At 58.6% G+C, this 229,862-nt stretch carries 199 protein-coding genes, 1 tRNA gene and 6 pseudogenes (1 of these 206 cut by a window edge); 88 read left to right on the plus strand and 118 right to left on the minus strand.

Translation table 11 applies throughout. The annotated features are described in order from the left end of the window. Nucleotides 1-56 precede the first annotated feature (56 nt). Nucleotides 57-584: a class I adenylate-forming enzyme family protein gene (locus tag RHM68_RS10770; protein ID WP_322222748.1), complete on the minus strand. Its 528-nt coding sequence runs from the start codon at nt 582-584 to the stop codon at nt 57-59. A gap of 115 nt (nt 585-699) precedes the next feature. Here RHM68_RS10770 and RHM68_RS10775 point away from each other — a divergent pair, with 115 nt between their 5' ends. Further along, nucleotides 700-1,182: a GNAT family N-acetyltransferase gene (locus RHM68_RS10775; RefSeq protein ID WP_322222750.1), complete on the plus strand. Its 483-nt coding sequence runs from the start codon at nt 700-702 to the stop codon at nt 1,180-1,182. A 42-nt stretch (nt 1,183-1,224) separates the two neighbouring features. Here the strand turns inward: RHM68_RS10775 and RHM68_RS10780 are convergent, their stop codons facing one another. After that, nucleotides 1,225-2,157: an AraC family transcriptional regulator gene (locus RHM68_RS10780; RefSeq protein WP_322222752.1), complete on the minus strand. Its 933-nt coding sequence runs from the start codon at nt 2,155-2,157 to the stop codon at nt 1,225-1,227. Between the two features lie 294 nt (nt 2,158-2,451). On the opposite strand from RHM68_RS10780, the gene RHM68_RS10785 reads away from it, so the two are divergent. Both RHM68_RS10785 and RHM68_RS10790 read left to right on the plus strand, forming a co-directional pair. Further along, the gene (locus RHM68_RS10785) at nt 2,452-3,759 is read left to right on the plus strand and encodes a sugar ABC transporter substrate-binding protein (RefSeq protein WP_322222754.1); all 1,308 of its coding nucleotides are present in this window, start codon (nt 2,452-2,454) and stop codon (nt 3,757-3,759) included. 71 nt (nt 3,760-3,830) lie between these two features. Beyond that, a complete protein-coding gene (locus RHM68_RS10790; protein ID WP_322222756.1) occupies nt 3,831-4,604 on the plus strand; it encodes an L-iditol 2-dehydrogenase in 774 nt (257 codons plus the stop codon). A 139-nt stretch (nt 4,605-4,743) separates the two neighbouring features. Here the strand turns inward: RHM68_RS10790 and RHM68_RS10795 are convergent, their stop codons facing one another. The 5 genes from RHM68_RS10795 to RHM68_RS10815 all read right to left on the minus strand — a co-directional run bounded on the left by RHM68_RS10795 (nt 4,744) and on the right by RHM68_RS10815 (nt 9,570). Then, nucleotides 4,744-6,063, minus strand: coding sequence for an AarF/ABC1/UbiB kinase family protein (locus RHM68_RS10795; protein WP_322222758.1), 1,320 nt, complete (start codon nt 6,061-6,063; stop codon nt 4,744-4,746). Continuing rightward, nucleotides 6,060-6,524 carry a DUF3429 domain-containing protein gene (locus RHM68_RS10800; protein ID WP_322222760.1) on the minus strand — a complete coding sequence of 155 codons (465 nt, stop codon included), beginning with the start codon at nt 6,522-6,524 and terminating at the stop codon, nt 6,060-6,062. The genes RHM68_RS10795 and RHM68_RS10800 overlap by 4 nt, the downstream gene beginning before the upstream one ends. A 293-nt stretch (nt 6,525-6,817) precedes the next feature. After that, a complete protein-coding gene (locus tag RHM68_RS10805) occupies nt 6,818-7,990 on the minus strand; it encodes a hypothetical protein (RefSeq protein ID WP_322222762.1) in 1,173 nt (390 codons plus the stop codon). A 120-nt stretch (nt 7,991-8,110) separates the two neighbouring features. Next, nucleotides 8,111-8,749: a hypothetical protein gene (locus RHM68_RS10810; protein WP_322222764.1), complete on the minus strand. Its 639-nt coding sequence runs from the start codon at nt 8,747-8,749 to the stop codon at nt 8,111-8,113. A gap of 239 nt (nt 8,750-8,988) precedes the next feature. Then, nucleotides 8,989-9,570: a chorismate mutase gene (locus RHM68_RS10815; protein ID WP_322222767.1), complete on the minus strand. Its 582-nt coding sequence runs from the start codon at nt 9,568-9,570 to the stop codon at nt 8,989-8,991. A gap of 254 nt (nt 9,571-9,824) precedes the next feature. Here RHM68_RS10815 and RHM68_RS10820 point away from each other — a divergent pair, with 254 nt between their 5' ends. Beyond that, nucleotides 9,825-11,177 (plus strand): MATE family efflux transporter, encoded by a 1,353-nt coding sequence (locus RHM68_RS10820; RefSeq protein WP_322222769.1) that lies wholly within the window; start codon nt 9,825-9,827, stop codon nt 11,175-11,177. Nucleotides 11,178-11,185: 8 nt separating this feature from the next. Here RHM68_RS10820 and RHM68_RS10825 read toward each other — a convergent pair whose 3' ends face one another. Together RHM68_RS10825 and RHM68_RS10830 are read right to left on the minus strand one after the other, a co-directional pair. After that, the gene (locus RHM68_RS10825; RefSeq protein WP_322222771.1) at nt 11,186-11,782 is read right to left on the minus strand and encodes a 4'-phosphopantetheinyl transferase family protein; all 597 of its coding nucleotides are present in this window, start codon (nt 11,780-11,782) and stop codon (nt 11,186-11,188) included. Continuing rightward, nucleotides 11,779-15,819, minus strand: coding sequence for a Pls/PosA family non-ribosomal peptide synthetase (locus RHM68_RS10830; protein WP_322222773.1), 4,041 nt, complete (start codon nt 15,817-15,819; stop codon nt 11,779-11,781). The genes RHM68_RS10825 and RHM68_RS10830 overlap by 4 nt, the downstream gene beginning before the upstream one ends. Nucleotides 15,820-16,213: 394 nt before the next feature. Between RHM68_RS10830 and RHM68_RS10835 the strand changes: the two genes are divergently transcribed. Together RHM68_RS10835 and RHM68_RS10840 are read left to right on the plus strand one after the other, a co-directional pair. Continuing rightward, nucleotides 16,214-16,783: a YceI family protein gene (locus RHM68_RS10835; RefSeq protein ID WP_322222775.1), complete on the plus strand. Its 570-nt coding sequence runs from the start codon at nt 16,214-16,216 to the stop codon at nt 16,781-16,783. 155 nt (nt 16,784-16,938) lie between these two features. After that, complete coding sequence (locus RHM68_RS10840; protein WP_322222777.1) at nt 16,939-17,661, plus strand: GNAT family N-acetyltransferase; 723 nt, start codon at nt 16,939-16,941, stop codon at nt 17,659-17,661. Between the two features lie 17 nt (nt 17,662-17,678). Here RHM68_RS10840 and RHM68_RS10845 read toward each other — a convergent pair whose 3' ends face one another. After that, nucleotides 17,679-18,620, minus strand: a complete 942-nt coding sequence (locus RHM68_RS10845; RefSeq protein WP_322222780.1) for a class I SAM-dependent methyltransferase — start codon at nt 18,618-18,620, stop codon at nt 17,679-17,681. A 164-nt stretch (nt 18,621-18,784) separates the two neighbouring features. On the opposite strand from RHM68_RS10845, the gene RHM68_RS10850 reads away from it, so the two are divergent. The 7 genes from RHM68_RS10850 to RHM68_RS10880 all read left to right on the plus strand — a co-directional run bounded on the left by RHM68_RS10850 (nt 18,785) and on the right by RHM68_RS10880 (nt 25,321). After that, nucleotides 18,785-19,423, plus strand: coding sequence for a cytochrome b/b6 domain-containing protein (locus RHM68_RS10850; RefSeq protein ID WP_322222783.1), 639 nt, complete (start codon nt 18,785-18,787; stop codon nt 19,421-19,423). Beyond that, on the plus strand, nt 19,420-20,199 hold the full coding sequence (locus RHM68_RS10855; protein ID WP_322222785.1) for a molybdopterin-dependent oxidoreductase: 780 nt from the start codon (nt 19,420-19,422) through the stop codon (nt 20,197-20,199). Before RHM68_RS10850 ends, RHM68_RS10855 begins: the two co-directional genes overlap by 4 nt. A gap of 72 nt (nt 20,200-20,271) precedes the next feature. Continuing rightward, a complete protein-coding gene (locus tag RHM68_RS10860; protein WP_322222787.1) occupies nt 20,272-20,553 on the plus strand; it encodes a pentapeptide MXKDX repeat protein in 282 nt (93 codons plus the stop codon). 273 nt (nt 20,554-20,826) lie between these two features. Then, entirely contained in the window at nt 20,827-21,339 is a 513-nt protein-coding gene (gene fae / locus RHM68_RS10865) for a formaldehyde-activating enzyme (protein WP_054615233.1), read from the plus strand. Nucleotides 21,340-21,349: 10 nt separating this feature from the next. Further along, nucleotides 21,350-22,384 carry an aldo/keto reductase gene (locus tag RHM68_RS10870; RefSeq protein WP_322222792.1) on the plus strand — a complete coding sequence of 345 codons (1,035 nt, stop codon included), beginning with the start codon at nt 21,350-21,352 and terminating at the stop codon, nt 22,382-22,384. Further along, a complete protein-coding gene (locus RHM68_RS10875) occupies nt 22,381-23,814 on the plus strand; it encodes an NAD-dependent succinate-semialdehyde dehydrogenase (RefSeq protein WP_322222794.1) in 1,434 nt (477 codons plus the stop codon). The genes RHM68_RS10870 and RHM68_RS10875 overlap by 4 nt, the downstream gene beginning before the upstream one ends. 142 nt (nt 23,815-23,956) lie before the next feature. Continuing rightward, entirely contained in the window at nt 23,957-25,321 is a 1,365-nt protein-coding gene (locus RHM68_RS10880) for an MFS transporter (RefSeq protein WP_322222796.1), read from the plus strand. Between the two features lie 35 nt (nt 25,322-25,356). On the opposite strand, the gene RHM68_RS10885 is transcribed toward RHM68_RS10880, so the two are convergent. The 8 genes from RHM68_RS10885 to RHM68_RS10920 all read right to left on the minus strand — a co-directional run bounded on the left by RHM68_RS10885 (nt 25,357) and on the right by RHM68_RS10920 (nt 35,515). After that, a complete protein-coding gene (locus RHM68_RS10885) occupies nt 25,357-26,232 on the minus strand; it encodes a LysR substrate-binding domain-containing protein (protein ID WP_322222798.1) in 876 nt (291 codons plus the stop codon). 224 nt (nt 26,233-26,456) lie between these two features. Next, nucleotides 26,457-27,605, minus strand: a complete 1,149-nt coding sequence (locus RHM68_RS10890) for a hypothetical protein (RefSeq protein WP_322223761.1) — start codon at nt 27,603-27,605, stop codon at nt 26,457-26,459. A 127-nt stretch (nt 27,606-27,732) separates the two neighbouring features. After that, nucleotides 27,733-29,391: an ABC transporter ATP-binding protein gene (locus tag RHM68_RS10895; protein WP_322222800.1), complete on the minus strand. Its 1,659-nt coding sequence runs from the start codon at nt 29,389-29,391 to the stop codon at nt 27,733-27,735. A gap of 2 nt (nt 29,392-29,393) precedes the next feature. After that, nucleotides 29,394-30,230: an ABC transporter permease gene (locus tag RHM68_RS10900; RefSeq protein ID WP_322222802.1), complete on the minus strand. Its 837-nt coding sequence runs from the start codon at nt 30,228-30,230 to the stop codon at nt 29,394-29,396. Further along, nucleotides 30,227-31,180, minus strand: a complete 954-nt coding sequence (locus tag RHM68_RS10905; protein WP_322222805.1) for an ABC transporter permease — start codon at nt 31,178-31,180, stop codon at nt 30,227-30,229. The genes RHM68_RS10900 and RHM68_RS10905 overlap by 4 nt, the downstream gene beginning before the upstream one ends. Before the next feature lie 75 nt (nt 31,181-31,255). Continuing rightward, complete coding sequence (locus RHM68_RS10910) at nt 31,256-32,890, minus strand: ABC transporter substrate-binding protein (RefSeq protein ID WP_322222807.1); 1,635 nt, start codon at nt 32,888-32,890, stop codon at nt 31,256-31,258. Nucleotides 32,891-33,349: 459 nt separating this feature from the next. Beyond that, complete coding sequence (locus RHM68_RS10915) at nt 33,350-34,576, minus strand: Xaa-Pro peptidase family protein (RefSeq protein WP_322222809.1); 1,227 nt, start codon at nt 34,574-34,576, stop codon at nt 33,350-33,352. 57 nt (nt 34,577-34,633) lie between these two features. After that, entirely contained in the window at nt 34,634-35,515 is an 882-nt protein-coding gene (locus RHM68_RS10920; protein ID WP_322222811.1) for a hypothetical protein, read from the minus strand. 140 nt (nt 35,516-35,655) lie between these two features. On the opposite strand from RHM68_RS10920, the gene RHM68_RS10925 reads away from it, so the two are divergent. Then, nucleotides 35,656-36,567, plus strand: coding sequence for a LysR family transcriptional regulator (locus RHM68_RS10925; protein WP_322222813.1), 912 nt, complete (start codon nt 35,656-35,658; stop codon nt 36,565-36,567). Here the strand turns inward: RHM68_RS10925 and RHM68_RS10930 are convergent. After that, entirely contained in the window at nt 36,505-37,740 is a 1,236-nt protein-coding gene (locus RHM68_RS10930) for an MFS transporter (protein ID WP_322222815.1), read from the minus strand. The genes RHM68_RS10925 and RHM68_RS10930 overlap by 63 nt on opposite strands. A gap of 384 nt (nt 37,741-38,124) precedes the next feature. On the opposite strand from RHM68_RS10930, the gene RHM68_RS10935 reads away from it, so the two are divergent. The 7 genes from RHM68_RS10935 (at nt 38,125) to RHM68_RS10965 (ending at nt 46,275) form a co-directional block, all read left to right on the plus strand. After that, nucleotides 38,125-39,057, plus strand: a complete 933-nt coding sequence (locus RHM68_RS10935) for a LysR substrate-binding domain-containing protein (protein WP_322222817.1) — start codon at nt 38,125-38,127, stop codon at nt 39,055-39,057. A gap of 173 nt (nt 39,058-39,230) precedes the next feature. Continuing rightward, nucleotides 39,231-40,655, plus strand: a complete 1,425-nt coding sequence (gene aldA, locus RHM68_RS10940; protein WP_322222819.1) for an aldehyde dehydrogenase — start codon at nt 39,231-39,233, stop codon at nt 40,653-40,655. Between the two features lie 84 nt (nt 40,656-40,739). After that, nucleotides 40,740-42,059, plus strand: coding sequence for an MFS transporter (locus tag RHM68_RS10945; protein ID WP_322222822.1), 1,320 nt, complete (start codon nt 40,740-40,742; stop codon nt 42,057-42,059). A gap of 1 nt (nt 42,060) precedes the next feature. Continuing rightward, entirely contained in the window at nt 42,061-43,278 is a 1,218-nt protein-coding gene (locus tag RHM68_RS10950; protein WP_322222824.1) for a mandelate racemase/muconate lactonizing enzyme family protein, read from the plus strand. A gap of 123 nt (nt 43,279-43,401) precedes the next feature. After that, nucleotides 43,402-45,009: a GMC family oxidoreductase gene (locus RHM68_RS10955; RefSeq protein WP_322222826.1), complete on the plus strand. Its 1,608-nt coding sequence runs from the start codon at nt 43,402-43,404 to the stop codon at nt 45,007-45,009. Nucleotides 45,010-45,121: 112 nt separating this feature from the next. Further along, entirely contained in the window at nt 45,122-45,532 is a 411-nt protein-coding gene (locus RHM68_RS10960; RefSeq protein ID WP_322222828.1) for a response regulator, read from the plus strand. Nucleotides 45,533-45,606: 74 nt separating this feature from the next. Next, nucleotides 45,607-46,275: an HAD-IA family hydrolase gene (locus RHM68_RS10965; RefSeq protein ID WP_322222830.1), complete on the plus strand. Its 669-nt coding sequence runs from the start codon at nt 45,607-45,609 to the stop codon at nt 46,273-46,275. Between the two features lie 52 nt (nt 46,276-46,327). Here the strand turns inward: RHM68_RS10965 and RHM68_RS10970 are convergent, their stop codons facing one another. The 8 genes from RHM68_RS10970 to RHM68_RS11005 form a co-directional block, all read right to left on the minus strand. Then, nucleotides 46,328-46,528, minus strand: a complete 201-nt coding sequence (locus RHM68_RS10970; protein ID WP_322222832.1) for a hypothetical protein — start codon at nt 46,526-46,528, stop codon at nt 46,328-46,330. 33 nt (nt 46,529-46,561) lie between these two features. Continuing rightward, on the minus strand, nt 46,562-46,915 hold the full coding sequence (locus tag RHM68_RS10975; protein WP_322222834.1) for a DUF2493 domain-containing protein: 354 nt from the start codon (nt 46,913-46,915) through the stop codon (nt 46,562-46,564). Then, on the minus strand, nt 46,903-48,558 hold the full coding sequence (locus RHM68_RS10980; RefSeq protein WP_322222836.1) for a Na/Pi cotransporter family protein: 1,656 nt from the start codon (nt 48,556-48,558) through the stop codon (nt 46,903-46,905). Before RHM68_RS10980 ends, RHM68_RS10975 begins: the two co-directional genes overlap by 13 nt. A 27-nt stretch (nt 48,559-48,585) precedes the next feature. After that, on the minus strand, nt 48,586-48,795 hold the full coding sequence (locus RHM68_RS10985) for a hypothetical protein (protein ID WP_322222838.1): 210 nt from the start codon (nt 48,793-48,795) through the stop codon (nt 48,586-48,588). A 66-nt stretch (nt 48,796-48,861) separates the two neighbouring features. Then, entirely contained in the window at nt 48,862-51,582 is a 2,721-nt protein-coding gene (gene mgtA, locus RHM68_RS10990; RefSeq protein ID WP_322222840.1) for a magnesium-translocating P-type ATPase, read from the minus strand. Between the two features lie 285 nt (nt 51,583-51,867). Next, entirely contained in the window at nt 51,868-52,164 is a 297-nt protein-coding gene (locus RHM68_RS10995) for a hypothetical protein (RefSeq protein ID WP_322222842.1), read from the minus strand. A 501-nt stretch (nt 52,165-52,665) separates the two neighbouring features. Then, a complete protein-coding gene (locus RHM68_RS11000; protein WP_322222845.1) occupies nt 52,666-54,060 on the minus strand; it encodes a HAMP domain-containing sensor histidine kinase in 1,395 nt (464 codons plus the stop codon). Beyond that, nucleotides 54,038-54,721, minus strand: coding sequence for a response regulator transcription factor (locus RHM68_RS11005; protein ID WP_322222847.1), 684 nt, complete (start codon nt 54,719-54,721; stop codon nt 54,038-54,040). The genes RHM68_RS11000 and RHM68_RS11005 overlap by 23 nt, the downstream gene beginning before the upstream one ends. A gap of 167 nt (nt 54,722-54,888) precedes the next feature. Here RHM68_RS11005 and RHM68_RS11010 point away from each other — a divergent pair, with 167 nt between their 5' ends. The 5 genes from RHM68_RS11010 to hcnC all read left to right on the plus strand — a co-directional run bounded on the left by RHM68_RS11010 (nt 54,889) and on the right by hcnC (nt 59,771). After that, nucleotides 54,889-55,224, plus strand: coding sequence for a hypothetical protein (locus RHM68_RS11010; protein ID WP_322222849.1), 336 nt, complete (start codon nt 54,889-54,891; stop codon nt 55,222-55,224). 211 nt (nt 55,225-55,435) lie between these two features. Then, the gene (locus RHM68_RS11015; RefSeq protein WP_322222851.1) at nt 55,436-56,377 is read left to right on the plus strand and encodes a hypothetical protein; all 942 of its coding nucleotides are present in this window, start codon (nt 55,436-55,438) and stop codon (nt 56,375-56,377) included. Between the two features lie 421 nt (nt 56,378-56,798). Further along, entirely contained in the window at nt 56,799-57,113 is a 315-nt protein-coding gene (locus RHM68_RS11020) for a (2Fe-2S)-binding protein (RefSeq protein WP_322222853.1), read from the plus strand. Continuing rightward, a complete protein-coding gene (gene hcnB, locus RHM68_RS11025; protein ID WP_322222855.1) occupies nt 57,110-58,519 on the plus strand; it encodes a cyanide-forming glycine dehydrogenase subunit HcnB in 1,410 nt (469 codons plus the stop codon). Before RHM68_RS11020 ends, hcnB begins: the two co-directional genes overlap by 4 nt. Continuing rightward, nucleotides 58,512-59,771 (plus strand): cyanide-forming glycine dehydrogenase subunit HcnC, encoded by a 1,260-nt coding sequence (gene hcnC / locus RHM68_RS11030; protein ID WP_322222858.1) that lies wholly within the window; start codon nt 58,512-58,514, stop codon nt 59,769-59,771. The genes hcnB and hcnC overlap by 8 nt, the downstream gene beginning before the upstream one ends. Nucleotides 59,772-59,821: 50 nt before the next feature. Here the strand turns inward: hcnC and RHM68_RS11035 are convergent, their stop codons facing one another. Beyond that, nucleotides 59,822-61,633, minus strand: coding sequence for a monovalent cation:proton antiporter-2 (CPA2) family protein (locus tag RHM68_RS11035; RefSeq protein ID WP_322222860.1), 1,812 nt, complete (start codon nt 61,631-61,633; stop codon nt 59,822-59,824). A 157-nt stretch (nt 61,634-61,790) separates the two neighbouring features. Between RHM68_RS11035 and RHM68_RS11040 the strand changes: the two genes are divergently transcribed. Further along, the gene (locus RHM68_RS11040; protein WP_322222862.1) at nt 61,791-62,705 is read left to right on the plus strand and encodes a LysR family transcriptional regulator; all 915 of its coding nucleotides are present in this window, start codon (nt 61,791-61,793) and stop codon (nt 62,703-62,705) included. Here the strand turns inward: RHM68_RS11040 and RHM68_RS11045 are convergent. Both RHM68_RS11045 and RHM68_RS11050 read right to left on the minus strand, forming a co-directional pair. Continuing rightward, nucleotides 62,695-63,471, minus strand: a complete 777-nt coding sequence (locus tag RHM68_RS11045; RefSeq protein WP_322222864.1) for a substrate-binding domain-containing protein — start codon at nt 63,469-63,471, stop codon at nt 62,695-62,697. The genes RHM68_RS11040 and RHM68_RS11045 overlap by 11 nt on opposite strands. A 32-nt stretch (nt 63,472-63,503) precedes the next feature. Then, nucleotides 63,504-64,808: an MFS transporter gene (locus tag RHM68_RS11050; protein WP_322222866.1), complete on the minus strand. Its 1,305-nt coding sequence runs from the start codon at nt 64,806-64,808 to the stop codon at nt 63,504-63,506. Between the two features lie 118 nt (nt 64,809-64,926). On the opposite strand from RHM68_RS11050, the gene RHM68_RS11055 reads away from it, so the two are divergent. Then, nucleotides 64,927-65,349, plus strand: coding sequence for an RcnB family protein (locus RHM68_RS11055; protein ID WP_322222867.1), 423 nt, complete (start codon nt 64,927-64,929; stop codon nt 65,347-65,349). A 32-nt stretch (nt 65,350-65,381) separates the two neighbouring features. Here the strand turns inward: RHM68_RS11055 and RHM68_RS11060 are convergent, their stop codons facing one another. Further along, nucleotides 65,382-66,455 (minus strand): sensor domain-containing diguanylate cyclase, encoded by a 1,074-nt coding sequence (locus RHM68_RS11060; RefSeq protein ID WP_322222869.1) that lies wholly within the window; start codon nt 66,453-66,455, stop codon nt 65,382-65,384. A gap of 163 nt (nt 66,456-66,618) precedes the next feature. Between RHM68_RS11060 and RHM68_RS11065 the strand changes: the two genes are divergently transcribed. Beyond that, a complete protein-coding gene (locus tag RHM68_RS11065; protein ID WP_322222871.1) occupies nt 66,619-66,957 on the plus strand; it encodes an FKBP-type peptidyl-prolyl cis-trans isomerase in 339 nt (112 codons plus the stop codon). Nucleotides 66,958-66,968: 11 nt separating this feature from the next. Here the strand turns inward: RHM68_RS11065 and RHM68_RS11070 are convergent, their stop codons facing one another. Beyond that, on the minus strand, nt 66,969-67,316 hold the full coding sequence (locus RHM68_RS11070) for an antibiotic biosynthesis monooxygenase (protein ID WP_322222873.1): 348 nt from the start codon (nt 67,314-67,316) through the stop codon (nt 66,969-66,971). Next, entirely contained in the window at nt 67,313-68,437 is a 1,125-nt protein-coding gene (locus RHM68_RS11075; protein ID WP_322222874.1) for a cytochrome P450, read from the minus strand. Before RHM68_RS11075 ends, RHM68_RS11070 begins: the two co-directional genes overlap by 4 nt. An 82-nt stretch (nt 68,438-68,519) precedes the next feature. On the opposite strand from RHM68_RS11075, the pseudogene RHM68_RS11080 reads away from it, so the two are divergent. After that, nucleotides 68,520-69,284: pseudogene (locus RHM68_RS11080) on the plus strand (ArsR/SmtB family transcription factor). Here the strand turns inward: RHM68_RS11080 and RHM68_RS11085 are convergent. Next, the gene (locus tag RHM68_RS11085; RefSeq protein ID WP_322222876.1) at nt 69,281-69,889 is read right to left on the minus strand and encodes a LysE family translocator; all 609 of its coding nucleotides are present in this window, start codon (nt 69,887-69,889) and stop codon (nt 69,281-69,283) included. The pseudogene RHM68_RS11080 and the gene RHM68_RS11085 overlap by 4 nt on opposite strands. Nucleotides 69,890-69,983: 94 nt before the next feature. Between RHM68_RS11085 and RHM68_RS11090 the strand changes: the two genes are divergently transcribed. After that, on the plus strand, nt 69,984-70,910 hold the full coding sequence (locus RHM68_RS11090; RefSeq protein ID WP_322222878.1) for a LysR substrate-binding domain-containing protein: 927 nt from the start codon (nt 69,984-69,986) through the stop codon (nt 70,908-70,910). Here RHM68_RS11090 and RHM68_RS11095 read toward each other — a convergent pair. After that, nucleotides 70,900-71,241: a hypothetical protein gene (locus RHM68_RS11095; protein WP_322222880.1), complete on the minus strand. Its 342-nt coding sequence runs from the start codon at nt 71,239-71,241 to the stop codon at nt 70,900-70,902. The two genes, RHM68_RS11090 and RHM68_RS11095, sit on opposite strands and share 11 nt — an antisense overlap. A gap of 166 nt (nt 71,242-71,407) precedes the next feature. Between RHM68_RS11095 and RHM68_RS11100 the strand changes: the two genes are divergently transcribed. Together RHM68_RS11100 and RHM68_RS11105 are read left to right on the plus strand one after the other, a co-directional pair. Next, complete coding sequence (locus RHM68_RS11100) at nt 71,408-72,628, plus strand: putative DNA modification/repair radical SAM protein (RefSeq protein WP_322222882.1); 1,221 nt, start codon at nt 71,408-71,410, stop codon at nt 72,626-72,628. Then, nucleotides 72,625-73,470 (plus strand): TIGR03915 family putative DNA repair protein, encoded by an 846-nt coding sequence (locus RHM68_RS11105; RefSeq protein WP_322222884.1) that lies wholly within the window; start codon nt 72,625-72,627, stop codon nt 73,468-73,470. The genes RHM68_RS11100 and RHM68_RS11105 overlap by 4 nt, the downstream gene beginning before the upstream one ends. Before the next feature lie 53 nt (nt 73,471-73,523). Here the strand turns inward: RHM68_RS11105 and RHM68_RS11110 are convergent, their stop codons facing one another. From RHM68_RS11110 to RHM68_RS11130, 5 genes are all read right to left on the minus strand, one after another. Further along, entirely contained in the window at nt 73,524-74,543 is a 1,020-nt protein-coding gene (locus tag RHM68_RS11110) for a branched-chain amino acid aminotransferase (RefSeq protein WP_322222886.1), read from the minus strand. A gap of 161 nt (nt 74,544-74,704) precedes the next feature. Then, a complete protein-coding gene (gene lpdA / locus RHM68_RS11115) occupies nt 74,705-76,087 on the minus strand; it encodes a dihydrolipoyl dehydrogenase (protein ID WP_322222888.1) in 1,383 nt (460 codons plus the stop codon). Nucleotides 76,088-76,105: 18 nt separating this feature from the next. After that, nucleotides 76,106-77,374, minus strand: coding sequence for a dihydrolipoamide acetyltransferase family protein (locus RHM68_RS11120; RefSeq protein WP_322222890.1), 1,269 nt, complete (start codon nt 77,372-77,374; stop codon nt 76,106-76,108). Next, on the minus strand, nt 77,375-78,433 hold the full coding sequence (locus tag RHM68_RS11125) for an alpha-ketoacid dehydrogenase subunit beta (protein WP_322222892.1): 1,059 nt from the start codon (nt 78,431-78,433) through the stop codon (nt 77,375-77,377). It lies immediately after the preceding gene. Nucleotide 78,434: 1 nt separating this feature from the next. After that, nucleotides 78,435-79,670 carry a 3-methyl-2-oxobutanoate dehydrogenase (2-methylpropanoyl-transferring) subunit alpha gene (locus tag RHM68_RS11130; RefSeq protein WP_322222894.1) on the minus strand — a complete coding sequence of 412 codons (1,236 nt, stop codon included), beginning with the start codon at nt 79,668-79,670 and terminating at the stop codon, nt 78,435-78,437. 184 nt (nt 79,671-79,854) lie between these two features. On the opposite strand from RHM68_RS11130, the gene bkdR reads away from it, so the two are divergent. Beyond that, a complete protein-coding gene (gene bkdR, locus RHM68_RS11135) occupies nt 79,855-80,340 on the plus strand; it encodes a Bkd operon transcriptional regulator BkdR (protein WP_123408806.1) in 486 nt (161 codons plus the stop codon). 28 nt (nt 80,341-80,368) lie between these two features. Here bkdR and RHM68_RS11140 read toward each other — a convergent pair whose 3' ends face one another. Further along, on the minus strand, nt 80,369-81,232 hold the full coding sequence (locus RHM68_RS11140) for an MBL fold metallo-hydrolase (RefSeq protein ID WP_322222896.1): 864 nt from the start codon (nt 81,230-81,232) through the stop codon (nt 80,369-80,371). A 103-nt stretch (nt 81,233-81,335) separates the two neighbouring features. Here RHM68_RS11140 and RHM68_RS11145 point away from each other — a divergent pair, with 103 nt between their 5' ends. Genes RHM68_RS11145 through RHM68_RS11155 form a run of 3 tightly spaced genes read left to right on the plus strand, consistent with a single transcriptional unit; the run spans nt 81,336 to nt 83,767 of the window. Next, a complete protein-coding gene (locus RHM68_RS11145) occupies nt 81,336-81,671 on the plus strand; it encodes an ArsR/SmtB family transcription factor (protein ID WP_026331709.1) in 336 nt (111 codons plus the stop codon). Nucleotides 81,672-81,712: 41 nt separating this feature from the next. After that, nucleotides 81,713-82,957 carry an FAD/NAD(P)-binding oxidoreductase gene (locus RHM68_RS11150; RefSeq protein ID WP_322222898.1) on the plus strand — a complete coding sequence of 415 codons (1,245 nt, stop codon included), beginning with the start codon at nt 81,713-81,715 and terminating at the stop codon, nt 82,955-82,957. Between the two features lie 9 nt (nt 82,958-82,966). Next, on the plus strand, nt 82,967-83,767 hold the full coding sequence (locus RHM68_RS11155; protein WP_322222900.1) for a sulfite exporter TauE/SafE family protein: 801 nt from the start codon (nt 82,967-82,969) through the stop codon (nt 83,765-83,767). Between the two features lie 3 nt (nt 83,768-83,770). On the opposite strand, the gene RHM68_RS11160 is transcribed toward RHM68_RS11155, so the two are convergent. The 4 genes from RHM68_RS11160 to RHM68_RS11175 all read right to left on the minus strand — a co-directional run bounded on the left by RHM68_RS11160 (nt 83,771) and on the right by RHM68_RS11175 (nt 87,963). Then, nucleotides 83,771-84,640 (minus strand): aldose 1-epimerase, encoded by an 870-nt coding sequence (locus tag RHM68_RS11160; protein WP_322223763.1) that lies wholly within the window; start codon nt 84,638-84,640, stop codon nt 83,771-83,773. A gap of 63 nt (nt 84,641-84,703) precedes the next feature. Further along, a complete protein-coding gene (locus RHM68_RS11165; protein WP_322222902.1) occupies nt 84,704-85,597 on the minus strand; it encodes an SMP-30/gluconolactonase/LRE family protein in 894 nt (297 codons plus the stop codon). 45 nt (nt 85,598-85,642) lie between these two features. Further along, nucleotides 85,643-86,467 carry an NAD(P)-dependent oxidoreductase gene (locus tag RHM68_RS11170; protein WP_322222904.1) on the minus strand — a complete coding sequence of 275 codons (825 nt, stop codon included), beginning with the start codon at nt 86,465-86,467 and terminating at the stop codon, nt 85,643-85,645. Nucleotides 86,468-86,664: 197 nt separating this feature from the next. After that, nucleotides 86,665-87,963, minus strand: coding sequence for an OprD family porin (locus RHM68_RS11175; protein ID WP_322222906.1), 1,299 nt, complete (start codon nt 87,961-87,963; stop codon nt 86,665-86,667). Nucleotides 87,964-88,241: 278 nt separating this feature from the next. Between RHM68_RS11175 and RHM68_RS11180 the strand changes: the two genes are divergently transcribed. Together RHM68_RS11180 and RHM68_RS11185 are read left to right on the plus strand one after the other, a co-directional pair. Further along, entirely contained in the window at nt 88,242-89,906 is a 1,665-nt protein-coding gene (locus RHM68_RS11180) for an MFS transporter (protein ID WP_322222908.1), read from the plus strand. Beyond that, entirely contained in the window at nt 89,903-91,063 is a 1,161-nt protein-coding gene (locus RHM68_RS11185) for an HlyD family secretion protein (RefSeq protein ID WP_322222911.1), read from the plus strand. The genes RHM68_RS11180 and RHM68_RS11185 overlap by 4 nt, the downstream gene beginning before the upstream one ends. Nucleotides 91,064-91,145: 82 nt before the next feature. On the opposite strand, the gene ppnN is transcribed toward RHM68_RS11185, so the two are convergent. Beyond that, a complete protein-coding gene (gene ppnN, locus RHM68_RS11190; protein WP_322222913.1) occupies nt 91,146-92,519 on the minus strand; it encodes a nucleotide 5'-monophosphate nucleosidase PpnN in 1,374 nt (457 codons plus the stop codon). A 231-nt stretch (nt 92,520-92,750) separates the two neighbouring features. Here ppnN and RHM68_RS11195 point away from each other — a divergent pair, with 231 nt between their 5' ends. Then, a complete protein-coding gene (locus tag RHM68_RS11195) occupies nt 92,751-93,278 on the plus strand; it encodes a DUF3087 domain-containing protein (RefSeq protein ID WP_322222915.1) in 528 nt (175 codons plus the stop codon). Between the two features lie 100 nt (nt 93,279-93,378). Next, the gene (locus RHM68_RS11200) at nt 93,379-94,956 is read left to right on the plus strand and encodes a sensor domain-containing diguanylate cyclase (protein ID WP_322222917.1); all 1,578 of its coding nucleotides are present in this window, start codon (nt 93,379-93,381) and stop codon (nt 94,954-94,956) included. 26 nt (nt 94,957-94,982) lie between these two features. On the opposite strand, the gene RHM68_RS11205 is transcribed toward RHM68_RS11200, so the two are convergent. Together RHM68_RS11205 and RHM68_RS11210 are read right to left on the minus strand one after the other, a co-directional pair. Then, complete coding sequence (locus tag RHM68_RS11205; RefSeq protein ID WP_322222919.1) at nt 94,983-95,348, minus strand: DUF2784 domain-containing protein; 366 nt, start codon at nt 95,346-95,348, stop codon at nt 94,983-94,985. Between the two features lie 97 nt (nt 95,349-95,445). Further along, nucleotides 95,446-96,381, minus strand: coding sequence for a sensor domain-containing diguanylate cyclase (locus tag RHM68_RS11210; protein ID WP_322222921.1), 936 nt, complete (start codon nt 96,379-96,381; stop codon nt 95,446-95,448). Nucleotides 96,382-96,600: 219 nt separating this feature from the next. Here RHM68_RS11210 and RHM68_RS11215 point away from each other — a divergent pair, with 219 nt between their 5' ends. Beyond that, a complete protein-coding gene (locus tag RHM68_RS11215) occupies nt 96,601-96,759 on the plus strand; it encodes a hypothetical protein (RefSeq protein WP_322222923.1) in 159 nt (52 codons plus the stop codon). A 71-nt stretch (nt 96,760-96,830) separates the two neighbouring features. Here the strand turns inward: RHM68_RS11215 and RHM68_RS11220 are convergent, their stop codons facing one another. The 4 genes from RHM68_RS11220 to RHM68_RS11235 form a co-directional block, all read right to left on the minus strand. Continuing rightward, on the minus strand, nt 96,831-97,103 hold the full coding sequence (locus tag RHM68_RS11220) for a hypothetical protein (protein WP_322222925.1): 273 nt from the start codon (nt 97,101-97,103) through the stop codon (nt 96,831-96,833). A gap of 367 nt (nt 97,104-97,470) precedes the next feature. Next, on the minus strand, nt 97,471-98,184 hold the full coding sequence (locus RHM68_RS11225) for an ABC transporter ATP-binding protein (RefSeq protein WP_322222927.1): 714 nt from the start codon (nt 98,182-98,184) through the stop codon (nt 97,471-97,473). A 3-nt stretch (nt 98,185-98,187) separates the two neighbouring features. After that, the gene (locus RHM68_RS11230; RefSeq protein ID WP_322222929.1) at nt 98,188-99,030 is read right to left on the minus strand and encodes an ABC transporter permease; all 843 of its coding nucleotides are present in this window, start codon (nt 99,028-99,030) and stop codon (nt 98,188-98,190) included. A 79-nt stretch (nt 99,031-99,109) separates the two neighbouring features. Next, a complete protein-coding gene (locus RHM68_RS11235; protein ID WP_322222931.1) occupies nt 99,110-100,096 on the minus strand; it encodes an aliphatic sulfonate ABC transporter substrate-binding protein in 987 nt (328 codons plus the stop codon). 394 nt (nt 100,097-100,490) lie between these two features. Here RHM68_RS11235 and RHM68_RS11240 point away from each other — a divergent pair, with 394 nt between their 5' ends. After that, nucleotides 100,491-101,390 (plus strand): polysaccharide deacetylase family protein, encoded by a 900-nt coding sequence (locus RHM68_RS11240; protein ID WP_322222933.1) that lies wholly within the window; start codon nt 100,491-100,493, stop codon nt 101,388-101,390. A 137-nt stretch (nt 101,391-101,527) separates the two neighbouring features. After that, entirely contained in the window at nt 101,528-101,776 is a 249-nt protein-coding gene (locus RHM68_RS11245; protein ID WP_322222935.1) for a DUF1652 domain-containing protein, read from the plus strand. On the opposite strand, the gene RHM68_RS11250 is transcribed toward RHM68_RS11245, so the two are convergent. After that, nucleotides 101,771-102,133, minus strand: a complete 363-nt coding sequence (locus tag RHM68_RS11250; protein ID WP_322222937.1) for an NUDIX hydrolase — start codon at nt 102,131-102,133, stop codon at nt 101,771-101,773. The genes RHM68_RS11245 and RHM68_RS11250 overlap by 6 nt on opposite strands. Nucleotides 102,134-102,322: 189 nt before the next feature. Beyond that, complete coding sequence (locus RHM68_RS11255) at nt 102,323-102,562, minus strand: hypothetical protein (RefSeq protein WP_322222939.1); 240 nt, start codon at nt 102,560-102,562, stop codon at nt 102,323-102,325. A 189-nt stretch (nt 102,563-102,751) separates the two neighbouring features. Between RHM68_RS11255 and RHM68_RS11260 the strand changes: the two genes are divergently transcribed. Both RHM68_RS11260 and RHM68_RS11265 read left to right on the plus strand, forming a co-directional pair. After that, nucleotides 102,752-102,970, plus strand: coding sequence for a hypothetical protein (locus tag RHM68_RS11260; protein WP_322222941.1), 219 nt, complete (start codon nt 102,752-102,754; stop codon nt 102,968-102,970). Nucleotides 102,971-103,041: 71 nt separating this feature from the next. Further along, nucleotides 103,042-103,377, plus strand: a complete 336-nt coding sequence (locus RHM68_RS11265) for a hypothetical protein (protein WP_322222943.1) — start codon at nt 103,042-103,044, stop codon at nt 103,375-103,377. Between the two features lie 273 nt (nt 103,378-103,650). Here the strand turns inward: RHM68_RS11265 and RHM68_RS11270 are convergent, their stop codons facing one another. Further along, nucleotides 103,651-104,145, minus strand: coding sequence for a copper chaperone PCu(A)C (locus tag RHM68_RS11270; protein ID WP_322222945.1), 495 nt, complete (start codon nt 104,143-104,145; stop codon nt 103,651-103,653). After that, a complete protein-coding gene (locus RHM68_RS11275; RefSeq protein WP_322222947.1) occupies nt 104,145-104,750 on the minus strand; it encodes an SCO family protein in 606 nt (201 codons plus the stop codon). Before RHM68_RS11275 ends, RHM68_RS11270 begins: the two co-directional genes overlap by 1 nt. Before the next feature lie 367 nt (nt 104,751-105,117). Here RHM68_RS11275 and RHM68_RS11280 point away from each other — a divergent pair, with 367 nt between their 5' ends. Continuing rightward, nucleotides 105,118-105,501, plus strand: a complete 384-nt coding sequence (locus RHM68_RS11280; RefSeq protein ID WP_322222949.1) for a DUF2946 domain-containing protein — start codon at nt 105,118-105,120, stop codon at nt 105,499-105,501. 123 nt (nt 105,502-105,624) lie between these two features. Further along, entirely contained in the window at nt 105,625-106,167 is a 543-nt protein-coding gene (locus RHM68_RS11285) for a putative natural product biosynthesis protein (RefSeq protein WP_322222951.1), read from the plus strand. 8 nt (nt 106,168-106,175) lie between these two features. Here RHM68_RS11285 and RHM68_RS11290 read toward each other — a convergent pair whose 3' ends face one another. Next, entirely contained in the window at nt 106,176-106,850 is a 675-nt protein-coding gene (locus RHM68_RS11290) for a polysaccharide lyase family 7 protein (protein ID WP_322222953.1), read from the minus strand. A 42-nt stretch (nt 106,851-106,892) separates the two neighbouring features. Between RHM68_RS11290 and RHM68_RS11295 the strand changes: the two genes are divergently transcribed. Next, nucleotides 106,893-107,144: a hypothetical protein gene (locus RHM68_RS11295; protein WP_322223963.1), complete on the plus strand. Its 252-nt coding sequence runs from the start codon at nt 106,893-106,895 to the stop codon at nt 107,142-107,144. Nucleotides 107,145-107,429: 285 nt separating this feature from the next. After that, complete coding sequence (locus tag RHM68_RS11300) at nt 107,430-108,389, plus strand: cation diffusion facilitator family transporter (RefSeq protein WP_322222955.1); 960 nt, start codon at nt 107,430-107,432, stop codon at nt 108,387-108,389. Nucleotides 108,390-108,489: 100 nt separating this feature from the next. Here RHM68_RS11300 and RHM68_RS26680 read toward each other — a convergent pair whose 3' ends face one another. Continuing rightward, nucleotides 108,490-108,717 carry a DUF6555 family protein gene (locus tag RHM68_RS26680; protein ID WP_369124958.1) on the minus strand — a complete coding sequence of 76 codons (228 nt, stop codon included), beginning with the start codon at nt 108,715-108,717 and terminating at the stop codon, nt 108,490-108,492. Between the two features lie 737 nt (nt 108,718-109,454). Between RHM68_RS26680 and RHM68_RS11305 the strand changes: the two genes are divergently transcribed. Continuing rightward, the gene (locus tag RHM68_RS11305; protein WP_322222957.1) at nt 109,455-110,150 is read left to right on the plus strand and encodes a tRNA (adenine(22)-N(1))-methyltransferase; all 696 of its coding nucleotides are present in this window, start codon (nt 109,455-109,457) and stop codon (nt 110,148-110,150) included. A 240-nt stretch (nt 110,151-110,390) separates the two neighbouring features. After that, a pseudogene (locus RHM68_RS26685) lies at nt 110,391-110,690 on the plus strand (transposase). A 78-nt stretch (nt 110,691-110,768) separates the two neighbouring features. Here the strand turns inward: RHM68_RS26685 and RHM68_RS11315 are convergent. Both RHM68_RS11315 and RHM68_RS11320 read right to left on the minus strand, forming a co-directional pair. After that, nucleotides 110,769-110,859, minus strand: a tRNA-Ser gene (locus RHM68_RS11315). A gap of 143 nt (nt 110,860-111,002) precedes the next feature. Continuing rightward, nucleotides 111,003-112,219 (minus strand): IS3 family transposase gene (locus tag RHM68_RS11320; RefSeq protein ID WP_322216042.1). Its coding sequence is split into 2 segments (ribosomal slippage): nt 111,003-111,874 and nt 111,874-112,219, totalling 1,218 coding nucleotides; the frame shifts between segments, so codons are not numbered across the junction. Between the two features lie 91 nt (nt 112,220-112,310). On the opposite strand from RHM68_RS11320, the gene RHM68_RS11325 reads away from it, so the two are divergent. Beyond that, nucleotides 112,311-112,982: a Bax inhibitor-1/YccA family protein gene (locus tag RHM68_RS11325; protein WP_322222959.1), complete on the plus strand. Its 672-nt coding sequence runs from the start codon at nt 112,311-112,313 to the stop codon at nt 112,980-112,982. A 126-nt stretch (nt 112,983-113,108) separates the two neighbouring features. Here RHM68_RS11325 and RHM68_RS11330 read toward each other — a convergent pair whose 3' ends face one another. Continuing rightward, on the minus strand, nt 113,109-113,438 hold the full coding sequence (locus RHM68_RS11330) for a YceK/YidQ family lipoprotein (protein ID WP_322222961.1): 330 nt from the start codon (nt 113,436-113,438) through the stop codon (nt 113,109-113,111). Between the two features lie 56 nt (nt 113,439-113,494). Beyond that, nucleotides 113,495-113,932, minus strand: a complete 438-nt coding sequence (locus RHM68_RS11335; RefSeq protein ID WP_322222963.1) for an Lrp/AsnC family transcriptional regulator — start codon at nt 113,930-113,932, stop codon at nt 113,495-113,497. A gap of 135 nt (nt 113,933-114,067) precedes the next feature. On the opposite strand from RHM68_RS11335, the gene RHM68_RS11340 reads away from it, so the two are divergent. Beyond that, the gene (locus RHM68_RS11340; RefSeq protein ID WP_322222965.1) at nt 114,068-114,961 is read left to right on the plus strand and encodes a DMT family transporter; all 894 of its coding nucleotides are present in this window, start codon (nt 114,068-114,070) and stop codon (nt 114,959-114,961) included. A 7-nt stretch (nt 114,962-114,968) separates the two neighbouring features. Here RHM68_RS11340 and RHM68_RS11345 read toward each other — a convergent pair whose 3' ends face one another. Both RHM68_RS11345 and RHM68_RS11350 read right to left on the minus strand, forming a co-directional pair. Further along, complete coding sequence (locus RHM68_RS11345; RefSeq protein ID WP_322222968.1) at nt 114,969-116,006, minus strand: FUSC family protein; 1,038 nt, start codon at nt 116,004-116,006, stop codon at nt 114,969-114,971. Nucleotides 116,007-116,044: 38 nt separating this feature from the next. Then, nucleotides 116,045-117,670 (minus strand): NADP-dependent glyceraldehyde-3-phosphate dehydrogenase, encoded by a 1,626-nt coding sequence (locus RHM68_RS11350; RefSeq protein WP_322222970.1) that lies wholly within the window; start codon nt 117,668-117,670, stop codon nt 116,045-116,047. A gap of 279 nt (nt 117,671-117,949) precedes the next feature. Between RHM68_RS11350 and RHM68_RS11355 the strand changes: the two genes are divergently transcribed. Both RHM68_RS11355 and RHM68_RS11360 read left to right on the plus strand, forming a co-directional pair. After that, a complete protein-coding gene (locus RHM68_RS11355) occupies nt 117,950-118,471 on the plus strand; it encodes a GNAT family N-acetyltransferase (RefSeq protein WP_322222971.1) in 522 nt (173 codons plus the stop codon). A gap of 169 nt (nt 118,472-118,640) precedes the next feature. Beyond that, complete coding sequence (locus RHM68_RS11360) at nt 118,641-119,135, plus strand: hypothetical protein (RefSeq protein ID WP_322222973.1); 495 nt, start codon at nt 118,641-118,643, stop codon at nt 119,133-119,135. 92 nt (nt 119,136-119,227) lie between these two features. Here the strand turns inward: RHM68_RS11360 and RHM68_RS11365 are convergent, their stop codons facing one another. Together RHM68_RS11365 and ccoN are read right to left on the minus strand one after the other, a co-directional pair. Next, the gene (locus tag RHM68_RS11365; protein ID WP_322222975.1) at nt 119,228-119,449 is read right to left on the minus strand and encodes a cbb3-type cytochrome c oxidase subunit 3; all 222 of its coding nucleotides are present in this window, start codon (nt 119,447-119,449) and stop codon (nt 119,228-119,230) included. A gap of 15 nt (nt 119,450-119,464) precedes the next feature. Beyond that, nucleotides 119,465-120,892, minus strand: coding sequence for a cytochrome-c oxidase, cbb3-type subunit I (ccoN, locus tag RHM68_RS11370; protein WP_322222977.1), 1,428 nt, complete (start codon nt 120,890-120,892; stop codon nt 119,465-119,467). Nucleotides 120,893-121,214: 322 nt separating this feature from the next. On the opposite strand from ccoN, the gene RHM68_RS11375 reads away from it, so the two are divergent. From RHM68_RS11375 to RHM68_RS11385, 3 genes are all read left to right on the plus strand, one after another. Then, a complete protein-coding gene (locus RHM68_RS11375) occupies nt 121,215-122,888 on the plus strand; it encodes a nitrite/sulfite reductase (protein WP_322222979.1) in 1,674 nt (557 codons plus the stop codon). Further along, a complete protein-coding gene (locus RHM68_RS11380; protein WP_322222981.1) occupies nt 122,885-123,379 on the plus strand; it encodes a DUF934 domain-containing protein in 495 nt (164 codons plus the stop codon). The genes RHM68_RS11375 and RHM68_RS11380 overlap by 4 nt, the downstream gene beginning before the upstream one ends. Before the next feature lie 171 nt (nt 123,380-123,550). Then, the gene (locus RHM68_RS11385; protein ID WP_322222983.1) at nt 123,551-124,525 is read left to right on the plus strand and encodes a hypothetical protein; all 975 of its coding nucleotides are present in this window, start codon (nt 123,551-123,553) and stop codon (nt 124,523-124,525) included. Nucleotides 124,526-124,603: 78 nt separating this feature from the next. Here RHM68_RS11385 and RHM68_RS11390 read toward each other — a convergent pair whose 3' ends face one another. The 3 genes from RHM68_RS11390 to RHM68_RS11400 all read right to left on the minus strand — a co-directional run bounded on the left by RHM68_RS11390 (nt 124,604) and on the right by RHM68_RS11400 (nt 128,856). Continuing rightward, on the minus strand, nt 124,604-126,976 hold the full coding sequence (locus RHM68_RS11390) for a tetratricopeptide repeat protein (RefSeq protein WP_322222985.1): 2,373 nt from the start codon (nt 126,974-126,976) through the stop codon (nt 124,604-124,606). 203 nt (nt 126,977-127,179) lie between these two features. Further along, on the minus strand, nt 127,180-128,586 hold the full coding sequence (locus tag RHM68_RS11395) for a DUF1254 domain-containing protein (RefSeq protein WP_322222987.1): 1,407 nt from the start codon (nt 128,584-128,586) through the stop codon (nt 127,180-127,182). Nucleotides 128,587-128,733: 147 nt separating this feature from the next. Continuing rightward, nucleotides 128,734-128,856: a hypothetical protein gene (locus tag RHM68_RS11400; protein ID WP_322222989.1), complete on the minus strand. Its 123-nt coding sequence runs from the start codon at nt 128,854-128,856 to the stop codon at nt 128,734-128,736. A gap of 740 nt (nt 128,857-129,596) precedes the next feature. Here RHM68_RS11400 and tpx point away from each other — a divergent pair. The 7 genes from tpx to RHM68_RS11435 all read left to right on the plus strand — a co-directional run bounded on the left by tpx (nt 129,597) and on the right by RHM68_RS11435 (nt 142,367). Next, on the plus strand, nt 129,597-130,097 hold the full coding sequence (gene tpx, locus RHM68_RS11405) for a thiol peroxidase (protein ID WP_077749974.1): 501 nt from the start codon (nt 129,597-129,599) through the stop codon (nt 130,095-130,097). Between the two features lie 175 nt (nt 130,098-130,272). Continuing rightward, a complete protein-coding gene (locus RHM68_RS11410) occupies nt 130,273-131,586 on the plus strand; it encodes an MdtA/MuxA family multidrug efflux RND transporter periplasmic adaptor subunit (RefSeq protein WP_322222991.1) in 1,314 nt (437 codons plus the stop codon). After that, complete coding sequence (locus RHM68_RS11415) at nt 131,583-134,687, plus strand: MdtB/MuxB family multidrug efflux RND transporter permease subunit (RefSeq protein WP_322222993.1); 3,105 nt, start codon at nt 131,583-131,585, stop codon at nt 134,685-134,687. The genes RHM68_RS11410 and RHM68_RS11415 overlap by 4 nt, the downstream gene beginning before the upstream one ends. Then, nucleotides 134,684-137,791, plus strand: a complete 3,108-nt coding sequence (locus RHM68_RS11420; RefSeq protein ID WP_322222995.1) for an efflux RND transporter permease subunit — start codon at nt 134,684-134,686, stop codon at nt 137,789-137,791. The genes RHM68_RS11415 and RHM68_RS11420 overlap by 4 nt, the downstream gene beginning before the upstream one ends. Continuing rightward, entirely contained in the window at nt 137,788-139,269 is a 1,482-nt protein-coding gene (locus tag RHM68_RS11425) for an efflux transporter outer membrane subunit (protein ID WP_322222997.1), read from the plus strand. The genes RHM68_RS11420 and RHM68_RS11425 overlap by 4 nt, the downstream gene beginning before the upstream one ends. A 175-nt stretch (nt 139,270-139,444) precedes the next feature. Further along, nucleotides 139,445-141,544 carry a putative bifunctional diguanylate cyclase/phosphodiesterase gene (locus tag RHM68_RS11430; RefSeq protein WP_322222999.1) on the plus strand — a complete coding sequence of 700 codons (2,100 nt, stop codon included), beginning with the start codon at nt 139,445-139,447 and terminating at the stop codon, nt 141,542-141,544. A 76-nt stretch (nt 141,545-141,620) separates the two neighbouring features. After that, nucleotides 141,621-142,367, plus strand: coding sequence for an SDR family oxidoreductase (locus tag RHM68_RS11435; RefSeq protein WP_322223001.1), 747 nt, complete (start codon nt 141,621-141,623; stop codon nt 142,365-142,367). A gap of 37 nt (nt 142,368-142,404) precedes the next feature. Here RHM68_RS11435 and mapR read toward each other — a convergent pair whose 3' ends face one another. From mapR to RHM68_RS11480, 10 genes are all read right to left on the minus strand, one after another. Next, nucleotides 142,405-143,814: a GntR family transcriptional regulator MpaR gene (gene mapR, locus RHM68_RS11440; protein WP_322223003.1), complete on the minus strand. Its 1,410-nt coding sequence runs from the start codon at nt 143,812-143,814 to the stop codon at nt 142,405-142,407. A 76-nt stretch (nt 143,815-143,890) separates the two neighbouring features. Then, nucleotides 143,891-145,321 carry a cytochrome c oxidase accessory protein CcoG gene (ccoG, locus tag RHM68_RS11445; RefSeq protein ID WP_322223005.1) on the minus strand — a complete coding sequence of 477 codons (1,431 nt, stop codon included), beginning with the start codon at nt 145,319-145,321 and terminating at the stop codon, nt 143,891-143,893. A 220-nt stretch (nt 145,322-145,541) separates the two neighbouring features. Further along, nucleotides 145,542-146,758 (minus strand): IS3 family transposase gene (locus tag RHM68_RS11450; protein WP_322216042.1). Its coding sequence is split into 2 segments (ribosomal slippage): nt 145,542-146,413 and nt 146,413-146,758, totalling 1,218 coding nucleotides; the frame shifts between segments, so codons are not numbered across the junction. Between the two features lie 561 nt (nt 146,759-147,319). Further along, complete coding sequence (locus RHM68_RS11455; RefSeq protein ID WP_322223007.1) at nt 147,320-148,495, minus strand: hypothetical protein; 1,176 nt, start codon at nt 148,493-148,495, stop codon at nt 147,320-147,322. A gap of 99 nt (nt 148,496-148,594) precedes the next feature. Continuing rightward, on the minus strand, nt 148,595-149,953 hold the full coding sequence (locus tag RHM68_RS11460; protein ID WP_322223009.1) for a hypothetical protein: 1,359 nt from the start codon (nt 149,951-149,953) through the stop codon (nt 148,595-148,597). 206 nt (nt 149,954-150,159) lie between these two features. Then, a complete protein-coding gene (locus RHM68_RS11465; RefSeq protein WP_322223012.1) occupies nt 150,160-150,810 on the minus strand; it encodes a response regulator transcription factor in 651 nt (216 codons plus the stop codon). Then, nucleotides 150,807-151,493 (minus strand): sensor histidine kinase, encoded by a 687-nt coding sequence (locus RHM68_RS11470; RefSeq protein ID WP_322223014.1) that lies wholly within the window; start codon nt 151,491-151,493, stop codon nt 150,807-150,809. Before RHM68_RS11470 ends, RHM68_RS11465 begins: the two co-directional genes overlap by 4 nt. Nucleotides 151,494-151,623: 130 nt before the next feature. Then, entirely contained in the window at nt 151,624-151,896 is a 273-nt protein-coding gene (locus RHM68_RS11475) for a helix-turn-helix transcriptional regulator (RefSeq protein ID WP_322223016.1), read from the minus strand. Further along, nucleotides 151,856-152,092 (minus strand): response regulator transcription factor, encoded by a 237-nt coding sequence (locus RHM68_RS26690; protein WP_369124955.1) that lies wholly within the window; start codon nt 152,090-152,092, stop codon nt 151,856-151,858. The genes RHM68_RS11475 and RHM68_RS26690 overlap by 41 nt, the downstream gene beginning before the upstream one ends. A gap of 362 nt (nt 152,093-152,454) precedes the next feature. Further along, complete coding sequence (locus RHM68_RS11480; protein ID WP_322223018.1) at nt 152,455-152,616, minus strand: hypothetical protein; 162 nt, start codon at nt 152,614-152,616, stop codon at nt 152,455-152,457. Nucleotides 152,617-152,843: 227 nt separating this feature from the next. Here RHM68_RS11480 and RHM68_RS11485 point away from each other — a divergent pair, with 227 nt between their 5' ends. The 3 genes from RHM68_RS11485 to glgB all read left to right on the plus strand — a co-directional run bounded on the left by RHM68_RS11485 (nt 152,844) and on the right by glgB (nt 160,551). Beyond that, complete coding sequence (locus RHM68_RS11485) at nt 152,844-154,841, plus strand: alpha-1,4-glucan--maltose-1-phosphate maltosyltransferase (protein ID WP_322223020.1); 1,998 nt, start codon at nt 152,844-152,846, stop codon at nt 154,839-154,841. A gap of 134 nt (nt 154,842-154,975) precedes the next feature. Then, on the plus strand, nt 154,976-158,317 hold the full coding sequence (gene treS, locus RHM68_RS11490; RefSeq protein ID WP_322223022.1) for a maltose alpha-D-glucosyltransferase: 3,342 nt from the start codon (nt 154,976-154,978) through the stop codon (nt 158,315-158,317). A 2-nt stretch (nt 158,318-158,319) separates the two neighbouring features. Continuing rightward, nucleotides 158,320-160,551: a 1,4-alpha-glucan branching protein GlgB gene (gene glgB, locus RHM68_RS11495; RefSeq protein WP_322223024.1), complete on the plus strand. Its 2,232-nt coding sequence runs from the start codon at nt 158,320-158,322 to the stop codon at nt 160,549-160,551. A 128-nt stretch (nt 160,552-160,679) separates the two neighbouring features. Here the strand turns inward: glgB and RHM68_RS11500 are convergent, their stop codons facing one another. From RHM68_RS11500 to glgA, 11 genes are all read right to left on the minus strand, one after another. Continuing rightward, nucleotides 160,680-161,438 (minus strand): PIG-L family deacetylase, encoded by a 759-nt coding sequence (locus tag RHM68_RS11500; RefSeq protein ID WP_322223027.1) that lies wholly within the window; start codon nt 161,436-161,438, stop codon nt 160,680-160,682. A 192-nt stretch (nt 161,439-161,630) separates the two neighbouring features. Further along, nucleotides 161,631-162,284, minus strand: a complete 654-nt coding sequence (locus tag RHM68_RS11505; RefSeq protein WP_322223029.1) for a glycosyltransferase — start codon at nt 162,282-162,284, stop codon at nt 161,631-161,633. After that, complete coding sequence (locus RHM68_RS11510) at nt 162,281-162,880, minus strand: SAM-dependent methyltransferase (RefSeq protein ID WP_322223031.1); 600 nt, start codon at nt 162,878-162,880, stop codon at nt 162,281-162,283. The genes RHM68_RS11505 and RHM68_RS11510 overlap by 4 nt, the downstream gene beginning before the upstream one ends. Next, nucleotides 162,877-163,635, minus strand: a complete 759-nt coding sequence (locus RHM68_RS11515) for a PIG-L deacetylase family protein (protein WP_322223033.1) — start codon at nt 163,633-163,635, stop codon at nt 162,877-162,879. The genes RHM68_RS11510 and RHM68_RS11515 overlap by 4 nt, the downstream gene beginning before the upstream one ends. Further along, nucleotides 163,632-164,621, minus strand: coding sequence for an acyl-CoA dehydrogenase (locus tag RHM68_RS11520; RefSeq protein WP_322223765.1), 990 nt, complete (start codon nt 164,619-164,621; stop codon nt 163,632-163,634). The genes RHM68_RS11515 and RHM68_RS11520 overlap by 4 nt, the downstream gene beginning before the upstream one ends. A 1-nt stretch (nt 164,622) precedes the next feature. Next, nucleotides 164,623-166,785, minus strand: a complete 2,163-nt coding sequence (glgX, locus tag RHM68_RS11525; protein WP_322223035.1) for a glycogen debranching protein GlgX — start codon at nt 166,783-166,785, stop codon at nt 164,623-164,625. 122 nt (nt 166,786-166,907) lie between these two features. After that, a complete protein-coding gene (locus tag RHM68_RS11530) occupies nt 166,908-167,225 on the minus strand; it encodes a DUF2934 domain-containing protein (RefSeq protein WP_322223037.1) in 318 nt (105 codons plus the stop codon). A gap of 21 nt (nt 167,226-167,246) precedes the next feature. Beyond that, nucleotides 167,247-170,042 carry a malto-oligosyltrehalose synthase gene (locus RHM68_RS11535; RefSeq protein WP_322223039.1) on the minus strand — a complete coding sequence of 932 codons (2,796 nt, stop codon included), beginning with the start codon at nt 170,040-170,042 and terminating at the stop codon, nt 167,247-167,249. Then, on the minus strand, nt 170,039-172,117 hold the full coding sequence (gene malQ, locus RHM68_RS11540) for a 4-alpha-glucanotransferase (RefSeq protein WP_322223041.1): 2,079 nt from the start codon (nt 172,115-172,117) through the stop codon (nt 170,039-170,041). Before malQ ends, RHM68_RS11535 begins: the two co-directional genes overlap by 4 nt. After that, complete coding sequence (gene treZ, locus RHM68_RS11545; protein ID WP_322223044.1) at nt 172,114-173,919, minus strand: malto-oligosyltrehalose trehalohydrolase; 1,806 nt, start codon at nt 173,917-173,919, stop codon at nt 172,114-172,116. Before treZ ends, malQ begins: the two co-directional genes overlap by 4 nt. 15 nt (nt 173,920-173,934) lie before the next feature. After that, a complete protein-coding gene (gene glgA, locus RHM68_RS11550; RefSeq protein ID WP_322223046.1) occupies nt 173,935-175,524 on the minus strand; it encodes a glycogen synthase GlgA in 1,590 nt (529 codons plus the stop codon). A gap of 532 nt (nt 175,525-176,056) precedes the next feature. Between glgA and RHM68_RS11555 the strand changes: the two are divergent. From RHM68_RS11555 to RHM68_RS11570, 4 genes and pseudogenes are all read left to right on the plus strand, one after another. Next, nucleotides 176,057-176,458, plus strand: a pseudogene (locus tag RHM68_RS11555) (glutathione S-transferase C-terminal domain-containing protein); the annotation flags it as partial. 203 nt (nt 176,459-176,661) lie between these two features. Further along, nucleotides 176,662-180,294, plus strand: coding sequence for a toxin VasX (locus RHM68_RS11560; protein ID WP_322223048.1), 3,633 nt, complete (start codon nt 176,662-176,664; stop codon nt 180,292-180,294). 463 nt (nt 180,295-180,757) lie between these two features. Further along, nucleotides 180,758-181,408 (plus strand): hypothetical protein, encoded by a 651-nt coding sequence (locus RHM68_RS11565; protein WP_322223049.1) that lies wholly within the window; start codon nt 180,758-180,760, stop codon nt 181,406-181,408. Further along, the gene (locus tag RHM68_RS11570; protein WP_322223051.1) at nt 181,405-181,740 is read left to right on the plus strand and encodes a hypothetical protein; all 336 of its coding nucleotides are present in this window, start codon (nt 181,405-181,407) and stop codon (nt 181,738-181,740) included. Before RHM68_RS11565 ends, RHM68_RS11570 begins: the two co-directional genes overlap by 4 nt. Before the next feature lie 157 nt (nt 181,741-181,897). Here RHM68_RS11570 and RHM68_RS11575 read toward each other — a convergent pair whose 3' ends face one another. The 6 genes and pseudogenes from RHM68_RS11575 to RHM68_RS26700 form a co-directional block, all read right to left on the minus strand. Then, a complete protein-coding gene (locus RHM68_RS11575; protein WP_322223054.1) occupies nt 181,898-182,851 on the minus strand; it encodes a D-2-hydroxyacid dehydrogenase family protein in 954 nt (317 codons plus the stop codon). 13 nt (nt 182,852-182,864) lie between these two features. Next, a complete protein-coding gene (locus RHM68_RS11580; RefSeq protein ID WP_322223056.1) occupies nt 182,865-183,884 on the minus strand; it encodes an alpha/beta hydrolase in 1,020 nt (339 codons plus the stop codon). An 85-nt stretch (nt 183,885-183,969) separates the two neighbouring features. After that, nucleotides 183,970-184,404, minus strand: a complete 435-nt coding sequence (locus RHM68_RS11585) for a YqaA family protein (RefSeq protein ID WP_322223058.1) — start codon at nt 184,402-184,404, stop codon at nt 183,970-183,972. After that, nucleotides 184,404-184,850, minus strand: a complete 447-nt coding sequence (locus RHM68_RS11590) for a DUF411 domain-containing protein (protein ID WP_322223060.1) — start codon at nt 184,848-184,850, stop codon at nt 184,404-184,406. Before RHM68_RS11590 ends, RHM68_RS11585 begins: the two co-directional genes overlap by 1 nt. A 151-nt stretch (nt 184,851-185,001) precedes the next feature. Further along, nucleotides 185,002-185,520 (minus strand): annotated as a pseudogene (locus RHM68_RS26695) (methyl-accepting chemotaxis protein); the annotation flags it as partial. 342 nt (nt 185,521-185,862) lie between these two features. Then, nucleotides 185,863-186,993 (minus strand): annotated as a pseudogene (locus tag RHM68_RS26700) (cache and HAMP domain-containing protein); the annotation flags it as partial. 419 nt (nt 186,994-187,412) lie between these two features. On the opposite strand from RHM68_RS26700, the gene RHM68_RS11600 reads away from it, so the two are divergent. Continuing rightward, nucleotides 187,413-187,928, plus strand: a complete 516-nt coding sequence (locus RHM68_RS11600; protein WP_322223064.1) for a hypothetical protein — start codon at nt 187,413-187,415, stop codon at nt 187,926-187,928. 54 nt (nt 187,929-187,982) lie between these two features. Here RHM68_RS11600 and RHM68_RS11605 read toward each other — a convergent pair whose 3' ends face one another. Further along, entirely contained in the window at nt 187,983-188,978 is a 996-nt protein-coding gene (locus tag RHM68_RS11605; protein WP_322223066.1) for an aldo/keto reductase, read from the minus strand. A gap of 119 nt (nt 188,979-189,097) precedes the next feature. On the opposite strand from RHM68_RS11605, the gene RHM68_RS11610 reads away from it, so the two are divergent. Then, entirely contained in the window at nt 189,098-190,048 is a 951-nt protein-coding gene (locus RHM68_RS11610) for a LysR family transcriptional regulator (RefSeq protein ID WP_322223068.1), read from the plus strand. Here the strand turns inward: RHM68_RS11610 and RHM68_RS11615 are convergent. From RHM68_RS11615 to RHM68_RS11635, 5 genes are all read right to left on the minus strand, one after another. After that, the gene (locus tag RHM68_RS11615) at nt 190,013-190,957 is read right to left on the minus strand and encodes a GNAT family N-acetyltransferase (protein ID WP_322223070.1); all 945 of its coding nucleotides are present in this window, start codon (nt 190,955-190,957) and stop codon (nt 190,013-190,015) included. The genes RHM68_RS11610 and RHM68_RS11615 overlap by 36 nt on opposite strands. Then, on the minus strand, nt 190,954-192,243 hold the full coding sequence (locus tag RHM68_RS11620) for an AMP-binding protein (protein WP_322223072.1): 1,290 nt from the start codon (nt 192,241-192,243) through the stop codon (nt 190,954-190,956). Before RHM68_RS11620 ends, RHM68_RS11615 begins: the two co-directional genes overlap by 4 nt. A gap of 61 nt (nt 192,244-192,304) precedes the next feature. Continuing rightward, a complete protein-coding gene (locus RHM68_RS11625; RefSeq protein WP_322223074.1) occupies nt 192,305-194,713 on the minus strand; it encodes an acyl-CoA reductase in 2,409 nt (802 codons plus the stop codon). A gap of 1 nt (nt 194,714) precedes the next feature. Beyond that, the gene (locus tag RHM68_RS11630; RefSeq protein ID WP_322223076.1) at nt 194,715-195,845 is read right to left on the minus strand and encodes an acyl-protein synthase; all 1,131 of its coding nucleotides are present in this window, start codon (nt 195,843-195,845) and stop codon (nt 194,715-194,717) included. A 29-nt stretch (nt 195,846-195,874) separates the two neighbouring features. Beyond that, nucleotides 195,875-197,104, minus strand: a complete 1,230-nt coding sequence (locus tag RHM68_RS11635) for an MFS transporter (protein ID WP_322223078.1) — start codon at nt 197,102-197,104, stop codon at nt 195,875-195,877. A gap of 565 nt (nt 197,105-197,669) precedes the next feature. On the opposite strand from RHM68_RS11635, the gene RHM68_RS11640 reads away from it, so the two are divergent. Further along, nucleotides 197,670-197,858, plus strand: a complete 189-nt coding sequence (locus tag RHM68_RS11640) for a hypothetical protein (protein ID WP_322223080.1) — start codon at nt 197,670-197,672, stop codon at nt 197,856-197,858. Here the strand turns inward: RHM68_RS11640 and RHM68_RS11645 are convergent. Then, nucleotides 197,848-198,252, minus strand: coding sequence for a fe2+ zn2+ uptake regulation protein (locus RHM68_RS11645; RefSeq protein WP_322223082.1), 405 nt, complete (start codon nt 198,250-198,252; stop codon nt 197,848-197,850). The genes RHM68_RS11640 and RHM68_RS11645 overlap by 11 nt on opposite strands. A 312-nt stretch (nt 198,253-198,564) precedes the next feature. On the opposite strand from RHM68_RS11645, the gene RHM68_RS11650 reads away from it, so the two are divergent. Next, nucleotides 198,565-200,913 (plus strand): acylase, encoded by a 2,349-nt coding sequence (locus RHM68_RS11650; protein ID WP_322223084.1) that lies wholly within the window; start codon nt 198,565-198,567, stop codon nt 200,911-200,913. Nucleotides 200,914-200,967: 54 nt separating this feature from the next. Here the strand turns inward: RHM68_RS11650 and RHM68_RS11655 are convergent, their stop codons facing one another. Further along, nucleotides 200,968-201,963: a FecR family protein gene (locus RHM68_RS11655; protein ID WP_322223086.1), complete on the minus strand. Its 996-nt coding sequence runs from the start codon at nt 201,961-201,963 to the stop codon at nt 200,968-200,970. 210 nt (nt 201,964-202,173) lie between these two features. Continuing rightward, the gene (locus RHM68_RS11660) at nt 202,174-206,985 is read right to left on the minus strand and encodes a dermonecrotic toxin domain-containing protein (protein ID WP_322223088.1); all 4,812 of its coding nucleotides are present in this window, start codon (nt 206,983-206,985) and stop codon (nt 202,174-202,176) included. 231 nt (nt 206,986-207,216) lie between these two features. On the opposite strand from RHM68_RS11660, the gene RHM68_RS11665 reads away from it, so the two are divergent. Next, complete coding sequence (locus RHM68_RS11665) at nt 207,217-208,257, plus strand: Ldh family oxidoreductase (protein ID WP_322223090.1); 1,041 nt, start codon at nt 207,217-207,219, stop codon at nt 208,255-208,257. A 63-nt stretch (nt 208,258-208,320) separates the two neighbouring features. Here RHM68_RS11665 and RHM68_RS11670 read toward each other — a convergent pair whose 3' ends face one another. Further along, complete coding sequence (locus RHM68_RS11670) at nt 208,321-208,638, minus strand: DUF883 family protein (RefSeq protein WP_322223092.1); 318 nt, start codon at nt 208,636-208,638, stop codon at nt 208,321-208,323. A 164-nt stretch (nt 208,639-208,802) separates the two neighbouring features. Between RHM68_RS11670 and RHM68_RS11675 the strand changes: the two genes are divergently transcribed. Continuing rightward, entirely contained in the window at nt 208,803-209,054 is a 252-nt protein-coding gene (locus RHM68_RS11675; RefSeq protein WP_322223094.1) for a hypothetical protein, read from the plus strand. Nucleotides 209,055-209,057: 3 nt separating this feature from the next. On the opposite strand, the gene RHM68_RS11680 is transcribed toward RHM68_RS11675, so the two are convergent. Further along, a complete protein-coding gene (locus RHM68_RS11680; RefSeq protein ID WP_322223096.1) occupies nt 209,058-209,966 on the minus strand; it encodes a LysR family transcriptional regulator in 909 nt (302 codons plus the stop codon). A gap of 84 nt (nt 209,967-210,050) precedes the next feature. Here RHM68_RS11680 and RHM68_RS11685 point away from each other — a divergent pair, with 84 nt between their 5' ends. After that, on the plus strand, nt 210,051-210,974 hold the full coding sequence (locus RHM68_RS11685) for a carbon-nitrogen hydrolase family protein (RefSeq protein WP_322223098.1): 924 nt from the start codon (nt 210,051-210,053) through the stop codon (nt 210,972-210,974). 36 nt (nt 210,975-211,010) lie between these two features. Here RHM68_RS11685 and RHM68_RS11690 read toward each other — a convergent pair whose 3' ends face one another. From RHM68_RS11690 to RHM68_RS11700, 3 genes are all read right to left on the minus strand, one after another. Beyond that, nucleotides 211,011-211,484: an LEA type 2 family protein gene (locus RHM68_RS11690; RefSeq protein ID WP_322223100.1), complete on the minus strand. Its 474-nt coding sequence runs from the start codon at nt 211,482-211,484 to the stop codon at nt 211,011-211,013. A gap of 68 nt (nt 211,485-211,552) precedes the next feature. Further along, entirely contained in the window at nt 211,553-213,013 is a 1,461-nt protein-coding gene (locus tag RHM68_RS11695; RefSeq protein WP_322223101.1) for a nucleobase:cation symporter-2 family protein, read from the minus strand. A gap of 92 nt (nt 213,014-213,105) precedes the next feature. After that, the gene (locus tag RHM68_RS11700; RefSeq protein WP_322223103.1) at nt 213,106-213,999 is read right to left on the minus strand and encodes a LysR family transcriptional regulator; all 894 of its coding nucleotides are present in this window, start codon (nt 213,997-213,999) and stop codon (nt 213,106-213,108) included. Between the two features lie 272 nt (nt 214,000-214,271). On the opposite strand from RHM68_RS11700, the gene speB reads away from it, so the two are divergent. The 4 genes from speB (at nt 214,272) to RHM68_RS11720 (ending at nt 217,742) form a co-directional block, all read left to right on the plus strand. Then, on the plus strand, nt 214,272-215,273 hold the full coding sequence (gene speB, locus RHM68_RS11705; protein WP_322223767.1) for an agmatinase: 1,002 nt from the start codon (nt 214,272-214,274) through the stop codon (nt 215,271-215,273). 130 nt (nt 215,274-215,403) lie between these two features. After that, on the plus strand, nt 215,404-216,522 hold the full coding sequence (gene zapE / locus RHM68_RS11710) for a cell division protein ZapE (RefSeq protein ID WP_322223105.1): 1,119 nt from the start codon (nt 215,404-215,406) through the stop codon (nt 216,520-216,522). 18 nt (nt 216,523-216,540) lie between these two features. Next, entirely contained in the window at nt 216,541-217,122 is a 582-nt protein-coding gene (locus RHM68_RS11715; protein WP_322223107.1) for a DinB family protein, read from the plus strand. 128 nt (nt 217,123-217,250) lie between these two features. After that, complete coding sequence (locus tag RHM68_RS11720; protein ID WP_322223109.1) at nt 217,251-217,742, plus strand: GNAT family N-acetyltransferase; 492 nt, start codon at nt 217,251-217,253, stop codon at nt 217,740-217,742. A gap of 93 nt (nt 217,743-217,835) precedes the next feature. Here the strand turns inward: RHM68_RS11720 and RHM68_RS11725 are convergent, their stop codons facing one another. The 3 genes from RHM68_RS11725 to RHM68_RS11735 form a co-directional block, all read right to left on the minus strand. Further along, nucleotides 217,836-218,069 (minus strand): hypothetical protein, encoded by a 234-nt coding sequence (locus RHM68_RS11725; protein WP_322223111.1) that lies wholly within the window; start codon nt 218,067-218,069, stop codon nt 217,836-217,838. A 174-nt stretch (nt 218,070-218,243) separates the two neighbouring features. Next, the gene (locus tag RHM68_RS11730; RefSeq protein ID WP_322223113.1) at nt 218,244-219,992 is read right to left on the minus strand and encodes a phosphoethanolamine transferase CptA; all 1,749 of its coding nucleotides are present in this window, start codon (nt 219,990-219,992) and stop codon (nt 218,244-218,246) included. A gap of 405 nt (nt 219,993-220,397) precedes the next feature. Further along, a complete protein-coding gene (locus RHM68_RS11735) occupies nt 220,398-220,583 on the minus strand; it encodes a DUF6026 family protein (RefSeq protein ID WP_322223115.1) in 186 nt (61 codons plus the stop codon). Nucleotides 220,584-220,856: 273 nt separating this feature from the next. Between RHM68_RS11735 and gnd the strand changes: the two genes are divergently transcribed. From gnd to RHM68_RS11750, 3 genes are read left to right on the plus strand one after another with little or no spacing between them, the layout of a single operon-like run. Next, nucleotides 220,857-221,837: a phosphogluconate dehydrogenase (NAD(+)-dependent, decarboxylating) gene (gene gnd, locus RHM68_RS11740; protein WP_322223117.1), complete on the plus strand. Its 981-nt coding sequence runs from the start codon at nt 220,857-220,859 to the stop codon at nt 221,835-221,837. Further along, the gene (gene zwf / locus RHM68_RS11745) at nt 221,834-223,357 is read left to right on the plus strand and encodes a glucose-6-phosphate dehydrogenase (protein WP_322223119.1); all 1,524 of its coding nucleotides are present in this window, start codon (nt 221,834-221,836) and stop codon (nt 223,355-223,357) included. The genes gnd and zwf overlap by 4 nt, the downstream gene beginning before the upstream one ends. Further along, on the plus strand, nt 223,354-224,175 hold the full coding sequence (locus RHM68_RS11750) for an HAD family hydrolase (RefSeq protein WP_322223121.1): 822 nt from the start codon (nt 223,354-223,356) through the stop codon (nt 224,173-224,175). The genes zwf and RHM68_RS11750 overlap by 4 nt, the downstream gene beginning before the upstream one ends. Before the next feature lie 74 nt (nt 224,176-224,249). Here RHM68_RS11750 and RHM68_RS26705 read toward each other — a convergent pair. The 3 genes and pseudogenes from RHM68_RS26705 to RHM68_RS11765 all read right to left on the minus strand — a co-directional run. After that, a pseudogene (locus RHM68_RS26705) lies at nt 224,250-224,360 on the minus strand (hypothetical protein); the annotation flags it as partial. A gap of 77 nt (nt 224,361-224,437) precedes the next feature. After that, entirely contained in the window at nt 224,438-225,727 is a 1,290-nt protein-coding gene (locus tag RHM68_RS11760) for a hypothetical protein (RefSeq protein ID WP_322223123.1), read from the minus strand. A gap of 283 nt (nt 225,728-226,010) precedes the next feature. Beyond that, nucleotides 226,011-226,277 (minus strand): hypothetical protein, encoded by a 267-nt coding sequence (locus RHM68_RS11765; RefSeq protein WP_322223125.1) that lies wholly within the window; start codon nt 226,275-226,277, stop codon nt 226,011-226,013. A gap of 345 nt (nt 226,278-226,622) precedes the next feature. Here RHM68_RS11765 and RHM68_RS11770 point away from each other — a divergent pair, with 345 nt between their 5' ends. Then, entirely contained in the window at nt 226,623-227,948 is a 1,326-nt protein-coding gene (locus tag RHM68_RS11770) for a sigma-54 dependent transcriptional regulator (protein ID WP_322223127.1), read from the plus strand. Nucleotides 227,949-228,006: 58 nt separating this feature from the next. Here RHM68_RS11770 and RHM68_RS11775 read toward each other — a convergent pair whose 3' ends face one another. Both RHM68_RS11775 and RHM68_RS11780 read right to left on the minus strand, forming a co-directional pair. Beyond that, nucleotides 228,007-229,314 carry a hypothetical protein gene (locus RHM68_RS11775; RefSeq protein WP_322223129.1) on the minus strand — a complete coding sequence of 436 codons (1,308 nt, stop codon included), beginning with the start codon at nt 229,312-229,314 and terminating at the stop codon, nt 228,007-228,009. A 43-nt stretch (nt 229,315-229,357) separates the two neighbouring features. After that, nucleotides 229,358-229,862 carry the 3' portion of a hypothetical protein gene (locus tag RHM68_RS11780; RefSeq protein ID WP_322223132.1) on the minus strand. The gene runs 242 nt beyond the window's last position, so 505 of the gene's 747 nt are visible here — the last part of the coding sequence; the start codon falls outside the window, past its right edge — the gene reads right to left on this strand; its stop codon occupies nt 229,358-229,360.

The raw sequence follows: 229,862 nt of genomic DNA on the forward strand, positions 1-229,862 counted from the left end.
GCGGGCGAGGAGGGCTTACGCGCTCCTCGCCGTCATTGCACATGCTGAGTCAAACGTTAGCTGATCTTGCGTGACGTACCTTGCCAGTACTTTTCACGAACTTGTCGGCGCAAGACTTTGCCCACTACTGAGGTCGGCAGTTCTTCAACGAATACCAGCGTTTTTGGCGACTTGTAACCGCCCAGTCGCACGCGTGTCTGCGCAATCAGCTCATTAACGCTGACAGATGCGCCCTGACGCAGAATCACTTCGGCATGCACCGCTTCGCCCCATTCGGGGTGAGGAATGCCTACCACCGCCGCCATCAACACCGCCGGGTGCGCCGCCAGCGCGGCTTCGACCTCTACGGCATAGACGTTGAACCCGCCGCTGATGATCATGTCTTTGAGCCGATCAACGATGTACAGGTAGCCGTCGCTATCGATATAGCCCAGGTCACCGGATTTCCAGGCACCGTCGCAGAACTCGGCGGCACTCGCATCGGGGTTTTCGTAGTAGCCCTTGATGACCGCTTTGCAGCGAATGCGGATTTCACCGGTCTCGCCCACCGACAAGGGCGTACCTTCGGCGTCAGTGATGAACACGGGTCGCTCGTTCACAGCGGCAGTGCGCCTTTGAATTCGACGTTAAAGCCAGGCTGGGAACACCCGGTCTGGCTCTCTATACTCGCGGCTCAGGACGACCGCCAGAGCGCAAGTGATGCCCGACACCCCCCTGCAAAATCACGCGATCATTTTGGTCGTGGCGCAACCCCAAGACGCGGAAAAACTGGTGGCCATTCGAATTGAGGCCATGCGCGAAAGCCTCGAACGTGTTGGGCGATTTGATTCGGTACGTGTGCGTGAACGCTTTCTTCACGGTTTTGAAGCCAGTAATACACGCCACATCGACGTGTCTGCCGAACGGGTTGGTTTTGTGGTGCTCAAGCATCAGCCGACGGAACTGCTGCTTGACCATTTGTACGTGAAACCGAGTGCGCAAGGCTCAGGTATAGGGTCTGCTGTGCTCGCGCAGGTTTTCCAAGAGGCCGATGCGGTATCGCTTCCTGTCAGGGTGGGGGCTCTTAAAGAAAGCGCGTCAAATCGCTTTTACCTGCGCCATGGCTTCCAGCTCGTCGCACGGGGCGAGTTTGATAACTACTATGTTCGCCCGTGCGGCAGTGCGGCTGACTCAACCGGTTAGCCGAGGTTATCCGCACCGCCGTCCCATGATGACGCGCGTCGACTATCGGCATTGATGAACACGGCGGCGGTGGAGCGATGTCTCTGCCGTGTCGCGACGATAGTCGCTGGGTGTCTGTTCCATTTCGATACGGAAGTGCCTGTTGAAGTTAGACAGGTTTTCATAACCCACCTCAAAGCAGATGCCGGCCACCGACATCTGTGTTTGCTGCAACAGCCTGCAGGCGCGCTGAACCCTGAGCTTGCGCATGAGATCGATGAAGCCGTGGCCGGTCTCTCTTTTGAAAAAGCGTGAAAAACCAGGCTCGCTCATGTCCAGGCGCTGAGCGATAACAGACAGGCGAATATCGCCTGTGAGTTCAGTCAGCAGGTATTCAAACGCCTTGTTAATGCGCTCTGCGCTGCGGGCGTCGAGGGTGGGTGAGTAGTAGGCGCTCGCGAGCATGTGAACATGCTGCGAGGGCGCTTTCATTAGCGTGTTAATCAGTTGCAGAAATAGAATCAAACGCTCAAGACCTTGTGCCGAGCCTATGTCCTCCAGCAGTTGCGCTGCGTGCGCCGCTGTTTGTGCGGTGAACTCCAGGCCCCTGCGAGCACGGTCAAACAGGTGTTGAAGATCGCCTAACTCGGGCAGCGTACCTCGCAACGCCAAGAGTGCTGCGCCATCGAACTGCAACACAACATCGCGTCCCTTCAGGTATTCGCCTGGCGCCAGGTCGCCGATCCAGTCATGAGGAAGGTCGGGACCGATCAGCGCTACATGACCGGCACCAAACGCACCGATGTAATCGCCCGCAACCAGCTTTCCGCTGCCTTGGCGAATCAGGTGGATTTCGAATTCCGGATGATGGTTCCAGCGAGCCAGATCGTAGGGGTAATCGTGCTCATACCAACGAAAACAATGTTCGGGTTGTGGAAGGATGACTTCCAGCTCGGCGGGTCGCTGCTCGAACAGGGCTGCTCGACTATCAGGCATCTCATGCCCCTTTTATCGTTATTGGTTCTTCGTGTACGGCCAACATACGCCTTGTGGGCTGGAAGCTGCTAGCTCACGTATTGCCTGAAGCTGATACTTTTTTGACGCAGGGTGGTCGATTCGGGTTGGGTTAAAAAAGTACCAGGCAGGCATCCTCCAGGCGTTTGTCCGGGCTTTTTTAAGCTGCTGTAATCAAGTCGTCCACCCTGGCTGGTCAGACGAATTTGATCAGCGTGGGTTAACAACAAAAATAATAGCTCCCGTCGTCCACGGCGCGGAGCGGAGAGCACGACGATGAACATCCCGAAAGCGCTTTTCCTTTCTGCAAGCCTGTCCTTTGCCCTCGTCAGTCACGCCGCCGAAACAGTGACCATTGCCACTGTGAACAATGGCGACATGATCCGCATGCAGCGGCTCTCCAGGATTTTTGAACAGCAGCATCCTGATGTGAAACTTAATTGGGTCGTGCTCGAAGAGAACGTTCTACGTCAACGCCTGACCACCGATATTGCCACCCAGGGTGGACAATTCGACGTGCTGACAATTGGTACCTATGAAACGCCGCTTTGGGGCGCTAAAAATTGGCTCGAACCGATCACAGGTTTGCCTCCGGAGTACGACCTGGAAGACATTTTTCCTTCGGTACGCCAAGGTTTATCGGTCAACAATGCGCTTTACGCGCTGCCGTTCTATGGCGAAAGCACCCTTACTTATTACCGCACCGATCTGTTCAAACAAGCAGGTCTGAGCATGCCGCAGCATCCCACCTGGACGCAGCTCGGTGAGTTTGCGGCCAAACTCCATCAGCCTGACCAGGGTCAGTACGGAATGTGCCTGCGGGGCAAGGCCGGATGGGGTGAGAACATCGCGCTAATGAGCACGATGGCAAACGCGTTTGGTGCCCGCTGGTTTGATGAAAAATGGCAGCCGCAGCTCACCAGTCCTGAATGGGTGGCAGCGGCGCATTTCTACGTTGATACCCTCAAGAAATACGGGCCGCCAGGCGTGTCGAGCAATGGTTTTAACGAAACCCTGGCCTTGTTTAACAGCGGTAAGTGCGCCATCTGGGTGGATGCCAGCGTCGCGGGTTCGTTCACCACGGACAAAGAGCAAAGCAAGGTCGTTGGCAGTGTGGGCTTTGCCCCTGCACCTACGCAGGTGACCGACAAAGGCTCGTCTTGGCTGTATGCATGGTCATTGGCGATACCGACAACCTCCCGGCACAAAGACACTGCAAAGGCCTTTATCACGTGGGCAACCTCTAAAGAATACATACAGCTCGTCGCAGAAAAAGACGGCATCACCAATGTGCCGCCCGGCACTCGGCAGTCCACTTACAACGAGGCCTATCTGCGGGCAGCGCCTTTTGCAAGCGTTACGTTGCAGATGATGCAACAGGCAGATCCCGCGCATCCCTCCCTCCAGCCTGTTCCTTACGTCGGCATCCAGTACGTCACCATTCCCGAGTTTCAGGCGATAGGCACTGCCGTAGGGAAGTTGTTTTCGGCGGCGCTCACTGGGCAGATGTCGGTCGATCAGGCTCTCGCCGCCGCACAGACCTCCACCGAACGTGAGATGAAGCGCGCCGGTTATCCCAAGTAATCCCGCAACCTGCTTGCGCCCTCTGTGGGAGCAGGCCTGCCTGCAATAGTTAGCTAACGGATGAACACTCAATGAAACGACTTGAAGGTAAAAGCGCGCTGGTTACCGGATCCGCCCGAGGCATTGGACGTACTTTTGCTCAGGCTTACATCCGAGAAGGCGCGACGGTCGCCATCGCGGACATCAACCTGGAACGGGCTCAAGCCACGGCTGCCGAGTTAGGGCCTAACGCTTATGCAATCGAGATGGACGTCACCCGTCAAGCGTCTATCGATGCGGCGATCGCTGCTGTCATTTCGCGGGCAGGTCAGTTAGACATCGTGATTAATAATGCTGCGTTGTTCGATCTGGCGCCCATTGTCGGCATCACCCGCGACAGCTTCGAGCGTTTGTTTTCGATCAACGTCGCCGGAACCCTGTTCACCCTACAGGCAGCGGCGCGGCAAATGATCGCCCAAGGTCATGGCGGCAAGATCATCAACATGGCCAGCCAGGCAGGCAGGAGAGGGGAGGCGCTTGTGGGTGTTTATTGCGCGACCAAAGCAGCCGTAATCAGCCTTACGCAGTCAGCGGGCCTGGACCTTATAAAACATGGGATCAATGTGAATGCCATTGCGCCAGGGGTCGTCGACGGTGAGCATTGGGATGGCGTTGATGCGATGTTCGCCCGGTATGAGAACAGGCCGCTGGGGGAGAAGAAGACGCTGGTCGGTCAGGAAGTGCCCTTTGGGCGGATGGGCACCGCTGAAGATCTGACGGGCATGGCGATTTTCCTCGCTTCAACTGAGAGCGAATACGTGGTGGCTCAGACCTACAATGTTGACGGTGGAAACTGGATGAGTTGAGGTCGTGCCAGCGCAGTGACGAACAGTGGAAAGAACGCTCTGGACTCTCCAACGCTAGCGCACAAGCGTAAAGGCGTGTGCGTTGTCAGAGCCCGAGGCGGTCAACTATTTACCTGGCCGTCTTTTGTCCAAAAAACGCTCAAATCACGTAAGGCTGGAACAGGCGTCGAACATCCACCCGAGCCTTCAGTTTGGCGGCCAACAGGTACAGGCCTCCCACCTTGCGGTGCAGGAACAGCACATCTACGGGGGGCGTGTGCCAGAAGTCGCGGTCGGTGCCCAGTTGCCATCCGGTATCGCGCAGGCGCGAGGCCAAGTCAGACGTCGCAAAGTCATAGGCGCCTTCATAGCGCAGTGGTTCGCAGGCTTGGCTGATAATCTCAGTTAGCAGCGTCCGGTGTTTGGGCAGGGTTTCAGGCTGAAAGTAGCCGACTTCAAGCGCTGCTTCGGCAATCGCGGCGCGGTCTTCTCGCAGGCCTGCAATCAGCAAGCGGCGATAGGCCTCTGTGCTGCTGCGGGCATAAAGGCGCGTGGCACCGAAGTCGAGCAATACCATGCGGCCGGTGTCCTGCTGATAACGGTAGTTGGCAAAGTTGGGGTCGGTCTGCACGCACTGGAACTCGAACACCTCGCGCAGAAGCAGGCCGAACAGCAACAGGATGATCCGGTCGCGCACTGCCTGAGGCGCGTGCTCCAGTGACTCCACTGCTACCCCGTCGGCGAACGACATCACCAGAACGTTCGGCGTGCTGAACTCGGCATACGCACGCGGCACCAGAAACTCAGGACTGTCGGCCAACAGTTGATGAAAGTGCCGTAAGTGCTCGGTTTCTTTCAGGTAGTCCGCTTCATCCTGCAGTTGACGCTTGGCCTCTTGAAGCAGAGGTGCGAGGTCCATGCCTTTAGGCAGCAGCCCCGACACCCGCAGCAAAGTAGCGACGTTATCTACATCGCTGGAAATGCTCTCGCGCACGCCGGGGTATTGCACCTTGATCGCCAGGCGTTGGCCGTCTTTGCCTAGCGCAGCATGAACCTGGCCGATGGACGCGGCCGCCAATGGTGTGAAGGAAAACCGTTCGAAGTGTTCTTCCCAGCCCTTGCCCCAGCTTTCGTTGAGGACTGCCACCAACTGGCTCATGGGCATCGGATGCGCGTCGGCGCGCAGACGAGAGAGGATTTCGGCGAGCGCGCGTGGCAATAATTCCCCTGCATCCATCGATAACAATTGCCCGACCTTCATCGCGGCGCCACGCAGTTGCGACAGTTGTTCCACCGCTCGATGCACATTGCCCGGCGTCAACAGCAGATCACGCAGCGCCGGACGGTTACCTTGAGCCAACTGCCGAGCACCTTCGGCCAGCATGCCGCCCGCGACGCCCGAGGCCAAGCCGCCAAAGCGCATCAGCCGCGACAAGCGACTGCTCGGCACGACCGCTGAGCCTGGCTCGCGCTGTTTCATGAGCGAATCGCGACAACGATCGCGCCAAGCAGCAGGCACACACACGCCACGAGGGTCAGCCGCAATCGCATCGGCAGGTACCAGGCGGGCAGGCTTATAACCTGCAACAGTTGCCGGTCCTGCCAGAAGTGGGTGACAAATCCGACGATCAACAGCAAGCAACCCCATGGCACCGGCAGTAACGTGGCAACCCAGGCGATAAGCGCCGGGATGACGCTCCAGATGAGCCGGTCGCGGCGCTGCTCGGCGCTCATGTCTTGCACGGTCATCGCAAAGCCCCAATGCAAGGCGCCAATGAAGCTCAGGATAACTGCGCCATAGTTGACCAGCGCCACTGCCCACAACGGTCGATATTCGAGAGAAAACGGGATCAACAGCGCCAGACCAATAAACGGCAGTAAGCCGCCATAACCCAGCAGGGCGACGTGCCTTGGCGGTGAGGTCGAAGACAAGACGTTCATGCGTATTCCTTCCAGTGACCGACATTCAAGACTGTAGGCCTAAAAGCTCCCCACTTGGTTCCAACGCTGTTCACTTAAGCCAGCGTTTTGTGATTGCCTTGAGTGAACGGCATTGTGCAAGCGTTCACGGAAGCTATTGTGTGCCGGCGCTGCTTCCTGTCGCCAAAGCGCTTCAGGTCCGGGCGCCCGCTATTGGCCCAGGCTGTGTAAAAACGCATGCTCGGTTTTGAGCAAAGCCAAGACAGGGTGTGCATCATGATGACTGCCACGCGGAAGGGATTCGCACCAGCGCCTTACCCTCTCTCGCAAAGATCATAAGCGCCGAAGATGATCGCACTCACTGCGCTCAGCGCCTGTTCTTTGGCCAAGTCTGAAGGAACACCAAAATGGCTCGAATAGTAGGCCGCCAACTCATCGCTCGCGTCACGAATTGATGCCTGGTGCTGTGCGATAAAATGCGGCAGGTCGACCTCTTTTGTTGGATCGCCGTTGTTCGCATCCTGATCGCCTGGACTGATATCGAGTGTTTTCGCCTTCCATAAATCTGTGCGGTGCAAACGAACAGCAATCAGTGTGTAGTCAAATTCACGGGCGAGACTGAAGCGAGCGGTTCCCTGACAGTCCGGTTGTGTCGCCACCGCCGCGTCCTTCAGTCGATCCAGCGCTTTCAATCGCGGCGTCATCGCCATACAGTCACTCTGAGTCAAGTGGCCATCGATTGCTCCTGCGTATTGCGAGTGCAGAACCGCCATCAACCCGGGGCGCCGCACAAGCGCCGCACACGGCATTGTCAACGCGTCTTTGTCGACCGACACGACATTCAAGAAGGCGGAAAAGTTTTTATCCGATGACGCCGCATCGTGTGCATTTTTAACGCTGGACAACGGCGATGCCCACGGTTTGTCATGAAGCGCCTCGAAAGGCTGGGCAATCAGTTTCTCCACAACTACCGCCCGATCGACCTTATCGTCGAGGGTCGCGTAGCGATAAATGGCTTCGTACAGGGGGGCGGATCTGGGATTTTGTCGGGCAAGCTCCGCCAGTGCGGCATTCGGTTCCCGGAAAAGCGCAGCAACGGCCAATGGGTTCAGCCGGTCATCGTAGGCACTGACGAGACAAGTGTGCATATCGTCATTCGAACATTGCTTGTCGCGCGTCTTTAGCCAATGCCGTTGCAAGGTTTGCTGCTGCGACAGACCTTTGTCTGAAGCGTCCGAACGGGACGCTGCGAACAGGATCGCCATTGTTCGATCCCGCGTGGACAGCGCGGGATCATTACAGATCATCCTTTCGATGGCATTACTCGACGCCCCACATGAAAAACTTGGGCCAGACATTGTCGGGTTCTGAGCGGCATGCGCAATGGGTGTTCCCAGCGCAGCAGCGAGCAGGGGCAGAACGATAATCAGCTGTTTTATTCGAACCGCGTATGACATGACCAGCAGTCCATTCTTGGTATTCAACACGCATGCTCCGTTGACTTATTGTCATGTTTAAAGATGCTGTCCACACTTATCCCGCAAGCGGGCAGTATGCCCAGACGTGCATCGGCGTTAGTCAGTGGTACTTCGGCGCGAGGCCATCATTTATTTCGTTCGAGAGGCGGCGATGGCATCGATCAGTACCGGCTGCGCGCCGGCAGCGCGAAGCTTCTCAAGTGTGATTACCACGGGCACCGCACAGGCCTGATTCACCTGGGACAAGTCGTACTGCACGGCGAGGCCTCCGATTTTTGAATCGAGCCATACCATCATCGTCGGCGGGCCATCGCTGCCGATGTTTTGCACGGCCTCTTTGCAGGCGGCTCGATCTTCTTGCGAGCCCTCTCCCGAGTCGTATCCTGCGAGAAACAGCTCATACAGGGCGTTAGACGAAAGGGTGACCATCCTGGTGTCGTCGATGCCCTTGGACAGTTCGACTTTTCCCGTCAGGGACGCCGGTAACAGGTGCGTCCAGTCCACCGGTTTACCCGTGCGCAAATCGTAAACAATGGACATGGTTGCGGTCGAAGGGTGAGCGCCGCCGCAGAAGGCAACGTCTGTGATCACCACACTCACAAAGCCCGGACCCTGCATGGGCGTATCGACCGTGCGGGTCCAGCTCGCCTCACTCGCGTTTTCGCTCTTGCACACGTTCAGCGCTTTTTTGATATGGCTGTTCAGCTTTAGCAACGCCGAGTTGATTCGTCGCTCAGCGTCATCCTTCGGATCAGCAATCAAAGGCATCGCCGCCACATCTTTTTGGATGGCAGGCCCAGGCTTGAACCTCACAACGCCTTCACCGGCAACCGCATTTGTCATCAACAATGAATACACTGCTGAAACCAGTAGCGCTCGGTATGCAAGGTTCATGAGATCCGCCCACGTGTTGGTATCTGACGAGCCACTATCGTCCGAATTACGCTAAACACATAGTTTTGATTGTGCTTTACAGCCCCTTCAGCGGCACTGGCCGGCCTCCTGGTTCAGATGTGACCCGATGGTAAGACGCACAACTCGCCGGTGGCCCGGATCAGCGCCAGTTGATGCAACTGATCCTGGGTCAGCCCGACACGTGCCTTGGCCAGCCAGCTCGAACAGTTCGGGTCTTTACGATAGGGCGAGAAATCAGCGTACTGCTGCAACAGACGGCTTTGCAGTTCATCCAGCTGCGGTCGAATTTGCTTGGCCAGGTCGGGGCGTGGCGTATCAGGTGCTTTTCCCATCGCTTGCCACTGCGCCAGCAATCCGTATTGCACCAACTTGTTAGCCTCCATTTGCGCCGCCATCAACTGCGCGACATCGTCTGCGTCGAGTTGGCGCTCAACCGCCAATTGCCGGGCATTGGCGATCACCTGCGCTTCTCGCGCACTGTCCTGAATCGGCTTGCCACTGTCCCATTTGGTTAGCGCCACCCGATCACCGATGTTCAGGCGCTCATTCAGCGTCACCAGCAGCGTTTGCAACGCGTCGGGTGTTGGTGCCGGCTGACCGGCGCAGGCACTGCCGATCAGTAGGCTGAGCACAGAGCCGGTCAGAAGTTGCGAAAGACGTGGGAAATGGGACATAGGCAAAACCTCATGCGTGGTAAACGTCGCGCCTGAGTAAACCATTGTTTGGGCCACGCGACAAAGCAGGTGCTTGCTGGGTTCAGGTACAGCATGAGAAATGGCCTTGCACTTAGCGTTGCATGGAGATCTGCTCCACCTTAGGGTGTTCATTGTCTGTGCCACTCAAACCGGCAAAGCACGAGCGCACTGTTTGAAGATTCGGTAGCGTAGAATCCGCGAAGCCCAGGCCACTCTCCCGAGACGGAATCTCAATGCCAACCGCCACCCACCCCCTCTGGAAAACCTACCTCCTCTTTCTTGCCCCGATGGTCTTGTCGAATTTTTTGCAGTCCATGTCTGGCACGATCAACAGTATTTACATCGGCCAAATGCTTGGCACCCAGGCGTTGGCGGCTGTGTCCGGCATGTTCCCCATCGTCTTTTTCTTTATCGCTTTGGTCATCGGTCTTGGCGCGGGCGCCGGGGTACTGATCGGCCAGGCCTGGGGGGCTCGCGAGCGGCACACAGTGAAGGCCATCGCTGCGACGACGTTGCTGTTGGGCGCGATGGTCGGACTATCGGCGGCGGTGCTCGGCAGTGTGTTTGCCAGGCCTGCATTGCAAGGTTTGGGGACGCCGGTGGATGTGTTGGACGATGCGGTGGCGTATGCGCACGTGATGATGTGGATCATGCCGTCACTGTTGGTGTATGTGCTGTTCACGCAGTTGTTGCGCGGGGTGAGTGACACGGTCTCTCCGTTGATTGCGTTGCTGGTGTCAACGTGTGTGGGGTTGGCGCTGACGCCGGCATTGATTCGCGGGTGGTTGGGGTTGCCGTCGCTGGGGATTCAGAGCGCTGCGTATGCGGGGCTGGTCGGCAATTTGTCGGCGATGGCGTGGCTGGCGTGGCGGTTGATTCGCCAGCGGCATCCCTTGGCGCCGGATCGAGAGATGTTTGCGGCGATGCGGCTGGACCTGAGTATTCTTGGCAAAGTGTTGCGCATCGGTTTGCCGACTGGGTTGCAGATGGTGGTGTTGTCGGCGTCGGAGTTGGTGATTCTGGCGCTGGTCAATCAGCACGGTTCTCAAGCGACGGCGGCGTATGGCGCGGTGACGCAGATCGTCAATTATGTGCAGTTTCCGGCGCTGTCCATTGCGATCACGGCATCGATCCTTGGCGCGCAGGCGATTGGGGCCGGGCAGCTTGAACGGATCACGCCGATTTTGCGCACGGGGCTGTTGATCAACGTGTGTTTGACCGGTGGCCTGGTGCTGTTGGGGTATGTGTTGTCGCACTGGTTGTTGGGGCTGTTCCTGACCGAACCCGAGACGCGGGCGATGGCGGAGCATCTGTTGCATATCATGCTCTGGAGCCTGCTGGTGTTTGGTTTTCAGGCGATTATCGGCGGCATCATGCGGGCCAGCGGCACGGTATTGATGCCGATGGTGATTTCGATTGTGTGCGTGGTCGGGGTGCAATTACCGGTCGCGTACTGGCTGGATGGACAATTCGGGTTGCAAGGGGTGTGGATGGCGTTTCCGGTGGCGTATCTGGGGATGCTGGCGTTGCAGACGGTCTATTACCAGCGGGTTTGGCGGCATCAGAAAATCGAGCGGTTAGTGTAGCCCTGGCCTTACGGCAAGGCCAGGGCGCCGACCATCGGGTAAGGCAGGTTCAGCTCAAACGTCGGGCATGTCAGTGGCGGTATTGCGGCCCATTCAGCGAGGGCCAGACCGTGGCATTTCAGGCGGGCTTCCTGCCGACACCAGGCGTTGGCGAAGGCCCGTGGACGCTCGGCGTCGGGCGTCACCCGCAGGTGTTCGGTTACGTCGGGGCCGAGGTAATCCTGCGCCACGGATTGCCAGTTCGGCACCTCCTGCACCTGCATCAGATCGACGCCGACGGGCCCTTGCAAATTGACCGCCGCCAAGGACAGCCGGTCTTCGTGGCTGATTGACAGACCCGGTTCCGGCAGGCCTCGGATCAGCAACCGCGGCGGGTGTCCGGCGTGACTGACGAAAGTGATCGCGTCACTGGGCAGTCCGAGCATGAGGGCCATGGCATCGCAGATGTTTGCCCGAATGCGCTCTCGGGCGTCGGCGCGGTGCGTACCCAGAGGGTGCTCGGTACTGATCAGCAACACACCGTTGTGCAACCGGGGCGGCATGCCGGGGTAAGGATCGACCGCCCAGACCTGCCTGTTCAGCGCGGCGCTCACCGGGTTGCTCACGCCCGTCCAGGAGCCGCCGGGCAACCGGCCCAGCGGCTGGCAGCGGGAATGTGTTCACCTTTCATCACCAGGGTCAGGGGCCCGAGGTGCGCATCCTTGCCGACCTCGGCGCTGTACAGCACGCAACTGCGTGGGCCCATGTAGACCCGTTCGCCGAGGGTAACGTGGTCGATTTTCATCACCCGATCTTCGAACAGGTGGGTTTGCGGGCAGGCGCCGGCATTCAGTTCGCTGTCCGCGCCGATGGTTACGCAGTCGAATTCAGTGATGTCGGTGGTGTCCATGTACACCCCACGGCCAATCTTGCAGCCCAGCAGATTGAACGCGTGCGGTAACCAGGGCGTACCGCGCAGGTAGCGCATGAAGTTGGGCACGGCCATGCCTTCGTAGAGACTGGTGATGCCCTCCGACAGCCAGACGAAAGGTGTCCACATCGGGTCGGCGCGCTTGCGGTAGCGGCCCATGACCAGCCATTTCAAGGCCACCACGAACAGAAAGTTGCCCACGCCATAGGCCATGCCGATCAGTGCCAGGTAACCCAGCACCGCGCCCCAGCGTTCTTCGCCGGCCAAGGGCATCAAGTCGAGCATCACTGTGTAGCCGACGGCGATCACCGCTGCGTGCGGGGTGACAATGCGCACGCCTTCGATCAGGCCTCGGGCCAGACGTCGCAAAGGGGAGGGGTGGAAGGTCAGCGATTCGGGGTAACCACTGACCTGTTCACGGGCCGGCAGGTTGATCGGCGGCGAGCCGAGCCAGGTATCGCCATCGGCCAGTTCGCTGTTACGCGGTGCGCTGGAGTGAACGCCGATCAGCACGTTTTCTGGCAACACCGTGCCATCGGGAATGTAGCTGCCGTTGCCGACAAAACTGCGGTTGGAGATGACGGTCGGGCGCATGCTCATCCAGCCGCCATCGATGTGTTCATCGCCCAGCATCACGGCATCGGCGATGAAGGTTTCGTCGCCCAGGGTGAGCATGTCCGGGATCACCCCTTGGGCGCTGGAGATCTCGGCGTCGCGTCCGACTTTGGCACCCAATAGTCGATACCAGAAGGGCGCATACACGGTGGCATAAATGCCGGACAACACGTTCAAGCTTGCCTCTTGAATGTGGCTGACCAGCCATTTGGCGCAGTAGGTGTTGCTGTGGACCGGGTAGCGCCCCGGTTTGAGCCGTGGCAAGGCGATCCAGCGCAAGGCGGAGGACGCCAGGGCAGTGGCCACAATCAGTACGGCGCTGGCAGGAAACGCCAAGACAAAGTAGCGCGCCAATTGCAGGGCCACATTGTCGTCTTGCAGCCACGGCAGGACGTTTTGCTCGTCGAACCAGTCGATCAAGATAAAGGTAGGAAAGACCGGGATAAAAAACAGTGTGGCGATCAGCAAGATGCCGAACACGAAGAATAACCTCTCGGCCCGTAAGCGACCCGCAGTCACTGCGGGCCGTGGCGGTAGGCTCTGGGTGTCGAACGTCCCGATGTCGCGGGCCGGTGACCCCTGCCAGATGCGTCCTGCCGGCACGCTATGGCCGTCCGCCAGCGCCGATTGACCTTCCAGATGACCGAAAGGGCCGACGGTGGTGTTGCCTTCCATAATTACGTAGGAGCCAACGCAGGCATTGTCTTGCAGAGTAATGCGCCCCAAGTGCAGTTGGCCGCGCTCGACACGTGCGTTCTCGAAGCTGACGCTGTTGCCGATGCTGACGCCGCTGCCGATTTCCAGCAAGTCGGGCGCACGCACTCCGGCCCCGCCGACAATTACCTGTTGTCCGACCTTGGCCCCCAGGGCGCGTAACCAAAGGAGGTAAAGCGAAGAGCCACTCAGCAGGTAAACCGGTGCTGACTCAACCATGCGGTCGGCAGTCCACCAGCGGAAATAGGTCATGCCCCACAACGGGTAAACCCCGGGCTTCAAACGCCCGGCAATCAGCCATTTGCCCGCCAGTGCGATGAAAAATTGCAGAACGGTGGCCAGCAAAAACACCGCCACCGAGGCGCCGGTCGCCAACGCAATCGAGTCGCCGGGTGAGCCGGTGAGGAAGTGATAGGTAAAGAACGGCGCGAGCCATTGCGTCATGCGCAAGCTGACCATCACTGGCAACGCCAGAGCTTGGGCCACGCCGCAGCGCCAACGGCGCCAAGCCGACGGCGGGGTCCATTGCACGGGGGCATCCGTCGCTTGCGGTGCCAGCTCCAGCACCGCAGCGATGGCGCCAATACGCCTTTGTTGATAGATGTCGCGCACGGTGATGTGGGCGAAGCGCGGGTCGGTGCGCAAGGCCGAGGCCAAGCGTGCGGCGAAAAAAGAGTGCCCGCCCAGGTCAGTGAAAAAATCGGCATCGCGACGAATTGGCTGGCCGGGGAACAGCGCCGCCAAGGCTGCGAACAGCACGGTTTCACCGGCATTTTGCGCGACGTCTGAGTGCAGATCAGCACCGCTGGTGTCAACGCTCAACGGACGGGCCTTAAGGGCTTTGCGGTCGATTTTGCCGGATGTCAGGCGCGGCATGCTGTCGAGCAGTTCGAAGCGCCCCGGCACCATATAGGGTGGCAGCTGTGCGCTCAGGGCCTTGCGCAGTTGGGCGGTAAAGCCCGATGGCGGGGACGTGTCGCACACCAGATAGGCGATCAACTGGTCGATGCCATCCTCGTTGCGCAGCAAGACGGCGACGGTGCCTACGCCAGGTTGCTGCGCCAGCAGCGCTTCAATCTCACCTAGCTCAACGCGGAAGCCGCGAATCTTTACTTGGTCGTCGGCGCGGCCCAGGCACTGCACCTGACCGTCATGGTCGATGCGTGCCAGATCGCCGGTACGGTACAGACGGGCGTCGTGATAGCCCGAGGCCCACGGGTTAGGCAGAAATTTTTCTTCGGTCAGGTCAGGGCGCCCCAGATAGCCCTCGGCCAGGCCGGGACCGATGATGCACAGTTCGCCGGTTTCGCCACGGGGCAACAGGGCCGGCGCGCGGCCGACGCCGACCTCGGCGTCATTGGCAATCACCAGCAAGCCGTAGTTGGGCAGTGGGGTGCCGATGGTCACCGGGCGCCCCGGCGCCAGGCGCGCCAGGCTCGCGGACACCGTCGCTTCAGTCGGGCCATAGGTATTGAAAATCTGCCGGCCTGGTTTTGCCCAACGCTCGACCAGCGACTCGGGGCACATTTCGCCCCCCAGATTGATCAGGCGCAGGCCCGCCACGTCCTCGCTGAACAAGGCCAGCAGGGTGGGCACGGCGTGCAGCACGGTGATCGCCTGTTCGTTGAGCAGGCGCGGCAGGATTTCCGGGTCGCCGCTGGCTTCCTTGGGCCCGATCCACAGCGTGGCGCCCACCAGGTAGGCGATCCAGATTTCCTCGAACGACATGTCGAAGGCCACCGAAAACCCCTGGTAAACGCGGTCGCTGGCACTGATGCCGAGGATCGCGTTCTCGCTGCGCAGAAAATGACAGATGCTGCGTTGGGAAATCAGGATGCCCTTAGGCTTGCCAGTCGAGCCTGAGGTGTAGATCACGTAGGCGGGGTGTTCGGGTAATGCACCGCATCGTCGCACCAGCGCAGCGTCCGTCGGCGCGAGTAATGCTTCGGCGGTCCACAGCGTCAGGCCGGTTTCGCTGAGCGCAGGCACCAGCGACTCGCAGCAAACCACCCCCGCGGCGTTGGCATCGTCCATACAAACGTGCAGGCGTTCAACCGGTGTGTCCTGGTCCAGCGGCAACCACGCGGCACCCGCCTTGGCGATACCGGCTTGCATCACCAGTAACTCGATCCCACGCGGTAACCACAGCCCGACAATGTGCCCCGGCTGGACCCCGGCCTGAATCAGCGCCGAAGCGACCTTGTCGGCCTGACGATTCAGTTCCCCATAACTCAGCTGGCGCTCGCCAAAGATTAAAGCCACCTGGTCCGGATTGCGCCGTGCGCTGGCTTCAAGCAGGTCGGCGAGCACTTCCTCGCGCAACAGCTCAGGTTGAATCGGACCGTACAGCACGTCCGACTGTTGCTCGGTCTGACTAGGCTCCAGCAGGGTCACGTTATTCATGGGGCAGTTATTCGCTGTGTTTAAGGGGAATGAACATGTGTCGTGATCAGCGCCTTGGCCTTGATGGCTTCTTGACGTGCGCTTTGTGGTTCTAATATTTCATCCTGTTTCATTTTCGATACATTCAGGGCCGAAATGTGCCGCTTGTTGGGGCGGCAAAACAGGGGGTTCAGATGAATATGTCAGAGGCTAGCTGTACGGCGGTTGAACGACCGATTGAAGTTTTGAAGGCCCAGAGACAGCGTCCAAGAGCGTTTTAGGCCTTCGACGCCAGGTAAATCGCGGGTTCGCAACCTCACAGTGGAACAAACAGCGGTTGTTTGCTTTAGTCACTGGATGGCGCGTCAATGTGTCTTGCTTTTCAACTCACGACGGCCGCCAACCGGAGAACCCCATGCATCCTCGAACCTGGTGTTTTGCCGCCTGGGCGCTCACGGTCCCGTTCACTGACTTGCCCAGTGCCGAGGCTGCCGAATACACACAGGTCAACGCGACCGCCAGTCAAATCAGCTTTACCTACAATCAAATGGGTTCCAGGGTGTATGGCACGTTCGGCAAGTTCGAGGGCTCCCTTGATTTCGACACCCGGCACCCCGAAGTCGCCCATGCCGCGCTGACCATCGATGTGTCCAGCATCGATGCTGGCAGCAGCGACGCGAACAGCGAATTACAAAAGCCTGCCTGGTTCGACACGGCCACCTGGCCGGTGGGGACGTTTGAGTCGAGCCGAGTACAAGCGCTGGGCGACAATCGCTACCTGATTACCGGCCAATTGACGCTCAAGGGCTTGACCCGCGAGGTTGATGTTCAGGTGGTGTTGAAGCCGCAAAGCGGTGTCGGGGTTTTTGATGGCCAGATCATTCTCAAGCGTGATGATTTCAAGATCGGCAGCGGGGAATGGGCTGATGGTGTGGTCTCTAATGAAATCGACATCAAGTTCCGGGTGGTGGCGCCGCAACGTTAGTGCCGTGGCTTAAGTTCTCAAGGGAAAATTTGTGGCTGGGCGCAAGCGTTCTCAGGCGTTCAAGGTGGCGCTGCACCAAAGCACGCTACAATGCGCCGGCCCGCGTCAGCCTCGTTACGTCCGGGCATGCCTTGTCCGCCGGAGTCAGCCACGCAATGCCCCAGATCAGTCACTTTAAAACCCCGTGCCCCGAGCACATCACTGGCCAGATTCTGCAACTGGTCGTCGATAACCTGACCGAGATCAGCGCGGTGGCGCTGCCGCCGAGCAACCTGCTGTACAACGTCTACCAGTACGCAATCGGTTATGAGGTTCATCTTTACCTGGAGGCGCTCGGCGGGGCGAAAGGCATTGCGGTGGAGTTAATTGTCGCCACGCAGATTGACGATCCCGAGAAGGTCATCGGCTTCTTGCTGTACCTGCCGATCAAGGATGATCCCGATGCGTGCGGTGTGATCTATATGGCGGTGGACGCCGGCCATCGGCGGCAGGGTGTTGCCCGGGCGATGGTGCGGGAAATGGTCGGGCGCTATCCGCACGCTGAACTGACATGTGCCGTGGCCAAGGTTACGTGTTTCGAGTCGATGGGGTTTCAAGTGCTGGGCGCGCGAGCAACTCAGGTGTTGATGAATACCCGTGATCAGAGCACTGGCGGTTTGATGGGCTTGCTGGACACGGCGCCGATCTACAGCTCGCTTGAGGTGCGGCAGATACATACCTACTTGCTGCAAAAACATGGCAAGCGGGCGATGGTTGATGCCGAAAAACAACGAGATCGGCACCTTGACCAGCTCACCCGCAAAGCCAACGAATGCGTGCGTCAGCGCTTGGGCGATGGCGCCTTGCCAACGGGCGCCGCTGGGCTGCGTTTAGTCTAAGCGTCGGCGAGGGCGACTCAGTCGCCTTGTTTGAACACCAGCGCCTTCAAGCCGGACTCGGCATCGACATCGGGAAATTCCGGCGGATTGTCCAGGCGCTCAACAAAGCGCAGGCTCGGCGCTTCGAGGGTGACGCCGTTGATAAGGAAGTCCGGGCCGAACGCCGGGTCGTTCATGCAGGCCAGCACCGTGCCGTCACCGGTGAGCAGCTCCGGCAGCCGGCGCAATACGCGCTGGTAATCCTTGGTCAGCAGAAAACTACCTTTCTGAAACGACGGCGGGTCGATGATGACCAGGTCGTAAGGCCCTTTGCCAATCACCTTGCCCCACGACTTGAACAGGTCGTGGCCGAGAAAACTGACGCGGCTCATGTCGTGGCCGTTGAGCCGATGATTGTCGCGGCCCCGGTTCAGGGCGGGGCTCGACATGTCCAGATTGACCACGTGCTCGGCGCCCCCTTCGAGGGCGGCTACCGAGAATCCGCAGGTGTAGGCAAACAGGTTCAACACGCGCTTGCCGTCGGCATTCGCCCGCACCCAGTTGCGGCCGTAGCGCATGTCGAGGAACAGGCCGGTGTTTTGTTTGCGCCCCAGGTCCACTCGATAACGCAGCCCGCCCTCGGTGATGGTCATCTCCTCGAGCGCATCCCCCAACAGCCATTCAGTGGTGCTTTGCAGCAGGTAGCGGTGTTGCAGCAATAGCGTGTGCGCACCTGACTGTTGCCATTCGGCGGACGCGACAGTGTCCATCAGCAGTTGCTTCAAGTCGTCCAGTTGTTGCGGGGCCGGCTCTTTGAACAACGACACCAGTACCACGCCCTGCAACCAGTCGACGGTCAATTGCTCAAGTCCAGGCCAGCAGCGGCCGCGGCCGTGAAACAGGCGTCGGGTTTCAGCCGGGGCCGTGGCAAGGGCTGCCAGCAAATGAGTGTGCAAGTTGCGCAGGGCGTCAGGGGTCATCAGGCGGAATCGACATTTTGGGGGGCGCGCATTTTAACCACAATTGGCGCGCGGGGCTTCTCGGTGGGACTAGAGTTATAACGATTAATTTAACTTTACGTGAGGATTTGGGGATCTGCGGGCTCTCATACTCGGCTCCAACGATCTTCCGCCAGGAGCCGATCATGTCTCAGCCTACTGCTTCACCCAGCGTAACCCTCCCACGCAGGGCCGGCAGCCATCCGCGCTGGTTACGGCTGACCCATTGGCTCAATGCCCTGGCGGTGTTGGTGATGGTGACCAGTGGGTGGCGAATCTACAACGCGTCGCCCCTCTACAGCTTCAGCTTTCCATCTTCCATCACCCTGGGCGGCTGGCTCGGTGGAGCACTGCAATGGCATTTTGCAGCGATGTGGTTCCTGGCCATCAATGGCTTGATTTACCTGATCATTAATATTGCCACTGGCCGCCTGTATCGACGTTTTTTGCCGGTGTCGCCCAAAGGCGTGTTGCATGACGTGTGGGCAGCGCTTCGGGGGCGGTTGGGTCACGCTGATCTGAGTCACTACAACCAGGTCCAGCGCCTTGCCTATCTGTTTGTCATGCTCGATATCACCCTGATGGTGCTGTCCGGGTTAGTGCTGTGGAAGTCCGTGCAGTTCCCGCTGCTGCGTACCCTGATGGGCGGTTACGAAGGGGCGCGGCAAGTCCACTTTGTCGGCATGTCGCTGCTGATGGCCTTCGTGGTGGTTCATCTGGTGATGGTGCTGTTGGTGCCGAAAACACTGTGGGCCATGATCGTCGGTCACAAGGAGCACGCATGAAAAAGCGCATCGAAGGGTTGGACGAGTCGTCGATCCTGGCAGACGCCAGAAAAGTGCTGGCCCCGCGAATCGAGGACCGCTCGCGACGCTCGTTCCTGCTGCGAGGCCTGACGTTGGGCGGGGTGGCCATGCTGTCGGGCTGCAACCTGAGTGACAACGACAGTGTTGAAACCGCGCTGTCGTCGATGTCCCGCTTCAACGACCGGGTGCAGGGCTGGCTGTTCAACCCCAATGCCATGGCGCCGACCTATCCGGAATCGATGATCACCCGGCCGTTTCCCTTTAATGCCTTTTACGGCATCGACGAGGCACCCACCGTCGAAGAAGCCAGTTATCGGCTGGAAGTGACGGGTATGGTCGCCGACAAACGCAGTTGGCCGCTTGAAGAGTTGCGGGCCATGGCCCAGACCGAGCAAATCACCCGGCACATTTGCGTCGAAGGCTGGAGCGCCATCGGTCGCTGGGGTGGCGTGCGCTTCAGCGACTTTCTCAAGCGTGTTGGCGCTGACACTGGCGCGAAGTACGTCGGCTTCAAATGCGCGGACGACTACTACACCAGCATCGATATGGCCACAGCCCTGCATGCACAAACCCTGCTGACGCTGACCTATGACGGCACTGTCCTGCCGCGTCAGTACGGCTTCCCGATGAAGCTGCGCATGCCGACCAAGCTTGGCTACAAGAATCCCAAACACATTCAAGCGATTTTCGTCACCAACACCTACCCCGGTGGCTACTGGGAAGACCAGGGCTACAACTGGTTCGGGGGCAGCTGACGAACGCCGAAAATTTTCACTGCGCAGTCCACGCTGTGCTCATCCGCAACCTGAGCTTCAAGGAGTCATACCATGAAAAAATTAGCCACCGCCGTACTCTCCATGTGCCTGGCCATGGGGGTCGCCAGCGTGTATGCCGCCGACACCACGAGCAACGACAGCATGAGCAAGGACTCGATGTCCAAAGACGCCATGTCCAAAGACACCATGAAAAAAGACACGATGAAAAAGGACTCCATGGCCAAGGACACCATGAAAAAAGACAGCATGTCCAAAGATGCGATGTCCAACGACACCATGAAGAAAGACACCATGTCCAAGGATGCGATGAAAAAACAAGCGCCGTCGTACTGATCCGCGCACCGTCATTTGGGGGCATGAGCTGAAGTCATGCCCCCATGACTTTTAATGGTTACAGCCCCGCCAACCCCCAGTGTTAAAACTTCGCAAACACAGCTCATCAACAACAAAAAGAGCGTTTGCAACCATGACTTATCCTCACTGCCACGTCCTCGCCAGCCCGCTGCTGCGCTCTTCGAATCCCGACTGTTGCCCCGCGATCTTCACGATTCGCGTGCGCTTCTGATCACCCAAAAAATCTAAAAAATCTAAAAAGAGTAACGACTCATGAAAGAACTCGACCTGTACATCGGTGAAGGTTTCGAAGGCCCAGGCGTGAACGCCGCGCACATCAACATTCTGATCGGCCCGCGCAATGGTCCCGCGGGGCAGGCGTTTGCCAACAGTCTGGCGTCGCCGAGCCAGGGTCATTGCCCGTTTATGGTGATCGCGCAGCCGAACATTCCAGTCAAGCCAATGACCCTTTACGTCAACAAAGCTGCGATCAGTAGCGACCTGCACGGCAACGCTACGTGGGGCGCGTCCCAGGCCGGTATTGCAAAGGCTGTGTTGGAAGCGTTGCTGGACGGCACCTTGCCGCCGGAAGCAGAAGACGAGTGGGCCATCGTCACCGCCAACTGGGTCAACCCGGCCTGCGATGACCTCGATGCGGTTTACCTGAACAACTACAACGCTTGCCGCACCGCGATCCGCGCCGCCCTGACCGGCAAACCGGAAACCGCGCAACTGGCGGATGTGGTCGATCACATCAGCAACCCTTTCTACACCCCAAAAGCCTGAGGTCTGCGCCATGCAATACATTCGTTTGGGCAACTCCGGCCTGCAAGTTTCCCGCCTGTGCCTGGGCACCATGAACATGGGCACCCCGGACTGGAAACCGTGGATTTTCGATGAGAAGAAGAGCGAACCAATCGTTGCGCATGCTTTGGACAACGGGGTGAATTTTATCGACCTGGCGGACTTCTATTCCGCTGGCGTCGGCGAGGAGGTGGTGGGGCGCATCGTCAAGCGGCTGGCCCGACGTGAAGACCTGGTGATCACCACCAAAGTCGGCTACGGCACCCGCAACGGCATCAATGCCAGCGGTCACTCGCGCAAGCACATCATGGACGGCATCGATGCATCACTTAAACGCCTGAACATGGATTACGTCGATGTGTTCATGCTGCATTACTTCGATGTGAACACCCCGGTTGAAGAAACCATGAGCGCCATGAACGACATCGTGCGTTCCGGCAAGGCCCGTTATATCGGCGTCTCGACCATGCTCACCGGGCAATTGGCAAAGATTCTCATGGCCTGCGAACGTAATGGCTGGGTCAAGCCGATCAACATGCAGCTGCAATTGAACTGTGCCTACCGCGAAGAAGAGCGCGAGATGATCCCGTTCTGCCGCGATCAGGGCCTCGGCGTTTCTGTGTTCAGTCCGTTGGCGCGGGGTTTGCTGACCGCAGACGTGCAATCGACCCGCAACCAGACCGATTTTTTCACCCAGCAGATGTACAGCGACGAAGCCTCACTCCAGATCGCCCATTCGGTACAACGCGTGGCCCGTGCCCGCGGCGTATCGAACGCGCAGATTGCACAAGCCTGGGTCGCCAATCATCCGGGCGTCGATTGCATGCTGGTGGGCGCCGACACCACTGCGCAGTTCGACAGTGCCCTGGCGGCACTGGAGACTCAGCTCGATGCTGAAGAACGGTATGAGCTGGAGCGCAATTACACGCCGTGCGACGTGATTAACGATTACACCGCCGGCAAACGTATTCTGCGTTCGGCTCGTCCGGGTCTGGAACGCTTCAATCTGACCGAGGCTGTGGCATGAGCGTATTGATCCGTAACGGCAATTTCATCGATGGCCAATGGTCCAGCGGTGGTCCGACTTATCCGGTGTTGAACCCGGCCAATGGCGAGCTGATTGCCGAGGTGCAAAAGTCGGGTGCCGAAGAAACCAACCTCGCCATCGCCGCCGCCAACCGGGCCTTACCGGCCTGGCGCAAGCTGACCGCCAAAGAACGTAGCCAGCGCCTCAAGCGTTGGAGCGAGCTAATGCTGAGTCACCAGAAGGACCTGGCTACTTTGCTCAGTCGCGAGCAGGGCAAGCCATTGGCCGAAGCCATGGGCGAAGTGGTTTACGCCGCGAGTTTCCTGGAGTGGTTCGCCGAAGAAGCCAAGCGCGCTTACGGCGATGTGATTCCGAGCCACAAGGCTGACGCCAGAATCATTGTGATCAAGGAGGCCATCGGCGTCGTGGCGGCGATCACTCCTTGGAACTTTCCGCTGGCGATGGTCACCCGCAAGGTCGGCCCGGCGCTGGCGGCAGGTTGCACCATGATCCTGAAACCGTCGGAGGAAACGCCGTTGTCAGCCTTCGCACTGGCGGTGCTGGCCGAGCAGGCGGGCATTCCGGCCGGCGTATTCAACGTGGTTTCCGGTGACGCGGTGGCGATTGGCGGGGCGCTGCAAGCCTCCGGCATCGTGCGCAAACTGTCGTTCACTGGCTCGACCCGCACCGGCAAGCTGCTGATGCGCCAAGCGGCGGATACGCTGAAAAAAGTCTCGCTGGAACTGGGCGGCAACGCGCCGTTCATTGTGTTCGACGACGCGGATCTGGACGCCGCCGTCAAAGGCGCCATGGCTTCGAAATTTCGCAACACCGGGCAGACGTGTGTCTGCGTCAACCGCTTCTTCATCCAGGATGGCGTCTACGAAGCTTTCACCGGCAAACTCGCCGAAGCGGTCGCGGCGATGCGCGTCGGCAGCGCGCTGGACGGTGAAACCGAGCAAGGTCCGCTGATCAACGCGGCCGCATTGGCCAAGGTTGAATTGCACGTCGGTGATGCCCTGGAGAAGGGCGCCACCCTGTTGTGCGGTGGTCGTCGGCATGCGCTGGGCGGCACGTTCTACGAACCGACCATTCTCACCGAGGCCAACAGCGACATGCTGATCGCCCAGGACGAAACCTTTGGCCCGGTCGCTGCGTGCTTTCGTTTCAAGGATGAAGCCGAAGTGCTGCAACGGGCCAACGACACGCCCTACGGCTTATCTGCTTATTTCTATAGCCGCGACATCGGTCGTGTCTGGCGCATGGCCGAAGGCCTGGAAGCCGGCATGGTCGGGATCAACGAAGGGATCATCTCCACCGAAGTCGCGCCGTTCGGCGGCATCAAGGAATCGGGCCTGGGACGTGAAGGCTCCAAGTACGGCCTGGAAGACTACCTGGAAATCAAATACTTGTTGATGGGCGGCCTTTAGGACTCCACACCCACCCGATGGGCGCTAGCCTGCTGGCGATAGAACGCCCACGCAGGCAACGCCTTCGCCAGCAGCCTCGCTCCCACAAGACCAAGAGCTATCGCTTTCATTTCTCCGTCAATAACAACAACTGGAGACGAACATGCCCGCTCAATCTATAAAAATCGATGACCTGCCCATTGGGCGCTTCCATCTTAAAATCGCCGGTCTGACCTTCGGCGCGCACTTTACCGACGGCTACATTCTCGGTTTGATTGGTATCGCCTTTACGCTGCTCAGTCCGCAGATGCACCTCGACGCTTTGTGGCAGGGGCTGATCGGTGCGTCGGCGCTGCTGGGGCTGTTTCTCGGTAGCCTGTTCTTTGGCTGGATATCGGACAAAGTTGGCCGGCAGAAAATATTTTTGGTCAGCTTTGTGCTGATCACCCTGGCCTCGGTCATGCAGTTCTACGTCGAAACGGCGATGCAATTGTTTCTTTGTCGGGTGCTGATCGGCATCGGCCTGGGCGGTGATTTCAGCGTCGGGCATGCGATGCTTGCCGAGTTTTCGCCAAAAAAACAGCGTGGCGTGTTACTCGGTTCATTCAGCGTGATCTGGACCTTTGGCTATGTCGCCGCGACCTTCGTCGGCACGGCGATGCTCAACCTGGGCGATGACGCCTGGCGCTGGATGTTGGCCTCGTCGGCGATTCCGGCCTTCTTGATTCTGATTGCGCGCATTGGCACGCCAGAGTCACCGCGCTGGCTGGTCAATCAGGGGCGTGTTGCCGAAGCGCGGGCGATTGTCAAAAAACACCTGGGCGATAACGTCGAGCTCGACGAGACCCGATCCAGCGAAACCCGCTCTGGCTATGCCGTGCTGTTCAGCCGGGAGTACCGCAAGCGCACGGCTTTCAATTGCCTGTTCTTCGTCTGCATCGTCATGCCGTACTTTGCGATCTACACCTTCCTGCCCTCCATCTTGCAGAAGATGGGCTTGGCTGAAGGCTTCGGCACCGAGTTGATGTTGAACCTGCTGCTGATCCTCGGTGCGTTGATCGGGATCGGATGCACGGTGAAATTTTCGCGTCGGGGCTTCTTGATTAACTCGTTTATTGTACTGGCGGTGGCGCTGTTTATCCTCGCGGTCCTGCCCGGCAGTGCGGCCTTTTTGATGGTATTGGTATTCGGCGTTTTCACCCTGGTGCTGTCGGCGGTGAGTAACCTGGTGGGCGTGTTTCCGGCCGAGAGCTTCCCGACCGAAGTGCGGGCCAGCGGGATTGGTCTTGCGACCGCTGTCAGTCGCTTGGGCTCAGCGGTCAGCACTTTTTTATTGCCAGTGAGTGTGGCCGGGATAGGGCTAAGCCCGACCATGGGCATACTGGCGGCCATTTTGGCGCTCGGTGCGATCATTTCATGGGCCTGGGCGCCCGAGACAAAATCCTTGACGCTGAGCCAGGCGTGCAAGGCGCAGAGTCCGGTGGAGAGCGGGGCGCCAGTCATGACAAAGGTCGCAGTCCCCCTCTAAAAACCACCCCGGCGCCCTCTGCGGATATCGGTGCTTCAGGGGTTACTGACCCACCCCAACCACTCGGTAAACAACCGCACTTTCGACAACCCCTGCTTGTCGTTTGCCACGTCCAGCCAGTAGCCATACGGCCCGATCACTTCCACCGGGGTGATCGGCAGTAGGCTGCCGTTGGCCAGTTCCCTCTCAATCATTTGCCGGTCGATCACGGCCAGGCCACCACCGGCCAGGGTTGTGTGGATCACTTGGTCGAGCGTGCTGAATTCCAGCCCTTGTCCGGCATCAACATCCTCACGGCCCATCGCCGCTAACCAGTTCTCCCAGACCTTCAAACGTTTGCCGTTGTGCAGGATATGCAGCAATGGATAGTGCCGCAGGTCCGGCGGCTGGCCATTGATGAACAGCTCCGGACTGGCTACGGCGATGTGCCGTTCCATCACCAGCAGTTCACTGCTGCAATGGCTGGCGGCGTCGAGACCGAAGCGGATGTGGCAGTCGGCCTCGGTGAGGCTGTCGTGGCCGGTCTGGTGGGTCACGCTGAGGCTGATGTCCGGGTAACGTTGGCAGAACACGCGCAAATGCGCCGATAGCCAGCGGGTGGCCCAGGTCGGTGGTGCGACGATCCTCAGGCGCTGGCGCAGGTTGGGCACACGCACCGCTTGCAGGGCACGTTCGATGTGATCGAACGCGTCACTCAGATGCGGGGAGAGGACGCCGCCGGTGTCGGTCAGCGCCAAGCCTTGAGGCGTGCGGATGAACAGGGCGACACCGAGGTAGTCTTCGAGCTGCTTGATCTGGCGGCTGACAGCACCTTGGGTGACGTTCAGACCCAGGGCCGCCTGGCTGAAACTGCGATGCCGCGCGACTTCTTCGAAGACTCGCAGCATGTTGAGCGAGGGCAGTTGACGCATGAAAGGATGACTCCATACCTGACGCCGACACTGGGAAGCGTGGGCAGGTTTATTGTTTTGGGTGACTATTTGTTCTGTAGGGCATATCTGACACCTCAGTGATGCGCTGAGGCAAGTGTTGTTTGGGCTGACGCCATCACGGGCAAGCCGCTCCCTCATGGGCGCGCGGCCTCATGTGGGCGCTTGCCCGCGATGGCGATCTCAAGAGCGCTTAAAGTGGCCGATTAGAAGTAATAACCGATGTTCATGTACAACTGATTCTCCCACTGGTTACTGCCCCCAGCCCCCAGACTCTGGGTGTAGCTGCTGCCGCCAATGTACGGGTCGTTTTTACCGAACAGCCACTCCGTGGCAACCCACAGTTTGCTCACCGAAAAAGAGGTGCCGAGGATCATCCGTTGCGAGGTCTTGAACGCGTCGGCGGATTTGTCGAAGGCGCTGTAGTTGGCGTACAGCTTCACGCCGCTGATCTGATCGAGCAGGTATTTGCCGCTGACGTCGTAACTCACGTCCGCGACGTACAGGTTGCCACGGCTGGCAACGTTGAACGTACCGTCGTAACCGCCGAGCGTCACCAGTTCATCACTGCCGGGGTTGCGCGGTGACATCTGCTGCCGCGCGGCTTGCAGTTGTATGCCCCACGGGCCGTTTTTGCCGATGTAATGCACGGCCACGGCATTGCGGCGGCCGTCGTTGTCGGTGTCTCGGTTCTCCAGGGTCGAGGTCAGGCCGGAGAGGCCGACTTCGGACTTCCAGGGCCCCAGGTCCATCGCCTTGGCCACGCGCAGCACCACGGTGTTGCGCTCTTGGTTGTTGCTGCCGTCGGCGACGTAACTGTCAGCTTTAGAGACGACGCTGGAGTAGGTGTCGCCGTTGCTGGTGCCCTTACCCTGCCATGCCGGACGCACGTAGTAACCGGCCTGGATGTTCCAGTCGCCGCTTTGTTGAATGTATTTGGCGCCGACTTGTTCCACGTCTTCCAGGCCCACGACGTTGCCCAGGGTTTCGTAGAAGGTGCTGCCAAAATACGGCTGTAAACCAAACGGCACTTGGTTCAGGCCGACTTGGATCTGTTGGTTGGGGTTGAACTTGTAGCCGACCCATGCCGATTCGGCGAACTGGATGTCACCGACATTGTTGGTGTACTTGTACGGGTAGGACCGCCCATAAAAGCGGTACTTGGCCGCGCCAATCCAGGTGTCGGAGTTGTACTTGGCCGTGAGGAACGCGGTGTCGAAGTTGAACGTCTGGATGTCCCGGTCTGGGTCATAGTCCCAGCGCGCCCGAACGGCACCGCCGAGGTCGAGGTTGTCGGTGACTTGAATCGCCATGGCCGGTGCCGCGAAGGCGCCGAGCACCGGAATCAGCGCCATGGAACGGATAGCTCGAGGTGTAGTTGTGCGCACAGTGATACTCCCGATTTTCTGATTTTTTTAATGTTGTTGGCAGCAGCAACCCATGCCGCTGCGAATGCAGCGGCATGGGGAAAGGGTTATGGGGTCAGTGGGCTTGAGGTCGAATCAGCCTAAGCGGCGGTGCGGCGGCGGGGGCATGCGGTATCGCCGACGCGCCCGGTGCCGCTGCCAGCAACGTCTGGGTGTAGGTGCTTTGCGGTCGCAGCAACACCTGTTCCGCCGTGCCGTATTCCACCACTTCGCCCTGGCGCATCACCGCGATGTAGTCGCTGATCTGCGCCGCGACTCGCAAGTCGTGGGTGATGAACAGAATGCTTAGGTTCAGTCGCTGTTGCAGCTCGGCCAGCAATTCCAGCACTTGCTTCTGTACCGAGACGTCCAGCGCCGAAACGCTTTCATCAGCGATCAGCACTTCGGGGCGCATCGCCAGGGCTCGGGCGATGCCGATACGCTGGCGCTGGCCACCGGAAAACTGCCGTGGCTTGCGCTTGAGGGCGTCACGTTTGAGCCCGACCTGTTCCAGCAAATCGCCGGCCTCGGTCCATGCATCCTTGGCCGATAACCCACGCAGTTGCGCGGCGCGGGCGATGATGTCCCCCACCCGGTGCCGAGGATTGAGCGAACCATAAGGGTCTTGGAAAATCATCTGGATCCGTCGCCGATTGGCCGCCAGCGCTGAGCCGCGCAAGGCCAGGAAGTCGGTGTCGCCGAGCCAGACGTGGCCACTGTCGCTTTCCACCAGCCGAATGGCGGCTTTGACCAACGTGCTTTTGCCCGAGCCGGACTCACCGACAATCGCCAGGGTCTTGCCCCGTGGCAGTTGCAGCGAGACATCCTTGAGCGCCGGCACCGAGCGACCACCGACGTTGTAAGTCTTGGTCAAGTGCTCGATGCGCAATGCCAGCTCACCGTCGGCGCAAGGCACGTGCAATTCCGGATGCAGCGCCGGCACCGCCGCGATCAGCTTGCGGGTGTACGGGTGCTTCGGCGCATTCAGGACTTGATCGCGCTCACCGATTTCCACCATCACACCGCCCTCCATGACGGCGATGCGGTCGGCGATTTCCGCCACCACGCCGAAGTCGTGAGTGATGAATAAAATGCCGTGCTGACCGCGACCGCGCAGGTCACGCACCAGTTTCAGCACCTGGGCCTGAGTGGTCACGTCCAGCGCCGTCGTCGGTTCATCGGCAATCAACAGGTCCGGGTTCATCGCCAGCGCCATGGCAATCACCACCCGTTGGCATTGGCCGCCGGAGAGTTGATGGGCGAAGCTGTTGGCGATCCGGGGCGGATCAGGCAATTGAGTGGAGTCGAGCAAGGCGAGCATACGTTCGCGGCGCTCGGCGGCAGGCATCGTTGGCGCGTGAATATCGAAGATTTCTTCGACTTGCTGACCGATGCGAATCGCCGGGTTCAGCGCCGCCATCGGCTCCTGGAAAATCATCGCGATGCGGTTGCCGCGCAACTGCCGTAAGGTTTTTTCGTCCATACGGCAGATGTCGTTGCCGAGGAAGTCGATCACCCCGTCGCTGTGGCGCAGGCCTTTGGCGTAGTCGCCCATGATCGCTGCCGAGAGCACTGATTTACCGGAACCTGACTCGCCGATAACGCAGAGGATTTCACCCTTGCGCACGTCGAAGCTGATGCCTTTGACGGCGTGGCTGCGGTCGGCGCCGGCGGGCAGTTCGATGGAGAGGTTCTCCACGCGCAGCACTTGTTGCAGGTTTTGATGGGGGCTCATGCTCAACTCCTTGTGCCTTTCTGGGCGTGTTCGTCCAGACCGTCTGCGAGCAGGCTCAGGCCCAGCATCAGGGTGGAGATGGCAATGCACGGGAAGATCACCAGGTGCGGGAACGCGATAGCCATGCTGCGACCTTCGTTGATCATGCCGCCCCAGTCCGGGGTCGGTGGTGGCAGGCCGAGGCCGAGGAAACCGAGGGCGCCGATCATGATCGCGGTGTAGCCGATGCGCAGGCAGAAATCGACGATCAGCGGACCGCCGCAGTTGGGCAGAATTTCCACCAGCATGATTCGCAGCGACCCTTCGCCCTGGGTAATGGCGCTGAGCACGTAGTCTCGGGAGCGAATGTCGATGGTGAGTGCGCGCATGATCCGGAAGATCGCCGGGGCGCTGGTGAAAGTCACCGCAATCAGAATGTTCAGCGCCGAGGCGCCGAGGGCAATGATGATCACGATGTACAACACCAGTACCGGGAACGACAGCACCGTATCGGCGACGTAGGACAGCAGCGCATCAACCCAACCGTTGAAATAACCGGCACACAAACCCATGGCGATGCCCACGGCGAACGCGGTCAGCGTCGCCAGGATCGACCAGAACAGCACCGTCCGGGTGCCCCAGATCAGCCGCGAAAGAATGTCGCGGCCGATCATGTCGGTGCCGAGCAGGAAATGCATGCCGTCGCTGTCCGGCGTCATGGGTGTCAGCAGCGGGGTGAAGCTTTGCAGTGGATCGTGCGGCGCCAGCCACGGCGCGAACAGTGCCATCGCTGCCCAACCGCCGACCAGCAGCAAACCGAGCAACGCCAACGGATGTTTGAACGCTCTGAGGAAATTCATTGGCCACCTCCGCCGAGACTGCGCAAAGTGATACGCGGGTTGAGCCAGGTGTAGGCCAGGTCCGAGAAAATTTTGGTGGCCCCCACCACCACGCCGCTGATCATCGCGCAGGCTTCGATCAGGTAGACGTCATGGTTCAGCGACGCGGTGTACAACAGTGAGCCGAAGCCTTTGTAGGCGAAGAACACCTCGACCACGATCACGTTCGACAGCAACCACGGGATGTACAACATGATCACGGTGATCGGCGCGATCAGTACGTTGCGCAGCGCATGGCGCAGCACAATGCGTGTGGTTGACGCGCCTTTGAGGCGCGCGGTGCGGATGTACGGGGCCTGCATCACTTCGACCATCGATGCCCGGGTGATCCGCGCCAGGTAACCGACACCGAACAGGCACAGCACCATCAGCGGCAGGGCCAGTTCCACCGGGTTGAAACCGTCGCTCATGCTGCTCACGCCCGGCAGCCAGTTGAGCCAGAACACGAAAATTGCCGAGACAAACACCGCACTGGCGAAGTCCGGAATCGAGGTGGTGACGATCGACAGAAACGACACCAGTCGATCCACCAGCGAGCCCTGGCGAATCCCCGCCAGAATGCCGAGTGTCAGGGCCACCGGCACCATCACCAACAGGGCCAGCCCGGCGAGGATCAGGGTTTGCCCCAGGTTCGGCAGGAGTAAGTCGATCACCGGCTCACGAAAATGCACCGAGGTGCCCCAGTCGCCGCTGATAAAATCTTTCAGCCACACCAAGTAGCGCCAGACGAAGGGTTGGTTGTAACCGTGTTCCACCAGCCACGCGGCGCGCTGGTCGGCGGCGGAGTAGGGGCCGAGGACGTTGATCGCGACGTCCTCTATGTTCAGCTCCAGGGCCAGAAATACGATCACTGACACCGATAACAGGGTTGCCGCCAGCGCCAATAATTTGCGCAACAGAAATTCAGCCATGCTTGCACGCTCCGGCTTATCAAGGGATGTCGGCCCGCCGCACCGTGGTGGGCGAGCTCGTTCTGGGCGCTTGAATCAGGCGCTCAACCAGACTTCATCCATTGGGTAGAAGTCTGAGGGGTGAACCTTGAACCCCTGGACTTTCTTGCTCGCTGCGGTGAACTTGTCGCCCCAGAACGGCTGCACCATGACGCAAGCATCCTGCAAAATCCGTTCGACGCTTTCCATGGCCACCGCCCTTTGCTTCGGGTCGATGATGCCCATGGCCGTGTCCAGCGCGGCGTCGAACGCCGGGTCGCTGTAGTGGCTCTCGTTCCAGGCGGCACCGCTGCGATACGCCAGTTCCAGCGACATCACGCCCAATGGGCGATGGGCCCAATACGTCAGGCTGAACGCCGCTTTGTCCCAAATTGGCCAATACTGGGTAGCCGGGATCACTTTGAGGTTGATGCGGATACCCGCTTCGGCGCAGTTCTGTTGCAGGATCTGCGCGCAATCCTGCTCATAGCGACCCTGGGTGTTGCCAACGATCAGGTCGATATCGATGCCGTTCGGATGACCCGCTTCAGCGAGGAGTTTCTTCGCCCCGGCCACGTCACGAGCACGTTTGGGCAGCGGGAAGTATTCCGGGTGCGACGGGGCGACGTGGTGGTCTTCGCCCAGGGTGCCCATGCCGCGATAGGCGATCTTGAGCATTTGTGCATTGTCGGCGCACAGCACCACCGCTTTGCGAATGCGCAGGTCGTCGAACGGTTTCTGGTCGCAGGCCATGCGCATGACGATGGTTTGTGCCGATTTGCAGGTCAGCAATTGTGCCCCCGGCAAACGCTTGGCCAGGTCGAGTTCAGCCACGGTCACTCGGTATAGCACGTCCACTTGCCCGGCTTGCAACGCCGCGAGGTGGGTGGAAATGTCGGTGCCCATATCGACGTAACGCAGTTCGTCGAGGTTGGCCGGTTTACGCCAGTAATCGGCACGCTTGGCGAAGGTCGCCTGTTTGTTCACGGCGAACGAGACCAGTTTGAACGGCCCGGTGCCGAGCGGATTTTTTGCCCAGTCGTCACCGGCCTTGAAGCTGCGGTGAACGATGGCACACGTGAAAGCGTTGAGCATTTCCGGGATTGCCAGCATCGGGCGCTTGAGCACCAGGCGGAACTGGAAGTCGCCGACTTTTTCGAAGGCGGTGATGTCCTGGAACGCGGTGCGGTTGACCGACTTTGAATCTGCGGCAATCCAGCGCTGGATATTGTGCTCGACGTCTTCGACGTTGAAGGTGTCGCCGTTGCTCCACTTTACGTCTTGACGCAGGTTGAAGGTCCAGGTCTTGAGGTCTTCGGACGGTGTCCAGCTCTCGGCCAGGTAAGGGTGGGTGATGTTGTCGGCGTCAACCCAGGTCAGGAACTCCAGGGAGTTGCGCAGCAGGTTCGAGGCTTCGATCCAGGTGATCAGCATCGGGTCCTGAATTTCCTGGATGGCGCAAGCGAATCGCAGGCTGCCACCCTGGCGAGGCGCGATGGCCTCAACCGCTTGGGCTGAATTGCCGAGCAGGGCGGAACCGAGAAACGTGCTGGCGCTGGCGACAGTAACGCCCAGCAGCGCGGCGGTACGCAGAAATTGCCTGCGGTTGATCTCGCCGCTTTTGACTTGGGTACACAGTTCATTTACGGCTGGATGGGGCAGGGAGCCGTCCAGGGTCATTAGCGCTTTCATAAGCCTCTCCGGTACTTGCAAATATGCGTTTTTCGACTGGCCGCAAGGGGGGCGAGCGGCAGGCGCGGTCGGTTTTCGATGAACCGAAACTGTCAGAGGCAGGCGCCGCGAAGGCGCAGGCAAGACAGGCGTGAAGCCGGCAGCAGAACAAAGCGCAACGAAGTCAGGAGGACGTAAATGGCATAGGACATAGGGCAGCTCTCATGTTGTTTTTATTTGAGATGCTTGCAGTTTTGTCATCTGGACAACGATCGACAAACGATAAATTCAACGTTGAAACGTTCGATAAATGCATGTTACTGACCGCAACGATGGCTGCCGCTTGAGCTAGACAGGCCGGACTGATGAAGGCGCGAGTACAAAATCCTGCGCAGTGGCCGCAAACGCCCCTTGTCCCGCAGAGGAACAAGGGGAAAAACGGACGGTGACGAAGGAGGTTACGACGCCGTCCGGGGCAACTCAGTGCGACATCAGGCGTGGGTCGAACGGATAGTCGGACAGCAACTCGATGCCGTTTTCGTGGATGTAGATCTGCTCTTCGAGCTTGACCCCTTCGCCGCCATCGTCGTGGCCGATGTAGCTCTCGACGCAGATGGTCATGCCGGCTTCGAACACGCCGTCGTAGCCCAGGGCGTCGATGTCTTCGCGATGCACCACGTAAGGGTATTCACCGGTCATGCCAACACCGTGCGCCAAGGCGAAATAACGGTTATTGGTGTAGTGCTCGGGGATCTTCCATGCCAATTCCGCGTACTCCTTGAAGCTGCGCCCGGCCTTGAGCATTTCCATATTGGTCTGCACTTGTTCGTAGGCCAGTTTGTACAGTTCCTGTTGCTTCGCGGTCGCGGCTTGTGCGCCGCAGAGGAAGGTGCGCGAGAAGTCTGCGTAGTAGCCGAAACGCCCGACCACATCGGTGTCCAGCGCCACTAGGTCACCGGCCTCGATCGGGCGGGTGCTGCATTCCTGGAACCATGGATTGGTGCGTGGGCCGGAGGACAGCAGGCGGGTTTCAACGTAGTCGCCATCGGTGGCTATCACGTGTTGGTGCAGGTGCGACCACAGTTCGTTTTCGCTGATGCCTGGCACCAATTTGCTTTCCATCAGGCGCACGCCGGCTTCGGTGGCGCGCAGGCTCGCGCGGATCATTTTCAGTTCGTTCGGCACCTTGATACAGCGTGCGCGCTCCAGGGGCTCCTGAGCGTCGAAAATCTGATAGCCAAGTTTTTGCAGTTCAAACGCCGCCGCTGACGTGGCACTTTCGATGGCGATGCGTTTGCCGCCGCCACACTTGCGCACCAGTTCGTCGATTTCGCCGGCCCAGTCGGCGGTGACGTTCCCGAGGAAACTTTCACAGAAGTAGTAAGAAATCGCTTTGGCTGGACGTACTTCATCGACGGTGTTGAGCGTTTCCGCCAGGTGCAGACAGCCGCCGAACTCGAAGATCACCACCGGGCCTTCTGCCGGAATAAAGGCATAGCGCGCCGGGTTGCGCGCCGAGTACACCTGCATGTTGCGTGAGCCGGTGGCGTAGCGCATGTGGGTCGGGTCGAACAGCACGCAGGCGGCGTAGTCGCGTTTTTTCAGTTCGTTGCGCACTCGTTGTAAGCGGTCCAGCTGGATCTGCTGGATCTCGTCATACGTCGGTTCGCAGTCAGCGGGGTTACGGTTTGGGCCGGACAGACTCATGGGGTGTTCCTCGCAGGGCAAATACGGTTGTGTTTTTCTAATAGGTTTGAGGTTGAATCAGTCGAGCAACTGGTCGCTGCGCACCCTGTTGCGTTCGGCTTGCAGATGGGCTTCGGACAGGCGTCCGTAAAGCTGTTTGGTGCGTTGGGCGCGGCCAATGATTCCGGGCTTTTCGGAGTAGGCGAAGATCGCCGTATTGCGTTCGGTGGCACCTTCGACGCGGGTCACCCGGTGTACCGAGAAGCGGCCCTTGAAGATTTGCAGGTCGCCGGGGCTTAGCTCCAGTTCCTGCACACGGCTACGGTCTTCACCGCGCACCACGTTGCCGACTGCCCCGAGGTTTTCCTGAGTACGCGAGCGGATCATCGGCGCGTATTCGAACAGGCCGCCGGCCTCGGGCTTCTGGGTCATCATGCTGACGATGAATTCGTTGGTGTCGAAGTGCCAGGGCTGCTCGGTGCCTTGCGGCATGACGTTGATCACCAGCCCGGCGAACGGGTCGGCGTATTCGAAAATCTCCGGTTCGTTCAGGCAGGCGCCGATAAAGCGCTTCATCATCGGCGAGACGTACAGGCGATGGATGATCGCGTCCGGCGCGATCATGTCGCGGGTCACGAAGCCGCTGGTGCGCTCCATGAACGTGCGCCGCGGATCATCCTGGGGCAGGGTGGTGTCGTCTTCGGTGAAGTAGGCGTTGACCTTACGTACCGAATAGAACGTCTTGCCCGACAGCGCCTGACCTTCGACGCGGGCCTGTTCCAGCGCCTCGGGCCGCAGGAAATTCTTCAACAGGCAGCAACCGTCCTCGGCCAGTTCGGCTCGGGCGTGCTCGATCAACGCCTGCAATCGGACATGGCCCGAATCATGTATGGGGTACAACTCGGTATTAATGATGTCGCTGATATCGCCCACTTCGGCGTCGGCAAGTTGAAGACTCATGCAAGGCTCCTGGAACTATCAATAAGCGCTATTTTCGGGAGTGACTTAAACGGTGTTTTGCGTGGACTCGATAGTTGCTTAAAGAGGTGCGAAGTGGAAATTACAAGTTGTGATCGAATCAATCGGCAGGTGCGATAGTTATGTCAGGCGAACTGGATGGGACCTTACTTAAAGTGTTTGTCGCGATCATCGAATGTCACGGGTTTTCCGCGGCGGCCGAACGCCTGCATAAAACCCAATCGACCATCAGCCAGAATTTGCAGCGCCTGGAAGACATCGTCGGTACACCGCTGGTGCACCGCACCAGTCGTTCGGTGAGCCTGACGGGTGCCGGCGAGACTTTTCTGATTTATGCCCGGCAGATCCTCAAGCTTCATGTTGATGCGATCAACGCGGCCCACCTGCCTGCCCAAGTGTGCATTCATGTCGGCATGCCGGAGGATTACGCCCAATACTGCCTGGCGGGCGTACTCAGGGACTTCCAGACCCAGTTTGCGCAGGTGCGGCCGGATATTTGTTGCGAGATGTCCACCGCACTGGTCAGCCGTTTACAGCGTGGCGAACTGGATGTGGTATTGGGTGTTCAGCACGCCAATCTGCAACCCGGCGAATACCTGTGCGACGAACCGCTGGTGTGGGTGGCTGCCGAGGGTTGGGGCGCCGGCGAGCACTCCTCGGTGCCGTTGGCGGTGTACGCCGAGGGCTGTGCTTTTCGGGCCAATGCTGTGCAGGCGCTGGCGGCGGCCGGACGGCCGTGGCACGTGGTTTACACCAGCCAAAGTCCGCGCGGGATTGGTATTGCGATCGAGCAAGGGCAATCGGTGGGCGTCACCGCGCGGCGGCTGGTGCCGCCGGGGTGGCAGATTCTGGACGAGGCACAGGGCTTTCCTGCGATTGAGCCAGCGCGGTTGATGTTCTGGCGCTCTGCTCAATGCCAGGAGCAGGCGGTGGAAGCGCTGGTGGATATTTTCCGGCGCCAGTTGGGCAGTTCAGAGCGTTTGGACCCGCGCAGGCTCACGGCGTTGACGACGAGCCATCAGCCTCAGCAATAACAGGCTGGCCGCTACCCAGCAGACGATCCAGCCATGCACCAGGGGAAACTGCCCGGTGGCTTGCAGTAGCGCGCCGCAAAGCCAGTTGGCGGTGGCGCTGCCAAGGCCATAGCCGACCATGCTCAAGCTCACCACTTGCAGGCTTTGCACCGGGTTCAATCGGGCGCTGAGGTAGGCGGCCATCAAGCCCCAAGCCGGAAAGTAGAACAGCGCGAACAGGCCGGCCGCCAGCCAGGTCAGGCTCAGGCTGGGTTGCCAAAGCACGGCCAGCATTGCTGCCCCGAAGGCGCTGATGCTCAACGCCATGACCCGTAGCGCCCCCCAGCGATCCGCCAACCAGCCCAGTAACAACCCCCCGACGATGCCGCCAGCGCCAATCAGCGTCCACAACGACCCAGTGATCTGCGCGCTGGCCGCCAGTCGTTCGCTGGCAAAGGCCGAGAGGAAGTTCAGGAATGGTCCGCTGATTGCGCCAATAAACGCACTGAGCAATAAGATGTGCAGCGCGACCGGTTGTTCCAGGCACAGCCGCAGCCATTGTTTCAGGACTCGGCTTAACGAAGGCGCATGGCTGGGCTTGAGGCGTTGGTCTGTCGCCAGCGGGGCCAGAGCCCAGAACGTCAGCAGGGTGACGATCAGTGTCAGTCCGGCACAGATCAGCCAGAAGTGCATCAGGGAGATACCTTGCAACAGCGCAATCAACACACCGTTGAGGCAGATCGCAAACGCTGCGCCTGAAGAGGCCAGGCCCAGTACGCGACTGCGGTGGGAGGCCGGAATCACCTCGCTGGCCAGTGCTGCTATCGCATTCCAGTTCGACACGGCACAGGCCGAGACCAGCGCCAGACACAGTGCAAACGGCAACACCCATGGCGTCGCGACCGCCAACGCCAGCAGCGCCGGGCTCAAGGCAATCGTCAGGCGCACCATGTTGCGTGGGCTGATCCACGCTGCCGCGATGCCGCTGACAATCGACGCCCCCATATAAAACAGTTGCAGCAGGGCAGCGATGACCGCGGCCTGGCTGTAACTCAGTTCAAACACCTGACGGATCTCGGGTAATAAAGCCGAATACAGGAAGATACTGAAACCGTGAGTGGTGGCATTGCACGCGGTAAAGATAATAGCCAATACGCCAACACTTCTTGTCGGTGAACTGATAGTTGTCGGCATGGGCTGGCTCAATAAAGTTAAAGGCAACAGGAGGGGGCGAAGTTGAGAATGTTCGCCCTATGTAAGTGCGTGGGTGCTTGCAGCTGTTTAATAAAAATCAGACTAGCGTTTATAACTCGAAAACAGCCAGTGCTTAATTGTCATGAGTGAACGGCGAAATACTCATGCTATTTATTCATCAACGACAACGGGCACGTCAAAAACGACGCCCGTTGAGACTGCGACGATCAACTGTACGTGCAGGCTTGCTCGTTCCCACCCAAACCCCGAGGGTGCCAGGACAAAGAAATCGTCCTGCGCAGCACAAAAATGCATGTTACTCAGGAAATTTTCTATAAGGCGTGGGATGCTTGGCGCTTGTCAGCCCTTGCGCGAGTTACCGTCATGAAACGCAAAATGCCCGCGCTCAATGCGCTCAAAGCTTTCGAAGTCGCCGGCAGTACGGGCAGCTTTACCAGGGCTGCCGAGCTGCTTAATGTCACTCAGAGTGCGGTCAGCCGACAGGTGCGTCAGCTCGAAGAACAACTGGGCGAGAACCTGCTGGAGCGTCGGCATCATCACCTCGAACTGACCAGCGCCGGCCGGGTGCTGCTGCGGGCATTGCATCAATCCTTCGACAAGATCGAGCTGACGGTGCGCAGCATTCAGCAAAAATCCCACGCCAATCGCCTGCACATCAACGCGCCGCCGACCTTTACCAGCCGCTGGTTGATGCCGCGCCTGGGACGTCTGCGCGATAAGCACCCGGAATTGGAACTGAGCATCACCACGCGCCTGCAAGACAGCCTGGCGGAGACGGGCACCCTGGATTGCGCAATTCGTTTCGGCGATGGCGAGTGGGACGGGCTGGACAGCTCGCTGTTGATCCAGGAACGGCACATCGCCGTGTGCGCGCCGTCCTTGTATGCGCGGGAATGGAGCGAGCGCGGCATTGACCTTAATCGCCTGACGTTGCTGCATGTCCTGGCGCGGGAGGACCAGCGTTACCTGACGTGGAAGCACTGGTTGGACGCCGCGAAGATCAGCGGTGTCGATACCCAGGGCGGTTATGAATTCGACCTACTGGACCTGGCGATCCGCGCGGCCACCGATGGCTTGGGCATCACCATTGCCGACTGGCACATGGTCGCCCCGGAGCTGGCCAGCGGGCAGTTGACCCAAGTGCTGAACGTGCATGTGGAAGGGCATCAATCCTATTGGCTGGTGACGCGGCCGGAGCAGACCTTGATGCCGCAATTGCAGGTGTTCAGTCAGTGGTTGCAGGAAGAAATCTGGCTGGCACAGCGGCAACTCGAACCCTCCACCGCCGCCAGCTAAAGCCCGCATGACCTCTGTGGCAGCGAGCAGGCCCGCTCCCGCAGGGGGAAATGCGTTGCATGAGGAGTAACCTGCTTTTTTCGAATGTTCTGCCGCGCAATAAATCGTTTGTTCAACCCGTGCCGGATGCCAAGACTGCGGGAACTGGATAAAAACAACGATGGGCGATTCACATGCGATTCGAGCGAAATTTTGTAAACGGTCACTTCATCGAGCCTGCCAGCGACGCGCTGATCGCAGTCTACAACCCGGCCACCGAAGCGTTGGTCGGCCAAGTCTCGGCGGCTACCACCGCTGAAGCCATCGCTGCCGTTGACGCTGCTGCCGCTGCTCAAAAACGCTGGGGCGCCCTCACCAGCATCGAACGCGCTGAGCACCTGCGCTCCTTTGCCGATGCGCTTGACGCGTGCGCCGAGAACATTGGTATCGCGTTAGCCGCCGAGTCCGGCAAAAGCGTCGCCGACGCCAGCAATGAAGCGCGTTACGCTGCGCAGATCACCCGTTATCACGCTGAATGGGCGCGGCGGATCGAAGGCGAGATCATTCCTAGCGACACCCCGAACGAAAACCTCTTTCTGCACCGCGAGCCCATCGGCGTGGTTGCCTGCCTGATTCCGTTCAACTACCCGGTGTACACCTTGCTGCGCAAAATCGCTCCGGCGCTGATTGCCGGCAACACGGTGGTGGTACGCCCGAGCAACAACACCCCAACCTCGGCGTTCGAGATTGCCAAAGCGGTGCAACAATCCGGCTTGCCGGCCGGTGTGGTGAACATCCTGACCATGGACCACGCGACGGCCGCCGCCGTTTGCACCCATAAGGCCGTCGGTTTGATCACCCTGACCGGCAGCGTCAACGCCGGGCGCATCGTGCTCGATTACTGCAAGACCAACATTGCCAAACCATCGCTGGAGCTAGGGGGTAAAACCCCGGTGATCATCGAAGCCGACGCTGACCTGGAAGCCGCCGCGACCGCGATCGTTGCCTCCAAGACCACCCACTGTGGCCAATTGTGTACGGCGGTGGAGCGGGTCTATGTGCAGGAAAGCGTCTACGAGCCATTCCTCGCGCTGCTCAAAGCGAAAATCAGCGCTGTGAAGTTCGGCGACCGTGCCGCTGACGACAGTCTGATGGGCCCGCTGGTCAACGCCAGTTCGCAACAGAACATTCACGCCATGGTCGAGCGCGCCATCGCCGCCGGTGCTGTACTGGAAACAGGCGGTGTAGTGCCGGAGGGTAAAGGTCATTTCTACCCACCGACCTTGCTCAGCAACTGCCGCCAGGACATGGAAATCATCCAGGAAGAAATCTTTGGCCCGGTGCTGCCGGTGCTCAAGTACCGCGACATCGACGAAGCGCTGGCCATGGCCAACGATCACCAATTTGGTCTGTCGTCGGTGCTGTATACCGAGAACTACCGCACCACCATGAAAGTCGCCAACGCCATCGAAGCGGGCGAGTTGTACGTCAATCGCACCCCGGCTGATCCCTACCAGGGCTTCCACGCCGGGTGGAAGCGCTCGGGCCTTGGTGGCGATGACGGCAAGCACGGCATGCTTGAGTTCACCCAGACCCGTCTGGTGGTCATGAAGTACTGATCTCCCCGCAACACGCCTCACGCCGTATCTATAAAAACAATTATTTGGGGCGCCCGGCCCACCGGGTAGCCCGAGGTCACACAGATGTCCAAGCCTGCAACCATTGTTGCCGCTGTTCAGGGTTCGAACGCGGGTGCAAAAAGCCACAGTGACAAGGGAAGTCGTTACGTCCAGTTGATGTTACTGGTGCTCGCCGCTGGAGCGATCTACCCGATCCTGTACCTGCGTCAGGTCTACCAGACCACCATGCTCGAGGTGTTCCAGATCAACCACAGTGAGCTGGGTTATTTGTACTCGATGCTAGGGACGATTTTCCTACTCAGCTATTTGCCGAGCGGCTGGCTGGCGGACCGTATTGCGCCACGTTTTCTGATTTTCTTTTCGCTGGTGGCCACCGGAGCCCTGGGGCTTTGGTACTCCACAGCGCCGTCGATGACCGGTCTGATGATCATTTTCGGTTGCTGGGGCCTGACCACCGGCCTAACGTTCTGGGCCTCGGTGCTCAAGCGGGTGAAGATGATTGCCCATCACACGGAGCAAGGCCGATTCTTCGGCATCCTCGACGGCGGCCGTGGTCTGGTGGAAGCCTTGTTGGCCACCGTCGCCCTGGGTCTGTTTGCCTTTGCCACCGAAACCCGTGGCGAGTCGGCGGCCGAAGGCTTCAAGCATGTGATCTACCTTTACGCCTTCACCTGTATCGCCATTGGCTGTGTGTTGGTGTTGATCAAAGACCCGAAGTCGATGCAAGACACCGCGCCAGTGGAGAAGGGCAAGTACAACCTGCTCAGCGACCTGACGACGTTGGTGAAAATCCCCGAGCTGTGGCTGGTGACGGCCATCGTGTTCTGCGGTTATCACATTTTCTGGGCCACCTACAGCTTCTCCGATTACTTGCAGAGCGGCGGCATGACCGCCGTCATGGCCGGCACCATCACCACCATCAAGTTATGGATGCGCCCGATTGGCGGGATCGGCGGTGGCTGGCTCGGCGACAAGTTCTCGAACATCTCGGTACTGATTGTCACGCTGTTCCTCGCGACGCTGGCGATGGTCGGCCTGATTCTGTTCCCGGCGCTCAATAGCCTGGGCTTGCTGATCGGTACGGTGATTTTTATCGGCCTGATGACCTATGCGATTCGCGGGTTGTACTGGGCGATCCTCGATACGTGCAACATTGCGCTGCGTATCACCGGCCTGGCCATCGGAATTGTGTCGGTGGTCGGTTACTTGCCGGACGCTTTTATTCCCTTGATCAACGGCTACCTCACCGAGCATTTCCCCGGTGCCTTCGGTTACCAGTTGTATTTTGGCTACATCGCTTTCGTCGGCCTGCTCGGAACCCTCGCGGCCCTGACCTTGCGCGTTCGTATCAACCGTCAATCTTTGATCAAGGCAGGTGCCTGAGATGAAAATCGTCGCCCTTGAAACCCATATCGTTGCCGTCCCGCCACCGCACATCGGCGGCATGTACTGGCTGTTCGTCAAGCTCAAGACCGATTGCGGCATCGAGGGCGTCGGCGAAATCTACGCCGCGACGTTCGGCCCCAAGGCCATGCTGCCGATCATCGAAGACGTGTTCGAGCGCTACCTGCTCAACCATGACCCGCACCACATCGAGCGTTTTTTCCGTCAGGCCTATTCCAGCGGTTTCACCCAACGTCCGGACCTGACGATGATGGGCGTGGTCAGCGGTCTGGAAATGGCCTGCTGGGACATCATTGGCAAAGCGGCGAACAAACCGGTGTATGAGCTGTTGGGCGGCAAAGTCAACGAACGCCTGCGTTCCTACACGTACCTGTACCCGGTCAACAGCCGTGGCGAGTACGACTATGACGATCCGGACCTGGCCGCCGAATGCGCCATCGAGAACATGAACAAAGGCTTCACCGCTGTGAAGTTCGACCCGGCAGGGCCTTACACCGCTTACTCCGGGCACCAGATTTCGTTGGAAGTGCTGGAGCGCTGCGAAACCTTCTGCCGCAAGATTCGCGAGGCGGTCGGCGACAAGTGTGACCTGCTGTTTGGTACTCACGGGCAAATGGTGCCGTCTTCGGCGATTCGTTTGGCCAAGCGCCTGGAAAAGTACGACCCGCTGTGGTTCGAAGAGCCGGTACCGCCGGGTCAGGAGGAGGCGATGGCGCAAGTCGCGGCCAAGACCACTATCCCGATTGCCACCGGCGAGCGGCTAACCACCAAGTATGAATTCTTCAAGCTATTGCAGGCCGGCGGTGCGTCGATTCTACAGATGAACGTGGCGCGCTGCGGCGGTCTGTTGGAAGCCAAGAAAATCGCGAGCATGGCCGAAGCCTATTACGCGCAGATCGCACCGCACCTCTACAACGGCCCGATTGGCGCTGCGGCGAGTTTCCAATTGGCCACCTGCACGCCGAACTTCCTGATTCAGGAAAGCATCATGACCTGGGGTGGTTTTCATGCCGAGGTCCTGACCAAGCCGCTGCAATGGGAGGATGGCTACATCATCCCGTCTACCGAACCGGGCCTTGGCGTCGAGCTGAACATGGACGTGGTGCGCAAGCATTCGCCGTACACCGGCGAGCGCCTGCACCTGCAAATGGCGCCGACCCCGGCTGACGTCAAAGACACATCGCCGGCCAGGGGCTGACGGCAGATAACACAGCGCTCAAGTGGAGGCGGGCCTGCTCGCTTTCACGGGTTCTGTGTTGTATCTGACCGATGCCCCCGCGGGCGGGATTTTTTTGTACAACGACTTACGCGGTAACCGTGCATGACATACGACTACATCATCGCTGGCGCTGGCGCCGCAGGCTGCATCCTCGCCAATCGGCTTTCGGCTTCGGGGAAATACACGGTGCTGTTACTGGAGGCGGGGGGCAAGGACAGCTCCCTGTGGTTCAAGATCCCGGTCGGCTTCGCCAAAATGTATTACAACCCCACCTTCAACTGGATGTACTACAGCCAGCCACAAAAGCAGCTCAATAACCGCGAAATCTATGCTCCCCGTGGCAAGGTCCAGGGCGGCTCAGGCTCGATCAACGCCATGATCTACGTCCGTGGCCAGGCCCATGACTTTGACGATTGGGCCGCCAATGGCAACGATGGCTGGGGCTTCAAGGACGTGCTGCCGTACTTCCGCAAACTGGAAAACCACCCGCTGGGCGACAGTGAGTACCACGGCAGTAGCGGCCCGATCAGCATCACGCCGATGAAAGGCCAGACCCATCCGATCTGTGATGTGTTTCTCAAGGGGTGCGATGAACTCGGTTTTCCGCACAGTGATGACTTCAACGGGCCGAAATTCGAAGGTTCGGGCATCTACGACGTCAACACCAAAAACGGCCAGCGTTGTTCCAGCAGCTTTGCGCACCTGCACCCGGCACTGAGCCGGCCGAACTTGACGCTCGAGCATTACGCCTTGGTGGATCGAGTGCTGTTCGATAACCAGCGGGCGACCGGGATTTCTGTGACCCAGCATGGTGTGGTCCGCACGTTCACTGCGCGCAAGGAAGTGATCCTCTGCGCTGGTGCCGTCGATACGCCGAAGATTTTGCAATTGTCCGGCGTGGCGGATCGGGCGCTGTTGGCTAAACACCAGATCCCGCTGGTCAAGCACCTGCCAGCGGTGGGGCAGAACCTCCAGGATCACTTGTGTGCGAGCTATTACTACAAGGCCAATATCCCGACCCTTAACGACCAGCTCAGCTCGCTGTTCGGTCAATTCAAGCTCGGCCTCAAATACGTGCTGACCCGCAAAGGCGCGCTGGCGATGAGCGTCAATCAGGCCGGTGGCTTCTTCCGTGGCAATGAGGCGCAGGCGAACCCAAACCTGCAGTTGTACTTCAACCCGCTGTCGTACCAGATCCCGAAAAACAATAAGGCCAGCCTCAAACCCGAACCTTACTCAGGCTTCTTGCTGTGCTTCAACCCGTGCCGGCCTACCAGTCGCGGGCATATCGAGATTGCCTCGAAAAACCCACGGGATGCGGCCTTGATTGACCCTAACTATCTGAGCACGCAAAAGGACATCGACGAGGTGATACAGGGCAGTCGTCTGATGCGCCGGATCATGCAGGCGCCCGCGCTGAAACGCGTCACTGTCGAAGAAGTGCTGCCAGGGCCGGCGGTCGAAAGCGATGCGCAGATGCTGCAATATTTTCGCGAGAACAGCGGTTCGATCTATCACCTGTGCGGTTCCTGCGCCATGGGTGCAGACCAACAGACATCGGTGGTGGACAAGCGTCTCAACGTCCACGGTGTCGCGGGTTTACGGATCGTTGATGCGTCGATTTTCCCCAACGTGACCAGCGGCAATACCCATGCGGCAGTGTTGATGGTGGCGGAAAAAGGTGCCGATCTGATCTTGCAGGACGCCTGATTTAATACTGGCCTGTATCAAAAATGAATTTCCGTCTCGTCCGCTGCTCATACCTCATAGGTAGCGGATATTGGCCGCGAAATCGTTTAGGCAATCAGGGAGTAGTCAGGTCATGAGTCCAGTATCGACGGCGCGCGAGAAGATTCCTGGCGGGTTGATTCTTGTGGTGGAGGATGACCCGCTGATTCTGGAGTTTCTCTGCGAAATTCTTCAGGACGAGGGCTTTGCCGTGGTGCCGCAGAACAGTGCAGATGCGGCGTCGCATTACTTGGAGCAACACGCCGGTGAGGTCAGGCTGTTGCTGACGGACATCACCATGCCCGGCAAGCTGAACGGCGCCGATTTGGCGAATAACTTCGGTGATCTCTGGCCGGACAAACCGATCATGATCATGTCCGGCTATGAAACCCCTGAAAGCTCCGGGGTCCGGCATGCGGTGTCGTTCATCAAGAAGCCCTGGGCGCTAGGGCAGTTGCTGGATTGCGTTGAAGGTGCCTTGAAGTTGCGCCCGCCGACTGACTGATTACACGCCCAGCCGGGTCGGGTGCTACATTGCCCGACTCAGCCGCTTGGCCCTCTGCCATAGGACGTTGCCCTTTGTCTGCTCACGACCGTGTTTTCAATACTCCGTACCGCGCCTTTTTGTTTGATATGGACGGCACCGTCCTTAACTCCATTGCCGCCGCCGAGCGGATCTGGACAGCCTGGGCGCTGCGTCACGGCGTCGATGTCGAGTCTTTCCTGCCAACCATTCATGGCGCCCGAGCCGTCGATACGGTCAACCGTCAGGCGTTGCCGGGGGTGAATGCCGAGGCTGAAGCCGCGTTGATTACCCAAGCGGAGATCGAAGACGTGCAGGGGATCGTCGAGGTCTCAGGGGCGGCGGCTTTTCTGCAATCGCTGCCCGCCGATCGGTGGGCCATCGTCACGTCGGCGCCCAAGGCACTGGCGTTGCGACGGATGGCGGCGGCCGGCATTCCCGAGCCTGAGGTGATGGTCACCGCCGAGCACGTCAGCGCCGGTAAGCCGGACCCGGCCGGCTACTGTCTGGCGGCGCAACGGTTAGGTGTCGACGTGAGCGAATGCCTGATTTTCGAAGACGCCACCGTGGGCATTCAAGCCGCTGAAGCCGCGGGTGCCGACTTGGTGATTATCACCGCGACCCACGATCATCCGATTCAGACGCCGCACGCGACCCTGCTCAGTTACGACGCGGTACACGTGCGCGTGGATAGCGACTGGCTGACCCTGCGGCAAAAAAACTGAACCGGTGCGACGTGTCTTCGCGTCAATACCTTCTGGGGATCAACTGCCAGCCTTAGGCGCAGTCAGCGTCGTACTCGATGTCAAAGGGTGTGCGTAGCCGCGCGTCTTCGGCGTGTACATGAGTGATCATCGTCAGGAGCGCGAGTGCGCTCAGGGTGAGGCTGACGAACAGCAGATTACGCCGCACGGTACGACCTTGGGCGGGCGGTAGACTGCGCACGAAAGCGCTGATTAAACGAATGGGCTTTTGCATGGCGGGCCTCGAAGGTTTGGGGCAGAGCGCGGCCTAGCCGCGATCCTCGACCGATAACGTTTGTAAACCGGCGGCCCGAGCCTGTGCGACCAGTTCTTCGGTGTCGTCGCCGCCCGGCAGTGCGATGACCACCTCAGGACGGCTGTCACGCAGCATGAAGTGGTTGCGCAGGCGTTCGGCCAACTTGCCGTGGCGCTGCCAGTTGGGTGGATAGCGCACGATGTCGGCACCGTGTTCTCTGGCCCACTCTTCGATGTCCGCGCCCAGGAACTGATTGCCGCCGTGAATCAGCACCTGTATCGGGTGCAGACGCTGAAAGGCATCGAGCACTCGACGGCACTGGTGGGTGTCGGCGTAGTAGCGGCCGGCACAAATCAGGAGACGCATGGTGGGGTCTCCTTGGCCAGCTCGTCGTTTTCGATTGCCCGCTCACCCGCTCGCTCAAGCAGCGGATAGGCGAGGGCGGCGATGTGGTGGTGAACCCGACGGTAATCGCGCAGCACGCGCTGAAAAATATCGCCGGACTCGGCCCAGGTGCTTTTGTCCTGCTGCAATTTACGAAAGTGTTCGCGGCTGGCGCAGGCTTCAAGTCTGCGAACGATTTCCTTGCGGTTGATCAGTTGGTGTGCCGTCACGATGTCCTCGCGCAGGAACACGGTGATCGCAAGGCTCAGGCTTTCCAGGAGCGCCTCGTGCAGCGGTGCAATGCTCCTCAGCTCAAACACTGAGAAGTGCTCGCCGCGACGCAAACGGCGCATGGCCAGGTGCGTCAGGCCGCTGGAAAGAATGTCTGCGGCGTGTTCGAGGTTGATCACAAACGTGAGGATTTCCTGAGAGCGGTCCGCATCGCTGTCGCTGATGCCTTCATGGCCGATGTCGGCCAGATAGGCACGGATTGCTGCGCTGAGCAGGTCCAGTGACTGATCGATGCGTCGCACTTCATCGGCATGCGCTGGCGCCGAGGAGTGGAACAGTTGCAGCATCCGCTCCAGCATGGCCGAGAGCATGTCGGCCATGCGCAAGGCTTCCCGTGCCGCGTTGGACAGACCGATGTTGGCCACTTCCAGGCCGGCTTCGTCCAGATAGTGCGGCATGCCAGGGTCGACATCGCGCACTGGCTCCGGGAGCAGGCGCGTCAGCAGTTTGGCCATGGGTTCGGTCAGGCCGATGAACACCAGTGCCAGCAACAGGCTGAAGCCGGTGTGCAGGTAGACCACGAGCGACGCGGGGTCGAGATTCACCGATGCGATCAGCCCGGTGAAGGGCAGCACCACTGCGGCGCCGAGGGTACGCACCAGGATATTGCCCAGCGGCAGGCGCCGACCGACACGGGAGCCGGCGCTGATCACCGAGGGCAACGCGCCGCCGATGTTAACCCCGAGCACCAGTGCAACCAGGGTAGTGGCTGACAACAGGCCGGTTGCAGCCAACGACACGATGAGTAGCACCACCGCCACGCTGGAGTGGCAGAGCCACGTCAGCACCAATGCCACCAGCAACGCAATCAGTACATCGCCGTCGAGGCTTTGCATCATCAGCTGGAACATCGGTGTGCTTTCGACGTTCATCAGCGTTGCGCCGAGCGTATGCAGGGCCATCAGCATCAACCCGAGGCCAATCAGCGCGCAGCCAACACTTTCAAAGCGTGAATCGTCGCGCAGGCGGAATACGATCAGGCCGGCCAGCAACATGATCGGGGTGAGAATTGACACGTCTGCGCTGAGCAGTTGCACCACCAGCGTTGAGCCGATGTTGGCGCCCAGCATCACTGCCAGTGCCGGCGCCAGGCTGAGGGTGCCGGCGGCGGTGAAGGAGGTGGCCATCATGCTGACGGCGGTGCTGCTTTGGAGGATGCCGGTAATACCGATGCCCGAGAGCAGGGCCATCCAGCGATTGTTAAGGTTATGCCCCAGCCAGTGGCGCAGTGGCGTACCAAAGCCGCGCAACAGTGCCGAGGAAATCATGTGTGTGCCCCAGAGCAAGAGTGCAATGGCGCCCGCAAGGTTGATCAGTAGAGTCGTTCCCGACATGAGAACTCTCCTTTTTTGCTGTTTCATTTATTGACGGCCCGCAAGCCGGAGGGAGATGCGATGCAGGTTGCTGCAAAAGCCCAGCAAAAACCGGACTTCTACGGCGCTCAGCCAGCCGCGTACATAAAGCCTGACGGTGGCCGAGGTGATTGATCGGGCGAGTAAACCCAGGCCCATCACTATCGGCGTTATAAGAGCGCGTTGAGTGAAGGCAGCAAGACGGCTAATCAGCTTCATTGCCTGTACTCCATGAACGCCGGATATGACGGCCGTAGGTTCGACCGTCTCTGCCGGCTCACGCCATCAGAACCACTGCTTGAAGCGGCGGATGTAGATGGTTTTCATGACCTGTGCAAACACGCAGTAGCTGAGCAAGGTGCCCACCAGCCAAGGGAAGTATTCCCATGGCAGCGGAACCAGTCCGACCATGGCGCCCAGTGGCGAGAACGGAATGTAGATGCCCAGTGCCATCACCAGCCCGGTCATCAGGATCACCGGCAATGCGGCGGTGCTCTGGAAGAACGGGATTTTCTGCGTGCGCAGCATGTGTACCACCAGGGTCTGGGACAGCAGGCCTTCAATGAACCAGCCGGACTGGAACAGGCTCTGCATTTCCACGCTGTTGGCGGCAAACACGTACCACATCAGGGCGAAGGTGGTGATGTCGAAGATCGACGAAGTCGGCCCGATCCACAGCATGAAGCGGCCGATGTTCTTCGCGTCCCACTTGCGGGGTTTGCTTAGGAACTCTTTGTCCATCTTGTCCCACGGCAGCGCCAACTGAGAGATGTCATACATCAGGTTTTGCAGCAGCAGGTGAATCGACAGCATCGGCAAGAATGGAATGAAGGCACTGGCCACCAGCACCGAGAACACGTTGCCGAAGTTGGAACTGGCGGTCATGTTCAGGTACTTCATGATGTTGCCGAAGGTTTCGCGACCCTTGAGCACGCCTTCTTCGAGCACCATCAGGCTCTTTTCCAGGAGGATGATGTCCGCCGATTCCTTGGCGATGTCGGTGCCGCTGTCCACCGAGATGCCCACGTCGGCATCACGCAGGGCCGGGGCGTCGTTGATGCCGTCGCCGAGAAAGCCCACGGTGTGACCGTTCGATTGCAGGGCCTTGAGTACCCGCGATTTTTGCAGTGGCGTCAACTTGGCGAACACCGTGCGTTCTTCCACCCGCAGCTTGAGGGTGGTGTCGTCCATGGCCTCGATGTCTTTCCCTAGCAGTGGTGCGCCAGGCTCCAGGCCGACTTCGCGGCAAATCTTGCAGGTGACCACGGCGTTGTCGCCGGTCAGCACCTTGACGGTCACGCCCATGTCGCGCAGTGCGGCGATGGCCGGGCCAGCGGTTTCCTTTGGCGGATCAAGGAAGGTCAGGAAACCGCGAATGACCAGGTCACGTTCATCGGCAGTGCTGTACTGGTTTTTGCTCTGAGCTTTTTGGATCTCGCGAGTGGCGACCAGCAGCACCCGGAAACCGTCCTCGTTGTATTCGTTGGCCAGCGCCAGCAAATCTTTGCGACGTTGCGCGTCCAACGCGACAACCTTGCCGTCTTCATGAAGGTGGGTGGCGATGGTCAGCATTTCCTCGACCGCGCCTTTGCACACCATCAGGTGATCGTCGCGGCTGTCCTTGACGATGATCGACAGGCGCCGGCGGATGAAGTCGAACGGCAACTCATCGACCTTGCTGTAGGCGAACGGCACACGGAATTTCGGGTTGCGGTCGGCGAACTGCACGACGGCCTGGTCCATCAGGTTTTTCAAGCCGCTCTGGTGATGGCTATTGAGCCAGGCCAATTCGAGGATCGAGTCATCGCGTCGGCCGTGGCTATCGACGTGGTGTTCCAGAATGATCTTGTCTTGGGTCAGGGTGCCGGTCTTGTCGGTACACAGTACGTCCATCGAACCGAAGTTCTGGATCGCGTTGAGGCGTTTAACCACCACTTTGCGCTTGGCCATGGCCATGGCGCCTTTGGCCAGGTTGGCGCTGACGATCATCGGCAGCATTTCCGGGGTCAGGCCGACGGCGACGGCCAGGGCGAAGAGGAAGGCATCGCTCCAGTCACCTTTGGAGAAACCGTTGAGCAGGAACACGATTGGCACCATGACCAGCATGAAGCGGATCAGCAACCAACTGACGCTGTTGACGCCTCGGTCGAACGCTGTCTGTACCCTGGAGCCGACAATGGCTTTGGCCAGGGAACCAAAATACGTCCGCCCTCCGGTGGCTACCACCACCGCTTTGGCGGTGCCGCTGACCACGTTGGTGCCCATGAAGCAGATGTTCGGCAGGTCCAGCAGGTTGGACTGGTCTACCGCTGTGTGGGTGGCAGACTTCTGTGCCACGTTGCCCAGGGTGTCGTATTTTTCCACTGGCAACGCTTCGCCAGTCAGCACGGCCTGGCTGATGAACAGGTCGCGGGATTCGATCAGGCGAATGTCCGCCGGGATCATGTCTCCCGCACTGAGCTGAACGATGTCGCCTGCTACCAATTCGCGCATCGGCACTTCGCGCAGTGCCGATTTGCCGTCGATGTGTTCACGGCGCAGCACGGTGGCGGTGGTGCGGACCATGGCTTTCAAGGCTTCAGCGGACTTGGCCGAGCGGTATTCCTGCCAGAAGCGCAGCAGGCTGCTGAGCGTCACCATGGTCATGATAATGATGACCTTGGTCAGGTCGGCGTCGTCGCTTTCGCCCTTGCTGATCGGCAGCCAATAATCGGTGAAGAAGCTGATGCCAGCCAAGGTCAGCAGGACATAGATGAAGGGATTGTTGAGGGCTTTCAGCAGTTGGATCAGGGCGTGGGGCGGCTTGTCGTGGGCCACCTCGTTAAAGCCGTTGCGTTGCAGACGGCCTTGGGCTTCCAGTTCAGTCAAGCCGTCGGTGCCAGCGTTGAGGTTGGCCAAGGTCACGCCCAGGCCGTTTTGCGCTTCGCGGGCGGCACGCATCGACAGCTTGTTGCTGTCGCTGCCGGCCACCTGAGGCGTTTTTTTCGCAGTTTTTGCTTGGGTCATCGCAGGTGCTCCTGCCGCCTATTTGCGGCAGGACACAGCGGCCACTCAGCTAATTAAAGACGAGCGTGCGTGGGTCGAGCCGCGCATAAGCGGTCGATTCTATTTAATAGGTTTTTAAGGTTTAACGTTCGCTGGCCATCAACTAAAAGTTGGCGGGCAGCGAACCTACTACAGGCTTCGTCCATAACTAATTCCAACGACTGTAATTGTTTAACAGGCAATAAAAAGTTATCGAATTCCTTAATAAGGAAAACGTTAGCGGAAGGACATTAAAGTGCCTTCAGATCAGGTGAGCGTGTGAGCCTCGGTGTACAGGCCGAGCATCAGGCTCGCTTGCTGGAAGCGATAGGCTAAGCATCGACTCGGAGGCTCCTGGCTATCGTCCAGGCTCCAGCGTTGCTGAAGCCGGCCCGTCATCGGGCAGACACGCCAGTTGGCACGCGGGTGTGCGCTGGCAGAAGAGGAGTGGGCGCCAAATGGGGTGTTTACCTGAGTCGTCAACAGACGCTCACGGAACAGCTTGACCCGCATGGTCGATGCGAAGGCGCGCACGCCTGGCATTACGGTGGTTTTGAAGTTCATAACATGCCTCTGGACCGGACTGATGCCGGAGAGGCAAGTTACGGTGGAGCATCAAGCTCTAGCGCAGCTCACCCGACCGAAAAGTCGAGTCCCGTCATTTTCTGGGTTGTGTGCCAGATTCTGCGAATTCGCAGTAACCCGACAGCGACTAGATACTGTGTCCATTGGATTCTTTTGTGAGTTGAAAAAAGGCCTGTGTAACCGGCCCGCGTAATTTACTCAGCGAGGTAGTTAAAGTCAACCTTGAATGCCCGGTTGATCGTGTTTTATAGATGAAAAGAGCCGATCTGATTATTCAACTGAACAGTGGTTCAGGTAAATGACAGTTACGCGGCGTTGGGGTGGTTATTTCAATATTGCGCTGCCGCTAGGGACTGTTCGACTTACTACGGGTTTCAACGGTGGCGGGGCGCGTAATTGTTATCGTTGATTTAATAACAGCGGCACGGGGCCGCCTTGCAGGGTCTGGAAAAACTGCGCCGCAGCACGGCGCAGGGTCCATCAGTTTTGGCTGATCAGGCTCTGCCGGCAATCAAGCGCCAGGCGTGCGCCGCCGGATTCACTGCTACCGACTTCAAGGGTAAAACCATGCAGGTTAACAATCGCCGCGACGATCGACAGGCCTAAGCCGAAGCCGCTTTGCGTGTTACCTCCCTCTGCGCGGTAAAAGCGCTGGAACACCGCCTTACGCTCGTCCACCGGTATGCCGGGGCCGGAGTCGAGTACTTCGATTCGCGTGCTGCCGCCGTCATTGACGCCACGCAAGATCACCACGCCGCCGGCCGGGGTGAACTTGATCGAGTTGCTCAGCAGGTTGGCCAGCGCCTCGAACAGCAAGGCGCGGTCGCCATTGAGTGCCGGCAGCGAGGCGGGAATTTGCAATTGGAACACCAAGTCGCCTTCTTCGGCCAACGGCAGATAGAAGTCATGCAGCTCGTGCAGCAGCGGCACTGGGTCGAGTTGCACAAAGCCCGAGCGGCGTTGACGATCCTCCAGTTCGGAGATGCGCAGCAATCCGCGAAAGCGCGCCATCAAAGTGTCGGCCTCGGCCAGGACTGAGTCGAGTTGGGCGGCTTCCTGCGACCCTTCACCAGCCTGCTGCTGCATGCGATACAGCTGCGCCCGCAAGCGGGTCAGCGGGGTGCGCAGGTCATGGGCGATGTTGTCGCACACGCCTTTGACCTCGTTCATCAACCGCTCGATACGTTCGAGCATGGCGTTGACGATGGCAGCGAGCATGTCCAGTTCGTCACGCCGGTTGGAGAGTGGCAAGCGTCGGGTCAGGTCACCGGCAACGATGGCTTCGGCGCTGGCCTGAAGCCCGCGAATACGCAGCAGTGGCTGACGTCGTAATAAGTGCCAACCCGCTATGCCCGGCAGGATGGTCAGCGTCACGCCCCAGAACAGCGCGTGCAAAATGATCCGCGTGACGGCAAACAGCGAGCCGTTATCGCGCACCAGTAGCAGCCAGCGCCCGTCCAGCGTTTGGGTCGCTACGGCATCGCAGCTGTCGGCGGGCAGGGTCGGGTCGTCGGGTTCGGCGCAGTCGTTGAGCATGTGAATTTTGCCATCCAGCGGCAGGCCGGGTGGTATTTCATGCATGGCTCCGCTGAGGTAACGGTACTCGGCGTCGAACAAGCCGTAGGCATCGATGCCGCGGATATCAAAGGTCATGCTGGCGGCGAGGGCGTCCACCAATTGTTCGCCTTGAAAGCGCGAGAACAGGTGCTGGCGTTGCATCAACGAGTGCTTGGCCAGGTTGTCCAGGTAGCCGGAGACCTCGTAATACATGACCCCCATCAGAATTCCGCTCCAGGCCACGAACAGCGAACTGTAGAGCGCCAGCAAGCGGCTGCTGGAGGAACGCCAGCCTTTAGAGGGGTTCAGCAATGACATAACCCGAGCCTCGCACGGTCCGAATCAGTGGGGCATTGCCAGGCGGGTCGATCTTTTTGCGCAAGCGGCCGATGTGTACGTCGATCAGGTTAGTGCCGGGATCGAAGTGATAACCCCAGACCTCTTCGAAGATCATCATCCGCGACAGAATCTGCCCGGTGTTGCGCATCAGGAATTCCAGCAGCTTGTATTCGGTGGGCAGCAGCGTCAGCAATTCACCGTTGCGGCTGGCTTCATGGCTGATCAGGTTCAGTTCCAGATCGGCTACCCGCAGCGTGGTGGCATGCGCGGTCACGGTGTTCTGCCGGCGCAGCAACACTTCCACCCGCGCCGCCATTTCATCGGTGGCGAACGGCTTGGTCAGGTAATCGTCGCCGCCGGCACGCAGGCCGCGCACACGTTCATCAACGTCGGACAGCGCACTGATCATCAGGATCGGCGTAGAGACGCCCATGGTGCGCAAGGTGGTGACAATCGCCAGGCCGTCCAGCTCTGGCAGCATGCGGTCGAGGGTGATTAGGTCGTAGTCACCGCTGACCGCGCGCGCCAGGCCTTCGCGACCATTGTCGACCCAATCCACCTCAAGGCCGTGGCTGCTCAGCTCGGCCACGATTTCCCGTGCAGTTACGGCGTCATCTTCAATAGTCAAGATTCGGGTCATGGGCGGGCCTGATAATCGGTTCAAGACGGAGTGCGGGCATTTTGCCAAGAAATGCCTGGCGATTATTAAATTAACTTTCATGTTGCGTGATGAACCGGGCGAGCGCTTGGCTTATTTGAACCGAACAACGATATCATCTGGCCACATTTCAAAAAGGAAGCGGCGCTATGCGCACGATGATGGGCCGTGGCTGGAGGCCGCTATGGGTGGTGTTGCTGTGCGTGATCAGCTCGCTGGCCTGGGCCGGTAATACGCCCTGTTCAGGAAAGAAGGGCGGTATTGATCGTTGCGACGGCGATTTATTCCTGTGCAATGACGGCTCGATCAGCGCGTCGAAGAAGCGTTGCTCGGTAATGTATGGCGGTGAAACCCAAGCCCGTCCGCAGACTTTTCTGCAAAGCGATGACGCGTGCGCGTGTGGCACCAGCACCTTCTGCACGGGGCCACGGGGAGGTGTGTATTGCCTGACCCCTAGCGGCAATAAAAGCTACAAGCGCAAGTAAGTCGCCTAATGTCGGCATTACGGCGTCTGGCCCAATGCATAAAACCCGCTGATATTCGTCAGCTCTTGCAAAATGCATGGCCTTCAAATTTCTTTAATTTATAAATTGTTGAAATATAAGGATTTATTTATTTTTGAAGACTGGCACGGTGCCTGCAATTCCTCTTGCGACGAGTTGTAACATCATTTTTCATGCCTGGAGCAGAACAACAATGAATAGATCTTCTGATGGTTTTTATCCTGCCGCAGATGAATCAGGAGCGCTCTCTGGCGTGTCCTGGGGCGCCATTTTCGCCGGGGCCGCTGCGGCCGCTGCGCTGTCGATGATTCTGGTGCTACTGGGCTTTGGTCTGGGCTTTTCTGCAGTTTCACCTTGGGCCAACGAAGGCGTTAGCGCCAAGGCGTTGGGCATTTCGACAATTGCCTGGCTGGCTTTTACTCAAATCGTTGCTTCCGGGCTCGGCGGGTACATCGCCGGTCGTTTACGGGTGAAGTGGGCGAACCTGCATGGCGATGAAGTCTATTTCCGTGACACCGCTCATGGCTTCCTGGCCTGGTGCGTGGCGACTTTGGTGACGGCGATTCTGGTGGTCGGCTCGGTCAGCAGCGTGGTCAGCGGTGGTGTCAAGGCGGGTGCAAGTGTCGCCGGTGGTGCCGCCAGCGCGATGACCCAAGCGGCTGGTGCCGCTGCCAATAACACCAGCAGTGACCAGTACGGTTATTTCATCGACAGCCTGTTTCGCGATGATCGTCCGGCTGCCGTTGGGGACGATGCGGCCCGTGGCACGGTGACGCGTATTTTCGTTCGTTCGCTGAGCAATAACGGTCAACTGGCCGCCGAAGACCGGACCTACCTCGCTCAACTGGTCGCTCAGCGCACCAACCTGAGCCAGGCTGATGCCGAACGTCGTGTCGATGAAGTTTACGCTCGCACCCAAAAAGCCTTGGCCGACGCCAAACTTGCGGCCCAACAAGCGGCTGACACGGCTGCAAAAGTTGCTGCCTGGGGCGCGTTGTGGATGTTCGTTGCGCTGCTGGCCGGTGCGTTCTTCGCCAGCCTGTCTGCCACCTTCGGCGGTCGCCGCCGTGACGCTGTGACGTATCTGACGTCCGACGCCTACGTCACCACTACTGCCTCGCCACCTGTTCGCTAACCAAGGAGAACCACCATGCGCTCATTACTTCTGTTCTTTCTCGGCGTGCCGATCCCGATCATCATCCTGATCGCGTTGTTCATGCACTGATCTTTCTGAGGCTCATGCCTCTGCCGCTTCTGCCCCTGGTAGAAGCGGCGTTTTGCTTTCTGGGGTCAGCCGGTGTTTTTCAACTGATAGCCGGACGGTTGTCTGATTGTTTTCTATGGCCTGGATCAATATTTTTGTTCGATATATGTCTTACCTTGAATGCTCCAGGTCCTTTCTGCGGCATCGACTACATTGGTTGGGCGCACACGCGTTGCGCTGCCGAAATACCAATGCCGGCGCTTTGAAATCTGCCTGCGCAGTTGGCTGGCAGGGTGCAGTGCAGCATGGAGCTGACGAACCTCATCTGAACCCTTCACGGAAGAAAATCGCAATGCAACGCCTAGACAGAACCTTCGATATCCAGCCGCTGGTCCGCTCGGACATGACTTTGCACATCAACGGCCAAGCGGTCAGCGCCGCGATTGGCGAAACCGTCCTTACCGTCCTTCAAGCCCTTGGTTTGCGCCAGGTGGCGCGTAACGATCACGATCAGATCAGTGGCGCCTATTGCGGCATGGGCGTGTGCCAATGCTGCCTGGTAAAAATCAATGGTCGCCACAAGCGCCGTGCCTGCCAGACTGTCGTGCGAGAAGGCATGACCGTCGAAACCCAGGTTAATCGCATTGCCGAGCAGGAGGCACTATGAGCCTGCCTCCGGTTATCGTCGGCGGCGGGCCGGCGGGCATGGCCGCGGCCATTGAACTGGCGCGGCACGGTGTACGCAGCACTTTGCTGGAAGAAGCCTCGCGGCTCGGCGGCGTGGTTTATCGCGGGCCGCTACGCGACGGCGTCCAGTTGGATTACCTTGGGCCACGTTACTCCGAAGCCCTGGCCACATTGCATGGCGAGTTCCATGCGCACGCAGGGCTGATCGACGTGCGCCTCAACCAGCGCGTGGTCGGAGCCGAAGGCACGCATGCGCTGGTGGTGCTGGACGCCGATGAGCGTTTGCAGGAAATCGAGTACACGCAGCTGTTGCTGGCCGCCGGTTGCCATGAACGCAGCGTTCCGTTTGCTGGCTGGACGTTGCCGGGCGTGATTCTGTTGGGCGGTTTGCAACTGCAAATCAAAAGTGGTGTGGTCAAGCCTCAAGGCCCAGTGGTCATCGCCGGAACCGGTCCGTTGCTGCCGCTGGTAGCGACCCAGTTGCACGCTTCGGGTGTGACTGTCGCCGGTGTTTATGAGGCGTGCGCCTTTGGCAAAATCGCTCGCGAGAGCTTGTCCTTGCTGAACCAGCCGCAGCTTTTCCTCGACGGGTTGAGCATGCTCGCCTACCTGAAACTGCACGGCATACCCCTGCACTATGGCTGGGGTGTCGTGGAAGCCAAAGGCGAGGGCGAATTGTGCTCGGTGACCGTAGCGCCGTATTCGAGCACTTGGGTGCCGGACATGAGCCGCGCCGAACAGATTGCCGCCCGCACCCTGGCGGTCGGCTATGGTTTCATTCCGCGCACCCAGCTCAGCCAGCAGATGGGCCTGAGCCACGGTTTCAGCCCTGACGGTTACTTGCGAGCCAGCGCTGATACCTGGCAGCAAAGCAGCGCGCCGCATGTTCACTTGGCGGGCGACATGGGCGGGATTCGTGGTGGTGAGGCGGCGATGCTGGCGGGTCGTATCGCGGCGGTTTCCATCCTGCTGCAACGGGGCGTGCTGGACGCTGAACTGGCCTGTGTGCGTCGCGATCGTTGCCTGTCCAAACTCAAGGCCATCGTGCGCTTTCGCGCCGCCGTCGACCGTTACACCGAACGCGGTGCCGGGCAAACCGCGTTGCCGGCTGCCGATACGGTGATTTGCCGCTGTGAACACGCCACCCGCGCCGACATTGATCGAGCGCTGGAGCAGGGCGTGCAAGACATGGCTGGCCTGAAAATGCGTACCCGCGTGACCATGGGCGACTGTCAGGGAAGGATGTGCGTCGGCTATTGCAGCGACCGGCTGCGTGAAGCCACCGGACGCAAGGACGTCGGCTGGTTGCGTCCGCGCTTTCCGATTGATCCGATTCCGTTGTCAGCTTTTCAGTCCATCGCCACGGAGGCCACCCGCCATGAGTAAGTTCTATGACGTGGTCATCGCCGGCGGCGGCGTGATCGGGGCGTCCTGCGCCTATCAGTTGTCCAAGCGCAAAGACCTCAAAATTGCCCTGATCGATGCCAAGCGGCCGGGGAACGCGACGCGGGCTTCGGCGGGGGGCTTGTGGGCCATTGGCGAATCGGTGGGGTTGGGGTGCGGGGTGATTTTCTTTCGCATGATGTCGGCCAATCGCAAGCGCGACGCTCAGGGTTCAGCGGTGGTGGTGGATTCCAGCACACCGCATATTCTGCCGCCGTCATTCTTCGACTTCGCCTTGCAGTCCAACGCGATGTACCCGGCCTTGCACAAAGAGTTGCGGGACAACCACGGGATGGATTTCAAATTCGAACAGACCGGTTTGAAATTCGTGATTTATGACGATGAAGACCGGCTCTACGCCGAGCACATCGTTGCCTGCATTCCACACTTGGCCGACCAGGTGCGCTGGCTCGATCAGGCGGCGCTGCGTGAAGCGGAGCCCAGTGTCAGCCATCAGGCACGGGGCGCGCTGGAGTTTCTGTGTGATCACCAGGTTAGCCCGTTCCGCCTGGCGGATGCCTACACCGAAGGGGCGCGGCAGAATGGCGTCGATCTGTACTTCAACACCAACGTGACCGGGGTGCTGCACCACGGCTCGCGGGTCACCGGCGTGCAAACGGCCGAGGCGGGGGTGTTTCATTGCACCACGCTGATCAACGCGGCGGGCGCCTGGGCGGCCGACCTGAGTGAGCAGGCTACGGGCATTCGCATACCGGTGAACCCGGTCAAGGGCCAGATTTTGCTCACCGAGCGCATGCCAAAAATTTTACGCGGTTGCCTGACCACCAGCGATTGCTACGTGGCGCAAAAGGACAACGGTGAAATCCTGATCGGTAGCACCACCGAAGACAAAGGGTTCGACGTGACCACCACCTACCCTGAAATCGCCGGTCTGGTGCAAGGCGCGGTCCGCTGCATTCCCGAACTGGCGGATGTAAACCTCAAACGCACCTGGGCCGGTTTGCGCCCTGGGTCGCCGGATGAACTGCCGATTTTAGGGCCAATGAAAGGGGTCGAAGGCTATCTCAATGCGTGCGGGCACTTCCGCACCGGCATCCTGACCTCGGCGATTACCGGTGTGCTGCTGGACAAACTGGTTCGCCACGAACCCCTGCCGCTGGACATCACACCGTTCCTCGCGGATCGGTTTGAGGTGAAGCCCGCCGTTGAGGTCAAGGAACTGGAAACAGCCTGACGCCCCATGTTTTGCGGGCAGTGCGAATCGCTTCGTCGTCATCTGGCGATTCAAGCCTTGCCCGCTTCCTCCTCCTCTAACTGATCCGCTTCGAATAGCCGTGCCAATTCCGTTCGGGCTTCCTGGGCGGTTTGCAGGACCTTCGCCGCGTCGTCATAAATCGCATGCTGGGCTTCCAGCACCTGTTCGTCGTGGTGCTTGAAGCGTTTGATCCGGGCGTCGGCCTGGGCCTGGGTCAGCCCCAGACCGACCAGTGTGCGCCGACTCATTTCCAGGCTGGAGTAGTAGGTTTCTCGCACCGCCTCGGCACCCAAGTCCACTAACCGGTGTACATGCTGCCGGTTGCGGGCCCGGGCGATGATTTTCATGTGTGGGTAGAGCTTATGTACCAATTCAGCCGTTTTGATATTGGTGTCCGGGTCGTCGGTGGCGATGACGAAATATTCTGCCTGCTCGACCTTGGCCGCACTGAGGATTTCCGGACGCATCGGGTCGCCATAGAACACCGGCACACCGCCAAAACTGCGCGACAGCTCGATGGTTTCCACCGAGGTGTCGAGGGCGACGAACTTGATGTTCTGCGCCCGCAGGATCCGCGCAACGATCTGGCCCATGCGCCCCATGCCAGCGATCACCACCCGTGGCGTGTCGGTATCGATTTCGCGGAATTTCTCCGGCACCACTACGGCCTGGACCTTGGGCGTATACAGTCGCGCGCAGACCAGCAACAACAGCGGCGTTACCGCCATGGACAAGGTAATCGTCAGCACCAGCAAGTCGTACAGACGCGGTTCGAACAGCCCTTGGTCGCGACCGATCTTGAACACGACGAACGCAAACTCGCCGCCGGCCGCCAGCACGATGCCCAGACGAATCGCACTGACCTTGCCCAAACCACCGGCCAAACGACCGACGACGAACAGCAGCGGCAGTTTAAGGGCGATCAGCAACAGGGTCAGGCCGAGTACGGTGATCGGTGCGCTTAGCAACAGACTCAAATTGGCGCCCATGCCGACGCTGATAAAAAACAACCCGAGCAGTAACCCTTTGAACGGTTCGATCTGGGCTTCCAGTTCGTGACGGTATTCGGAGTCGGCAAGCAGCAAGCCCGCGAGGAACGCGCCCAAGGCCATGGACACGCCGACCAGGTCCATCAGCCACGCTGTGCCGATAACCACCAGCAAGGCCGTGGCCGTAGAGACTTCCGGCAGGCCAGTCCTGGCCACGACCCGGAACACCGGCCGCAGCAGATAGCGGCCGCCGATGACCACCACCGCAATGCTGCCCAGTACGCGCAAGCCATGGTTCAAATCTTCGGCCGCCGTGGTCGTGTGGTCGCCGCCCGCCAGCAACGGCACCATGGCGATCAACGGGATCGCGGCAATGTCTTGGAACAGCAGAATCGCAAATGCCAGCCGCCCATGTGGGCTGGTCAGCTCCTTGCGTTCGGCCAGGCTTTGCAGGCCAAACGCGGTGGACGATAACGCAAGCCCCAGGCCTAAAACGAGGGCGCTGTTGAACGATTGCCCGAACACAAACAACGCCAATACGCCAATCACCAAACCGGTGAGCAACACCTGCGCCAGACCGACCCCGAACACCGATTTGCGCATCACCCACAGCCGTCGTGGCGACAGCTCCAGCCCTATGATGAACAGCAACAACACCACCCCCAGCTCGGAGATGTGGCTAACGCTTTGCGGATTCCCGATCAACCCCAGAACCGACGGCCCAATGATGACACCGGCAAACAGATAGCCCAGTACAGCGCCCAACTGTAGGCGTTTGGCCAAGGGCACGGTCAGCACCGCCGCCAACAGAAAGACGACAGCGGCTTGCAACAGATTGCCTTCGTGCGGCATGGCGAAACTCCAAAAATCAGGTGCGGCGTGACTGCCAAGGATAAAGGCTGTAGGCGGATGCGTCAGCAAAGCCCTGCGATTTTCAGGTTATAACCTGCATCAATTAGTTACATTCATAGGATAAGCTGATCAATCTGCCCGTTCCCGAGTGCGCACTGTGGCCATCAATTTCGACCTTAATGATTTGCAAGCTTTCCGCGCCGTGGTAGAGCAGGGCAGCTTTCGCAAGGCCGCCGACACGGTGCGCATTTCCCAGCCGGCGCTGAGTCGGCGCATCGAGAAGCTCGAAGAAGCACTCGGTGTAAAGCTGTTCGAGCGCACCACGCGTCGAGTCAACCTGACCCAGGCCGGGCGCTGTTTCATGCCCAGCGTCGAGCGCTTGCTGGACGATCTCGACGTGGCGCTGCTGGGCATTAGTGAGGTGGCCTCGACCCGGCTCGGCCACGTCACCGTTGCCTGCGTTCCGTCGGCGGCTTACTACTTCATGCCGCGCGTGATCGCTCGCTACCATCAGCAGTTTCCACGGATTAAGGTCAAATTATTGGACTCCAGCGCCCATGACGTGCTCAGTGCGGTTATCAATGGCGAAGCAGATTTTGGCCTGAGCTTCATGGGCTCGCTGGAAGCCAAGGTCGATTTTGAACCGCTGGTACAGGAAGGGTACGTGGTGGCATGTCGGCGCGATCATGCATTGGCCGGGCGCAGCAGCGTGACGTGGGACGAGTTTTATCAGCAGGATTACATCTCGCTGGACAAAACCTCAGGCAACCGCTTGTTGCTCGATCAGGCGTTGGCCGGCGTGGTGCCGCAGCGGCCGAGCATTTGTGAAACCCGGCATGTGACGACCATGATCGGGTTGGTGGAGGCCGGGCTGGGTGTAGCGGCGGTGCCGTTGATGGCGATGCCGGCGGCGGATCACCCGATTCTGACTCGGGTGCCGCTCACCGCTCCACAGGTCATGCGCAGCGTCGGTTTGATCAAGCGCCGGGGGCGGACGTTGACCCCGGCGGCACTGGCGCTGGAGCGTCTGGTGGTGGACATGAAAATCCAGCAGCCGACTATCAGTGACTGACAGAATCCAGGCCGGTGCCCTGTACATCGGATTGGGCGGCCGGGGAGGCCAGGTAATCGAGCAAGGCCTTGGCGTCAGTCGGGTGTTGCGCCCCAACCGGGATGCCGGCAGCGAACCGAGTCACCGACTGCACCGACTCTGGAATCTTCGCCACGAACGTGACCCCCGGCACCGGTAGCAACTCGCTGACCTGCTGGAAGCCCAACTGATAGTCGCCGTTGGCAACAACCGAGCCCACCGGGATTTTCGGGATCATCTTCGACTTCGGTTTGAGCGTGTCTTCGATGCCCAGTCGTTTGAACAGTTGCTCCTCGATGTACACGCCGCTGGCGCTGTCGGAGTAGGCCACTGACGTGGCGTCGAGCAAGGTCTTTTTCAAACTGTCGACGGAACTGATATCAGGTGTCGGTGCGCCTTGGCGTACCACCATGCCGATGCGCGAGTCTGCCAGTTCTACTCGCGAGGCGGGATCGACTTTGCCTTGTTTGATCAACTCGTCGAGGGCATAGCCGACCATGATCACCACGTCGGCCTGTTCGCCCCGTGCCAGGCGATTGGGGATCGCTTCTGGCGCTTTGCCCATGGACGGCCCCAGGGCGGTGTCCAGAGTGTTACCGGTGATGGCGGCAAATTTCGGGCCGAGGATTTTGTAGGCCGCGGTGAAACCGCCGGAGGTCATGACGTGGATTTCTTGTGCCTGAACCAGAGGGCTCAGGCCCAGGCCGGCTACCAGGCCCAGGATCGCGAAGTTGAATAGCGTTTTCATCGAATGCCTCTGGCAGTTGTGGGGCGGGTGGTTCACGACACGACAGGTTGCAGACGACCGGTGGACCGGCGATAGAGAAACAGCGTCGCGCACAGGGCACAGAGCGCCGCAAAACTCATCCAATAGCCGGGGGAAGCTTTGTCGCCGGTGTATTGAATCAGCAGCGTCGACATCGCCGGGGTGAATCCGCCGAACACGGCCGTGGCCAGGCTATAGGCCAGCGAGAAACCGGCTACCCGCACTTCCACCGGCATAATTTCGGTGAGGGCGGCAACCATTGCGCCGTTGTACAAGCCATAGATGAATGACAACCACAGCAGGACCAACAGCATGTTGATGAAACTCGGCGCATTCACCAGGTACGTCAGCGCCGGGTATGCGGTGAACAGCGTCAGCAGGCTCATGGTGATCAACACCGGGCGCCGCCCGATGCGATCCGACAACGCTCCGCCAATTGGCAGCCAGAAAAAGTTCGAGACGCCCACCAGCAAGGTCACCAATAGCGCATCGGAGGTGCTCAGGTGCAGCACGGTTTTACCAAAGGTCGGTGCGTAAACAGTGATCAGGTAAAACGCGGTAGTGGTCAGGGCCACCATCATCATTCCAGCGATCACTGTCTGCCAGTTCAGGGCCAGGGTCCGGAACACTTCGCTCATGCTTGGGCGGTGTTTACGGGCAACGAATTCTTCGGTTTCTTCCAGGTTACGGCGCAGGAGGAAAATGAATGGCACGATCATGCAGCCGACGAAAAACGGAATCCGCCAGCCCCAATCGGCAATCATTGACGGAGCCATCCATTGGTTCAGGCCATAGCCCAGCGCTGCCGCAATGACGATCGCCACTTGTTGGCTGGCTGATTGCCAACTGGTGAAAAAACCTTTTTTCCCTGGCGTAGCGATTTCCGAAAGGTACACCGAGACACCGCCCAGTTCCGCGCCGGCCGAGAAGCCTTGCAGCAAGCGGCCAATCAACACCAGTGCGGGGGCGAACAGGCCGATGGTTGCGTATCCCGGCACCAGCACAATCAAAATCGTGCCACTGGCCATGATCGACAAGGTGACGATCAGTCCTTTGCGCCGCCCCACGTCATCGATGTAGGCCCCCAGCACCACGGCGCCCAGAGGACGCATCAGAAAACCTGCGCCAAACACAGCGAAGGTCATCATTAACGAGGCAAACTCGCTGCTGGCCGGAAAGAACACGCCCGCGATCTGTGTGGCATAAAAGCCGAAAAGGAAGAAGTCGAACTGTTCCAGGAAATTGCCCGAGGTCACCCGGAATATAGCGCTGGCCCTTGAGCGACTGGATGTTGCAGGCCGTTGGGTTAAGGCTGTCATGACTGTGTACTCCACCGCTTTTATGACGTGCGCGGCGTGGCGGCAGCGCACGGTTCTTATTGGCGCGGATAGTGGCGCAAGGGCATCGATATGATAAGTGCATAGTTGGCATGCATTGATGCGCCAAGCGGATCAATGCTTTTTTCACCACACAATCGTCGCTAAAGTAAGGAATGATTCGTTGCGCGTGCAGTCGGATCACCAGCACCCCGACATTCCTGGAGGTTTATTGATGAACAGCAAGACCCTTATCGCCTGCCTCGCCCTTGTCGGCGGTATGGCTGCTATCGCCCCTGGTGTTCAAGCCGCCGATCCCGCGCATAAAACCGTGCAGCCTGGCGTCAACAACAGCCGCACTCTGGTCGTGGGTGACCGGGCACCGGAGGTTTATCAGCGCAGTGAAAAAGCCGTCAATAACTGGAAGCAGAAAGGCTTGAAGGCGCCCAAGGCTCAGGCCCAGTGGGTGCAGATTAATGACAAATACATGATGGTGATGATTACCAACGGCACGATCATGGACATCGCGCCCGTGGAGCGTTAAGCCGACGATACGCGGGCTCGGCGCACTGTTGGTTATTCGCTGTACGCAGGCGCCGAGCTGCTATTTCCCAACCGATACTGATTATTGCCACTGCGCTTGGCCTCATACATCGCCAGGTCCGCGATATGAATCAGAAGGTCCATGCTAGGCGCATGATCGGGAAACACCGCCACCCCCAAGCTGGTGCCGATATGGCGCTGGTCCTTGCCAATCGTCACGGGGGGTGAGAGTTCGGCGAAGATTTTCTGACAGATGCTGCGGGCTTCGTCTTGCAGGTTGATGCCTGGGGGCAGACCCTGGAGGATGACCACAAATTCGTCGCCGCCAATGCGGGCGACGGTATCGGTGGCGCGCAGGAGTCGCTTGAGCCGATTAGCCGTAGTGATCAGTATTCGGTCGCCGGCCGCATGACCGTAATGGTCGTTGATTGCCTTGAAACCGTTCAAATCGATAAACACCAACGCCACTCGGGTGTCGCTGATGCGTGCCTGCTCGAGTGCCGCTGATAGCCGTTCTTCCAGCACTAGCCGGTTGGGCAGGCCCGTGAGCGGGTCGTAGTGGGCCAAGTGTTGCAGGTAACTGGCAGAGGCTTTTTCTTCGGTGATGTCGCGTACCACGCCCATCATCTTGACCGTAGCGTCGTGGTCGTTCTTCACCACATTGCCGGTTTCCCGCAGCCAGCGGAGGCTGCCATCGGGCCAGACCACACGGTATTCCTCGTCATGGTTTTCGCCGGTTTCCAGGCAGCGCAGTTCTCCAGCGCGCACCTTGAGCCGATCATCCGGGTGTACGCAGGCACAAAACAGTGCGTAGGAGGGCGTTATTTCGCCGATCTTGAACCCGAACATGCCGTAGATTGCGTCCGACCAATAGAGCCGGTCGGTATCCACCTCCCAGTCCCAAGTGCCAATGCGTGCGAAGTATTGGCTGCGCTTGAAGCGCTCGGCGTCGGGGTCTTGCTGGACATTTTGGTTCGCGCAGAGCTTGGCGATCAGTGAGCGGGATTCAGCCAACTGCCTTTGCAGGACGCGCTCGCGACAGGCCAGCGCAATAAGCAGCGCGAGTGCGACCAAACCAAGGGCGGCGTTGATCCAGAGGGAACTCATTCAGGGGTTGCCATCATGGTGTGTCAAACCGTGCGCGAAGGTGGTGGTGATATTAATGCACGACGAGGCCAAAAACAGGTCTAAACGTTTGCCAAACGCTTGTATTTCTGGGAAAACGGCGACCCTCTGGCCCGTCAGGCGAGTGAAATATCGAGTGAACGTAATGAATGATGAATTGCAGATAATCGACCTTGAGTCGGGTGATGGCAAAGCGGCGGTCAAAGGTGCGCTGATTACCACCCAGTATCGTGGGTGGCTGGAAGACGGCACGGAGTTCGATTCTTCGTACAGCCGGGGTAAACCTTTTCAGTGTGTGATCGGCACCGGTCGAGTGATCAAGGGCTGGGACCAAGGGATCATTGGCATGCACGTCGGCGGCAAGCGCAAGCTGTGGGTGCCGGCCCATCTGGCTTACGGCGAGCGGTCGATGGGGGCGATTACGCCGAATTCGAATTTGATCTTTGAAATTGAGCTGCTGGAAGTGCTGACACGCGATGATTGAGGCGTTCCTCATCAGCCGTGATGCACTTCCCGGCTGTCCGCCGGGGCCTGCTTTCGATCCTCCAGGCCGTAGTCCCGCGTCACCTTTGCCACTCGCAATCGATAATCGGCAAATACCTGCGCTCGCCCAGCCGTCTGTGCCATGCGATGACGCTCCAGGGTGCGCCATTGGGCGACGGCGGCTTCGTCGCGCCAAAACGACAGCGACAGCAGTTTTTCCGGGTCTGCCAGGCTCTGGAAGCGTTCGATGGAGATGAAACCATCGATGTCGCTCAACAGCGGTTTGAGCGCAGCGGCGAGGTCAAGGTAGCGTTGGCGGTGTTCGGGATGGGGTAACGCTTCGAAAATCACGGCGATCATGCTTGAGCCTCGATAAACATGGGGATACGGCTGTTGAGGGACGGGCGGTAATGCCAGGTCAGTCGATCCAACACGGGGTTCGCCTCTAGAATCTGTGTCAGCGTCGCGCTGGCGATGCTCAGTGCCAATGCTTGTCCAGGGCATTGATGGCGCCCGGCACCGAAGCTGAAGCTGCGTCGGTTCGCACGGCTGAGGCACACGGCGTCGGGGTCGTCGTTGAGCAGTGGGTCGCGATTGGCCGAGGCCAGTATCAGCAGAATCACATCCCCAGGCCTTAGGCTTGAACCGTTGATCTCGCAGGGCTCAGCGACAAAGCGCCGGGTGTTTTGGACCGAAGGGTCGATGCGTTGGATTTCGCCGATCAGTTCGTCCACACCGGTCATTTCGTTGCGTAATGACGGTTGTCGAATCAACGCCACTAACCCGTTGCCGATCAGCCCGGCCGTGGCTTCATAGGTTTGGGAGCATAAGCCGATGAGGTTGGCGATCAGCATGTCGTGGTCGGAGGAGGCCATCGCAAAGCGTTGCTGGATATCCTTGAGCAAAGGCGTCTGTGCATAAGCGTCATCCAAAAGCTCAATGAAATAGCTGTGCAGCAGCTCTGCCGCGACCTGGGCAGCCATCACTTGGGTCTGCTCGCTGAGCGGCGAGAGGCATGCCACAAAGTCTGCCGTCAACTCACTGATCGCCCGCGCTTGTGCCGGCGAAAACCCCAGTAGCGCGGCGACCACGGACACCGGTCCTCGGAACATCGCGTTGTACAGCCCCTGCGCTCCCGCAGTGATCCATCGCGCACTGACGCGTGCCCTGACGTCACTCAGATTAACTGCCGCCAGCGCCGGCTCGATCGCCGCTCGGGGACAACGCTGGCGCTCACCTTCGTTCATCCGCATCAATTGTCCAAAAATTTTGCCCGCATCGCCCTCGGCGATCGCCTTGGGAACCGGTTCGTTCAACGGTCGAACCCGACAATCCGGGTGCGCCATTACCGCCGCCACGGCGTCTGCGCTGCTGGCTACCCACATTTTTAGTCCGTCGTGAAACGCCCATCCGCCCTCGGTGCGCAGTGTTGCGTAATAGGGGTAAGGATCGGCATGAGTCGCAGCAATGATCGGGTCCATGGGATGTCGCCTTGTTCTGGGTGGGGAAAGTGTTGCTACTATCTCCAGTCCGACAAAGCCTTGATTCGTCCGTGAGCGAAATATGAACGCAGAACAACATGACATTGGCGTCTCGCAGGTGGCGGCGGCGATTGCTGAACCGGCCCGCACCAAAATCCTCTGCTCATTAATGGATGGTCACGCTCGCACCAGCACGGAGCTGGCGGCAATTGCTGAGGTCAGCGCTTCAACGGCCAGCGCTCACTTGGCCAAACTCAAGGAACTGGCGCTGGTGCGCTTGCACGCTCAAGGTCGCCATCGCTATTACCGCCTCGCCGACAAACGTGTCGCTCAGGCGCTCGAAGCCTTGATGGTGATCGGCCAGAACCGTGTGCCAGCCTTCACGCCTGGAACGCCGGATCGGCTGCAATTCGCCCGTACCTGCTACGACCATATGGCTGGGACCTTGGCGGTGCTGTTGCATGACCGCATGATTGAGGCCGGGTGGTTGCTGGAAACCGCTTAGCAGACGTATCAGGTGAGCGATAGCGGCGTTGCGGTGTTCGAAGGGTTGGGCATAGTCGTCTCCAATTTAACCGCGCTGCGTCGGCGGTTCGCCTGCCCTTGCCTTGACTGGAGCATGCGCCGGCCGCACTTGGGTGGGGCGCTGGGCGCAGCGTTGCTGCAAACGGCGATCAAGCACCAATGGGTCACTCAGGACCTGCACAGTCGGGCACTGACGTTGACGGCCTCAGGGCGAAAAGAACTGGGTAGACGGTTCGCCATTGAACTCCCGGTGCAAATAACGCCCTTAAATTCCAGGGCAACCCAGCCACGGGGCCGGGCGACTGCCAGCCCCACAACTTAGCGACTGGCCGAAGCCATGAGCACGCCAAAACCTATGAAGGTCACGCCTGATATTTTAGCGGCCAGCCAAGATCCTTTCGGGCTCGATAACCAGCCTTTGGCGAGATTGGCGAGCGAGGCGTAGCTGCCATGCACGAGGATTACCAGAAGGGCATAGGAGGCGACCAGCTTGAAAAACTGGCCATAGAACGGTGCCGAAGTGTCGATGAATTGCGGGAACACGGCGAGAAAGAAAAAGATCGCCTTCGGGTTTAAGAACTGCAGCGAGGCCGCTTCCAGGAAGCGATAGCCTGAGCTTGAGGGGCGGGCTTCAAGCCGTCGATTAAAACAGTCCGAGCGCCAACTTTTGTAGCCCAGGTACAACAAATAGGCGGCTCCTGCGTACTTCAACGCGGTAAAGGCGTTCGCCGAGCTGCTGAGTATCAGGCCAACGCTGGTGGCGCTGATGGCGGCGACGACAAACGCCCCCGACGCGATTCCCAGAATTCCCGGCACCGCTCCCGTCCAGCCATGGCGCACGGCGTTAGACAGAGTCAGTAGGACGCCGGGCCCCGGGCTCAAAATGGTCAGGGTGGCGAACAGTAGAAAGAGTCCGTAGCTGTGCATGTCTTGCTCCGTCAGGGGGTGCTGGCAGATTGGCGGGACGACGTGAGCGTGACAAACGCTTTAAATGCAGTGCATAGGTAACTAAATTAGACGCATGATCAATCAACTACCGCCTCTTAATGCTGTTCGCGCCTTCGCGGTGGCTGCTCGTCATCAGAGCTTCAGCCTGGCTGCCGAAGAGCTGCATGTCAGTCACAGCGCCGTCAGCCGGCACATCAAACTGCTTGAAGAACATTTGGGCATATTGCTGTTCGAGCGGCGCATCCGCCAATCGGTGTTGACGCCGACGGGCCAACGCTTTTATGAGCAGGTCAGTGCCGGGCTGTCACAAATCGCCAACGCCGCAACTGCGCTCAAGCAGCATGCCTCGCTACCGACGGTGACGATCAATGTGCGCCCGTCCTTCGCTATGCTTTGGCTGGCGCCCAGGCTGGCGGATTTCATTGCACAGCACCCGGATATCAAACCGCAGGTCATCACTCAAACCCAGGCACCTGACCACGCGCGCGACCGATTCGACATCGTCATTCGCCGCGGTCGTGACGACTGGGCGCCGCAGATTGAGGCGCGAGCACTCTTCGAAGACGAACTGCTGCTGGTAGCCGCGCCATCGTTGATCGAACGCGTGGCCTTGCAGGAGCTGACGTCTGTGAGTTGGCACACGTTACTGACCGCCAAGGCCCGTCGCGAGGATTGGCACAATTGGGCTATGCACTTTGGTCAAAGCCAGTCAGCCACGCAACTCACCCGGCAGTTCGATCACATGCACCTGGTGCTTCAGGCGGCCGTGGATGGGCAGGGGATAGCCTTGTGCCCAACCTCGTTGCTGGGCACCCACCTCTCGAGTGGACGCCTGATCTGCCCGTTGCCTGAGTTGCGGATGCCGTTGCCGCGCTATTACTTCGGGGTCGCGCCGCAGGTGACGGCGCCCACGCAAGTGTTTGTCGAGTGGTTGTTTGCCCGGATTGCCGACGATGCGCTGTGTTGGCAAGCGCCGTGTACAGCCAGCGCTATACCCTGAAATCCCAGACTATTTCCACTACTCGAACCGCCAGTACCAGGTAAATCAGAAACAGAATAATTTGGAAGACCGTGTGATAGCGCAACCTCGACAGCCGTCGTACTCCATCGCTGACATTGAGCAGCATCAGCAGCGCCGACACTGCAATCAGTCCCCAACCGGTAAGATTCGAGCCGAGCATACCCAGGAACATAAGATGGTCGCTGTGCAACGCGTTGGTCCCAGCCGCCAGTAGCAGGGCGCAAACCAGCAAGTTTTTGATGTTGTCGAACACTTGCGTGGTGAAGTCGGTATCCAGCAGCACCAGGTATTTTTGCCAGAGTTTACCCATTGTGTTCGAAGCCTTTGGAGGGGGCGGAAGTGGCGACAGTGTTGCAGGGTTCCGGATCAAATGCACAACGCACCGACTTGATTTGACCCGACGAGGGGCGTGCGGGTGGGTTGTGCATCGCGGGCTGACCCTATACTGTATGAATGAACAGTATAAGGCGTGCCCAATGGAACTCATCGACAAGCTCAGCATTCTCGCCGACGCCGCCAAGTACGACGCGTCTTGTGCCAGCAGCGGCGCGCCCAAGCGCAGCTCAGAAGGCAAGAGCGGTTTGGGTTCCACCGATGGCATGGGCATTTGCCACAGCTACACGCCGGACGGCCGTTGCGTGTCACTGCTGAAAATCCTGCTGACCAACTTCTGCCTCTACGACTGCCAGTATTGCGTTAATCGCCGTTCCAGCGATGTGCCACGGGCGCGGTTCACGCCCGAAGAAGTGGTCATGCTGACCATGGATTTCTACCGACGTAATTGCGTCAGTGGCTTGTTTCTCAGCTCCGGGATCATTCGCTCGGCAGACTACACGATGGAGCAGCTCATTCGTGTGGCCAAACTGCTGCGCGAAGAGCATGAGTTTCGCGGCTACATTCATCTCAAGACCATTCCTGAAGCCGACCCGGCGCTGATCGCGGAGGCAGGGCGCTATGCCGACCGCTTGAGCGTGAATATCGAATTACCTACCGATGCCAGTTTGCAAATCCTTGCCCCGGAAAAACAACTGGGTTCGATCAAACAGGCGATGCAGACCATCTACACCGGCGAGCAAACGGTGCTCAACGAACCCCGGGCGCCGAAGTTCGCTCCGGCCGGGCAGAGCACGCAGATGATTGTCGGCGCTGATGACACCGACGACAGCACCATCCTTCATAGTGCGCAGGCGTTGTATGGCAACTACCGCCTGCGCCGGGTCTATTACTCGGCATTCAGTCCGATCCCCGACAGTCCGAAGAGCGTGCCACTTGCGGCGCCTCCACTGATGCGTGAGCACCGGTTGTATCAGGCCGACTTTTTGCTGCGCAGCTACGGGTTCACCGCGGGCGAGCTGTTCAAAGGACCGGGGCATCTGGCCCTGGACATCGACCCCAAACTGGCGTGGGCCCTGGAAAACCGCGAAGTTTTTCCGCTGGATCTCAATCGGGCCGACGCGTCGTTGATCGCTCGTATCCCTGGAATCGGCCTGCGCACCACCGAGCGGCTGGTGGAACTGCGCCGTCTGCGGCGCATTCGTTATGAAGACCTGGCGCGGATGCGCTGTGTGTTGGCCAAGGCCAAGCCGTTTTTCATCACCAGCGATTACCACCCGCAGCAGGCCGAGGTCACCAGCCACTTGCTATACCAGCAACTGCGCGACCGGCCTCAGCCGCAGCAAATGGGGCTGTGGGGATGATCAATCTGGATTGCGACGATTTGTTCGAAACATGGCGCCAGCAAGCCCGTTGGTTGCTGAGCCATGAGGTCGACCCAAGTCTGGTGAGTTGGGCCTCAGAGGGCGTTGAAGACCTGTTCGCCAGTGACGCGGCCCCGCCTGCCGAGTCAGGTCCATTTCAGGCGCGAATTCCGGCAGCGTTGTTGGGGACGCTCGAAAACGCCGCTCGTTATCGCGGTGATCAACGCTGGAGCCTGTTGTACGAGGTGCTGTGGCGGGTCAGCCATGGGGATCGAACCGCGATGATGGCGGGCGATAAACTCGGCAGCGAATTGCAGCGGCGCATCAAACAGGTCCAGCGTGAAGCTCATCACCTGCATGCGTTCGTGCGTTTCGTTGAGCGGCCGCTCAGCGATGCAGGCCCCCAATATGTCGCCTGGTACGAACCAGCCCACGACATTCTGCTCAACGCCAGTGAGCATTTTATCGGCCGCATGGGGCGGCACCGCTGGCTCATTGCGACGCCGCGAGACGGGGTTTATTACGACGGCGAACACTTGGTGCATCAGCGCCAATGCCCGGTTGAGTGGCAACAACTGGCGCAAAATGTTGACGACCCGCATGGCAACATGTGGCTGACCTACTACAGCCATATCTTTAATCCGGCGCGATTAAACCCGAAAGTCATGCAAGGGCATTTGCCCGCGCGGTTCTGGAAAAACCTGCCTGAGGGTGCGTTGATTCCGGGGTTGATCACCCAGGCGCGCACAGGCAAGCAGCAGGACGGTCAGGCCAGCGGGATCAAGGAAAGAGCAGGTAAGCGCATTGCGCCGGGACAAAGCGAGCGTGGACATGGCTCATAAAAAAGCCGCGCATGACCAAGGCAATGCGCGGCTGTTTTGCGACAGGCGTCGGGTTAGACCTTGACGATCCAACCGGCTGGCGCTTCGATGTCGCCGGTTTGCACGCCTGTCAGCTCTTTATAGAGCTTCTGGGTAACCGGGCCGACTTCGGTTTCGCTGTGGAACACGTGCAGTTTGTCGTTGTAGCTGATGCCACCGATCGGGGTGATCACTGCGGCAGTACCGCAAGCACCGGCCTCTTTGAAGTCCGACAGTTTGTCGATCAGTACGTCGCCTTCGATCACTTCCAGGCCCAGGCGCGATTTGGCCAGCTCGATCAACGACAGACGGGTGATGCCCGGCAGTACCGATGGGGACTTCGGCGTGATGAATTTATCGTCGTGGGTGATGCCGAAAAAGTTGGCCGAGCCGACTTCTTCGATTTTCGAGTGGGTCATCGGGTCCAAGTAGATGCAGTCGGCGAAGTTCGCTTTCTTGGCTTGTGAGCCGGGCATCAGGCTGGCGGCGTAGTTGCCACCCACTTTGGCCGCTCCGGTGCCTTGTGGCGCGGCGCGGTCGTAGCTGGAGATCAGGAAATTGTGCGGGGTCAGGCCACCCTTGAAGTAGGCGCCGACCGGGATGCAGAAAATCGAGAAGATGAACTCCGGTGCGGTCCGCACGCCAATGTTGTCGCCCACGCCGATCACGAACGGACGCAGGTACAACGCACCGCCGGTGCCATAAGGCGGGATGAAGCGTTCGTTGGCGCGCACTACTTGCTTGCAGGCTTCGATGAACTGTTCGGTTTCCACAAAGGGCATCAGCAGGCGCGAGCAACTGCGCTGCATGCGCAGGGCATTCTGGTCCGGACGGAACAGGTTGATCGAGCCATCCTTGCAACGGTAGGCCTTCATGCCTTCGAAGCATTGTTGGCCATAGTGCAGGGCCGTGGAGCCTTCGCTGATGTGCAGCACGTTGTCTTCGGTCAGGGTGCCTTCGTCCCAGGAGCCGTTACGCCAGTACGACAAGAAACGCTTGTCTGTCTTGATGTAGTCAAAACCCAGCTTGTCCCAATTGATGCTTTCGTTACCCATGACACCCTCTATCACTTAACAACCGCCGAAACGGTTCAAGGCTTCTGACGTTTTTTGGATGGGGACAACAATACTTCATTCCGGACCTAAATCGCAGCCCGCAATTCGATCTCTCTCGTATTGATCGATCCCACGCTCCGCGTGGGATCGATCAATCACGCTCATAGGTGCAACGCATGCCCCAAGGCACGCAACGCCGCTTCCTGCACCGCTTCGCCCAGCGTTGGATGCGCGTGGATCGTGCCTGCGATGTCTTCCAGCCGGGCGCCCATTTCCAGGCTTTGGCCAAACGCGGTGGACAATTCCGAGACGCCAACGCCCACTGCTTGCCAGCCAACAATCACGTGATTATCTCTACGGGCGACAACCCGCACGAAGCCCGCTTTGGATTCCAGCGTCATTGCCCGGCCATTGGCCGCGAACGGGAAGCTCGACACGATGCAATCCAGGCCGGCAGCCTTGGCGTCATCCGGGGTCTTGCCGACCACCACCAGTTCCGGATCGGTGAAGCAAACGGCAGCGATAGCGGTCGGGTTGAATTCACGGGTTTTTCCGCTGATCAGCTCGGCGACCATCTCACCCTGCGCCATGGCACGGTGCGCGAGCATCGGTTCGCCGCTCACGTCGCCGATCGCGTAGACGTTGTGCATGCTGGTCTGGCAGCGGTTGTCGATCTTGATCGCCGAACCGTTCATGGTCAGATTCAGTGCTTCCAGGTTCCAGCCTTGGGTGTTGGGTTTGCGGCCTACGGCAACCAGTACCTGGTCGGTTTCCAAGAGCAGTGTGTCGCCGTTCGGGTCGCGAACTTTCAATATTTTATCTTTTGAATCAAAGCCTTCAACGCTGTGCTTCAAGTAAAGTATGACGCCGAGTTTTTTCAGTTCATCGTGGACCGGTTGTGTCAGTTCACCGTCGTAGGCGGGCAGGATGCGATCCTGAGCCTCGACCACACTGACCTCCGCCCCGAGCTTGCGATAAGCAATGCCCAACTCCAGACCGATGTAGCCGCCACCGACCACGATCAGCCGTTTTGGCACGCTTTTCGGCGTCAGCGCTTCGGTCGACGAAATGATTGGCCCGCCAATCGGTAGCATTGGCAGGTTGACGCTTTTCGAGCCGGTGGCCAGTACCAGATGCTCGCACTGAATACGTGTCTCTCCGACTTGCACCGTCTTGCCGTCGATGACCTTGGCCCAGCCATGAACGACCTGAATCTTATGTTTCTTCAGCAGCGCCGAGACCCCCGTGGTCAGACGATCGACAATGCCGTTCTTCCACTCGACACTTTTACCGATGTCGAGGGTGGGCGCCGCAACGCTGATGCCCAGCGCTGAGTGCTGGCTGTGTTGTTGTGTCTGGTGAAACTGTTCGGCGACGTGAATCAACGCCTTGGACGGTATGCAACCGATGTTTAGGCACGTCCCTCCCAAGGATTCGCCTTCCACCAGAATGGTCGAAATGCCCAACTGGCCGGCACGGATCGCCGTCACATAACCGCCAGGGCCGCCACCGATGATCAGCAGCGTGGTATTCAGAGTGTGCATGCCTTGCTCCACAAATGCTTATTCCACAAACAGCGTGGCCGGTTGTTCGAGCAAACCACGAATGGCCTGGATGAATTGCGCCGCGTCCATGCCGTCGACCACCCGGTGATCGAAGGAGCTGGAGAGGTTCATCATCTTGCGAATCACGATCTGGCCTTTGATCACCATGGGCCGTTCCACGATTTTGTTGACGCCGACAATCGCCACTTCAGGCAGGTTCAGCACCGGCGTGCTGACGATGCCGCCCAACGCGCCGAGGCTGGTCAAGGTAATGGTTGAGCCGGACAGTTCGTCGCGGCTGGCCTTGCCATTACGCGCAGCGTTTGCGAGGCGCACGATTTCAGCTGCGTTGTCCCACAGGCTGCGGGCTTCGGCGTGACGCACTACCGGCACCATCAGGCCGATGTCGCTTTGCGTGGCAACACCCACATGCACGGCGCCGAGGCGGGTGATGACCTGGGCTTCGTCATCATAACGGGCGTTGATCTGCGGAAAGTCGCGCAGGGCTACTACGAGTGCGCGCACCAGGAAGGGCAGTAATGTCAGCTTGCCGCGGGTCGCGCCGTATTTTTCATTCAGGTGTGCGCGCAGTTCTTCCACGGCGGTGACGTCGATTTCCTCGACGTAACTGAAGTGGGCAGCGCGTTGCGTTGCGTCCTGCATGCGCTGGGCGATTTTGCGGCGCATGCCGATGACCGGGATCTGCTCTTCTTCATCACGCTGAGCGTAAGCAGCAGGTGCCGTCGAAGCAGTTGACTGACCCTGCGCCAGGAAGGCATCCAGATCGTCATGCAAAATCCGTCCGGCGGGGCCGCTGCCTCGCACCAGACGTAATGGAATACCGGCGTCCAGCGCATGTTTACGCACGGCCGGGGAGGCCAACGGGCGATCATCGGTGTCGCGAGCGACCATCGGGCCCGGGCACACGGCTGCGGGGCGAGGTGGCGCAAGCGGTTTGCTCGCAACCACTGTTTCAACCTTGAGTGTCGCAGCCGGCAGCGCTTTCACGGCCGCAGGCTGAACTGACTCTTTAAGGTTGCCTGCGCCTTCTACTTCAATGCTGATCAGAATGCTGCCGACGGCCATGACCTCGCCTGGCACGCCGCCGAGTGCAATCACCTTGCCGTGAACCGGCGATGGAATATCGACCATCGCCTTGTCCGTCATCACATCGGCGAGCACTTGATCTTCAACCACCACATCGCCGACCTTGACGTGCCAGGCCGACAATTCAACTTCTGCAATGCCTTCGCCAATGTCCGGCATCTTGATAACGTGCGTGCCCATTCAGACCTCCATAACCCGATGCAAAGCCGCGCCCACTCGGGACGGGCCAGGGAAATACGCCCACTCTTGCGCATGCGGGTATGGGGTGTCCCAACCGGTGACGCGTTCGATGGGGGCTTCCAGGTAATGGAAGCAATGCTCTTGCACCAACGCGACCAGTTCGGCACCGAAACCGCAGGTACGGGTGGCTTCGTGAACAATCACGCAACGCCCGGTTTTCTTCACCGATTTGACGATGGTGTCCAGGTCCAGCGGCCACAGGCTCCGCAGGTCGATCACTTCAGCATCAATGCCGGTTTCTTCAGCGGCCACTTGTGACACGTAAACAGTGGTGCCGTAGGTCAGGATGGTCACGTCCTTGCCGGGACGCGTGATCGCGGCGACGTCCAGCGGCACGGTGTAGTAACCGTCCGGAACTTGCGCCGCAGGGTGTTTCGACCATGGGGTAACCGGGCGGTCGTGATGGCCGTCAAACGGGCCGTTGTACAGGCGTTTTGGCTCAAGGAAGATCACCGGGTCATCGTTTTCGATGGAGGCGATCAGCAGGCCTTTGGCGTCGTAGGGGTTGGACGGCATCACGGTGCGCAAACCGCAGACCTGAGTGAACATCGCCTCAATACTTTGGCTATGGGTCTGGCCACCGTAGATGCCGCCGCCGCAGGGCATGCGCAGGGTCATCGGCGCAGTGAACTCGCCAGCCGAGCGATAACGCAGGCGTGCGGCTTCGGAAATGATCTGGTCGGACGCCGGGTACACATAATCGGCGAATTGGATCTCTGCCACCGGCCGCAAGCCGTAGGCCCCCATGCCCACGGCGACACCGACGATCCCGCTTTCGGAAATGGGGGCGTCGAAGACCCTTGAGGTGCCGTATTTGGCCTGCAAGCCTTCAGTGCAACGGAACACACCGCCGAAATAACCCACGTCCTGGCCGAACACCACGACATTGTCGTCACGCTCAAGCATCACATCCATGGCCGAGCGCAGGGCCTGGATCATGGTCATGGTGGTGGTGGTCATGGCGTTTTCCAATTCAATAGCGTTGTTGTGATCGTTCATGTCAGATCCCCAACTCCTGACGCTGGCGCTTCAAGTGCTCCGGCATCTCTTTGTAGACGTCTTCGAACATGGTGGCGGCGCTTGGGATCTGGCCACCGGCGAGTGTGCCGTACTGCTCGGCTTCTTTCTGCGCGGCGATCACTTCGGCTTCCAGTTCAGCGCTGACGGCGAGGTGTTCCTCTTCGGACCACTGACCGATTTTCAGTAAATGCTGTTTGAGACGCGCAATCGGGTCGCCCAACGGGAAGTGGCTCCAGTCGTCGGCAGGCCGGTATTTGGACGGATCATCGGAAGTCGAGTGCGGGCCGGCGCGGTAGGTAACCCACTCGATCATGGTCGGGCCGAGGTTGCGACGCGCGCGCTCGGCGGCCCAGGCAGAAGCGGCGTAGACCGCGACAAAATCATTACCATCGACCCGCAACGACGCGATGCCGCAACCAACGCCACGACCCGCGAAGGTGGTGGCTTCACCGCCGGCAATGGCCTGGAAGGTCGAGATTGCCCATTGATTGTTGACCACGTTGAGGATGACGGGCGCGCGGTAAACGTGGGCGAAGGTGAGGGCGGTGTGAAAGTCGGATTCAGCGGTGGCGCCGTCGCCGATCCAGGCCGAGGCAATTTTCGTGTCGCCCTTGATCGCCGATGCCATGCCCCAGCCCACGCCTTGTACAAACTGAGTGGCGAGGTTGCCGGAAATAGTGAAGAAGCCGTGATCGCGCACTGAGTACATGATCGGTAGCTGACGGCCCTTGAGCGGATCACGTTCGTTGGACAGCAGTTGGCAGATCAGGTCCACCAACGGTACTTCCCGAGCCATCAAGATGCTTTGTTGGCGGTAGGTCGGGAAACACATGTCGTCGATGTTCAACGCCAGGGCCTGGGCGCTGCCGATGGCTTCTTCGCCAAGGCTTTGCATGTAGAACGACATTTTTTTCTGACGCTGGGCAACCACCATGCGGTTGTCGAAAATCCGCGTCTTGAGCATGGCGCGCATGCCTTTGCGCAAGATATCCGAAGGAACACCTTCGGCCCACGCGCCGAGGGCATTGCCCTGGTCGTCGAGCACGCGAATCAAGCCTTTGGCCAGATCGGCGGTGTCGGCCGGCTCTACGTCGATGGGAGGTTTGCGCGCCAAGCCTGCGTCAGTCAGGTGCAGGTAGGAGAAGTCGGTTTTGCAGCCTGGTCGGCCCGAGGGTTCGGGAACGTGCAGGCGCAGCGGTTCGTAAACTTGGTTCATGGCTTCTACGCTCGATCTTGTGAATTTCTTGTAGTGAGCTGGCAATCATTCTTTGATAAAGAAATTTTGTCCTACAACAATCATAGGCCCGGCCAAGGAGAATATTTCTCTCTGTTTTGTTGCGCTGGCGGTCATTTGAGGATAAAAATTCTGCCTAAACAAAAATAACAGGTGGTTTTGTCTCATGCGCAAACTGGACCGTACTGACATTGGCATTCTTAACAGCCTTCAGGAAAACGCCCGTATTACCAACGCCGACCTCGCGCGTTCGGTAAACCTGTCGCCCACGCCGTGCTTCAACCGGGTTAAGGCGATGGAAGAGTTAGGCCTGATTCGTGAACAGGTGACGTTGCTGGACGCCGACTTATTGGGGCTGCACGTCAACGTGTTCATTCACGTCAGCCTGGAGAAGCAGGTGGAGGAGGCGCTGGCGCATTTCGAAGAGGCGATTTCGGATCGCCCCGAGGTGATGGAGTGCTATTTAATGGCCGGCGACCCGGATTATCTAATCCGGGTTCTGGTACCGACGATTCAATCGCTGGAGCGCTTCATGATGGACTTTCTGACCAAAGTGCCAGGCGTCGCTAACATTCGTTCCAGCTTTGCGTTAAAGCAGGTGCGCTATAAAACCGCGCTGCCGCTGCCCGCCAATGGGTTGACCCTGGCGTAAAGACAGCGAGAGCATTTGATTCTGGTCTTCAAAGTTGATTGAGCGGAATCTTCAAATACGTCACACCGTTGTCCTCATTTGGCGGCAGATTCCCGGCCCGCACATTTACCTGTATGGCTGGCAGCAGCAACGTCGGCATGCCCAGCCCGGCATCGCGTCGGGTGCGCATGTCAACGAACGCGGCTTCGTCGATGCCGTCATGCACGTGAATGTTACTTTTGCGCTGTTCGCCCACTGTGCTCTGGCACTGTGGCTCGCGACCTTCAGGCGGGTAATCGTGGCAAACGTAAAGCCGCACGCTGGCGGGGAAGGCCAGCAGTTTTTGAATCGAAGCAAACAATTGATTCGCGTTACCGCCCGGAAAATCACAGCGGGCGGTGCCGACGTCCGGCATGAACAGGGTATCGCCCACCAGAATCAAATTCCCGTCGATCAAATATGCCATGTCCGCCGGGGTGTGGCCGGGCACATGCAGTGCGGTGGCCTTGAGGTTACCGATGAGGAACGATTCGTTCGGCGCGAACAGATGGTCGAATTGCGAACCGTCGATGCAGAACTCCGGCTCAAGATTGAACAGGGTCTTGAACACGCCCTGGACCTTGCTGATCGACTGACCAATCGCAATCTTGCCGCCCAACTCCCGACGCAGATACGGCGCGGCTGACAGGTGATCAGCGTGGGCGTGAGTTTCCAGCAGCCACTGCACTTGCAGTGCATGTTCACGCACGAAAGCGATCACACGATCAGCCTGAACGGTAGCCGTTCTGCCGGCGGCAGGATCGTAGTCGAGCACCGAATCGACGATCGCGCAGGGTCCGCCATCCTGCTCGTAAATCACGTAGCTGTAGGTCGACGAGGCGGGGTCGAGGAAGGCTTCAATCAGCGCGGACATGGCATGAACCTTTGAAGATGGGCGAGAAGACGGTAACCGGTTGCAACACTTTACATTTAGACATAATGTTCGCAGCTTAAGTGACGTCGAAGGCATCCTGCAAATGCAATCCAGTCTGACCGAATGTGAAGTCGCCCAACTGCGTGCCTCTGCCTCCAAGGCTTGTGCGCTGCTCAAGGCGTTGGCCAATGAAGACCGTTTGCTGATTCTCTGCCAGTTGACTCAGGGCGAGCGCAACGTCGGCGAGCTGGAAAAAATGACGGGCGTGCGCCAGCCGACCTTGTCCCAACAGCTGGGAATTTTGCGTGACGAAGGGCTGGTCGCGACCCGCCGTGAAGGCAAATATATTTTCTACGGCCTGGCCAGCCATGAAGTGATTCAGGTAATGAAGACGCTGTCCGGCCTGTATTGCGGAGCAGTGCTCAAGAGCTGGGGCTAACACCCGGCGTCAAATGCGTGCAGCAGTAAAGGGAACAACCTATGAACGATCAACACTGGGGTCCAACCATCAGTGCCGACATCGTGGTGATAGGCGGTGGGACAGCAGGTATTGGTGTTGTCGCCAGCCTGCTCAAACGCGATCCGACCTTGAACATCACCGTCATCGAACCCAATACCCAACACGCCTATCAGCCTGCCTGGACGTTGGTCGGTGGCGGCGCCTACGCCGTCGAAGACAGCGTGCGTCCAATGGCGTCGGTCATGCCGCGCCAGGCAACCTGGGTTCAGGCAGCGGTCAGTCAAATCGATGCGGATCAACGGCAGTTGACCCTCGATGACGGTCGCGGTGTCCGCTATCAGAGCCTCATCGTCTGCCCCGGCCTGCGTCTGGCCTGGGAGAAAATAGCAGGCCTGCAAGAGGCTCTCGGTCAACACGGTGTGACGTCCAATTACAGCTACCAGCACGCCAGTTACACCTGGGAGCTGGTCAAAGGCTTGCGCGCCGGCAAGGCGATCTTCACGCAGCCGCCGATCCCGATCAAATGTGCCGGGGCGCCGCAAAAGGCGCTGTACCTGTCCTGCGATCATTGGCTCAGGCAAGGTGTCCTGAACAAGATCGATGTTGAGTTCAACCTGGCTGGCGCCGCGTTGTTCGGCGTCGCGACCTTTGTTGCACCCTTGATGAAGTACATCCAGAAATACAACGCTCGACTGGCGTTCAACGCCAATCTGGTGAAGGTTGACGGACCGACCAAGACCGCCTGGTTTGAGCTGAAAGACGCCGCCGGAGCGATCACTGTTCAACAGAAAACCTTCGATATGCTGCACGTGGTGCCGCCTCAGGTTTCCCCTGACTTCATCCAGCAGAGCGCCTTGGCCGACGCCGCCGGTTGGTGCGAAGTGAACATGCACAGCCTGCAACATGTGCGTTATCCCGACGTTTTTGGGCTGGGCGATGTCTGCTCCACCAGTAACGCGAAAACCGCCGCGGCGGTGCGTAAGCAAATTGTGGTGGTCGCCGAGAATTTGCTCGCCCTGCGCAAGCAACAGCCGCTGCCACTGAAGTACGACGGCTACGGTTCCTGCCCGCTGACGGTGGAGAAGGGCAAAGTGATCCTTGCCGAGTTTGGGTACGCCGGTAAGTTGCTGCCGACCTTTCCCCTCGACCCGACTGTGCCGCGCCGCACGGCGTGGTGGCTCAAAGCGACGTTGCTGCCGTGGTTCTATTGGAACGGCATGCTCAAGGGCCGCGAGTGGCTGACCCGTCTGTCCAAGGTCGATTGAGAGAACCTTATGCTACTGGCGAGTTTTTTTGGCGTGCTCATGGGGTTGGTGCTGGGGTTGACTGGGGCCGGGGGCGGGATTCTGGCGGTCCCGGCTTTGGTGCTGGGGCTTGGTTGGTCCATGACCCAAGCCGCACCGGTCGCGCTGTTCGCGGTGGGCAGTGCGGCAGCGGTTGGTGCCATCGACGGTTTGCGCCATGGCCTGGTGCGCTATCGGGCTGCGTTGCTGATTGCATTGCTGGGAGCGGTTTTTTCACCGCTGGGCATTTATATCGCCCATCAGTTGCCAGAAAAATTCTTGATGATTCTGTTCAGCCTGCTGATGGTCATGGTGGCCTGGCGCATGGTGCGCAGTGAGCGGCCTGAGTCTGGACCGAGTGATCATGGGCATGCCAACTGGGGTCAGAAGAACTGCATGCTCGACCAACAGACCGGGCGCTTTTCCTGGACCGCCAAATGCACCGCGACCTTGGCTGCACTGGGTGCTGTGACCGGTGTTGTCTCGGGTTTGTTGGGCGTGGGCGGTGGTTTTTTGATTGTGCCAGCGTTCAAGCAACTGACCGATGTGCAGATGCGTGGGATTGTAGCCACGTCATTGATGGTGATCAGTTTGATCTCTGCCATCGGAGTGGTGGGAGCGTTTCACGCGGGCGTCAGGGTCGACAGTTCAGGTATCGCGTTTATCGTCGCGAGCATCGTTGGCATGGTCATGGGACGCAGGCTCTGCGTGCGGGTTCCGGCCCGTGTACTGCAAATAGGCTTCGCCAGTGTTTGCCTGATTGTCGCGGTGTACATGCTGGTTCGGGCCTGACGGCTACAGCGGGCGGCATTGCAGGCTGAAACTCAATTGGGTGGATTGGCCTTTCTCCAACAGGCGCAACCCTGGCCGCCCCGGCAAGTGATGGGCATTGACCGGGTGGCTGACCGGTTCGATGCAGAAAAAATCCAGGCCGACGGGGCAGTACAGCAGGTAGTAGTCGCTGCCGCTGGCCTGGCATTCCAGCTCATAACCGAGGTCGGGCTGCTGGATGAGGCAGTGGCCGCTCCATTCGCTAAAACCGTTATCGACCAGTGCCTTGGGCAAGCCTTTGGATTGCCGAAAATTCCAGTCGGCGGGCAACTCGCTGAGCGCGGTCGGCAGTTTTGACGCGTTGCAGAGCCAGACCTGCCTGGCCTGTGCCTGTAGTTGAGTGCCGGCGGTTCTGGGAAAGTAAGGGTGCAAACCGAGACCATGCCACGCGGCGCTTTCAGCCAAGTGGGTGTTCTCTAACTCGATACTCAGCTTGCCTTCACTCAAGTGAAAACGTTGTCGGGCGCGATAGGCGAAGGGAGTCGTGCTGTCGAGTTGCAGGACGATTTCATCGCGCGTCTGGACGATCACCTGCCAAGGTTGCTGCCAGGCACTGCCGTGAATGGGCAACGGATCCGTGAGGCTGTTGGGCATCAGGGGCAGCCAGCCGTCGGGACAGTCGAAGCCACCGTCGGCGATTCGGTTGGACCACGGCACCAAGGGGTAGCAGGCAAGTTTTCCCGGCAGGCCGGTGTTCAGCGCAGGGCTATCGCTATGGCGCAGCAGCGGCTGGCCCGTGCTGCGCAACGTCCAGTTGACGATGCTCGCGCCGAGTTCAGGGGCGAGCGTCAGGTGGGTCAGTTCGTCTTCGAGTTCCAGCAGTGTCAGGGGCATGATCAATATTTGGCTCAATGATGGACGTTGTGGGTGGGTGAGACAGACCTGCCCGTGCTGCTCTTAAAGCAAGTCCTTGAACAGCGGCTCCGGCAAGCCTTTCACCCCGGGATTGAGGGCGAACACCCCTCCGGCCAGGGACTGTTCGTCATCGTCGTCGCCGGGGCGAATTGAGGTCACGAACAGGGTGTCCAATCGACTGCCACCGAAGGCGCACATGCTCGGTTTTTTTACCGGGACCGCGACCGAGCGGTCCAGCCGACCGTCCGGGGTGAAGCGGTGAATGAGCCCGGCGTCATTGGCGCAGATCCAGTAACAGCCGTCGGCATCGACGGCGGCGCCGTCCGGGCGGCCGAGCACGTGATTCATGTCAACGAACAGCCGGCGGTTGGACGGCGTACCGCTGTCGATGTCGTAATCGAAGGCCCAGATGCGCTGGACTAACGGATGCGAATCCGACAGGTACATCGTCCTTCCGTCCGGGCTGAAGGCCAGGCCGTTAGGCGTTATCAGCCCACTGAGCATGGCGTCGAGGGGGCCGCTTTGCCCTGCGCTGTAGCGGTAAAGTGCGCCCTTGGCGGCATTGGCGCCCATGTCTAGCACCATGCTGCCGGCCCAGAAGCGCCCTTGACGGTCGCAACGACCATCATTCAAACGCATGTCGGGACGTGCGTGAGCGATGTGGGCCAGCGGTTCGCAGTCAAGGCTGCCGTCGTTGTGGGGATGCAGAGCAAAGAACCCGCTTTCCATCCCGGCGACCCAGCCACCGCCGCTGCGACGGGTAATGCAGGCGAGCATTTGCGGGGCTTTCCACGCCTGAACATGACCGCTGTCGGCACTCCAGCGTTGCAGCCCTCCGGCAGGAATATCGACCCAGTACAGGGCGCGCTCCTCGCTGACCCAGACCGGGCTTTCACCGACCGCATTGCGGGCATCGACTATCAGTTCGGCGTGCATGACCACTTATTCCGTTGGATTTTTGCGGTGGAGGTTGGCGTTGATTCAGTCGCCGAACGGACCCGCCTCACAAAACGCCCCACCCTGGTAGACCCGTGTCGGATCATCGGCTGCTGGCAGAGGCAGTGCGTCGATGTTTTTGCGGAATACCTCTGAGTTGTCCTGTGGTGCATAACCCAGGACGGTTGCGAGACGGTTATCCCACCAGACGTTGTTGTTATCGGACATGCCGTAGACCACGGTGTGGCCGACGTTCGGCGTGTACAACGCGCATTCGAGCAAGTGAGTCAGGTCGCCAAAGCTCAGCCAGGTGCTCATCATGCGGCGGTTTTGCGGCTGTGCGAACGATGAGCCGATGCGCACGCTGACGGTCTCGATGCCGTAGCGGTCAAAGTAAAACGTCGCCATGTCTTCGCCGTATGACTTGGACAAGCCGTAGTAGCTGTCCGGGCGGCGAGGGGAGTGCGCGTCGATCACTTCGCCCTGCTTGTAGAAACCGATGACATGGTTGGAACTGGCGAAAATCACCCGTTTCACGCCATGCCGGCGAGCCGCTTCGTAAATATGGAATACGCCACAGATGTTGGCGCCGAGTATTTCTTCAAACGAGCGCTCTACCGAGACTCCGCCGAAGTGCAGGATCGCGTCCACACCTTCGACGAGTTGATGCACGGCGTGCTTGTCGGCCAGATCACACTTGACGACTTCTTCACGATCATCGAGAGCCGGTGCAATCTCGGCGATGTCCGACAAGCGAATTACGTTGGCGTAGGGGCGCAAGCGTTCGCGCAGGACGTTGCCAAGGCCACCGGCGGCACCGGTCAGGAGCAGTCGATTGAACGGGGCACGGGCGGTAGGAGTGGTGGTCATGGAAGTCCCTGGACACGCAGTTATTGTTGTTGAATTCGTTATAGGTTGTCGTATGACTTGATCAAAGTATCGTTAGGCTTTCCGGCCCTTGTCAACGCGTCATCCGTTGCAATTAAAGGAGGCGCAATATTCGCGTGCAAACCCTGTGGCGAGGACGTTTACGAGCCCGCCACAGGTTGACTCAGGCCTGAAAAACCTTACAGCAGCGACAGCGGGTAGCTGACGAAGATGCGGTTTTCATCAAATTCGTTGGTGCTGAAATCCTTGCGGATGCTCGCGTTGCGCCATTTGACGTTGAGATTTTTTAGCGCACCGCTCTGCACGGTGTAGGCCAGCTCCGATTCGCGGCCCCATTCCTTGCCGTCGGTGATCGCGCCGGTGTGTACGTTATCGCCGCTGATGTAGCGGTTCATCATGGTCAGGCCGGGAACGCCAAGGGCTGCGAAATTGTAGTCGTGGCGCAACTGCCAGGAACGTTCCTGGGCGTTGTCGTAGCTGGAGTTGTAGCTGTCGTTGGCCAGCGTGCCACCGCTGGTGCCGTTGACGCGCATCCAGACGCTGTCGCCGGTGAGTTTTTGCAGGCCGACATAGACGGTACTGCCGCCGTACTTTGCGGACAGCAGGGCGAAGGTGGTTTTGTTATCCAGTTGGCCGGCCAACGCACTGCCGTCTTCCTTGCCTTTAAAGAAGCCGAGGTTCGCGCCCAGCGTCCAGTCGCCGAGCGGCTGGCTATGGCTCAGGTTGAAAAACTCTTGCTGATAAATGTCGCTGAGTTGCGAATACCAGACGCCGACCAGTGTGCGTTTTTCGTTGAAGGTGTATTCACCGCCGCCGAAGTTGAAGCGGTCTGAGGTGAACGCAGCTTTGCCGTTCAGGGACATGTCGCCCATGCTTGAGTCGTTGCGCGGGCTGTTGGCCTGGAACTGGCCGCCGTAGACGGTCAGGCCGTCGAGTTCTTTCGAGGTGAGCTGGCCGCCGCGGAAGGTTTGTGGCAGCGAGCGGCCGTCATCGGAGCGTAGAATCGGCAACACCGGCATCCATTCGCCCACTTTCAATTCGGTTTTCGAGACCTTGGTTTTCAGCGCCACACCCAAGCGCCCGAAATTGTCCGCAGGACGGCCGTCGTGGTCCAGCGGGAGCAATTGAGTACCACCGGTGCCTTTACCGCCATCGAGTTTTTGCGAGTACAAACCCAGCACATCGATGCCGAAACCGACGGTGCCTTGGGTGAACCCGGACTTGGCGTCGAGGATGAAGCTTTGCGTCCACTCTTCAGCCCTGCTCTGAGGATAGGCGGAGTTGGTGAAGCTACGATCGAAGTAGGCGTTGCGCAGGTTGAGCGTGGCGGTGGCGTCATCGACGAAGCCTGCGGCGTGAGTGGTCATGGGCAAGGCGAGGGCCAGGCTGCCGCAACCAATAAGGCTCAAGGTGTGTCGGTGGCGTGCAAAAGTCGGACGTGGGTTGCTGGCGGAGGAATGGCGGACGAGTGTGCTCACAGTGACGCTCCCTTGATTCTTGTTTTTATTATTGTCATACGTCGTCGTACAACATTGCGGCGATTATTTGCGAGACTCTGCGGGGTTGTCAATCATAAGTTGTACGATGACATTGGCCGGTCTGAGCGAGCGGGGTAGGCGCGAGCAGGCTCGATCGTTATCGCCAAACCTCGGTTAGCCCTGCAGTCGCAGCCAGAGACATCGCCAATGCCACGGCAATTGGTGTTTCGTGGATGGTTTGCGGCAAGATGGCGACCTCTTTAGCACGAGGTTCTTGAATGGATCACTACGCGCCGCGCACTTGGCAGCCTCACGAAAAGCCCAGTTTGCCCGGCTCCCCCTCGACGCCATTGCACACCACCCCGAAGCGGCTGGCTTACGCGCTGGTAGGTTTGCTGGTGGCGTTGACCGGTGGCCTCGGCAATGCATTGGTGATCGCCAACCTGCCTTACTTGCAGGGGGCTTTGGGGGCCACGACTGCCGAGATGGCGTGGCTGCCAGCGGCTTACGTTATGACCAACGTGTCGATGAACCTGCTGCTGGTGAAGTTTCGTCAGCAATTCGGTTTACGGGCATTTACCGAAGTGTTCCTGGTGCTCTACGCCTTGGTGACCTTTGGCCACTTGTTCGTTAACGACCTGAGCTCGGCCATTGCAGTGCGGGCGGCCCACGGCATGGTCGGCGCGGCGCTCAGCTCGCTCGGTCTGTATTACATGGTCCAGGCCTTTGCGGCGAAGTGGCGGATGAAGGCGCTGGTGCTAGGGCTCGGCACCTCGCAGTTGGCCTTGCCTTTGGCGCGTTTGTTTTCCGAGGACCTGATGCAGATCGCCGAATGGCGTGGGCTTTATCTGTTTGAGTTGGGCATGGCGCTGTTGACACTGGGCTGTGTTTTTTTACTCAAACTGCCACCGGGCGATCGTTTCAAAACCTTCGAAAAACTCGATTTCCTGACTTTTGCCATTCTCGCCAGTGGCGTTGCGTTGCTCTGCGCGGTGCTGTCGCTGGGCCGGATCGACTGGTGGCTGGAGGCACCCTGGATTGGTGTGGCGTCAGCGGCATCCATCGTGCTGATTCTTGCCGGCCTTGCGATCGAACATAACCGCAGCAACCCGATGCTGATGACCCGCTGGCTCGGCAGCGGTGTGATGATTCGCCTGGGATTGGCGGTGATCCTGATTCGCATGGTGCTGTCGGAGCAATCCACCGGAGCAGTAGGGTTCATGCAGGCGCTGAACATGAGCAGCCAGCAATTGCACAGTCTCTACGTGGTGATGTTGCTCGGCAGCATCGCGGGCCTGGCCACCAGTGCTCTGACCATTAACCCCAAGCACCTGTTCATGCCGCTGATTGTGTCCCTGGCGCTGATGGCGGTCGGTTCGGTGATGGACAGTTATTCAAACAATCTGACCCGCCCGCAAAACATGTATTTCAGCCAGTTCCTGTTGGCTTTCGGCGGTACGTTTTTCCTTGGCCCGACCATGGTGCTGGGGACGCGTAACGTATTGACCAATCCGCGCAATCTGGTGAGCTTTTCGGTGCTATTCGGCATCTGTCAGAACCTCGGCGGTTTGATTGGCGCGGCACTCTTGGGCACGTTCCAGATCGTTCGCGAAAAATTCCATTCAAATAACATCGTCGAACACCTGACCTTGCTCGATCCACGGGTGGCCGCGCGTGTGCAGAGCGGTGGCAACGCGGTGAGCTCAATGATCGCCGACCCGAGCCTGCGTAATATTCAAGGGATTCGCACTTTGGCCGCTGCCGCCACGCGCGAGGCCAATGTGCTCGCTTACAACGACGTGTTCATGCTGATTGCGGTGATCGCCGTACTGACCATGATCTGGATTTCTATTCGTGCCCTGTGGCTGATGAGCACCACCAAAGCCGTCAGCCCCGCGCCTGCCACTCTTTCCGTACAACAAAGCGGTGCCACTTCTTCATGACTGAGCCAACTACGACGACCACCAACGCCATCGCTGCGACCCCTGAAGGGGTGGCGCCACCGTCTTCACCGTCCACCGAACCACGCTCGCTGCGGGTGCGCGTCATTTCGTCCCTGGGTTTCGCATCGATTGCGATTGTAGGTGTGTTGATCGTGTTGTACGCCTGGCAATTGCCACCGTTCAGCAGTGCGGTCGAGACCACTGAAAACGCTTTGGTGCGCGGCCAGGTGACCATCATCGGACCGCAGCTCAGTGGTTACGTGTACGAAGTGCCAGTGCAGGATTTTCAGTTTGTGAAAGCGGGTGATTTGCTGGTCCGCCTCGATGACCGGATTTATAAGCAGCACCTCGATCAAGCCTTGGCGCAACTGGCGGTGCAGAAAGCCGCGCTGGCGAACGTGGTGCAGCAACGCAAGAGTGCCGAAGCGACTATCAAGTTGCGTCAGGCGGCCGTTGCTGACAGCCAGGCTCAGGCGCGCAAAAGCGAGGCTGACCTGCGGCGCAACAAAGCGTTGATCAATGACGGCTCGGTGTCCAAGCGTGAACTGGACGTGGCCTTGGCGGCCGACGCACAGACCCTCGCTGCCGTGGCGCAAGCCCAGGCTAGCCTGGAAATATCTCGGCAGGATTTACAAACAGTGATCGTCAATCGCGGCTCTTTAGAGGCCGCAGTGGCCAGTGCCGAAGCGGCGGTGCAATTGGCGCAGATCGACTTGTCCAACACTCGAGTTCTGGCCCCGCGTGACGGTCAGCTCGGGCAGATCGGTGTGCGCCTTGGCGCCTTCGTGAACTCTGGCGCGCAGCTGATGGCGTTGGTGCCGCAACAGCTGTGGGTGATTGCGAACATGAAGGAAACCCAGATGGACGACGTGAAAGTCGGACAGCCGGCGAACTTCACCGTCGATGCCCTTAACCATCGCCAATTCAAGGGACGGGTGCAGCGGATCTCCCCGGCAACCGGCTCTGAGTTCAGCCTATTGCAGGCCGACAACGCGACTGGCAACTTCGTCAAGATCGCTCAGCGAGTGCCGGTGCGGATCACGGTGGATGAGGATCAGGAGCAGACCGATCGGTTGCGCCCAGGGATGTCAGTGGTGGTAAGTATCGATACGGCGGCAGAGGGCGATAGCGACAGAGCCGAGTCGGCCCGCCACTGACAGAGTCGCTCGCAGCCCTGATGTTGAGTCCGAATTAAACAAGCTCTACGCCATCTTCGCCGTAGAGCTTACATTAAGTTTGTTAGCCAACTACTTGATAACACGGTACATAGGCGGCGCCGCCCGGCAGTTTCATCCGATGCTGAGCGACGAACGCTTTGAGCAGTTGGTCCAAGGGCTGCATCACCGCCGCATCACCACGAATCTGGTAGGGCCCGTGTTCTTCAATCAAGCGAATGCCTTTGTCTTTGACGTTGCCCGCAACAATGCCGGAGAACGCTCGGCGCAGGTTCGCGGCCAGCTCATGGGGCGGCAGCTCGCGACTCAGTTTCAGGTTGGACATGTTTTCGTGAGTCGGGTCGAACGGGCGCTGGAAGCCCTCGTCGATCTTGAGCAACCAGTTGAAATGGAACGCGTCGTTGCGCTCACGACGGAACTGTTTGACCGCCTTTAGACCTTGGGTCATCTGCCGCGCCACTTCTGCCGGGTCGTCGATGATGATTTCGTAATGCTGCTTGGCGGCGTCACCGAGGGTCGCGCCGACAAAGGCGTCCAACTGCTCAAGATACGGTGCCGCGTGCTTTGGCCCGGTAAGGATGACCGGGAAGGGTAGGCCTTGGTTATCCGGGTGCATCAGGATGCCAAGCAGGTACAGAAACTCTTCGGCTGTGCCGGCTCCGCCTGGAAAGATGATGATGCCGTGGCCGACGCGGACAAACGCTTCGAGACGTTTCTCAATGTCCGGCAGGATCACCAGTTCGTTGACGATCGGATTCGGTGCCTCTGCGGCAATGATGCCCGGCTCGGTCAGGCCGAGATAACGACCGCCATCGATACGCTGTTTGGCGTGGGCGATGGTCGCGCCCTTCATCGGGCCTTTCATCACGCCGGGACCGCAGCCGGTGCAGATGTCCAGGCTGCGCAGGCCCAGTTCGTGGCCGACTTTCTTGGTGTATTTGTATTCTTCGGTGTTGATCGAATGGCCGCCCCAGCACACTACGATCTTCGGCTCAACGCCGGGACGCAGGGTCCGGGCATTGCGCAGCAGGTGAAAGACGTAGTCGCTGATGCCTTGGGACGTGCTGAGATCGATGCGCTGGCTGTCGAGTTCGTTTTCCGTGTAGACGATGTCGCGCAGGGCGCTGAAGAGCATCTCGCGGGTGCTGGCAATCATCTCGCCGTCGACGAAAGCGTCGGCCGGGGCGTTCAGCAGTTCGAGGCGCACACCACGGTCTTGCTGGTGAATGCGTATTTCGAAGTCTTTATAGGCTTCAAGGATGGTTTTGGCGTTATCGACATGGGCGCCAGTGTTGAGAATGGCCAGGGCGCACTGGCGGAAAAGAGTGTAGGTGCTGCCGGAACCGGCTTCGCTCAGTTGTTGAACTTCACGTTGAGAGAGGGTCTCCAGGCTACCTTTAGGGCTGACAGAGGCGTTGATTACTTGTCGTTGGGTCATTCAGTGATCCTTAAAACGATGTCATTCCCGCAGGATGGGAGAATGGCATCCGAATAGTGTGTATCCATGAAAGAAGATGGCACGATCTGCGGTGTATCGCCATGATCCCCGTTTGACGATGAAAAGATGAAAAGGAGCCTCAGCATAGCTAAATCCTGCGCAGAGGCGATAATGCCCCGCAGTCTTTTTGCCACTGAGCCTTTTCCCATTGAAATAAGGACGCCCGCCACGATGTTCGAAATCCAGCCGATGAATGCCGAAACCTATCGACGCCAGACCCGGCGCAGCACGGTGATCATTGCCCTGACTTTCCTGGCCTTGGCGATGGTCTTGTCCACCGCCGCAGTGGCGTTGTTCGGTGAGCCCGGTGGCGACAATTTGCGGTACAACGTCGGTGGGGTGTTTGTGGCGGTGTTGCTGATGGTCGCATTGATGCGTGGCACGTTCTGGAACCAGGCATGGATGGCGCCAGCGGTCTACGGATGGCAGCTCAAACGCAGCCTGATGAGCATCACCAATGTCATGCACCAAGTGACGGCGGCAGTTGAGGCGGGCGATCCGGCGGCGATGAAGGTGCTGCGCTTCTATCACCTTGGGTTGACCCAGATGCATCAACTTGATGGCAATTCCAGCGACCACGGCCAGCTCAACCGTGAGATAGAGCAGCATCAGGCACGGATGCAAACGCTCGGCATCGAAACCGAGCAAACGCACTTGAACCCGGCTTGGCTCGAAGCGGTAAAGCAGGCGTCGCGCTAATCAACCTTGGGGTGTGAAAAACGCTCCGGACGTTGATCAGATTTAGTCCAGCAGGAGCGATCAGGAAGCATCGCTTTTTCATCATGATTCAGGGAGTGCCATGGGGCATCCGTCCGTCAAGGGTCAAATCGAAAACCGCCGCTCGACCCCGGTGTTGTCGGCCGAGCAGGTCGAGGCGAAGCTTAAAGTTCGTTATGCGGTTTTTCTGTTGATTGCCGTGTGCCTTTCCATGACCGCCCTTGCGATTTGGGAAGGCTGGAACTCGCGTGAGTATCACTTGCGAGACCAGGAAGTGGCGCTGTCGAACCTCTCGCAGACCTTGGCGTCCCAAGCCCAAGCGTCGATAAAGCAGGTCGATGTATTGCTTTTAACGCTGGTCGATCGGCTCGAAAACGACGGGGTGAGTCAGGCACAAGGGTCCAGGCTGGAGCGCTTGCTCAGCGCCCAGCGTAGTGAACTGAGTCAGCTTCACGGCTTGTTTGTCTATGACGAAAATGGGCGTTGGGTCACCAATTCAAACGGCGCGGTGATGCCAAATGCCAACAATTCGGACCGTGAATACTTCATATTTCATCGCGATCATCCTGACCGCGGTCCGCATATTGGTCCGTCGATCAAGAGCCGTTCGACCGGTGAGTGGATCATGACCGTGTCGAGACGAATCAACTATCCAGATGGACGATTCGCCGGCGTGGCGCTGGCAACCCTTTATCTCAACCACTTCCTGGGCTTGTACGACCGTATCGATATTGGCAATAACGGCGCCATCAGTCTGATCGCCGACAATGCCACCATCATCGTTCGCCGACCGTTCAACGAAGCCGATATCGGCAGCAACGTTGCCCACGGCGACTTGTTTAGCCAATTGCTGACCAGGTCCAGTTCAGGCACCGGCGCCGTCAAGTCGATGATTGATGGCGTGCAGCGGCTAGGAGGGTATCGTCGGGTCGAGGGCTATCCGTTGGTGGTTTTCGCCGCGGTCAATAAGGATGAAGCCCTGGCCGGCTGGCGCCAGGAAGCCATGCTCAGTACGGTGATCGTGACCCTGTTACTGGGCTTTCTTGGCGCGCTGGGTTATCGCCTTATCCGCCTCATGCAGCAGCAGAACCGGATTCAGAGTGAGTTGCTCAAGGCGCAGGAGACGCTCATCGAAGTCAATCGCAGCCTGGAGCTGTTGGCCCTGGAAGACGCGCTCACTGGGTTGTCCAACCGTCGTCAGTTCGACCTGTGCATGGTCACCGAGATACGTCGCGCCAAGCGTAATCAAACCAGCTTTGCGTTGCTGATGATCGATGTCGATCACTTCAAGCTCTTCAATGATCTGTACGGGCACTTGGCCGGCGATGAGTGTTTGCGCCACATCAGCACGCTCATTCTGGACAACATCAATCGTCCCGGAGACTTGGCGGCTCGCTATGGTGGCGAAGAGTTTGCCGTGGTGTTACCTGGGACTGACTACGTGGGGGCCTTTATCGTGGCGGAAAAAATCCGCCACGCGGTGCAGTCGGCGGCAATCAAACACAGCGACAGTATCGAAGGTAGGGTGACGGTCAGCCTCGGTATTTGCGCCTATAACTGCGCCTCTGACGATCAACCTAACGATCTGATCGGGGCGGCCGACAAGGCGTTGTACGTGGCCAAGGCCAGTGGCCGGAACATGAGCGTGATTGCTGACTGATCTTCAAAAATGCTGCGCGGGGCAGATCACGCGGCCTGGCGCAACTTCCATAACCGTCGGTAGACGAGCAGGTTGATCGCCAGCACTACGCTGCCCAGCCCAAACTGAATAGTCGGCGTCAGCCCGGCCGGGTAGATGATCGGCCACACGTAATGTTCAATAAAACCACCACCGTAGCCGGCGTTTCCGGCGGCCTGGCGCATCAGGTTTTCCCAGTACGTTAGTGGGCAGGTCAGGTGGAAGACTTCCACGATGATGCCCCAGGCTGCCGCGGGCAGATGCCACCAAAACAGGGAAGGCCACCGGAGTACCAGCAGCCCGCCGAACAGCACGAACACAATGAACATCAGGTGAAACAACACCAGCCCGTCGGCGGCGATGGGGTAAAGCATTTTGACTCCATGACACTTCAATTGAATCACGCACTGTTACTCGGGCCGGTGGCTGCGTCGCTGCGCTGAATAACCGCTCCACTGCGGAGCATTACTCTCAATCGCGAAGATCCGCGAACTCGGCGCGCATCCTGCCGTTGTGTTTGGCCTGATAGAGCAATTTATCCACCTGTTCGACGAACTCCAGCGCCGTGCTGTCCTGCGTAACGGCAATGGTCCCGACGCCTAGGCTCAGGCTCACCAGTGCCGACACCGAAGAAGAGGGATGAGGAATTTGTTGTTGGCAAATGAGGTGCAAGCATTTGCGGGCGACCAGCCGAGCAGACTCTGCATCGCTTTCGGGGAGTAGCCAGATGAACTCTTCACCGCCAATCCGGGCTATGAAGTCTCGTGGTCGGTTGGCCGCCAGGGATAACGTCTGGGCGACGCGCCGAAGGCATTCGTCGCCCTTGATGTGGCCGTAGTGATCGTTGTACTGCTTGAAATAATCGATATCGAGTATCAGCAGCGACAACGGTAACCCGGTACGTTGGGCGTTGGCCCATTCGCGTTCCAGAACGGTGTCGAACATGCGCCGATTGGCAATGCCGGTCAGACCGTCCTGAAATGAATATTCTTCGAGTTGCTTTTGCAGACGCGTGAGGTGCTCTTCGGTTTTTTTGCGCTCGCTGATGTCGAACATGAATCCCACCAGCGCTTCCACCTCGCCATCCTTGCGCACGACGTGAACCACATCGCGAATCCACACGTAATCGCCATTGCGGGTCAGCGCGCGATAGTCGGCTTCATGGTCCACGCCAGCCCTTGATTGCGAGACACAGAACTCAACTACGTAAGCGCGGTCATCCGGGTGCATGCGCTCGACCCAGTCGTCGACCGAGGCCCAACTGTCCTGCTCCCAGCCCAGCAGTTGTTCGATCTGCGGACCGATGTAGCTAAACGTCATGGTTTTCCAGTCGATCCGCCAGGGAATTGCTCGGGTCGACTCAAGCAGGGTTTTATAGACATCACTGTCAGTATCGACGGAACTCATCGCAGGGCGTACCTCAGGGAGGAAGTGCAGGGCCATCATGTTGATACTATCGCGGCGAAGCAAGCGGCTAGCCGATGAAAGGCGATGTTGTGTGAATGGGTTGGCAGTGCATACGCGTGTTTAAGCCATGGCTGCCGGCGAGGGCCAAGCGGTGCCGGGGTGTGCAAACTGTTCTACGCTGGGTAGGGAGAACAGCATCGTTCAGGAGCAGAGGTGAACATGACAACCGAGCAAAAGCATCCGGCGCCGGATGAAAACGTAGATGAGCCGACTGAAGAAGACATCCTGCGTGAAAATCCGCCACCGCCGACCTGGAAGCACCCCGACGACGGTACGACCTTGTCTGAGCGTGACGAAGAGCGTCCGCTTCAGCCTTGACGGGTTGAAACCGCAACGGTGAAGGCTGATGTTTTTTCAGTTCCTTTGCCGATCATCCTGCGGACGTCGATTCAGACGTCTTCCAAGGCCGGAAAATCGGGATGGGACGCGCGGTAGCCCAAGGTTTTATCGATCCAGGCATTCAGTTCGTTGACCATGACCGGCGGTCTGCCTGGATAGTCTTCCAAGGCTGCCTGCAGAACGGCGCTAATGTCGGCGGTTGATCGCAAGTTTCGAGTGTTGATGTATTGGTGGATAAAACAGTCAAGTTGGTAGTGTTCTGTCGTCGAAACATAAACACACGCCAAGCCACTGACTTGATTAGTTAAAAAGTCGTCGCGCAACTTAGTTCTCTGCAATGCGTGGAAACGTTGTAGGGATTTCGTTGTTTGCTGACTTCCTGGTCAACTAAACAAAGCTCAGGGAAATGCGGCGCGCATCCTAACTTTAGTGTTACTAAATGTATGTATGACGGTTCAAATGTCAGACCAGCGGTTGAGGGGGCAACGTAAGTGGGTGTTCCACGTGTATCTGAATTGAAACACTGGGTGTAACGTTTTGGGCGCTCTCTTTTATGTAAGCGCTGCGGTTAGAGGCAGTTATTGGACTGTGCATGAACTTCTTAGAGGCTTCATGAAGTCTTTAAACCTCGTCAAAAACAACCCCCCGGACCGCGGTTGACCGCTCGGCTGAAAGGTTGGTGTGGTCGCGTCAGATGACATGCGCCCGCTGTAACTCGGTCAACGACAACGCCTTCAGGCGCGCCATTAACGGGTCGCGTCGATCACGCGGGTGAGCAAGCGTAACCGCCAGTTCTTGACGAATGCTGCTGGGGCGGTTGCCCATCACTAACACTCGATCACTGAGGTAGAGCGCCTCATCGACATCATGGGTCACCAACAGCAAGGCAATGGCGTGGCGCGTGGCCAGTTGCAGCAGCAAGTCCTGTAATTTCATGCGGGTGAAGGCATCGACTGCGCTGAACGGTTCGTCCAGTAACAGGACCTGCGGACGCGAGTACAAGCCGCGAGCAATCGCTACCCGTTGTGCCATGCCGCCCGACAGGGCTTTGGGCAACGCGTTGGCAAAACCGTCAAGGCCGACTTCATTGATCAGTTGCCTGACCCAGACCTTGTCGTAGTGGTTGTCGGCACTGAAACCGATGTTTTGCTCAACCGTCAGCCATGGCATCAGGCGCGGTTCCTGAAACACAAACGCTACTTCACCGGCGTTGTTGCGCAGTTCACCCTGAAAGTCCTTTTCCAGCCCTGCGATGATCCGCAGCAGCGTACTTTTACCGCAACCGCTGGGGCCGAGCAGGCTGACGGTTTCCCGAGGCTGTAATTGCAGGTGAATACGCTTAAGGACGGTAGTGGTGGCGAAGGTTTTGCGTTCGATTCGAATGTCCAGTAGAGGGGCCGTCATGGCTTAATCCTTTGCGCTCTGGCCGTTGAAGGTGTCACGCCAGGCCAGGAAGCGTTTTTCCAGCCCGGCAAGAAGGCCGTCGCTGAGTTTGCCCAGCACCGCCAGCACGATGATCGCTGCGAGCACGATGTCCGGGCGTGAAGTTTCACGTCCATCACTGAGCAGATAACCCAAGCCTTTGGTTGCAGCGATCAGTTCCGCCGCTACCAGAAACATCCAGGCCAGGCTCATTCCGCTGCGCAATCCGGTAAACAGGCCGGGCAGGGCGGCGGGCAGCAAAATCCGGCGTACCAGCCGCGCACGACTGAAACCATACATTTGCCCGACTTCCACCAGTTTGCGGTCGATGTCGCGTATCGCCGCGACACCGTTGAGATGCACTGGAAAAAATGCACCGATGGCAATCAGTACGATTTTCGAAGTCTCGTCGATGCCCAGCCATAGCAACAGAAGCGGCACCCAGGCCAGGCTGGGAATAGAGCGCAGGCCGGCGAACGTCGGTTCCAGGTACGCTTCGGCTTCCCGGCTCAAGCCGACCCACGTTGCAAACGCCAGCGCGAGACTGGCACCGATGGCGAACCCCAGCATCACCCGTAACACACTGGCGCTGATGTGCTTCCACAGCGCGCCTTCGGCCAGGTCGCCGAGGGTCAGCGCGACGTCGCTGGGCGCCGGCATTTGGTAAGACGGCAGCCAGCCAATACGCACGACGAATTCCAGCACCACGATAATCAGCACGGGCAAGGCGAGGCCTTTGAGGCGCAGTGTCCAGACGTTGCTTAGCGGCGCTGTCTTGCGGCCGGCAGTCGTTAGCGCCAGGCTGAGGTCTTTGCTTTCACTGTTCATAGGGGGCTCCGGTCATAAGGGCTCCGGTGACGATGAGTCCGCGACAGGCGCGAAGTCATTCAGGTCCGTTAGCGATTGCTTACTGACGTGCCACTGTTTGGTTGAAACCGATGTCAATCAGTTGATCAATCACTTGATCGACATTCACCCCGCGGCGAACCAGCTCTTCGGACACCAGAATCGGCGCGGCAGCTTTGGAGGCGATCACATCTTGAGCCGTCAGTTGCGGGTGACTCAGGTCGGTACGCGACAGTTGCAACTGTGCGACTTCTAGCGGCAACCCGGATTCGGAGGCGAGCAGTTTTGCCAGTTCCTCAGGGTGGTGGATGGCCCAATCGCGGGCTCTTTCGTAGGCGTTCAGCACGGTCTCGATAGTTTCAGGGTGTCCCTTGGCGTAGGCGTCGGTGACGCTGAGTACGCCATAACTGTTGAAATCGGTATTGCGATAAAGCAGGCGCGAGCCGGCCTGAACCTGACTTGCGGCCATGTGCGGATCAAGTCCGGCCCAGGCCTCGACATCACCTTTCTCCAGCGCCGTGCGACCGTCCGGGTGTTGCAGGTGTACCAGTTCCACGTCGTCTTTGGTCAAGCCGGCCTGTTGCAGGCTGCGTAGGGTGAACAGGTAGGGATCGGTGCCTTTGGTGGCCGCAATCTTCTTGCCTTTCAGGTCGGCCACGGTCTTGTAGGCCGAATCTTTGCGCACCACCAGCGCGGTCCACTCGGCACGGCTATACACGTAAACAGATTTGATCGGGCTGCCGTTCGCGCGGCTGAGTACCGCCGCCAGACTGGCGGAAGAGGCGAAGTCCACACCGCCACTGTTGAGGTATTCCAGCGACCTGTTGCTGCCTTGGCTCAGAACCCAACTGACTTTGGTGTGTGGCAGCGCTTTTTCCAGATAGCCAAAATTTTTTAACACCAAGCTCACGGGTGAGTAATAGGCGTAATCCAGATGCACTTCGGACGGCTGGGCTTCAATTGCCTGGGCCAGGGATTGCAGGCCAAAGACTAAGGCGCACGCGCTGAGCAGCGACTTGGCTGCGGGAAAGCGCAAGAATGGTTTCATAAGGGAAGCTCCGGGCAAGGCGATCAAAATCTTATTTCAAAATGATTAGTTTTTATGAATGCTTCCTGCATAAAAGGAATATTGCAGGCTCTGTGCCATGTGGCCGGAAGTCCGTGTTTATAGGGCTCCGCACGTATTTGCAGGGAATGCCTATGTTCGTTACTGCACAGTCTGCTGAATCACTGTTGCCGGGCCAACACCCCAAAAAGTGGGCTGCCGATCATTGCGCCACCTGCCAGCCAGCGCCTGTTGCGAGGACGAGCATCGCCATCCAACTCTGTGTAACCTTGTGCGCACTCGGCTCGCCCCTCCACGCGCGTCGATCAAGGGATAAATGGGCGAGGGTTTTTTGCCATTTACGAGATGACCGCTATGGTCTGGTTCAGGGCAAAACATGAAACAGTTGGTCAAGGTTCTATCGGTACTTGCTATCGCCGCCGGGATGTTGGGGTGTATCGCTTCTCCCATCGAAATGACACCGCAGACGCAGCAGCGCTTACAGACGCTGCCGCCCATTCGTTTTCTGCTGACCTTTGACGACGGTCCCAGCGCATCCAGCTTCTACAATCCTACCGACACCGTACTCGACAGCCTTGCGCGAAATGCACTGCAACCGGATATCAAAGCGGTGTTCTTCGTGCAGACTGGCGCGCCACGGGCCGGCGCCAGCGACATCGGTCGCCGTGTCATGCACCGTGAGCATGATGCAGGGCAGGTGCTGGGCTTTCATACCGCCACTCACTGGCACACCAATCATCGCTCCCTGAGCCCGGTAGAACTGGAGCAGTCCCTGAGCAAAGGCATCGCGGACATCGCCGCGATCACTGGCGCGTCACCGACGCTGGTGCGGCCGCCATTCTGGAACTATGACAAGCGTACCTTTGCGGCTTATCAGCAACATGGCCTGCACGTTTTGTTAACCGACTTGAGCGCGAATGACGGCAAGATTTGGGGGTTTAATGGCAGCCCTCGGCGACGCGCCAATATGCTGCGGCAGATGTCTGAAGTTCGTGAGCGTATCGCCGGAGGTGAACTGCCCACGGTGGAGGGAGTGATTCCGGTGGTGGTGACGTTTCACGATATCAATCGCTACACCGCCCGGCATACGCGTGAATACCTGAAAATTCTGCTCGACAGTGCGAGTACCACCGGTGTGACAGTCGCTACGAAGCCTTTCTATGACGATGAGGACCAATTATTGCGGGCCGCTATGGCGCGCACGGTCAGCGATACGTCAAAAGTGGTGCAATTGCCAGGGATATGGAATTGGTTTTGGGACGGCGACTCTCACTAAGGTGTGTTGCGCGCCGAGCAACTGTAAAAAATGAGACCTCGCTAACATTTGCAGGGTGGACTCATCAGTGCAGCGTGTGAACGCTCATCTATTCTGAAGGCATCAAAATCTGACAAACCTCCCACGAGGCGCTTGCCATGGTTTCAGTTCCAGAGCTTTGCCGCATTGTGGAGTCCGGTTTCTATCCGCTCTCCTGTGAATGCACCGTGAATTTCGACGGATCGTTGCGAATAAAGGTTTTCGAACCTGATACAGGACGTATTTATATGCTGTTGACCAACGTCTCGCCGGCTCAACTGACCCATGTTCGCGATATATCTAACCTGATCGGTGAACTTCGTACCGAAATGCGCGCCGGACGCAGGGCATTTGCCAGCGGCCTATAACCTCCGCTGGAACGCTTTTACAATTTTGAGCGTGGCTTCGCTGATCTTCAGGTTGTGCATCGCATCCATTGGGTGCCACATGCAGTCGACAATTTCATTTTGTGGTCGAGCGTCATCCAGGTTCAGCACGGACGCCTCGTAGACATGGTGCCGTGTGCTGCCTGCCTGCAGTTCTATCAGGTACAGCAGGCCATCGACGCACAGGCCGGTTTCTTCTTCAAGCTCACGCCTGGCGGCATTTGCCGTGGTTTCACCGTGCTCGACTTTGCCTCCGGGCAACGTCCAGCGGCACCTTGGCTTGCGCACCAGCAGCACGTGTCGGTCTTGTTCGCAAATAACGGTGGCGCGTACTTTCATGTGTTACCTGAGAGTGGCTTGTCATAAAAAAGTCATAAAAATGCAATATTCAGGCCTGAGCCCGAACGCTCATCATTCAGGGGTTTGAGTCACAGCGGTCAGGTTAAGTGCAACCCGATGCGACGCTCGGTAGCCACAGGAAGGATGCCGGCAAAGATGCGCTTGGGTGGGGTCCGTGGTGTGCCGACGTCAGCGCGTCTTCGTTCGACTGATGGCTCGCGCCTTGACCTCTTCGGCGTAATCCGCCAAACGTGACTCGTCGGCCGCAAACATCTCGCACAGACGCAGCGCTGCTTGCGCATCGACTTCGTTGCCGGCCTTGCGCAGTTGCTCTGCAAGACGCAAAAGCTCTACCGCCGACCAGCGCAAATCGGATGCAATACGCTGTAGTTCTCGCCGAAATTCGGCCTCTGCTTCGTTAAGCCACATGATGACCTCCAGAAAATCCTCCGCTATGAAAGATTAGTCCCGTTTGGCCGAAGACGGCGTCATGCTGGCGTCAGTTCCACTGCTTGCCGCAGACGCGTTACGTATCCTTTTGTCGGAAGCGTGGCGCGAATGAGCAGGGCTGATGTCGTAGTGACGTGGCGAACATTGGCTTTGGGGAGACAACTTCACATGACGACAACGGATGATTTTCGATTTCACGCACATGAATTGATCGTGGATCTCGACGCGGCTACCACGCACATGATGAAGCTGATTTCAGCGCATGAGATGTCGGGCGCAGAGTGGGATCAGGTCGTTCAATGGCAACATGATGCGCACGCGCGCTGGATGACCTATTTGAATACGCGGTCCTACCCAGACGCTGACAAATGCCCTGAACCGCGATGATATTTTTACTGCCCATGGATGTCTGAAGGGCGACGCGCTACATTTGCCGTTTTTCAGCATAAGGAAGCGTCATGCGGATGTTCACAGGGGGATTTGCGCTGGCGATGTTGGCGGGCTGCTCATTACCCGCCTCTCTGGTGCCTGGCGAGCCCAATGTCAGTAAATTCAGTGGCAAGGTGCCCAAGGAGTACGCTGCGTGTGTACTGCCGTTGTGGCAGAAGGAAATTTCTAAAACCACCCAGATGCCGATTTCCAATGGCTATCGGATTAAGGCGCCGAGCATTGTGACGGCGGACGAGATTCTGGACATCGTCAAATCGAAAGACGGCAGCCGAGTGTCCCTCTATCAAGGGCCGCCATGGGCAAAATCCGCGGCGATGAGGAAGGCGGTTCAGGACTGTTTGTAAGCGAGGCTACCGGCCAAGTCATTACGATTTTAAGGGGCTAGAACTATAAGTCTGCATAAAAAGTGTGGTTATTTAAGCACTTACGATGTTTTTTAACTGTATGGTGAGTTGAAATATCTTGTTGCAGCAATATTTTTTGGGTTAATATCGCTCCGCGTTCACCACCACGGTTTATGCATTTTTAAATCCCAGGCGTCCATCAGCTGCCTGGGATTTTTTTTGCCTGAAATTGGCGCCCAACGTGGTGCGTTGACCGCACCACGGTGACGTCAATCAGTTCATCTTCATCGCGCTGTGGTCAGGCATGTTCAGTGCGCGTGCCTGAGCTTCGACGTTGATCGACTCTTTTTCGCCTTTGGCGTTCTCCACGGTCAGCACCAATGGCACCTTATCGCCTTCTTTGACCTGAGTGATGAGGTCGATCAGCATCACGTGGTAGCCGTGGGGGTCCAGGGTAACGGCCTTGCCTGCAGGCAAGGCGACAGACTCTGCGGGTTGCATGCTCATCACGTCGTTTTTCAGGGTCGATTGGTGAATCTGCACAATTTTAGCCACGGGAGACTGGACGCTCAGTAGCTTGCTGTCGCTGCTCGCGGTGACGGTCATGAACGCCCCGGTGGCTTGTTGCCCCGGTACGGTGGCGCGAACCCAAGCGTCGTCCACTTGAGTCTGGGCGCAAACCTGGAACGCCAAGGTCAGCAGAGAGAAGCCGAAAGCGGCGTGTTTGATGCGCTGGGTGATCGCGGTTCTGTTGAGCGTCGAGTTCATTAGCAGACCTCCATGACGGTGAGCAAATCTTCCGCGCACTCTTGTGCGGAAAGTGAATGGGACAAGCCAAGGCGCAACGTTCCCCTGGAGTCATACACGTAGCTGGTCGCGGTATGGGACAAGGTGTACGTCGAACCGCTGGGGATTTTTTCGTAGAACACGCCGAACTCCTTAGCGGTGGCTGCGGTTTCCTCCAGTGTCCCGTAAAGCGCAACAAATGACGGGTCGAAGGTCTTGACGTAGGCGTCCAGTACGGCGGGCGTATCGCGTTCTGGGTCCAGCGTGATGAAGATGACCTGCAGGCGATCACCGTCCTTGCCCATCAGTTTTTTGATTTTTACCGCGCGCGCGAGCGTTGTAGGACAGATCGCCGGGCACTGGGTGAATCCGAAAAATACCATTGGCATCATGCCGCGATAGCTCGAAAGCAGTCTTACGTTGCCGTCAGTGTCTTTTAACTTGAAGGTCCGCCCCAGGATCTGATTACTCAGGTCCTTGCCGTATTTATAAGACAATTCGCCTCGGGTATCGCAGCCGCTCAGGATGCCAAGACCCAACACCCCCATACCTGCGATCACCTTGCGGCGACTTAACAAAACACTCATGCATTTCCGCCTTTGGGAGCCCGACCGTCCAGAAAACCGTGACGGGCTGGTCAACCTTAAAAATGGGCGCATGGTATCAAAGTGACGATGATCGATGCCTTCCACATGACGACAGGTCAGTCTGGCGTGGTTAACGCGTTATGGATTTTGCACCCGCCAGGACAGAGGTGAAAGTTTAACGATGGCCGTCCTGCCACAACACCTGCGACGTTTTGGCGCAGTCGATGCTGTTGTCCCGCTTGACCATGCCAGTTAGCGTGCCTGTGGCAGGCTGTCGCAGGGCGCTTGATACAACCTTGTCGGCAACCGCGTCCTGCTGTGTGAGTCGATCTTCAACCCTGGGTCCTTCGGTGTTAATGTCGCCGCCATGAAACTGACCCTCGCAGACCGCTCACTCGTTGCCTGGACGTTATATTTTTGCGTTCTGTTCAATGTGTTCGCCTGCGGTCTGGGACATGGGCAAATGACGGGACTGGACCTCAATGGTGTGGGGGGGCAGTTCTGCTCGTCACTGAGTGACAAAAGCTCGATAAAAAATGCCGATGTTCCCGACCAGTCCTTCAGCGATTGGGCCGGCAGCCTGACGTGCCCTCTCTGTTCTGCAGTGATCTTGAGCATTGCCTTGCTGTTTTGTCTGACATGGATGCTGCGGGCCAGACAAGCCGCGCGCCCTGGCCGCGAACGGCGCTGCAAGGCACCTCCCCGATACTCCTGGCCTGCGCTCAACCCTCGGGCGCCCCCTCTGGTTTGACACCTGCACGTGATCTGGCATCGCCGCCAACCGTGTGTGTTTCGCTACCTGCTGTTCACCGTTTTGCTGCTGCTGCGACGGCGAGCGTAGATCGTCGTATTGTCCTAACCAAGAGTGTGTTGCATGAACTCCCGTATTGCCCCAGGCCGTGGTGATTTTCTACTGCCGTTCCCTGATTACCCGAGTAACGCTCGCAGTTTTGTAAACCTGGATGCTCGTTTACTGCCTTATTGGCACACGTTGTTTGACGTGTGTCCGGGCTTGCTCAAACTCGATCCGCCAGATGGCCTGAATATCTTTCGCAGCTTTATGGTTTGGGCCTATCGCAATCATCCGCCCTTGAACTGGACTTACTACCTGAGCGTGTGTCGCTGGCTGCTGGGCTCCAGCTATCAGGCGGGTCTTCATGAGGAACACATTGAGTCCTTCATGACCGCTGCGGCGGCGCGCTGGATGCGCACTGACGACAGCCAGGCACGCGGGATGGTACTGACCTGGCAAGGCTCGCCGATGAAGGTGTTCGACTGGAAAGTAGCACCTCGTTCTGAGTCGGGCCTCGAGTTGGAGCAGGAGGATTTTCCACCTGCGCCCTGGGATTTTGCCTGGTGCCCGTTGACCGGGAAGGCCGGCGCCGGTTTTCGGCGCTGGCTTCCGATACCCGCGTAGGGCTGAGGCTAGATGTGCCTCACCGTCAACTGACTGATGATGCAGATCGAGCCGTCATCTGGTGCGGTGGTGTCGGTGTAATCGATCTGGTTGTAAATGCCGCCATGGAAATCGAATGCTTTCGTGCTCCAGGAGCTGCCGAGTTGCAGGGGCGCGGAGGAGGCTGAGGCTGCGTTGCAGCGGGCGCTGATCACGATGACGCCGGCAGCGGTGCTATGGATACCCACTTGGAACTTACTCCCTAGCGCAACGTTACCGAGCAGAAATTTTGGGGTGGGGTCTGCGCCGTTGTATTCCTTTCGAAAAGCGAAAGTCAGCGAGCCCTTTTCCCAGAACACTTTGATGGCGGGGTCTACATCGTCATGAACGTGCATCTGTGAAACCACGACTCTTTGCGCCGAGTTGACCTTGATCAACGTCATTTCCTGCTGGTTCCAGTGATCTGCCGCGCTGGTCAGCGTCCAATAGACCGACTCTTTCCATTCGCAGCGCGTTCTGTGCGTGCTTTTGCTTGATGCTCCTTTGGTGGGGGCGGTGAGTTGAATGGAGCCATCAGCCAGCCTGCTAATCACGGTAGGGCATTGCACGAGCGCTTGCGTACCGTTCAATTCGAGTGCGACGGGGTTTGTTGCCGAGGTGGGCAGTGGGGTGGCGATGTCGAATGAGCTGATGTCGACTGTCATGAATATCATCCGTGTCATGAAGTGGATTGAGAAGAAGGCTGCTTGCCGCCTCTATTTGTAGAAGGCTTTTCAGGCCTTGGCCAGGCGCTCGTGGTGTTGATGACGCGGAAAATTCTCGAAGGCTTCGATGTTGATCACCGCGACAGCCAGCAGGCTTGGCACCGCCAGCGTGTAGCGATGTTGTGGACTACATCACTGACCGACTCGCTATTGGGAAGCCATAGGGCGGCGAGCCTGCTGAATATTTCCCTTAGGGGGTCGCAGTTGCAGAAATCACGTGCAGTTGAAAAGTGACAGTCTTAGTTCTACTCACTGCGGAGGTTGAAGTGTTAAATGTGACACCGTTAAACCTTAAGATTCGCATTTGCAAAATGCGTAATAAATGAATTTAACTCAACGTTATGAGTGCGATGTTATGTGTATTTCGCTCGCCCTTTAGTATGCTTTGTCGCCTGAGCTTCAATCTTTCAAAATAGTGGTTAGTCAATGCAAGTACGCCTGGGTAGAAGACTTAAGGCGTGGCTAATTATTTTGTGTGGTGGGGTGATTGTCATTTGCAAGTACGGTTGAGGGTAACTAATGAAATATCAAGAGTTCGCTGACGATCCAGAAGACGAACAGTACAGCGCGTCCGAGCGAGCAGCGGCTGCCTCTCGTTGTACCTGGGTGAGTGTCGGGGTCAATCTTGCGCTGTCTTGCACTCAGATCGTGGTGGGTATTTTGTCAAAGTCCCAGGGCCTGATCGCTGATGGCATCCATTCGTTGTCGGACTTGATTGCCGATTTTGTCGTGTTGTTTGCAGGCCACAAAAGCAAAGAGGAGGCGGACGAAGGTCACCCGTATGGCCATTTGCGCTTTGAAACTGCGGCATCGATGGTGTTGGGGTTGCTGCTGCTCGTGGTAGGTATCGGAATGATTGGGTCTGCGGTGCTAAAACTTCAAGCACCGGAGTCTATTCCGACGGTGCATGGGATCGCTTTATGGGTAGCGGCCGGCGCCCTCGTCACGAAAGAGCTATTGTTTCGTTTTATGCTCGCCGTTGCGAAGAAAGTGAAGTCGAGTCTGTTGGTTGCCAATGCATGGCACGCACGGTCCGATGCGGCTTCATCGTTGGTGGTGGGTATCGGTATTATCGGAAATCTTGCGGGCTATCCGATTCTTGATCCGATTGCAGCGCTAGTTGTTGGTGGCATGATTTCCAAGATGGGGTGGTCATTCAGTTGGAATGCGTTACATGATTTGATGGACCGTGCCGCTGACGAAGAGGAAGTTGCAACGATTCGCAATACACTAATAGAAACGCCTGGCATCAAAGGAGTGCATGACGTGCGCACGCGTAAAATGGGCGACATGATTGTTGTCGATGCTCATATAGAAGTTGACGCTTCCATTAGTGTTGAGGAAGGGCACGCCATTGCCGTTGCAGCCCGGCAAAATGTAATGCAACGTCACCGTGTATTAAATCTGATGACGCACGTTGATCCGTGGCACAGGCCGGACCTCGATCATGTGAATCCAGTCACAGCCTCGGGGGACTGAACTGCTTAGGGGCTGGAACGGGCGCTTGGAGGCGCCCGTTTTGATTGCGGGCGTCGGCGCAGAGAGGTGCTTGGAGAAACAACGAAAGTTGAGCACATTTTCAGACGGCGGCATTCCAGCGTACTTTTGTGACGCCCACTTTTTCAGCCATTAGCTCAGCCATCTCTCGAGTCGTTCCCAGCGCGATATAGTTCTCTGGGCCCGATGCTGCATGCCTGGTCGCAAGGCGAATTGCGTCACTGTCGTCGAGTCTGGACGTGAGTGTGTAGAAGTGTTTGCCCACGCCATCTAGAAGGTAGTGGATAGCGAAAGGTATGGGGTTAGCCATCAGAGCCTCTTGGCCGAAGCCATACCCAAAAGGGTTGATCCTGGAAATCTGGAATTCAGAGAGGTCTGCGGGGTGGTGATGCCCAGAGAAATAGTGACGCCTGAACTGCGCAAAGCCAGCGCCTACTCGGCGCTCATAGTGTAGGACACGCACATTCTGTAAATCGTTCAACTGGGTGTTGGCCGCAACATCCAATCAATCCGCCGACTGGTCATCCGTCGCTTGCTGAGAGCTTTAGCGCTTGATTGGCAGGTATTCCACAAAGGTTTAGCGCAGCGGTGCGCAATCGGTCCTTCGTGACTGTGACCATCGACTGTTTCAGGAGGTGGACGGCAAGCGTGCATCGATGAACGAACTGACCTGACGGTTGGGGAGGCAAAGGCCACGCTGTATGGCTATTTCCCTTGCACGCACGAGTTGTTTGTAGAAGTGGTTCGCTCTATCGCCACCGTGCATTTGTCCGAAGCTGTTGCGCTGCGTTCAAGTCAGGCTGTATCAGCCGGCTTCGCAGCCTTTGGACACTAAGCAGATCAACGTATTGGTCGAGCAGGCGGTAGAAATGTTTTTGCTGGGGGCCGCTTTTCGTTAACCTTCGATGGTTGTTCTTCGGTAGATTTTTACCCGCCCGTTAAGCGGGTTTTGTAAACGGTGTCAGGGCGCTCGGCCTGACCCAGCATTGTGGCCCGCCTGAACTCATGCCAAAGGTGCCGGGCATTCGTGGTTAAAAGGAACAGCAGTTGAACGAACAAACTTTGTCCATGCGTTTGGAGCGCGTGGCGGCGTATATGCCAGCCGGGGCGCGCCTTGCCGATATTGGCTCGGATCACGGCTACTTGCCGGTGGTGTTAATGCGCCGTGGCACCCTCAGTGCAGCGGTGGTCGGCGAGGTGGCGTTGACGCCTTTGCGCTCCGCCGAACGCACCGTGCGTGAGAACGGCATGGATCAGCGGATCACCGTGCGCCTTGCCGATGGCCTCGCGGCGATCGAACCGGCGGATGGGATCACGGCGATCAGCATCTGCGGTATGGGCGGCGAGACCATTCGCGACATTCTCGACAGCGGGAAGGCGCGCCTGAGTGGCCAGGAACGCCTGATCCTTCAGCCTAACGGCGGCGAGCAGCCGCTGCGCCAATGGTTGATGGAAAATGGCTACCGCATCATTTTCGAGGAAGTGCTGCGGGAAAACCGCTTCGATTACGAAATCATTGTCGCCGAGCGCACCGGGCCGGTCATGTATAGCCCCCAAGAGTTGTACTTTGGCCCGCTTCAGGTGCAGGCACGCAGTCCAGCGTTCCTGCGCAAATGGCAGCGCTTGCTGCGCCTGAAACAGCAGACCCTGACCAACTTCGCCCTGGCGCGACAAGCCGTGCCTGACGAGAAAGTGCAAGACATCGCCCGGCAGACCCGCTGGATCACCGAACTGCTGACTTGATTCGGGCCTTGGGTTTTTAGGAAAAATCACGGTGCGATAATCAGGCGAAAAAAATCGAGGACTGGCTCGAGTCGTGCCCAATTGTACGGATTGTGATTTAGCCATCCGATTGGATTCATGCAGAGTCTGTTTTCAGCGGAGCATGATCGAAGCACAGGTACTTTCTGGACAAAACCTGTGGTGGTCTAATGAGGTGGGACACCCATTTTGGCGAGAGTGCTTGCCAGATCGAGGTGTCAGATGACCAAACAGCGCCGTGTATTTTCCGCTGAATTAAAACGCGAGGCGGTCGATCTCGTACTCAAGCAAAACTACGGCGGCATCGAAGGCAGCCGTTCACTCGGTGTCAAGGAACGGGTGTTCCGAAGTTTGCAAACTGAGTGGATGCCGGCCATGGGCTCAATGACGGCCCATGAGTCGCAGGGAGCATGAGTCATTATCTGATGCATCGCTACAACTGGATTCAGCCACGCCAATTCAATAACGGACGGCTACTCGCTCAGTCCTAGAAAACTTAACGTCGTGTCCGGGATCATTTGATCACTACAGCCCACCATGGCTTGGCAGACAAAAAAAAGGCTTAGGTTTTAGCCTAAGCCCTTAATTTTACTGAATCAGTGGCGGGGAACCAGGGATTCGAACCCTGGGAACGCTATTAACGTTCGCCGGTTTTCAAGACCGGTGCATTCAACCACTCTGCCAATTCCCCGGTTGCGTTGCGGGCGCCATAATACCTGAATGAAACACACTGTCAAACTCTCTGCATGGCTTGTTACAGAGCGTCTGTTATGATCTCGCGACTGAACGTTTCAAACTGGACTGGCCCCTATCAAACCGGACACCTGCACCCCGTTAAATTGATGCCGCTGCCAAACGCCTAAACTCCCGTGGTGAACGGTATTTCAGCGCGCTGTGCGGATGCTCCTCGTTGTAATGCTCAAAGGCAATCGTCAGGTTACGCAAGGCTGTTTCCCGGTCAGGTTTGGGCATGTGCGCGACGTAGTCGCGTTTCATCGTTTTGACGAAGCTCTCGGCCATGCCGTTGCTCTGCGGGCTACGCACCGGTGTGGTCACCGGTTGCAAACCGATCTGTCGGGCAAACTGGCGTGTCTGTTCAGCGATGTAGGCCGAGCCATTGTCGCTCAGCCATTGCACCGGGGTGGCAGGCGCCTCTTCACCGAAGCGTTTTTCCACCGCCTCCAGCATCAGATCACGGATATCGTCGCCGCTGTACCCGGTCGGGCTGGCCACCCAACCGATGGCTTCGCGGTCGCAGCAGTCCAGGGCAAAGGTCACGCTCAGCTTGGCGTTATCATCACAGCGAAACTCAAACCCGTCCGAGCACCACCGGGTATCGCTGGTGGCCACGGCAATTCGGCCTTCGTGACGGCGTGCCACACCCGGTTGTTTAATCCGTCGCTCCAGCAGCAACTGATGATCGCGCATGACGCGATAAACCCGCTTGACGTTGATCGGCGCCTGACTCTGCTTTTCACGCCGACGACGCAGCAACCCCCACACACGGCGGTACCCGTAGCTGGGCAGTTCACTCACTTCAGCCTGAATTTCTTCGACCAGTGCGGCATCGTCCAGCGCAGGGCGACGCCGCTCGACCTGAGCATTTGGGTTGAGTCGAACCGTCAATTGCGAGCGCGCTACACCGAGACTTTCACTGATCAGCTTCACTGGTCGTCCCCCGGCAACAAGGGTGAGTGCGCAATCCATTTTCGCGACCGAGCAATCTCCACAGCTTCCTGAAGGATCTCGACCTGCATGGTTTTCTTGCCAAGCATGCGCTGTAGCTCGCGGATCTGCTTGAGCGCATCGGCCAGCTCGGAAGCGGGCACCACGCTCTCCCCAGCACTGACAGCCGAGAGACTGCCGCTCTGATAGAGCTTGCGCCACTGAAACAACTGGTTGGCATTCACGCCATTCTGTCGAGCCACCACCGAGACGCTTTGCCCCGGTTGCAGGCTCTCGCGAACCATGGCCAGTTTTTGCTCCGGGCTCCAGCGGCGACGCCGCTCCTGACCCAAAAGCTCCCCACCCTTATCGTTTCTATTAGTCATATACACAGTCGTTTGCCTATCCCTTATGTTAAGGGGGAAACGGTGTCCTGTCTTTCAGGGGGCTCGTCCACAAACCAACAGGAGAGTCGCCATGCGCGAACAGGATTACGCAGTTAATAACAGCGTGCAGGCTGAGCAGCTAGAGGTTAGCCGCGTCCTGCGCAACACTTACGGCTTGCTCGCTCTCACTCTCGCATTCAGCGGTGTGATGGCGTTCGTCTCTCAGCAGATGCGTGTCGGTTACCCGAACGTGTTCGTGGTGCTGATCGGCTTTTACGGCCTTTTCTTCCTAACCAACAAACTACGTGACTCCGCGTGGGGCCTGGTTTCGGCTTTCGCTCTGACAGGTTTCATGGGTTTCCTGCTAGGCCCGATCCTCAACCGCTATCTGGGTATGCAGGGCGGTGCTGAAGTTGTCAGTTCGGCTTTCGCGATGACCGCACTGGTGTTTGGTGGTTTGTCGGCTTATGTGCTGATCACCCGTAAGGACATGAGCTTCCTGGGTGGCTTCATCACCGCAGGTTTCTTCGTACTGCTGGGCGCGACGTTGGCAGGCATGTTCTTCAAAATCAGCGGTCTGCAACTGGCGATCAGCGCAGGTTTCGTGCTGTTCTCTTCGGTATGCATTCTGTTCCAGACCAGCGCCATCATTCACGGCGGCGAGCGCAACTACATCATGGCTACCATCAGCCTGTATGTATCGATCTACAACCTGTTCATCAGTCTGTTGCAGATATTCGGCATCATGAGCCGTGATGACTAATCGCTAGCCTTGAGTAAAAAACCCGCTTCGGCGGGTTTTTTTGCGCTCCAAAATGGGCGCAATTCAGTGTGGGAGGGATGTGGAGCGCGGAGACTGGACTGCGGATGAGAAACGTCCGCCGGCAACTTACTCTGTCACGATGATGCTGCCATCCGCCTGCTGCCGATAGAGGGTGTAGGGCAACAGCAGGGTGTCGAATGCTCCGGAAATAACCACGTCGATCAACACAAAGATAGTGCCGTTGTTGTACTTCTCAGGATCGATGCCTGCCTTCAGAGGCGCATGCAGCGTGCAAAAATCATAGGTCACGCCGCTATAGATTCGTGGAACCGCAGCGCAGTAACTTTTCTTCTCCTTGAGGCTTTTCACTGCGACGTCATCGTTGCGCACCACTGTCTGTACGGTGCCACAGCCGGCTAGCATCAGTGCCGCCAACAACATTGCCTGAGTTTTCATCGCGCTAATCCTTAGCTGCAAAAGCACAATCTACTGAGTTTGATGCTGAACATCACTCATTTCATCGGTGGTAAGCGGCGTTTGACCGGTGTCTTTTTGACGATTGCGGTGTTGGTTTCGGCATGCAGGTTGAGGCGGTCGAGCAGGATGTCCAGTTGCTCCATCGACCTTACATGCAGGCGAGCGATAAAACAGTCGTCGCCGGTGACCTTGTCGCATTCGGTGAACTCGGGGATCGCCTGGATCTGCCGTTCGACTTCCTGCAGCTGTCCCGGCAAGGGACGGATGCGCACGATGGCCTGGAGTTGATAGCCGAAGCATTTAGGGTCGATCACAACGGTGTAGCCTTTGAGCACGCCGCGCTCTTCCAAGCGGCGAAGACGCTCGGCAACACTGGGTGAAGATAGGCCGCTAATTTGCGCCAGCGTCTTGAGCGAACGCCGTGAGTCCTCCATCAAAGCCGTAATGAGCACGTGGTCGATGTCATCGGTCATTGCAAAACTCCTTTTAGGCGATTACTCAAATACGCCTTGATAACGAAGGTGGAAACCGAGTTTAGCCTTCTTTATGCGCTGGAGAAGGTCTACGACGGCTTGGCATACTTTGGGCCCAAACACAGGAGTCTGAAAATGGACAAAACACTCCGTCGCGGGTCATTTGAAATGACCGTCGCGATGCTGATTTCCGGGACCATTGGCTGGTTCGTGCTGATGTCCGGCGAGCCGGTGCTGGATGTGGTGTTCTGGCGCTGCGTATTCGGTGCTGGCACGTTGTTGCTGATTTGCGCAGCGTTTGGCTTCCTGCGCCGTGGCATTCTTACACGCACCACTTTTCTTTTGGCAACGCTGAGCGGCCTGGCGATTGTCGGTAACTGGGTGCTGTTGTTCGCGTCTTATTCCCGTGCGTCGATTGCTATCAGCACGGCGGTCTACAATGTCCAGCCGTTTATGTTGGTAGGGCTGGCCGCGCTGTTTCTCGCCGAAAAAATCACCCTGCAAAAGCTGCTCTGGCTAGGTGTTTCGTTTCTCGGGATGCTGGCGATAGTCAGCGCTCATGGCGATCAGGAACAAGGGGGCAATGATTATTTGATCGGCGTCGGCATGGCCCTGGCGGCGGCTTTTCTGTACGCGATTGCCGCGTTGATCATCAAGCGCCTGGCCGGCACGCCGCCGCACCTGATCGCGCTAATCCAAGTCTGCACGGGTGTGCTGTTGCTTGCGCCCTTTGTACATTTCTCGGCATTGCCCCAAGCATCAAGTGCGTGGGCCAGCCTGATTACGTTAGGCGTCGTGCATACCGGTTTGATGTACGTACTGCTGTACGGCGCCATTCAAAAATTGCCAACGGCCCTGACCGGCGCGCTCTCGTTTATCTATCCGATTGCGGCGATTTTTGTCGATTGGTTTGCCTTCGGCCATCGCTTACAGCCGCTGCAATGGATCGGTGTGGCGGCGATTCTACTGGCCGCCGCCGGTATGCAGCAGGGGTGGACTTTCAAGTGGCGGCGGGCTGCTGTGCAGTAAACCGAACTCAGATATTCCAGCGTGGGGCCGTCTTGGCCAGGCGCTGGCGCATGTCGCCGATGTTGGCGGCCAATTGTCGGGTTAGTAAGCGATAGCCGTCCAGCGTGCTATAGACCGGTGTGTCGAGACTGGAGTCTGCTATTTCTACCGGCCGACTGAGCCGTTGCGATGTTCCGGACTTCAAGGCGCGGGCCATGCCGATCAATTGAACCCGGATCTGCCGGTGCTCGGCTTTCAACGCCGATTGCAAATGAGCCATGGCGTCGTGGTCACTCGCATCCGGCCGGGTGTTGCCGAGTATTTCCAGGGTGCTGATACACATCCGCAGGTTGCGCTGAATGGCATCAAGCTCGGTCATGGATATTTTTACTTCCTTGGACACAGAAGGCATCAGCGAGCGCAGTTGTATCATCACCGTGTTGAGGCGGGTCATGAGTTTCAGGTGTTCATCCGCGGTGACCGGTTGGCCGTTAATGATTCGTCCGTAAATGGCAGCACAGTCGCGTAAAGCATCCGCCAGATTGTAGCGCCATGAATACACCGCGTACAGCGGCAGTGCGAAAGAAAACGCTAGAGCCAAGGCAATACCGATCAGAATATCGACCCCACGCCATAATCCATCGGTGACTGGATTGTCGCCATGTCCCGCCACGATGAAGACGGTAATGGCAGACAGCAGGGCTGTGTAGCCTCCTTTGCCGATGGCGTGATACGAGAAAAAACCGCACACAACCGACATCGCAAAATAAGTCAGCCAAGGCATTCCGAGCCAGGCCTGTTGTGCGACCAGCAACAAGCCGACACCGGCCCCGATCAAGGTGCCGATGGCACGCTCGGCGGCTTTCTTGCCAATGTTGCCGTGATGTTGCAAGCCGCCGATCACTACTAGCATGGTCACCGAAGCCCATTCGCCATGGGGAAGGTTGATGCCGGTGGTCAGTAGAATCGTGGCTAATAACCCCAGCGAGACGCGCACGGCATGGATGACTCGGGCGTGGCGGTAGCGCCGGTACGGGTCCAGTAATGGACGTAGTACTCGGCGCACCAATGGCGGCAGTCGATTGGCTTTCAGAGCAGGTTTCCTCAGAAAATGTAGTCCGTTGTCAGGAACGTCGAATCGCGTCCACGAATGATTTCGCTGATGAGCGCCTTGTTGTTGTCCTGGAACTTGGTGGCCACCAGGGTCCGGATCGAAAAAACCCGCAACGCATCATGTACCGACAATGTGCCTTCGGCGGAGTTCTTGCGGCCGTTGAAAGGGTAGGTGTCCGGGCCACGTTGGCACTGGGCGTTGAGGTTGATGCGCCCGACCTGGTTGGCGAACGTATCCACCAGCCGCCCCACAGCCACCGGATTGGTGCCGAAGATACTCAGTTGCTGACCGAAGTCTGACTCCAGGACGTAATCGATGACCGTGTCCAAATGACGGTAAGGCACGATTGGCACCACGGGTCCGAACTGTTCTTCCTGATAGACGCGCATCTGCGGATTTACCGGGTACAGCACTGCCGGGTAGAAGAACGAAGCGCGCGATTCGCCGCCGTTGGGGTTCACCACCTTGGCGCCCTTGCTCACTGCATCCGCGACTAACGAATGCAAGTAATCGACCTTGCTCGCCTCTGGCAATGGCGTCAGGGCCACACCGCTATCCCACGGCATGCCAGGTTTGAGGGTCGCCAGTTTGGTGTTGAATTTCTCGATGAACGAATCGACCACATCTTCATGGACGAACAGGATTTTCAGCGCCGTGCAACGCTGGCCGTTGAACGAGAGGGCGCCGGTAAGCGCTTCGCTGACGGCGTTGTCCAGGTCCACTTCAGGCAACACGATGCCGGGGTTCTTGGCATCGAGGCCCAGAGCTGCACGCAAACGGTGAGGTTTTGGGTGGAGCTTCTTCAGGTCGCTGGCAGCTTTATTGGTGCCGATGAAGGCAAAGATATCGATCTTGCCGCTGGCCATCAAGGCGCTGACGGTTTCCCGGCCGCTGCCGTAAATCACGTTGATTACACCGCTTGGAAAGCTGTCGCGGAAGGCCTCAAGGAGCGGGCGAATCAGCAGCACGCCAAGCTTGGCCGGTTTGAACACCACGGTGTTGCCCATGATCAGTGCTGGAATGAGCGTGGTGAACGTTTCGTTCAGAGGGTAGTTGTAAGGGCCCATGCACAACGCCACGCCCAAAGGAACGCGGCGGATCTGGCCGAGGGTGTCCTGCTCCAATTCGAAACGACTGGAGCGGCGGTCGAGTTCCTTGAGCGCGTTGATCGTGTCGACGATGTAATCGCAGGTACGATCAAACTCCTTTTCCGAGTCCTTAAGGTTTTTGCCGATCTCCCACATCAGCAGTTTCACCACCGCTTCGCGTTGTTGACGCATCCGTCCGAGGAAGGCCTCGACGTGTTGGATGCGTTGGGCCACACGCATGGTCGGCCACAGGCCCTGGCCACGATCGTAGGCGTTGACGGCGGCGTCCAGCGCGGTCAGTGCGGTGTCGGCGTCGAGCAACGGTGTGCTGCCGAGGATGACTTGTTCATCGCCATTTTCGCCAGTCAGGTACACCGGGCTGCGAACTTCGGCGAGGGGGCCGGACCAGGTGCGTAATTCACCATCGACCAGGTACTCGCGTTGCTCGGTCCTGCCGTCGAGTCGGTATTTTTCTGGAATGTCGCTCGCGTCTGGAAACAGATTGCCAAGGATGTGTGCTGTGGTCATGTCGCTACCCCGTAGGTGATGTCAGCCATGCTCAGGCGGTTTTCAGGTCAGAATTCGCTTTAACGGTTATACGCCTTTACGACTCGATTTTTTAAGTGCTATGGAGCGCAGACGTGCAGAACAGAGAGGTGGGTGGCTCTTCTTATGCATCGAGCCTAAACCGCTTTGCACCGCTCTGGAAACCTGTGCGTGATAGGTTCTGCTTCGGCACGGATCTCGCCTTACAGGCTAATCCCGGTTTACAGTGACAGGCCATGTACGCTTCAAGGAAGAACTACCATGCCCAAAACCGCCCCCGTCATCACTGTCCAGCGTTTCGATGAGGCCCACATCGAAGGCATTACCGCACTCTATAACGACCCTGCGATCACTCGTCAGGTGCTGCAAATGCCATTTCAGTCCACCGATGTCTGGCGTAAGCGGCTGATGCCGGAGAACGAGCGAGTGGTGCAACTGGTGGCGCTGCATCGGGGGATCGTCATCGGCAACATTGGTCTGGAGCAATTCTCACGGATTCGCCGCAGCCATGCTGGCAACCTTGGCATGGGCGTGGCGGGGGAGTGGCAGGGCAAAGGTGTTGGGTCGAAATTGCTGGAGACGGTGCTGGAGATCGCCGACAACTGGATGAATCTGCAACGGGTCGAGCTCTCGGTGTACAGCGACAACGAAGCGGCGATCAGCTTGTATCGAAAATTCGGTTTCGAGCCTGAAGGCCTGTTTCGCGACTACGCCGTGCGTGACGGCTCACTGGTGGATGCCTTGAGCATGGCGCGCCTGCGCCGCCTGCTCAAGGTCGGTTGAGCCAATCGCCCAATGCAAACGCCACTACCACCTGCGCATGCAGTTTGGTGTGTTGAGCGCCGCTTACCGCGCCGGGGCAATTACCGTTCACGCTTTTAGTCATACGTCGGCAGAGCGCATCTGCCATGCTCAACGTCCGCAGCACCGCTTCAATCAAAGGAACATTGCAATGGACGACGTACAGCAACTGGGTGAGATGCTTCGCCACTACGCAGAAAGCGAAGCGCACAAGAAACAATTGTTTGAATCGCAATCGGCCTCGTGGGCGACGCGCATTGGTGAGCTGTTCGATCAGATCCAGTTGTGGCTGGAACCGGTCCAGGCGCCGAATCTGCTTGAAGTCAGTCGCGAAGCTTATGTGGCATTCGGTCCCAGTGTTGCGGTAGAGACCTCGACCTTCAAGACCGAGAAAATGACCCTTGTGATTGCCGGCAAACCCGTGGAGTTCATCCCGGACGTGCTGGGGGCAGGCGGTCAGATTTCCCTGGCGGTAATGGGCTTGACTGCCGCGCGTTACGGGAGCATTTCGCTGGTGTGCCTGCCGCCCTCCAGCCAATGGCAATGGCGCAAGACCAACGGCCTGAAAGACCCTGACACGTTCGCTTTCGATGCGAACTTCCTGGCCCAGCAGTTGCAGAGCCTGATTCCGCGCGAGCGCGGTTGAAATCTTAGGCTGCGCGCTATTGGTGACAGGTCAATAACCCCGTGGCAGTGAGCCTGCTCGCTACCACAGGGCGCCCGTCTCGATCAGAAGTATTAAACCTGCCAATTCCCCCATCCCTGCTTCACTTCTTCCGGCGCCACGGCCTTCACGGTCTTACCCGTCGCCAACTCCACCCGCTTGGCCACTTCCGGATCATCAGCAAACGGAATCAGGCTGGCGTCTTCCAGGCTGTCGCAGGTCTGGTGTTTCAAGCAATACTCGATCGCCAGCCAAAACCCCACGACCCCGAGAAAATTCAGCATCATTTCGATCATCTCAAGCTCCTTGTCTCAGGCAATCTGCGCTTCGCGTTCAGCCATCGACACCTCCGCGACCCGCACGGTGCGCCACGTGTTGTAAGCCATCAGCAGCATACCGCTGAGAAAGAACACCCCGCCGGCGAACCGAACCACAAACCCAGGGTGGCTGGCTTGTAAGGCTTCAACGAAGGAATAGGTCAGCGTGCCGTCGTCGTTGATCGCCCGCCACATCAGGCCCTGGGTGATGCCGTTGACCCACATCGACGCGATGTACAGCACCGTGCCGATGGTTGCCAGCCAGAAGTGCAGGTTGATCAGCGGTGTACTGAACATCTGCTCGCGACCGAAGACTTTCGGCACCATGTGATAGATCGCGCCGAAGGTGATCATGGCCACCCAGCCGAGTGCGCCGGCATGCACGTGGCCGATGGTCCAGTCGGTGTAGTGAGAGAGGGCGTTAACCGTTTTGATCGCCATCATCGGCCCCTCAAACGTCGACATGCCGTAGAAGGCCAGGGACAGCACCAGAAAACGCAGGATCGGGTCGGTGCGTAATTTATGCCAGGCGCCCGAGAGCGTCATCATGCCGTTGATCATCCCGCCCCAACTCGGCGCCAGCAGAATCAGTGACATTGCCATCCCGAGGGACTGCGCCCAGTCCGGCAGCGCCGTGTAGTGCAAATGGTGCGGACCGGCCCAGATGTACAGAGTGATCAGCGCCCAGAAATGCACGATGGACAAACGATAGGAATACACCGGCCGACCGACCTGTTTTGGCACGAAGTAATACATCATTCCGAGGAATCCGGTGGTCAGGAAGAACCCCACCGCGTTGTGGCCATACCACCACTGCACCATGGCGTCGGTCGCCCCCGAATACACCGGATAGGACTTGAACCAGTCCACCGGAATCGACAGGTGATTGACCACGTGGAGCATGGCGATCACGACGATGAAAGCGCCGAAGAACCAGTTGCCGACGTAGATGTGCCGTGTCTTGCGTCGTACCACGGTGGTGAAAAAAACGATGGCGTAGGCGACCCATACCACGGTCATCCAGACCGCGCCGCAGAACTCGATCTCGGCGTACTCCTTGGTGGTGGTGTAGCCCAGCGGCAAGGTGATCAACATGCTCACGATGACCGACTGCCAACCCCAAAAGGTGAACGCCGCGAGTCTGTCTGAGTACAGCCGCACTTGGCAGGTACGCTGCACGGCGTAGTAGCTGGCGGCGAATTGCGCGCTGCCGGCGAAGCCGAAAATCACCAAGCTGGTGTGCAACGGGCGCAAACGGCCGAAGGTCGTCCACGGCAGGTCCAGGTTCATTTCCGGCCACACCAATTGCGAGGCGATCCACACGCCCATCGCCATGCCAACGACACCCCAAAACACGGTTGCCACGATGAATTGGCGGACGACCTTGTAGTTATAGGACTGTCCGATTGTTGCTGTGCTCATGGTCAGTTCATCCATGCAAAGACTTGCCAGGCCACCCGGTCTGACATGTCATGCACTGTAAAAACCCTGACATAAACAAAACAGACTCAGGAAAAATTGATTTATGCGGATCAGATTAATGTCATGCCTGTTGCCGTCTGCTGCCCTCTGATACGGTTTTTTAGATTTCAGGTGGGCCTGTAACCTACTGCGCCGCAGGTTCACCATCGCTACCACGAAAACGGGACATAGCGCGTCAAAGCTACTGAAGTCCTTGTGGGGCGAGCAGGCTCGCTCCTGCCTCGGTAGTGCAGAGCCCGATCAATCTCGATGAGGTAGTCAGATGTATCAGTACGATGAGTATGACCGGGCGCTGGTGTTCGAACGGGTTGCGCAGTTCCGTGATCAGGTCGCACGCTATATGGCCGGTGAGTTGAGCGAAGAAGAGTTTCTGCCCCTGCGCTTACAAAATGGCCTGTACCTGCAAAAGCACGCTTACATGCTGCGCGTCGCAATTCCTTACGGCACCCTGAGCGCCCAACAGATGCGTACCCTGGCGAGCATTGCGCGAGATTTTGATCGCGGCTACGGCCACTTCACTACCCGGCAGAACATGCAGTTCAACTGGATCGAACTGGCCCAAGTGCCGGACATCCTCGAACGTCTGGCGCAGGTGCAGATGCACGCTATCCAGACCTCTGGCAACTGCGTGCGCAACATCACCACAGAAGCTTTTGCCGGGGTCGCTGCAGACGAAATGATTGACCCGCGTCCACTGGCGGAAATCCTCCGGCAATGGTCGACCATCAATCCTGAATTCCTGTTCTTGCCGCGTAAATTCAAGATCGCCATCTGCTCGGCGAAACAGGACCGTGCGGCGATCATGATGCATGACATTGGCCTCTATCTTTATCCCGCTGCCGATGGGCAAATGCTGCTGCGGGTGATCGTTGGCGGTGGATTGGGGCGAACGCCGATCCTCGGTTTACAGATCCGCGAGGGCTTACCCTGGCAGCACCTGTTGTCCTACGTCGAGGCGGTGTTACGGGTCTATAACCGACACGGTCGGCGCGACAACAAGTACAAGGCGCGTATCAAGATTCTGGTGAAAGCGCTGGGCATCGAAGCCTTCTCCAAAGAAGTGGAAGAGGAGTGGCAGCACCTCAAGGACGGCCCTGCGCAGTTGACCGACGTCGAGTACGCGCGCGTGGCCAGTGCTTTCGTCCTGCCGGCTTACCGCCCGTTGACCGAGACGGACCTGGATTTCGGCACGCACTTGGCCGAGCATCCGGCATTCGCTCGCTGGGTGGCGCGCAACGTGCAACCGCACAAGGTGCCGGGTTATGCCTGCGCGGTGCTCTCGACCAAGCCGGGCCGCGCTTCGCCGCCGGGCGATGTGACCGACCAGCAGATGGACGCGGTGGCTGCATGGTCCGAGCAGTTCGGCTTTGGCGAAATTCGTATCGCCCATGAGCAGAACATCGTGCTGCCAGACGTGCCCAAAGCCGATCTTTACGCGCTCTGGTGCCTGGCCTGTGAACAAGGCTTGGGCTGCGCCAACGTTGGGTTGCTGACAGACATCATTGCCTGCCCAGGTGGTGACTTCTGTGCCTTGGCTAACGCCAAATCAATCCCCATTGCCCAGGCGATTCAGGCCCGTTTCGAAGACCTGGACTACCTTCACGACCTGGGCGATATCAGCCTGAATATCTCCGGTTGCATCAATGCCTGCGGGCATCACCACATCGGCAACATTGGCATTCTCGGTGTCGATAAAAACGGCAGTGAGTGGTATCAGATCACCCTCGGCGGCGCGCAAGGCAAAAACAGTACGCTGGGCAAAGTCATGGGTCCCTCGTTTAGCGCCGCTGAAATACCTGCGGTGATCGAGCGGATCATCAGCACGTTTGCCCGCTACCGGGAGAGCGAAGAGCTGTTCGTTGATACCCTCGCGCGTATTGGTCTGGAACCGTTTAAGGAAAGGGTTTACCCGAAAATGCTGGGGGTCCCGGCATGAACAATCTGCTGCGACTGGAGGAGGGCGTGGCGCGGATTGTGGTGGATGATCCATGGACGCTGGTCAGGGACTTCGATGCGCCGTTACCTTCTGGGCCGTTGATGGTGCCATTGGCCGGCTGGTTGATACGGCGCATCGACTATAACCCCGTCCGCGACGCCGTGTGGCTCGGCCCGGATGACGAAGTCGAAAGCCTGAAGCCGTGGTTAAGGTTGCTGCCGCTGATTGCCCTGGATTTCCCGAGTTTTCGTGACGGGCGCGCGTACAGCCAAGCGTACTTGCTGCGCACTCGATTGGGGTGGCAGGGAGAACTGCGGGCGGTGGGCGATGTACTGCGTGATCAACTCAGCCACATGCGTCAATGTGGATTCGACAGCTTTGCCGTGCGCGAAGACAAATCCGTCGAGGACGCCCTTAAGGGGTTAGCCGGAATGAGCGTGACGTATGGGCGCTCGGCCATTGAGCCGAGGCCTCTGTTCCGGCGGCGCTGAAAATCGCTACGCAGCCTGGGGCACCCCCTCAGATTGGCGGGCGCAACGCTCGAGTAGTTGATCCCCTTCGCGCCGAGGGCAGTACTTGGGCCCCTTGCAGCATTTTGGTAGAGTCCGCGCACTCAGCGAGTTTCGGCTGTGTGGGATAAACCAAGAAGGGAGTCTGGCGTTGTGAGTTTCGGCAAAAAAATTTTAGGATTGACCGCGTTGTTGCTGATGGCGATCTTGTGGGGTGGTTACTTCTACGTGTTCCAGGAGAACCGTGGCGGGCAGTTGGGCGCAGCGGTCGATAACGAAGCCTGGTGCGGTGCGCCACCGGTCGCGGATGCCCTGTCGCTGGGCAAGGATCAACTGACCCTGCGTATCACCAACAACCTGCGTGGCGAATTTATGCTCGGCGGTTCGATCATCGTGTCCGAGCGCACCTTCAACCGCTATGACCTGGGCCGCAACGAACTGCGCCTGCGCCTGCGCCTGGAGCCGTTGCAATGGTCCTACGGTGCCACGCCGATTTTCCTTGAGCAGGTCCGGATCAAGCCCCTGAGCCGCAACCTTGCGTCAGACAACAAAAGTGCCTACGCCGAACTCGAATCGCGGCCCATCGGCGTGCAGGGGCGGACCGCCGAGTTTCCGTTCGACACTTACCGCTACGGCTACAAACCGGTGCTGTATTACCTCAAGGGCACTGAACGCATTGACCTGCGGTTTCGCCACATCACCACGCTAATGCAGATGTCGAACACCTTCATGCCGATGCAGAAGTACAACCGCGTCGAGTACATCAACGAGAAAAGCCCTCAGGTCCGCGATGAGGATTACAAACCCTACGCCACTAACGAATGCGCGTTCAGCGTTGAGCGAAAGGGCTCGTTCAAACTGATTGTTTTGCTATTGCTGCTGGTGGTATGCCTGCCGTTGATGCACGTGTTTTATCGGGATGAGCCAGGCATCGACTTTCTCGCCACGCTGGTGGGCATTGGCGCAATCAGGGTGATGCTGGTGGGGCCGTTGCAGGATTTTCAGCTGTACACCATCGACTTCCTCTTTAGTGCGGTGATTTTGCTGGTGGGCACGGTGTCGCTGATCAAAGCGATGCGCGCCAACAGTCGGCGGGAATTGGCGGCCAAGAGTGGGTCATCCTGGTGACGCTGTATCGGGTCAACACATAACCTGTGGCGACGGAGGCAAACCCGCTCGCCACGGAGGCCCGCCGATCAGCCCCGTTCACTTCAGCGCCGGATCGCCGCTGTTAATCTTCTTCCAGTCCTGCCATAACACCTGAGCCTTGGGTTCCTGCCCGTTTGCCAAGTAGTACTGAATCAGCGACAAGCGTGCATTGCGGTTGGCCGGCTGCACTTTCAGCAACCTTTCGAGCTCTTGGCACGCCTCATCGATCTGCCCGCGGTCATGCAACGCTACCGCTAATACGTAGCCGTACTGCGCGCTTTGAGGTTCGAGTGCGGCGGCTTTGTGCAGCAGCGGCATCGCTTGCGCGGTTTTACCAGCACGGACCAGCGACAAGCCCTGGGTGTGCAACAACAGTGCGGCGTCCGGATGCTCGTTGACGCGCTGCTCCAGCAGCGCTTGCGCCTGCGCCCCGCGGCCATTGGCTTCCAGCCATTGCACCAGCGTTACGAGCGCCGGGTAGAAGTCCGGGTCACGTTTCAGCGCTGAGCGCAGCAGGGGCTCGACTTGCGCCGTGCGTGCGCTGCCCTGATAGAGCATCGCCAGATTGAGGTTGGCTTCGGCCCGTTCCGCCAGGCTTTTTTGCACGTCCTCGTACTCGGCAATCGCCGCGTTCCAGTGGGTCTGAGCACTGCCCAAACCATTGCGTGCCACGTTCAGCAAGTCCCGGGCGGCGACAATCCGTACTGCCTTCACCGGATCGCCAAGCAGCGGTATCAGCAACGGCGCGCGCTCCGGTGACGGCAGGAACGCACTGATCGCCCGCACCGCGCTCTCACGCACCTGCGGCGCGGGGTTACTCAAGTCCTGAGTCGCCAGTTTCAGCGCTTGTTCGCTCGGGTACAGCGGCAACTCGGCCAGCAAGGTCGCCCGTTCAATTGCCGGCAGATTACTGCGCTGCAACTGCTCGTACAACGCTTGCGCCGCGCCAGGTTGACCGTTGCGAATCAGCCACAGGCTTTCGTCATAACGCGGTGCCTGAACAGCGGATGCCGAAGCGGTGTTCCAGAGCTGGAACTGCTCGGTGACCTGGTCTCCAGTCTTGCCTTGGTGGCACGTCAGGCACGCATCCGGTGTTCCGAGTCTTGACGCACGTTCAGGGTTGGGAATGCTGAAGCTGTGGTCATGCCGGAAGTCGTTGCCCATGTAGAACTTGCCCGGCATATGGCAATCCACGCACTGCGAGCCCGGCTGGCCCATGGTGTGCCGGGTGTGTTCGATGGAGTCGTAGTTTTTCGCTTGCAGGCCCTTGCCGTCGACGCCTTCCACAGCAGTCTTGCCAGCGGTGTTGTGGCATTGCAAGCACACACCGTTGCCCGGCGCCTTGAGTTCGGTGCTGTGGGGGTTGTGGCAGTTGCTGCAACGCACGCCCTTGTCGAACATTTTGCTTTGAGCAAAGGAACCGTGTTCAAACACTTCATCCTTGATCTTGCCATCCAGCGCATACAGCTCGCGGGTCAGGGTGCTTGGCAAGTAATCATCCATCAGCCGTTTGCCCACGGTGTAGCCATCGCCCAACGGCGCGCGGCGGGAGTGACAACGGGCGCAGGTTTCGATTTCGACCGTGGCGTTTTTGTCCTTGAGATCGACGGCAAAACCGGCGTGAATCAGGTCGGTTTTCTTCGCCGTCCATTCCAAGTGTTTTGACGCGGGGCCGTGGCACGCCTGGCAGCCGACACCGAGGCTGTTCCAGTGACTTTCAAAGGTGTTTTTTGCCGCGTCGAAATTGCGCTTATAGCCGGTGGCATGGCACTCGACACACATGAAGTTGGCGTTCTGGCTTGGCTTGCTCCAGTGCAGCGGATTCTTGAAGTTGACCCCCTGGCCCGTATAAAGATGAAACCAGCGATGCTTCTCGGTATCCCATGCCACGCCCAATGCTTGCAGGCGACCTTCGCCGACCTCGATCAGGTATTGCTGAAGCGGTGCGATGCCGAAGGTGTAGGCAACCTTGAAGTCGGCATTCTTACCGTCGATCCCCGGCGCGTTGACCCAAAAATCGTCACCCTTGCGCGAGAACACCGTGGTTTCTTTTTCGGCCTTGAAGGTGACGTGGTTGAAGTCACCGAGCATCGTGTCGGCGCTGGCCGGTTGCATCGCTAATTGATGATGTGAGCCTTGCCAATCCTTGACCTGCTCGGTGTGGCAGCCTTGGCATTGTTTTTCGTCGACCATCTGCGCCGAGGGCGGAGGCGAAAAAGCCGCCACTGGTGGTGGCTTTACCACTTGAGTAACCGGTGTGCTCAGAACGGTATAGGCCACGGGGCCGGGTTGACTGCTCAATAAAAACCAGACGATCCCTACCACAGCCAACAGCAACAGGCCGATGGTAGTGGGAAAAAGGTAGCGGGAAATCAGCCGCGCTGACGAATCAGGTTTGGGTTGCTTACTCTTGTTTTCAGGCTTCGGCATTGCGACTTCCATCGTCCATGTGCGTTGGCGCGAAAAGGCGCGATCACCTGCTGGCCGGTGATTGACCGGCCAATGCCATCTTCGGTCGCCAGGACGACTGGGCGCACCCCACAAAAAGTAACGACATCCATGGCCGAGGAACGAAGTGTCTAGTTATGAAAGACGCCTCGCTCATGCGTGTTTTCTGTGGGCTGCTGCCTGCTTTACTGACTGATCGGCGCCAGCAGCGGAATTTTCCACTCGCCGTTCACCACTTCAGGTTTGGGCAGGTAAATGCGCAGCACTGCATAAAACGGCCCGTGAGGAGCCGGCAACCAGTTGATTTTCTTGTCGCCCACAGGCTCTGAGTGCTGCACATACACAGTCAACCCACCGTCCGCATCGCGCTTGAGTTTGGGCAGCATCCGTGAATTGATCAGGTAGCGCCGCTTGTGATTGGCCACCAGAAATTTAGTTTTTCCGTCATACAGGGTTAGCGACCAAAAGGCATCGGCCGGCGGCAGTTCATCCTTGTTGAAGTGCAAGGTGTAACTGTGTCGGGCACCGTTAACCGGCTTGCCTTGGCTGTCGGCGAAGTAGTTGATGTAGGTGGCTTCTTCGGCGGAGTTGCCGAAGAGGCCGATGTTCGCGCCGGCGTAGCGGTACAGGTAATTGCCTTTGAGGTGATCACGTGTGCCGAACAAATCACCGCTGCTGACCTGATGTGTATCGACCTTATCTTTCTTGAACTGCGCGAACTCGGCCTTGGCATCAGCGATACCGCCTTCCAATGCCTTGCGTTGCTCGGCACTGAGGTCGCTGAATTTGAACGGTTGACCGGCCGCGATGCCAATTTTTGCAAGGCGTGCCAGTAGGTCTTTTTCCACGTCCTGAGACGGCGCGAAGCTCAGCATGAAGTTCAGGTAACGGAACAGCTCCGGGCTGTCGCTCATGTCCGGCGTTGGCTTGGGCCAATCGATTTTCGGCGCAGCCGGCGGTGCCGGTTGCTTAAGGTATTGGCTCAGGGTTTGAACCTTGTAGGCGTTCTGGATCTGCTTGACCTTGCGCAGGTCATCGTTGTCAAACAGTTGCGTGCGATACAGCGCATAGGCGATGTTGCTTTCACTGCGTATCAGGCGATCGATATTCACCGGTTGCTGGCCCTGCCAGTCGGGGCCGACAAGCATGAAATTACCGCCCTTATTGCCAGTGCTGCGGGTGCCCAGGTAAGCAAAGTTCTGAGTGTAGAGGTCAATCAGTTGCACCGAGTAATAGCGGTTTTCAGCGATTGGCGGCAGGCTCAGTACCACCGGTTCGGTCCGTAGATCCATCCAGACGAACGAGTAGGGTGTGTCCGCGTTTGGCGTGACAAACGCTGTGTCCGCGGCTGTGAACACCTTGGCCGTGTTGGCGATCTTGTTGAACGGCGCCTTGAAGTTCGGTCCTCCTTTGTCCACCGCTTGGGTGTAGAGGGTTTTGTACATCTCCACCACCGGAAAACCATACAAATAGGCTTCCTTGGCGATGCCGCGGGCTTCTTCCGGGGTTGCGGTGAAATCCGCCCAGGCGCTGCAACTCAGCAGTAGCGAGAGGCCTGCCAGCAGTAAGCGGGATGTTTTTTCAATCGGCATGTCCTGTCCTTTTCATGAGTACGTCGGCGTCAATGCACAGCCGTGATATCGTCGATTTTTTCAGCCTATTGAACATAGAAGCGATCCCTTTCGTTGATCGGTTCGTTCTGAATGATCGGGCGTAAACCCCGCGTGTCCTTATAACAGTTAACAGTTGACCAGCGTCAGGCCGCTAATGCGGGTATCCAGATCGCGGACGTGCGCGGCGATGCCCAACGGTAGGCGCTCAGTCATGAGCCATAAAATATTGAACAGGTTCAGCTCACCCATGCCGGTGGTGTAGGCCTTGTTTGGGTGGGCAGGGCGCCAGGCTCAGGAGTGGGTTGCTCTCGTTGACGGCGTCTGCGTTCGCACGCCCCCAGATGCCATTAATGTCACCGCCATCAGTGCTTGGGCCATGCATGTTTAGACGTGACTCCACGGTTGCGCGGTGGCTTAGTCCTTGTCTTCGACCGATCCCCGTAATCTCTTTCTGATCAGGCCTGTAGGACATGTCTGCGAAACTAGCAGCTAACCACCGGTTAGCCAGTCGCGGGCTTTAATTCTTATGTTTTGTGTGCCGTGTTTGGGGCAAGCGCTAATCTGCCACGCCGTTGGCCAATGGATTGCTTCATTTATGCCGGTTTTGGAACTCAGAACGCTCATCCCCAGTCGTACCCCGAAGCACGTGCTCGAATTTTGCCTCGATAGTGCCAATTTTTCCTGAGCGGGTGATGCCGCTGGGTGATATCGATCCCAGTACCCCGACAATTGAAGCAGGCAAGCGCCGTTGGAACGGTTAATGGGACAGGCGACGGATGTTCGTGGCGCGCAATCGAAACAGGCTGTGCTTACTCAAACGAGCCCGCATGCCCGAAGTTCCACAGGCATTGTGTCGGTTGTGCGCGATGCATCTTGTTTCAGTAACGGCGCATGACAATTTGTATCTGGGCATAGGTCGTCGAGCCATTTCGTGGTTAACTTCGGCCTCTTGATAATTATTAACAACACCCTCCAGAAGGACTCCGTTCATGGCTCAAGTCACTCTTAAAGGCTCTCCGGTTCAAGTCAACGGCCAACTGCCACAAGCTGGCTCCAAGGCGCCAGCCTTTTCCCTGGTGGCCGGCAATCTGTCGGACGTGACCCTGGCGAGCTTCGCCGGCAAGCGCAAAGTATTGAACATTTTCCCAAGCGTCGACACCCCGACCTGCGCCACGTCGGTTCGCAAGTTCAACGCCCAGGCCAATGACATCGCCAACACTGTCGTGCTGTGCATCTCCGCGGACCTGCCGTTTGCCCAAGCTCGCTTTTGCGGCGCCGAAGGTCTGGAAAACGTACAGAACCTGTCGACCCTGCGCGGTGCAGAATTCATCGAGAACTATGGCGTTGCCATTGCTGATGGCCCGCTCAAAGGCCTGACCGCGCGTGCCGTGGTGGTTCTGGACGAAAACGACAACGTACTGCACAGCGAGCTGGTTAAAGAAATCGCTGAAGAGCCTAATTATGAAGCGGCGCTCGCCGTTCTCAAGTAAGCGCTTTTACAAAGGTTAACGGCCTGGCCCTGTCCAGGCCGTTTTCATTTGTGATTCAGTGTTTTGGACAAATATCCTGTTACGTAAGCCGAAGGTAAATTGCCGGTAAAGGCGCTTTGCTAAACATCAGTCAGTGCTTATCGTTCAGCCTCCCGTAATAGAAGCCCACGCGCCCATGGTTGATCATTCAATGCAATCCTCCACACCCCGTCGTTCCCGTCGCTGGCTGTTCGGCCTGCTTGTCCTGTTGATTATCGCGGGCGCGTGCTGGAAATTCTGGCCTGCCGGCAATAACCATGAGGCCACAACGAACAAAGCTGCCGCTGGGCATACGGGTAAGGCGGGGGGGATGCGTCCAGGATTTGGCGGGGCGACCGGGCCGATCCCGGTGCGCGTGGCGCCGGCGGTCAAAGGGGACTTCCCGGTCTATTACAAGGCCTTGGGCACCGTCACGGCGCTGAACACCATCAATGTACGCAGCCGGGTGGCTGGCGAGTTGATGAAGGTGTCGTTCGAGGAAGGCCAGATGGTCAAAGCGGGTGATCTGCTCGCCGAGATTGATCCGCGTCCTTACCAGAACGCCTTGCTCCAGACCGAAGGCACGCTGTTACAGAACCAGGCGCAACTGAAAAACGCTCAGGTGGATGTCGAGCGCTATCGCGGCCTGTTCAAAGAGGACAGCATCGCCAAGCAGACCCTGGATACCGCTGAAGCGCTGGTCGGCCAGTACCAGGGGACGGTCAAGACCAACCTGGCCGCCGTCAACGACGCCAAGCTCAACCTCGAATTCACCAAAATCCGTGCGCCGATTGCCGGGCGTGTCGGCTTGCGTCAGCTTGACGTCGGCAACCTGGTCGCGGCCAACGACACCACAGCGCTGGTGATCATTACCCAGACCCAGCCGATCAGCGTCGTCTTCACCTTGCCGGAGAACAGCCTCGACACCGTATTGGCACGCTATCACTCGGGCGCTAAATTACCCGCCGAAGCCTGGGACCGTGGCGACACGAAATTGCAGGCGACCGGCGTGTTGCAGAGCCTGGACAACCAGATTGACGTCAGCACCGGCACGCTGAAGTTCAAGGCGCGCTACGACAACCGTGATCAGTCGCTATTCCCTAATCAGTTTGTGAACCTGCACTTGCTGGCCGACACCCTCAAGGGGGTGGTGCTTGCGCCATCGGCAGCTATCCAGTACGGCACCAACGGCACCTTCGTCTACGCGCTGGATGGCGACAAGAAGGTCACGGTTCGCCAATTGAAAGTTGGCCCGAGCGACGGCAACAACACCGTAATTACCGAAGGCCTGGCTGTGGGCGATCGCGTCGTCCTCGAAGGCACCGACCGCTTGAAGGAAGGCAGCGAGGTGGAAGTGGTCAACGACACGCCACAAGTTCCGAGCACTGCGGCCGAAAACCTGCCAGGCAAGCCGGCCGCCGGTACTCCTGATGCCGCCGTTACCGACAAGGCGAAAAAGGGCGGCGCATGAACATCTCGCGGCTGTTCATCCTTCGCCCGGTCGCAACGACCCTGAGCATGCTGGCCATTATTCTGGCCGGTCTCATCGCTTACCGGCTGCTGCCGGTGTCTGCTTTGCCTCAGGTTGATTACCCGACTATCCGCGTCATGACCCTATACCCTGGCGCCAGTCCGGATGTAATGACCAGCGCCGTGACGGCACCGTTGGAGCGTCAGTTCGGGCAGATGCCGGGCCTGACCCAGATGGCGTCCACCAGCTCTGGCGGCGCTTCGGTGTTGACCCTGCGGTTCAGCCTCGACATCAACATGGATGTCGCCGAGCAGCAGGTGCAGGCGGCGATCAACGCTGCGACCAATTTGTTACCCAAGGATTTGCCCGCACCGCCGGTGTACAACAAGGTCAACCCGGCCGACACACCGGTGCTGACGCTGGCCATCACCTCCAAGACCATGCTGCTGCCCAAACTCAATGATTTGGTCGACACACGCATGGCGCAAAAAATCGCCCAGATCAGCGGTGTCGGCATGGTCAGCATTGCTGGCGGCCAGCGTCAGGCGGTGCGAATCAAGGTCAACCCCGAGGCCCTGGCCGCCAATGGTTTGAACCTCTCGGACGTGCGGACCCTGGTGGGTGCGTCGAACGTCAACCAGCCCAAGGGCAACTTCGACGGACCGACTCGGGTCTCGATGCTTGACGCCAACGACCAACTGACCTCGCCCAAGGATTACGCCAACCTGATTCTGGCTTATACCAAGGGTGCGCCATTGCGGCTCAAGGACGTCGCCGAAATCGTCGACGGCGCCGAAAACGAACGACTCGCGGCCTGGGCCAACGAAAACCAGGCCGTGTTGCTGAACATCCAGCGTCAGCCCGGTGCCAACGTTATTGAAGTCGTGGACCGGATCAAGGCCCTGTTGCCGAGCATCACCGACAACCTGCCGGCCGGCCTTGATGTCACCGTCCTCACCGACCGTACCCAGACTATTCGCGCGTCGGTTACCGACGTGCAGCATGAACTGTTGATTGCCATCGCGCTGGTGGTGATGGTGACCTTCCTGTTCCTGCGTCGGGCCAGCGCCACGATCATTCCCTCCGTGGCGGTGCCCCTGTCGCTGATCGGCACCTTTGGCGTGATGTACCTCGCAGGCTTCTCGGTCAACAACCTGACCCTGATGGCCCTGACCATCGCCACCGGTTTTGTGGTGGACGATGCAATCGTCATGCTGGAGAACATTTCCCGGTTCATCGAAGAAGGCGACAGCCCACTGAATGCGGCGCTCAAGGGCGCCAAACAAATTGGCTTCACCCTGATTTCCCTGACGCTGTCGCTGATTGCGGTGCTGATCCCGCTGCTGTTCATGGCCGATGTGGTAGGGCGCCTGTTCCGCGAATTCGCCATCACGCTGGCGGTGGCCATCCTGATCTCCCTGGTGGTATCGCTGACCCTGACGCCGATGATGTGCGCGCGGTTGCTCAAGCGTGAACCCAAGGAAGAAGAGCAGGGCCGCTTTTACCGGGCCAGCGGCGCGACCATTGACTGGATGATCGCCGCCTACGGGCGCAAATTGCAGTGGGTACTCAAGCACCAGCCGCTGACGTTGCTGGTAGCCATCGGCACCCTGGCGTTGACGGTGGTGCTGTACATGGTAGTGCCCAAGGGGTTTTTCCCGGTGCAGGACACCGGGGTGATTCAGGGTATTTCCGAGGCGCCGCAGTCGATTTCCTTTGCCGCCATGAGCGAGCGTCAGCAGGAGCTGGCGAAGGTGATCCTGGCGGACCCGGCGGTGCAGAGCCTGTCTTCCTATATTGGTGTGGACGGTGACAACGCGACGCTCAACAGCGGTCGTATGCTGATCAACCTCAAGCCACACAGCGTGCGCAACCTGAGTGCCACCAAAGTGATTGCCCGCCTGCAACCGCAAGTGGACAAGTTGATCGGTATTCGCCTGTTCATGCAGCCGGTGCAGGACCTCACCATTGAAGACCGGGTCAGCCGCACGCAGTACCAGTTCAGTATGTCGTCGCCGGATTCCGAATTGCTCAGCCTGTGGAGCGGTCGTCTGGTCGACGCGCTGGCCAAACAGCCGGACCTGACCGACGTCGCCAGCGATTTGCAGGACAAGGGTTTGCAGGTGTATCTGGTGATCGACCGGGATGCGGCATCGCGGGTCGGGGTCTCGGTGTCGAACATTACCGATGCGCTATACGACGCCTTCGGTCAGCGGCAGATTTCCACTATTTACACGCAGGCCAGCCAGTACCGCGTGGTCTTGCAATCACAGTCCGGAGAGAAGATTGGCCCTGATGCGTTGAACCAGATTCACGTCAAGACCACTGCTGGAACTCAGGTGCGTCTGTCGAGCCTGGCCCACGTCGAGGAACGTCAGGCGCAATTGGCGATCACCCACATCGGCCAGTTTCCGGCAGTGATGATGTCCTTCAACCTCGCCCCCGGCGTGGCGCTGGGGCATGCAGTAGACATCATTAATCAAGTGCAGAAGGACATCGGCATGCCGATTGGCGTGCAGACTCAGTTCCAGGGGGCGGCCCAGGCTTTCCAGGCCTCGCTTTCGAGCACTTTGCTGCTGATTCTGGCAGCGGTGGTGACGATGTACATCGTCCTCGGCGTGCTTTACGAGAGCTATATCCACCCGATCACCATCCTCTCGACCTTGCCCTCGGCGGCGGTCGGCGCCTTACTGGCGCTGCTGTTGAGCGGCAATGACCTGGGGATGATCGCGATCATCGGCATCATCCTGCTGATCGGTATTGTGAAAAAGAACGCGATCATGATGATCGACTTCGCCCTCGACGCTGAACGCAATCAGGGCATGGACCCTGAAAAGGCGATTTATCAGGCAGCGCTGCTGCGTTTCCGGCCGATTCTGATGACCACCCTGGCGGCGCTGTTTGGCGCCGTGCCATTGATGCTGGCCACCGGCTCCGGCGCGGAATTGCGCCAGCCGTTGGGTCTGGTGATGGTCGGTGGGTTGCTGGTAAGCCAGGTGTTGACGCTGTTCACCACACCGGTGATCTACTTGTATTTCGACCGTCTCGGTCGGCGCTGGGGCCGTGCGCCTTCGCGCGTGGAGTCGGTAGAGCAGCCATGAACCTTTCCGGTCCCTTCATCAAACGCCCGGTGGCGACCATGCTCTTGAGCCTGGCGATCATGCTGCTGGGCGGCGTGAGCTTTGGCTTGTTGCCGGTCTCGCCGCTGCCGCAGATGGACTTCCCGGTGATCGTGGTGACGGCCAGTTTGCCAGGCGCAAGCCCCGAGGTAATGGCCTCGACCGTGGCCACGCCGCTGGAGCGCTCCTTCGGCGCTATCGCCGGGGTCAATACCATGAGCAGCCGCTCCAGCCAGGGCTCGACCCGGGTGATATTGCAGTTCGACATGGACCGTGACATCAACGGTGCGGCGCGGGAAGTGCAAGCGGCGATCAATGCCTCGCGCAACCTGCTGCCCAGCGGGATGCGCAGCATGCCGACCTACAAGAAGGTCAACCCGTCGCAAGCGCCGATCATGGTGCTGTCCCTGACCTCGGACGTGCTGGAAAAAGGTCAGCTCTACGATCTGGCGTCGACGATTCTGTCTCAGAGCCTGTCCCAGGTGCAGGGTGTGGGTGAGGTGCAGATTGGCGGCAGCTCACTGCCGGCGGTGCGTATCGAACTCGAACCGCAGGCGCTCAATCAGTACGGCGTGGCCCTCGACGATGTGCGTAACACCATCGCTAACGCCAACGTGCGCCGGCCCAAGGGTTCGGTCGAGGACGACCAGCGTTTGTGGCAGGTGCAGGCTAACGATCAATTGGAGAAGGCCAAGGATTACGAGTCGCTGATCATTCACTACAACAACGGTGCGGCGTTGCGTCTCAAGGACGTGGCCAAAGTCAGTGACAGCGTCGAGGACCGCTACAACAGCGGCTTCTTCAACGACGATGCGGCGGTGTTGCTGGTGATCAACCGCCAGGCCGGTGCCAACATCATCGAGACCGTCAACGAAATCAAGGCTCAGTTGCCGGCGTTGCAGGCGGTGTTGCCGGCCAGCGTCAAACTGAACCTGGCGATGGACCGTTCGCCGGTGATCAAGGCGACCCTGCACGAGGCGGAGATGACCCTGCTGATCGCTGTGGCTTTGGTGATTCTGGTGGTGTTCCTGTTTCTCGGTAACTTTCGCGCCTCGCTGATTCCGACATTGGCAGTCCCGGTGTCGCTGGTGGGCACCTTTGCGGTGATGTACCTCTATGGGTTTTCCCTGAATAACCTGTCGTTGATGGCGCTGATTCTCGCCACCGGGCTGGTGGTGGACGATGCCATTGTGGTGCTGGAGAACATTACCCGGCACATCGATGAAGGGGTGCCGCCGATGAAAGCGGCTTACCTCGGCGCCAAAGAAGTCGGTTTCACCTTGCTCTCGATGAACGTGTCCCTGGTGGCGGTGTTCCTGTCGATTCTATTCATGGGCGGCATCATAGAGAGCCTGTTTCGCGAGTTTTCCATCACGCTGGCTGCGTCAATTGTGGTGTCGCTGGTGGTGTCCCTGACGCTGACCCCGATGCTCTGCGCCCGATGGCTTAAACCGCACACGCCGGGCCAGGAAAATCGTTTGCAGCGCGGCAGTCGCCGGGCCAACGAATGGATGGTCGGCAAATACGCCACCAGCCTCGATTGGGTGTTGCGTCACCGTCGGTTGACGTTGCTCAGCCTGATCGTGACCGTTGGCGTCAACGTGGCGTTGTACGTGGTGGTGCCCAAAACCTTCATGCCCCAGCAGGACACGGGCCAATTGATCGGTTTCGTGCGTGGCGACGACGGGCTGTCGTTCAGCGTGATGCAACCGAAAATGGAAGTCTTCCGCCGTGCCGTGCTCAAGGACGACGCGGTGCAAAGTGTTGCCGGTTTCATTGGCGGTAATAACGGTACCAACAATGCATTCATGCTAGTGCGTTTGAAACCGATCAAGGAACGGGGTGTGTCCGCGCAAAAAGTCATCGAACGCCTGCGCAAGGAAATGCCCAAGGTTGCCGGTGCGCAATTGATGTTGATGGCCGATCAGGACCTGCAATTTGGCGGCGGTCGTGAACAGACGACCTCCCAGTATTCCTACATCCTGCAAAGCGCCGATCTGGGCTCGTTGCGCGAGTGGTATCCGAAAGTCGTGGCCGCCCTCAGAACCTTGCCGGAGCTAACGGCCATTGATGCCCGTGAAGGTCGCGGTGCTCAGCAAGTCACCCTGATCGTCGATCGTGACCAGGCCAAGCGCCTGGGGGTGGACATGGACATGGTTACTGCCGTGTTGAACAACGCCTACAGCCAGCGGCAAATTTCAACAATCTATGACAGCCTCAACCAGTATCAAGTGGTGATGGAGGTCAACCCGATCTACGCCCAGGACCCCATCACGCTCAAACAGGTTCAGGTGATTACGGCGGCCGGTGCGCGGATTCCGCTGTCCACCATCGCCCACTATGAAAACAGCCTGGAAGACGACCGGGTCAGTCACGAAGGCCAGTTTGCCTCCGAGAGCATTTCCTTCGACATGGCTGAAGGCGTCACGGTGGAGCAGGGCACGGCCGCTATCGAGCGGGCGATTGCCAAGCTCGGCATGCCCGAAGACGTGATTGTGAAAATGGCCGGCACCGCCGATGCCTTCGCCGCGACGCAGAAGAGCCAGCCGTGGATGATTCTGGGGGCGTTGGTGGCGGTTTATCTGGTTCTCGGTGTGCTCTATGAAAGCTACATTCACCCGCTGACGATTCTGTCGACGCTGCCATCGGCTGGGGTCGGCGCATTACTATCGATCTACGCCCTGGGTGGGGAGTTCAGCTTGATCTCGCTGCTGGGGCTGTTCCTGCTGATCGGTGTGGTGAAGAAAAACGCGATTCTAATGATAGACCTGGCGTTGCAACTGGAACGCCATCAGGGCCTGAGTCCGCTGGATTCAATTCGCAGCGCTTGCCTGCAACGGTTGCGGCCGATCCTGATGACCACCCTGGCGGCGATCCTGGGCGCGTTGCCGCTACTGCTCAGCCGTGCCGAAGGCGCGGAAATGCGTCAGCCGTTGGGCCTGACCATCATCGGCGGGCTGATTTTCAGCCAAGTGCTGACCCTTTACACCACTCCGGTGGTTTACCTCTATCTCGACAAACTGCGCCATCGTTTCAACCATTGGCGTGGGGTGCGTACCGATGCTGCTCTGGAAACTCCGCTATGACTGACCGTTCGCTTATCACTCTGGCTACACCGCTGGCCATGGCTCGGGGCTCGCGTTTGCTGAGTCTGTCGTTGTGCGTGGCAATGCTCAGCGCTTGCGCGGTCGGTCCCGATTACCAGCGCCCGCAAACGGCTGAACCGGCACAGTACAAGCAAGCCGAAGGCTGGCGGCAGGCCAACCCGAGTGATGCCTTGGCACGCGGCGCCTGGTGGGAGTTGTACGGTGATCAGCAGCTCAACGGTCTGGTCGAACAACTCAATAGCGCCAACCAAACGGTGGCCCAGGCCGATGCGCGCTATCGGCAGGCCCAGGCGTTGGTGAGCACCGCCCGCGCTGCGTTTTATCCCACCATTGATTTGAGCGCTGGAAAAACCCGCTCCAGTCAGGGCGCCGGCAGCAGTAGTTCAAGCCTGAGCAGTTCTTCCAGCGGTATTCGTGATACCTACAACGCTCAATTGGGGGTTAGTTGGGAAGCCGATATCTGGGGCAAATTACGCCGTGGCCTGGAGGCCAACGAAGCCAGTGCCCAGGGGAGCTTTGCCGACCTCGCCGCGATGCGCCTGAGTCAGCAGTCGGAACTGGTGCAGAATTATTTGCAGTTGCGGGTGATCGACCAGCAGAAGCGTTTGTTGGAATCAACGGTCGAGGCGTACCAGCGCTCCCTGCAGATGACCCAGAACCAATACCGCGCCGGTATTTCCGGGCGCTCCGCCGTGGCCCAAGCCCAGACGCAGCTCAAATCCACGCAGGCCAGTCTGGTGGATTTGATCTGGCAGCGTGCCCAGTTCGAAAACGCCATTGCGGTGCTGATCGGCTTACCGCCGGCGCAGTTCAACCTGGCTGAAACCCAGGGCATTCCGGCGCTGCCGCAGATTCCCTTGAACCTGCCGTCGCAACTGTTGGAACGCCGACCGGACATTGCGTCGGCCGAACGTTCGGTGATTGCCGCCAACGCCAACATCGGGGTGGCGAAAGCCGCTTACTACCCGGACTTGAGCCTGAGCCTCAGCGGTGGTTACAGCAGCAGTACCTCCAGCAACCTGATCAGCTTGCCAAACCGCTTCTGGTCGGTGGGGCCGAAAGTGACGTTGCCACTGTTCGACGGCGGCGCGCGTTCGGCGGATGTCGATCGCAATGAAGCGCTGTACGACGAAACCGTGGCCAAATACCGCCAGACCGTACTGGATGGCTTTCGCGAGGTGGAAAACTACCTGGTGCAGCTCAAAGTCTATGAGGACGAAGCAGCGGTGCGCCAGGAAGCGCTGGACGCCGCTCGGGACTCCCTGCGCCTGACACAAAACCAGTACAAGGCGGGCTTGATTGCTTATCTGGACGTGGTGGTGGTTCAAGCGACGGCACTGAGCAATGAGCAAAGCGTCCTGACGTTGATGCAGAGCCGATTGATCGCCAGTGTGCAACTGATTGCCGCGCTCGGTGGTGGTTGGGACGGGCAGTTGCAGAAGGCGGAGAAGCCCTGATTCCGGCACTTTCAGCTTTGTATCGCCGCGCTTTTTGGGTGTCAAACAAGCGTTTCATCGGGTTGATGGCACTTTGATAACTTTGTCAGTGCGTTCTGGCGCGTAATCAGTACAATCGTGCGCTTTGCCCCACTGAGAATGGACGCGGTATGGTGTGGCGGTCACGAGAAATCCCATGCTTATTGGCACCTACTCTCCCGCGCTGGTTTTCATTTCGATCTGCGTGGCGATTCTTGCTTCTTATACCGCGCTTGACCTCACCGGGCGGATAGCGACCGCCAAGGGGCTGGCGGTTCACTTCTGGACCGCCGGTGGCGCCGTCGCCATGGGGGTTGGCGTCTGGTCGATGCATTTCATCGGCATGCTCGCGTTCAAGTTGCCCATCGAACTGGGTTACGACCTCAGTATTACCCTTCTCTCGTTGCTGATCGCGGTCCTGTCCTGCGGCTTCGCCCTGTGGCTGGTGAGTCAGCCGCAACTGCTGGCCTGGCAATTGGCATTCGGCGCGTTGGTCATGGGGGCCGGGATCAGTGCGATGCATTACACCGGTATGGCGGCGATGCGTATGCAGCCTGGCATCGATTACGATCCTGCGCTGTTCAGTACCTCGCTGGTGATTGCGGTGGGCGCCTCCGCCGCGGCGTTATGGATCGCCTTTCGCCTGCGCCAGCACTCGCCTTACGTTGGCCTCTTGCGCGGCGGCGCCGCGGTGATCATGGGGGTCGCCATCGTGGGTATGCACTACACCGGCATGGCGGCAGCGCGTTTTGCCGACGGTGGTTTCTGTGGTGCGGCCCTCACCGGGTTGAGCGGCAAGGGACTGGACAACCTGGTACTGATCACTACTCTGGCGGTGTTGAGCATCGCCTTGCTGACGTCGGTTCTGGATGCGCGTCTGGAGGCGCGCACCGCCGACCTGGCCCATTCCCTGACCGAAGCCAACCGCGAACTGACTCAGTTGGCTTTGCACGATACCTTGACCGGTTTGCCTAACCGTATGCTGCTGGCTGACCGCATCGAGCAGGCCATCTCCAAGGTGCAGGAGCAGGGCGGTTGTTTTGCGTTGATGTTCATCGATCTGGACGGATTCAAACCGGTCAACGACGCCTTTGGTCACCATATGGGCGATCAGTTGCTGCGCGAGGTCGGCCTGCGCCTGCGTGAGGACTTGCGTAGCCAGGACACCTTGGCACGGATTGGCGGTGACGAATTTGTGCTGCTGGTGCGACTAACTGAACCCGGCGATGCACTGAGTCTGGCAGCTCGTCAGGTCGGGCTGATTGCGCGTTCGTTTCGGGTCGCCGAGCACGACTTGCAGATTTCCGCCAGCGTCGGCATCGCGGTTTACCCTGGCAACGGTCAGAGCGCTCAGGAACTTCTGATGAACGCCGACGCTGCCATGTACCACGCCAAAGGTGCCGGGAAAAACGGCTACAGCTTCTTTGACGCCTCCATGAACAGCAATGCCCGTAAACAACTGCAACTGCTGCAAGACCTGCGCAATGCCGTGGATTTGCAGCAGTTCAAGCTGCATTACCAGCCCAAGTTCGACGCGATGAATGGTCGACCGGTCGGTGCCGAGGCACTGCTGCGTTGGGAGCACCCAGCCCAAGGCATGCTGCTGCCGGACAAATTCATCGATTTAGCGGAAAAAACCGGGCTGATCATTCCCATCGGCGAATGGGTACTCAACGAAGCGTGCCGCCAGATGCGTGAATGGTATGTGCAGGGCTACACCGACTGGCGGATCGCGGTGAATCTTTCGGCGTTGCAGTTCTGTCATGTCGGGCTGGTGCAAAGCGTCGCCAAAGCGCTCGCCACGCATCATTTACCCGCCAATAGCCTGACCCTGGAAATCACCGAAACCACCGCCATGAGCGACGCCGACGCGAGCATGACGGTGCTTCAGGAACTGTCGGAAATGGGCATCGATTTGTCCATCGATGACTTCGGCACTGGCTATTCGAGTTTGATGTACCTCAAACGCCTGCCAGCGAATGAACTGAAAATCGACCGCGGTTTTGTCCGCGATCTGGAGCACGACAGCGATGACGCTGCCATCGTATCGGCCATCGTCGCCCTCGGTCAGGCGCTGGGGTTGCGCATTGTTGCCGAGGGCGTCGAGACCGGTGTGCAACAGGAGTTCCTGACGAAGCTGGGGTGTAATTCGCTACAGGGTTACCTGCTGGGCCATCCGCTGCCTGCGGATCAGTTTATGGCGGACATCCACCGTGGTGAGCAGCGGGCGGTGGGGGCTCATTCATCCTGCGGGTGATAGCCCTTATGCAAAACTTGCCAATGCCGGTTACTCTGGGCCCCGACTGCTTACGCTAGAAACGGGGAAAGTCAGCATGGACAAAGTCATGATCATCACCGGCGGTAGCCGTGGCATCGGCGCGGCCACCGCGCTGTTGGCCGCAGAGCAAGGCTATCGGATCTGCATCAACTATCAGTCCGACGAACAGGCTGCGAACCGCGTACTGGAACAGGTTCGCGCCTTGGGCGCCGAGGCCATTACGGTCCGGGCCGACGTCAGTATTGAAGACGAAGTGATCGCCATGTTCCACCATGTCGACACTGAGCTGGGGCGGGTGACCGCGCTGGTCAACAACGCGGGCACCGTCGGGCACAAGTCTCGGGTGGATGAGATGTCCGAGTTTCGCATTCTCAACATCATGAAAACCAACGTTCTGGGGCCTATTCTCTGCGCCAAGCACGCGATCCTGCGCATGTCACCCAAACACGGTGGGCAGGGGGGCAGTATCGTCAATGTGTCGTCGGTGGCGTCGCGCTTGGGCGCGCCCAACGAGTATGTGGATTACGCGGCGTCGAAAGGCGCGTTGGACAGTTTCACCATTGGCCTGTCCAAGGAAGTGGCGGGCGAGGGGATTCGCGTCAACGCGGTACGTCCCGGTTACATCTATACCGATTTCCATGCGCTGAGCGGCGATCCGGACCGGGTCAGCAAGCTGGAGTCGGCGATTCCGATGGCCCGCGGTGGCCGGCCGGAAGAAGTGGCGGAGGCGATTATCTGGCTGTTGTCGGACAAGGCCTCTTATGCAACCGGGACCTTCGTTGATCTTGGCGGTGGGCGCTAAACGCTGACCGTTCCCACTTGCGCGCGAACGGTCACTGTCAGAACGAGCGAACAATCCGTCCCAGCGTCTCCATCGCTCTCTGCGACGCCTCATCCCACGGGCTGCCGTAGTTCAAGCGAATGCAATTCCTGAAGCGCCGGGTCGGCGAGAAAATCGGCCCCGGCGCGATGCTGATGCCCTGCGCGAGTGCCATCTGGAACAATTTCAGTGAGTCCATCTGCGGTGGCAGTTCCAGCCACAGGAAATAGCCGCCCGCCGGTTGGCTGACTCGGGTTTGTGCCGGAAAATAGCGCGCAATGGCGGCGAGCATCGCGCTTTGCTGTTCTTCCAGGGCATAACGCAGTTTGCGCAGGTGTCGATCGTAGCCGCCATGTTGCAGGTAATCGGCGATGGCCGCCTGGGCTGGCATCGAGGCGCAGAGCGAGGTCATCAGCTTCAGCCGTTCGATTTTTTGCGCGTAACGCCCGGCAGCCACCCAGCCGATCCGATAGCCAGGGGCCAGGCTCTTGGCGAACGAACCGCAATGCATCACCAGCCCTTCGGTATCAAAAGCCTTGGCCGGTTTTGGGGCTTGTTGACCGTAATAGAGTTCGGCGTAGACATCGTCCTCGATCAGCGGCACCTGATGGCGGCGCAATAACTCAACCAGCTCCTGTTTCTTTGCCTCGGGCATGGTCGCCCCCATCGGATTCTGGAAACTGGTCATGCACCAACACGCTTTGATCGGGTGGCGCTCCAGGGTTTGCGCCAGTACGCCGAGGTCGATGCCATCGCGCGGGTGTACGGGGATTTCCACGGCTTTGAGTTTCAGCCGTTCCAGCACTTGCAGGCTGGCGTAAAACGCCGGGGCCTCGATGGCCACTAGATCGCCGGGTTCGGTAACGGCTTGCAGGCATAGGTTCAGTGCCTCCAGTGCGCCGTTGGTAATCAGCAGTTCTTCCATGGGCAGCATCAGACCGCCGACCATGTAGCGCAGGGCGATTTGTCGACGTAGCTGTGGGTTGCCTGGCGACATGTCGGTCACCACCATGCGTGGGTCCATGTCCCGCGCGGCACTGGCCAGAGAACGTGACAAGCGTTGCAGCGGAAACAGCGTAGGGCTCGGGAAGGCCGAGCCGAACGGCACGGTGGTCGGGTCTTTGATCGAATCCAGGACCGAAAACACCAGTTCACTGACATCGACTTCGGTGGATTCGTTGACCTGACTGCTGATCACCGGCTCTGAAAACGGGCTCGGTGCGTGGGTGTTGACGAAGTAGCCTGAGCGCGGCCGAGCACGGATCAGCCCGCGACGTTCCAGCAGGTAATACGCCTGGAACACGGTGGACGGGCTGACCCCATAGGTCTGGCTGGCGTAGCGCACGGACGGTACGCGCTGGCCGGGTCCAAGGACGCCGGAGCGGATTAGTTCTGCGATGTCTTCGGCGAATTTTTCGTAGCGTTTCATCGAGTGCCTGGGTTGGTTTTATTCTGAAAATCGGCGCTGACTTCTGCGTGAGCCGGCCGCACCGCAGTCTAAGGGATCAACGATTCATCGGTGCAACAAACCGGCTTTTGGCCACGCTGTAGATGTCGGGCTGATCGCGGTCGACAATCTTGAAGCGGATGGTTTGTGAGCTGCTGCTCGGGCGTTCGGCGGTCATCGCCACGGATACCGGCACATCGACAATCTCGCCGGGCGCCAGGCTCAGCTCGGTCTTGCCTTGCAGTTGGAATCCATCGCCCGCTACCAGGCTCAAGTGGTACGCCTGGCGCTGCTGGGTTTTGTTGATGACTTTAAGGCTGTAGATATTTTCGATAAGGCCTTCACTGTTCTCACGGAACAGGCCACGGTCCTTGCTCACATCCAGCGATACCATTGGCCGTTCCACCAGCGCCAGGACCAGCGCGCCGATCATCAGCAACAACACGGCGGTGTAACCGATCAAGCGTGGCCGCAGCAGATGAGTCTTGCCACCCTGCAGCTCATGCTCGCTGGTGTAGCTGATGAGTCCACGGGCGTAGCCCATTTTGTCCATGATCGAATCGCAGGCGTCGATACACGCCGCGCAGCCGATGCACTCCATCTGCAAGCCGTCGCGGATGTCGATACCGGTCGGACAGACTTGCACACATAACTGGCAATCAATGCAATCGCCCAGCCCGATGTTGGCGGGTTTGACCTCGCGTTTGCGTGGACCACGGATGTCACCCCGCGCCGCGTCGTAGGAAATGGTCAGGGTGTCTTTGTCGAACATCACACTCTGGAATCGCGCATAGGGGCACATGTGCATGCACACCGCTTCACGCAGCCAGCCGGCGTTGATGTAAGTCGCCCCGCTGAAGAAGATGACCCAGAACAAACTGACACCCGCCATTTGCAGGGTCAGTAGCTCTTCGGCCAGCGGTCGGATGGGTGTGAAGTAACCGACAAAGGTCAGTCCGGTGAGCACGCTGATGGCCAGCCACAGCGTGTGCTTGGCCGAGCGCCGTAGCAGTTTGTTCAGGCCCCAGGGGGCGGCGTGCAGTTTGATCCGCTGGTTGCGTTCGCCCTCGGTGATTTTCTCGCACCACATGAAGATCCAGGTCCAGGAGCTTTGCGGGCAGGTGTAGCCGCACCAGACCCGGCCGGCAAACACCGTAATCGCAAACAAGCCGAACGCGGCGATGATCAGCAAGGCCGAGAGCAGGATGAAATCCTGTGGCCAGAAGGTCGCGCCAAAAATATGGAATTTGCTTTCGGACAGGTCCCAGAGCACCGCTTGACGGTCGCCCCAGGTCAGCCACACGGTGGCGAAGAACATCAAAAACAGAAAACCTGCGCCGGTCATGCGCAAGGTCCGGAACAGACCGGTGAAGCTGCGGGTGTGGATCAGATTATCGCTGGACCTGGCCTTCATCTTTGGACGCGAAGGCTCATGGCTTTTGACTAACGGGGTGCTTTCTACGGTTCGGACGGGGATTCTATCGCTCATGGTCTTTCGCTCATCAGCCTCCATCAGGCCGGTGAACTATGAGCGGCAATCTGTTTGCATAACAGACTCAGCTATTGCAATAAAAAGCAGATCAGATGAGCGTCCAGGTGGAGCCTGCGACACGTTGATGCAGTGGGCATCGCGGGCTGCGAATCTCTATATCGGGTGCACGGAGGGGGTGTTTGGACTGGCCCCTATCAAACCGGACACCTGCACCCCGTTAAATTGATGCCGCTGCCAAACGCCTAAACTCCCGTGGTGAACGGTATTTCAGCGCGCTGTGCGGATGCTCCTCGTTGTAATGCTCAAAGGCAATCGTCAGGTTACGCAAGGCTGTTTCCCGGTCAGGTTTGGGCATGTGCGCGACGTAGTCGCGTTTCATCGTTTTGACGAAGCTCTCGGCCATGCCGTTGCTCTGCGGGCTACGCACCGGTGTGGTCACCGGTTGCAAACCGATCTGTCGGGCAAACTGGCGTGTCTGTTCAGCGATGTAGGCCGAGCCATTGTCGCTCAGCCATTGCACCGGGGTGGCAGGCGCCTCTTCACCGAAGCGTTTTTCCACCGCCTCCAGCATCAGATCACGGATATCGTCGCCGCTGTACCCGGTCGGGCTGGCCACCCAACCGATGGCTTCGCGGTCGCAGCAGTCCAGGGCAAAGGTCACGCTCAGCTTGGCGTTATCATCACAGCGAAACTCAAACCCGTCCGAGCACCACCGGGTATCGCTGGTGGCCACGGCAATTCGGCCTTCGTGACGGCGTGCCACACCCGGTTGTTTAATCCGTCGCTCCAGCAGCAACTGATGATCGCGCATGACGCGATAAACCCGCTTGACGTTGATCGGCGCCTGACTCTGCTTTTCACGCCGACGACGCAGCAACCCCCACACACGGCGGTACCCGTAGCTGGGCAGTTCACTCACTTCAGCCTGAATTTCTTCGACCAGTGCGGCATCGTCCAGCGCAGGGCGACGCCGCTCGACCTGAGCATTTGGGTTGAGTCGAACCGTCAATTGCGAGCGCGCTACACCGAGACTTTCACTGATCAGCTTCACTGGTCGTCCCCCGGCAACAAGGGTGAGTGCGCAATCCATTTTCGCGACCGAGCAATCTCCACAGCTTCCTGAAGGATCTCGACCTGCATGGTTTTCTTGCCAAGCATGCGCTGTAGCTCGCGGATCTGCTTGAGCGCATCGGCCAGCTCGGAAGCGGGCACCACGCTCTCCCCAGCACTGACAGCCGAGAGACTGCCGCTCTGATAGAGCTTGCGCCACTGAAACAACTGGTTGGCATTCACGCCATTCTGTCGAGCCACCACCGAGACGCTTTGCCCCGGTTGCAGGCTCTCGCGAACCATGGCCAGTTTTTGCTCCGGGCTCCAGCGGCGACGCCGCTCCTGACCCAAAAGCTCCCCACCCTTATCGTTTCTATTAGTCATATACACAGTCGTTTGCCTATCCCTTATGTTAAGGGGGAAACGGTGTCCTGTCTTTCAGGGGGCTCGTCCAGTGTTGATCCGGGTCAGTCAAATCATCGAATCACGGTCGGTGGCCTTTAATCACTTAAGACAATCAACGGCGACGGTTAGGGCGTCAGCCTCTGCTTCGCTCATATTCTCCACGCTCGCTTCTGCGTTGAAGCGGTAAAAAACCGAGAGGGCGTGAAGCCCCCTCGGCGGGTACTTAACTGTACTCGATGGCTCCAATGGAGGTTTTTGATAAGTTCGACTGGAAGCTGTTGTTACGGGCCCGCCAATTTGGACCCAGCCAGGTTGCGATGGTGATCTGGAGCGCAGCATTGTGGACGTGTTTAGTGGTTTTCCAATAAACAATCTGAGTGGCTCCGGTAACAGTGTCTTCGAATTTTTCTTGACTGTACGCCATGATTTTTTACCTCGTTCATTCCATTAAAAACATAGGTTTGGTGGTGCGTGTGTGGCTCGTTACTCATCTGTTTTGGTCATTGCAGTCCTCCTTGGTCAGCGCTTGAAAAAGTTCGGTCAGTGCGAGGTCGGGTTACTGATCACGCCGAGCAGCACCGGCAGGTTCGAATCCCGTGCGTCAAAATGAATATCAACGGCACCCGAGCTGCCGCTTGCCCCGGCCGGGAGTTGTACGGTTGCCGTCGCCTGGACGTTGAACGGCCCGATGCGCGTGACCGAGTTGGCCAAACCTTGGGCCTGCGCCAGGTTGCTGGCCCTCAGCGTCAGGTGCGGACGAAAGCCCACCACGGCATGGCTGGGCAGCAGGCCAATGGCGCCGTTGGCACTGAAAAAATCGGCCGCCGCGGGCGGTATCGGGTAACGGGCGCCGTCAAAAAAATTGGCGTTAAACCAAGCGGAAGCGCTGAGTGCGAAGCGTGAAAATTGCTCAACCGACAGGCTCATGGTGATGGAGGTGCTGCTGAGGTTACTGAGTGCTATCGAGCGGGTATTGGCGGCGCTCAGCTCAATAAATGCCGGCCAGTCGGCAGCGGTCAGCATTTGCGTGAGTACGGTGTGGCTGGATGACGAGGGCAGGTTGATGGCGACGCTGTCAAGCAGGGTCATCGGAGCGCTACTGCGCAGCAACCCGTTGCCACGCCAGACGGGCAGGGTCTGGGCCCACTGCTCAAGGGTGTATCCGGGGCATTGAAAAATCGTGGTGTCGGCAGTGCCAGCCGTCATGTTGAGTGATGTCGGTTGCTGAAGAGAGGCCAGCCAGCACTGATCCATTGCCGTAATAATCTGCGGTGCGCAGGCGTTGCAGGCGCTCTTGAGCGATTGATGCGCCGCTGCCAGGCTGGCGGCATTCGTGGTGGTGTTTGCCGTGCGTAAACCTGTCTGAGCCCCGGCGGTTTGAGACGCGCGCGTGGCTAGCAGCAGTTGCCGATAGTGTTCGAAATTGATCGGCGCTGCCGCCGTGTGAGCGTTTGCCTGTAAGAGTAGGGGGGAGGGTGCAGCGTCTTGAAGCAGATAGCTGAGGTAAACCCAGTAAGACGAAAACAGTCCGCTGTGGGGTGAATAGCTGCCGTTGGGTGAGGGGATGCCATTGCCCAGTTGATAGATGCTCCAGTTACACACGCCGGTATCCGGGCTGCCAAGGTCACTGAAGGTATCGATGGCCGCGACCGAAAAAATCTCGCTACCCGTCACGTGCGCCCAATGGGCAAGGGTCTGCGTATAAAGCTGCCACATTGATGAGTCGCTTGGCACGGTCAGTGCTCCCTGTTTTGGCGCGGATCCAGAGGCGGTCCACCCTTTGCCGAAAGGCGAAGGGCAACCGCTGGCGAAGGCCTAGACGCCGAGTTTTTGACTGATCACACCCAGCAATATCGGGAGCGTGCTGCTTAGCGGGCCGATGGTCACGGACGCGGTGGCATCGTCGTATTTGATGTTTTGCTTGGTGCCATTAGCTGAACCTTTGAGCGACCCAAGACGGAATGGACCGATACCGATTGAGGTGGTGGCGGTCGCGTCCCAGCTGCTTTTGACATTGCTGTAATCGCTGGCGCTCATCTTCAGCGTGACTGTTGGCTCAAAGCCCACCACCACTTGGGTGGCGATAGCCGACAAAGCGCCATCGTCACCAAAGAAAATCGGCGCGTTGGGTTTCAGTTTTTTGCTGTTTAACGCCACCAGCGCACTGTCCCACCACTGCCCGGGGCTGACCATAAAACTGCCAAAACCGGTGAAGTCGACTTGCAAGGAAAAGTCGCTGCTGGAGGTGTCGATGCTGGTTTTTTGGCCGCTGGCCGAGCCGCCCAGGGAAAAGCTGAAGAAGTCTCCGAACAGACTGGCATTGGCCGACGTGCTCCAGCCCGACTTGTCCAGATTGTAGGTGGCAGTGCTCGACGTAATGGTGATCGAGGCGCCAGCATTGGTCTTGCCGGCAACGCTAGCGGCTTGCCATTCGGCATATTTGGTGCCAAACGCCTGGAGGGTATAAGACGGTGCGAGTGATGACACCTGGGCGCTCACGGGGGGCGGAGTCGTCCCTCCAATCACGACCGGTTGACTGCCTGGCGGCGAGACGGAGCCGGAGGTGACGGCCATGTTGAACGCGTTCGCCCCCAGCAAGCTCTGCGCACCGTTAATGCCGACTTTTGTCCGCGCCGTTTGAAGGACGCTGTAGCCCGGTCCATACATCGCAATCATCGATTGTTCGTAGGCGCTGGCAGCGCCGATCAGCGTGTTATTCGCTGCGATATAGGACGGGTAGCTTTGTCCTACCCAATCCTGGAAGGCAGGGAGGTTGGGGAAGACATTTTTGGCGCTGGTGTAGGCGGTAAAGGCTTGCACTTGCACGCTATTGAAGCCTGTCTGCGCGGTATTGAGGTTGGTGGTCGCGATCGAAACCTGACTCGCCAGGTTCGGGTTGAGTACAGCACCTGGATCGATCCAGTCGAGAAAGGTCGCATAAGCAGACAGCAAGCCACTGCCCGCCGAGTAGGATGGGCTGTTAGCCGGCACCACATCACCCAAGCCATGGATGTAGTAGTTCTGGATACTCGGGTTGGGATTACCCAGATCAATGTTAAGGGTGGTTGAACCTGCACTGAATCGCTGAGTTTCACCAAGGCCACCCGGCAGTGCCACGGCCTGAACAGCGCCCATCCATTTTTGCCACAGATCCAACGTATCAATGTTAGCCATTTTTTATCGCTCCAAATCGGTTGGGGAAACCGAGCATCGCGGCCAGTACCGCGACCTCCTGAGACGATCAGTGCAGGACTGCCTGCAGCTCTCGTCTGAAACAAAGGCTAACGTGTGTTCGACGCTGTGAACCTGTACGCAATGCTGATTTATGGTCTCCAAAAGACTGATTCTTTCCTCGGTATTCATACCGACGCCCGTCAGCGTTAAAGCCATCCTTCGCGCAGTGCATAACGTGTCAGTTGTGCGATGCCCTTGAGGTTTAGCTTGCTCATGATGTGTTCGCGGTGCGTACTCACGGTTTTGCCACTGATGTGCATGCAGTCGGCAATCGCTCGGGTGGTGAGCCCCTCCACCAGCAGTTGCAGGATTTGCCGCTCCCGTGGGCTGAGGCTTGCCGCTGCGCAGGCGGGGGTTTTGGTGTGGGTCAAGCGCTGGCTCAAGACCATCGCCGTGGCGATTTCCGGCGACAGGTAGCCTCGTCCCTGAGCCACGGTGCGCACGGCTTTGACTAACTCGTCGGCGGCACAGTCCTTGAGCAGATAGCCTGAGGCGCCGGCGTCCAGCGCCGCGCTGATGCGGCGTTGTTCACCGTGGGCTGAAACGCATAAAAACCGCAGGGCTGGAACCAGTTTGTGCGCCCTCGTGATGGTGTCGATGCCGTTCAAGAGCGGCATCTCCAGATCGATAATCATCAGATCCGGAGGCTGTGGGGCAATCAACGCAAGCGCCTCAAGGCCATTGGCCGCCTGACCGACAATGCGTAGGTCGTGCTCACTGAGCAGCAACGCGGCGAGGCCTTGGCGAAACAGGCTATGGTCGTCGACCAGCAAAATTTTCAGCGGTGCAGGGCTCATGAGCGGTTCCTCGCGGAATGACACCCGCGATGAGTGGGCACGAGCAGACGCACGAAGGTGCCACGGCCCAGCTCTGAGTCCAGTAGCACGCGTCCCTCCAGCGGCTTGAGTTGCAGCGCAATGCTGCGCAAACCAAAGCCGCCCCACTGACCCTTAAGTGCCGGCGCGAAACCATGGCCATTGTCTTCTACGCACACCGTGAGGCTGTGCTCGTGGCACGCAGAGCTGAGCGTCGCCTGCGTTGCGCCGCTGTGCTTGCGGACATTGGCCAGCAGCTCGCTGACTGCGCGCAATAAAGTCTGAGTGATGCTGTCCGCTAGCGGTATGGGTGGGCCTTGCAGGTTCAGAACAATGGTTGGGGCGTCGGGAAAACGTTGCTGCATGCCCAGAACCAGCCCTCGAAGCGCGTCGTCCAAGGATTGACGCGGCATCGGCTCGTTCCCCAAATTTTGCACCACCGTGCGCAGGCTCGCGCTGGCCTCATGGATCAGGCGCTGTAATTGCTCAATCAGTGGCTGCAGCGCAGGTGCTGCTGCGTGTCGTTGCAGTTCGGCCAAGCACAATTGGGCGAGGGCCAAGTGTTGCCCCGCGTGGTCGTGCAGGTCACAGGCGATACGCAAACGTTCGTTTTCGATGGCCCCGAGGCACGCGGGCGGACAGGCACACTTGTGTTGGCGTGACATTCCTTGTCTCCGTTAACGAGGCTGACGCCCGGGCGGCTGCTCGAGTGATTCAGTTATGGCATTTCGCCGTTACATGATTGGAGACAGTTTGCGAGTCCGGCAATACCACCGATGGCGTAGTAGCGATGCTTTAGCTGGCCGGCCTGATCAGTTGTTGGTCCAGGCAATAGCGCACGAGCTGCACGATGCTGCTGATGGCCAGTTTTCGATACAGATTTTCTCGGTGTTTACGCACCGTCAGGTCACTGACACCCAACGCTTGGGCAATTTCCTTGCTGGTGCGACCGCCCGCGATCAGCCGCGCGATTTGTTGTTCTCGGCGCGACAGCGGGGAAGAGGAACGGCCGGGTGGGGGCGCGGGTTCAGCCGTGATCTGATTCAGCGCTTGTTCGACGAAAGTCACGCTCTACGGCAAACGCGCAGAGCTGCGCCGAATGGGTCAGACCCTTTTTAGCCATGATGTTGCTGCGATGTTTACGAACGGTCAGAGGGCTGATGTGTAACTGCAGGGCAATCGCCCTACAGTCCAGGCCCAGGCTGATCAATCGCATCACCTCGCGCTCCCGTGGCGTCAGTGGTTTGAAGTTGACCGGACTCAAGCCGACATCATGTGCTGGCCGGCCAATCTGGATGACCGCCGCGCCGGATCATCGGTGTGAGGCAACTTGGCCTGCGCCAAGGCAGTCGTGATCTTGGATGCATTGATCATTATCGAGCTCCCCGTAGCCTTGCCTCGAAGTGACCGGCCCTGATAGACACACAGGATAGTTCAAAAAACTTCCAGTCTTCGAGTGGGGTGGCGGAGCAGTCGCTGTGTTTAGAAAAGCCCGAATCAAAGGTCGGGGGGGTACTAAAGGGAGGTGCAGAGGGCGCTGATTTTCAGGAAAGGCGACAGGCGGTAGCGTTCATGTTCGAGACGCTAACTGAATCACGCCTGTCGGCATCTATAACTACGCTTGTCTCAAGCCTTCAACGGCGGCGCTTCATTTGGCGGGTCGCCCACAGGCGGCTGGATACCTGGCGGTATCGGGTCTTGCTCAGGGACAGGCTGAGGGTCTGGAGGTGGAAGCGTCGGGTCGTCGATGTTGGGATCGGGGGTTTCAGCCGGTATTGGAATATTCATGAACATGGCCTCATTTCTGCTTCTTATCAAACAGGAGTTAAGCCATTGACCTTAAGACTGAGCCATTGATTCCCGATTTTTTAAGGAAACCGACACGGGCAAATTTCTGTGAACTTTTACCGGGGCCAGTCGCTCGGAACTTAAGCGAGTTCACTGCGGGCCGCGTGGTCGATCTGCAGGAACACCAGACACAAGAGCGTCCTTGGGGCGTTAAGGAGAGATGCTCGATGACGGCTGAAAAACCCACAGAACTCAGTTACAACCCCTCTATGCCGTTGTCGCAGGCCCTGTTGCTGCCGCGCATCGTCATCGAAAACACCACGCCTACCGTTGAGGGTGGGCAGTTTGCTGTCAAGGCCATCGTTGGCCGAGACGTCGAGGTGACTAGCACCGTGTTTGCCGACGGCCACGATCAGTTGGCGGTTTACATTCGTTGGCGTGGAGAGGGCCAAGACATCTGGCAACGCGAGCGCATGACCGATGTCGGTAACAACGGCTGGCAGGGGCGCTTTCGTGTCGAGCAGCAGGGACGTTGCCTGTTTTGTATCGAAGCCTGGATCGATCAGTTCGCCAGCTTTCGTTATGAATTGGAAAAAAAGCACAACGCGGCCGTGCCCGTCAGCCTTGAGCTGCAAGAAGGCCGCACGATGGTGCAACAGGCTGCCGAGCGCAGTGACGGGCCGCTGAGCGAAGCCCTGGCGGCGTTGCACCATGAGTTGTCGGGGCTGCTCGAAACCGAGCAGGTGGCGTTGTTTATGCACCAGCGTAGCGCCGACTTGATGGCCCAGGCCGATCACCGTGCCTATCTGAGTTTGAGCCCGGAATACCCGCTGGACGTTGAACGAGTGTTGGCCGAATTTGCCAGTTGGTATGAGCTGTTTCCACGCTCGGTCACTGATGACGCAGCGCGGCACGGTACGTTTAACGACGTGCACGCGCGGCTGCCGATGATCCAGGACATGGGCTTTGACGTGCTGTACTTCCCGCCCATCCATCCGATCGGTCGTCGCCACCGTAAAGGGCCGAACAACGCCCTGACGGCAGGCCCCGATGACCCCGGCAGCCCCTACGCGATCGGCAGTGAAGAGGGCGGGCACGAGGCGATTCACTCGCAACTCGGCACCCGCGATGACTTCCGTCGGCTGGTCGCGGCGGCGGCTGATCATGGTCTTGAAATCGCGCTCGACTTCGCGATCCAGTGTTCTCAGGACCATCCATGGCTTGAGCAGCATCCGGGCTGGTTCAATTGGCGGCCCGACGGCACGATCAAATATGCCGAGAACCCGCCGAAAAAATACCAGGACATCGTCAACGTCGATTTCTATGCCGCCGATGCGATCCCGAGCCTTTGGGTCGAGTTACGCGACATCGTGTTGGGTTGGGTCGAGGAGGGCGTGAAGATTTTCCGGGTCGACAATCCGCACACTAAACCCCTGCCGTTCTGGCAGTGGTTGATTGCTGATGTGCGAGCGCAGTACCCCGAGGTCATGTTTCTGGCGGAGGCTTTTACGACGCCGGCGATGATGGCGCGTCTGGGGAAAGTTGGCTATTCCCAGAGCTACACGTACTTCACGTGGCGTAACAGCAAGGCGGAACTGGCGAGCTATTTCAGTGAACTCAATGAATCGCCGTGGCGCGAGTGCTTCCGGCCGAACTTCTTCGTCAATACCCCGGACATCAACCCGCCGTTTCTGCATGAATCCGGGCGTGCGGGGTTTCTCATCCGCGCCGCGCTGGCGACCATGGGCTCGGGCCTGTGGGGCATGTACTCGGGTTTTGAGCTGTGTGAAGCCGCGGCGGTGCCGGGCAAGGAAGAGTATCTCGACTCGGAGAAGTACCAGATACGTCCACGGGACTTCAACGCGCCGGGCAACATCATTGCCGAGATCGCTCAGCTCAATCGAATTCGACGGCAGAACCCGGCGCTGCATACGCACCTGGGGCTCAAGCTCTACAACGCGTGGAACGACAACATTCTGTATTTCGGTAAGCGCAGCGCCGATGGCAGCAATTTCATTCTGGTCGCGGTCAGCCTCGACCCGCACAACGTGCAGGAAGCGAATTTCGAATTGCCGCTATGGGAAATGGGCTTGTCCGACGACGCCAGCACTCAAGGTGAAGACTTGATGAGTGGCCATCGCTGGACGTGGTACGGCAAGTACCAGTTCATGCGGATTGACCCGGCCCATCAGCCCTTCGGGATTTGGCGAATCACTATTTCTTGAATACACGGCACTGATCGTTCCCGCGCTCGGCGTGGGAATGCCGCCTTGGACGCTTTGCGTCCGCTGCGATGACGCAGGGCGTCACTGAAATGACCTCGGTCAGGGCGCTCTCTAGCTTTCAACAGGAGTTTCAAATGGCGAAGAAACCCACAGCAGCGACTTTCATCAAAGACCCGCTCTGGTACAAAGATGCGGTGATTTACCAAGTTCACGTTAAGTCCTTTTTCGACTCCAACGATGACGGTATCGGCGACTTTCCGGGCCTGATTGCCAAACTCGATTACATCGCCGATCTCGGCGTCAACACCATCTGGCTGTTGCCGTTCTATCCCTCTCCACGTCGCGATGACGGTTATGACATCGCCGAATACCGCGGCGTGCATGCCGACTACGGCACCCTGGCCGATGCCAAACGTTTCATTGCCGAGGCTCACAAGCGAGGGCTGCGGGTCATCACCGAGCTGGTCATCAACCACACCTCGGACCAACACGCGTGGTTCCAGCGCGCGCGCAACGCCAAGAAAGGTTCTGCGGCCCGCGACTTCTATGTCTGGTCCGATGACGATCAGAAATACGACGGCACCCGCATCATTTTCCTCGACACCGAAAAGTCCAACTGGACGTGGGACCCGGTGGCTGGCCAGTATTTCTGGCACCGTTTCTATTCCCACCAGCCGGACCTGAACTTCGACAACCCGCAGGTTATGGAAGCGGTGCTGTCGGTGATGCGTTACTGGCTCGACATGGGCATCGACGGCCTGCGCCTGGATGCGATTCCGTACTTGATCGAACGCGACGGCACCAACAACGAAAACCTGCCCGAGACCCACGACGTCCTCAAACAGATTCGCGCCGAAATCGATGCCAATTACCCGGACCGCATGCTGCTGGCCGAGGCCAACCAATGGCCGGAAGACACGCAGTTGTACTTCGGTGATACCGACGCCAACGGCCTGAACGGCGACGAGTGTCATATGGCGTTTCACTTCCCGTTGATGCCGCGCATGTACATGGCGCTGGCCCAGGAAGACCGCTTTCCGATTACCGACATCCTGCGTCAGACCCCTGAAATCCCGGCTAACTGCCAGTGGGCGATCTTCCTGCGCAACCACGATGAATTGACCCTGGAGATGGTGACCGACAAGGAGCGTGATTACCTATGGAATTACTACGCCGCTGACCGTCGGGCACGGATCAACTTGGGTATTCGCCGTCGCCTGGCGCCGTTGATGGAGCGCGACCGCCGCCGTGTCGAACTGCTCAACAGCCTGCTGCTGTCGATGCCTGGAACGCCGACGCTGTATTACGGTGATGAAATCGGCATGGGTGACAACATCTACCTGGGCGACCGTGACGGCGTGCGCACGCCGATGCAATGGTCTATCGACCGCAATGGTGGTTTTTCTCGCGCCGACCCGGCCAGCCTGGTGTTGCCGCCGATCATGGACCCGCAGTACGGCTATTTGTCGGTTAACGTCGAAACCCAGGCCGGCGATCCGCACTCGCTGCTGAACTGGACCCGGCGCATGCTCGCGGTGCGCAAGCAATCGAAAGCCTTCGGGCGCGGTACGTTGAAAATGCTTTCGCCGAGCAACCGGCGGATTCTGGCCTACACCCGCGAATTCACCGGCGCTGATGGCAAACACGAAACCATTCTGTGCGTGGCCAACGTGTCGCGCAGCGCGCAAGCCGCAGAACTTGATTTGTCGGCATACGCCGGAATGGTCCCGGTGGAAATGCTCGGCGGCAACGCGTTCCCGCCGATCGGCCAGCTGAATTTTTTGCTGACCCTGGCGCCCTACGGCTTTTATTGGTTTGTGCTGGCCGCGGAAAACCAGATGCCGAGCTGGCATGTGGAGCCCGCGCAAAGCCTGCCGGATTTCACCACCCTGGTGCTGAAAAAACGCATGGAAGAACTGCTCGAATCGCCGTCGCGCGACAGTCTGGAGCAGGGTATTTTGCCGAGTTGGCTGCAAAATCGCCGCTGGTTTGCGGGCAAGGATGCCGCTATCGACAGCGTTAAAATCGCCTACGGTGCGCGCTTTGGCGATCCACAACATCCCGTGCTGTTGAGCGAAATCGATGTTGCCAGCGGCGGTCAGACCAATCGCTATCAACTGCCGTTCGGCTTCATCTCCGAAGATCAAGTCGGCGCGGCGTTGCCGCAGCAACTGGCGTTGTCTCGTGTTCGACGCGTGCGGCAGGTGGGTTTGATCACCGATGCGTTCAGCCTTGAGACGTTTGTCAGGGCGGTGCTGCACGGCATGCAATCGAGTACCGTGCTGGCCTCCAGCGAAGGTGAGATCCGCTTCGAGCCTACGCAGGAGCTGAGCCGACTTGGCCTCAACGCGGAGTCCGAGGTGCGTTACCTGTCTGCCGAGCAGTCCAACAGTTCGGTGGTGATCGGCAGTAGCCTGGTGCTGAAGCTGATTCGCAAAGTCGCATCGGGCGTCCACCCGGAACTGGAAATGAGCGCGTACCTGACTCAGGCCGGTTTCGCCAATATCTCACCGCTGCTGGGGTCGGTGATTCGCCGTGATGCCCAAGGCGAAGACAACTTGCTGATGATCGCCCAAGGCTACTTGAGCAATCAGGGCGATGCTTGGGAGTGGACGCAGAATAACCTTGAGCGCGCGTTGCGCGACGAGCTGGCGGGCGCGATCTCCGAGCAGGGACAACATTACAACGCGCTCGGCGAGCTGAAAGATTTCGCAGGCATGCTCGGCCAGCGTCTGGGTGAGATGCATCAGGTTCTGGCCGCACCCACCGACAATCCAGACTTCGCGCCACAGGTCACCACGCAAAAAGAAGCCTTGGCCTCGGCCAAGGACGTGGCCGCGCAATTGGAGCATGCGTTGAAGCTGCTCAAGCAGCATCAAGATGAATTGAACCCGGCGGACAAGGCTTTGGTTAGCCACTTGCTGGACAACAGAAAAGCCCTCCTCGGCCATGTTCAAGACTTGGGCAAAAAAGCGGTCGGTGGTTTGCGCATCCGTGTCCATGGTGATTTGCACTTGGGTCAAGTCCTGGTGATCAAGGGCGATGCGTACTTGATCGATTTCGAAGGCGAGCCGGCGCGGCGCTTGAGCGAGCGCCGGGGCAAGCACAGCCCTTACAAAGATGTCAGCGGCGTGCTGCGCTCTTTCGATTACGCGGCAGCAATGGCGATCAACGTCAACAACGTCGATCACACCGGGGACACCCAGGCCGCTCGTCAACGGGTGGCGGATCGTTACCTAAGTGAGGCGCGTCAAGCATTTATCGACGCCTATCGGCTGGCGGCAGCTAGTCTTGCTCATGCATGGCAAGATCCTGAAGGCGAGGACGCCGCGATGGCGTTGTTCGGTCTGGAGAAGGCGGCCTATGAAGTGGCCTATGAGGCTGAAAATCGTCCCGCTTGGCTACCCGTGCCGTTGCACGGTTTGTTTGGATTATTAAGTGGGCTTAAACCCTTTTCCGATCTTGGTGGAGAGTAGTCATGAGTTTCTCGAACAAGGAACAGGGGCACGCTAAAGAGGCGCTGTTGCCCAGTGCGCGGGACATTGATGCCCTGGTCCGGGCCGAACATCACGACCCGTTTGCCATACTCGGCCCCCACGGCGATGGTCATGGCGGGCAATTCATTCGTGCCTATCTGCCGGATGCGCTGAGCGTGCAGGTGTTGGCCAACGATTGCGGGGAAGTGCTGGGCAGCCTTGAAGCCGCTCACGCCCCCGGGCTGTTTGTCGGACACTTCGATCATGCCCAGCCTTACGTGCTGCGCACCCGTTGGGCCGGCGGCGAGCAGGTCGCGGAAGACCCTTACAGCTTCGGCCCATTGCTCGGCGATATGGACTTGTACCTGTTTGCCGAAGGTAATCACCGGGACCTGAGCAGTTGCCTTGGCGCCCAGTTGATGACAGTCGACGGGGTAGCTGGTGTGCGTTTTGCCGTCTGGGCGCCGAACGCCAAACGGGTGTCGGTGGTCGGCAACTTTAACGTCTGGGACGGTCGGCGACACCCGATGCGTCTGCGTCATCCGACGGGGGTCTGGGAGTTGTTTATTCCGCGCTTGCAGGCCGGGGAGACGTACAAGTACGAAATCCTCGGCGCCAACGGGATTCTGCCGCTCAAGGCTGACCCGATGGCTCTGGCAACTACGCTGCCGCCGGACACCGCGTCAAAAGTGGCTTCGCCGCTGAGCATCGACTGGCAGGATCACGACTGGATGCAGGCCCGTGGCGAGCGTCAGGCGCCCAGCGCACCGCTGTCGATTTACGAACTGCATGCCGGTTCATGGCAGTGTGAGCTGGATGATCTGGGGGAAGTGGCCCGTCAGTACAACTGGCATGAATTGGCTGAGCGACTGATTCCTTATGTGAAGGAATTGGGCTTCACCCACATCGAACTGATGCCGATCATGGAACACCCGTTCGGTGGTTCCTGGGGTTATCAGCTACTTTCACAATTCGCCCCGAGCGCTCGTTATGGCGCGCCGGATGATTTTGCGGCGTTCGTCAATGCCTGCCACCAGGCTGACATCGGCGTAATTCTTGACTGGGTGCCGGCGCATTTTCCGACCGACACCCACGGCTTGGCGCAATTCGACGGCACCGCATTGTACGAATACGCCAACCCACTCGAAGGCTTTCACCAAGATTGGGACACGCTGATCTACAACCTGGGCCGCACCGAAGTGCATGGCTACATGCTGGCGTCGGCGCTGCACTGGCTCAAACATTTCCACATCGATGGCCTGCGGGTCGATGCTGTGGCATCGATGCTCTATCGCGACTACTCGCGCAAGGCCGGCGAGTGGGTGCCTAACCGGCACGGTGGTCGCGAGAACCTTGAAGCCATCGACTTTCTGCGCCACCTCAACGACGTGGTGGCGCTGGAGGCGCCCGGTGCATTGGTTATTGCCGAAGAGTCCACCGCGTGGCCGGGTGTCAGCCAGAGCACTCAACAGGGTGGGCTGGGTTTCAACTACAAGTGGAACATGGGTTGGATGCACGATTCGCTGCACTACATCCAGCAAGACCCGGTGTACCGCGCGCATCACCATAACGAGCTGAGTTTCGGCTTGGTGTACGCCTGGTCCGAACGCTTCATCCTGCCCATTTCCCATGATGAAGTGGTACACGGCAAGCATTCGCTGATCGACAAAATGCCCGGTGACCGCTGGCAGAAGTTCGCCAACCTGCGGGCCTACCTGAGTTTCATGTGGGCGCATCCGGGCAAAAAGCTGTTGTTCATGGGCTGTGAATTCGGCCAATGGCGTGAGTGGAACCATGACCAGCAACTGGACTGGTACTTGCTTCAATACTCCGAACACAAAGGTGTGCAAAAACTGGTTGGCGACCTCAATCGACTGTACCGCGAGGAGCCGGCACTGCACGACCAGGACGATGCTCCCCAAGGCTTCCAGTGGCTGATCGGCGATGATGCGATCAACAGCGTCTACGCGTTTCTGCGCTGGAGTAAAGAGGGGAGGCCCGTGCTGGTAGTGGCCAACTTCACGCCAGTGCCGCGTCAGGCCTATCGTATTGGCGTACCGCTTGCCGGCCGCTGGGGCGAGATGATCAACAGTGATGCCGATACTTATGCCGGCTCCAACTACGGCAATGGCGGCGGTGCGTTTACCGAGGAAGCGCCAAGCCACGGTCAGGCACTCTCGCTGGTGTTGAATTTGCCGCCGTTGGCCGTATTGATTCTGCGGCCGCAGGGTTGATCCGAGTTCACGGGCAGGCCCGCCCTCACACTGGTTTTGTGTTCGTCACCCGCCCAGTGTGAGAGCAACTGCCGGTCGAAAAAGGGCGGGATCGTGGTCGTGCTTTCCGTTAGTCCGCTGCCAACAGTTCAGACAAAGACGATTTCATAAGGTAAGCGCATTCGCTCAAGAATCACTCGCGGCAGCAGGGGCGAGAGGCCAATCGCCGGCTCGCCCTCAAGTTGACTGGCATAAGCATGGGTGGCGTGGCTTTTACGAGCGACGGTCCAGGTGTCAAGGCGCACCTTGCGTGCTCGGTGCCAAGGGATTTGCCCTTGGTCCCGAACCGGCCAATGCCAGGCCCAGACCGGCACTTCGTTAAACCCCACACCGACCATCAAGGCCGCCTTGGCGCTGGCTCTGCCCACCGCTTCATGGTCGTCATTGCCGTCGCTGCGCCAGGTGCTGAACACCACGTCGCCGGGCCGCAGGTAACGTGCAATGAACTGGGTCAATTGATGCTCGTGCTCAACCAGCGCGTTGTCGGCGAAACCGCCACGAATCCACTTCAGGCTGTGCATCGGTAAACCAAGCCGGCGTAACGCTTCGACACTCTCCTGGGGGCGAAACACGCTCAAGCGCTTCTCCGACCACTGCGTGGAGCCGGGGTGGCTGGCGCTGCCGTCGGTAATCGAGATCAATTGCAGCGGATGCCCCAGCGAGCTCAGTAACTGTAGCAAACCGCCGCAGGTCACCACTTCATCGCCGGGGTGGGGCGCGATCACCACAGCCCTGGCGCCGGGGGCTACCAGGGTTTGCGTACTGATGACGGGGATATTGTCCAGTTGCTGGGCGCTGTTCCATACCTGTATCGGCAGGCTGCCATCACTGATGGGAAATGATTTCATGGGTAGCACGTCCTTGTTATGACTCGCCTTCAGTCGTGCCCAGCGCTCGCGTATTGCAAGCCTGGCAGACCCGTGAGGGCTGGTTAATAGCGTTATGCCGCGCTCCTAACCCTGGATTGCGGCGAACAGAGTATTGCTCATGCCACGCGATTCGTCGCGTCGCGGTTGCATCTGATGGGTTTTTTTTTGAAGCTACTGTGTCAATCCGCGCAGATAGTCACCGAAGCCGCCTCGGGCCCGGCTGTCCAGTCGGGCACTGGTGTGTACTTGCGGGCGGTGACTCCACGCGATATTTGCGCCGCAGCGTTCAAGCTGGCGCACCAGTTGCACATCCTCATCGCACGCTAACGGTTCAAACCCGCCCGCACGTTGGTAGGCCTCGGCGCTGATGCCCAGATTGGCGCCGTGAATATGCCGGTGGCCCTCACGGGCCTGGTAGCTTTGGTGGTAGCGGATCTGCGCTGACTCGTCGAACGTCTCGTGCCACGCCTCGACGGTGACGGTGCCGCATACCGCGTCGGCGCCCAAGGCCAACTGCGCCACCAGCCAGTCACTGGCAACCCGGCTGTCGGCGTCGGAGCAGGAAATCCAGCGTGCGCCGCGATCCAGCAGAAACCGCGCACCGGCGGCTCGGGCCTGACCGACATTGCGCGCGTCGATCGTCAAGCTATGCACCGGGTAACGGTTGACGATCTGCGAGGAGCGATCGGTGCAACTGTCGAGTACGACCAGCACCTCGACGGTTTCGCCCTCCAGCTGTTCGTGTTGCGCGGCGCACAGAGCGGCTCGCAGGCAGTCGTCCAGCAAGGCCTCTTCGTTGTGCGCGGGGATCACAATTCCAATCATCTCAGGCCCTCCATAGCTGCCACGGAGCGGGGTTCTCGGCTCCAGAGTTCCAACACGAAATCCGCCTCCTGATGAAGCACCAAGCGCGGTATGTGCAGGTGTTCGTGGAGCAAGTCATGCACCTGGCGTGCGTTCAACGGACAGCCGTCGATGGGCGGGCGCCAGTGGCAGGCCAACAGTTGGCCGTCGGCGGTGAGCGAGTGTGCCGCCTGTTCAATCAGGCGCTTGAGATCGTCGGCGTCCAGGTAGTAGCCGATTTCACTGAGCACGATCAGGTCGAATGTTTCATCGGGCCAATCGGCCGGTAGGCGTCCCTGGCGTACTTCGGCGTGATCGAACATGCTCAATCGAGTGCGGGCCAGGTCCACCGCGGCGGTGGCGGTGTCGCAACACAGCAGACGATCGCTGCGGGTGGCCAGTTCAGCGCTCAATTCGCCGTTGGCGCAGCCAGGTTCGAAAATAGCGCGATAGCGGCGACGGGGCAGGGCGGCGAGCGTGACGGCGCGCTTACGCTGTTCGTACCAGCGTTGGCGGAAGGCCCACGGGTCGTCGTTGCCGCTGAACAATCCGTCGAAATAGCGATCCTCCACACTCATACAAACACCACTTCGAAGGGTTGCAGCAGACGATCCAGGACATAGGGCGCCAGTACCGGCGGCACGCCACTCTGCGGGTCGCCTTCCAGCTGACTGGCGAAGGCGTGAATTGCATGACGCTTGCGTGCGACCAACGGTGGCGCCAAGAGAATTTTGCGTGCGCGGTGCCACGGCACGAAGCTGTCTTCGGGGGCGGCCCAATGCCAAGTCCACACGGGTAACTCATGCAGGGTGGCGCCGACCTGTTGTGCGGCATCGGCGCTGGCACGGCCCACGGCCTCATGATCGCAATGGCCGTCTTCGCGCCAGGTGGTGAACACCACATCGTCAGGACGCAGATGGCGTGCGAGGAACGAACACAATTCAGCTTCCCTGGCCGCGACCTGGCTGTCGGCGAAACCGCCTCGCAGCCATCTCAGGCTGTGCAGCGGCAAGCCGAGCCGGCGCAAAGCCTCGGCGGATTCCTGAGGGCGGACGATGCTCAGGCGCTCGGCTGACCAGCGTCCGGAGCCGGGGTGGCTGGCGCTGCCATCGGTGACTGAGATCAGTTGCAGCGCTCGACCCGCAGCCGCCAGCAGTTGCAGAAAACCGCCGCAACCGAGCACTTCATCGTCTGGGTGCGGGGCGATGATCACCGCCCGAGCGCCCTCCGGGACCAGCTCCAGGATGTCGATCGCCGGCAATTGCGCCAGATGGCGTGAGGTTTGCCACAGGTGCAGCGACGTGCCTTGGCCGACAATGGGGTTGGTTTTCATAGCGTCCATGCCTCATTGATGACTTTTTTGCCGAGGGCGGCGAGATCCCGCTCGGCATGGCTTTGTCGCAAGAACACCGGGAGGTCTGCCATCAGTCGGGCGAACTGCCGATCCTTGCAATAGGGGCCAGCGCCGAGGGCGTGGCCAACATGTTGGATGACCCGTTCGGCGCTGTGCTCGACGACCGCCCTGGCACGCCGCGCCAGATGTTCGGCATCGGCCAGGGGCGCCGCGTCAATACTCACGGCACTGGCCCGCAGCACCTCGGCGGCGGCGCACAGCGCGCTGTCCACCGCACCCAAATGAGCCAAGGCATGCGGTTCCAGGCGTTGTGCGCAGTGCGCACGCAAGCGTTCGGCAAGGCTCTGCGCTGCGCCGTACCAGCAGGCGGCAATGCCGATCCCGCCCTGCCAGAAACCGGGACGTTGCAGGTAATCGCCGGGGTTGCCAATGGCCTGCGCAGCGGCGCCTTCAAACAGCACCTCGACGCTGCCCGTCGCGGCCATGCCTACGGCGTGCCAACCGTCAGTGGTGAGCGTAACGCCGGGTTGGTCGAGCGCTACCGCGACCAATTGCTGACGGTCCTGGTCGTCCCAGGCCGTCAGCAAGGCATGGCTGAGCACTGTCGCACCCGAGCACCAGGCCTTGCGTCCATTGAGCACGCCCCTCTGACCCTGCGGGCTGAACCGAACCTTGGCGTGTGGCGGTTCGGCGGCCCACATGCCCCACGTACCCGCAGGCGTTGACGAGCCACCCAGTTGCTGGATGATCGCCAGCGCGTCGGTGTGCCCTTCGTACAACTTGCACAAACCCAGGTCGTGACCGCCGACGTGGGCCAGGCGCTGAAACCGCTCCAGCGTCCGGCCACTGCCAGGCAGCGGGAGTTGATCGAGCCCGGCCTGGACCAAGGCACTGAGGCCATGACCTAGTGCTGCGGTGTTGTTGCAGTCGGCTATCTCACGTTGCAGAAATGCCTGAAGGTCCATGTCACTCGTCTTCCTCATGCTGCAATTCGAACAGCAGCAGCGAACGGCCGGTGACCGAATATTCATGACCAAACTCGAAGCGTTCCTGGCCGCGAATTGACGGTTGATTAGTGTCGATCATGCAGGTCCAGAACCCGCCGTCAGGCACTTGCGGCAGCGTGAAATTGACGATGTCGTGATGAGCGTTGACCACCAGCAGCAACGTCGCATCGCCGCCCTTGCGCCGAATACCGGTTTCCTGCGCGCGGCCGTCGAGCAACATACCCATGCAGCGACCATGACTGTCCTGCCATTGCTCAATGCTCATCTCGCTGCCGCCAGGGGCCAGCCACGTGACGTCCTTGACGCCGATGTCTTCGTTATAGTTGCCCACCAAAAAACGCCCGCGCCGCAGGATCGGGTAGGCCAGGCGCAACTTGATCAGGCGTTTGACGAATTTGAGCAAGGCCTTGCCGTCTTCACTCAAGTCCCAGTTGACCCAGCCAATGTCGCTGTCCTGGCAATAGGCATTGTTGTTGCCGTCCTGAGTGCGTGCGAATTCGTCGCCAGCGACCAGCATGGGCGTGCCTTGGGAGAGCAGCAGTGTGGCGAAGAAGTTGCGCATCTGGCGCTGGCGCAGTGCGTTGATCTGTGGGTCATCTGTCGGGCCTTCGACACCGTGGTTCCAGGACAGGTTGTTGTTGCTGCCGTCCTGGTTGTTCTCGTCGTTGGCTTCGTTGTGTTTGTCGTTGTACGACACTAGATCGTTTAGGGTGAAACCGTCGTGAGCGGTGATGAAGTTCACCGACGAATACGGCCGCCGACCCCGTTGGTTGAACATCTCGCCGGACGCGGTCATGCGGCTGGCGAAGTCCGCGAGTTGGCCGTCGTCGCCTTTCCAGAACGCGCGCACGGTGTCGCGAAACTTGTCGTTCCATTCGACCCAGCCCGGCGGAAATTTACCTACTTGGTAACCGCCAGGACCGCAGTCCCACGGCTCGGCAATCATTTTTACCTGGCGCAATACTGGGTCTTGGCGGCAGGCCACCAGGAAGCTGTGACGTTCGTCAAAACCGTCGTGGTAGCGTCCGAGGATGGTCGCCAGGTCGAAGCGAAAACCGTCTACGTGCATTTCTGTTGCCCAGTAACGCAGCGAGTCGGTGACCATTTGCAGCACGCACGGGTGACTCAGGTCCAAGGTGTTGCCGGTGCCGGAATCATTGATGTAGAAGCGTTTGTCGTCGGGCATCAAACGGTAGTAGGACGCGTTGTCGATGCCGCGCATGGAGAGGGTCGGGCCTTGCTCGTTGCCCTCGGCGGTGTGGTTGTAGACCACATCGAGGATCACTTCCAGATTGGCGTCGTGCAGGTGCGCAACCATCTCCTTGAACTCGGCGATTTTGCCGCTGGCCAGGTAACGTGGGTCCGGGGCGAAAAAGGCGATGCTGTTGTAGCCCCAATAGTTGGTCATGCCTTTGTGGAGCAAGTGTTGGTCATTGACAAAGGCGTGAATCGGCAGCAGCTCAATGCTCGACACGCCCAGTTTGCGGATGTGTTCCAGCACGTCATCGACCATCAACCCAGCGAAGGTGCCGCGCACATTCTCGGGGACCGAGGGATGACGCATGCTGATGCCGCGGACATGAGTTTCATAAATGATGGTTTTGTCCCACGGCACGCTGACGCGTTGATCGTTGCCCCAGGTGTGGGCTGGGTCGATCACTTTGCATTTCGGCACGAAGGGCGCACTGTCACGCTCGTCGAAACTGAGGTCGGCGTCGGGATGGCCGATGGTGTAGCCGAAGAGCGCTTCCGACCATTTCAATTCACCGACCAGTTGCTTGGCATACGGGTCGATCAGCAGCTTGTGGTGGTTGAAGCGATGGCCGTTGGCCGGGTCGTATGGCCCATAGACACGGTAGCCGTAGATCAGCCCTGGGTGAGCGTCGGGCAAGTAGCCATGGTAGATCTCGTCGGTGTATTCCGGCAGTTCAATGCGCTCGAGTTCCACCTCGCCGGTGTTGTCGAAGATACACAGTTCGACCTTGGTGGCGTTGGCGGAGAACAGCGCGAAGTTCACCCCCAGGCCATCCCAGGTCGCGCCGAGCGGGAAGGGCAAACCTTCACGGATTCGCGAGGCCTCGACTTGAGACTCCGGCGCGGCGACTTTCTTTGGATGGGTCATAAATGCTCCTGCACATAGGGGTAACAACTAAGGGAATAAATACGGGCTCTTTTTGAGGGCGAGCGCTCCCCCGGTGGCGAGCGAACTCGCCACGACGTCAATCGAAAATAATGGGTAAAGCGTTAGACAGCGGGTGGTTTGCGCGTTGTTCGAGGCTTTTTCTCGGCGGCTTTTTCACCCGGCGGAACTACTTTCGACGCGGCAGCAGGTTTAGCCTTGGTTTTCGGCTCGACCGCTTTCACATCCGCCTTGCCGGCAGGTGCCTTGCTCGCAGCGGTTTTGCTTGCCGCGGCTTTGGGCGATTTTTTAGGGGCCAAGGCTTCGGCTTCGGCCAGTTTGCGCGCCATCTCCCAATGGCGAGCTTCATGGCCTTCGGGCTGACCTTCGGACTCCCAGATCTGATAGGCGAATTCGCGGATGCGTTTATCGTCGGTGCTCATCGCAATGCTCCTGAACTGAACTCAAGTATCGGTACTTTGGATAAAGAGATTGACCGGAAAATTTCCCAGCGCGTCGCTGATGTTCAGCTCCCTGTTTTTTGTGACTGTGACGTTTGCAAAAAGTCCCTTTAGATTTTCGTCAGAGGCGGCGAACGGTAGCTTGACCCTCGTATCGCCCCACAGCAGCGCGTCAATCTGTGGGTGGGCACTGTTTTTCAGCAGTTCGGCGCTGCGTATCGGCACGATCACGATGGCCCGCGTACCGGCATGGGCACGCACAAACGCGAGCACACGATGCGCCTGGCTGCCAATGACCTCCAAGTGCTGGTACGTCCCTCGGCGAAACAACTCGGCCTGTTCGGTGCGGCGACGCAACGTGCGGGCGATCAGGGTTTGCTTGATGCGCCCATCACGCCAGTTCGCCAACAATTCGGGCAGGTGCAACGGGGCCTCTAACGCTTGTTGACGGCTGTGATAGTCCACCGGCCGACGATTGTCCGGGTCCACCAGGCTGAAATCCCAGAAGTCATTGCCCTGATACAGATCGGGGATGCCCGGCACGGTCATTCGCAGCAACGTTTGCGCCAAGCTGTTGAGCGCACCGGGCGCAGCGAGGCTCTGCACGGCCTGGTCCAAGGCTTTGCGCAACGGTGCGCCCTCGGGGCTCAACAACAGGCGTTGGATAAACGCTTCGGTCGCCTGCTCGTAGGCGTCGCTTGGTGCGCTCCAACTGCTTTGCAACTTGGCTTCACGTAAGGCTTTGCGTTGCCACTGCCAGAGGCGTTTGGCGTAGTCCTCGAGCGCGGGCAGGTCGTCGCTGCGCAGGTTCAGGGGCCAACTGCCGAGGAGCGCTTGATAGAGGATCAGCTCATCGCCAGCCGACGGTATTTGCGCATCAGTGCGCAGCGATTTAGCCAGGGCGCTCCACTGCGCAACCTGCTCGGCATACCACGCACCGCGTTCGCTCAGTACGGCCAATCGCGCGCGGGTGTCTTCGCCGCGTTTGTGGTCGTGGGTGGCGGTGGTGAGCAGGTTGTCTGGGAACGCTTGCAGGCGGTAGGTGCAGGCGGCATGGAAATCCGCCACCGGCGCACTGAATTGTTCAGTGCTGAAACCCACGTCATTTCGCGAAAGCACGACCGCCGAACGATAGAACGCGGTGTCTTCTACGGCCTTGGCCGCCGCCGGCGAGGTCAGTTGCTGAAAGCGCACGCAGGCATGCTTGAGCCTTTTGCGCGCGCGGCCCACCGGGCGTTTGCGCCACGGTTCGCCGCCAAGCCAGCCGGCCAGGCAGTCGAGTACCGGCCAGTCGGCCTCGCTGAGGGTTTGCCGTGCACCGTCCATAGCCTGTTGGAAAAACTTCTCGTCCTGGGCGGAGCGCCCAAGCGAGCTGATGTACGTGCGGTACACCGGAAAATGCACGATCAGTGCTTGTAGCGCCCGACGAATAGCGCCGAGGGTCAGGTCACGGGTCATCAAGTCGTCCCTTGCCACTTGCAGCAAAGCTTGGGCGACGCTTTCGAAGTCCCCGGCCAACGAGCCGTTGAGGATCTGCTGGCGTGCCAGGTGTGCCTCCTGGATAAACTCGGCGGGGCGTTCGCTGTGTTGGCTCCACAGTTCTCCCAGTGGTTGTGCGCCGGTGGGATCGTGCTGCAGCAACGATAATTGGTTCATGAACTCGTAACCAGTGGTGCCATCCACTGACCAGTCGCGGTGCAGGGTTTCACCTTCTCCGAGGATCTTTTCGACATAGATCGGCAGGTGCCGTCCCGGCGCCAGGCTGTCAACCCGACGCCGCAACTTGCGGCAGTAACCGCGAGGGTCAGCCAGACCATCGATGTGGTCGATGCGCAGCCCATCCACCAGACCTTCGGCGATCAACTGAAAAATTTTTGCATGGGTCGCTTCGAAGACTGCCGACCGTTCAACCCGCAGCCCCCCGAGTTCGTTGACATCAAAAAAGCGCCGCCAATTGATATCGTCCGCTGCGGTGCGCCAACTGGCCAGGCGATAACTTTGGCGTTCCAGCAGTGAGTGCAGACGGGCAAAGCCTTCAGGCGTGAGCGAGTCGTAAGCGTCAAGCGTTTGCTGGAGCGCGTGAACAATCGCCGGGCTCTCGCCCAGCGCAACCAACTCCTCCTGAAGCGGCGTCGCCAAGCGATGGGCATCGCTTTGATAGTTCAGGGTGCTGAAGCGCTCAGCGAGGGACCTAAGCTGTTCGTGCTGTTGACCCGTCAATGGCGCGTTGGTTTTGAGCAGTTCGCCATAGTCCTTGGGGCAAATCGGAAAGTGATGGTCGTAGTGTTCGACATAAAACGCGCCGTGCTGCGCATCAAAGCGCAGGGTCAACGTGCCTTCCTGCAGGGCAACGCCGTAGTCGCTGCCCAGAAACGGCAACAGCAATTGGCCTGCCATCAGCGGGTCGGGCGAATGCCACTGGATGTCAAAAAATTCGCTATACGGGCTCAGGCGCCCCCAGGCCAGCAAGTCCAGCCACCACGGATTGTCGCTGCCACCGACGGCCATGTGGTTGGAGACGATATCGAGGATCAGTCCCATGCGTTGCTTACGCAATGCATCGACCAGCCTGCGCAGCGCGGCTTCACCGCCCAGTTGCGGGTTGACTGTAGTCGGGTCCACCACGTCGTAGCCGTGCATGGAGCCGGCGCGTGCGCTGAGCAACGGCGAGGCGTAGACATGACTGATGCCCAGTTGGGCAAAGTACGGCACCAGCGGCACCGCATCATCCAGGGTGAAGTCCTTGTGAAACTGCAGCCGCAGGGTGGCTCTCAACGGTTGGGTAAGTGTCGGGTTCATTGGTCACGCTCGGCGGCCTGAAGTCGGGCGCAGGCAAGCAGTTCCAGGCGTCTTGCGGCGTCCGGACTGTCGAGTAAGGCGTCGCTGTTGCCGGGCAGGCGTCGCGACCAGTTAGGGTGGGTGTCAGTGGTGCCAGGCAGGTTGGCCTGTTGCTCAATACCCAAGGCGTCCTCCAGTGGCAACAACACCAAGGGCGCACGTGTGTGGCCAAGGAAACGCACGCTGGCGTCGAGTACCTGATCGGTTTCGTGGGACTCTTCACGAAAGTTCTGTGGGTCTTGGCGCAGTTCCCGGCGCAAGCCTTCACGCTCCCGCTCGCGGTGGTGCCGCCATTCGATTTCAGCGTTTGCGTCGATCAGGCCCAAGCGCGCGTTCCAGTCGATATCCCGCCCGTGCCACCAGCCGTTGAGCGTGGGCAGGTCATGGGTGCTGGTGGTGGCGAGCGCGTTGTCCGGCCAGTCGAGAATCGGCTTGAAGTGGGCGTTATCCTGTTCAAACAGCAGCACGCGCATGCCGAGGATCGAGCGCGCAATGAGTTTCTCGCGCAGGCCGTCTGGCACGGTGCCAAGGTCCTCCCCCAGAACGATGGCGTGATGACGGTGGGATTCGAGGCTCAGCAAGCGCAGCAAGTCATCCACTGGGTAATACAAATAAGCCCCGTCGCTCGGTGGCGCGCCATTGGGGATCACCCAAAGCCTTTGCAGGCCCATGACATGATCGATCCGCAGGCCTGCGGCGTGAGCGAAGTTGGCTCGCAGCATTTCGATGAAGGCGCGAAAGCCGTTGCGCACCAAGCCTTCCGGGGAAAATGCCGAAATGCCCCAGCCCTGGCCCGAGCGGTTGAGGATGTCCGGTGGTGCGCCCACGGTCAGGGACGCGAGCAATTCGTCCTGCCGGCTCCAGGCCTGGCTGCCGCCACCGTCGGCGCCCACGGCGAGGTCGGCGATCAGGCCAATCCGCATGCCCGCACCGCGAGCGGCGCTTTGCGCGCGTTCCAGGCCGCGGGCGATCAGCCACTGGCAAAACGCGAAGAAGCCAATGCGCCCCGCGTTCTCTTCGGCAAAATGCGCGAGTGCAACGCTTCGCGGATCGCGCCACTGTTCGGGCCATTCACGCCAGTCCAGGGCATCGCCGCTGGCGGCGCGCGCTTCTTGAATGGCTTCGAAGCGACAGTGGTTTTCCAGGGCTTCGCCGCCGGTATGGCGGAAACTGCTGAAGTCTTCATGCAGCGGATGCTGGCCCTGAACAAAGCCTTCGTAGAGCGCTTGCAACAGTCGATGCTTGGCTTCGGCGGCGGCGGGCCAATCGATCAGAGGCAAGGCTTCCAGGTGTTGCAGTTGTTCGCCAAGCCCGGCGGCCTCAATCGCATCGCGTAAGGCCCGCTCACCCAGAATCGCCCCGGGGGCGGCATACAGGCTATTGAGGAATAACCGACTGGAAGGTGAATAAGGGCTGTAGCGCTGGGTGTCGCTACTGAACATCGCATGCAGTGGGCTGATGGCCAAGGCCTCGGCGCCGCGTTCACCGGCCGAGCGGGCCAGGTTTTCAAGCGCCAGGGTGTCGCCGAAACCGCCATCTCCGGGGCGACGCAACGAATACAGCTGCACGCTCAGGCCCCATGTGCGCGGGATCGCGCTGTCGACTGCATCGCCGACGCTGTAGCAGCGCTCAGGCGCCACGGCCAGGGTGAAGGCCTGCCCATCAATGGTGACGTGCTGATAGCCGACCGGAATCAAACCGGGCAATACCGCTTCGGCATCAAGTTTGAGGTGCAGCCGCGAGCCGTCTTCGAGGTGAATTTCGCAAGGGGTTTCGGGTTCGAAATAGCGTGCAAGGTCGATGCCCGTGCCAACGTCAGCGGTGATCAGCGGCGGCAGGTGCCGGGTCTGTTGCACCTGCTGCAATTGCAGCAGGCTGGCGTCGATTTCCTGAGCCGTGCCGGCCGGGTGGCCCAGCCCGGTCAAGACGCTGCGCAGCACTGGCGCGGCGACTTTCTGTGGGCGACCGTTGGCATCGATCCAGTCGACGGCCAGGCCAGCACGGCTGGCCAGTATTTCCAGTTGCGCATCGCTCATGGGCGCTCTCCATCCGGGGGTAGCAAAGGGGCTGCGGCTGTGAGGCTAACGAGCGCGCAATACGGGGCGAGAATGCCTTGGTCCAGCAGGCGGGCTGAGCGTGGCGGGTGTTCGAACAGCAGCGTAGCGCCGGCCTGTGGGGTGTGGACCACAGCGGTCTCGTTGAGGTTCAGGTCAATGCGCAGTTGAGCACCATCGCCCATTCGCCAACGCGCGGTGACGGCACCGTTGGCCAATACTTCGGCGCCCAAGGCGCAGGCACCGGGCAGGCGAGGGCTTATTTCGCGCTGGCGCAGTTGCAGCAACTGGCGATACAGGTCGTACATGTCACGTTGTTCCGATGGCCCGTCCGAGTGGAGTGTGGGCCGCGAGGCTGCAAAGGTCTGCGGTGCATTCGGGTCGGGAATCTGTGCCCGTTTTTGCGGATCTTTAAAGGCACTGAAGGCGGCGAATTCATTGCGTCGACCCTCGCGCACGCACTCCGCCAACTCGCCGTGGTGACTGGTGAAAAACAGGAACGGTTGTTCGGCGGCGAACTCATCGCCCATGAACAGGAGCGGGATCATCGGCGACAATAACAGCAATGCAGTGGCCGCTTTTATCGCGTCGGGGTGGGCCAGTTGGTGCAGCCGCTCGCCAAAGGCGCGGTTACCGATCTGATCGTGATTTTGCAGAAACAGCACGAAAGCACTCGGCGGCAAATGGCCGCTGGGCTCGCCGCGCGGTGTGCCATGCCGGGTGATGTGCCCCTGGAAAACGAAGCCCTGACTCAGGCAGCGTGCCAGTTGCTCGGTGGGTTGGTGGGCATAGTCTTCGTAATAAGCGTCGGTTTCACCGGTCAGCAGCACATGCAGGGCGTTATGCCCGTCGTCGTTCCACTGTGCGTCAAACCCTTGCTCCAGCAGGCTGGCCTCATTGTGTTCGTTTTCCACGGTGAGCCAGACGTGGCGTGCCGCGTCGGTCTGTTGGCGCACACGTTGTGCCAGCTCCGGGAGAAAATCCGGGTCTTCAATGGCATGCACCGCGTCCAGGCGTAAACCGTCGAAGCGGTATTCCAGCAACCACATCAGCGCGTTTTCGATGAAGAAATCCCGCACTTCGCGTCGGCGAAAATCGATGGCGGCGCCCCACGGCGTATGCTTGTCCTCGCGAAAGAAGCCCTTGGCATAACGATGCAGGTAATTACCGTCCGGGCCAAAGTGGTTGTAGACCACATCAAGAATGACCGCCAAGCCATGGCCGTGGGCGGCATCAATCAGGTGTTTGAGTTGGTCGGGGGTGCCATAGGAGGCTTGCGGGGCGAACGGCAAAACGCCGTCGTAACCCCAGTTTCGCGTGCTGGGAAACTGCGCCAGGGGCATCAGTTCGATGGCGGTGATGCCCAATTCGACGAGCCGTGTCAGGTGTTGCTCGACCTCGCTGAAGCCGCCGAGCGCCCCGACGTGTAACTCATAGATCACCGCCTCGCTCCAGGGCCGGCCGCGCCAGGCGCTGTGCTGCCATTGATAAGCAACAGGGTCGACGACCACGCTATGGCTATCGATATCACCGGCCTGTGCCCTGGATGCGGGGTCTGGCACCTCAAGTTCGCCATCAATGTTGAAGCGATAGCGCGTCCCGGCGGGGCAGCGGGCATTGATCACAAACCAGCCATCGGCCTGAGGCAACAGCGGTAAGGATTGTCCATCGTCCAGTTCGAGACTGACGTAAAACGCATCTGGCGCCCACAAGGCAAAACGCGTGTGCTCGGCGTTCAGCATGATTGCGCCGTGGGGCCAGGTTTCAAGGGTCCGTAACGGCATCGTTGAAAGCCTCTATTACTGTTTATTACCCGACTTGCCCAGGGCTTTAGCCACCAGTCGTTCGTAGAGTTCGGCGTAGGGTTCGACTGCCTTGCACCAGTTGAAGGGGGCTGCCATCGCCCGGCAACGCATGGCGTTCAGCAGCTCGGGAAAGGCAAATACCTTGAACGCTCGGCTCAGTGCTTCGCGGTAGCTCTCAACGGTGGATTCGTCGAACAGGAAACCGGTTACGCCATTTTCAATGGTGTCAGCCAGGCCGCCCGTGTTGCGCGCCACCGGTAAAGAGCCGAAACGCTGGGCGTACATCTGGCTCAGACCACAGGGCTCGTAACGTGATGGCATCAGCAGGAAATCACTGCCCGCGAACATCCGGCGAGCGTCGGTTTCGTTGAAACCGATGCGCACGCCGACTTGTCCGGGGAAGCGCAGCGCCAGTTCGCGCATGGCTTGTTCTTCTTCCGGCTCGCCACGACCGATGATCGCAATCTGCCCACCGTTGTCGACGATGAACTCAGCCACCGCCTCGGTCAGGTCCAGACCTTTCTGGTACACCAGGCGCGAAACCACGGCGAACAGTGGGCCCTCAGAGTCGCTCAGGCCAAACAGCTCACGGACGTGAGCGGCGTTGACCGCTTTGCCGTCCCAGTCACCGATGCTGAAAGGGCAGAACAGGTGGGGATCGGTCGCCGCGTCCCAGCTTTCGTCAATCCCGTTGGGAATCCCGCTGAGCAGGCCTTGCTGGGTCTTGGCGGCGAGAAAACCGTCGAGGCCGCAGCCGAAGGCCGGGGTGGTGATTTCCTGGGCGTAGGTAGCGCTGACGGTGGTGATGTGACTCGAATAAGCCATACCCGCCTTGAGGAACGACATTTTGCCGTAGAACTCCATGCCTTCCTGTTGCAGGGCATGCATCGGTATACCGAGTTCCGGGCACGAACCGAGGCTGGTAACACCTTGGTAAGCCAGGTTGTGAATGGTGAAGAGTGTTGGGGTCCGCTGCCCACGCCAGTGCATATAAGCCGGGGCGAGACCCGCAGGCCAATCGTGGGCATGCACCAGGTCCGGGCACCAGTGGATCTGTGCGAGATTGGCGGCGATGTCCGCGGCTGCCAGACCCAAACGGGCGAAACGAATGTGGTTGTCCGGCCAGTCGCGACCGTTGTTGGCGCCGTAAGGCGAACCTTCTCGTTCGTAAAGCTCAGGACAGATCAAGACGTAAATGACCAGGCCGTCGGGCATGTCCATACGTCCGATCTTGCACGGTGGCAGCGCCGCATGGCCGCCCAGCTCACCAATGATGTGGATCGGGTTTTCGCTGTGTAGCACTTGCGGATAACCGGGGATCAATACCCGCACGTCATGCAGGTGCGCCATGGCACGCGGCAACGCAGCCGACACATCGCCCAGGCCGCCGGTCTTCACCAGATCGGCGATCTCCGAGGTGACAAACAGCACTTTCTTTTTGTTCGGGTTTTGATGAGCTATCGGTGCCAGCGTCTTGGTGCCGGGCACGCTGATCGATTGTGTGCCTGGCGCACTGACCGCGATCGTTTCACCGGCCTGCAGATGAGCACGCTCTCCCTGAATATCTAAAGCCGCACTGATCATTTGAATCTCCCGTGTTGTTGATCTAATTCAGGCCTGGCACAAACGTTTCAATTGCCAATTCCTGTGGCCTGACGCAAACGCGCTATGCATCGGTGATGCAAGCGCTGTGCAATGCGGTGAGGCAGAGTGAATGAAGAGGCCGTTGCAAAGATTGCACCAGTCGCAGCGACCCCACCTTTCACCTGACCTGTACCCCGGAGCAAAAGTTTCGAGTTTTTTTCCACTGGTCGACCGACCGGTTTTAACCCGCAAAAAGGAGTCTAGGCCAGAACCTAGAGCGGGGCAGGCCAAGTGATGAAATTGTTCGACAATCGATTTGCAGAGGGTACGGGCGTAAGACTTTGAGGGGGGCGCGCACCGACGAAGGGCAGGTTTATTTTTGATCGTGGGTCAAAACAGGACTGGCGGGTCACGGGAGTGTGCGCTGTGCATCGGGGCTGCGCACTGTTGAGGTGCGTAAAGATTGACGGAGGTGCAGCGATTGACAGGCGTTCATCGCGAGCATGCTCGCGTTGAACGCTCACTTGGCGACGACTATCTCGATCACCAGCACGTCGGTAACCCGCTGATTCCTCGCGACGGTCCTGCCCGCTGGCGTCGTCTGACCCTGGCCTCACTGGCCGATGGGATCATGGATGCAGCGGTGATGATTCGTTACGAACAAGCGCTGCGCGCCCCGGAGAAACAATGGCAACAGTGGCTTGATGCCCAGCGCGACAAAATCCGCCGCGTCCTGGCGCTGTTCGAAGCCGAGGCGATAGCCGAGCTGAGCAGCCATTTTGACGTGGCGGCGATCAGTGTGGCCTGTGCCTTGGGTTATCTGGATTTACGTCATGCCGATTTGGCATGGCGCGAGGTCAATCCGACACTGGCTGCGTGGTTTTCCGAGGTGAGTCAGCGGCCCTCGATGTTGGCGACGGTACCCAGGATTTAAACTTCACAGGCGGTACTCACCTTTTAGCCTTCGACAGCGATCCGACTTAACGGACACGTCCTACACCAAATATCGATTTGCCTGACTGCGCCCCTCTCTCGATCCACGCACAGTCCTATGCCTCCATCAAGGCATAGGGCTAAGGGAATGTTCAGCGCCGTTAATCTGCAGGTTGTCCGATTCAAGTTCGAAGGGTGGCGTCCATGACGTCACCCGCCAACCTCGCCGCCGCCGCAGCCTCCAAGACGCCCTTCGGCTCGCTCGGTGCCTGCCCATTGCGCCAAACCCACGTGCAACTTCTACCCTTGCGCTACGCACTGGTAGAAGAAACCGTCGATCCGAGTGCTGATCTGAAATTGCCCTACGCCCTTCAAACCCGGCCGCTGGGCATTCGTATGCTGCGCGATGGCTGGCTGTACGTGATCGACAGCGTCACCGGCCACCTGAACGAGTATCGGGTGCTCAACGGACTGGTCAGCGCCTTGCTGCACAAGGGCGCCAAGGTCGATGGCGATCAGCGAACGGCCATCGAGGAGCGCCCGGCGCTGATTTTTTCAAGGCGCAGCACCTTGCACGTCAGTTTCGCCGAGGTGCAGTGGACCGCCGCCAAATGCGCGCAAGTGATCGACAGCCGCGAGGAGCGCGAGCACTTTATGCAGGCCGTCGATCTTGGCCCGGTGAACTGCGAAACCGGTGGCGAGCATTTGCTGACGGTCGCGCAAGGCAAGCAGTGGCTGGCAGAAATTGCGACGGTCCCGGCGCAGCAGGCTCAAGCCGAAAAAGAGCGCGCCGAGCTGCAAGCCAACTCGCCACCGGACGCCGTTCTATTGCCGACGGTACACGTCAACAATGCCCCCGAGCACGAACGCGAACCGTACCTGTGGGAGCAGCCGCGACGCTTTCGCGAGGCGCACATCGGCGAGTTTCTCGGACGGGTGCGCCCGGCGTATCAGGACGACACGCTGTTCCTGGTGGTCCAGGATGACCTCGGTGTGTTGCGCGACCTGGCCGACTATCAAAACACCGTGGTCGGTTGGGTCGACGCCTGGAGCAATGCCGGGCACAACGAGCGTAATTATTTGCTGGCGTGCTACATCGAATCCCTGAGCCAGCTCAGCCCGGCGGATGTTGAAAAACTGGGCGAAGTCAGCGACGACCCGGCGGTCAATGCCCTGCTTGTCGATCTGCAACAGTTGCCTGAGCCCACTCAGGAACGCACACGCAACGCCTTGCTGGATTACCTGAACAAGGGCGGCAAGGTCGAGCCAGCGGACGCCCCGGTGTCGCCGCAGTTGGAGCAAATGCGCCGCGAAGCCGTAGACAAGGCGTATGAAATGCAGCGCTTCGACGGCATAGCACCTGACATAACGGCCTACCGCCGTGCCAGTGATGACGCGGACCTCCATTACTACACACGTCAGCATTTCGCGGTTGCCCCCGACGATTTCGTCGAGCGCCACGTGCAAACCCTGGTCAACCTCGGCAAGGAGAACAACCAGCGCATCCGGGACCTGCTCGACGGTCCCGTGCTCAGCGGCAAGCGCGGGGTCAACGATTTCATCGACCGCTCGGCCATGGACAGTGAGCTGTTTCAGCACCGGGCCGACCTCGGTCGCTGGAATCGCCTGCTTGAGCGCATCACCGACGACCGCACAACGCTGGTGTGTGCCGGTCGCTACCACCGCTCGGCCTGGTACTACGACGCGCAAGAACCCACACAACTGGGCCAGGCTTTCAGTGCCGAATACGCCTGCCTCAACGACATTTGCCGCAGCGATCACGCAAGCAAGACAATGCTCGACTACCTGGAACAGCACCCGGAATTGACCCGGCCGCTGTTCTACACCTTGCCGTTGCGCCTGCAACCGGAACAGGCCGCGAAGTACACCACGTTGTTCAACGCGGGCATGGGCGTGTTCAACAACTTGCCGTACTGGTTGGCCGAGTTGAAGGCCATCGAACAACCGCAGTTGCCGGCCCTCGACGACTTGCCCGAGCACACCCGAGCCGTCGCTGACGCCGTCCAGCACAGTTACAGCCCGGCGCTGAACCTGGGCCTGAGCCAGACGCTGGAAGGGTTCGACCTGGCGGGCGAAAAAATCCCCGACCTCGACGAGCTGTTCCGCCGCCTGCCCAAAGCGCTGCACATGCGGCTGCTCGATGCGGCAAAAACCACCGGTGTGACGTTCACCGTCGCCACGCCGGCAGAACACACGGCGCTGCAAGCCAACCTCAAGGAAATACTCAGTGAGCGCGACTACCTCAAAACCCTGACCCGTGAACGCAACCAGATCAACCACAACAAAAACCGCCAAGGACACAAAACGCCACGGGCAGTGGAACTGCAGGGTGAGATCGTTCAGGTACGCACGCAATTAACGCAACTGGAGGGCCGACTGGCGGGGGCATTGAGCCCGATTGCGGAACTGCCGGATCAGTCGGTGCGGCTTTACGGCGCGACACAGGCACGGGCGGGGGTGACGCTGGTGTTTCCTCCGGCGCAGCAGATGGACGTGCGCAGCTTGCTGAAAAGTATTCGGTTTGGCGTGGAAGCGGTGCCGAATGGGCGTTTGATTAAAAGCGAGGGGATGGGGTTGTTGGTGTTTTTGGTGCAGGGGGTGAATTTGGTTTCGGTCATCAGGGAATTGACCAACCAATCCAAGAACAAGCGAATATGGATGCCGTTGGCCAATGCATTGGCTGCTACTGGGGCGGCGGGATTCACTGCGGCTCAGAGTCTGGCTGATACAGCTTTGAAGGCGCGTAGCGCGGAGCTGGTTGCGGGACTTCAGCGTCACGCTTTGCAGAATGTGCATGTGCAGATGGGGAAAATGCATGTTGGATTGGGCGGATTTACCTATTTTTTGGGGCTTATTGCTTCGTTATTAAGCTTGAATAACCAACTCAAGAATTGGCAGCAGGCAACACGCAGCGGAAATAGCTCGGCACAGCGCAGCGCAGCGCTGGCCGCAACGGGGGCAGGAGGTATGACAACTGTTAATGCTTACGGCCTAAACCATACCGTCCACGCGGGGATCAAAGTTTTGACTGCGCGGAACACTGAAGCACGAATAGCTGCGTGGGCCGCCGCGGGGACACGTCTGTCGACGGTGTTCTTCCGGTTCAATTTGGCTGGGGCGCTGTTCACCGTACTGGAACTGGGGGGCACCTGGCTTTACAACCGCTACAACATCAGCGCCCACGACAAATGGCTTAAAACCACGCCATGGAGCCTGGACGTCGAGGAGCGTGGTGACCATACGCTGGATGAATACAAAAATTATCTGACGTATTTGCTTCATGCTCCGTATGTCCAGTTGGGTCCAAACGAACATGACTCGTGGCTGAAAAATCTGCTGTTAAAGGCCAAACCCAAAGACATCCATCTGGTGTTGCCAGGGCTCACGCTCAATGATTTTCAGCCGCCATTAACCGGTCAACCAGTCCGGCGCCTGGGGATCGGCGCTCACCGCATTTCCATTCCGCTTCACAGTCGCGGCACGCCGCGAGAACGCAAGGACGTCATCAGCGATGAAGTCGCGAACAGCCTGCGCGTCGTAGAAACAGGCCCCGATCGGTTGGTGCTATGCCTGCAATACCCGCTGAGTCCTGATAACGAATTTACGCCTGCCTCCGAAACACTGGAATTGACGGTCTGCCTACAGACCCTGAACGCCAACGGCGAGTGGATTTCTCGCAATCGCGTTCTTCACGTCAATCCCCGAGGTGATGGTCATTTCCCGGCGCTGAATGCCAAACCTATCAACGAGCGTCCCCCCATGTTGTTGGTTGAAACTCACCTACTCGAGCTGGCCGACCATGCCCACCAAGGCTGATAGCGCCCTGCCTACCCCGCACCTTGGGCAATCGCGCAAGGCGGGGGATCTCGAGCTTTTTCCCAGTGGCAGGATCACTTATCTGGCGCCTTTGCCGTTGCCGACACCGATGCCGCCGCAAGGCCCGCATATTGGGGAATTAAATGAGGTGGTTATGGACTTCGGATTGGGGTGGCCGCAGATATTTTCATGGCAGGTCATATTAGGTTTGCCATTCAGTGGCACCTTCATGGTTATGTTTCTATTCCCGCTAATTGCCGGCGTCATGTTCTTTTTATTCGGGATGGGCTGGGACGACATTTCTCATGCTATAGCAGGCGTTTTCAATGAGGCCTACGGGGTAGGCTTATTAGGTGGCTTTTTAACGCTACTCATCGGCCTCTGCACCTGGCACCACAACCACAAAAAACGCCTCCAAATCATCCCCACCCGCTTCAACCGTCAACGCCGTGAAGTCTGCTTTATGCCCGAAGGCGTCACCGAACCGCTCTTCGTTCCCTGGGAGTCGCTCTCGGCCTGGGTCATCGAAGCCCAAGGCGTCACCCAATACGGCATCCAGCGCCAATACGGCATGGGCATCGGTTTCCAGCATGGCGAGACCCTGACCAGCGTCGAGTTTCCCTGCTTCGGCCTGTCCATCGCCATCAGCCATTGGGAAGCGATCCGTGGCTACATGGAGTACGAAATCCACGACCTCAAATCCATCCAGGACCCGCTAGACCTGCAAGGCCCCGACGATCCACCCCACGAAGGCCTGCACACCTTTCACAACGCCCGCGCTCGCATGCACCAGCAAATCCGTGACGGCTCACGCAACCGGATTTCGGGATTTTTCTGGTACCTGTACCACGTGATGACGCTGTGGACGATTCCCAACCACCTCACCGAATGGGAAGTCCGCCGAATCCAGAAACTGGGCCCGCAGACCATGCCCGAAGTCATGCAGCACTGGTCCGCACCGCTGCCGAAGGAACAATGGGCCAAGCCAAGCGAAGAGCTGCTGCGCATGAGCGAACAGGTCCGGACCCTGCACAAACGTCAACCGCGCCGGCCGATTACCGAGATTTTTGCTGAAGTACAGCGATTGAACCCCGACAACAAACAACGCGCATGAAACTAAGCGAACGCAAGGGTGTAGTCAGTGCTGAAGTGGCAGACAGCCTGCAAGTCGTGCAGGCATCCCCACTGATTTTATGCCTGCACTCTCCACTGAACCGTAATGCGCCAATGGCCCCCGCGGTCGAGACACTGGAACTGGCGGTGTGCGTGCAAGTATTGAATGCCCAAGGACAGTGGATCTCCCGCACCCACATCATTCACCTTAATCCTCGAGGTGAAGGCCGCTTTCCTTCGCTGCCGCGCAACACGGTCACCGAGCATCCTCCGGTGTTGCTGGTTGAAACCCATTTGCTGGAGACGGTCGACCATGCGCAACAACCTGGATAACCCCGTGCCGGCGCCGCACCTTGAGCAATCGCGCAAAGCAGGGGATATAGAATCCTTTTCCAGCGGGAAGATTACCTACCTCGCCCCGTTGCCGCTGCCTACGCCGATGCCGCCTAGTGGTCCTCATATCGGGGAGTTGAATTAGTTGACCACTAGATTATTTCAGCGAACGAATGGGGGTTCCCGCCGCCCAAGCCTGAATATCCTCGATCATTTGCGAAAAAAGCTGCTGATAATTTTGTCGGCTGACATACCCGACATGCGGCGTTGCCAATACGTTGTCCAGCGTTCTGAATGGGTGATGTTCGGGTAAGGGCTCGTGTTCGAAGACATCCAGCGCCGCTCCCGCCAGACGATTTTTCTGTAACGCTTTGATCAGCGCCGCTTCATCGACAATCGGCCCGCGTGCGGTGTTGATCAGCCAGGCGGTGGGTTTCATCCAGTCCAGCGCTTGGGCGTCGACGAGGCCCCGGCTGCGCTCGCTGAGCACCAGATGAATCGACAGCACGTCGGCCTGCTCGAACAATTGCTGCTTGCTGACATAGGTCACGCCTGCCTCGGCCGCCCGTTCGGGGGTGAGGTTTTCGCTCCAGGCAATCACCTGCATGCCGAACACCTGCCCGAACTGGGCGACGCGCTTGCCAATACTGCCTAGGCCTAGAATCGCCAGGGTCTTGCCGTGCAGGTCACCGCCCAGACCTTGCTGCCACAGGCCAGCACGCAACGAATTGGCTTCTTTCAGCAGATTGCGGGTCGCGGCCATGATCAGCGCCCACGTCAGTTCGGGGGCCGCCTGTTTATAGCTGTCGGTGCCGCAGACCTGAATACCCAGTGCCGTCGCCGCCTTGAGGTCCAGCGCTGCGTTGCGCAGGCCGCCGGTGACCAGCAACTTCAGTTTGGGCAGTCGGCGCAGTAAGTCTTCGTCGAACAGCGTGCGCTCACGCATCACGCAGATCACCTCGAACGGCGCGAACCGCTCTGCCAGGGTGGAATTGTCGCTGGGGTAGTCATGAATAAAACTGACGTCGCCGATGCTGTCCAGCGCCGACCAGTCCACCACGCCGCGGGCCACGTCCTGCCAGTCATCGATCACCGCAATCTGCACCGCCATCAGCCTTACCTCATCAACGAACAGGGTTGTTTTTGTTCAACCAGCCAAGCAATGCCTGATGGAATTTTGCCGGTTCCTCCATCTGCGGTGCGTGGCCCAAGCCCGCAAACTCGATCAGTGTCGAGTGGGGAATGAGTTGCGCCACCTGCTTGCCGAGCACCTCGTAGTGACCGATCTTCGCCTTGACTGCTGGCGGCGCAATGTCTTTGCTGATCGCGGTAGTGTCGGAGGTGCCGATCAGCAACAGCGTAGGCATTTTCAAGTCCTTGAACTCGTAATACACCGGCTGGGTGAAGATCATGTCGTAGATCAGCGCTGAGTTCCAGGCCACTTGGGTCTTGCCTGGACCGTTACTCAAGCCTGCGAGCATATCGACCCAACGGTCGAACTCAGGCTTCCAGTGTCCGGCGTAATAAGTGCTGCGTTCGTAATCGTGGATGCTTTGGGCCGTGACTTTCAGTTCGCGCTCATTCCATTGGTCAACGGTGCGATAGGGCACGCCGAGGGCTTTCCAGTCTTCCAGGCCAATGGGGTTGACCAGCGCCAGTTGTTCGACCTGGTCGGGAAACAGCAAGGCATAGCGGGTGGCGAGCATGCCGCCGGTGGAGTGCCCCAGCAACGTTGTCTTCTGAATACCCAACGCCTTGAGCAGTTGGTGGGTGTTGGTCGCCAACTGCTGGAAGCTGTATTGATAGTTGTCCGGCTTACTGGACGTGCAGAAACCAATCTGGTCCGGGGCAATGACCCGATAGCCGGCTTCGCTCAGGGCCTTGATCGAACTGTCCCAGGTGGCGCCGCAAAAATTCTTGCCGTGCATCAGCACCACGCTGCGGCCATTGGCTTTGCCTTCGGCAGCGACGTCCATGTAACCCATTTGCAGGGATTTGCCTTGGGACTGAAAGGCAAAGTGTTTGACCGTGTAGGGATAGTCGAAGCCCTCAAGCTGCGGGCCGTAGGTCGGGCCTTCGGCGTGGGCGAGGACAGGTAAGGCGGCGCTTAATAACAGGCTTGGCAGCCAGCGGGAAATAGACATCGAGGTACTCCACAAAGAATCCGCCGATGCTGGATCGGCGTGATTAGGGCGACATTAACCAGAGGCAATGATGGGCCATGAGCGTTCAATTCATCCAACCCAGTGTGGCCATGGCCACCACCCCGTAGCGAGCGGCTTTAGCAAGGGTCACGATCAACAGGAATCGACCCAGCGGCTCGCGCATGACGCCCGCCACCAGGGTCAGTGGATCGCCGATCACCGGCACCCAGCTCAGCAGCAGTGACCAATGACCATAGCGCTGGTAGTGACGTTGGGCCGTTTGCAGGTGGCGCGGGCTCACGGGAAACCAGCGCCGCTCGCGAAATCGCTCGATGCGGCAGCCAAGCCACCAGTTCAGCAGCGAGCCGAGGACATTGCCCAGTGTGGCGACCGCCAGCAGCCACCAGAGCCCATACCGGTCGCTGAGCAGCAGGCCCACCAGCGCCGCTTCGGACTGCAAGGGCAGCAGTGTTGCTGCACCGAAGGCCGCAAAAAACAACCCAATGTACGCCCCGGACATCAATGCGCCGGATAGTCCGCCACCACCACATCAGTGCCGCGCTTGGTCAGGCCTATGATTTGATAGGCGTCGCTCGTGCCGTCCATTTCCATGCCCGGTGAGCCCATGGGCATGCCAGGAGCGGCAACGCCCAATAGATCATCACGTTTGATCAGGGCCAGCACGTGCTCGGCAGGCACGTGACCTTCGACGAATTGGCCATTGATCACGGCAGTGTGGCAGGACGCCAGGCGAGGCGGGACGCCCCGCTGTTGCTTGAATTCGCTCATGTTGGCTTCGATGCGGTCTTCAACCTTGAAGCCGTTGGCCTCCAGGTGACTGATCCACTTTTTGCAGCAACCACAGTTGGCGTCGCGGTGAACTTCAATAGGCATCAGGTCGGCGGCCTGGGCCAGAGGGGAAAGGATTAGGGTGCTCAGGGCAGCCAGATGCAGGAGGGTTCGCATAGGGAATCTCGACTCGGGGGGCGGTCAAAAAGACGCATTTTGACTGCTTTTTCCGATAAAGAATTGCGAGGTTGTTTCGAAGTGCTACCGAGAGTGCCGCCACCTTTTTGGCAACGCTCCTTTGCCATCAGGAGCGTTGCCAGTCGAGTGCTTAACGAACTTTGAAGCGTCCCATGATTGCGCTCACCTGGCTGTTGGCTTCGAGCAGTTGTAGGGTATTCAGCTCGCTGGCGTGGCCGCTTTTCACCAGCTCGTCGACCATATGACGGATCTGCACCATGCTGCGGTTGATCTCTTCGGTCACCGCACTTTGCTGCTCGGCGGCCGTGGCGATCTGGGTGCTGAGGCTGTTGATGTGGCTCACGGAGCCGGCCATTTCATCCAGGCCGGAGTTCACGCGGGCCGTTGCATCAGCGGCGGACTGGCAACTGGCTTGGGTGTTTTCCATCGCTGTCACTGAAGAGCTCACGCCTTGGGTCAGGCGTGCGAGCATTTCGTTGATTTGCGACGTGCTGGCCTGGGTTCGGGCGGCGAGGGCACGGACTTCATCGGCCACTACCGCAAACCCGCGACCTTGCTCACCCGCACGAGCGGCCTCAATCGCGGCGTTGAGGGCCAGCAGGTTGGTCTGGCCGGCAATCGCGCCGATGACTCCGAGCACCTCGGTAATTTTCTGCGCATCCTGCTGCATGCTTTCGACTTTATGGGTAGCGCTGGCGACTTCGTCGATCAGCGCCACTACGCTGGTGGAGGCTTCACCGACCACGACCCGAGAGCGATCTGCATGTTCGCTGGCGCGTTGAGTGAAGGCGGCTGTTTCGGCAGCGTTTTGCGCGACGCTGTCGGCGGTGGAACTCATTTCGGTGATCGCGGTGACGGTCTGATCGGTCTCCGAGGCGTGACGCACCAGAATCTGGCTGGTATGTGCTGAGGTCCGTTGCAGGTTGTCCAGGCTGGAGGCCATGGCGCCGGTGGCTTGGGTGACCTCGCCAATCATGTTTTGCAGGTAGGCGATGAACGTGTTGACCGAGTGCCCAATAGCCCCCAATTCATCTTCGGCACGGATGGTGATGCGTTTGGTCAGGTCGGCATCACCGGCGGACAGCGCGTCAATGTTGACCTTCAGTGCTTTCATGCGATGGATCAGTTGGCGAATCGCGTAGATCTGCAACAGCACTAACAGAATCACCATAGGTATCTGCAACAGGCTCAAGGTGTTGAGCACATCGTCACGCTGGGCGGTGATTAATTTGGTCGGCAGGGCGGTGGCAAGGAACCACGGCGAGCCTTCGATAGGGCGCATGAAGAAAGTGCTGGCTTCGCCGTTGTCGTCGAATTCGACCCGCTGCGCTCGGTCACGATTTTGCAAGCCCGCCTTGACCTGATTGGCGAACGGCGAATTGCCAGCCAGTTCGCTGATGTTTTTCAGCACAATCGGCCCGCTGATACGTGAACTATTGCTGATGATTTTGCCGTCGGCCTCGACGATTAGCATCTCGGCGCCGAGGTCTTTTTCCTTACGCGCCACCAGGTCATTAAAGAAACCCAGGGTCACGTCAATGGTTGAAACTCCCCACGCCACGCCATTTTTTTGAATGGCCATGGCGCAGTTGGTGCGCGGCTCGGCGCTGGCGTCATCTTTATAGGCCGCCGCCCAGGCGCACTGGCCGCGCGGGGTCTGCATACCGCCCTTGTACCAGCTCTGGTCGTAATAGTTGGGGGCTGCGTCGCTGTTCCAAAACGTGTTGACCGCGAGCTTGCCTGAGGCATCGCGGTGCCAGAAGGTGCTGAATTTGTTACGACCGGCTTCACGCTCACCCGGCAACGGCCAGATACCTCCGCCGAATACTTTCAGCTCGCCGTACTGATCTACCAAACCCGGCAGTACCGTATCGATGGCGGCGCTGTCGAGCAATGGAATGGTTTGGGTAATGCTGCGTTGCTGCGCTTGCACCTTGTTCAGTTCGCCCTGGATTTGTTCCGCGACTTCGGCGATGCGGTTCAACGCCACCTGTTCTTCGGTGTGACGCAGTTTGGGCGCGACCAACTGGCTGATGCCCACGACCGTAAAGATCGACAGCAGCAGGATGAACAGGACCAGAAACAAGGTGTAGCGAGCCTGAATGGTACGGAATGCTGGCATGGGGCCGGTCCTTGTGCTGCGTTTTTATTGTTGAGTTTCGATTGGCAAATCTATGCCTTGGAAGTGCTATCGGCTTGTGCGAGGTGAGCTTTAGGCACGAACGTGCAAGAAAGCGCAAAGGAAGTAAGCGCACTAAAAACAAGCGAGGTATCGCGATTGATACACACAGGGTTATCGGGCTCTGTCAGTCCCGATTCGCCGCTGGTGAACTTGGCGAAAGACCGCCCTTATACCCTCTAAATAAGGCGCTTGGTGGTTTGTATCTGAAATGTACGATTTTTGTAAAATTTAGAAATATTTTTAGGTGAGATGGCCTTTTCGCATCGATACTCCCGTTTATTCATATCGTTTAGACAAGGAGTTTTTATGCGCTCGTTGCAAAGTCATCCGATTTTCGTCGCGCTGGCGGGAGCACGCTCATGACCATCGGTCTGGTTGGAAACTGGACGGCCAAGTCGGGTCTGCTGGTTCGTCAGGGTGCCGCTGACGCAAAACCATTGACTCAGAGTGTGAAGGCCCGACAGATACTGGCCCAGGTTGGCACTAATCCACTGGTGCTCGACCGGACAAAAATGGACGCGATGCAGCTGTTCAAGCAGGTCAAGGGTTTTGATCCGGAAAACGTGACGGCTAAGCAATTGGGCAACATGAGCACCTTCCTTTTGCAGAAGGGCATCATCAGTGATGTGACCGCCCTGACGTTGCTGAACGCCGGCGACAAGTTCGACAAATTTGGCGTGCAGAACAACCCCGACGCGAAATTCAATGCCCTGGAATATTTTGCCGTGCAACTGGACACCATCCAGAGCAACAACCTCCAGGGCAACAAGTACGCTAACTACTTGGTCCCTGAGTACAAGAAAGCGATTTACGTATTGCAGAACCTCAAGACCTACGGTGAGAGCAACGGCTCGACGGTCAAGAAAAAGACCTGATGCCGATTGCACTCTGACCTGCTCAAAGCATCGAGCGGGTCAGAGGGCGATTCTTCAGCGGTCGAGCAGTTGCATGACCGCTTCCGGATAGCGCAAGCCCGCCGTGGCATTGGCCGGAAAAATCGCTTCCAGTGTGTGCAACTCGTTTTGGCTGAGGGTGACCTCCAGCGCCGCGACATTCTCCTCCAGGTATTTGCGCTGCTTGGTTCCCGGAATCGGAATCAGGTAGTCACCCTGCGCCAAGACCCAGGCCAGTGCCAGTTGCCCGGCCGTCACGCCCTTGTCGGCAGCGAGCACCTGGACTTGCTGAACCAATAGCAGGTTCTTCGCGAAATTTTCCCCCTGAAAGCGCGGGCTGAAACGGCGGTAATCATCCGCCGCGAAGTCGTCCGGGCTTTTCAGTAATCCGGTCAAAAAGCCGCGTCCCAGTGGGCTGTACGGAACAAAGGCGATGCCCAGACGCTTGCAAGCGGCCAGGCACCCGTTGTCTTCCTGATCGCGGCTCCACAACGAGTATTCACTTTGCAGGGCACTGATCGGATGAACCTTGTTCGCCCGTTCCAGAGTGGCGGCAGACGCCTCGCTCAACCCCAGATAACGCACCTTGCCGGCCTGCACCAGTTCGGCCATGGCGCCGACGGTTTCCTCAATGTCCACCTGTGGATCGATTCGGTGCTGGTAGTACAAGTCCAGGGTTTCCACGCCAAGGCGTTTGAGCGTGCCGTCGATGGCTTGGCGAATGTAGCTCGGACGACCATTGACGCCCCTGGCATCGGGGTTGACTGGGTCGCGAACAATCCCGAACTTGCTGGCGATAAACACCTGATCGCGCTTGCCGGCAATCGCTTTGCCAATGAGTTCTTCATTGGTGTGTGGGCCATACATGTCGGCGGTGTCGAGCAGGTTGATCCCCAATTCCAGTGCCCGATGCAGAGTGGCAGTGGCTTCGCGGGTATCGCCGCCGGTGGTGTAGAAATCGGTCATGCCCATACAGCCCAAACCGATGGCGGAGACGTGTGGTCCGTTTTTACCCAATTGACGTGTTTGCATGAAGCCAGCTCCCTTGAAGGTGAGCGCACAGTGTTCATCTCGACAGAAACAAGATAAACCGGCTAAAACTGCTATCACTGTTTGTAAATTCTAAATAATTCTCCAGGAGCGCCTGAGCCATGGATCGTTTCAACGCGATGCGCGTTTTTACGCGGATTGTCGAGTTGGGTGGATTTGCGAAGGCCGCAGACAGCCTGCAATTGCCCCGTGCTTCAGTGAGCATTTTGATCAAGCAACTCGAGGCTCATCTCGGCGTGCAATTGCTGCAACGGACTACTCGACATCTCAGTCTGACGCTCGATGGCGCGGCGTATTACCCGCGCTGTGTCAGGTTGCTGGCGGATCTGGAGGAAACCGAGGCGGTGTTCAGCGCTGCCCGACAGAACCCCAAGGGTTTGTTGCGGGTGGACATGCCTGCGGGGGTAGGTCGGCTGATTGTGATTCCGGCCCTACCGCAATTCACCGCCAGGTATCCGTTGATTGAATTGGAAATCGGCTTGAATGACCGTCCAGTGGACTTGATTCGTGAAGGTGTGGACTGCGTGCTGCGGGGCGGTCTGGTGTTGGATGATTCGTTGGTGGCACGTCCGCTGGTCACGATGGATCAGGTGACGTGCGCCAGCCCGCAGTATTTGCAGCGTCACGGGGCGCCCCAGTGCCTGGCCGATCTGGCGGGGCATCAGATGGTGGAGTATTTTTCTCCAGGCACAGGCAAGCGCTACGGGCTTGAATTCGTGGTCGAGGGGCAGGTACAGCAGGTCAATCTGCCCAAGCAGGTTTCGGTCAATAGCGCCGATGGTTATCTGGCCGCGAGCGAGGCTGGGTATGGTTTGATCCAGACGCCGTATTATCACGTCGCCCGGCAGTTGAAGGAGGGGCGTTTGTGTGAGGTGCTCGGGGCGTTTTCTCCACCGGGAATGCCCATGACGGCGCTGTACCCTCCCCACCGCCAGTTATCCCGACGCGTGCGTGTATTTGTCGACTGGTTGGTCGAACTCTGCGGGCAGCCGGCGCACTATTTCTACCGCAGCGACTTAAGGGCGCAAGTGGCTGGCGCCGCCGCCAACTAACGGCGCTGTCGCGAACGTCAGATTGTCTTGCAACTGTTGCATATGCGCACAGTGCAAGTTGAGCGGGCGCGCCTGGGCGCCGCGATGAAACAGGGCGAACCAGTGAACCTGGCCAGGGGCCGGAATCACCCCGGTGAAGGTGAACCCTTTGGCGCTCATCGCGTGCAAGTCCCTGGCAAAGCCTCTGGACAATGTCAGCCTTACCGAAATAAGCCAATCCTCGGGCAGTTGAATCAACTGCTGGAGGAAATCCAGGGTCAGGCGCCCGATGATGACATCGACCCTTTTGTGATGCTGCTTCATCTGCAGCGACGGTATCGGGCCCCACGGGGCTTCCCTGGTGGTGCCGAACACCGAACACAAGTGCCGCATGAATGCCCGACAGCTTCGCGGCCACGCCACGTCAGGAAGCGGACGGGTGTACCCATTGCGCAGATGGACGCCGATCACGATGCTTTCCGCCCAGGGTTCAGCGAAAGGCGAAGGTACATAGTCCGGTAATAGCCCGGTGCAATGGAATCCGAGACTCTCTGCCATGCGCTGGGTGTAAGGGTGTTGGGTCACTTGCTTGATCAGGAGTTGCCGCGCCGCAGGCGCAGCCTGTTCGATGAGTTCGTGACCCAGCCGAGTGGCGATCCCTTGTCCCTGGCTGTCGTGATGTACCACGCTGAGGGCCAGTTCCGCGTGCTCGGGGTGGAGCGTATGCCGACAGAGCGCGGCATGCCCAACGACACGGGAGCCGTCTACGGCCAGCATCGATTGCCAGCGCCCGTCGCTGTTGTGCTGCGTGATCAGCGCGGGCAGGTAAACATCTGGCAGCACGTAGTGGTCACCGTAGACCTGACGGAACAGGCTACTGACGGTCTTGGCATCGCTGGCTTTGAAGGGCCGAAACAGCAACGTGCTCATCGCTTGGGTTCCGCCGATGTGGCATAGGTGCGCAAGTCCAGAACACGCAGTTGCTTGCCTGAGCGAGGGTGCAGGGTGAGGTCGGTGACGGAGCATGGCATGACCCGAAAGTCCAGCAGGCCATCGCGTGTCTGTTGGTCTATCTGCGGATAGAGATCCAGCAGCGCTTGATACAGCGCGAGGTTTAGCCGATCAATGTCCGTGGTCCCCGGTTCCGGCACCCAATAGATGCTTAACCGGTCCTTGTGGCGGGGGTGTTCGATGAGTAATTGCCATTGATCGCTGTTGCCTAGACGCTTGATCGTGTCCTGTATGTCTTCGGTCAGCAACGACATGACGCCCACGCGCACGCGCTGACTGTGGAGGCTTCGCCCTCTGAGGGCGAACTTGCGTCTGGGCGTATTGGCTGGCTCGACCCAGCAGGCGCGGTCTCCTACGGGGTAACGCACTATTGGCATCAGCCGGCGACCCAGATTGGTCACCACCAACCGCCCGACACGATTGCACTCTTCGATAATTTCACCGCTGTGTTCATCGATGATTTCCAGCACGGTGTGTTGGTCAAACGCGCGATGTTCGCCCAAGGCCGCTTCGCGGTCGCTGCTGCCAATCAGCCCTGCGTCCACGCTGGCGTAACCAATTGAGGCAACACGGGCATTTGGGAACACGTGGGCGAGCACCGCCAGTTGCCCTGCAAAGAGACTTTCACCACCGTAGAGCACGCTGTCGACCTCGCTCAACACGCGGTTCTGTTGAGTCAGGTAAGCCGCGAACTTCAGTAGCTGTGCCGGCACGCCGGCCAGCACATTGATTCGATGATCGCCAATGGCGGCTGCCAACCCCTGAAAGTCAACATGACCGGTGAAGGGAAATTCGCTGATCGAGACGGTGGCGTGAGCCAGTGCGTCGTGGATGAATAAAAAGCTGGCATAGAGATCGCCGGCAAAGAACAGATTGGCTATCCGGTCCCCCTTGTTCAGTTGGCAGGACAGGCTTTCACCGAACGCACTGACGAGCGCCTGCCATTCTTCGTGAGTGTAAACCGCCAGTTTGATAACCCCGGTCGAACCGCCGGTTTTAAATACCACTGCGTCTTCAACGGGTGCAGTCAACACGGGCCAATGTGCCAAGTTATGACTGGCTGACCAATAATGACCTACATCGATCAACGGAAGATCGCTTAACGTTAGGTTCTCGCGAGGGACATCTTTAAAGTGTTCGTTATAAAAGGGTGAGTGTTCACGTATGTAATGCACCAGTTGCTCAAGCGTAGAGAGTCGTTTCAATGGAGTTCCCTTCCAGTAATCGGATATTTCGAAATGAGTTGTTAGTGGAAAAATAAACCGATTATTTTTGTGTTCGTCGTTCAATAACTAAAGGCACTTTCCCGCTGTGTTTGTTTCGCTCGAATTGACTGACCGGGCAGGGAATAACTTCAAGTATTAAAAGTTCAGCAGACACCGCCGCTGCCACAGTGGTATCGGCCAGCAATCGGTCGAGAATCAATTGAGCGTTCGCTTCGGCGCGAACTGACATTCGCTCAACGCCGTCGGGTGCATGGTCCAGCACTATCTGAATGTGTACGCCTGAGCAGTGCATTAATTGCGTAGGTGAGATGAACTCGGTGCCAATACGCAGCCATTGACCGTGACGCGCCAGTAATTCGAACCGTGGCGTGCTGAGCCCACACGGGCATGGTCCTGACACCCAGCGCCCCGTGTCACCCACTTCGTAGCGCAGAACGCTCTGGTTTTGACGCGCTCGGGACGTAAACAGCAGGCGCCCGACGTCTGTGCCTTGCACCGGTACGTCCTGTTCCAGTTCGACTATTTCCAGGTGCTGGGTGTCGCACATCAAGTGGAATACACCGTCGGGTGTCGCTGCGCAGGCATGCCCCAAAGGGCCCGCGTCGACGGAGCCATACATTGCCGAGCGGATCGTCGACACGCCGCAACTTTCCATTAACTGCCGACTGGCCAGCCCAAGGTGCTCACCTCCCAGGAACACTTTGCGGATACCGGCATACGCGCGCAGGGTTGTCTGTTCTTTAAGAAAAAGACGGTGCAGCGTGCTCGGCATGCCGATCAGCACGCAGACTTGCTGCTCGACGATTAGCCGGGCTATTTCGCTGAAGTCGTCGTCCGTGGGCGCGCCCATGGGTAAATGGGGGGCGTCGAGGAGTTGCAGAATCCAGGAAAAGCTGAAAAAGCCGCCGTACAGGTTTCCGCCATGAAACAGGTTCATCACACGGTCGCGTGACGGGTCCAGCCCGGCGGCGAACAACCCGTCAGCGGCGGCGCGCATTTGCCGTTGAAAGTCACGGTAGCTGAAGCCGGACAAGGCCGGAGTGCCGCTACTGCCCCCGGAACGGAAGTAAAGTTGCGTCGTTTTTTCGATGGGCTGGGCGTGGAACGCGGCTTTGTCCATGATGGCCAGGTGCGTCGTGTCCGGCACTGGAGGCAACGCATCCAGGGTGGCCTGCGCGCTCAAGACGTCTGGCGGCAGACTCACCGAGATGCGACGACTCAGACGAGTCAGCGCGTAAACACCATCGTGAGGTTCGCCCGCGTAGCCTTCATGGATCGCCGAGACCGGCGTAATACGCGTAACACCTGCATTGATGAGCGCCCGCACCAGCGTCGGTGTCTGGTCTTGCGCGCAAATCAAGGCGCAACTTTGCAGGACGGTACGCCAAGGTAAGAGGGTTTCGGCCATCAGTTGCTGCGGCACGGGTTTGAGTATTAGGGTTCTAAACAGCGGTGCGGGCGCTAGGGTGCGATGGTGTTCCCAGATCACCCGCCAGCCGGCGCCGGTCCAGACTTCACCGATGTGCCCGGAAAAACACTGATGCAGTTGCGCGATGGCACGGTGGGTGGTGATTTCCGAGGCCTCCTGCAACGTCGGAATCAGTGCTGGCCAGTGTGCTGCGCGGCGGCTGAACGCTTGAGCCAGACGCGCACCCAAGTCGCGCAGAACCGCTGGGTCGTCGCTGTTTACCAACACCCATTGAGGGCTGGAGCACGCCTGCTGATCGAGGCGGCAGACTTCATCCACCAGCGCATCGAGTGCGCAGGGTTGCGCGGCATCAGGACAAAGATAGGCAAAGCTGATTCGATGCCCCCAATCGATCCAGCGACACCCGGCCGGCAGTTGTTGACGAATGGCTTTCAGTGCCGTTTCGCCTCCCCAGGCGGCCACGGCATCAGCGCGGGTGCAGAGGCGTGCGACGTGGGAGGTTGGCACGGGCAGCACCGCGATGTACTCCTTTAGCCGGTTGCTGTCGTCGCACTGGCCCAGGGCCGCGAGCAATCGAGCTGTCAGCCCCGTGTCGCTGGAACTCGGGCGTAGCCAGTTGATGTTGCCGGCCAGCAGGCTTTCCAGCACTGCGCAAAACGCCAGCATCGGCGCATTACCCGGAGTGATGTGGACCACCAGCCCCAGCGGGTGCCAGCTTTCGAAACGCGCTTGCCGATAATCGATACGCCTCAGTGAATGAGGTTGCACGCCCAGTTCACGCTCGATTTTGCTGTGCAGATTATCGGACTGACAGAAGTCGATCAGTGCCAGACGTTGTTCGTCGTCCAGTTCAAGGTCCAGTTCTCGGCTCTGCAACCGATGGGCAAAGCGAGCTGCCGAGTCGACCACTATGGGTGTGTCTAGAGGCTTTGCCAGCAGTCGTGGCAATGCCTTGTGCAGGTTGTCCAGGGCTGTATCGAGGAGAAAGTCGGCATGCAATTGGCCGTTGATCAGGTACATATCAGGTCCTCCCGATCAGTTCGGCGGCAGCCATTGCACAACTGCGGTTGGTGCTGGTGCCGGCTCTTCCCTGTAACTGGAACCAGTCAGTGGTCACGCCACAACCGCATGCACTGCCCGGCTGCAAGGTCGCCAAGTCACTCATGACCACGGCGTGGGCCGGGCTCGACGAAATATAGGGTGAGACGAATTCCAACAAGCCGCTTTGGCCGTAGGGCAGGACGCTGAAGTCGGATGGATTGCGCACGAATACCTTCGAGTAAACCGGCACATGAAAATGATGATGAGCGCATTCGATATAGGGCACCGCGTGTTCTACCGCGCCGTAGCCGTCTCGGCAGCGGGCCGGCTCGATCCCCAGTTGTCGCCCGACTCGGTCATAGAGCCGAGCCCGTGGAATCTCCTGTGCGGCCTGGTTTTTCCAGCCGCCTCCTAAAAATAACAATGACCCGGCAGGCAGTTTTAGTGCTGCGACGCCGGTCGCCTCCATGTGTTGCAACACCTGCCAAAGCAGTGCCGGAAAACCGAAAATGCGCACTGGAAGAGCGTCTTCGGCAAACGCTTGCAAGGCGCGAATGACCCCGAATACGTCGAATTCGTGACCGTCGCCGGTGCGGCGCAGGGCGTAGGCGATGTGATTGGCCGGCGCGTATCGACACAGAAACTGGTCGGTGTAAGACGTGCCCAGGTGATTGTCCGCATCGGGTTCATAGCTCAGCAGCAAGTAGTTGCAGGGGCTGTCCGGTGTGTTCCAGCCGTACTGCTCAAAAATCCGGCTGACCATGCTCTGGGCGGCGTCCATGGTGCGTTTGTCGAAACGCATGCGACTCTGTTGGCCGCTGGTGCCCGAGGACGTCAGCTCCAACGCGTCTTCGCCGGTGGTGCTGAGCAGCAACTGTTGTTTGAAAAAATTAGCGAATATAGGGGGTAGCCACGCCCAGTCGTCGATGTCATTCAGCTGGTTGGCATCCAGACCGTGTCTGTTCAGCCAGCGCTCGTAGCCAGGGGTATGTTGACAATGAAACAGGCAGATTTCAGCCATGGCTCGATCGAACAGGCCCGCGGGCACGGACGCTAAGTCATAAGGGTGCGCCAGGGCACACAGGGCGTCGGTATGGGGCAGGGAAATCATAAAAAGTCCTTTTCTAATCAGTCGGTAATCTAGTTGCAGTGGCTTCGCAGGAAACGTTGCAACGGCACCAGGCTTACAAGCCCAGATACTGCTGCGATCAGCGCGAATGACTGAAGGCTGTTCCCGGCGCCCAGCGCGGCGATCATCGACCCCGCGCCGCCCATGATTGCGATTGAAATCATGCCGATCATGGCCGACACCAACCCCATGCTGTCTTTGCTGGAGAACAGCGCCAAGCGATACAGCGCGGCATTGCTCATGCCCATGCCGATGGCGTAGATCGACAGGCATCCGACGAGCCAGGCCGTTGAGGTGCCGAAGAAGCCGGCGATTAATAGTGCGACGAGCCCGCAGCAAAATGGCCAGAGTGCGTAGCGGATCAGTTGAGGCAGAGGGGTCTTTGCAATCAGTCGGCCGAGCACCAGATTGCCGAGGATGACCCCGCTGAATACCGGGATTTGCCATAGCCCGTAGTGCATAGGCGTCATGCCCTGGCCGTGGATCAGCAAGATGGGCGCCAAGCTGATCCAGGCAATCAGCGGTAATCCCATCAGACCTAAAGCGATGGAGGAAAGCACAAACCCACGGTTGCACAACAACCTGCCGTAGCGGCGCAAAGTCCCGCGCCAGTGGAACGGCTCGAGAGTCGTTGGTTGGCGGTCGCGCCTTGAGGCACCCGCGGTTTCTGGCATGAACCAAAATAGCCCGACCCAGACTGCCAGAGCGGCAACACCCAACAGCACAAACAGCTCCCGCCACGAAATCCAGGTCAGTAACACGCTGCCCAGCAACGGACCCAACAGCGGAGATAGGAGTGCGATGTTCCCCAGCACAGCCATGATCCTGACCGCGTCGGCTTCGCAGAAAACCTCTTGCAGGGCGGGATAGCTGACGGCGATAACAAAACCAAGGCCCATGCCCTGAATCAGTCGCAGACTATTAAAGGCCTTAATACTTTGCACCGAATAGGCGGCAATGCAGGCGAGTGCAAACAGGGCACAACCGATCAGCATTAAAGGGCGGCGCCCATATTGATCGGACAGCGGGCCGACTAACCATTGCAGAAGAACACCGCCAATCAAGTAAAGTGTAAACGCATAAGGAATATGACTCGGACTGGCCTCTAGTTGCTCGGTCACGGTCAACATCGCGGGCATTATCAAGTCGCTGGCCATGTAGGTCAGTAGTTCGAAAATAGCGATGGCCAAACAGAATCCTATCCCTTGAGCGGGACGAATATTTGTTAATGTTTTTTGCATAATAGTGGTGTCGGTATTCTAAGTTTTAGAAGAGGTGGTTTTAGTGCGGCGATAGTAGTCACGAATAAATGATTACTCCAGTCGCTAATTGCTACTGGGTGTTTTGATGGGCGTGCGCACGGTGTTTGCTGTTGTCGTTACAAAAAACGGCGAGTAGTTCTGGTCGGTAGTTAAAGTAAAAAATATTATAAAAAAATGCCCGCTTCATAGCGGGCAATTTTTAAAAATTTTATTAAAGAGTGTCGCGGTTAGAGTACGTCAGTCGCGTGAATTAACGGTGTTCGTAATATCCGGGTCCGCCATGATCGTAGTGGTGGTCACCGTGCCAGCCCCCGTGGGGGAAAATGATACAACCGCTCAGGGCTAGAACAGCAATCAGGGGGATGAGCAGCATAATGCGACGGAACATTTAAAAATCCTCATGGTTAGCGCCGCCATGAAGCTAAAACTCTTCAGCGGCTGTAACATGAGACCCCGTTTGTTGCCCCTCATCCCCGTTTAAAGGTACAGGCTTGGCATGCAGGCGGATACACATCGGATACATTTAAAGGCTCAGGAATTCGCAATGACCCAGTCGCAACGTTTGAAATACTCGATTCTGATCGCCCTGTTGGTATTGGGGACGATGCTCGGCCTTTCCTATCTGCAAAATGCAGGGATCATCAGCGAGAAGCTGTTCCAGTACATCGCTATTGGGGTGGCAGTGGTCGTGGTGGTCATCAATGGTGTGATGCGGCGCAAGGTCAAGCCTTAAGCGATGCCCCCGTAGCGAGTTCGCAGCAAAGGATCGCTACAGCCTGTGGATGCAGGCTGTAGCTTTTATCCGGGTTTAGCGTGATAACGCCCTCACTGCACAAGCGCTTCAAGACTTCGCGCACGCTCAAAAAAGACAGTGGAATATCCAGCTCCAGCAGATGGCTGTGTACGCCGCGCACCCCCAGACTGCGCTCGCTTAGTGACGCACTCAGTAAGGCGTCGATAACTTTCAGGCGAATGAGACTGGTGCGCAGGCCAAAGCTCTTGAGCAACAGTCTGATTCGTTCGTTGCCATTGCGCTCGGTCGGTCGATCGAAAGCGTCGCCTCCGGCACTCATTGAAACGCTCTTTGGCGCATGACTACCGTCCGTTGGCAGTTGCGAGTTGTACATGCAAAAACTCCTTTTCATACCCTGATCATGAAAATGGGGTGGGTGCTCTCAAACAATAAGACGTATGAGCCAAGACGATCATGAAGGCTCTGATGTAGAAAATTTGTCGCTATCTCGTCAGCGCCCCGTGAGTCGGGCCTGATGGCGTTGCCGTGCAGGCTAAATATCTGATGCGGCATTTCGTTCCTAAGGCCAGGCACATTGCGCGTAACGCGCAGGCTGCGATTTTCCCAGGCTGGGTCCGATGCGACTGCGTTGCCATCAAAACCTGCGCCCATCCTGGTTTCAGTCTTTTTAGGATCAGGAGCGAGTGTGATTAATTACAGGCAGTTGACCAGGCTAAGTTTTTTGGGCATGTGGGTAGGCCTGAACCTTGCCGGATGTAGCCTCCGTCAGTCGGATCAGGCGTCCATCGATATACGTCGCACCAGTTTCGGCGTGCCGCACATTCTTGCGCACGACGAGCGTGGGCTCGGTTACGGTATCGGCTATGCGTATGCTCAAGACAACCTGTGCCTGTTGGCCAATGAGGTCGTCACCGTCAATGGCGAACGTTCACGGTATTTTGGTCCGGATCAACTGACCGTTGAGCAGCGCGCAAACCTGACCAGTGACCTGTTTTTCAATTGGTTGAATACCCCGCAGGCGGTTAACGGTTTCTGGCAGGCGCAAACCCCTGAGGTGCGTGACCTGATCGATGGTTATGTTGCGGGTTATAACCGCTCGCTGGCAGAGCGTCGCGCCCAAGGTTTACCACAGCAGTGTCAGGGGGATTGGGTGCGGGCATTGACTGCCCAGGACGTCGTGAAACTGACGCGTCGCCTGTTAGTTGAGGGTGGGGTGGGCCAGTTTGCCGAAGCCTTGGCCGGCGCCCAGCCTCCTAAAGTCGTGACCCAGGAGGCGGGCGCTATGGCACCGTCCTTCCAGGTCGCCGCGGAGCGGATGCAGCGGTTTGCGCTGGACCGTGGCAGCAATGCAGTAGCAATCGGCAGTGACCGCTCGTTCAACGGTCGCGGCATGTTACTGGCCAACCCGCATTTTCCGTGGGTGGGCGGTATGCGCTTCTATCAAATGCACCTAACCATCCCCGGCAAGCTGGACGTGATGGGGGCGGCACTGCCGGGTCTGCCGATGATCAACATCGGCTTCAACCAACACGTGGCCTGGACCCACACGGTTGACACGTCCAAGCATTTCACCTTGTATCGCCTGCAACTCGATCCCAAGGATTCGACGCGCTATTTGCTGGATGGAAAGTCTCTGCCGCTGGACAAGCAAACTCTGACGGTGGACGTGAAACAACCGGATGGCCAGATCAGGTCGGTTTCCCACGTGGTTTTCAGCTCACAGTTCGGTCCGATCGTGCAGTGGCCCGGCAAACTGGATTGGGACACTCATTACGCCTACAGCCTGCGCGATGCCAATCTGGAAAACGACCGCGTTCTACAGCAGTGGTACGCCATGAACCGAGCCGAGAGCCTCAAAGACTTGCAGTCCTCGGTGCAGCGAATTCAGGGCATACCGTGGGTCAACACCTTGGCGGCGGATGACCAGGGCCAGACGCTTTACATGAACCTGTCGGTGGTGCCGAACGTCAATGCCGACAAGCTAGCCAAATGCAGCGATCCGCGCGCCGGGTTGCAAATGATCGTCCTGGACGGTTCCAACAGTGCCTGCGCCTGGGACATTGACCCGGATGCGGCGCAACCGGGTATTTATGCGGCCAACCACCTACCGCAACTGTTGCGCAAAGACTTTGTGCAGCACTCCAACGATTCGGCGTGGTTGGCCAATCCGGCGCAACCGTTGACCGGTTTTTCGCCATTGATCAGTCAGGACGCTCAGCCGCTAGGACTGCGCTCGCGCTTTGCTCTGGAACGCTTGGGAGCGCTGGCCAAGGTTGGTCCGGTGGCGGCGCTTGATTTGCAGCAAATGGTGATGGACGACGAGGTGTATCAGGCATCCCAAGTCATGCCAGACCTGCTGCAATGGTGCAGCACGAACCTGGGCTCTGACACGGCGGCTCTGACCTCGCTGTGTGCCAGTTTCAAGGCTTGGGATCGTAAGGCGAATCTAGACAGTGGTCTGGGCTTTGTGCATTTTCAGAACGTTATGCAGTCGTTGGCGCGGCCCCCCGATATCTGGCGGGTGGTGTTTGACGCCAAGGACCCGCAGCATACGCCGCGCGGTTTGGCTATTCAGCGCCCGGACGTCGCGAACGCTATTCGCGAAGCGATGCTGGCGTCGGTGGAGAAGGTCAGCAAGATGGGGCTTAAGGCTGACAGCCGTTGGGGCGACATTCAGGTGGTCAGCAGTGGTAACCAACAGACGCCGATCCACGGTGGACCGGGCGGGCTAGGGATTTACAACGCCATTCAAGGCGTTCCAAGAGCTGACGGCAAACTCGAAGTGGTCAGCGGCACCAGCTATCTTCAGGTGGTGACCTTCGATGAGACAGGTCCGCATGCTCAGGCTGTGTTGGCGTTTTCTCTGTCGAGTGATCCGACGTCGAAATACGCCCTGGACCAGACCTTGGCATTTTCCAGGAAGCAGTTGAGCGTGTTGCCGTTTACCGAGCAGCAGATCAAAGCGGATCCGCAGTACCAGCTGCAGACTCTTCGCGAGTCCGATGATAAAACGGGCCGGGTGCTGGCTCAGTAACGCTAACTACGGGTCAAGCACCATTGGAAGCCGCACCCCTCAGGGTTGCGGATTTCAGCTTTTTGGTGCCTGCGGGAGCGAATTGAGTACGGGGTTGCCGTCCTGGTTACGGGTCAGGTAGACCGGTAATACGCGCGGTAGGGACGCCACCAGGTCATTTATCTCCGTAATGTTGTAGATGCCGCCGATGCGTATTGATGCGGCGCTGCTGTCGGCCAGCATCAGCGGTTTGCTGAGGTAGCGATTGATCAGGGGCAGTGCATCGCTCAGCGGCAGGTCATTAAGTATCAGCTTGCCATTGCGCCAGGCCAGAGCCGTGTCACTGGCGTAGGTCTGAGTGACCCGGGGCGAGGCGTCACCGTGCCGATAGCGGGCCTGCATTAAAGGCCCAAGACGTAAACCGTCCGTTGCAACGACATCATTGCTACTGACCAGAACCGAACCTTCAATCAGATTAACGCGCACCTGATCTTCATACATCCAGACATTGAAGGTGGTCCCGGTCACCCGAATCCGGCCTTCGCCCGCTTTGACAATGAAGGGATGCGTGATGTCGTGACTGACGCGGAAGAAGGCCTCACCTTTTTTCAACGTGACCCGACGTTCATCCTTGTAATTACTGAAGGTCAATTCGCTATCCAGATTCAGCTCCACCTGACTGCCGTCGCTCAGTGTGACTTGACGGACATTGTCGGTGGCCTGGACGTGCTGGTACGCGTTGGGCAACCATCCCAGGTTCCAGCCGGTATAAGCCGCCAGAGGCAATGCCAGGACGCAGGCGGCGCTAATGCCGAATCGACGCCGAGGCATTGACGGCGTGACCGCCAGCACTGGAGTGGTGGATTCAGTTCGCGGCAAATCACCAGCGACATCCCAAATCTCCAGCATCGCCTCATACTCGAAAGCATGCAGCGGGTGCGCATCGCGCCATTGCTCAAAAGCCTGGCGCTCCTGCGCAGTGCAATCACTGGCGTGCAAACGCATGCACCAGTGCGCGGCGGCATCGGTGATAGTGTCGTATTCCACGTCCGAGAGGGTGTGTTCGGTCATTGACTCATCCTGATTTGCCGCATTCTAACCTTGAGGAGAAGTTAGCGAGAACCTCCAATCATGGCAATTGCCCATCAATGTGAGCGTATTTTTCTCGGCAAAGCCTTAAAAACAGCCCGACGCCCGACAGTATCCATAAATGACGTGAAAAAATGATCAAGAAAATTAGGGTGGCGCAGGTTCCCGCGATAAAGCTGTTGAACGGTTTGATCAAGGGGTGTTGACGTGAAGCTTGCGCCCCAGATAGCTGATGAGCCATGTAACCGAGTCGGCGTTGGCCAGTTGTACAACTAGCCTTACCGTGGAGTTGTTCATGAACGTCGTGCGAGCGTCAGTCAGGGTCGCTTGACCGGTCAAACTCAACACCCTGGCCAACACTGCGTCAGTGTTCTCATACGTTGTGGCACCTAGATCTTCCCAGATATTGTCTTCGTCGTTATAGATCTTGAAGAGCTCGGCCAAAGAAGATTTCTTTGACAGTCCCGTGTTTTGAATTCGGCTCAACGTGTCCTTGAGCCTTTTGGCACGGGCGCTGGAGGTTTCGATGAGGTCAACAAACGGTCGAGAGGAGTCGAGATAAATGATGTCTTCTGTGTTGCTGACGATGTGCGAAAGTTCATGTAGCAAGGTGGCCGCGCGGGCATGGGCGCTGATGGGAAACGCCGCGTCAGTCATATAGTTTCGGTAATGATCGAAATTGGGTTGGAAAAATTTTTCTGCCAAGTAGATTTTCTGTGCCCTATCCAACAGCACTACAAATCCGAAGACGTTTTCCGGTTCCTCCAGGTTCCTCCCAACCACAAAACGTTTGGATTTTTCCTTCCTGAGCGTCGGGTCCAGCAAACCAGCAAAAATATCGGTGACTATTTTTTCAAGCAGTACGACGTGCTCGGGTAATACGGCCGGTACATCGAGAAAGTCCATGATGAGTTGATGCACAGGTGTTACTTGAGTCCCCGGGGCTTTTAACAACTGTAGATTGCGAAAGCTGTTCCACGCGTAGGTCGTTGCAAGGTCAAGGCCTTCGTTGATCAACCGGGCCCTGATGGGAAACAGCTTACGTATTTCGGACATCCCGTCTGCTTCGACATTGATGCTGCTGCGAACAGCGAGCCACGTCCTAACCCGATTGGTCAGGCTGTAGCTACGCACGCTTTCCGCTGAGTGCGTTACCCATCGTTTGGCAACGTCTTGAACGATAGGCGGGCCATCCATGTTATTAGCTCGGATGCGCCAACGTTGGCCACGCTTGTTGATGGGGTAGACCTTGCCTTCAACTGCGGCGTAATTTTTTTGGGTGGCGGGGTCGGTGTAGATTCCTTGAGCGTGGTTCGAGGTAAGGTCGCTTAAAGTTACTTCTGTGCTTTCATAGCGCTGCATTCGGGTACGTGCGGGATCTGTTACGTCGATGTGCTGCCACTCAACTGCAGTCTCTGGCGTTGGCGTTGGCGTTGGCGGCGAAGGTTCATGACGCTCCATCGATAGGCGCAACATCGCCAACTGAGTAATGCCGCTGATAAACTTTTTGGCGGCGGGCACCCAGTTGTTTTCCTGCAGGTCTTCTGCAGACTCCTTGAGTTCACCGTAGCTGCGCCATACGGTCACGGGATAGACAAGCTTGCCTGGCAGTAAGGTAAAAGCCTGGCCACGGTCTTTCCCCAGTACGCGTTTGATTGTTTCCCATTCGCCTTGTGCATTTGTGTTTGATTGGCAGGCCAATAACCTAGCCAATAGTCGCGCGTTGTCGTTGAACAATTGTTTGAACAGGTTTCCCCGAACAGGATTGGACGCCAGACTGATCTCGCTAGTTGAGGTCAACCGGCTTTTGCAGTGAACTTGGTCTGCCGGTGACAACGTATTAAGCACCCAGTTTTGCAAGGGCCCGGTTGATTTCAGTTCGGCCAGTAAAGCACCCTCTGTTTCATACTCTTTCAAACCGTGCTGCGGACTGTAGGGGGCGAGCAGAATTTGCGGGCCCGTGGTGTCTGGTTTTGGCCCGATCAGATAAGTACCGGGTATTTGGATGAGTGATTCACTGCCGCTGCCGAGGAGCTCAAGGGGGCGAATGATGGCGTTGGTGCCAACCACGGCTTCACGGGCGATTGCATCGGGCATGTTCATGATTTGCCGAATCAGGTCAAACCCGCTTTCGCTGAGGCGCTCCTGCAGTTTCTCACCATGGGCGTAGTGCATAAGTTGCCAAGGCAATTGGGTGGCGAAGCGTTTTCTGCGCGATGCAGCGTCGGCATTAGTTTCCTCAAAGGCCGCGTGCAGTATTGCGCGCTGGTATTCACCCGACTTTAAGTTTCGTACCAGGCCCCTGAGGTAGTTTTCGTCCAGCGCGGCCGGCAGGATAGCGGTGTTCAGAGACACCGGCTTGAAACTGAGACTGTTCAGGTCGTGCCAATGAGTCAATGCAAAGGCTGGCAGGGTTTGCGTCTGTGCGTCGAACAGCGCACGGGGATTTATTTTTATCGCTACGGTGTCCGGGTCAATGTCGAATTCATCTTCGTTGAGTTGCTTTTTAAGTTCATGGTGCGCTGTGCGCTCCAGCGCGCGGATGCCGCTGAGGTAGTCCTTGTTGTCACTGGCGTTGTTTACGTATTGCGTTAGCAGTTCGGCATGCAATACCTGATCTTCCATGCTCGCGTTAGCCAGCCATGCAGGGAGTTTTTGCCGGGTAATCAGTGACTGAGCAAGATCCATTGCCCGCTGTAACCCGCTCATCGGCGTGGCCAGTGCCGTCAGGCACAGCAGATCAGCTCGCAGGGACGAGGGCAGGGAGCCCGTCAGTGCTATTTCGACAGACGTTTTGTCCAGTTGAACATAGGGGGTTTGCAGCTGTTCTAGAAAGTGCCCATGGATCAATTGTAGCGGCGCCAGGGAGAACAACTGCCCCGGCGCTCGTTCGCTACGTCCAAGATTCTCCAACAGCACCAGACGCTCTACGTCGCTGAGCAGGCGTCTGTTCAGCTCCGCGAATAAGGGTGTCAGTGACGGATAGGCTTCAAACCCCAGGGCCGGCGTCCAGAGAATGGCTTTTCCGGAATGTTCCAGGTCCAGGCCGCCGCGTTCGGTGGCAACAAAGCAACTGGCCAGCTTCAGTAGCGTGTCAGCGCTGCCAGCCTTGAGGGCGAGGGAAAAAACGTCCGGTAGAAAGCCGTTCAGAGTGCCGCGTTGCAGGCGAACGGGTGTGTCGAGCACCGTCTGGATTATGGCTTGGTGTTCAGCGCTGAGCGTGCGGCTCTGGCTACGTAGTTTGAGTTCGCTGCGCAAGGCCGTGGACAATGTGTGAGCAAACTTGGGTCTCAGCAGTTTCAAAGATTCGCTAACGATGCCTTCCGCCTTGGTGACGGTGGTCGTTGAGGCCAGAATAGGCGGATGCTTTTCAAGCTGCTCTTGAAGGGCGTGATCAACGCTTGAAAGCATTGCCGACTGCACGATTGCCGATGCCGCGCGCACGGTTGCTGGTTGGGCGCTCCATCGCTGATCGGCACGCGTACTCCAGCGCCCGTTGGTGCTGGCTTCCAGCAGTCTTTTATCGATCCAGACACGGATATCGAGAACGTTGTCGAGCAAGGCATGAGGATCAAGGTTGCCTTCACTTTCACGATACTGGCCCAAGGCATAGGCCAGATTCTGCGATTGTTTGCCCTTTATATCGGTCATCAGTTGCTGGAACACCGGGCCGACGATCGGCTCACCGGCGATCAAGCGCTCTTGCTGACCCAGTGACACCAGAAGGTCGCGCTCTTCAAGGGCCAGCACGTTGAGCAAGTTGTCCTCGTGGCCGGCGCTTTTCATCATGTCCAATAATGTTTTCTTGATGTCGGCCAGATTGCCGCTGGTTTCGATGCCCCTGGCCTGGCTGTACAGGAACGCAGTGGTATCAGAGATGCCAATCATCAATGTCGAGGCCAACTCGATTGGTTTTCTATAGGGTGCAACGACACGTACTTTTTCGATACGAATCGGGTTGCTTGAATCGGCACTCTCCTCTTGGCCGGTAATCCGGGGATCCATTAGTTGCAGATATTGGGCTGTACTCAGGATTGCTTTTTGGCGTTTGAGCAAGAGTTCTACGCAATAGGTGTCGCGCATGCTTTGCGCAAAAAAGTCCGAGCGGGACAGGCCATTGCTCATCGCGCTGTTCCAGAACGTCTCAAGCTGGCTTAACAGGTAAGGGGTGAAGCTCTGGGCGATCTCTTTTATCGCAAGCTCCCAGGCCTGATTGTCGGCTTCACTGCTCACACGGTGTGCAGGGTGGGCAAATGCTCTTTTGTCACCCTCCGGCCAACTGTTGCTCAGGTAGAAGTACAGAACAGCATCGTTCAATGACAGTGAAGACAGCTCATGGCGATTTTCAGCACCGCCGGCGTCTGGGTGAGTAGTAAACGTATTGCCAAAGCTTTTGAGCCGGGTGTAACGCTGGTCCAGTTTAGGGAAGTGACTGGCCAACGCCATTTTTAGGGCGTCATCGAGCATGGACCGCAACGTCGGGAACTTGAGCAGTTCGCCGAGCATGGCGGTGAGATTTTTTTGTTGGTTACGTTCAATGAGGCCTTCCTGATCCTGAAAAACTGCGCCATTGATCTGTTCGATGGTCAGGATTAGGGGTTCAGTCGTCAGGGCCGTATTTCTCTCTTCAATGGAGAGATAGCGCGACAGTTCGCGTTTGCCGGCCGGGTCCCCCAGCCATTCTCCGACCTTGGCCTTCAGGTCATCCATGTCGGCAAATTTGGTCAGACCCTTCCACGGCGTATAAAGCACGGCCTCGCCGTTGTCGGGTTTGCTCATCGTAAACACACCGGCCAGTGCAATGGTTGGGGTCAGCAGTAGGCGATCGATGCGCATTCCCGGGACTTGGGCCGCTCGGGCGGCGTGGTTTGGAAAGTAAACCGCTTTTAACCACTTCAGGTCGGCGACGGTGAAACCCAATGCGTTTTCTCGAGCGTCGGGTTGTTTTTTGTTGGAAGCCAGATCTGCTTCGTCAAAAAAATACGGAAGAGGGCGAGCCGTCATGGTGTTTCCTCAAGGGCTGCAATGGGCGTTAATTGCAGAAGGCTGGGCTGAGGAAAAACTTTAAGGGCTTCGCTACCACTGAGTGCGGTACATATTGCTTGCACTGTTGATTGTGCAGAGGCTTGACAGGACACCTCTAAAACAGCACTTAATCGACGCCTATTTGTGGGGTTGCCCTGCAACCTCGTTTCAGCCTGTTGCCCGTACTCGATAATAAAACTGGAGCCTCAGATGACCGCATCGCCCGAAATGGCCGTCAGTTCGAACACGCAAACGCTCGATTTCGATTCCCTTGTTGCGTTGCTCGAGCAGGTCTTCCTGCGTCATGGCACGTCGGCCGACGTCGCCAGGATACTGGCCCTCAACTGTGCTGGCGCCGAACGCGATGGGGCCCACAGTCACGGCGTGTTCCGTATTCCCGGGTATGTGTCGACGCTGAAGAGCGGTTGGGTCAACGGGCAGGCCGTACCGATAATCGAAGATGTGGCCTCCGGGTTTTTACGGGTCGACGCTGGCAACGGTTTTGCTCAGCCCGCGCTGGCCGCCGCCAGGCCCTTGTTGATTGAAAAGGCCCGCAGCGCCGGTATTGCGGTGTTGGCGATCCGCAACTCTCATCACTTCGCCGCGCTCTGGCCGGATGTCGAGCCTTTTGCCTATGAAGGGCTGGTCGCCCTGAGTGTGGTCAACAGCATGACCTGCGTGGTGCCTCACGGCGCTGATCGTCCGTTGTTTGGCACTAATCCGATTGCCTTTGCTGCGCCGCGGGCTGACGGTGAACCGATTGTGTTCGACTTGGCGACCAGCGCCATTGCCCATGGCGATGTCCAGATTGCCGCACGCCAGGGTGAGCGCTTGCCAGCAGGCATGGGCGTAGACAGCCTGGGCCAGCCGACCCAGGACCCCAAGGCTATTCTCGAAGGCGGAGCTTTGTTGCCGTTCGGCGGGCACAAGGGTTCAGCGTTGTCGATGATGGTGGAACTGTTGGCGGCGGCCCTGACGGGCGGCAATTTCTCGTTCGAGTTCGATTGGTCGAACCACCCCGGAGCCAAAACCCCATGGACCGGCCAGTTACTGATCGTGATCGATCCGAGCAAGGCGGCCGGGCAGAGCTTCGCCGAACGCAGTCAGGAGCTGGTGCGGCAAATGCACGGCGTCGGGCTTAAACGTTTGCCCGGCGACCGGCGCCACCACCAGCGGGCCAGGTCCGGCGCTGAAGGGATTGCGCTTGATGGCCACACGTTGGCAAACCTGCGGCAACTGGCCGGACTCTGACCGTCCGGACACCGGAATGAAAAAAGGCGAGCTTGATGGCTCGCCTTCTTGACTCAAACGGCTTTAACGACGTCCCAGCAGCAGCCCGACCACCAAGCCAAAACCGGCAGAGATCGCCACGGTCTGCCAAGGATGACCACCGATGTAGGTTTCGGTGGCTTCGACCGCCGGCTTGGTCCGATCCCGAACGCTGGACACCGAATCCAGCGCCTGTTGGAGTTTCTGGGCAATTTGCCCACGAAGGGTATCTGCTTCCTCGCCAACCAGTGAGGCGCTGCTTTTGAGCAGTTTGTCCGACTCTTCGATCAGCGACTTAAGCTCGCTGAACGCTTGATCCTTGATCTGATCTTCGGCGGCTTGCACGGCGGTTTTACGGGCCATTGGGTAATTCCTTGAAGGTGAATGGACAGTGAACAATGGAGTCTTGCGACGTTGAAAAAGTTGCAGCGATTTTACGTATAGCCTCCACTCTGAGGAAAAATCCAGGGCAGGACATTTCTTCCTACAGTGTAAGATGTCGCCTATTTACGCAGCAGGTAAATCCCATGAGCTTCAATCTGGCCGACAAACCCCTTGCCGAGCGAGCGGCACTTGAAGATGAGAAATCCCGTCTTTTCGATCTCTGGCAAAGTAACCTGGGCAAGTCCAAGGGCGAAGCGGCCCGCCTGTTCGGCGAGCGTTCCAAGCGCAAAGGTAAGTGGGCCGAGTGGGTTCGCGCTGAACTTGACGGCATGTCCCCCCCGGAATTCGCCAATATGGTGCGCAGCGAGGTCAATCGGTTGATGGCCGCCAAGTAACGCTTACGCAAAACTGCTCACAATCGCTTCGCGCACTTTCAACACCGCTGAGTCGAGCTGCGAGCAGGTGCGCCAGCCCAGTTCGATCGGGTAGCGGGGCAATGCCAAAGGGCAGGGCAACAGGGTCAAACCGCAGAGTGCCGCGATACTCGCTGCGGCATGGCTCGGGATGGTCGCCACTGCCTGACTACCTTTGAGCAAATACGGTAACGCCGCAAAGTGGGTGGTTGAGGCGCCCACCCGCCGACTCAGCCCCAGCGCCGCCAGCCCTTCATCGGTGATCCCGATAAAACCACTCGACGACACAAGAATGTGCTCACGCGCGACGAACTCCTCAAGGCTGATGGTCTGCTGCCCCTCGGCCAAGCTGGCGGGGTCGATAAGGCAGGCGTAACCGCCTTCGCCAAGCACCTGGCGGCTGAGCATGCGCTCTGCAAAGCCGCCGGCGGTAATGGCCAGGTCGATACTGCGCTCCATCAATGCCTGGCCCACTATCTGGCTGTGGGTCTGACGGAAGATCAGGCGCAGCTTCGGTGCGCAGCGGGCTATTTCCTCGATCAATTGCCGCCCGTAGGCGATCTCGAAATCATCTGACAACCCCACCGTCACTGAACGCCCTTCATAGTGATTCGCTGCCGGATCGACCATCTCCAGGCTCTGCCGGCATTTATTCAGGGCATCGCTGACCACCGGTTTCAGCTGGTTGGCTTTGAGCGTGGGTGACAAACCGCGGCCGGTGCGCACGAATAACTGATCGCCATAGGCATCTCGCAGTCGGCGTAATGCAGCGCTGACGGCTGATTGCGTGACGCCCAGACGTAATGCCGCACGACTGGCGCTGGACTCTTCGTGCAAGGCTTCGAAGACTTTGAGCAGGTTGAGGTCGAGTGTTGCGATATTTATTTTGCTCATATCATTCAGCAGTCAATGGGGCTTTATTCATCATCGGGTAGCGACTCAGTATGAGCAACACCCGATACGAATGGAGTCATCGCGATGCCCAAGTCAATTGTTGCTGCGCTGCAAATCGGCGCCTCGCCCGGCGGCAAGACCGACACCCTGGAACAGATCCTTTCCTGGGAAAACACTATTGCTGAGTCCGGTGCCGCACTGGTGGTAATGCCTGAGGCTTTACTGGGCGGTTATCCGAAAGGAGAAAGCTTTGGAACTCAACTGGGATACCGGCTGCCGGAAGGGCGTGAAGCGTTTGCCCGCTACTTCGCCAATGCCATCAACGTCCCTGGCGCCGAGACTGAGCTTTTAGCCGGATTGTCGGCCCGTACCGGCGCTAACCTGGTCATTGGCGTGATCGAGCGGGCGGGCAGTACCTTATACTGCACCGCACTGTATTTCGAACCGCAGTCCGGGCTGGTGGCCAAGCACCGCAAACTGATGCCGACCGGCACCGAGCGGCTGATCTGGGGCACTGGAGATGGCTCGACGTTAGCCGTGATCGACAGTCAGGTCGGACGGCTAGGCGCGCTGGTGTGCTGGGAAAACATGATGCCGTTGTTGCGCACGGCGATGTATGCAAAAGGGGTTGAAGTCTGGTGCGCGCCGACGGTGGATGAGCGGGAGATGTGGCAGGTCAGCATGCGGCACATCGCCCATGAAGGCCGGTGTTTTGTGGTCAGCGCTTGTCAGGTTCAGGCCTCACCCCAGGCGCTGGGAGTGTCCATCGCTCACTGGCCGGCGGACCGGCCATTAATTGCGGGGGGCAGTGTGATTGTCGGTCCGATGGGCGATGTTCTGGCAGGGCCGCTGCGTGACGGCCCTGGTTTGCTGACTGCTGAAATCGACACCGACGATTTGATCCGCGCTCGTTACGACTACGATGTGGTGGGCCACTACGCCCGTCCGGATGTGTTCGAGTTGACCGTGGATGAGCGGGCCAAGCCCGGCGTGCGCTTCAACACTTGACGAGCGTTGGAGCGGTGTTGACTCCTTGACTGTGCGTCACCAGGCGCCAGTGCTGGACCGAGGCAAGCTGAGTCGGCCAGTGTCGACAAACCGTCGTGTGCCAATCAACCCGCCCGCCAGTTTGCCCCGCAGTACGTATGGCAGGTTATCCAGGGTTTGGGTCTGGCTCAGGCCTAGGGTTTGCCGCAACACCGAAAACGCAGAGATGCTCACCGGCACCGTCAACACTGTTTCAGAAAAAGGCGGAATCGAGCCCGACTGATTGCTGACACCAGAAGCTAATGGACGGTCATTGACCTCCAGATCCAAGGCCACTCCGGTGTAGTCGATGGTGGTTTCGTTAGGGTTTTGCAGACGGATTTTTACCGCGAAGCGCACTTCCAGGTCCTGGCTTTGTAACGGTTCGATGCCGACCACGTTAATGTTCAGCGGGTCGCGATTGGGAAACAGCGCGCAAGCGCTTAACGAGAGCAGTAACAACGCGAGGGGTAGTGCGAGGAATTTGCGCATGGACAGGGTCTCTTATGAAAAGGGCCGAATGGTCATTGGCTCAGCCCATAAGCATTCTGGCGATTCAACTATGCGACCGTTTGGGTGGCGGCGCGTTCACCCTTGAGGGGGAGATCCGGGTTTTCCATGACCTGCAAAATGGAGGCTTCCGGATCGAAATCATCCTCTTCAAGCTCGATGAATTCTTCGGGCAGGAAAATGTTGAGCACGATGGCACACAACGCGCCGACGGTGATCGGCGATTCGAAGATGATGTGCAGCGCCATCGGCAACTCTTGCAGGACTTGTGGCACCGCCGCTACGCCCAGGCCCATGCCCAGGGAAATCGCCACAATCAGCATGTTGCGCCGATGCAGGCCGGCCTCAGCAAGGATCTTGATCCCGGCCACGGCAACGGTGCCGAACATGACCAGCTCGGCGCCGCCGAGCACGGGCTTGGGCATCAGTTGCAGCACTGCGCCAATTATCGGGAACAGCCCCAGCAGTACCAGCAGGCCGGCAATGAAGAACGCGACATAACGGCTGGCCACGCCGGTGAGCTGGATAACGCCGTTGTTCTGCGCGAAGGTCACCATCGGCATGCTGTTGAACACAGCGGCCATGGCCGAGTTGAGGCCATCGGCGAGCAATCCGGACTTGATCCGGCGAATGTAAACCGGACCTTTGACCGGCTCCCTGGAAATCATCGAGTTGGCCGTCAGGTCACCGGCGGCTTCCAGCGGGGATACCAAAAAAATCACCGCCACGGGCACGAACGCTACCCAATCAAAGTTAAAGCCGTATTTGAACGGTACCGGCACACTCATCAGTGGCATGGCGGGCAGGCTGGCAAAGTCGACGTCGCCCATGAGCCAGGCCACGACGTAGCCGAGCGTCAGGCCAATGACAATTGCGCCCAGGCGCAAGAACGGCACATCAATCCGGTTCAGTACCACAATGGTCCCGAGCACCAGCGCCGCGAGCGCAAGGTGGCGGGACGCGCCGAGATCCGCTGCGCCGAAACCGCCCGCGATGTCGGTCATGGCGACCTTGATCAGCGACAGGCCCATGAGGGTGATGATGGTGCCAGTCACGACCGGGGTGATCAGCATCCGCAGCTTACCGATGAACTGGCTTAACACCACTTCGATAAAAGCGGCGAAAAAGCACACGCCGAAAATCGTCGAAAGGATCTCATCGGTGCCGCCGCCCCTGGCCTTGACCATGAACCCCGCACTGAGGATCACGCTGATGAACGAGAAACTGGTGCCTTGCAGGCACAGCAAACCAGAACCCACCGGGCCAAACCGCCGCGCCTGAACGAACGTGCCCAGCCCGGACACGAACAGCGCCATGCTGATCAGGTAGGGGACTTCGCTTTGTAGCCCCAGCGCGCCGCCCATGATCAGGGTTGGGGTGATGATCCCGACGAAGCTCGCCAGTACGTGTTGCAGCGCGGCGAAGACTGTGGCGGTCAAATGTGGGCGGTCATTGAGGCCGTAGATGAGGTCGTTTTTGCGTGAGGCGGGTGCTTTTTCGGAGGCGGTCATGATGGAGTGCAGGCCAGAAGGCGGGCCGGGTCAGAAAATGGACGCGCAGGATGCCAGAAAGACCTTAGGGTAGCGAGTGCCTGGGTTTGCGCTTAAGCAAACGCCGCTAGCACATCCTCTTCAAAGGCGATCTGCGCATCCCCCGGTGTCTGTGCTCGATGGCGTGCCAGATGAAACGGTACGTCGAAACTCATCTCACCTTGGCGCACGGCTTTGAGTAAACCGTTGTTTTCCCAGCTGCGAGCAAAATGACTCGGCAAATACCCGACGTGCTTGCCGGAAAGAATAAAGGCCAGGGTACCTTCGACTTGTTCCGAACGCGCCGAAAACCGCTTCCCTTGAAGGGGTTCGTCGCTACGCAAAAAACGATAAGGGTGGTCTACCCGATCACAGGTCTGAAGCGCTTGATCATCGGGGTCGGCATCGGCAAACAACGGATGACCCGTAGAGCAGTACAAGTGCTGGGTTTCGCTAAACAGTTCGCGGTAGTCGAAAGCACTTTGCGCTTGTGAGAAATAGCCGATCGCCAGGTCCAACCGCTGTTGGAGCAGTAGTCGCTCCATTTCACCGGGCATGGCGCTGATCAACTCGATACGCACCGATTCGTCCCGTTCGCGAAAGCGCCGAATCGCTTCGGCGACCCGTTGCAGTACGAAGGGGTCGAGGGCCTCGGACAAGCCCAGGCGCACTTCGCCAATCAGGCGTCCGGCTACGCCGTTGGATTGGTGACGAAAAGCTTCAATGGACTGGAATAACAGGCGTATTGCGCTAAGCAGTTGCTCACCCTTTGGGGTGATTTTGAATCCGCCCTTGCCACGACTGCAGAGCCGATAGCCGAGACGGGTTTCGAGCCGGGCCATTTGCTGGCTGATGCTCGACTGGCTCAAGCCCAGTTCTCCTTGGGCCGCGCTGAAACCACCACACTCCACCACGCACACAAACAGTCGCAGCAATTGCAGGTCCAGATCGTGGAGTTGGCCGAGCATCAAACATTACTCCTGGATAAAGTCAGGTTAACTAACTTGATATTTTTCCAATGTATCTGAGCGTGCATCCTGCCACCACTCCAACCGCTTAGGTGTGCGTCATGGCCGCTGTGTTCCCCAGCACTGGTTTTCGCCATGACCCTGTCGGCGTAGCCCGGTAGATCAGTGATCTGGCCCATGGCCGCCTGTGCCTTGCGCTTCGCAGCATGAGCCTCAAGGACACTCGTCAGCGTGAACCACCTTCCGTAGCCGCCAATAACAAGGAACTCAGCATGGACGTCCCGATGCAAAACGATCAGGCCATGACCCGCGACAGTCTTTACGGGACTGGCGCCGAAAGCACCTACGCCGGCATCACCAGTTTCATGCGTCGTCGCTATAGCCGTGACTTGCGCGGTGTCGATGTCGCCGTCAGCGGCGTGCCGTTCGACACGGCCACCAGTAACCGTCCAGGCGCTCGCTTCGGGCCACGGGGCATTCGGGCTGCGTCTACCGGGATTGCCTGGGAACGTCACTGGCCTTGGACGTTTGACCCGTTCGATCACTTGGCGGTGATCGACTACGGCGATTGCGACTTCGATTACGGCACGCCACAGTCGGCGCCCCACAGCATTGAAGCGCATGCCGAACACATTCTTGCGGCCGGCAGCGCGATGCTGACCTTTGGCGGCGACCACTTTATTACCTATCCGCTGCTCAAGGCCCATGCGCGCAAGTATGGACCGCTGTCGCTGATCCACTTCGACGCTCACAGCGACACCTGGCCCGACGAGGACGGACAGCGTGTGGATCACGGCACTATGTTCTGGCATGCGGCGAAGGAGGGGTTGGTGGACCCGTCGCGCTCGGTGCAGATTGGACTGCGCACGACTAACGACCACCCCATGGGGTTTCAGGTGCTGGACGCACGCCAAGTCCACCGTCAGGGTTGCGATGCCATCGTTGAGGCCATTCGGGCAAGGGTGGGTGACCACCCGGTGTACCTGACGTTCGACATAGATTGCCTTGATCCGGCGTTTGCCCCTGGCACCGGGACCCCAGTGTGTGGTGGTTTGAGCACCGTGCAGGCGCTGGAGATTCTCGGCGGGTTACGCGGTATCAACCTGGTGGGGATGGACGTAGTGGAAGTCGCGCCGGCCTACGACAGCGCGGACATTACCTCGCTGGCGGCGGCGACGCTGGCGATGGAAATGCTGTGTTTGTATGCGGCCAAACATAAGGTCGATGAGGTCGCGGTTGGCTCCGGGTACTCTGTGAAAAACCAGGGCAGGTGAGCCTGTAGGCAGGTCGTACACTAGGTCGCCCGAGCTTAAGTGCTGTTTTTGTTTCGTTGCTTCCCAAACCCCTGCACGGGCTTTTTTTGCTGGCATACTGCGCAACTTCAGCCCTGAACGTGCGGCTCTTATGACTTTCGATTCTCCCTTGAGCGCTTGGCAACACGCCATCGAACAGAAGGGCTTCGTGCAGGACGAAGCCCAGGAAGGTGCGGTGTGGGCGCTGCAACAATGCCATGAAGCACTGCATGAGGGGCGTAAGCCCATAACGGGCGTTTATCTCTGGGGCCCGGTCGGTCGCGGTAAAACCTGGTTGATGGATCAGTTCTATCAGACCTTGCGTGTCCCGGCCCGCCGCCAGCATTTCCACCATTTCATGGGGTGGGTGCATCAGCGTTCATTCCAACTGACCGGCACCGCTGATCCGCTGAAGGCGCTGGCGCGTAAGCTGAGCCAGGAAGTACGGGTGCTGTGTTTCGATGAGTTGTTTGTCAACGACATCGGTGACGCGATCATTCTCGGACGCTTGTTTCAGGTGATGTTTGAGGAGGGCGTGGTGATCGTCTGCACCTCTAATCAGCCTCCTGACCAGCTCTACGCCGATGGCTTTAATCGCGACCGTTTCGTACCGGCTATCGAGGCGATCAAGCGGCATATGCAGGTGGTTGTGGTGGACGGCGGTGAAGATCACCGCTTGCACCCCGGCGCTGGTTTGCAGCGCTATTGGGTGGGTGTGCCGGGGCAGCCCAGTGCTCTGGATAAGGTGTTCACGGCACTGACGCACGACCAGTCGGTGTCCGGCGACCCGGTCAAGGTCGGCTACCGCACGGTTCACGTCGTGCAGGCCAGCGCCACCGTCCTCTGGTGCCGTTATGCCGAGTTGTGTGAGCAGCCCTTCGCCGCCATGGACTTTATGGCCCTGTGCGACACGTTCAGTGCGATTGTCATGAGCGAGGTGCCCAACCTCAGTTCACAAAAACGCGAAGGGCGTATCGCCCGAGGCACCGAAGACGGTATTGAGCGAGTCGTGGCAGGCGATCGCGAGTTGCCGCAGTTGTCGATGCACGATGATGGTGTCCGGCGTTTTATCGCCCTGGTTGACGAATGTTATGACCGCAAGGTGCCGCTGTACCTAGAAGCGCAAGTGTCGATGGACGCGCTGTACACCGACGGTTATCTGCAGTTCCCGTTCCGTCGCACCCTCAGCCGTTTACAGGAAATGCAGCTGCAACGTTTCACTGAAGCCTGATCCCCGCGAGAACTGAATATGAAGCAACCTTTGTCGCACCATTTACTGACCCTGGCCTATCAAAACGCGTGGGCCAATCACCGATTGGCCCACGCTTGGGGGCAACTGAGCGCGGATGAACTGGTGGCGTTGCGGGTCAGTTTCTTTCCTGGCATTCGCCAGACGCTCAACCACATCCTCACCTGCGATTGGTTTTATGTGGATGCACTTGAGCGCGAGTTGCGCGGCGCCGAGCCGCATGCCGATTGCTATGTGTTTTTCAAGGATGATGAGCCGTTTACCGTTGGCGCAGACCTCCGGCGTGAGCAGGTTCAGGTGGACCGACGACTGATTGCCTACTGCGAACAACTGCGTGATGCGGACTTGGGGCGCTTGGTGATGATCGCCCGAGACACGCCCCAGCATGACAGCCGTTTGCGCATGCTTTCTCACCTGTTTCAGCACCAGACCCATCATCGTGGGCAGGTTCACGCCATGCTCAGCGGCACGTCGATCAAACCGCCGCAACTGGACGAGTTCTTCTGTGCCGGGGAAGCTGGGGCGAGGGCGCAGGATTTTGCCGAGCTAGGCTGGACCGAGGCTTTGGTTTGGGGGCATTGACGATAAAAAGCAGCGCCGTGTCTTCAAGGAATCGATTGTCGCCATCGCAGTTGTCGCGATAATGTCCGTCGTCCTTCCAGTGCGCAGAAGACGCATTGAGGCTACTTCAGGTGCAATCGAGTATGGAAATGGAATCCGTAGAAATTCTTGTGACTCAGGCCAGCTACACCAACCCGGCGCATGCCGAGGCCCTTTTATTAGTGTTGAACCACTACGCTGAAGACCCGATGGGGGGTTGCGAGCCCTTGTCTGCCGACGTGTTACAGGAACTGCCGGGCGAACTGGCCAAGCGTCCTCACGCCTTCAGCGTACTGGCCTTTGTAAATGGCGAGCCGGCGGGGCTGGTCAATTGCTTTGAAGGGTTTTCGACCTTTGCCTGTCGGCCGCTGGTCAACGTTCACGATGTCTCGGTGGTGTCGAAGTTTCGCGGGTTGGGCCTGAGCCAGAAAATGCTGCAAAAGGTCGAAGAGATCGCCCGTCAGCGAGGCTGCTGCAAGATCACCCTGGAAGTGTTGGAAGGCAACGCGATCGCGCAGGCGTCCTATGGCAAGTTCGGGTTTGCGCCTGGCATGTTCGATCCCGCGCATGGTCGCATGCTGTTCTGGACCAAGGCGCTGTAACGAAGCCAGAAAAAAGGGCGCCCATCAGGGCACCCAAACGATCATCTCTGGCGGCGGAGCGGGGCCGTCAGAGGTCCATCGGAGCTGCGGGTATCAGGAGTTGGATTGGGTGACCTGGGCGGTTTGATCGGTTGGAACCTCGACCTTGGCCTGAGTATTTTTGCTCTTGTCGAGCGACACGGTCGCTTCGGTCTTACCCTGGGTTTGCTGCTGGTTCAGCGAGAGGTTGTCAAAGTAATACCTCATGCGTTCGGCTCCACCTTCAGCAAATGCGCTGGCCGAGCAGAAGGTAAGCAAGCCGGCGAGGATCAGAGGTGTAAGTTTCATAAAGGGTGTCCCACTGAGAATGTGTGATTGCCTTTCGTCCGTGATTTAAGGTCGTGGGCGCAGTATCGGTAGATCTCATTAAGTCGGGGTTAACACACGCCTCTTTGAGTCAATGGGTACTCCTGGCTTGATTCTTCGCCATGAAAAAGGGGCCGGAATCGGCCCCTTGCAGGATTACTGTTTGACCACTGCCGGGTCTGCGGCAGACGCAGGTTTAGGCTTGATCAGGCTGAAGTCGATCAGTGGGCGCTGTTGACGTTCATACGGATTGCCGATCATCAACGGTCGCGGTTTGAAGCTCTCACTGACCAGGCTTTTGCTGCGGTCCAGCTCATCGAAGCTCAGCCCTGCGAGATCAGCCCACGTGTGGATCAGCTGCGAGCTGACGTAAGGCCGACTCAGGTCGGCGGCAAAGCTCCAGTCATGGGTTTCACGCCATTTTGGCGAGGCCCAAGCCATGAACGGAATGGTGTACATCGGCGCCGTCGGCTTGTTTTCGTTGCGGCCCAAGGTGTTATGCCCTTCGGAGTCGAATACGTCTTCACCGTGGTCGGAGAGGTACAGCAGGAAACCGTTCGGATCAGATTTGGCGTAGTCCTTGATCAGGCTCGACACGACAAAGTCGTTGTACAGCACTGCGTTGTCGTAACTGTTGTAGGTGGGGACTTGATCGTCACTCACGCCCTCCGGCACGCCCTTACGGTCCTTGAACTTGTCGAAGGTCGGCGGGTAACGGTACTGGTAGCTCATGTGCGTACCGAGCAGGTGGACGACGATCAATTTGCGCGGTGCCGCGTCGGCGAGAGCCTTGTTGAATGGCGCAATCACGTCGCCATCATACTGAGCCGCGTTCTGGTTGCGGTTATTGTTCAAATACACCTGCTCGTTGGCCTGTTTGGAGAACGTTGTGAGCATGGTGTTGCGTTTGGTCATGGTCTGTTGGTTGGTGATCCAGAAGGTCTTGTAACCGGCCTGTTTCATCATGCTGACCAGTGACGGCGTGGACAAATACAGGTCCGGGTTCTCTTCGTCAGCGAAGGTCAGCACCTGCTGCAACGCTTCGATGGTGTAAGGGCGCGGGGTGATGACGTTATTGAACACCGCCAACTGTTCCTTGAGTTTGTCCAGTTCCGGCGTGGTTTCCCGAGGGTAGCCGTACAGGCTCATGCGCTGACGGTTGGTGGACTCGCCGATCACCAGCACCAGGGTCGCCGGTTGATTGGCCATCGAATCCTTGAGGTTTTTCAACGGCGCGATCTTGCTCGCACTGTTAAGCATGTCCTGCATGCCGGCCAGTGTTTCGAGGTAGCGGTGATAGGCCACTGCCATTTGCCAAGGGACGGCCGGCTCAATACGGGTTTCGAACTTTTCGAACCCCCCGGCAAAACTACCGGTGCGGGCGGTCTGTTTGACCAGCGGATAACCGATCACTGCTACCAGAATCGCGGTTGCGACGGCAAACGCTTTCCAGCGCGGCATGTACACCGCACGCAAACGGGTCCAGAGGAAATAGGCGAATGCCGTGTGGGCGATGAAGGCCAGCACCATCCACCACGCGAAGTACTGGGTCATGTATTCGCCGGCTTCAGAAACGTTCGACTCAAACATGATGAAAATGACGCTCTGGGAAAACTCCTGCTGATAGATAAAGAAGTAGCCCAGGCTGGCCATTGAACACGCCCATAGCACCACACCGATCAGTGCGGCCATCAACCGTGTGCGATTGGGGAACATTAGCATCGGCGCCAGCCAGATCGCGCTCATCACAAACGCTTGACGGAAGCCGGTAAAACCGGAGGTCCCCGTGAGCTGGATCAGTAGCTGGGTGATGCCGGAAAAGTACCAGAAGAATACAAATAGCCAGATAAGCCCGGCCCAATCGAAACCTTTCGCAGACGTTTTGCTGCGTTCAAACACTGCCATCAAATACGTACTCCCGCCCGCGTCATTGTGTCGCTGGCGTCATCATGCCAATTCATAAAAAACCAGCGTCCGAGAACCGGACGCCCACAAGGAGCGGGAGTATCGCCATTAACGTGTGAAAACTTTGTGAGTGTTGTTCAGGTAACTGACAGTTTTGGGGGGGGGTGATTATAAATCGAACGGAAGTGGGCGGTTTGATTCGCCAGAACAGATTTGCGCCTGGTTGACCGGAACCGTCAGGTCGCTGCCGTGGCGAGCACGTTTCAGCAGAAACGCGCTAGGCGATGCCTGAGAAATGGGTCACTAAAGAGGGAGGCGCGACCAGTGTTCGCGACTAAACGCAACGTGGTTAGGCATTGCGGTTGATGCCGCAATGCAGATGGAAACGTTGCGTTTGCGGTGTTATCAGCGGTTTGTCGAGATCAAGGCCAGCGGTGTCTGGCCGGCTAGCTGCGCCTGTTGGAGCAATTCGCGCAGTTGATGCATTTGGTGCTTCAAGGCGTCGCGTTCGTCTTTCAACTGGCGAAGTTCATCACGACGAATCGTGACATAGAGAGTTTGTGGGGGACGTGCGGTAACGATTGTGTCCATTGCTCACCTCGCGAATGGCATGCATCAACTGTGAAAGTGTCGGTCTTGCAGACGACACAATCACTATCGGCGCGGATTTTGATTTCTTTTGCCGTCGAAAGGAACTTTTTTATTTTTCAGGGTCGGTGTGTCTTCTGCGCGTTTCCCGACGTTATCCCTCTGTATCGGGCACAATGCCCGGAAACTATGTTCCAGCGCTCTGGACTAACTCTCATGGAACGCGTTGGGCTATAACCTTTGACACACATTATTGGCAGTAAGGAGCATCAGCACATGCAACTCGGGATTATTGGACTGGGCCGCATGGGCGGCAATATTGCGCGGCGCCTGATGCTCAACGGGCACACCACCGTTGTTTATGACCGCAATACCGCTTTTGTCGATACCTTGGCCGAAGAAGGCGCAACGGGGGTCGCCGATTTGCCGGCGCTGGTCGCTGGCCTGGCCAAGCCGCGCGCGGTGTGGGTCATGTTGCCGGCCGGCGAGCCGACCGAAGACACCATCGAAACCCTGAGTACGCTGCTTGATGCCGGCGATACGATCATCGACGGTGGCAACACGTTCTATAAGGACGACATCCGCCGGGCGAAAATCCTCTCCGAGAAAGGCTTGCACTACATCGACGTCGGCACCTCCGGCGGCGTGTGGGGTCTGGATCGCGGTTATTGCATGATGATCGGCGGCGAAGCAGAGGTGGTTAAACGCCTGGATCCGTTGTTCGAAAGCCTGGCGCCAGGTGTGGGCAACATCCCGCGCACCAAGGACCGTAAATCCGACGATGATCGCGCCGAACGAGGCTACATTCACGCTGGCCCTGCGGGCTCTGGCCATTTCGTGAAGATGATCCACAACGGTATCGAGTACGGAATGATGCAGGCCTTCGCCGAAGGCTTTGACATCCTCAAGACCAAGGCCAGCGAAAACCTGCCGGAAGACCAGCGCTTCGACCTGAATGTCGGCGACATTGCCGAAGTCTGGCGTCGCGGCAGCGTGGTCTCCTCCTGGTTGCTCGATTTGACCGCTGACGCCCTCGCCAGTGATCCGAAACTCGACGGTTACTCCGGTGCTGTGGCCGACAGTGGTGAAGGCCGCTGGACCATCGAAGCGGCCATGGAGCAGTCGGTGCCCGTACCGGTGCTGTCGAACTCGCTGTTCTCTCGCTACCGCTCGCGCGGGCAAGGCACCTTTGGCGACAAAATTCTCTCAGCCCAGCGCTTCGGCTTCGGCGGCCACGTGGAGACTCCGAAAAAATGACCAACACGATCCGCAAGAAATCCAAGGCAGAACCCGCACCACCGACCACGTTATTTCTGTTCGGCGCTCACGGCGATCTGGTCAAGCGTCTGCTGATGCCGGCGCTGTACAACCTGAGCCGCGACGGCCTGCTTGGGGATGGACTGCGGATCATCGGCGTTGACCACAACGCTATCAGCGATGAAGCCTTCGCCCAGAAACTCGAAGACTTCATCCGCACTGAAGCGGCCACTAAGGTCGGCAAGGGCGATCAAGCGCTTGATCCGCAACTTTGGGGCCAGCTCGCGAAAGGCATCAGCTACGTCCAGGGCGACTTTCTGGACGACAGCACTTATCAAGCGCTGGCGGCAAAAATTGCCGACAGCGGCACTGGCAATGCGGTGTTCTATCTGGCCACCGCCCCGCGTTTTTTCAGCGAAGTCGTGCGCCGTCTCGGTGCTGCCGGATTGCTGCAAGAGACCCCTGAAGCGTTCCGCAGGGTGGTCATCGAAAAGCCATTTGGCTCTGACCTGCAAACTGCCGAAGCCTTGAATGCTTGCTTGCTCAAGGTGATGTCGGAAAAGCAGATCTATCGGATCGATCACTACCTGGGCAAGGAAACCGTCCAGAACATTCTGGTCAGCCGGTTCTCCAACAGCCTGTTCGAAGCGTTCTGGAATAATCATTACATCGACCACGTACAGATCACCGCTGCCGAAACGGTCGGTGTCGAAACCCGTGGCAGTTTTTACGAACACACGGGCGCCTTGCGGGACATGGTGCCCAATCACCTGTTCCAACTGCTGGCGATGGTCGCGATGGAGCCGCCGGCAGCCTTTGGTGCGGACGCGGTACGGGGCGAAAAGGCTAAGGTGGTTGGCGCGATCCGCCCTTGGTCCGTCGAGGATGCGCGGGCCAACTCGGTGCGCGGCCAATACGCCGCTGGCGAGGTTGACGGCAAACCGTTGGCCGGTTACCGCCAGGAAGGCAATGTTGCTGGCGACAGCAACACCGAAACCTATGTCGCGCTTAAAGTCATGATCGACAACTGGCGTTGGGTTGGCGTGCCGTTCTACTTGCGCACCGGCAAGCGCATGAGTGTGCGTGATACCGAAATCGTTATCTGCTTTAAGCCTGCGCCCTACGCGCAGTTCCGCGATACCGAGGTCGATGAGTTGCAACCGACCTACCTGCGGATCCAGATTCAGCCCAATGAGGGTATGTGGTTCGACCTGCTGGCCAAACGGCCGGGGCCGGCGTTGAACATGGCCAATATTGAGCTTGGGTTTGCCTACAAGGATTTCTTCGAAATGCAGCCGTCCACCGGCTACGAAACGTTGATCTACGATTGCCTGACCGGCGATCAGACGCTGTTTCAGCGCGCCGACAACATCGAAAACGGCTGGCGAGCCGTGCAGCCGTTCCTCGATGCCTGGCAACAGGACTCGAGTGTGCAGAGCTATCCGGTAGGTGAAGATGGCCCACAAGCCGCACAAGACCTGCTTGCACGCGATGGCCGCGTTTGGCACAGCCTCGGATGAGCAGCGTATTGAAACATCCCATCCGTTTTTTGCTGAGTGACATGGACGGTACCTTGTTGCTGCCGGATCACAGCCTCAGTCCGCGCACCATTGAGGCGGTCCGAGCCTTGCGTGAGGCGGGCGTGTTGTTCAGCTTGGCCACCGGGCGACCGCCCAAAGCCATGCTGCAACAGATACAGGCTTTGGGTGTTGACTTGCCCACGGCGGCGTTCAACGGCGGCACGATTGTCCACCCGGACGGCAGTCTATTGGTTGCGCACTATCTGCCGACCGGCGCAGCGCTGACGGCCTTGGCGCTGTTTGCTGATCGACCGGACATCGAAATCTGGGTGTTCAGTGGCGGCGATTGGTTGTTGAAGGACCCGAACGGGCCGATGGTGCCGCGTGAACAGAACGGTTTGGGCTATCCGCCGGTGGTGGTCGAGAGTTTTGAGCCGTATCTGGAGCGCATCGACAAGATCGTCGCTACCAGCAACAACACCGAGTTGCTGATCGAGTTGGAAGGGTTGTTGTCGCCCAAAGTACATGGCCAGGCTCAGGTCTCGCGTTCACAACCGGTTTATTTGGACGTGACGGCGATGCAAGCCAACAAAGGCGCAGCGCTGGCGACACTCGCCGAGTACCTCGGTGTACCGCTGGAACACACCGCCGCGTTGGGTGACGGCGGCAATGACCCGGCGATGTTTCACCGGGCTGGTTTGTCGATTGCCATGGGTCAGGCGGAGGACGCGGTGAAGCGTCAGGCCGATGTCGTCACGGGCACCAACACTGAAGATGGCGCGGCGCAGGCGATTGAGCGCTACATCCTACCTCTATAAGCAGCCCGGCAGCCCTGTGGGAGCAAGCGTGCTCCCACACTGTTTTGTGTACGGCCAGAAACTCAGTACACACCCGGTATCGCCACGCTTGGCAGGTTGGTCCCGGTATTGATCGGTATGGCCAGGGCCTTGAACTGTTCGCGGCTCATGTGTCCGGAGATAAACGCCTGCTTCACTCCAGTGAGTGTGGGCAGGTGCCGGTCATCGTTGAAGAGAGTGTTCAGCCGAGGATCTTTGCCTGAAGCGACCCAGGAAGATCAGGCTAACTGAGGTAACGCGTCACGATGGCCTTGTAGCTGCCCTCGAGTGAGTAGCCGGCCACGACGATTTTGCCATTGCTCTGCAGGGCGACTGAGGTGGCGGTATCGTGGCTGCGGCCCTGACGTGTACGCACCCAGCCGATGCCGTTGGCGAACTGGCGGTCCAGATCTCCGTCAGGCAGGTAACGTCCCACAATGAAGTCGGCTTCGAAGCCGCCGATCGTCGCACCAACGGTCACGATGCTGCCGTCCGGCTGGACTTGGGCTGCGGTCCATTGGCAGCCGTTGTTGCCGATATCCAGGCGTTGCGGTTGAGCGCCGTTGCAATGAATGTCCGGTCGGCCGTTGCTGTGTATTTTTAGTGAGAGACAGCGCATCGGATCACGACTGCTGCCAAAACAGTGCAATTCGCCATCGGGCTGCTGAACGATATGGCTAATCTGAGCGCTTTGTCCCTGCGCGGTAAACGTCATGAAGCCGTCCAGGGCAAAACTTTCGTCGAGCGTGCCGTCAGGGTGGTAGCGCGCCAGCAAGCCTTCCTGTGGGAAGTTCATCGAGCCCCCCGTCAGGATTCGCCCATCCTGTTGCACCATGAGGCTGCTGAGCCAGGTATTCATCAGCAAATGTCTGACCAAAACGAAACCGCGGCCGTTGAAGTCAGCGTCCAGTTCGCCATTGGCGGTGAGGCGGATCAGCAAGCCGACGTGATCGGCCAGTTCGAAATGGTGATTGGCCAGCAGCAGGATTCGGCCGTCCTTCTGCACGCTGATAGCGCAGGCTTCTGCGCCCGGCACGCCTGGTGGCAACCAATCGTCGCGCAATCCTCTGGACAGGTCGCCGGGCAGGCGCACAACGCGTTTTCCATTGTCGCCAAAGTGCCGGACGGCATGACCGTGCGCGTCGAACAGGGCCAGGGCGGGGAGCGTGCGGTGGATATTTTCGTAGTGCAGGCCGGCCAGCAAAATGTGCCCGTCAGGCAGGAGGGTAACGCTGCCTGCCATCGCTTCGAAACCGAGTTCGAACTGGCCGATGAGGCTGCCTTGATGGCCGAACGACAGATCCGCCGAACCGTCCGGTAGCAGGCGAGCCAAGCCGTAGCGACTACCGCCGGGTGTCCCGACCTTGGCCGCTACCAACAAACGCCCTTCGGTGTCGATTACGACATCGTTGGCCATGCTTGAGGTGCTGCCCGCGAAATACACCTGGGTTTTACCAGCGGCGGCGAAGCTCGTGTCCAGTTGCCCGGCCTCATTGATCGAGGCGGGACGGGCAAAAGCGTTGGTGTTTGGCATGCACGCATCTCCTAGCGAGTCGACGATGTCCCGGAAAAGGGAGGTGACTGCATGAACGACTCATTCAATCCCTGTAAGAGCGGATGTACAACTGTCATAACTAACAGATGGAGAGTCGCGTTGTGCCAGAACAGTGTCTTTTCGAACCATTGAAAAGCTTGCCAAGCACTTGAGCGCGCGCGGAGTTGAATAAGGACACGAGGAGAAGCATTAAACTCAAAAGATCGTCCGACGGTGATTCGCGCCTTCAGACGATCTACTTATTTGAATGGGCGCAACGCGCTTAGTGCGGCATTGTCCACGATTGCAGTGTGTAACCTTCCTGGCTTAACGCGGCCCGAGCCTGTTCCAGCAAGTGTTCGAGTTGAACCGGATCGCTATAGGCACTGCTAGGGATCTGCGTGCGGCCGATACGAGTGTTGGTGCGGTCGATAACGGTCAGGCTGAGTTCGCCGTTACCGTCCTGTGGCGCCCAGGCCACGCATTGAAAAGGTTTAAATGCGCGGTCGGCAATCAAAAGAGCTTCGTTGATGCGGAGCGGGGCAGTCATGGGGGTCTTCTCTCTGTATGCCCAATCAAGTGATGTGCCGTCGGTTGGGCTTACCGTGCGGCTGGTTACTTGTACTGATGCCCGCAACCGGGGTGCAGGTCACACACAATCAAAAGAAATTTCAACTTTCTTTCATATACTCAATGTTCAGGTGTGTTTTGAAAGCGCAAGGAAAGATCTAAGTCGTTAGGCAACTAACAAAACCACTGCTTATAACTAATTAGTTGCCTTGCCTATAATCAAACGATACAAGCCTGCCGTCAAATTCTTGCTAATGTTACAGCCAGGTCTGCCAAATGACTGTTTTTAATAATATTTCCTTAAATTTGGCGCCAAGGAACAGTCATGATTGAAGCGCCTGCCTTACGACGTCTGTTAGTGGTAGATCCCTGCGACGATTGCCATCGTCTATTGCCAGGTTTGCGCGCGGTGGGCTGGGATGTTGATAGCTGTACGTTGGAATCCGCCGCCGATCGAACGTGCGATGTCGGCCTGTTGCGGTTGCAGCCTTTTCATCTGGAGCGACCGGAAGCGGTTAAGGAATTGATCAGCCGCAGCGGCACCGAGTGGATCGCCGTTCTGAATCAGGAAGTGCTGCGAACGCAGAATGTCGGGGACTTTGTCTGCGAATGGTTTTTCGATTTCCACACCTTGCCGTTCGACGTCTCCCGGGTCCAGGTCACGCTTGGCCGCGCGTTTGGGATGGCGCGGTTGCGCGGGCAGGGCACGATTCACATCGACCAGCCGGAACATGAGCTGCTGGGCGACAGTAAGCCAATTCGCGAACTGCGCAAGCTGTTGAGCAAACTGGCGCCGACCGAGTCGCCGGTGTTGATCAGGGGCGAAAGCGGCACCGGCAAGGAGTTGGTCGCCCGCACCCTGCACCGACAGTCCCAGCGCCACAGCAAACCCTTTGTCGCGATTAATTGTGGTGCGATTCCCGAACACTTAATTCAGTCCGAGCTGTTTGGCCACGAGAAAGGCGCCTTTACCGGCGCTCATCAGCGCAAGATCGGACGAATTGAGGCGGCGAACGGCGGCACGCTGTTTCTGGATGAAATCGGCGATCTGCCTCTGGAACTGCAAGCTAATCTGCTGCGCTTCCTGCAGGAAAAACACATCGAACGCGTCGGCGGCAGTCAGCCTATTCCGGTGGATGTGCGGGTGTTGGCCGCCACTCACGTTGACCTGGAAGCCGCCATCGACAAGAAACACTTTCGCGAAGATTTGTACTACCGCCTTAACGTCCTGCAAGTAATGACTGCGCCTTTGCGTGAACGTCACGGCGATCTGTCGATGCTGGCCAACCATTTTTCCCACTTTTACAGCCACGAAACCGGTCGTCGTCCGCGCAGTTTTAGCGAAGACGCCTTAATTGCCATGGGTAAGCACGATTGGCCGGGCAATGTTCGTGAGTTGGCCAACCGGGTGCGCCGTGGTCTGGTATTGGCAGAGGGGCGACAGATTGAGGCGCGAGACCTGGGCTTGATGAGCCAGCAGGCGGTAGCCGCTCCGATGGGCACGCTTGAAGACTACAAGACCCGTGCCGAGCGTCAGGCACTGTGCGACGTATTAAATCGGCACAGCGACAACCTGAGCGTTGCCGCTCGGGTGCTGGGTGTTTCGCGTCCGACCTTTTACCGGCTGCTGCACAAACACCAGATTCGATAATGAGCCCCCAAACAAAAGCCCCGCTGCGGTGTAAATCGCAGCGGAGCTTTGTGGTGGATCAGAAGTAGTAAGGGAATTTGAGGCTGAAGGTGAAGTCCGGCGCATCGGGCGTCATGCCCAGTGACAGGTTGGGCACGATGGTCAGGTTCGGTGTGGCCGCGATGGTCATGCCGATGTTGAAGTAACCCGCGTTGGCGTCGCTGGAGACGACCGATTGCCAATCCTGGCCGGTGGGCTTGAGCTTGCTTCGGCGTTGGATCAGGTCGGACATCGAGAACGACATGCTCATCTTCTCGTTCAAGGCAAAGGCTACGCCGGCGCCGATCTGGAAGCTGTCGCCGATTTTCACCTTGCCTGGGGTCGTCTGATTGACGGTAGAACTGATGTCGCTGAAGGATTCCTCCAGGTTGTGCGTGTAGGAGAAGGTAGTGAATAGCACGGCTGGGTCGTAGGTTTTAACCAGCGAGATCCCTGGAGAGACCGACCACACACCGTTACCGGTCGGCAGGCTTTCAGGTACAAACAGGTTGGTGTTGTCCGGCGACTGCACCAGCTTGATCCCGAACGGGTCTTTGCCGGTAGGTGCCTTGACGCGGAGGGTGAACACCGCATCCGGCGAATTGACTGACTCGTCGAGGAACTTGTACGCCACACCGAAGCTGACATCGCCAATGGTCGGGTCCTGGGTGACGTCGCCCTGGCTGGTCACGCCCGCTGCGCCGTTGTTAGCCCCGCCCGACTGATACGTCGACTCGCGATAAACCACCGGTACGTCAACGTCGAACTGCCAGCGGTTGTTGTAGTTGTAGCGGGTGGTGAGGTCCACGGTCCAGGTGTCAGCCTTGATCCGGTCCAGGTTGATGTTGCCAAGGAAGATCGAGTCCAGCGCCAAAAAACCGTTGAGGGTCAACTGCCGGGTGTCGTAGTGCGAATAGGTCAATCCGGTTTCAAAGCTGAACTTGCCTCCACCAAAAAAGCCGCTGGCTTCGTCATAGAGGTTGGACACGCTCTGTGCCGGCTGTGAATCGTCGGCCAGCGATTGACCGTAAGACGCGCCGCTGCCCCCGGCTGCGCCCCCCGAGGCTGCCGCTGCACCGGTGCCGGTCGCCACTTGCTGGTTACCGCGTAATGAGGCAGGTGATTTGACCAGCCGTTTTGGTGCCGGTGTGACCGGTTGCTCTTCAACCTGGCGAACCCGCTGTTCGAGCACTGCCAAGGCTTTTTGCTGGACTTCGTAACGTTGTTTGAGGTCCAGAAGTTCTTGTTTTAAGGCTTCTACGGCCGGGTCCGATGCGGCCTGCAACATCGCAGCCGGAAAAAGAGTGCTCAAGCATACGACTGCGCGAAGCGATGCCGATCGATACATAAAAAAGCCGTCCCTTTGAGCCAATGATCGAGGTCAGCGTAGTTCAATATCCTAAATTGCGTAGTCCCTTGAGTTGATTAAGATTCTGCATGGCGCCGGCACTGGCATTGAGGTTGTTATTGAGCACTACATTGAGCTGCGTCAGGTTGTTGACCGAGTTGCTGCTGCCGAGCAATTTGGTGTTTTGCAGCAGACCACCCTGGGCCACTTGTTGCAGGGCTGAACCTTGGTTGTTGCTGGCCTGAATGGCCACTTGTACACCACCGCCGGTGGTGGAAACCGCGACACTGCCAGCGCCGTTGCTGCCCGAAATAGTTTGCCCGTTCATCAACAACTGGCCTTGGCCGGCAACCAGCGCCGGTGCGGTACTGGATTGCGTGACGTTGATGCCTACGTTGTTATAGGCCGTATTGCTATCACCTGCGGCACGCACACTTTGGGTGACGCCTTCGGTGCTGCTGAGCCCGGCGCCGCCAATCACGTTACCTGTGCCTAGGGACGGGGTGGTGCCGTTGCCTGTTTGTTTGATGGTTGAAACATAGAGTTGG

This window comes from Pseudomonas sp. DC1.2 (assembly GCF_034351645.1).
In the GTDB taxonomy this organism is placed as follows: Bacteria; Pseudomonadota; Gammaproteobacteria; order Pseudomonadales; family Pseudomonadaceae; genus Aquipseudomonas.

Coding starts and splice junctions, on each gene's coding strand:
- mgtA (WP_322222840.1), bottom strand. CDS start 51,582: ATGACCCAAGCAAAAACTGCGAAAAAAACGCCTCAGGTGGCCGGCAGC.
- RHM68_RS11300 (WP_322222955.1), top strand. CDS start 107,430: ATGAAATATCAAGAGTTCGCTGACGATCCAGAAGACGAACAGTACAGC.
- RHM68_RS11210 (WP_322222921.1), bottom strand. CDS start 96,381: ATGAGTTCCGTCGATACTGACAGTGATGTCTATAAAACCCTGCTTGAG.
- RHM68_RS10875 (WP_322222794.1), top strand. CDS start 22,381: ATGAGCGTATTGATCCGTAACGGCAATTTCATCGATGGCCAATGGTCC.
- RHM68_RS11610 (WP_322223068.1), top strand. CDS start 189,098: ATGGATCGTTTCAACGCGATGCGCGTTTTTACGCGGATTGTCGAGTTG.
- RHM68_RS11065 (WP_322222871.1), top strand. CDS start 66,619: ATGAATGATGAATTGCAGATAATCGACCTTGAGTCGGGTGATGGCAAA.
- RHM68_RS11260 (WP_322222941.1), top strand. CDS start 102,752: ATGACGACAACGGATGATTTTCGATTTCACGCACATGAATTGATCGTG.
- RHM68_RS11020 (WP_322222853.1), top strand. CDS start 56,799: ATGCAACGCCTAGACAGAACCTTCGATATCCAGCCGCTGGTCCGCTCG.
- RHM68_RS11770 (WP_322223127.1), top strand. CDS start 226,623: ATGATTGAAGCGCCTGCCTTACGACGTCTGTTAGTGGTAGATCCCTGC.
- RHM68_RS10925 (WP_322222813.1), top strand. CDS start 35,656: ATGTCAGGCGAACTGGATGGGACCTTACTTAAAGTGTTTGTCGCGATC.
- RHM68_RS11160 (WP_322223763.1), bottom strand. CDS start 84,640: ATGCCCCTGACACTGCTGGAACTCGAAGACGAACTGACCCACCTGACG.
- RHM68_RS11660 (WP_322223088.1), bottom strand. CDS start 206,985: ATGACGGCTCGCCCTCTTCCGTATTTTTTTGACGAAGCAGATCTGGCT.
- RHM68_RS11500 (WP_322223027.1), bottom strand. CDS start 161,438: ATGAAATCATTTCCCATCAGTGATGGCAGCCTGCCGATACAGGTATGG.
- RHM68_RS10975 (WP_322222834.1), bottom strand. CDS start 46,915: ATGCGTCTCCTGATTTGTGCCGGCCGCTACTACGCCGACACCCACCAG.
- RHM68_RS11010 (WP_322222849.1), top strand. CDS start 54,889: ATGCGCACGATGATGGGCCGTGGCTGGAGGCCGCTATGGGTGGTGTTG.
- RHM68_RS10835 (WP_322222775.1), top strand. CDS start 16,214: ATGCATCCTCGAACCTGGTGTTTTGCCGCCTGGGCGCTCACGGTCCCG.
- RHM68_RS11435 (WP_322223001.1), top strand. CDS start 141,621: ATGGACAAAGTCATGATCATCACCGGCGGTAGCCGTGGCATCGGCGCG.
- RHM68_RS11235 (WP_322222931.1), bottom strand. CDS start 100,096: ATGAAACCATTCTTGCGCTTTCCCGCAGCCAAGTCGCTGCTCAGCGCG.
- RHM68_RS10955 (WP_322222826.1), top strand. CDS start 43,402: ATGACATACGACTACATCATCGCTGGCGCTGGCGCCGCAGGCTGCATC.
- RHM68_RS11505 (WP_322223029.1), bottom strand. CDS start 162,284: ATGATTGGAATTGTGATCCCCGCGCACAACGAAGAGGCCTTGCTGGAC.
- RHM68_RS11685 (WP_322223098.1), top strand. CDS start 210,051: ATGCCCAAGTCAATTGTTGCTGCGCTGCAAATCGGCGCCTCGCCCGGC.
- RHM68_RS11330 (WP_322222961.1), bottom strand. CDS start 113,438: ATGAAAACTCAGGCAATGTTGTTGGCGGCACTGATGCTAGCCGGCTGT.
- RHM68_RS11640 (WP_322223080.1), top strand. CDS start 197,670: ATGACCCAGTCGCAACGTTTGAAATACTCGATTCTGATCGCCCTGTTG.
- RHM68_RS11575 (WP_322223054.1), bottom strand. CDS start 182,851: ATGGCGGTGCAGATTGCGGTGATCGATGACTGGCAGGACGTGGCCCGC.
- RHM68_RS11230 (WP_322222929.1), bottom strand. CDS start 99,030: ATGAACAGTGAAAGCAAAGACCTCAGCCTGGCGCTAACGACTGCCGGC.
- RHM68_RS11075 (WP_322222874.1), bottom strand. CDS start 68,437: ATGGACCCGATCATTGCTGCGACTCATGCCGATCCTTACCCCTATTAC.
- ccoG (WP_322223005.1), bottom strand. CDS start 145,321: ATGAGCGATAGAATCCCCGTCCGAACCGTAGAAAGCACCCCGTTAGTC.
- RHM68_RS11100 (WP_322222882.1), top strand. CDS start 71,408: ATGGAACTCATCGACAAGCTCAGCATTCTCGCCGACGCCGCCAAGTAC.
- RHM68_RS11455 (WP_322223007.1), bottom strand. CDS start 148,495: ATGTGGCAGCTTTATACGCAGACCCTTGCCCATTGGGCGCACGTGACG.
- RHM68_RS11120 (WP_322222890.1), bottom strand. CDS start 77,374: ATGGGCACGCACGTTATCAAGATGCCGGACATTGGCGAAGGCATTGCA.
- RHM68_RS11275 (WP_322222947.1), bottom strand. CDS start 104,750: ATGAGTGTTTTGTTAAGTCGCCGCAAGGTGATCGCAGGTATGGGGGTG.
- RHM68_RS11390 (WP_322222985.1), bottom strand. CDS start 126,976: ATGCCGAAGCCTGAAAACAAGAGTAAGCAACCCAAACCTGATTCGTCA.
- speB (WP_322223767.1), top strand. CDS start 214,272: ATGGACGTCCCGATGCAAAACGATCAGGCCATGACCCGCGACAGTCTT.
- RHM68_RS11250 (WP_322222937.1), bottom strand. CDS start 102,133: ATGAAAGTACGCGCCACCGTTATTTGCGAACAAGACCGACACGTGCTG.
- RHM68_RS11720 (WP_322223109.1), top strand. CDS start 217,251: ATGGAATCCGTAGAAATTCTTGTGACTCAGGCCAGCTACACCAACCCG.
- RHM68_RS10785 (WP_322222754.1), top strand. CDS start 2,452: ATGAACATCCCGAAAGCGCTTTTCCTTTCTGCAAGCCTGTCCTTTGCC.
- RHM68_RS10820 (WP_322222769.1), top strand. CDS start 9,825: ATGCCAACCGCCACCCACCCCCTCTGGAAAACCTACCTCCTCTTTCTT.
- RHM68_RS11290 (WP_322222953.1), bottom strand. CDS start 106,850: ATGACAGTCGACATCAGCTCATTCGACATCGCCACCCCACTGCCCACC.
- RHM68_RS11725 (WP_322223111.1), bottom strand. CDS start 218,069: ATGAAACTTACACCTCTGATCCTCGCCGGCTTGCTTACCTTCTGCTCG.
- zapE (WP_322223105.1), top strand. CDS start 215,404: ATGACTTTCGATTCTCCCTTGAGCGCTTGGCAACACGCCATCGAACAG.
- RHM68_RS10790 (WP_322222756.1), top strand. CDS start 3,831: ATGAAACGACTTGAAGGTAAAAGCGCGCTGGTTACCGGATCCGCCCGA.
- RHM68_RS11105 (WP_322222884.1), top strand. CDS start 72,625: ATGATCAATCTGGATTGCGACGATTTGTTCGAAACATGGCGCCAGCAA.
- RHM68_RS10980 (WP_322222836.1), bottom strand. CDS start 48,558: ATGTCGGGAACGACTCTACTGATCAACCTTGCGGGCGCCATTGCACTC.
- RHM68_RS11395 (WP_322222987.1), bottom strand. CDS start 128,586: ATGCCGATTGAAAAAACATCCCGCTTACTGCTGGCAGGCCTCTCGCTA.
- RHM68_RS11665 (WP_322223090.1), top strand. CDS start 207,217: ATGACCGCATCGCCCGAAATGGCCGTCAGTTCGAACACGCAAACGCTC.
- RHM68_RS11205 (WP_322222919.1), bottom strand. CDS start 95,348: ATGCTTTACCCCATCGCCGCCGACGGGCTGGTGTTGTTTCACCTGATG.
- RHM68_RS11480 (WP_322223018.1), bottom strand. CDS start 152,616: ATGAATATTCCAATACCGGCTGAAACCCCCGATCCCAACATCGACGAC.
- RHM68_RS11715 (WP_322223107.1), top strand. CDS start 216,541: ATGAAGCAACCTTTGTCGCACCATTTACTGACCCTGGCCTATCAAAAC.
- RHM68_RS11580 (WP_322223056.1), bottom strand. CDS start 183,884: ATGTCTATTTCCCGCTGGCTGCCAAGCCTGTTATTAAGCGCCGCCTTA.
- RHM68_RS11465 (WP_322223012.1), bottom strand. CDS start 150,810: ATGAGCCCTGCACCGCTGAAAATTTTGCTGGTCGACGACCATAGCCTG.
- RHM68_RS11560 (WP_322223048.1), top strand. CDS start 176,662: ATGACGTCACCCGCCAACCTCGCCGCCGCCGCAGCCTCCAAGACGCCC.
- RHM68_RS11605 (WP_322223066.1), bottom strand. CDS start 188,978: ATGCAAACACGTCAATTGGGTAAAAACGGACCACACGTCTCCGCCATC.
- hcnC (WP_322222858.1), top strand. CDS start 58,512: ATGAGTAAGTTCTATGACGTGGTCATCGCCGGCGGCGGCGTGATCGGG.
- RHM68_RS10895 (WP_322222800.1), bottom strand. CDS start 29,391: ATGAGCCCCCATCAAAACCTGCAACAAGTGCTGCGCGTGGAGAACCTC.
- RHM68_RS11515 (WP_322223033.1), bottom strand. CDS start 163,635: ATGAAAACCAACCCCATTGTCGGCCAAGGCACGTCGCTGCACCTGTGG.
- RHM68_RS11060 (WP_322222869.1), bottom strand. CDS start 66,455: ATGAGTTCCCTCTGGATCAACGCCGCCCTTGGTTTGGTCGCACTCGCG.
- RHM68_RS10985 (WP_322222838.1), bottom strand. CDS start 48,795: ATGAAGCTGATTAGCCGTCTTGCTGCCTTCACTCAACGCGCTCTTATA.
- RHM68_RS11530 (WP_322223037.1), bottom strand. CDS start 167,225: ATGAGCACCGACGATAAACGCATCCGCGAATTCGCCTATCAGATCTGG.
- RHM68_RS10795 (WP_322222758.1), bottom strand. CDS start 6,063: ATGAAACAGCGCGAGCCAGGCTCAGCGGTCGTGCCGAGCAGTCGCTTG.
- RHM68_RS11430 (WP_322222999.1), top strand. CDS start 139,445: ATGCTTATTGGCACCTACTCTCCCGCGCTGGTTTTCATTTCGATCTGC.
- RHM68_RS10880 (WP_322222796.1), top strand. CDS start 23,957: ATGCCCGCTCAATCTATAAAAATCGATGACCTGCCCATTGGGCGCTTC.
- tpx (WP_077749974.1), top strand. CDS start 129,597: ATGGCTCAAGTCACTCTTAAAGGCTCTCCGGTTCAAGTCAACGGCCAA.
- bkdR (WP_123408806.1), top strand. CDS start 79,855: ATGCGCAAACTGGACCGTACTGACATTGGCATTCTTAACAGCCTTCAG.
- RHM68_RS10860 (WP_322222787.1), top strand. CDS start 20,272: ATGAAAAAATTAGCCACCGCCGTACTCTCCATGTGCCTGGCCATGGGG.
- RHM68_RS10810 (WP_322222764.1), bottom strand. CDS start 8,749: ATGCCTTTGATTGCTGATCCGAAGGATGACGCTGAGCGACGAATCAAC.
- RHM68_RS11360 (WP_322222973.1), top strand. CDS start 118,641: ATGGACGACGTACAGCAACTGGGTGAGATGCTTCGCCACTACGCAGAA.
- fae (WP_054615233.1), top strand. CDS start 20,827: ATGAAAGAACTCGACCTGTACATCGGTGAAGGTTTCGAAGGCCCAGGC.
- RHM68_RS11095 (WP_322222880.1), bottom strand. CDS start 71,241: ATGGGTAAACTCTGGCAAAAATACCTGGTGCTGCTGGATACCGACTTC.
- RHM68_RS11015 (WP_322222851.1), top strand. CDS start 55,436: ATGAATAGATCTTCTGATGGTTTTTATCCTGCCGCAGATGAATCAGGA.
- RHM68_RS11750 (WP_322223121.1), top strand. CDS start 223,354: ATGAGCAGCGTATTGAAACATCCCATCCGTTTTTTGCTGAGTGACATG.
- RHM68_RS11255 (WP_322222939.1), bottom strand. CDS start 102,562: ATGTGGCTTAACGAAGCAGAGGCCGAATTTCGGCGAGAACTACAGCGT.
- RHM68_RS10800 (WP_322222760.1), bottom strand. CDS start 6,524: ATGAACGTCTTGTCTTCGACCTCACCGCCAAGGCACGTCGCCCTGCTG.
- RHM68_RS10920 (WP_322222811.1), bottom strand. CDS start 35,515: ATGAGTCTTCAACTTGCCGACGCCGAAGTGGGCGATATCAGCGACATC.
- RHM68_RS11585 (WP_322223058.1), bottom strand. CDS start 184,404: ATGTCCGGGGCGTACATTGGGTTGTTTTTTGCGGCCTTCGGTGCAGCA.
- RHM68_RS10885 (WP_322222798.1), bottom strand. CDS start 26,232: ATGCGTCAACTGCCCTCGCTCAACATGCTGCGAGTCTTCGAAGAAGTC.
- RHM68_RS10855 (WP_322222785.1), top strand. CDS start 19,420: ATGAAAAAGCGCATCGAAGGGTTGGACGAGTCGTCGATCCTGGCAGAC.
- RHM68_RS11470 (WP_322223014.1), bottom strand. CDS start 151,493: ATGTCACGCCAACACAAGTGTGCCTGTCCGCCCGCGTGCCTCGGGGCC.
- RHM68_RS10995 (WP_322222842.1), bottom strand. CDS start 52,164: ATGAACTTCAAAACCACCGTAATGCCAGGCGTGCGCGCCTTCGCATCG.
- RHM68_RS10815 (WP_322222767.1), bottom strand. CDS start 9,570: ATGTCCCATTTCCCACGTCTTTCGCAACTTCTGACCGGCTCTGTGCTC.
- RHM68_RS10945 (WP_322222822.1), top strand. CDS start 40,740: ATGTCCAAGCCTGCAACCATTGTTGCCGCTGTTCAGGGTTCGAACGCG.
- RHM68_RS10950 (WP_322222824.1), top strand. CDS start 42,061: ATGAAAATCGTCGCCCTTGAAACCCATATCGTTGCCGTCCCGCCACCG.
- RHM68_RS11195 (WP_322222915.1), top strand. CDS start 92,751: ATGTTCGAAATCCAGCCGATGAATGCCGAAACCTATCGACGCCAGACC.
- malQ (WP_322223041.1), bottom strand. CDS start 172,117: ATGAGCGATGCGCAACTGGAAATACTGGCCAGCCGTGCTGGCCTGGCC.
- RHM68_RS10970 (WP_322222832.1), bottom strand. CDS start 46,528: ATGCAAAAGCCCATTCGTTTAATCAGCGCTTTCGTGCGCAGTCTACCG.
- mapR (WP_322223003.1), bottom strand. CDS start 143,814: ATGAAACGCTACGAAAAATTCGCCGAAGACATCGCAGAACTAATCCGC.
- RHM68_RS11155 (WP_322222900.1), top strand. CDS start 82,967: ATGCTACTGGCGAGTTTTTTTGGCGTGCTCATGGGGTTGGTGCTGGGG.
- RHM68_RS11185 (WP_322222911.1), top strand. CDS start 89,903: ATGACTGAGCCAACTACGACGACCACCAACGCCATCGCTGCGACCCCT.
- RHM68_RS11165 (WP_322222902.1), bottom strand. CDS start 85,597: ATGCACGCCGAACTGATAGTCGATGCCCGCAATGCGGTCGGTGAAAGC.
- RHM68_RS11400 (WP_322222989.1), bottom strand. CDS start 128,856: ATGGGTGAGCTGAACCTGTTCAATATTTTATGGCTCATGACTGAGCGC.
- RHM68_RS11700 (WP_322223103.1), bottom strand. CDS start 213,999: ATGCTCGGCCAACTCCACGATCTGGACCTGCAATTGCTGCGACTGTTT.
- RHM68_RS10780 (WP_322222752.1), bottom strand. CDS start 2,157: ATGCCTGATAGTCGAGCAGCCCTGTTCGAGCAGCGACCCGCCGAGCTG.
- RHM68_RS11485 (WP_322223020.1), top strand. CDS start 152,844: ATGACGGCTGAAAAACCCACAGAACTCAGTTACAACCCCTCTATGCCG.
- RHM68_RS11200 (WP_322222917.1), top strand. CDS start 93,379: ATGGGGCATCCGTCCGTCAAGGGTCAAATCGAAAACCGCCGCTCGACC.
- RHM68_RS11625 (WP_322223074.1), bottom strand. CDS start 194,713: ATGTACCTGATCAACGGCCAATTGCATGCCGACTTTCTCCTCGATACA.
- RHM68_RS26680 (WP_369124958.1), bottom strand. CDS start 108,717: ATGGCTAACCCCATACCTTTCGCTATCCACTACCTTCTAGATGGCGTG.
- glgB (WP_322223024.1), top strand. CDS start 158,320: ATGAGTTTCTCGAACAAGGAACAGGGGCACGCTAAAGAGGCGCTGTTG.
- RHM68_RS11145 (WP_026331709.1), top strand. CDS start 81,336: ATGCAATCCAGTCTGACCGAATGTGAAGTCGCCCAACTGCGTGCCTCT.
- RHM68_RS10830 (WP_322222773.1), bottom strand. CDS start 15,819: ATGAATAACGTGACCCTGCTGGAGCCTAGTCAGACCGAGCAACAGTCG.
- RHM68_RS11325 (WP_322222959.1), top strand. CDS start 112,311: ATGCGCGAACAGGATTACGCAGTTAATAACAGCGTGCAGGCTGAGCAG.
- RHM68_RS11265 (WP_322222943.1), top strand. CDS start 103,042: ATGCGGATGTTCACAGGGGGATTTGCGCTGGCGATGTTGGCGGGCTGC.
- ccoN (WP_322222977.1), bottom strand. CDS start 120,892: ATGAGCACAGCAACAATCGGACAGTCCTATAACTACAAGGTCGTCCGC.
- RHM68_RS11125 (WP_322222892.1), bottom strand. CDS start 78,433: ATGAACGATCACAACAACGCTATTGAATTGGAAAACGCCATGACCACC.
- zwf (WP_322223119.1), top strand. CDS start 221,834: ATGACCAACACGATCCGCAAGAAATCCAAGGCAGAACCCGCACCACCG.
- RHM68_RS10890 (WP_322223761.1), bottom strand. CDS start 27,605: ATGGCGCTGATTCCGGTGCTCGGCGCCTTCGCGGCACCGGCCATGGCG.
- RHM68_RS11090 (WP_322222878.1), top strand. CDS start 69,984: ATGATCAATCAACTACCGCCTCTTAATGCTGTTCGCGCCTTCGCGGTG.
- gnd (WP_322223117.1), top strand. CDS start 220,857: ATGCAACTCGGGATTATTGGACTGGGCCGCATGGGCGGCAATATTGCG.
- RHM68_RS11730 (WP_322223113.1), bottom strand. CDS start 219,992: ATGGCAGTGTTTGAACGCAGCAAAACGTCTGCGAAAGGTTTCGATTGG.
- hcnB (WP_322222855.1), top strand. CDS start 57,110: ATGAGCCTGCCTCCGGTTATCGTCGGCGGCGGGCCGGCGGGCATGGCC.
- glgX (WP_322223035.1), bottom strand. CDS start 166,785: ATGACCCATCCAAAGAAAGTCGCCGCGCCGGAGTCTCAAGTCGAGGCC.
- RHM68_RS11225 (WP_322222927.1), bottom strand. CDS start 98,184: ATGACGGCCCCTCTACTGGACATTCGAATCGAACGCAAAACCTTCGCC.
- RHM68_RS11565 (WP_322223049.1), top strand. CDS start 180,758: ATGCCCGAAGGCGTCACCGAACCGCTCTTCGTTCCCTGGGAGTCGCTC.
- RHM68_RS11415 (WP_322222993.1), top strand. CDS start 131,583: ATGAACATCTCGCGGCTGTTCATCCTTCGCCCGGTCGCAACGACCCTG.
- RHM68_RS11410 (WP_322222991.1), top strand. CDS start 130,273: ATGGTTGATCATTCAATGCAATCCTCCACACCCCGTCGTTCCCGTCGC.
- RHM68_RS11070 (WP_322222873.1), bottom strand. CDS start 67,316: ATGATCGCCGTGATTTTCGAAGCGTTACCCCATCCCGAACACCGCCAA.
- RHM68_RS11280 (WP_322222949.1), top strand. CDS start 105,118: ATGAAACTGACCCTCGCAGACCGCTCACTCGTTGCCTGGACGTTATAT.
- RHM68_RS11680 (WP_322223096.1), bottom strand. CDS start 209,966: ATGAGCAAAATAAATATCGCAACACTCGACCTCAACCTGCTCAAAGTC.
- RHM68_RS11000 (WP_322222845.1), bottom strand. CDS start 54,060: ATGTCATTGCTGAACCCCTCTAAAGGCTGGCGTTCCTCCAGCAGCCGC.
- RHM68_RS10935 (WP_322222817.1), top strand. CDS start 38,125: ATGAAACGCAAAATGCCCGCGCTCAATGCGCTCAAAGCTTTCGAAGTC.
- RHM68_RS11695 (WP_322223101.1), bottom strand. CDS start 213,013: ATGACCGCCTCCGAAAAAGCACCCGCCTCACGCAAAAACGACCTCATC.
- RHM68_RS11240 (WP_322222933.1), top strand. CDS start 100,491: ATGAAACAGTTGGTCAAGGTTCTATCGGTACTTGCTATCGCCGCCGGG.
- RHM68_RS11655 (WP_322223086.1), bottom strand. CDS start 201,963: ATGACCGAACACACCCTCTCGGACGTGGAATACGACACTATCACCGAT.
- RHM68_RS11735 (WP_322223115.1), bottom strand. CDS start 220,583: ATGGACACAATCGTTACCGCACGTCCCCCACAAACTCTCTATGTCACG.
- RHM68_RS11270 (WP_322222945.1), bottom strand. CDS start 104,145: ATGAACTCGACGCTCAACAGAACCGCGATCACCCAGCGCATCAAACAC.
- RHM68_RS10915 (WP_322222809.1), bottom strand. CDS start 34,576: ATGAGTCTGTCCGGCCCAAACCGTAACCCCGCTGACTGCGAACCGACG.
- RHM68_RS11675 (WP_322223094.1), top strand. CDS start 208,803: ATGAGCTTCAATCTGGCCGACAAACCCCTTGCCGAGCGAGCGGCACTT.
- RHM68_RS10870 (WP_322222792.1), top strand. CDS start 21,350: ATGCAATACATTCGTTTGGGCAACTCCGGCCTGCAAGTTTCCCGCCTG.
- RHM68_RS11765 (WP_322223125.1), bottom strand. CDS start 226,277: ATGACTGCCCCGCTCCGCATCAACGAAGCTCTTTTGATTGCCGACCGC.
- RHM68_RS11615 (WP_322223070.1), bottom strand. CDS start 190,957: ATGAGCACGTTGCTGTTTCGGCCCTTCAAAGCCAGCGATGCCAAGACC.
- RHM68_RS11365 (WP_322222975.1), bottom strand. CDS start 119,449: ATGATCGAAATGATGCTGAATTTTCTCGGGGTCGTGGGGTTTTGGCTG.
- RHM68_RS11180 (WP_322222908.1), top strand. CDS start 88,242: ATGGATCACTACGCGCCGCGCACTTGGCAGCCTCACGAAAAGCCCAGT.
- ppnN (WP_322222913.1), bottom strand. CDS start 92,519: ATGACCCAACGACAAGTAATCAACGCCTCTGTCAGCCCTAAAGGTAGC.
- RHM68_RS11050 (WP_322222866.1), bottom strand. CDS start 64,808: ATGACAGCCTTAACCCAACGGCCTGCAACATCCAGTCGCTCAAGGGCC.
- RHM68_RS11340 (WP_322222965.1), top strand. CDS start 114,068: ATGGACAAAACACTCCGTCGCGGGTCATTTGAAATGACCGTCGCGATG.
- RHM68_RS11375 (WP_322222979.1), top strand. CDS start 121,215: ATGTATCAGTACGATGAGTATGACCGGGCGCTGGTGTTCGAACGGGTT.
- RHM68_RS11045 (WP_322222864.1), bottom strand. CDS start 63,471: ATGAAAACGCTATTCAACTTCGCGATCCTGGGCCTGGTAGCCGGCCTG.
- RHM68_RS10900 (WP_322222802.1), bottom strand. CDS start 30,230: ATGAATTTCCTCAGAGCGTTCAAACATCCGTTGGCGTTGCTCGGTTTG.
- treS (WP_322223022.1), top strand. CDS start 154,976: ATGGCGAAGAAACCCACAGCAGCGACTTTCATCAAAGACCCGCTCTGG.
- RHM68_RS10905 (WP_322222805.1), bottom strand. CDS start 31,180: ATGGCTGAATTTCTGTTGCGCAAATTATTGGCGCTGGCGGCAACCCTG.
- RHM68_RS11425 (WP_322222997.1), top strand. CDS start 137,788: ATGACTGACCGTTCGCTTATCACTCTGGCTACACCGCTGGCCATGGCT.
- RHM68_RS11670 (WP_322223092.1), bottom strand. CDS start 208,638: ATGGCCCGTAAAACCGCCGTGCAAGCCGCCGAAGATCAGATCAAGGAT.
- RHM68_RS10840 (WP_322222777.1), top strand. CDS start 16,939: ATGCCCCAGATCAGTCACTTTAAAACCCCGTGCCCCGAGCACATCACT.
- RHM68_RS11380 (WP_322222981.1), top strand. CDS start 122,885: ATGAACAATCTGCTGCGACTGGAGGAGGGCGTGGCGCGGATTGTGGTG.
- RHM68_RS11630 (WP_322223076.1), bottom strand. CDS start 195,845: ATGATTTCCCTGCCCCATACCGACGCCCTGTGTGCCCTGGCGCACCCT.
- RHM68_RS10910 (WP_322222807.1), bottom strand. CDS start 32,890: ATGAAAGCGCTAATGACCCTGGACGGCTCCCTGCCCCATCCAGCCGTA.
- RHM68_RS11420 (WP_322222995.1), top strand. CDS start 134,684: ATGAACCTTTCCGGTCCCTTCATCAAACGCCCGGTGGCGACCATGCTC.
- glgA (WP_322223046.1), bottom strand. CDS start 175,524: ATGATCAGTGCGGCTTTAGATATTCAGGGAGAGCGTGCTCATCTGCAG.
- RHM68_RS11690 (WP_322223100.1), bottom strand. CDS start 211,484: ATGCGCAAATTCCTCGCACTACCCCTCGCGTTGTTACTGCTCTCGTTA.
- RHM68_RS11355 (WP_322222971.1), top strand. CDS start 117,950: ATGCCCAAAACCGCCCCCGTCATCACTGTCCAGCGTTTCGATGAGGCC.
- RHM68_RS10775 (WP_322222750.1), top strand. CDS start 700: ATGCCCGACACCCCCCTGCAAAATCACGCGATCATTTTGGTCGTGGCG.
- RHM68_RS11035 (WP_322222860.1), bottom strand. CDS start 61,633: ATGCCGCACGAAGGCAATCTGTTGCAAGCCGCTGTCGTCTTTCTGTTG.
- lpdA (WP_322222888.1), bottom strand. CDS start 76,087: ATGCACACTCTGAATACCACGCTGCTGATCATCGGTGGCGGCCCTGGC.
- RHM68_RS11215 (WP_322222923.1), top strand. CDS start 96,601: ATGACAACCGAGCAAAAGCATCCGGCGCCGGATGAAAACGTAGATGAG.
- RHM68_RS11760 (WP_322223123.1), bottom strand. CDS start 225,727: ATGCCAAACACCAACGCTTTTGCCCGTCCCGCCTCGATCAATGAGGCC.
- RHM68_RS10960 (WP_322222828.1), top strand. CDS start 45,122: ATGAGTCCAGTATCGACGGCGCGCGAGAAGATTCCTGGCGGGTTGATT.
- RHM68_RS11635 (WP_322223078.1), bottom strand. CDS start 197,104: ATGCAAAAAACATTAACAAATATTCGTCCCGCTCAAGGGATAGGATTC.
- RHM68_RS11335 (WP_322222963.1), bottom strand. CDS start 113,932: ATGACCGATGACATCGACCACGTGCTCATTACGGCTTTGATGGAGGAC.
- RHM68_RS10930 (WP_322222815.1), bottom strand. CDS start 37,740: ATGCCGACAACTATCAGTTCACCGACAAGAAGTGTTGGCGTATTGGCT.
- RHM68_RS10850 (WP_322222783.1), top strand. CDS start 18,785: ATGTCTCAGCCTACTGCTTCACCCAGCGTAACCCTCCCACGCAGGGCC.
- RHM68_RS11130 (WP_322222894.1), bottom strand. CDS start 79,670: ATGAACCAAGTTTACGAACCGCTGCGCCTGCACGTTCCCGAACCCTCG.
- aldA (WP_322222819.1), top strand. CDS start 39,231: ATGCGATTCGAGCGAAATTTTGTAAACGGTCACTTCATCGAGCCTGCC.
- RHM68_RS11775 (WP_322223129.1), bottom strand. CDS start 229,314: ATGTATCGATCGGCATCGCTTCGCGCAGTCGTATGCTTGAGCACTCTT.
- RHM68_RS11520 (WP_322223765.1), bottom strand. CDS start 164,621: ATGGACCTTCAGGCATTTCTGCAACGTGAGATAGCCGACTGCAACAAC.
- RHM68_RS11085 (WP_322222876.1), bottom strand. CDS start 69,889: ATGCACAGCTACGGACTCTTTCTACTGTTCGCCACCCTGACCATTTTG.
- RHM68_RS11510 (WP_322223031.1), bottom strand. CDS start 162,880: ATGAGTGTGGAGGATCGCTATTTCGACGGATTGTTCAGCGGCAACGAC.
- RHM68_RS11535 (WP_322223039.1), bottom strand. CDS start 170,042: ATGAACCCGACACTTACCCAACCGTTGAGAGCCACCCTGCGGCTGCAG.
- RHM68_RS11170 (WP_322222904.1), bottom strand. CDS start 86,467: ATGACCACCACTCCTACCGCCCGTGCCCCGTTCAATCGACTGCTCCTG.
- RHM68_RS11140 (WP_322222896.1), bottom strand. CDS start 81,232: ATGTCCGCGCTGATTGAAGCCTTCCTCGACCCCGCCTCGTCGACCTAC.
- RHM68_RS11005 (WP_322222847.1), bottom strand. CDS start 54,721: ATGACCCGAATCTTGACTATTGAAGATGACGCCGTAACTGCACGGGAA.
- RHM68_RS11590 (WP_322223060.1), bottom strand. CDS start 184,850: ATGCGAACCCTCCTGCATCTGGCTGCCCTGAGCACCCTAATCCTTTCC.
- RHM68_RS10845 (WP_322222780.1), bottom strand. CDS start 18,620: ATGACCCCTGACGCCCTGCGCAACTTGCACACTCATTTGCTGGCAGCC.
- RHM68_RS11110 (WP_322222886.1), bottom strand. CDS start 74,543: ATGGGTAACGAAAGCATCAATTGGGACAAGCTGGGTTTTGACTACATC.
- treZ (WP_322223044.1), bottom strand. CDS start 173,919: ATGCCGTTACGGACCCTTGAAACCTGGCCCCACGGCGCAATCATGCTG.
- RHM68_RS11350 (WP_322222970.1), bottom strand. CDS start 117,670: ATGACCACAGCACACATCCTTGGCAATCTGTTTCCAGACGCGAGCGAC.
- RHM68_RS11460 (WP_322223009.1), bottom strand. CDS start 149,953: ATGGCTAACATTGATACGTTGGATCTGTGGCAAAAATGGATGGGCGCT.
- RHM68_RS11245 (WP_322222935.1), top strand. CDS start 101,528: ATGGTTTCAGTTCCAGAGCTTTGCCGCATTGTGGAGTCCGGTTTCTAT.
- RHM68_RS11570 (WP_322223051.1), top strand. CDS start 181,405: ATGAAACTAAGCGAACGCAAGGGTGTAGTCAGTGCTGAAGTGGCAGAC.
- RHM68_RS11055 (WP_322222867.1), top strand. CDS start 64,927: ATGCGCCAAGCGGATCAATGCTTTTTTCACCACACAATCGTCGCTAAA.
- RHM68_RS11645 (WP_322223082.1), bottom strand. CDS start 198,252: ATGTACAACTCGCAACTGCCAACGGACGGTAGTCATGCGCCAAAGAGC.
- RHM68_RS11600 (WP_322223064.1), top strand. CDS start 187,413: ATGACCATCGGTCTGGTTGGAAACTGGACGGCCAAGTCGGGTCTGCTG.
- RHM68_RS11150 (WP_322222898.1), top strand. CDS start 81,713: ATGAACGATCAACACTGGGGTCCAACCATCAGTGCCGACATCGTGGTG.
- RHM68_RS11285 (WP_322222951.1), top strand. CDS start 105,625: ATGAACTCCCGTATTGCCCCAGGCCGTGGTGATTTTCTACTGCCGTTC.